The 230,686-nt window shown below is 63.2% G+C and carries 178 protein-coding genes, 5 tRNA genes, 1 other RNA gene, 6 pseudogenes and 1 riboswitch (2 of these 191 cut by a window edge); of the genes and pseudogenes, 99 read left to right on the forward strand and 91 right to left on the reverse strand.

What is annotated here, in order from left to right; genetic code table 11:
* The 4 genes and pseudogenes from BQ7471_RS08680 to BQ7471_RS08695 all read right to left on the reverse strand — a co-directional run.
* Positions 1-810, reverse strand: partial view of a DNA adenine methylase gene (locus BQ7471_RS08680; RefSeq protein ID WP_076465605.1) — the 5' portion only. 393 nt of this gene lie to the left of the window's left edge; 810 of the gene's 1,203 nt are visible here — the first part of the coding sequence; it begins with the start codon at positions 808-810; its stop codon lies off the left edge, out of view.
* A 188-nt stretch (positions 811-998) separates the two neighbouring features.
* Positions 999-1,629 (reverse strand): annotated as a pseudogene (locus BQ7471_RS08685) (transposase); the annotation flags it as partial.
* 36 nt (positions 1,630-1,665) lie between these two features.
* Positions 1,666-2,736 (reverse strand): IS256 family transposase, encoded by a 1,071-nt coding sequence (locus BQ7471_RS08690; protein ID WP_076465607.1) that lies wholly within the window; start codon positions 2,734-2,736, stop codon positions 1,666-1,668.
* 87 nt (positions 2,737-2,823) lie between these two features.
* Positions 2,824-3,018, reverse strand: a complete 195-nt coding sequence (locus tag BQ7471_RS08695) for a hypothetical protein (protein WP_076465608.1) — start codon at positions 3,016-3,018, stop codon at positions 2,824-2,826.
* A 190-nt stretch (positions 3,019-3,208) separates the two neighbouring features.
* On the opposite strand from BQ7471_RS08695, the pseudogene BQ7471_RS08700 reads away from it, so the two are divergent.
* A pseudogene (locus BQ7471_RS08700) lies at positions 3,209-4,004 on the forward strand (transposase); the annotation flags it as partial.
* A 35-nt stretch (positions 4,005-4,039) separates the two neighbouring features.
* Here BQ7471_RS08700 and BQ7471_RS08705 read toward each other — a convergent pair.
* From BQ7471_RS08705 to dnaA, 19 genes and pseudogenes are all read right to left on the reverse strand, one after another.
* Positions 4,040-5,677 (reverse strand): ABC-three component system protein, encoded by a 1,638-nt coding sequence (locus BQ7471_RS08705; RefSeq protein ID WP_235821283.1) that lies wholly within the window; start codon positions 5,675-5,677, stop codon positions 4,040-4,042.
* A gap of 49 nt (positions 5,678-5,726) precedes the next feature.
* The gene (locus BQ7471_RS11835; RefSeq protein ID WP_328586649.1) at positions 5,727-6,071 is read right to left on the reverse strand and encodes an ABC-three component system middle component 6; all 345 of its coding nucleotides are present in this window, start codon (positions 6,069-6,071) and stop codon (positions 5,727-5,729) included.
* Positions 5,965-6,918, reverse strand: a complete 954-nt coding sequence (locus BQ7471_RS08715; RefSeq protein WP_235821284.1) for an ABC-three component system protein — start codon at positions 6,916-6,918, stop codon at positions 5,965-5,967. The genes BQ7471_RS11835 and BQ7471_RS08715 overlap by 107 nt, the downstream gene beginning before the upstream one ends.
* A 499-nt stretch (positions 6,919-7,417) precedes the next feature.
* Positions 7,418-8,215: a hypothetical protein gene (locus BQ7471_RS11705; RefSeq protein ID WP_235821324.1), complete on the reverse strand. Its 798-nt coding sequence runs from the start codon at positions 8,213-8,215 to the stop codon at positions 7,418-7,420.
* Positions 8,216-8,433: 218 nt separating this feature from the next.
* Positions 8,434-8,526, reverse strand: a pseudogene (locus BQ7471_RS11710) (hypothetical protein); the annotation flags it as partial.
* A 43-nt stretch (positions 8,527-8,569) separates the two neighbouring features.
* A pseudogene (locus tag BQ7471_RS11955) lies at positions 8,570-8,895 on the reverse strand (AAA family ATPase).
* 370 nt (positions 8,896-9,265) lie between these two features.
* Positions 9,266-9,529 (reverse strand): hypothetical protein, encoded by a 264-nt coding sequence (locus tag BQ7471_RS11720; protein ID WP_235821285.1) that lies wholly within the window; start codon positions 9,527-9,529, stop codon positions 9,266-9,268.
* A gap of 73 nt (positions 9,530-9,602) precedes the next feature.
* A pseudogene (locus BQ7471_RS11960) lies at positions 9,603-10,019 on the reverse strand (relaxase domain-containing protein); the annotation flags it as partial.
* 796 nt (positions 10,020-10,815) lie between these two features.
* Positions 10,816-12,492 (reverse strand): hypothetical protein, encoded by a 1,677-nt coding sequence (locus BQ7471_RS08755; protein ID WP_076465621.1) that lies wholly within the window; start codon positions 12,490-12,492, stop codon positions 10,816-10,818.
* Between the two features lie 247 nt (positions 12,493-12,739).
* A tRNA-Ala gene (locus tag BQ7471_RS08760) sits at positions 12,740-12,815 on the reverse strand.
* An 11-nt stretch (positions 12,816-12,826) separates the two neighbouring features.
* The gene (locus BQ7471_RS11430) at positions 12,827-12,964 is read right to left on the reverse strand and encodes a DLW-39 family protein (RefSeq protein ID WP_162841042.1); all 138 of its coding nucleotides are present in this window, start codon (positions 12,962-12,964) and stop codon (positions 12,827-12,829) included.
* A gap of 31 nt (positions 12,965-12,995) precedes the next feature.
* Positions 12,996-13,072, reverse strand: a tRNA-Ile gene (locus tag BQ7471_RS08765).
* 105 nt (positions 13,073-13,177) lie between these two features.
* A complete protein-coding gene (locus BQ7471_RS08770; RefSeq protein WP_076465622.1) occupies positions 13,178-13,573 on the reverse strand; it encodes a DUF3566 domain-containing protein in 396 nt (131 codons plus the stop codon).
* A complete protein-coding gene (gyrA, locus tag BQ7471_RS08775; RefSeq protein WP_076465624.1) occupies positions 13,570-16,179 on the reverse strand; it encodes a DNA gyrase subunit A in 2,610 nt (869 codons plus the stop codon). The genes BQ7471_RS08770 and gyrA overlap by 4 nt, the downstream gene beginning before the upstream one ends.
* A 53-nt stretch (positions 16,180-16,232) precedes the next feature.
* Entirely contained in the window at positions 16,233-18,260 is a 2,028-nt protein-coding gene (gene gyrB, locus BQ7471_RS08780) for a DNA topoisomerase (ATP-hydrolyzing) subunit B (protein ID WP_076465626.1), read from the reverse strand.
* 183 nt (positions 18,261-18,443) lie between these two features.
* Entirely contained in the window at positions 18,444-19,130 is a 687-nt protein-coding gene (locus BQ7471_RS08785; protein ID WP_076465627.1) for a DciA family protein, read from the reverse strand.
* A complete protein-coding gene (gene recF, locus BQ7471_RS08790) occupies positions 19,127-20,311 on the reverse strand; it encodes a DNA replication/repair protein RecF (protein WP_076465629.1) in 1,185 nt (394 codons plus the stop codon). Before recF ends, BQ7471_RS08785 begins: the two co-directional genes overlap by 4 nt.
* 3 nt (positions 20,312-20,314) lie before the next feature.
* Positions 20,315-21,451, reverse strand: coding sequence for a DNA polymerase III subunit beta (gene dnaN / locus BQ7471_RS08795; protein ID WP_076465630.1), 1,137 nt, complete (start codon positions 21,449-21,451; stop codon positions 20,315-20,317).
* A gap of 381 nt (positions 21,452-21,832) precedes the next feature.
* On the reverse strand, positions 21,833-23,305 hold the full coding sequence (gene dnaA / locus BQ7471_RS08800; protein WP_076465632.1) for a chromosomal replication initiator protein DnaA: 1,473 nt from the start codon (positions 23,303-23,305) through the stop codon (positions 21,833-21,835).
* Between the two features lie 454 nt (positions 23,306-23,759).
* On the opposite strand from dnaA, the gene rpmH reads away from it, so the two are divergent.
* The 9 genes from rpmH (at position 23,760) to BQ7471_RS08845 (ending at position 30,768) form a co-directional block, all read left to right on the forward strand.
* Positions 23,760-23,900 (forward strand): 50S ribosomal protein L34, encoded by a 141-nt coding sequence (rpmH, locus tag BQ7471_RS08805; RefSeq protein WP_235821286.1) that lies wholly within the window; start codon positions 23,760-23,762, stop codon positions 23,898-23,900.
* Positions 23,901-23,910: 10 nt separating this feature from the next.
* Entirely contained in the window at positions 23,911-24,264 is a 354-nt protein-coding gene (gene rnpA / locus BQ7471_RS08810) for a ribonuclease P protein component (protein ID WP_076465635.1), read from the forward strand.
* Positions 24,261-24,677 carry a membrane protein insertion efficiency factor YidD gene (yidD, locus tag BQ7471_RS08815; RefSeq protein WP_076466325.1) on the forward strand — a complete coding sequence of 139 codons (417 nt, stop codon included), beginning with the start codon at positions 24,261-24,263 and terminating at the stop codon, positions 24,675-24,677. Before rnpA ends, yidD begins: the two co-directional genes overlap by 4 nt.
* Positions 24,678-24,687: 10 nt before the next feature.
* Entirely contained in the window at positions 24,688-26,040 is a 1,353-nt protein-coding gene (gene yidC, locus BQ7471_RS08820; protein WP_076465637.1) for a membrane protein insertase YidC, read from the forward strand.
* A gap of 51 nt (positions 26,041-26,091) precedes the next feature.
* Positions 26,092-26,625 (forward strand): Jag family protein, encoded by a 534-nt coding sequence (locus BQ7471_RS08825; protein ID WP_076465638.1) that lies wholly within the window; start codon positions 26,092-26,094, stop codon positions 26,623-26,625.
* A gap of 71 nt (positions 26,626-26,696) precedes the next feature.
* On the forward strand, positions 26,697-27,359 hold the full coding sequence (gene rsmG, locus BQ7471_RS08830) for a 16S rRNA (guanine(527)-N(7))-methyltransferase RsmG (protein WP_076466327.1): 663 nt from the start codon (positions 26,697-26,699) through the stop codon (positions 27,357-27,359).
* Between the two features lie 187 nt (positions 27,360-27,546).
* Positions 27,547-28,374, forward strand: coding sequence for a ParA family protein (locus BQ7471_RS08835; RefSeq protein ID WP_205408298.1), 828 nt, complete (start codon positions 27,547-27,549; stop codon positions 28,372-28,374).
* A 185-nt stretch (positions 28,375-28,559) separates the two neighbouring features.
* Positions 28,560-29,846 (forward strand): ParB/RepB/Spo0J family partition protein, encoded by a 1,287-nt coding sequence (locus BQ7471_RS08840; protein ID WP_076465641.1) that lies wholly within the window; start codon positions 28,560-28,562, stop codon positions 29,844-29,846.
* A 292-nt stretch (positions 29,847-30,138) separates the two neighbouring features.
* A complete protein-coding gene (locus BQ7471_RS08845) occupies positions 30,139-30,768 on the forward strand; it encodes an HAD family hydrolase (RefSeq protein WP_076465643.1) in 630 nt (209 codons plus the stop codon).
* A gap of 13 nt (positions 30,769-30,781) precedes the next feature.
* On the opposite strand, the gene BQ7471_RS08850 is transcribed toward BQ7471_RS08845, so the two are convergent.
* Both BQ7471_RS08850 and BQ7471_RS08855 read right to left on the reverse strand, forming a co-directional pair.
* A complete protein-coding gene (locus BQ7471_RS08850; protein WP_076465644.1) occupies positions 30,782-31,747 on the reverse strand; it encodes a D-alanine--D-alanine ligase family protein in 966 nt (321 codons plus the stop codon).
* Positions 31,748-31,794: 47 nt separating this feature from the next.
* Positions 31,795-33,129, reverse strand: coding sequence for an aminotransferase-like domain-containing protein (locus BQ7471_RS08855; RefSeq protein WP_076465646.1), 1,335 nt, complete (start codon positions 33,127-33,129; stop codon positions 31,795-31,797).
* Between the two features lie 271 nt (positions 33,130-33,400).
* On the opposite strand from BQ7471_RS08855, the gene BQ7471_RS08865 reads away from it, so the two are divergent.
* The 23 genes from BQ7471_RS08865 (at position 33,401) to BQ7471_RS08975 (ending at position 73,121) form a co-directional block, all read left to right on the forward strand.
* A complete protein-coding gene (locus BQ7471_RS08865; protein WP_083663338.1) occupies positions 33,401-39,463 on the forward strand; it encodes an Ig-like domain-containing protein in 6,063 nt (2,020 codons plus the stop codon).
* A gap of 105 nt (positions 39,464-39,568) precedes the next feature.
* Positions 39,569-45,631 (forward strand): Ig-like domain-containing protein, encoded by a 6,063-nt coding sequence (locus BQ7471_RS08870; protein ID WP_076465651.1) that lies wholly within the window; start codon positions 39,569-39,571, stop codon positions 45,629-45,631.
* A gap of 58 nt (positions 45,632-45,689) precedes the next feature.
* Positions 45,690-46,655, forward strand: coding sequence for an AAA family ATPase (locus BQ7471_RS08875; RefSeq protein ID WP_076465653.1), 966 nt, complete (start codon positions 45,690-45,692; stop codon positions 46,653-46,655).
* Positions 46,656-46,659: 4 nt separating this feature from the next.
* Positions 46,660-47,973: a DUF58 domain-containing protein gene (locus BQ7471_RS08880; protein WP_083663339.1), complete on the forward strand. Its 1,314-nt coding sequence runs from the start codon at positions 46,660-46,662 to the stop codon at positions 47,971-47,973.
* 77 nt (positions 47,974-48,050) lie between these two features.
* Entirely contained in the window at positions 48,051-50,444 is a 2,394-nt protein-coding gene (locus BQ7471_RS08885) for a transglutaminase TgpA family protein (RefSeq protein WP_076465654.1), read from the forward strand.
* A gap of 3 nt (positions 50,445-50,447) precedes the next feature.
* Positions 50,448-51,734 carry an RDD family protein gene (locus BQ7471_RS08890; RefSeq protein WP_076465656.1) on the forward strand — a complete coding sequence of 429 codons (1,287 nt, stop codon included), beginning with the start codon at positions 50,448-50,450 and terminating at the stop codon, positions 51,732-51,734.
* Position 51,735: 1 nt separating this feature from the next.
* Complete coding sequence (locus BQ7471_RS08895; RefSeq protein WP_076465657.1) at positions 51,736-52,596, forward strand: PP2C family protein-serine/threonine phosphatase; 861 nt, start codon at positions 51,736-51,738, stop codon at positions 52,594-52,596.
* A 1-nt stretch (position 52,597) separates the two neighbouring features.
* Positions 52,598-54,286 carry an FHA domain-containing protein gene (locus BQ7471_RS08900; protein ID WP_076465659.1) on the forward strand — a complete coding sequence of 563 codons (1,689 nt, stop codon included), beginning with the start codon at positions 52,598-52,600 and terminating at the stop codon, positions 54,284-54,286.
* The gene (locus BQ7471_RS08905) at positions 54,283-55,914 is read left to right on the forward strand and encodes a serine/threonine protein kinase (protein WP_076465660.1); all 1,632 of its coding nucleotides are present in this window, start codon (positions 54,283-54,285) and stop codon (positions 55,912-55,914) included. The genes BQ7471_RS08900 and BQ7471_RS08905 overlap by 4 nt, the downstream gene beginning before the upstream one ends.
* Positions 55,911-56,693 (forward strand): FHA domain-containing protein, encoded by a 783-nt coding sequence (locus BQ7471_RS08910; protein ID WP_235821287.1) that lies wholly within the window; start codon positions 55,911-55,913, stop codon positions 56,691-56,693. The genes BQ7471_RS08905 and BQ7471_RS08910 overlap by 4 nt, the downstream gene beginning before the upstream one ends.
* Positions 56,690-61,132 (forward strand): FtsK/SpoIIIE domain-containing protein, encoded by a 4,443-nt coding sequence (locus BQ7471_RS08915; protein WP_076465662.1) that lies wholly within the window; start codon positions 56,690-56,692, stop codon positions 61,130-61,132. The genes BQ7471_RS08910 and BQ7471_RS08915 overlap by 4 nt, the downstream gene beginning before the upstream one ends.
* 138 nt (positions 61,133-61,270) lie before the next feature.
* A complete protein-coding gene (locus tag BQ7471_RS08920; protein ID WP_076465663.1) occupies positions 61,271-61,540 on the forward strand; it encodes a WXG100 family type VII secretion target in 270 nt (89 codons plus the stop codon).
* Positions 61,541-61,667: 127 nt separating this feature from the next.
* Positions 61,668-62,474, forward strand: a complete 807-nt coding sequence (locus BQ7471_RS08925; RefSeq protein WP_129583404.1) for a hypothetical protein — start codon at positions 61,668-61,670, stop codon at positions 62,472-62,474.
* The gene (locus tag BQ7471_RS08930) at positions 62,471-64,030 is read left to right on the forward strand and encodes a hypothetical protein (RefSeq protein ID WP_129583405.1); all 1,560 of its coding nucleotides are present in this window, start codon (positions 62,471-62,473) and stop codon (positions 64,028-64,030) included. The genes BQ7471_RS08925 and BQ7471_RS08930 overlap by 4 nt, the downstream gene beginning before the upstream one ends.
* Before the next feature lie 21 nt (positions 64,031-64,051).
* Positions 64,052-64,492 (forward strand): hypothetical protein, encoded by a 441-nt coding sequence (locus BQ7471_RS08935; protein WP_076465668.1) that lies wholly within the window; start codon positions 64,052-64,054, stop codon positions 64,490-64,492.
* Positions 64,493-64,555: 63 nt separating this feature from the next.
* Positions 64,556-65,269 (forward strand): MgtC/SapB family protein, encoded by a 714-nt coding sequence (locus BQ7471_RS08940; protein ID WP_076465669.1) that lies wholly within the window; start codon positions 64,556-64,558, stop codon positions 65,267-65,269.
* A gap of 292 nt (positions 65,270-65,561) precedes the next feature.
* Positions 65,562-66,500, forward strand: a complete 939-nt coding sequence (locus BQ7471_RS08945; RefSeq protein WP_076465671.1) for an endo alpha-1,4 polygalactosaminidase — start codon at positions 65,562-65,564, stop codon at positions 66,498-66,500.
* A gap of 153 nt (positions 66,501-66,653) precedes the next feature.
* Complete coding sequence (gene rbsK, locus BQ7471_RS08950) at positions 66,654-67,607, forward strand: ribokinase (protein ID WP_076466333.1); 954 nt, start codon at positions 66,654-66,656, stop codon at positions 67,605-67,607.
* Between the two features lie 221 nt (positions 67,608-67,828).
* Entirely contained in the window at positions 67,829-68,872 is a 1,044-nt protein-coding gene (locus tag BQ7471_RS08955; protein WP_076466335.1) for an autoinducer 2 ABC transporter substrate-binding protein, read from the forward strand.
* Between the two features lie 103 nt (positions 68,873-68,975).
* Entirely contained in the window at positions 68,976-70,484 is a 1,509-nt protein-coding gene (locus BQ7471_RS08960; RefSeq protein WP_076465672.1) for a sugar ABC transporter ATP-binding protein, read from the forward strand.
* 1 nt (position 70,485) lies between these two features.
* Positions 70,486-71,496, forward strand: coding sequence for an ABC transporter permease (locus tag BQ7471_RS08965; RefSeq protein ID WP_076465674.1), 1,011 nt, complete (start codon positions 70,486-70,488; stop codon positions 71,494-71,496).
* A gap of 12 nt (positions 71,497-71,508) precedes the next feature.
* On the forward strand, positions 71,509-72,561 hold the full coding sequence (locus BQ7471_RS08970; protein WP_076465675.1) for an ABC transporter permease: 1,053 nt from the start codon (positions 71,509-71,511) through the stop codon (positions 72,559-72,561).
* Positions 72,558-73,121, forward strand: a complete 564-nt coding sequence (locus tag BQ7471_RS08975; protein ID WP_076465677.1) for an RpiB/LacA/LacB family sugar-phosphate isomerase — start codon at positions 72,558-72,560, stop codon at positions 73,119-73,121. Before BQ7471_RS08970 ends, BQ7471_RS08975 begins: the two co-directional genes overlap by 4 nt.
* 109 nt (positions 73,122-73,230) lie before the next feature.
* On the opposite strand, the gene BQ7471_RS11215 is transcribed toward BQ7471_RS08975, so the two are convergent.
* From BQ7471_RS11215 to BQ7471_RS08995, 7 genes are all read right to left on the reverse strand, one after another.
* Positions 73,231-73,644 (reverse strand): hypothetical protein, encoded by a 414-nt coding sequence (locus BQ7471_RS11215; RefSeq protein ID WP_129583406.1) that lies wholly within the window; start codon positions 73,642-73,644, stop codon positions 73,231-73,233.
* Positions 73,610-74,254: a hypothetical protein gene (locus BQ7471_RS11220; protein ID WP_129583407.1), complete on the reverse strand. Its 645-nt coding sequence runs from the start codon at positions 74,252-74,254 to the stop codon at positions 73,610-73,612. The genes BQ7471_RS11215 and BQ7471_RS11220 overlap by 35 nt, the downstream gene beginning before the upstream one ends.
* Before the next feature lie 43 nt (positions 74,255-74,297).
* Complete coding sequence (locus tag BQ7471_RS11225; RefSeq protein WP_129583408.1) at positions 74,298-74,894, reverse strand: hypothetical protein; 597 nt, start codon at positions 74,892-74,894, stop codon at positions 74,298-74,300.
* A gap of 729 nt (positions 74,895-75,623) precedes the next feature.
* The gene (locus BQ7471_RS11230; protein ID WP_129583409.1) at positions 75,624-75,926 is read right to left on the reverse strand and encodes a hypothetical protein; all 303 of its coding nucleotides are present in this window, start codon (positions 75,924-75,926) and stop codon (positions 75,624-75,626) included.
* Positions 75,908-78,610: an RHS repeat-associated core domain-containing protein gene (locus BQ7471_RS08985; protein WP_159438534.1), complete on the reverse strand. Its 2,703-nt coding sequence runs from the start codon at positions 78,608-78,610 to the stop codon at positions 75,908-75,910. The genes BQ7471_RS11230 and BQ7471_RS08985 overlap by 19 nt, the downstream gene beginning before the upstream one ends.
* 36 nt (positions 78,611-78,646) lie before the next feature.
* Complete coding sequence (locus tag BQ7471_RS08990) at positions 78,647-80,473, reverse strand: DUF6531 domain-containing protein (protein ID WP_159438535.1); 1,827 nt, start codon at positions 80,471-80,473, stop codon at positions 78,647-78,649.
* A gap of 845 nt (positions 80,474-81,318) precedes the next feature.
* Entirely contained in the window at positions 81,319-82,335 is a 1,017-nt protein-coding gene (locus BQ7471_RS08995; RefSeq protein WP_076465683.1) for a LacI family DNA-binding transcriptional regulator, read from the reverse strand.
* Positions 82,336-82,580: 245 nt separating this feature from the next.
* Between BQ7471_RS08995 and BQ7471_RS09000 the strand changes: the two genes are divergently transcribed.
* Complete coding sequence (locus BQ7471_RS09000) at positions 82,581-83,123, forward strand: exonuclease domain-containing protein (RefSeq protein WP_076465685.1); 543 nt, start codon at positions 82,581-82,583, stop codon at positions 83,121-83,123.
* Positions 83,124-83,254: 131 nt separating this feature from the next.
* On the opposite strand, the gene BQ7471_RS09005 is transcribed toward BQ7471_RS09000, so the two are convergent.
* The 3 genes from BQ7471_RS09005 to BQ7471_RS09015 form a co-directional block, all read right to left on the reverse strand.
* Positions 83,255-83,569, reverse strand: a complete 315-nt coding sequence (locus BQ7471_RS09005; RefSeq protein WP_076465687.1) for a hypothetical protein — start codon at positions 83,567-83,569, stop codon at positions 83,255-83,257.
* 86 nt (positions 83,570-83,655) lie between these two features.
* Positions 83,656-84,126 (reverse strand): XRE family transcriptional regulator, encoded by a 471-nt coding sequence (locus BQ7471_RS09010; protein WP_076465688.1) that lies wholly within the window; start codon positions 84,124-84,126, stop codon positions 83,656-83,658.
* A gap of 70 nt (positions 84,127-84,196) precedes the next feature.
* The gene (locus BQ7471_RS09015; protein WP_083663407.1) at positions 84,197-85,441 is read right to left on the reverse strand and encodes an ROK family transcriptional regulator; all 1,245 of its coding nucleotides are present in this window, start codon (positions 85,439-85,441) and stop codon (positions 84,197-84,199) included.
* A 180-nt stretch (positions 85,442-85,621) separates the two neighbouring features.
* Here BQ7471_RS09015 and xylA point away from each other — a divergent pair, with 180 nt between their 5' ends.
* From xylA to BQ7471_RS09030, 3 genes are all read left to right on the forward strand, one after another.
* Positions 85,622-86,974 (forward strand): xylose isomerase, encoded by a 1,353-nt coding sequence (gene xylA, locus BQ7471_RS09020; RefSeq protein ID WP_076465690.1) that lies wholly within the window; start codon positions 85,622-85,624, stop codon positions 86,972-86,974.
* A 128-nt stretch (positions 86,975-87,102) separates the two neighbouring features.
* Positions 87,103-88,464 carry a xylulokinase gene (locus BQ7471_RS09025; protein ID WP_076465691.1) on the forward strand — a complete coding sequence of 454 codons (1,362 nt, stop codon included), beginning with the start codon at positions 87,103-87,105 and terminating at the stop codon, positions 88,462-88,464.
* Positions 88,465-88,467: 3 nt separating this feature from the next.
* A complete protein-coding gene (locus BQ7471_RS09030; protein WP_076465693.1) occupies positions 88,468-89,790 on the forward strand; it encodes an MFS transporter in 1,323 nt (440 codons plus the stop codon).
* Here the strand turns inward: BQ7471_RS09030 and BQ7471_RS09035 are convergent.
* Entirely contained in the window at positions 89,787-90,842 is a 1,056-nt protein-coding gene (locus BQ7471_RS09035) for a LacI family DNA-binding transcriptional regulator (protein ID WP_076465694.1), read from the reverse strand. The genes BQ7471_RS09030 and BQ7471_RS09035 overlap by 4 nt on opposite strands.
* Before the next feature lie 188 nt (positions 90,843-91,030).
* On the opposite strand from BQ7471_RS09035, the gene BQ7471_RS09040 reads away from it, so the two are divergent.
* The 9 genes from BQ7471_RS09040 (at position 91,031) to BQ7471_RS09080 (ending at position 104,796) form a co-directional block, all read left to right on the forward strand.
* The gene (locus BQ7471_RS09040) at positions 91,031-92,332 is read left to right on the forward strand and encodes an ABC transporter substrate-binding protein (RefSeq protein WP_205408284.1); all 1,302 of its coding nucleotides are present in this window, start codon (positions 91,031-91,033) and stop codon (positions 92,330-92,332) included.
* Between the two features lie 7 nt (positions 92,333-92,339).
* A complete protein-coding gene (locus tag BQ7471_RS09045; RefSeq protein WP_076465698.1) occupies positions 92,340-93,332 on the forward strand; it encodes a carbohydrate ABC transporter permease in 993 nt (330 codons plus the stop codon).
* Positions 93,329-94,192 (forward strand): carbohydrate ABC transporter permease, encoded by an 864-nt coding sequence (locus tag BQ7471_RS09050; protein WP_076465699.1) that lies wholly within the window; start codon positions 93,329-93,331, stop codon positions 94,190-94,192. The genes BQ7471_RS09045 and BQ7471_RS09050 overlap by 4 nt, the downstream gene beginning before the upstream one ends.
* Entirely contained in the window at positions 94,189-95,667 is a 1,479-nt protein-coding gene (locus BQ7471_RS09055) for a glycoside hydrolase family 43 protein (RefSeq protein ID WP_076465701.1), read from the forward strand. Before BQ7471_RS09050 ends, BQ7471_RS09055 begins: the two co-directional genes overlap by 4 nt.
* A gap of 24 nt (positions 95,668-95,691) precedes the next feature.
* Positions 95,692-98,016 carry a glycoside hydrolase family 3 N-terminal domain-containing protein gene (locus tag BQ7471_RS09060; protein ID WP_076465703.1) on the forward strand — a complete coding sequence of 775 codons (2,325 nt, stop codon included), beginning with the start codon at positions 95,692-95,694 and terminating at the stop codon, positions 98,014-98,016.
* A 64-nt stretch (positions 98,017-98,080) separates the two neighbouring features.
* The gene (locus tag BQ7471_RS09065; protein WP_076465704.1) at positions 98,081-99,097 is read left to right on the forward strand and encodes an acetylxylan esterase; all 1,017 of its coding nucleotides are present in this window, start codon (positions 98,081-98,083) and stop codon (positions 99,095-99,097) included.
* The gene (locus BQ7471_RS09070; protein ID WP_076465706.1) at positions 99,094-100,176 is read left to right on the forward strand and encodes a Gfo/Idh/MocA family protein; all 1,083 of its coding nucleotides are present in this window, start codon (positions 99,094-99,096) and stop codon (positions 100,174-100,176) included. The genes BQ7471_RS09065 and BQ7471_RS09070 overlap by 4 nt, the downstream gene beginning before the upstream one ends.
* A 22-nt stretch (positions 100,177-100,198) precedes the next feature.
* The gene (locus tag BQ7471_RS09075; protein ID WP_076465707.1) at positions 100,199-101,485 is read left to right on the forward strand and encodes an endo-1,4-beta-xylanase; all 1,287 of its coding nucleotides are present in this window, start codon (positions 100,199-100,201) and stop codon (positions 101,483-101,485) included.
* Positions 101,486-101,607: 122 nt separating this feature from the next.
* Entirely contained in the window at positions 101,608-104,796 is a 3,189-nt protein-coding gene (locus tag BQ7471_RS09080) for an endo-1,4-beta-xylanase (protein ID WP_076465708.1), read from the forward strand.
* Between the two features lie 231 nt (positions 104,797-105,027).
* Here BQ7471_RS09080 and BQ7471_RS11535 read toward each other — a convergent pair whose 3' ends face one another.
* A complete protein-coding gene (locus BQ7471_RS11535) occupies positions 105,028-108,696 on the reverse strand; it encodes a glycoside hydrolase family 3 N-terminal domain-containing protein (RefSeq protein ID WP_076465709.1) in 3,669 nt (1,222 codons plus the stop codon).
* Positions 108,697-109,207: 511 nt separating this feature from the next.
* Between BQ7471_RS11535 and chvE the strand changes: the two genes are divergently transcribed.
* The 10 genes from chvE (at position 109,208) to BQ7471_RS09135 (ending at position 120,471) form a co-directional block, all read left to right on the forward strand.
* Positions 109,208-110,335 (forward strand): multiple monosaccharide ABC transporter substrate-binding protein, encoded by a 1,128-nt coding sequence (gene chvE, locus BQ7471_RS09090; protein WP_076465711.1) that lies wholly within the window; start codon positions 109,208-109,210, stop codon positions 110,333-110,335.
* 40 nt (positions 110,336-110,375) lie between these two features.
* The gene (locus tag BQ7471_RS09095) at positions 110,376-111,926 is read left to right on the forward strand and encodes a sugar ABC transporter ATP-binding protein (protein WP_076466338.1); all 1,551 of its coding nucleotides are present in this window, start codon (positions 110,376-110,378) and stop codon (positions 111,924-111,926) included.
* Positions 111,923-113,086, forward strand: coding sequence for a multiple monosaccharide ABC transporter permease (gene mmsB, locus BQ7471_RS09100; RefSeq protein ID WP_076465712.1), 1,164 nt, complete (start codon positions 111,923-111,925; stop codon positions 113,084-113,086). Before BQ7471_RS09095 ends, mmsB begins: the two co-directional genes overlap by 4 nt.
* 167 nt (positions 113,087-113,253) lie before the next feature.
* Positions 113,254-113,946: a GntR family transcriptional regulator gene (locus BQ7471_RS09105; protein WP_076465714.1), complete on the forward strand. Its 693-nt coding sequence runs from the start codon at positions 113,254-113,256 to the stop codon at positions 113,944-113,946.
* 127 nt (positions 113,947-114,073) lie between these two features.
* A complete protein-coding gene (locus BQ7471_RS09110) occupies positions 114,074-114,817 on the forward strand; it encodes an SDR family NAD(P)-dependent oxidoreductase (RefSeq protein ID WP_076466339.1) in 744 nt (247 codons plus the stop codon).
* Positions 114,818-114,865: 48 nt separating this feature from the next.
* Entirely contained in the window at positions 114,866-115,903 is a 1,038-nt protein-coding gene (locus BQ7471_RS09115; protein WP_076465715.1) for a transaldolase family protein, read from the forward strand.
* A 17-nt stretch (positions 115,904-115,920) separates the two neighbouring features.
* Entirely contained in the window at positions 115,921-116,760 is an 840-nt protein-coding gene (locus tag BQ7471_RS09120) for a sugar phosphate isomerase/epimerase family protein (RefSeq protein WP_129583411.1), read from the forward strand.
* A gap of 12 nt (positions 116,761-116,772) precedes the next feature.
* Complete coding sequence (gene garR, locus BQ7471_RS09125) at positions 116,773-117,660, forward strand: 2-hydroxy-3-oxopropionate reductase (protein WP_076465718.1); 888 nt, start codon at positions 116,773-116,775, stop codon at positions 117,658-117,660.
* Between the two features lie 170 nt (positions 117,661-117,830).
* Positions 117,831-119,162, forward strand: coding sequence for a GntP family permease (locus tag BQ7471_RS09130; RefSeq protein WP_076465720.1), 1,332 nt, complete (start codon positions 117,831-117,833; stop codon positions 119,160-119,162).
* A gap of 208 nt (positions 119,163-119,370) precedes the next feature.
* The gene (locus tag BQ7471_RS09135) at positions 119,371-120,471 is read left to right on the forward strand and encodes a glycerate kinase (RefSeq protein ID WP_076465722.1); all 1,101 of its coding nucleotides are present in this window, start codon (positions 119,371-119,373) and stop codon (positions 120,469-120,471) included.
* Positions 120,472-120,488: 17 nt separating this feature from the next.
* Here BQ7471_RS09135 and BQ7471_RS09140 read toward each other — a convergent pair whose 3' ends face one another.
* The gene (locus BQ7471_RS09140; RefSeq protein WP_083663346.1) at positions 120,489-120,740 is read right to left on the reverse strand and encodes a sugar-binding domain-containing protein; all 252 of its coding nucleotides are present in this window, start codon (positions 120,738-120,740) and stop codon (positions 120,489-120,491) included.
* A gap of 20 nt (positions 120,741-120,760) precedes the next feature.
* Between BQ7471_RS09140 and BQ7471_RS09145 the strand changes: the two genes are divergently transcribed.
* The 4 genes from BQ7471_RS09145 to BQ7471_RS09165 all read left to right on the forward strand — a co-directional run bounded on the left by BQ7471_RS09145 (position 120,761) and on the right by BQ7471_RS09165 (position 122,334).
* Positions 120,761-121,108 carry a hypothetical protein gene (locus tag BQ7471_RS09145; RefSeq protein ID WP_076465725.1) on the forward strand — a complete coding sequence of 116 codons (348 nt, stop codon included), beginning with the start codon at positions 120,761-120,763 and terminating at the stop codon, positions 121,106-121,108.
* Between the two features lie 86 nt (positions 121,109-121,194).
* Complete coding sequence (locus BQ7471_RS09155) at positions 121,195-121,620, forward strand: FGGY-family carbohydrate kinase (RefSeq protein ID WP_235821288.1); 426 nt, start codon at positions 121,195-121,197, stop codon at positions 121,618-121,620.
* Positions 121,621-121,822: 202 nt separating this feature from the next.
* Positions 121,823-122,047: a hypothetical protein gene (locus BQ7471_RS09160; RefSeq protein ID WP_129583412.1), complete on the forward strand. Its 225-nt coding sequence runs from the start codon at positions 121,823-121,825 to the stop codon at positions 122,045-122,047.
* Entirely contained in the window at positions 122,044-122,334 is a 291-nt protein-coding gene (locus tag BQ7471_RS09165) for a hypothetical protein (protein WP_129583413.1), read from the forward strand. Before BQ7471_RS09160 ends, BQ7471_RS09165 begins: the two co-directional genes overlap by 4 nt.
* 65 nt (positions 122,335-122,399) lie before the next feature.
* Here BQ7471_RS09165 and BQ7471_RS09170 read toward each other — a convergent pair whose 3' ends face one another.
* Positions 122,400-123,995: an MFS transporter gene (locus BQ7471_RS09170; protein WP_076465731.1), complete on the reverse strand. Its 1,596-nt coding sequence runs from the start codon at positions 123,993-123,995 to the stop codon at positions 122,400-122,402.
* A gap of 188 nt (positions 123,996-124,183) precedes the next feature.
* On the opposite strand from BQ7471_RS09170, the gene BQ7471_RS11805 reads away from it, so the two are divergent.
* A complete protein-coding gene (locus tag BQ7471_RS11805) occupies positions 124,184-124,306 on the forward strand; it encodes a hypothetical protein (RefSeq protein WP_268874469.1) in 123 nt (40 codons plus the stop codon).
* Positions 124,307-124,660: 354 nt separating this feature from the next.
* Here the strand turns inward: BQ7471_RS11805 and BQ7471_RS11965 are convergent, their stop codons facing one another.
* Positions 124,661-125,143: a recombinase family protein gene (locus BQ7471_RS11965; protein ID WP_407922687.1), complete on the reverse strand. Its 483-nt coding sequence runs from the start codon at positions 125,141-125,143 to the stop codon at positions 124,661-124,663.
* Between the two features lie 293 nt (positions 125,144-125,436).
* On the opposite strand from BQ7471_RS11965, the gene BQ7471_RS09180 reads away from it, so the two are divergent.
* From BQ7471_RS09180 to BQ7471_RS09185, 3 genes and pseudogenes are all read left to right on the forward strand, one after another.
* Complete coding sequence (locus BQ7471_RS09180; protein ID WP_205408285.1) at positions 125,437-125,718, forward strand: helix-turn-helix domain-containing protein; 282 nt, start codon at positions 125,437-125,439, stop codon at positions 125,716-125,718.
* Positions 125,715-125,852, forward strand: a complete 138-nt coding sequence (locus tag BQ7471_RS11380; protein WP_159438536.1) for a hypothetical protein — start codon at positions 125,715-125,717, stop codon at positions 125,850-125,852. Before BQ7471_RS09180 ends, BQ7471_RS11380 begins: the two co-directional genes overlap by 4 nt.
* A 113-nt stretch (positions 125,853-125,965) precedes the next feature.
* Positions 125,966-126,429, forward strand: a pseudogene (locus BQ7471_RS09185) (transposase); the annotation flags it as partial.
* 486 nt (positions 126,430-126,915) lie between these two features.
* On the opposite strand, the gene BQ7471_RS09190 reads toward BQ7471_RS09185, so the two are convergent.
* From BQ7471_RS09190 to BQ7471_RS09230, 9 genes are all read right to left on the reverse strand, one after another.
* Positions 126,916-127,620: a DUF3800 domain-containing protein gene (locus BQ7471_RS09190; RefSeq protein WP_076465733.1), complete on the reverse strand. Its 705-nt coding sequence runs from the start codon at positions 127,618-127,620 to the stop codon at positions 126,916-126,918.
* Between the two features lie 68 nt (positions 127,621-127,688).
* The gene (locus BQ7471_RS09195; protein WP_076465734.1) at positions 127,689-129,314 is read right to left on the reverse strand and encodes an NAD(P)-binding protein; all 1,626 of its coding nucleotides are present in this window, start codon (positions 129,312-129,314) and stop codon (positions 127,689-127,691) included.
* A gap of 5 nt (positions 129,315-129,319) precedes the next feature.
* The gene (locus tag BQ7471_RS09200) at positions 129,320-130,579 is read right to left on the reverse strand and encodes a thiamine pyrophosphate-dependent enzyme (RefSeq protein WP_076465736.1); all 1,260 of its coding nucleotides are present in this window, start codon (positions 130,577-130,579) and stop codon (positions 129,320-129,322) included.
* Between the two features lie 13 nt (positions 130,580-130,592).
* Entirely contained in the window at positions 130,593-131,852 is a 1,260-nt protein-coding gene (gene porA, locus BQ7471_RS09205; RefSeq protein WP_076465737.1) for a pyruvate ferredoxin oxidoreductase, read from the reverse strand.
* Positions 131,845-132,438 carry a 2-oxoacid:acceptor oxidoreductase family protein gene (locus BQ7471_RS09210; protein ID WP_076465739.1) on the reverse strand — a complete coding sequence of 198 codons (594 nt, stop codon included), beginning with the start codon at positions 132,436-132,438 and terminating at the stop codon, positions 131,845-131,847. Before BQ7471_RS09210 ends, porA begins: the two co-directional genes overlap by 8 nt.
* A 217-nt stretch (positions 132,439-132,655) precedes the next feature.
* Positions 132,656-134,056, reverse strand: coding sequence for an ABC transporter substrate-binding protein (locus BQ7471_RS09215; RefSeq protein ID WP_083663350.1), 1,401 nt, complete (start codon positions 134,054-134,056; stop codon positions 132,656-132,658).
* A 7-nt stretch (positions 134,057-134,063) separates the two neighbouring features.
* Positions 134,064-134,981: a carbohydrate ABC transporter permease gene (locus tag BQ7471_RS09220; RefSeq protein ID WP_076465740.1), complete on the reverse strand. Its 918-nt coding sequence runs from the start codon at positions 134,979-134,981 to the stop codon at positions 134,064-134,066.
* Positions 134,982-134,992: 11 nt separating this feature from the next.
* The gene (locus BQ7471_RS09225) at positions 134,993-135,895 is read right to left on the reverse strand and encodes a carbohydrate ABC transporter permease (protein ID WP_076465742.1); all 903 of its coding nucleotides are present in this window, start codon (positions 135,893-135,895) and stop codon (positions 134,993-134,995) included.
* 38 nt (positions 135,896-135,933) lie between these two features.
* Entirely contained in the window at positions 135,934-138,087 is a 2,154-nt protein-coding gene (locus BQ7471_RS09230; protein ID WP_076465744.1) for an alpha-galactosidase, read from the reverse strand.
* Between the two features lie 318 nt (positions 138,088-138,405).
* On the opposite strand from BQ7471_RS09230, the gene BQ7471_RS09235 reads away from it, so the two are divergent.
* From BQ7471_RS09235 to BQ7471_RS09265, 8 genes are all read left to right on the forward strand, one after another.
* On the forward strand, positions 138,406-139,572 hold the full coding sequence (locus BQ7471_RS09235; RefSeq protein ID WP_129583414.1) for an ROK family transcriptional regulator: 1,167 nt from the start codon (positions 138,406-138,408) through the stop codon (positions 139,570-139,572).
* 434 nt (positions 139,573-140,006) lie between these two features.
* On the forward strand, positions 140,007-140,663 hold the full coding sequence (locus tag BQ7471_RS09240; protein ID WP_083663352.1) for a DUF4956 domain-containing protein: 657 nt from the start codon (positions 140,007-140,009) through the stop codon (positions 140,661-140,663).
* 29 nt (positions 140,664-140,692) lie between these two features.
* Positions 140,693-141,526 carry a polyphosphate polymerase domain-containing protein gene (locus tag BQ7471_RS09245; protein WP_076465745.1) on the forward strand — a complete coding sequence of 278 codons (834 nt, stop codon included), beginning with the start codon at positions 140,693-140,695 and terminating at the stop codon, positions 141,524-141,526.
* A 250-nt stretch (positions 141,527-141,776) separates the two neighbouring features.
* Positions 141,777-142,859, forward strand: coding sequence for a CPBP family intramembrane glutamic endopeptidase (locus BQ7471_RS09250; RefSeq protein ID WP_159438537.1), 1,083 nt, complete (start codon positions 141,777-141,779; stop codon positions 142,857-142,859).
* 4 nt (positions 142,860-142,863) lie between these two features.
* Positions 142,864-143,034 (forward strand): PIN domain-containing protein, encoded by a 171-nt coding sequence (locus tag BQ7471_RS11385; RefSeq protein WP_159438538.1) that lies wholly within the window; start codon positions 142,864-142,866, stop codon positions 143,032-143,034.
* Complete coding sequence (locus BQ7471_RS09255; RefSeq protein ID WP_076465748.1) at positions 143,031-143,492, forward strand: RidA family protein; 462 nt, start codon at positions 143,031-143,033, stop codon at positions 143,490-143,492. Before BQ7471_RS11385 ends, BQ7471_RS09255 begins: the two co-directional genes overlap by 4 nt.
* 973 nt (positions 143,493-144,465) lie before the next feature.
* Complete coding sequence (locus BQ7471_RS09260) at positions 144,466-147,090, forward strand: DUF6531 domain-containing protein (RefSeq protein WP_159438539.1); 2,625 nt, start codon at positions 144,466-144,468, stop codon at positions 147,088-147,090.
* A gap of 117 nt (positions 147,091-147,207) precedes the next feature.
* Positions 147,208-147,630, forward strand: a complete 423-nt coding sequence (locus BQ7471_RS09265; RefSeq protein ID WP_129583416.1) for a DUF2249 domain-containing protein — start codon at positions 147,208-147,210, stop codon at positions 147,628-147,630.
* Positions 147,631-147,753: 123 nt separating this feature from the next.
* Here the strand turns inward: BQ7471_RS09265 and BQ7471_RS11260 are convergent, their stop codons facing one another.
* Both BQ7471_RS11260 and BQ7471_RS11265 read right to left on the reverse strand, forming a co-directional pair.
* Positions 147,754-149,229, reverse strand: a complete 1,476-nt coding sequence (locus BQ7471_RS11260) for an NAD(P)(+) transhydrogenase (Re/Si-specific) subunit beta (RefSeq protein ID WP_129583417.1) — start codon at positions 149,227-149,229, stop codon at positions 147,754-147,756.
* A gap of 9 nt (positions 149,230-149,238) precedes the next feature.
* A complete protein-coding gene (locus BQ7471_RS11265; protein ID WP_129583418.1) occupies positions 149,239-150,786 on the reverse strand; it encodes a Re/Si-specific NAD(P)(+) transhydrogenase subunit alpha in 1,548 nt (515 codons plus the stop codon).
* Positions 150,787-150,914: 128 nt separating this feature from the next.
* Between BQ7471_RS11265 and BQ7471_RS09275 the strand changes: the two genes are divergently transcribed.
* Positions 150,915-151,391 carry an SRPBCC family protein gene (locus BQ7471_RS09275; protein WP_076466344.1) on the forward strand — a complete coding sequence of 159 codons (477 nt, stop codon included), beginning with the start codon at positions 150,915-150,917 and terminating at the stop codon, positions 151,389-151,391.
* Between the two features lie 10 nt (positions 151,392-151,401).
* Entirely contained in the window at positions 151,402-152,478 is a 1,077-nt protein-coding gene (locus BQ7471_RS09280; RefSeq protein WP_159438540.1) for a Gfo/Idh/MocA family protein, read from the forward strand.
* A 12-nt stretch (positions 152,479-152,490) separates the two neighbouring features.
* On the opposite strand, the gene BQ7471_RS09285 is transcribed toward BQ7471_RS09280, so the two are convergent.
* The 8 genes from BQ7471_RS09285 to BQ7471_RS09320 all read right to left on the reverse strand — a co-directional run bounded on the left by BQ7471_RS09285 (position 152,491) and on the right by BQ7471_RS09320 (position 162,368).
* The gene (locus BQ7471_RS09285) at positions 152,491-153,252 is read right to left on the reverse strand and encodes a class I SAM-dependent methyltransferase (protein ID WP_076466347.1); all 762 of its coding nucleotides are present in this window, start codon (positions 153,250-153,252) and stop codon (positions 152,491-152,493) included.
* A 96-nt stretch (positions 153,253-153,348) separates the two neighbouring features.
* Positions 153,349-154,752 (reverse strand): amidase, encoded by a 1,404-nt coding sequence (locus BQ7471_RS09290; RefSeq protein WP_076465753.1) that lies wholly within the window; start codon positions 154,750-154,752, stop codon positions 153,349-153,351.
* A 209-nt stretch (positions 154,753-154,961) separates the two neighbouring features.
* Positions 154,962-155,540: a nucleoside/nucleotide kinase family protein gene (locus BQ7471_RS09295; RefSeq protein WP_076465755.1), complete on the reverse strand. Its 579-nt coding sequence runs from the start codon at positions 155,538-155,540 to the stop codon at positions 154,962-154,964.
* 2 nt (positions 155,541-155,542) lie between these two features.
* On the reverse strand, positions 155,543-157,885 hold the full coding sequence (locus tag BQ7471_RS09300) for an ATP-binding cassette domain-containing protein (RefSeq protein ID WP_076465756.1): 2,343 nt from the start codon (positions 157,883-157,885) through the stop codon (positions 155,543-155,545).
* A complete protein-coding gene (locus BQ7471_RS09305; protein WP_076465758.1) occupies positions 157,882-158,484 on the reverse strand; it encodes an ECF transporter S component in 603 nt (200 codons plus the stop codon). Before BQ7471_RS09305 ends, BQ7471_RS09300 begins: the two co-directional genes overlap by 4 nt.
* Before the next feature lie 33 nt (positions 158,485-158,517).
* Positions 158,518-158,627, reverse strand: a riboswitch (TPP riboswitch).
* A gap of 53 nt (positions 158,628-158,680) precedes the next feature.
* Positions 158,681-160,105, reverse strand: coding sequence for an amino acid permease (locus tag BQ7471_RS09310; RefSeq protein ID WP_076465760.1), 1,425 nt, complete (start codon positions 160,103-160,105; stop codon positions 158,681-158,683).
* A gap of 197 nt (positions 160,106-160,302) precedes the next feature.
* Positions 160,303-161,328, reverse strand: a complete 1,026-nt coding sequence (locus BQ7471_RS09315) for a DUF5692 family protein (protein ID WP_076465761.1) — start codon at positions 161,326-161,328, stop codon at positions 160,303-160,305.
* The gene (locus BQ7471_RS09320; protein WP_076465763.1) at positions 161,325-162,368 is read right to left on the reverse strand and encodes a hypothetical protein; all 1,044 of its coding nucleotides are present in this window, start codon (positions 162,366-162,368) and stop codon (positions 161,325-161,327) included. Before BQ7471_RS09320 ends, BQ7471_RS09315 begins: the two co-directional genes overlap by 4 nt.
* Before the next feature lie 174 nt (positions 162,369-162,542).
* On the opposite strand from BQ7471_RS09320, the gene BQ7471_RS09325 reads away from it, so the two are divergent.
* From BQ7471_RS09325 to BQ7471_RS09345, 5 genes are all read left to right on the forward strand, one after another.
* On the forward strand, positions 162,543-163,829 hold the full coding sequence (locus BQ7471_RS09325; protein WP_162841043.1) for a DUF5692 family protein: 1,287 nt from the start codon (positions 162,543-162,545) through the stop codon (positions 163,827-163,829).
* Between the two features lie 62 nt (positions 163,830-163,891).
* Positions 163,892-164,626, forward strand: a complete 735-nt coding sequence (locus tag BQ7471_RS09330; RefSeq protein WP_076465766.1) for a glutamine amidotransferase-related protein — start codon at positions 163,892-163,894, stop codon at positions 164,624-164,626.
* 106 nt (positions 164,627-164,732) lie between these two features.
* Positions 164,733-164,817: transfer RNA gene (locus BQ7471_RS09335), tRNA-Ser, on the forward strand.
* Positions 164,818-164,900: 83 nt separating this feature from the next.
* Positions 164,901-164,996, forward strand: an RNA gene (ffs, locus tag BQ7471_RS09340) — signal recognition particle sRNA small type.
* 93 nt (positions 164,997-165,089) lie between these two features.
* Positions 165,090-165,162, forward strand: a tRNA-Arg gene (locus BQ7471_RS09345).
* A gap of 134 nt (positions 165,163-165,296) precedes the next feature.
* Here BQ7471_RS09345 and BQ7471_RS09350 read toward each other — a convergent pair.
* The 5 genes from BQ7471_RS09350 to BQ7471_RS09370 all read right to left on the reverse strand — a co-directional run bounded on the left by BQ7471_RS09350 (position 165,297) and on the right by BQ7471_RS09370 (position 167,777).
* Entirely contained in the window at positions 165,297-165,668 is a 372-nt protein-coding gene (locus BQ7471_RS09350; RefSeq protein ID WP_076465768.1) for a hypothetical protein, read from the reverse strand.
* 57 nt (positions 165,669-165,725) lie between these two features.
* The gene (gene gluQRS / locus BQ7471_RS09355) at positions 165,726-166,679 is read right to left on the reverse strand and encodes a tRNA glutamyl-Q(34) synthetase GluQRS (protein WP_076465769.1); all 954 of its coding nucleotides are present in this window, start codon (positions 166,677-166,679) and stop codon (positions 165,726-165,728) included.
* Positions 166,680-166,691: 12 nt separating this feature from the next.
* Positions 166,692-167,003: a thiamine-binding protein gene (locus BQ7471_RS09360; RefSeq protein ID WP_076465771.1), complete on the reverse strand. Its 312-nt coding sequence runs from the start codon at positions 167,001-167,003 to the stop codon at positions 166,692-166,694.
* Between the two features lie 75 nt (positions 167,004-167,078).
* Positions 167,079-167,495, reverse strand: coding sequence for a DUF4143 domain-containing protein (locus BQ7471_RS09365; RefSeq protein WP_076465772.1), 417 nt, complete (start codon positions 167,493-167,495; stop codon positions 167,079-167,081).
* A gap of 99 nt (positions 167,496-167,594) precedes the next feature.
* Positions 167,595-167,777 carry a hypothetical protein gene (locus BQ7471_RS09370; RefSeq protein WP_076465774.1) on the reverse strand — a complete coding sequence of 61 codons (183 nt, stop codon included), beginning with the start codon at positions 167,775-167,777 and terminating at the stop codon, positions 167,595-167,597.
* Between the two features lie 287 nt (positions 167,778-168,064).
* Between BQ7471_RS09370 and BQ7471_RS09375 the strand changes: the two genes are divergently transcribed.
* From BQ7471_RS09375 to BQ7471_RS09400, 6 genes are all read left to right on the forward strand, one after another.
* Positions 168,065-169,057: a methionine ABC transporter ATP-binding protein gene (locus tag BQ7471_RS09375; RefSeq protein ID WP_076465776.1), complete on the forward strand. Its 993-nt coding sequence runs from the start codon at positions 168,065-168,067 to the stop codon at positions 169,055-169,057.
* Positions 169,054-169,779, forward strand: a complete 726-nt coding sequence (locus BQ7471_RS09380) for a methionine ABC transporter permease (protein WP_076465778.1) — start codon at positions 169,054-169,056, stop codon at positions 169,777-169,779. The genes BQ7471_RS09375 and BQ7471_RS09380 overlap by 4 nt, the downstream gene beginning before the upstream one ends.
* Before the next feature lie 283 nt (positions 169,780-170,062).
* Positions 170,063-170,902 carry a MetQ/NlpA family ABC transporter substrate-binding protein gene (locus BQ7471_RS09385; RefSeq protein ID WP_076465780.1) on the forward strand — a complete coding sequence of 280 codons (840 nt, stop codon included), beginning with the start codon at positions 170,063-170,065 and terminating at the stop codon, positions 170,900-170,902.
* A 955-nt stretch (positions 170,903-171,857) separates the two neighbouring features.
* Positions 171,858-172,361 carry a DUF6318 family protein gene (locus BQ7471_RS09390; RefSeq protein WP_076463549.1) on the forward strand — a complete coding sequence of 168 codons (504 nt, stop codon included), beginning with the start codon at positions 171,858-171,860 and terminating at the stop codon, positions 172,359-172,361.
* On the forward strand, positions 172,351-173,298 hold the full coding sequence (locus BQ7471_RS09395) for a hypothetical protein (protein ID WP_076463551.1): 948 nt from the start codon (positions 172,351-172,353) through the stop codon (positions 173,296-173,298). The genes BQ7471_RS09390 and BQ7471_RS09395 overlap by 11 nt, the downstream gene beginning before the upstream one ends.
* 445 nt (positions 173,299-173,743) lie before the next feature.
* Positions 173,744-174,202, forward strand: a complete 459-nt coding sequence (locus BQ7471_RS09400) for a GNAT family acetyltransferase (protein WP_076465781.1) — start codon at positions 173,744-173,746, stop codon at positions 174,200-174,202.
* Between the two features lie 53 nt (positions 174,203-174,255).
* On the opposite strand, the gene BQ7471_RS09405 is transcribed toward BQ7471_RS09400, so the two are convergent.
* On the reverse strand, positions 174,256-174,804 hold the full coding sequence (locus tag BQ7471_RS09405) for a YagU family protein (RefSeq protein WP_076465783.1): 549 nt from the start codon (positions 174,802-174,804) through the stop codon (positions 174,256-174,258).
* 214 nt (positions 174,805-175,018) lie between these two features.
* The gene (upp, locus tag BQ7471_RS09410; protein WP_076465785.1) at positions 175,019-175,657 is read right to left on the reverse strand and encodes a uracil phosphoribosyltransferase; all 639 of its coding nucleotides are present in this window, start codon (positions 175,655-175,657) and stop codon (positions 175,019-175,021) included.
* Between the two features lie 140 nt (positions 175,658-175,797).
* Between upp and tadA the strand changes: the two genes are divergently transcribed.
* Positions 175,798-176,619 carry a tRNA adenosine(34) deaminase TadA gene (gene tadA / locus BQ7471_RS11725; protein ID WP_083663356.1) on the forward strand — a complete coding sequence of 274 codons (822 nt, stop codon included), beginning with the start codon at positions 175,798-175,800 and terminating at the stop codon, positions 176,617-176,619.
* 73 nt (positions 176,620-176,692) lie between these two features.
* On the opposite strand, the gene BQ7471_RS09420 is transcribed toward tadA, so the two are convergent.
* The 10 genes from BQ7471_RS09420 to BQ7471_RS09470 form a co-directional block, all read right to left on the reverse strand.
* Complete coding sequence (locus tag BQ7471_RS09420; RefSeq protein ID WP_076465787.1) at positions 176,693-177,301, reverse strand: biotin transporter BioY; 609 nt, start codon at positions 177,299-177,301, stop codon at positions 176,693-176,695.
* Between the two features lie 64 nt (positions 177,302-177,365).
* On the reverse strand, positions 177,366-177,986 hold the full coding sequence (locus BQ7471_RS09425) for a 4'-phosphopantetheinyl transferase superfamily protein (RefSeq protein ID WP_083663357.1): 621 nt from the start codon (positions 177,984-177,986) through the stop codon (positions 177,366-177,368).
* Between the two features lie 2 nt (positions 177,987-177,988).
* On the reverse strand, positions 177,989-187,153 hold the full coding sequence (locus BQ7471_RS09435) for a type I polyketide synthase (RefSeq protein WP_076465794.1): 9,165 nt from the start codon (positions 187,151-187,153) through the stop codon (positions 177,989-177,991).
* 47 nt (positions 187,154-187,200) lie between these two features.
* Complete coding sequence (locus tag BQ7471_RS09440) at positions 187,201-188,802, reverse strand: acyl-CoA carboxylase subunit beta (protein WP_076465796.1); 1,602 nt, start codon at positions 188,800-188,802, stop codon at positions 187,201-187,203.
* Positions 188,799-190,715, reverse strand: a complete 1,917-nt coding sequence (locus tag BQ7471_RS09445; RefSeq protein WP_076465798.1) for an ATP-binding protein — start codon at positions 190,713-190,715, stop codon at positions 188,799-188,801. Before BQ7471_RS09445 ends, BQ7471_RS09440 begins: the two co-directional genes overlap by 4 nt.
* The gene (locus BQ7471_RS09450; protein WP_076465800.1) at positions 190,712-191,491 is read right to left on the reverse strand and encodes a biotin--[acetyl-CoA-carboxylase] ligase; all 780 of its coding nucleotides are present in this window, start codon (positions 191,489-191,491) and stop codon (positions 190,712-190,714) included. The genes BQ7471_RS09445 and BQ7471_RS09450 overlap by 4 nt, the downstream gene beginning before the upstream one ends.
* Before the next feature lie 123 nt (positions 191,492-191,614).
* On the reverse strand, positions 191,615-192,346 hold the full coding sequence (locus BQ7471_RS09455; RefSeq protein ID WP_205408286.1) for a hypothetical protein: 732 nt from the start codon (positions 192,344-192,346) through the stop codon (positions 191,615-191,617).
* An 18-nt stretch (positions 192,347-192,364) separates the two neighbouring features.
* Entirely contained in the window at positions 192,365-193,432 is a 1,068-nt protein-coding gene (locus tag BQ7471_RS09460; protein WP_205408287.1) for a DNA adenine methylase, read from the reverse strand.
* A gap of 57 nt (positions 193,433-193,489) precedes the next feature.
* Complete coding sequence (locus BQ7471_RS09465) at positions 193,490-194,221, reverse strand: TetR/AcrR family transcriptional regulator (RefSeq protein ID WP_076465802.1); 732 nt, start codon at positions 194,219-194,221, stop codon at positions 193,490-193,492.
* A 17-nt stretch (positions 194,222-194,238) separates the two neighbouring features.
* A complete protein-coding gene (locus tag BQ7471_RS09470) occupies positions 194,239-194,901 on the reverse strand; it encodes a TetR/AcrR family transcriptional regulator (protein WP_076465803.1) in 663 nt (220 codons plus the stop codon).
* 204 nt (positions 194,902-195,105) lie between these two features.
* Here BQ7471_RS09470 and BQ7471_RS09475 point away from each other — a divergent pair, with 204 nt between their 5' ends.
* Positions 195,106-199,650, forward strand: coding sequence for an acyl-CoA dehydratase activase-related protein (locus tag BQ7471_RS09475; RefSeq protein ID WP_407922688.1), 4,545 nt, complete (start codon positions 195,106-195,108; stop codon positions 199,648-199,650).
* A gap of 71 nt (positions 199,651-199,721) precedes the next feature.
* Here the strand turns inward: BQ7471_RS09475 and BQ7471_RS09480 are convergent, their stop codons facing one another.
* The gene (locus BQ7471_RS09480) at positions 199,722-200,456 is read right to left on the reverse strand and encodes a TetR/AcrR family transcriptional regulator (protein WP_083663358.1); all 735 of its coding nucleotides are present in this window, start codon (positions 200,454-200,456) and stop codon (positions 199,722-199,724) included.
* Positions 200,457-200,843: 387 nt separating this feature from the next.
* Here BQ7471_RS09480 and BQ7471_RS09485 point away from each other — a divergent pair, with 387 nt between their 5' ends.
* The 7 genes from BQ7471_RS09485 (at position 200,844) to BQ7471_RS09520 (ending at position 211,161) form a co-directional block, all read left to right on the forward strand.
* On the forward strand, positions 200,844-203,399 hold the full coding sequence (locus BQ7471_RS09485; protein ID WP_083663359.1) for a beta-glucosidase: 2,556 nt from the start codon (positions 200,844-200,846) through the stop codon (positions 203,397-203,399).
* Positions 203,372-204,652, forward strand: a complete 1,281-nt coding sequence (locus BQ7471_RS09490; RefSeq protein ID WP_083663360.1) for an ABC transporter substrate-binding protein — start codon at positions 203,372-203,374, stop codon at positions 204,650-204,652. The genes BQ7471_RS09485 and BQ7471_RS09490 overlap by 28 nt, the downstream gene beginning before the upstream one ends.
* Before the next feature lie 49 nt (positions 204,653-204,701).
* Positions 204,702-205,613, forward strand: coding sequence for a carbohydrate ABC transporter permease (locus tag BQ7471_RS09495; protein ID WP_083663361.1), 912 nt, complete (start codon positions 204,702-204,704; stop codon positions 205,611-205,613).
* A 101-nt stretch (positions 205,614-205,714) separates the two neighbouring features.
* Positions 205,715-206,455, forward strand: coding sequence for a carbohydrate ABC transporter permease (locus BQ7471_RS09500; protein WP_159438541.1), 741 nt, complete (start codon positions 205,715-205,717; stop codon positions 206,453-206,455).
* A gap of 3 nt (positions 206,456-206,458) precedes the next feature.
* The gene (locus BQ7471_RS09505; protein WP_083663362.1) at positions 206,459-207,931 is read left to right on the forward strand and encodes a glycoside hydrolase family 1 protein; all 1,473 of its coding nucleotides are present in this window, start codon (positions 206,459-206,461) and stop codon (positions 207,929-207,931) included.
* Positions 207,900-209,885, forward strand: a complete 1,986-nt coding sequence (locus tag BQ7471_RS09510; RefSeq protein WP_076465812.1) for an RICIN domain-containing protein — start codon at positions 207,900-207,902, stop codon at positions 209,883-209,885. The genes BQ7471_RS09505 and BQ7471_RS09510 overlap by 32 nt, the downstream gene beginning before the upstream one ends.
* A 748-nt stretch (positions 209,886-210,633) precedes the next feature.
* Positions 210,634-211,161 carry a MogA/MoaB family molybdenum cofactor biosynthesis protein gene (locus BQ7471_RS09520; protein ID WP_076465816.1) on the forward strand — a complete coding sequence of 176 codons (528 nt, stop codon included), beginning with the start codon at positions 210,634-210,636 and terminating at the stop codon, positions 211,159-211,161.
* Between the two features lie 16 nt (positions 211,162-211,177).
* Here BQ7471_RS09520 and moaC read toward each other — a convergent pair whose 3' ends face one another.
* The 11 genes from moaC to moaA all read right to left on the reverse strand — a co-directional run bounded on the left by moaC (position 211,178) and on the right by moaA (position 224,695).
* A complete protein-coding gene (gene moaC / locus BQ7471_RS09525) occupies positions 211,178-211,654 on the reverse strand; it encodes a cyclic pyranopterin monophosphate synthase MoaC (RefSeq protein ID WP_076465817.1) in 477 nt (158 codons plus the stop codon).
* Positions 211,654-212,955, reverse strand: a complete 1,302-nt coding sequence (locus BQ7471_RS09530) for a molybdopterin molybdotransferase MoeA (RefSeq protein ID WP_076465819.1) — start codon at positions 212,953-212,955, stop codon at positions 211,654-211,656. Before BQ7471_RS09530 ends, moaC begins: the two co-directional genes overlap by 1 nt.
* On the reverse strand, positions 212,952-213,755 hold the full coding sequence (locus BQ7471_RS09535) for a HesA/MoeB/ThiF family protein (protein WP_235821290.1): 804 nt from the start codon (positions 213,753-213,755) through the stop codon (positions 212,952-212,954). The genes BQ7471_RS09530 and BQ7471_RS09535 overlap by 4 nt, the downstream gene beginning before the upstream one ends.
* Positions 213,752-214,171 (reverse strand): molybdenum cofactor biosynthesis protein MoaE, encoded by a 420-nt coding sequence (locus tag BQ7471_RS09540; RefSeq protein ID WP_076465820.1) that lies wholly within the window; start codon positions 214,169-214,171, stop codon positions 213,752-213,754. The genes BQ7471_RS09535 and BQ7471_RS09540 overlap by 4 nt, the downstream gene beginning before the upstream one ends.
* Positions 214,172-214,206: 35 nt before the next feature.
* Entirely contained in the window at positions 214,207-215,193 is a 987-nt protein-coding gene (locus tag BQ7471_RS09545) for a MoaD/ThiS family protein (RefSeq protein WP_235821291.1), read from the reverse strand.
* Between the two features lie 77 nt (positions 215,194-215,270).
* Complete coding sequence (gene narI, locus BQ7471_RS09550; protein WP_076466359.1) at positions 215,271-216,047, reverse strand: respiratory nitrate reductase subunit gamma; 777 nt, start codon at positions 216,045-216,047, stop codon at positions 215,271-215,273.
* A 5-nt stretch (positions 216,048-216,052) separates the two neighbouring features.
* Positions 216,053-216,742 (reverse strand): nitrate reductase molybdenum cofactor assembly chaperone, encoded by a 690-nt coding sequence (narJ, locus tag BQ7471_RS09555; RefSeq protein WP_076465822.1) that lies wholly within the window; start codon positions 216,740-216,742, stop codon positions 216,053-216,055.
* The gene (gene narH / locus BQ7471_RS09560) at positions 216,739-218,286 is read right to left on the reverse strand and encodes a nitrate reductase subunit beta (protein ID WP_076465823.1); all 1,548 of its coding nucleotides are present in this window, start codon (positions 218,284-218,286) and stop codon (positions 216,739-216,741) included. Before narH ends, narJ begins: the two co-directional genes overlap by 4 nt.
* Positions 218,286-222,032 (reverse strand): nitrate reductase subunit alpha, encoded by a 3,747-nt coding sequence (locus BQ7471_RS09565; RefSeq protein WP_076465825.1) that lies wholly within the window; start codon positions 222,030-222,032, stop codon positions 218,286-218,288. The genes narH and BQ7471_RS09565 overlap by 1 nt, the downstream gene beginning before the upstream one ends.
* A gap of 48 nt (positions 222,033-222,080) precedes the next feature.
* On the reverse strand, positions 222,081-223,427 hold the full coding sequence (locus BQ7471_RS09570) for an MFS transporter (RefSeq protein ID WP_076465827.1): 1,347 nt from the start codon (positions 223,425-223,427) through the stop codon (positions 222,081-222,083).
* 206 nt (positions 223,428-223,633) lie between these two features.
* The gene (moaA, locus tag BQ7471_RS09575; protein WP_076465828.1) at positions 223,634-224,695 is read right to left on the reverse strand and encodes a GTP 3',8-cyclase MoaA; all 1,062 of its coding nucleotides are present in this window, start codon (positions 224,693-224,695) and stop codon (positions 223,634-223,636) included.
* 78 nt (positions 224,696-224,773) lie between these two features.
* Between moaA and mobA the strand changes: the two genes are divergently transcribed.
* Complete coding sequence (gene mobA / locus BQ7471_RS09580) at positions 224,774-225,403, forward strand: molybdenum cofactor guanylyltransferase (RefSeq protein ID WP_076465830.1); 630 nt, start codon at positions 224,774-224,776, stop codon at positions 225,401-225,403.
* 22 nt (positions 225,404-225,425) lie between these two features.
* On the opposite strand, the gene BQ7471_RS09585 is transcribed toward mobA, so the two are convergent.
* Entirely contained in the window at positions 225,426-225,938 is a 513-nt protein-coding gene (locus BQ7471_RS09585; RefSeq protein WP_076465831.1) for a molybdopterin-binding protein, read from the reverse strand.
* Positions 225,939-226,119: 181 nt separating this feature from the next.
* Between BQ7471_RS09585 and modA the strand changes: the two genes are divergently transcribed.
* From modA to BQ7471_RS11840, 3 genes are read left to right on the forward strand one after another with little or no spacing between them, the layout of a single operon-like run.
* Positions 226,120-226,914 (forward strand): molybdate ABC transporter substrate-binding protein, encoded by a 795-nt coding sequence (modA, locus tag BQ7471_RS09590; RefSeq protein WP_076465833.1) that lies wholly within the window; start codon positions 226,120-226,122, stop codon positions 226,912-226,914.
* On the forward strand, positions 226,911-228,545 hold the full coding sequence (gene modB, locus BQ7471_RS09595; protein WP_328586650.1) for a molybdate ABC transporter permease subunit: 1,635 nt from the start codon (positions 226,911-226,913) through the stop codon (positions 228,543-228,545). The genes modA and modB overlap by 4 nt, the downstream gene beginning before the upstream one ends.
* A complete protein-coding gene (locus BQ7471_RS11840) occupies positions 228,542-228,901 on the forward strand; it encodes a TOBE domain-containing protein (protein ID WP_328586651.1) in 360 nt (119 codons plus the stop codon). The genes modB and BQ7471_RS11840 overlap by 4 nt, the downstream gene beginning before the upstream one ends.
* A gap of 7 nt (positions 228,902-228,908) precedes the next feature.
* Here BQ7471_RS11840 and BQ7471_RS09600 read toward each other — a convergent pair whose 3' ends face one another.
* A complete protein-coding gene (locus BQ7471_RS09600; protein ID WP_076465834.1) occupies positions 228,909-230,153 on the reverse strand; it encodes an MFS transporter in 1,245 nt (414 codons plus the stop codon).
* Between the two features lie 223 nt (positions 230,154-230,376).
* Between BQ7471_RS09600 and BQ7471_RS09605 the strand changes: the two genes are divergently transcribed.
* Positions 230,377-230,466: transfer RNA gene (locus BQ7471_RS09605), tRNA-Ser, on the forward strand.
* A gap of 106 nt (positions 230,467-230,572) precedes the next feature.
* On the opposite strand, the gene gndA is transcribed toward BQ7471_RS09605, so the two are convergent.
* On the reverse strand, positions 230,573-230,686 hold the 3' end of the coding sequence (gene gndA / locus BQ7471_RS09610) for an NADP-dependent phosphogluconate dehydrogenase (RefSeq protein ID WP_076465836.1). Its footprint extends 1,353 nt past the window's final position; 114 of the gene's 1,467 nt are visible here — the last part of the coding sequence; its start codon lies beyond the right edge, outside the window; it ends in the stop codon at positions 230,573-230,575.

Here is a 230,686-nt window from a genome sequence, read left to right on the forward strand (position 1 = left end):
TCCGATATCGTCGAGCTGACCGGCACTCACTAGATCAAGCGCATCGCCAACGTACACCGAGTTTCCAGATCTCCATTCTTCGGATCCAACAAGCGACACGGCACGCAACGCTTCGGCAAACTCATCCCACACCGAGCGCCCCCAGATACGAACGATACGTGCATGCGCTGAGTCGGAATTTGGACGAAGGTATTGGGCCGTATGTCCCGGCGCATTGATCAGTACTGAGGTTGCCGAGATCCAAGCGCCTAGGAGCCAATCCCGGTCATCAAGGTGGTCGTCGCCATCAATCGCTGCTCGGATCGAATCCACTTCGATCGCTTGGCGCAAACTCAAGTATCCTGCTGAAAAATATAGAGAAGCAAGTTCGTAATGATGACTGGTACTTGACACTGCGGCAGCACGTGCGGCGCGCCTATGGGACGCGGAGTTGACGACATGCTTTGCGTGCTGCATATACGATTTCAACGCACTACGATCGCCCGTAATGGCAGAATCTTCGGCAGCTAATTGGTCAGCATATTTTACCTCAAGTTCAGCGTAACGAGATTTGAATATCGGCTGCAATCTGGAAACCGTAGACACTGCATCCGCAGATCGCCGGAGCGCTGTGAATCGAGCGCGCGAAATAGAGGCCGTAAAGCTGAGTGCATCGTTTGTTACTACCGATGTCGTGTCGCGCAGACTCTCCGCGACGCTCCCCATACCCGAGAACAGGTCAACTGCCCTACCTTGGCTCGCGAGGCTCGCAATCGTGTCACGGACGGGGTTGGCCATATGGCGCTTCGTCCCCATGTACCGCACCACCATGCGATCGCTCTCCTTATGTCAGGCGGCCATCCTCGCGGCCGCTCACTCGTACGGTATCGGAGCTCGCTGTTTCCTACGCGCTGCCACGCCGTTTCACAATAGTCTCCTGGCTTCGCGCACAGACGCTCTAGCGTTGGTCGGTCAAGTCTTGTTGAGTGGTGTAATGGTTAGTGATCCTGGAGGTGGGGTTAGCTGGCGAGTGCGGGCATGGTGGTTTCCTGGCTGGTGGTGTCGGTGTCGGGTACGAGGCTCAGGCGGCAGCGGGTGAGGATGTCGAGGCCGAGGTAGCGGCGTCCTTCGGCCCATTCGTCGGTTTGTTCGGCCAGGACAGCTCCGACGAGACGAACGATCGCTGCGCGGTTGGGGAAGATGGCGACGGGGTCGGTGCGTCGGCGGATCTCGCGGTTCAACCGTTCGGTGGGGTTGTTCGACTAAAGCTGGTGCCAGACCTCGACCGGGAAACTGGTGAAAGCGAGGATGTCGGCTCTGGGGGCGTCGGGCTGGTCGTAAACCGAGTGGAGCATGGCCTTCACTGCTGGCCAGAGGCTTTTCGGGGTGATCACCATCAGGTTTGCTTGAGTAGTGAGTGCGGCAACGCTGCCACGATGCTCCCGGCAGGTTCGCCGCGACACTCTCTACGAGTCCTTGGTAGACGTCGGAGGTGACCAGCCGAACCCCGGTCAGCCCTCGGGCGACCAAGTCAGCGAAGAACTCGTTCCAGGCAGGGCCGGTCTCAGACGTGGCAACCCGCATGCCGAGGACTTCGCGGTGGCCATCAGCGTTGACCTCGACCGCGAGCATGACCACGGCGTTGACGACCGGGGCTTGTCGGTTCTTTTGTGTAAGTGGGTGTGGTTAGAGGTAGGGGTTGATGTGGTCGGGGTAGGTGGCGGTGAGTTGGGTGGGGGCTTGTTTCCAGTCGTTGGTGGTCTTGGCTTGGATGAGGCGGGCCTTGGCTGTGCGCTTGTTGGCAGCCGTGTCAGCTTCTTTGGCCCGCTTGGCGGTACGTCGGTCCTCGATGTTGCAGATTGCCAGCCACAACAGCTTGATGGCCGCGGCGTCGTTGGGGAAATGACGGGGGTTGTTGGTGACCTTGCGCAGTTGGTAGTTCAGCGACTCGGTCGAGTTGGTCGTGTAGATGACGCGACGCACGGCGGGAAGGCTAGGAACGGCACGAATCTTTGCCAGGCCCTCTGCCAGGCCCCCACGGCGTCGGGATAGCGCACCCCCTAGGGGCGAGGACGCGAAGTCGGCCAGAGCCCCTGGGGCTGCGTCCTCGTTGACGACCGTGTAGATGGGCGTGAGGGCGGCGGCGACCTTCTTGCAGTCCCCATAGGACACGAACCTCATCGAGGAGCGGATCAGGTGGACCAGGCAAGTCTGGACCAGGGAGTCGGGCCACGTCGCCTCGACGGCCTCAGCAAGGCCTGTCAGCCCGTCGCAGCACACGATCAGGACATCCCGCACGCCGCGGTTGACGAGCTCGGCGCACACGGCCGCCCACAACGAGGCGCCCTCGTCAGCCTGCACCCAAATCCCCAGGACGTGCGTGACACCCTCCATGTCGACCCCCACGGCAATATGGGCCGCCCTATTGGACATGCGTCCGCCGTCACAGACCTTGACGCGGATCGCGTCGAGGTAGACCACCGAGTAGAACTCCTCCAGCGGGCGGCTCCGCCACTGCAGGACGGTGTCGGCGACTGCGTCGGTGATGTTGCTGATCGTCCCCGCGGACAGGTCCACCCCGAGCGTGGAGTCCAGGTGGTGGCGGATCTCCCGCACCGTCATCCCGCCGGCGTACAGGCTGATGATCATGCCATCCAGCCCGTCCACGCCGACGCTGGCCCCCTTGCGCACCAGGCGGGGCATAAACGTGCCAGCGCGGTCCCGGGGGATCTCGATCTCGAAGGGGACCGACCTCAAAGTCCATCGTCTTCACGCTCATACCGTTGCGGGCGTTTCCCCTCGCCCGCGGCGTGCACTCGCCCTTATCGTAACCCAGATGGTCCGTCAGCTCGGCCTGCAAGCCCCCCTCTCCAAGGTGTCTTTGAGCAGCGCCGGAAGCAGACCATCGGCGCCTGTGAGCTCGACCTGGCCCACATCGATCTTGTCGAACAGGTCATCCAAGCCACCACAGGCCACAAACTCCTCCACCACCTTACGACCCACACCACCAGCAGCGGTCTTCTCATCAATCATGATCATCAGTGCCAAACCTCCCAGAAAGGCTTACACAAACCACTAAACAGGCCCCGAGGCCCTGATCCACCCATAGCGACAGACACCAGTACATCTCTTTTTGGCGTACTCACACGCGCTCCACGCCGTGGGAGTGAACCTCGGTCAGCACCGCGGGTGACAGCTACGACAACGCCTTGGCCAAGGACCATCAAACGGCCTGCACACGGGCCGAGCCCATCCACTCCCAACGCGTCTGGGAATCCACCAAAGCAGTCGAACTGGGGCCACGATAGGCTGTGGGCCCACTGTGGAACACCACCCACCCCCACGAAGCCCTGTCCCACCACACCCACTTACACAAAAGAACCGACAAGCCCCGGTCGTCAACGCCGTGGTCATGCTCGCGGTCGAGGTCAACGCTGATGGCCACCGCGAAGTCCTCGGCATGCGGGTTGCCACGTCTGAGACCGGCCCTGCCTGGAACGAGTTCTTCGCTGACTTGGTCGCCCGAGGGCTGACCGGGGTTCGGCTGGTCACCTCCGACGTCTACCAAGGACTCGTAGAGAGTGTCGCGGCGAACCTGCCGGGAGCATCGTGGCAGCGTTGCCGCACTCACTACTCAAGCAAACCTGATGGTGATCACCCCGAAAAGCCTCTGGCCAGCAGTGAAGGCCATGCTCCACTCGGTTTACGACCAGCCCGACGCCCCCAGAGCCGACATCCTCGCTTTCACCAGTTTCCCGGTCGAGGTCTGGCACCAGCTTTAGTCGAACAACCCCACCGAACGGTTGAACCGCGAGATCCGCCGACGCACCGACCCCGTCGCCATCTTCCCCAACCGCGCAGCGATCGTTCGTCTCGTCGGAGCTGTCCTGGCCGAACAAACCGACGAATGGGCCGAAGGACGCCGCTACCTCGGCCTCGACATCCTCACCCGCTGCCGCCTGAGCCTCGTACCCGACACCGACACCACCAGCCAGGAAACCACCATGCCCGCACTCGCCAGCTAACCTACACTGCCACCAAAACCTACACCAGACTCCAGTCAGATGAAGCGGAACCCGAACAGCCCGCCTTCTTCACCTGCATCGGTGAGCACCGGATCAATGATGTAGCTCCGCCGCTTGAACCCTTCGGATTCAGCAGCTGCCAAACGATCCGAGTTGAGTGTCACGACGTACTGGAATCCAACTTCATCTGCCAGTCGAGCACCAATGTTGAGACAAGACGCAATTTGGCGATCGTCCATCGAATCAAACAACTGGCTGTCGTGCACCAGGATTCGCGGGGCGCGACCGAGTTGAATTCCTGTAACTGTGCACACCATGTCAAGCAAGAAGGTCTTCACACCTAGAATCCCCGCTGACGCATCGCCATCAATCTTCGGCACAACTTTCAGTACGCCCCTGGGCGTGGCCTCAATCAGCAAAGAGACGTTGCGGTCGTTATAGATCTCTTCTCCGAGTTGCTGAAACAAGACGATGGCCGATTCCAGAGGCAGCTCGCGGTCTGCGATCTCAGTTCGAACGTTGGCTTCGGCCTCGGACATCATTGCACGCAGGCGAAGACCGGTGTCGCTGACAGACTGCACAAGCTCGAGTTTCCGCTCTAAATCCGCAACAAGAGCATCCAGATCTGTGAGTTCTCGTTCGGCGTTTCGGAACGTTTCCAATGCCATTGAGTCGTTCAATAGATTCATGACATTCGAGCGTCGCTGATCGAGGGCCTGACGTTCCAATTTAACCTCCGTCAAGCGCTGAGTCACAGACAGAAGCTCTGCTTGAAGGAACATTTGCCGATTTCGCACCACCGAAGCATGAAACTCAGCGACCTCGGCGAAGCGGTGGGTTGCAGCTCCCGGCAAGACGATACCGATCTCCGCATACATGCTCTCCAGCTGCTTGGCTAGCTCCATTCCTGCAACTGTGGGGCGCTCTTCTGTCATTGCAAGCTCAAGGTCGCGCTTCCGCCGTTCAAGCGAGAGACCCTCATCGTTGAGCTCTCTGATTGCGTGGGTCAGACTGTCTGCATCCGCTTGGTGGTCGGCATACTGTTCGTCGACTCTAAACCCCGACAGATTGGACTCCAAGCGAGACCGCTTCTTACGCGCCTGAGCCAAGCGGGCGCGCAGTTCCGGCTCGCTGAGCGTGATAGCCCCGATTGCACCTTCAGAGATGGCTTTACGAAGTGCTTTTCGATTCTTCTCCAGTGCTGTTACTTTGTCTGCTTTCGCAAGGATCTCAGGGGAGAACCCAAGAAAGAAGCCGATCCGTGCGCCGGACTCCCAATCGGACTCGACGCGATGAGTCTTGAGTGGATCACCGAAGTAATAGCGGGCAAGCTGTCCAAACAACTGGCCCACTGTCGGCCTTCTGACAGAATCGGGAATACCCAAAAGGGCGGAGAGTTCGTGCTTCCAGTCATCAACGCTAGTCACAGCGCCATCAACATAGACCTTCGTTTGCGGCGAAACAGGCCGTTCCACTCGGTTAGGTTCTGCCGCTTTGCCGAAGTCGAGTTCTGCCCAGAATGAGTGGTCGGACAATGCCTCAACCTTGAGGCTATCGGCGATATTTCCCCCAAGAATGTAGCGCATGATTTTAACGAAACTGGTCTTGCCCGCTCCATTCCGGCTATCCCCGGACGTGGATTCGGTGGTTTTGTCTGCGAGTAAGATATTCATCCCATCGTGAAACCTCAGTCGTTTGAAGCGTGAGTCAGACGAGCCCAGTTCATGTAGAAACACGATGCCTCACCAACTGCCCAGATTCATTCCAAGAAACTGCATCAATCGCAAACAGCATGGACAATGCCAAAGCGAACCAATCGAAGGTGATCTTGGAGTCTCCGCGAGCCTCACTTGAGCACTTCGAGAACCGCTCCCAAAGCCCTGACACGGTTGCAGGCGAGTCCAAGAAAGAGATAAGGCTTGCCCCAATGGTTAGCAGAGCGCGCTGAGGCTCGATGCCTTTAGTTGGTAGCAACATGCCGCACTTCGCCTCCAGCGTTGTCAGCAGGCGGTTCCTCGAAGATGTCGCATGAGTCAAAGAAGTATGCCGTGACGCCGTAAACGGCATTAGCCCTCTTCGTGGAAAGATCAAAGTCCTGGCCGCCAAGCGCCCCATAGACTCGGCGAACGATCTCGCGCACGTCCCTTGTGGCCTGTCGAGCCTCTTGGTAGATGACGCGGAAGCGTTGAGCCTTCTCGTCGCGCAACCCAGGATCTGCCTGTTGGGAGAACCATTTGTCAATGCGCGCCGAAAGGAGTCTCCCCGCATTGAACTCTGCCCTCGTAGTCTCCGGGAGATTATTGAAGTCCATCTTGGTGGAGGGCACTGGACGGATGGATTCGATATGGTCGGGGCCGTCTCCATCTACATCCTCCAGTGAGAGGATCAGATCCACAAGATCGGCTAACTTCACGTTCTCGGCATGTGGGACACCTGGGATTATTTCATCCAGCTGCGCTGGAGTTAGTTTGTCAGCGGCCTTCCACCACAGATCGTCAGCCCGCCAGATCTCGATTGTGATGGGACGTTGCGTCCCAGGCGCATGTTGCTTCCGCAGCGCTAGGACACTCTTAGTCGGCAAAGGACCACAGGAGGCGTTGGTGACAAACCGCCAAGTTGAGAAGTCGCTCCAACAAGCGATCCCTCTGGCGAAGTCAGACTCCAGCTTCTCTTTTGTCTTCCGGTCAACGCCGGTTGTGGCTCTCTGCCCATAGCAGGCGTATAGGATCGATCCGTTGTCAGCCAGCCCGTCACAACCTCCGTCGCCGTGCTTGCCCATCGGTGATGGATTCAGGTAGTCAGTGTGGAAACGGGCCAAGAGTGCCGTGGCATAGTCTTCGAAAGCATCACCAGAAGCGAGGCACCGCTGGTCATGCTGTGCTCGGTACCAGCTCTTCCATGCCGAGTCGATCATGGGCGCGCCCCTTCCCGTAGCTGATTTGCCCGTTTGGCCGAACGGTGTCGCCCTAAGAAGGTTGCGCCACCTTGTCAACCAAGTTTAGCTGTCCACCCCCGGTCGGAGTCTTCCCCGCCGGTTCGTGTTGCCGCTCGTCAACGGCCTCCTCAGGCAAGCCGACAGAGAATTGAGCAGAGTTGAAGCGGACACTCCATCCGCCGTCCAAGCCCCGTCTGGGCGTTCTCGACACCGGCGCAAAGCAGCATCCGTAGAGCGGACTCGACGCGAGTCCGGTCGATCTTCTGCGTCGTGCCTTCCGGCTGGGCGCTGAGCGGTGCCGGGTCGGTGATCTGGTAGCAGTCATGGTACGCGGCGTCGCCATTGCTGCCGCTCCCGTCCGTCGGCTGCATCGGACCGAATGCCGTGGTCCAGGGCTCGTGGGTGTGGAGGGCCGTATAGAGGACGGCTTCTGCTCGGGTTTCAATGAGGTGGCGGCTCCGCCAGGGCCTGCTGCATGTCAGGGGTCATAAGGCCAGTGACTTCGGGAATCAGCCCTGCGATGAGACGCGGGGCCTGGCGTGTGCGTCCTGATCCGGCGGGTCGGGCGGTAGTGGATGACGGAGGCGATGTCGTCGGCGTCGGCGAACCCGCGAGCCTTAATGAGGCGTGGCAGGAGGGTGTCGACGTTGTGGTGGTTGGCTTCGGCCCGGCGCAGCTCCGCGGTCAACGCGTCGAAGGCGTCGGAGTCGATGACGGCGTCTGCTTGGTCGGTGGTAAGGCCGCTGGTGGTGATGAGGGTGGTCCAGCGATCGTGTTGGGCTGCGGCGGTGATGGTCTCGGGCGCTAACAGCTTAGCACCCGAATGCTGGAGCACGCCGTCGAGGACGGAACGGACGGTGGCGTCGGGATTGTCGCCCGGATGCGAGGCGGCGTGATCGTCGGGACAGTCAAGGATGACGTAAGCCTGATTCGGCTCCTGCTCACGCGTCATCGCCACATACAGGTTCTCCAGCTTGGTCGTTGGCTCCATCAGCACATGCACGGTGTCGGTCGTGATATCCCGGGCGCAGTGGGCAGTGACTGCATAACCGAGATCAACGTGCTCAGCCACGTAGTCGGCGGGCAGGACGATGCTGTTGTCGAACCGGACCCTGGGTGAGCGAATCGTGATCGACCCGTCGCCACGAACTTGGCTGATGGTCCAGGTTTGGTCGTTGCGGACCCAGCCGTGCCGGTTCCGCAGCCGCCGATCGTTACGGCGGGTGATGATCGTGTCACCAACCCCCGCCATCGACCCGTCTGACAGAGTGGCCACGGGGCCGGCTTCAACGTGCTGTCGAGGATGAAATCGGCACGGGCGCGGACGTTGAGGGCGGTGACATTCTCGCGGGTTTCGGCGATCAGCACCGAGACGAGGCCTTGGTCGCGGTCGGCCCGCCACGCAGTGTAGGCGACGTCGGTCATGGTGTCGTGGTCGCCCTCGGTGATGCACTGCTGGTCGAGGTAGGTATCGATGACGTGGAGGTGTCCGTGGCGCAACGCGAGTGAGGCGATCTTCTCCCAAGCATGGGTGAACCGATGTACGTTGACCAGTTCTGGGGTGTCGGCCCGGTCGTTGGTGATCATCGCGAGCGCGCCGTCGACGTCCACGGATTGTAGTTGAGCGTAGTCACCGACCAGCAAGCACCTTCGCCCCGGCGGTGTGGGCGAGGTAGGTGATGCGGTCCAGCGAGAGGGTGTCGGCGAGGGAGACTTCGTCAATGATGACGAGTTGCCCTGGCTGGAAGGTGGTGCCATGGAGGAGGTGGTTGTGCCACCATTTCGCGGTGTTCTCGGTGGCGATCCCGAGGTCGTCGGCCAACACTTGGACGGCGTCCGCAGAGGGGCGAAACCAACGACGGAACCAGGCCCGTGTTCGGCTTCCCAGGCGCGACGCAGCGCGCTCATGGCGGTGGTCTTGCCCGCCGCCACGGAGCCGACCAGGACGTCGAGCATGCAACCGGATGCGGCGATGCGGGTCACGGCATCGGCTTGGTCGTCGCCGAGTATCGGCCCATCCGGGTCCGGTTTGCGGGTGGCCTTCTCGACTGTCTCCAACGTCACCGTTGGTCCGGTGAGGTCATTGGCGCGTTGCAGGAGCCGGTCCTCGGACCTTGGAGGAGAACACGGTCGAGCCTTTCGGCTGGAATACCGTCAAGCCGTCCGGCCGACAGAACACCAACAGAGAGGCAGCCAGGTCTGGTGGGGTCAATCGGAGCGATGCGTGTTGGGCGGCATCGGCGACCATCGCGACGATCGTTTCCCGGTCCTGCACGGTGGCGAATTGCCAATCCATCGTCTACCGGGACGCCTCCGCTACGAGGTTTCAGCGGCGCCAAATCGAACGCTTCTCCCCGACGGTCTCCACCACGCGGCTGCCGAAATCGCCGATCACATCGAGTGGCACATCGTCGGCGCGGAGCAGTAGCAGCTGCTCGTTGTTGGTAAGCTCCCGTGCCCACAGGGTCGCGTCCCGGCCCAGGATCGTAGTGGCGCGGGTGCACCACTCGGCGGTCAGCTCCGCCAACGAGCGGACTTGCTTCTCCGGTCGGGTCGTTAACGTCGCCTGCGCCCGCAGTTTCACGACCACCGCTGGGGACTACCGCCGCCCATGGTCCTCGACATAGGCCGCAATGAGCCGATTGGTTTCGGTGTCGATGTGCCGAGAACTCGGTCACCAGATTCTCCGGCACGCCCGAGATAGCCCACGCCGGGTTCCGGTCGCGGCCCATCTCGCGTTCGTCACATGTCACCCCGAACGTGCGGGTCATGTGGTCGGCGAACACCGCCTCGTGCAGCTCGGAAAACGCGACGACGGCGGCGTTCATCGGGCGTCGCTCCAGGCTGCGACACTTGCTGTCCAGGACGGTCTTGGCCTTATTGCTGATCACCACATGCGTGCGGAGACGGGGATCGCCGGCGCGGGAGTCGAAATGGTCGAACGCGGTCGCGACCAACCCGTTGACATCAACCTGTGCAACCGCGCCGTTCCCGGCGGCTGCGCCCGTGCGGGTGGTTGCAACCTCCCGTTCCATGAACGCAACCACCTCCACAACCGCCCGATGATGCGCCTCCCCCAAATCAGTGCCTACACCCCGGCGTCCGCGACCGCCCTCAACAGGTACCTGAAACCGTCACCCGCTGACATCACTCGCATCAAACCGTCACACCCGCCTCCGCTCTCACTCGGCAGGTGAACGCCCACACCCGCCGACTCCTACACCCGCCGCACCCCATGTACTGGTGGGGAGTTTGTATTCGAATTGGGCGAATTGCGGGCTACTGGGAAGAGAGCGGCGCTGTTGTGCTCCAGGCGATATCGGCGTTGGCGGGGGCGTTTCGGACCGCGTCGATGAGGAAGTGGTACCAGCCTCGGCCGAGGAGCACGGTGTATTCGGGTGCTCCGCCGACTCGGATGGAGGTGGCGGTTGGATGGCCAAGTTGATCTTCTATGCGGAGGTCGATCGGGAGTGCGGCGGTGCGGACGAGTTCGCAGCGCAGCTATTTGTAGAAGAGGTGGTCGAGATCGACAAGTTCACCTCGGTATTCGACCCCGATTGTCCAACCGTGCGTGGTCTTCATGAATGCCTCGAAGCTCGCCCGATACTGGTGATCTCGGGGAAAGTTATGCGGGCAGTGACGGCAACAGCGACAAGGACACTGAGCAGGGCTCCTTCGCGTCGACCGTGTTTCCAGAGGAGGTCTGCCTCCGCGAGTCGGTCTTTAATGGACATGTCTCAGCCGTTCTTCTCGTTGGGTGATGTGTCAAACCCCGGGTTTGATAGAGGCAACGCTCGTTGGGAAGGATCACTGTCATGAGTCGGAGGAAATATCCGGAGGAGTTGCACACGTCGTTCAAACGCGCCGCGTTTGACTTCAGGACTCGAGGATACTGCTCGACCGACCGGCTGCTTCGATTACTTCTTGTACTTCTTGGCCAGACTCTGCGTCGGATACGCCCCCTCGTAGGACAGCGGCCAAGTTATCGACATCCTCGCTGGCGGCAGCGCTAGGGAACACCCAGTGCAGATCGCTGTCTCCTATCGACACTTTAATAGTGGGGTGTTCGCAGGTTTCCCCAGATGAAGAAACACGCACAAGACACACCTCATCGAGAGAGTAGATTAAGCGAAATATACCTTGGTTCAGCAGATATCTCGGATTCTCAATGAGGATTCGCCGATCCGTCACCGCTACGAAGAGGCTAGGTGCGAGTCTCTCAGCAACAGCACCGATCCTTCCCGACACGAGCGCATCCCAGGTTGCATCCACACGTCGAGAAAGAAGCCCCGGCACGATTCCCGTGAAGTTGTGAACTCCCACCTCGTATGGGAAAGCAAGGGTGCGAAGTGTCTCGCCATCTTCGAGACGCCACCGAAGGATGCCCAGGTACGGTTCAAAGTTAAGCCCCTCGGGTGCGCATACGACGTCTGGAGTTGCCGGTTGAGACTTCTGTTCGTGCTCCGGCAGTAGTGTTTCGAATCCGGCGAGCAGTTGAGTACACATCTCTTTGGCCACACGACCTTCCCTCTTGCTTCTCCCTTGCCATAGAGCGCTCGGTTGGCGTAGGTTCAGCATGATGTTCAGTTCCTGCACGAGGGGCTTTGCGACGGCACGGACCTCTTCAAGAGCTTCCTTGATCTCCTTCGGAGAGTTCATACGGATGTCATTGAAGGTTCGTTCTTCAGCCGGATCAGTCAGTCCTCGGACTCGAGATCTCTCAGCTCGCAGCGCCTCGTAGGTCATCTGCATCTTCAAGGCCTTGAGTAGGGCCGTCGTATCGATATAGATTTCTTGGGCCCTCTGCACAATGTACTTGCGCTGATCAGAGGATCCAGCCTTTTTCAGCTGAGTCGAATGCTCGACAACCTTGCCACGATACAATTCAAATTGTTTACGAATCAGCGGAGCGCTCGGGGCGATCATCTCCCAGATTGTCTCCGTCACCGCACCTATTCTCCGAGCTTGGTTGAAAGCACTGTCAACGCTCTTAGTGAGACCTTTAAGTTCCGCCAGTTGCTCACTTCGGATCTTTTCGAGGACTTCAGTGGTCGCGGCAATGTTCTTCTCCAGCAGATTCGAAATTTCCGTCATCTGCATCTGCATCCCGATCATCGCAACGGCCGGGCCGAGTGCCGCAATAACCGCCCCCGTAGAAACCGTTGCAGGAATGAAGCGCGCCTGTGCGACGAGCTTTCCGTCTTGGAAGATTGCTCCGAGGTGCTTTCCGTCCTTAACGGCCATCTGCGCCCCGGATCTCAGTAATTTGGCACTTTCAGCGGAAAGTCTGTAGAGGTCCTTACTCTCAGCGAGGACATTTGCTGCGTTGCCCGCAATCGTCGCGAGGTTACCAGTCGCGGTCACACCCTCCACAAGACGACCTCGTGTCTCGGGTGAGACCTCTTCGTATCCGAGGAACCGTGGGCTAGTCAATCCACCTTCGAAGACCGCGAGCAGGTAGGGCTCCACTTCGAGAAGTGTCAACTCAGCATCGGCAACATTATCGTCCTGCGGAAGAACATGAAAGACTTCATCACCTTTATCGCCTGGCACTCGCCATCACTCTCCTTGGTCAGTAACCAATTCCTGCTCGGAAGACTACATCCTGCATGTAGCGTTTGTGTTCTCAGCGGATGCGGGGATATACGGCAGAAACACCGTGCGCTTGAGAGACAACCAGATGGTAGGACGCCGTCTTCGGCAGAGAACCTCGTCCTCCACCACTTGACCGCCTAGCAATGGCCAGTCCCGCTCCCACCTGCAACAAAACCCGAGCGCCCATCAATGATCACTCGGGTGGTGGTGGAGCTAACGGGACTCGAACCCGTAACCCCCTGCTTGCAAAGCAGGTGCGCTACCAATTGCGCCATAGCCCCTGGGGAAGGTCTCAGCCCTCGGCGGGTGCGTCCGTGACGGACCTCCACAGTTCAGCATTATCGGAAAGGTCTTCCATCACTTGGCGAATGACAAAACCCGCAACAACGGCAGCGCCAACGGCGACCAGTGCTGTCATCCATTTCTTCATGTGTCGACCTCCGCTTCTCGCTCACTGCGGATGGTGGGCCTAGGTGGACTCGAACCACCGACCTCAGTCTTATCAGGACTGCGCTCTAACCTACTGAGCTATAGGCCCATGATGACCCCGAAGGATACCGAATTATCGTACACAGACAACCTAACATCGACCAAATTGTTCGGCGTGACGTGCCGCACGCCAAACAAACAGTAGCTGATCAGGTCATTCGTCCATCAATGAGACTTTGATGCCGCCGACGAGAGAGGCGACGAGATTATAAAGCATCGCACCCAGAGTGGCCGTCGCAGTCATGAGGATGACATTCGCGACTGCGGCGATCGTCGCATAGGACAACACCTTCGGCAGGCGCACATAGTCGAGCAGCGACAAGAACCGCTCCGCGCCGATCGTGGTGAGGAACTCCTCGATCTTGGAGAAGACGTGCATCCCGTCGACCATGAACCACAGGACGGCCGTCCCCACGACCATCGCAATGCCCAATGCGACAGACAGCAGGAAACCCACCTTCATCACAGTCCACGCATCGATGCGGGCAATCGCAAGATCCACCCTGCGCGGCGCATCCGTCGACGAGTAGACGCTCGTGTGGTCGCTCATTCGTCGCTACCTTCCTCGTTGACATCCACCTCAGACGCTACAGCCTCAGCCCCGGTTTCGTCACCATTCGCTTCGGCAGCGCCGTTAAGAGTCCCCTCCAATGCGTCGGAATCCTCGTCCTCGTCGCGCTCGGAGTTGCGGGTGATCGCAATGATGCGGTCGTCCTCATCCGGGCGAGCGAAGATGACACCCATCGTGTTGCGGCCGGTCGGGCGGACATCGGAGGCGCACACCTGGACGAGTTTGCCGGATTCGGTGATCACCATGACATCCTCGTCCGCTCCGACGACGAGGGCGCCGACGAGGCCGCCGCGCTCATCGACGAGCTTGCCGACGCGCACGCCCACGGTAGCGCGCCCCTTCGTCGGATACTCCTCGACCGGAGTGCGCTTCGCATACCCCGACTCGGTGACGATCAAAAGGTCGGCGCCCTCGCGTGCGACCTCCATGGACAGCAATTCGTCGCCGTCGCGCAATTTGATGCCGCGCACGCCCGACGCGGATCGGCCCATCGGCCGCAATTGCTCATCGGTGGCGGAGAAACGGACCGCCTGTCCGTCGCGCGACACGAGGATCAGATCGTCGTCGGCGGTGATGACCTGCGCGGAGACAAGCTCGTCAGCGTTTCCGGCCTCGTCCTCACGCAGATTGACGGCGATGATGCCGCCGGTACGCGCCGACTCGTAGAGCCCCAGCGACGTCTTCTTCACCAGGCCCGCCTTCGTGGCGAGGACGAGGTAGTCGGAAACCCCGTAGTCGGGGATCGCCAGCACCTGCTTGATGCGCTCCTCGGACTGGAAGGCCAGCAGATTCGCCACATGCTGGCCCTTCGCATCGCGACCGCCCTCGGGGATCTCATAGCCCTTGGCGCGGTAGACGCGACCGAAATTCGTGAAGAACAGCAGCCAATGGTGAGTGGTCGTCACGAAGAAATGCTCGACGACGTCATCGCCGCGCAACTGGGTTCCGCGCACGCCCTTGCCGCCGCGCCTCTGCGAACGGTAGTTGTCCGTGCGGGTGCGCTTGGCGAAGCCGTCGCGGGTGATCGTAATGACGACATCCTCTTCAGGGATGAGGTCCTCATCATTCATCTCCCCATTGAAGGGCAGGATGCTCGTGCGACGGTCGTCGCCGTACTTCGCGACGATCTCGGCGAGCTCCTCGGAAATGATGGTCCGCTGGCGCGCAGGAGTATCGAGGATGTCCTGCAAGTCGATGACGCGGGCTGTCAGCTCCGCGTGCTCGTCCATGATCTTCTGACGCTCCAGGGCGGCCAGGCGGCGCAGTTGGAGGGCGAGGATCGCATCGGCTTGGACTTCGTCGACGTCGAGCAGGCTCATGAGCCCGGTGCGCGCCTCGTCCGCAGTCGCCGAACGGCGGATGAGGGCGATCACCTCGTCGAGGGCGTCGAGGGCCTTGAGGTAACCCTCGAGGATGTGCAGACGGTCCTTCGCCTTGCGCAACCTGAAGCGAGTACGGCGCACAATGACCAAGATCTGGTGCTTGACCCAGTGTCGGACGAAACCGTCGATGCTGAGGGTCCGCGGCACCCCGTCGACGAGGGCGAGCATATTCGCCGAGAAGTTCTCCTGCAGGCTCGTGCGCTTGTAAAGGTTGTTGAGGACGACCTTGGCGATGGCGTCGCGCTTGAGGACAATGACGAGACGCTGACCGGTGCGCCCCGATGTCTCATCGCGGATGTCGGCGATGCCCTGGATGTGCCCGTCGCGCACCAGCTGGGCGATCTTATCGGCAAGGTTGTCGGGGTTGACCTGGTAGGGCAATTCGGTGACGACGAGGCACTGGCGGCCCTGGATCTCCTCCACATTGACGACGGCGCGCTGCGTGATGGAGCCGCGCCCGGTACGGTAGGCGTCTTCAATGCCCTTGCGCCCCAGGATGGTGGCGCCCGTCGGGAAGTCGGGGCCGGGAATGATTGTGAGGAGCGCTTCGAGCATCTCCTCGCGGCTCGCATCGGGGTGGTCGAGCGCCCACTGGACGCCCTGGGCGACTTCGCGCAGATTGTGCGGGGGGATGCGGGTCGCCATGCCGACCGCGATGCCCTCCGAGCCGTTGACGAGCAGGTTGGGGAAGCGCGACGGCAAGATCGTCGGCTCTTGGTTCTTGCCGTCGTAGTTGTCCTGGAAGTCGACGGAGTCCTCGTCAATGTCGCGGACCATTTCCATGGCCAGCGGCGCCATCTTGCACTCCGTATACCGGGGGGCGGCGGGGCCGAGGTTGCCGGGGGTGCCGAAGTTGCCCTGTCCGGCCACCAGCGGGTAGCGCAGCGACCACCATTGGACGAGGCGCGCGAGGGCGTCGTAGATGGCGGCGTCGCCGTGGGGGTGATAGTTGCCCATCACTTCGCCGACGACGCGCGACGACTTCGAGAAGGACGAGGTCGGACGGTAACCGCCGTCGTACATGGCGTACAGGACCCTGCGGTGGACGGGCTTGAGGCCGTCGCGCACGTCGGGCAGTGCGCGCCCGACGATGACGCTCATCGCGTAGTCGAGGTAGGAGCGCTGCATCTCCACCTGGAGGTCAACCTGTTGAATCCGGTCGAAGTCGTGGATCTCTTCGATTCCGGTGGTCTCGTCGCTCACATGTGTCCTTAGGTCGTAGTCGCGTGACGAGGGCGGAGCGCGCCCGGGTCCGATCAGATGTCGAGGAAGCGAACGTCGGAGGCGTTGCGCTGGATGAAGGAGCGGCGCCGGTCGACGTCGTCGCCCATGAGAATGGTGAAGATCTCGTCGGCGTCGGCCGCTTCATCGAGGGTGACCTGCTTGAGGATGCGGTTCGCCGGGTCCATGGTGGTCTCCCACAGCTCATGGTCGTTCATCTCGCCCAGACCCTTGTAGCGTTGGATGCCCCCCTCCTTGGGGAGGCGGCGAGCCGCCGTTTCGCCCGCGGCGAGGAGCTTGTCGCGTTCTTTATCGGAGTAGGCGAACTCGTGGTCGGCATTCGTCCACTTGATCCGGTACAGCGGCGGCATCGCGATGAATGTGTGTCCGCGTTCAATGAGGGGGCGCATATAGCGGAACAGCAGCGTGAGCAGCAGAGTCGCAATATGCTGTCCGTCGACGTCGGCATCCGCCATGATGACGATCTTGCCGTAGCGGAGCTTGTCGATGTCGAAGTCCTCGCCGATGCCGGTGCCGAATGCGGTGATGAGATTGCGTATGGTGTCCGAGGACAGGGCACGATCCAAGCGCGCTTTTTCCACGTTGAGGATCTTGCCGCGGATCGGCATGATCGCCTGGGTCTCGGGGTCGCGCCCGCCGACGGCGGAGCCGCCCGCGGAATCGCCCTCGACGATGAAGATCTCGCATTCGTCGGGGTTGCGCGAGGAGCAGTCGCGCAACTTGCCCGGCATGGATGCCGATTCGAGGACGCCCTTGCGCCTGGTCGCCTCACGTGCCTTGCGGGCTGCGACGCGGGCCGCCTGAGCCTGCTGGCCCTTCGCGATGATGGCCTTCGCGTCTTGCGGGTGGGCGTCGAACCAGTCGGTGAGCTGCGCGTACACCTGCTGGTGGACGAAGGTCTTGGCCTCGGTGTTGCCCAGCTTCGTCTTCGTCTGCCCTTCGAACTGCGGTTCGGTGAGCTTCACGGAGATGACGGCGGTGAGGCCCTCGCGGCAGTCCTCACCCGACAGATTGTCATCCTTGTCCTTGATGATGCCCTTATCACGGCCGTACCGGTTGACGACGGTGGTGAGCGCGGTGCGGAAGCCCTCTTCGTGCATACCGCCCTCAGTCGTGTTGATCGTATTGGCGAAGGTGTGCACCGACGAGGAGTAGGCGGTCGTCCACTGCATCGCGATTTCGAGACTCATCGTGCCCTCGTCGTTCTCGGACTCGAAGTCGATGATCTCAGCGTTGATCGCCTCAATCTTCTTCGCCGAGTCGAGGTATTCGACGTAGTCGCGCAGGCCGTACTCGTACATGTAGGAGACTTGACGGTGACCGGGCATCGGGTCGTCCGCGGTGCCCAGTTCGTCGCCGGTGATCTCGTCGCCGTCATCAATAGCGGTGGGGCGCTCATCGGTGAGCGTGATGCGCAGACCCTTGTTGAGGAAGGCCATCTGCTGGAAGCGCTGGCGCAGCGTCTCGAAGGAGAAATCAACGGTTTCGAAGATATCCGGGTCGGGGTAGAAGGTCTGCGTCGTACCGGTTTGGCTGGTTTCTTCTCCGCGTTCGAGGGGGGTGATGGGCACCCCCCCATTGGCGAAGGACATGCGCCAGGCGTATCCCTGACGACGCACAATCGTATCGACCCTGGTGGACAGGGCATTGACAACGGAGATGCCGACGCCGTGAAGGCCGCCGGACACCGCGTATCCGCCGCCGCCGAACTTGCCGCCGGCGTGCAAGATCGTCATGACGACTTCTACGGTCGGCTTATGCTCGGTGGGGTGCTCGTCAACGGGGATGCCGCGCCCATTGTCAACGACGCGCAGGCCGCCGTCGGCGAGGATCGTCACTTCGATATGGTCGGCGTATCCGGCCAGTGCCTCGTCGACGGAATTGTCGACGACCTCGTAGACGAGGTGGTGCAGGCCCCTCTCCCCAGTGGATCCGATGTACATGCCCGGACGCTTACGGACCGCTTCGAGACCTTCGAGGACGGTGATGTCGGAGGCGCCGTAGCCCTCTGCTCCGTCAGCGGTCTTGTCAATGTCAGCCACGCGGCTCCCCTCACTGAGCCGGGTGGCACCCACCCGGCGATTAACCGTGCCAATTCTACCAAAAACGGCATGTGGGAACTGTTCGCCCAGTCATCTCACACTTCGTCGATATCAGCGATGATCTGGGAAAACAAGAGTGTGATCAGTGCCACTGAAAGCGGTTTCCGGTTGTTGCAGTATGGTTCAGGCGTAGGTGTCACGCGGCCCGCGCCCTGGAACCGACAGCGGCCCCTTCCTCCACGAGGGGGCGACGGGACCCCTGATGATCACCTGCGTCACCACGCCCGCGCCGACTTCTTCATCGATGCGCCGCTCAATCGTCGCGAGCAGCAGATGCAGTTGCTTCGCCCACGCCGTCGACGAGCATCTGACGATGAGCTTGTGCTCCTCGAAGGTCTCGACCTCGCAATGCTGGGCGACCGTATCGCCGACGATTTGCGGCCACTTCGCCATGATGGAGCCCATCTTCGTCGGTGTATCCCACTGATTGCGGTGGATCATCCGGCTCAGCACCGTATCGATGCGTCCGGCGCTGCGGTACTTGAGTCGCATCGGCGCCAGCCCCGGAGATTTCGCCCACTTGGCTCCCGCCCGGATGGCGGCCCGTTGCAGGGCTGTCAAGTTCCCATCCTCGTCGCCCTCGATCGGCGACAGCGGCCCCTCCCTGTCTATCTGTGTGGGAGCCGACAGATCGACGGCCGCACTCTCACTCGTCCCGACCATCGACCCCAGGCCCGGGTGGGTCTCCTCAAGGCCCCAACTGGGCGGAGCCGACCGGATGTATCCCTTCGCGCGGGCATGGAGCTGAGCTCTGATCAGCGCGGATGCACAATAGTCTTCGAGTTGCGATTCGTCTCTGAGCCCATTCATGATGCCCGGGACCCTTCCGCCTCGTCGAAATCGACGCGAATGACATGCCCGCCGAGGTCGGATGGAACATCATCAGCGACGGCAGCGGTGATGATCACCTGATCCGCGTCGCCCACCCGCTTGGCCAATCCCCTCCTGCGCGCGGAATCAAGTTCGGCGAAAACATCATCGAGGATGAGGATCGGCGTATCACCACTGTCACGCAGCACGTCGAACGCCGCCAGGCGAAGCGCGAGAGCCGTCGACCAGGACTCCCCGTGGGAGGCGAAGCCCTTGACCGGCATGCGCCCCAAAGTGAGTGCGAGGTCGTCGCGGTGCGCGCCGACGAGGTTGATCCCCCTCTCAATCTCTGAATCGCGCACCCTCTCAAGGGCGGCGCGCAACCTCGGAGCCTGTGCGTCACGATCCTCGAGGTCCGCGCTCGACGGATCGTCGGGATTCGTGCCGATCGTGCGGTCGACGCTCGCATCGAAGGAAAGGCCGAGTCGGCGGGGGGAATCCGCCACCTCGTCATAGGCGACACGGGCCGGCCCCTCCACAAGGCGCACTGCCTCGCAGCGGGCGGCGGTGACGCGGGCGGACAATTCGGCGAATTGGTCGTCCCACACGTCCAAGGTCGACAAGTCCGGGGTGAAGCCCCGCCGCAGTGCGACCTGAGCATTCTTGATGACCGCCGCCCTTTGACGGGCGACCCGATCGAAATCCGATTTCACCTGCGCGTGCACGGGATGCAATTGGATCGCGAGATCGTCCAGGAACGCCCTGCGCACTGAGGGATCTCCCCGAACCAGTGAGAGGTCTTCAGGGGCAAAGACGACGGTACGCACCAGACCGAGGATCTCACGGGGGCGTACCTGGGCCCGATTGATGCGGGCGCGATTCGCCCGGCCCTTAACGACCTCCAATTCGATAACCTGCTCGCGGTCCTCGTCGCGCACTGTCCTCACCCGGATGAAGGCGCCGTGCGGCGCCTGCTCGCCCTCGTTAGCGGGGATGCGAACGAGAGCCGACTCGGCTGCGACCCTGTGGGAGGAGAAGGTCGCGAGGTAGGCGATCGCTTCGACGAAATTCGTCTTCCCCTGACCATTCGCTCCCAACAGTACCGTTGGCCCCGGCGGCAATTCGACGACGGCATGCCTCCAGGAGCGGAAGTCATCGAGGGCGACGTGCGAGACGCGCACGGATCACACGCCGAAGCGAATCGGCATCAGCAGGTAGCGGAAGTCCGTGATCTCGCCCTCGTCGATCTTCTTCTGACCCGTGAGCACAGCGGGCTTATTCGGATGGGTGAATCCGAAGCGTACGTACTCCGTGTCGAGGACGGACAGGCCGTCGAGCAGGAACTGGGGATTGAACGCAGTCGAGATGTCCTCCCCGTACAGCTGGACTTCCACGGCCTCCGACGCCTGCGCATTATCGCCCTGACCCGCTTCGAGGACGAGCTGGCCCTCGGAGAAAGCGAGGCGAACCGAGGTCTTGCGCTCGGCGACGAGAGAGACTCGCTTGACGGCCTCAAGCAGAGTGGCGCGTTCGCACACGGCCTGGATCGGTGTGGATTCGGGGAAGAGCCGACGCACTGGCGGGTAGTCGCCATCCATGAGAGTCGAGGTCGTGCGGCGCCCCTGAACGGAGAAGCCGATGAGCGAGGACGCGCCGGGCACGGACTCCGTTGACATTCCGATCTCAATGGCTCCGCCGGAGGTCATCGATTTAGCGACGTCTTGAATGATGCGGGCCTTGACCAGGCACACTGATTCGACAGATGTCTGAGAGGGCTCCCAGACGAGTTCACGCATGGCGAGGCGGTAGCGGTCCGTCGCCAGCAGTGTCATGCGCTCGCCGTCGATCTCAATGCGCACACCCGTCAGCAGCGGCAGTGAGTCGTCGCGCGACGAGGCGATCGACACTTGAGAAACCGCCTGACTGAAGACTTGGGCGTCGACAGCGCCGGCGACCTCGGGTTGAGCGGGCAGGAGCGGATACTCGTCGAGTGGCATCACCGCGAGATTGAAGGTCGACGATCCGCAGGTGAGGTTGAGCTTTTGTCCGTCGAGTTCGAGGGTGACGGGCCGGTTGGGCAGAGCCTTGGCGATATCGGCAAGAAGGCGCCCTGAGACGAGGACCTCACCGCTCTCCTCCACTTGCACGGCGATTTTCGCATTCGCCGATACCTCGTAGTCGAAGGACGAGAGCACCAGCTCGTCCGCCTCGGCGTGAATGCGCACGCCGGCGAGGATAGGGCTCGCAGGCCTGACAGGAAGTGCTCGTGCAGTCCAAGACACTGCCTCTGCAAGGACGTCGCGGGCGACTGTGAACTTCATGCCGACCTCCGATGGCTCATGACAATACGCCGTCCTACTGTACCCGGACTGAGTCGACGTGCGCACGCATTCGTCGTGGCGATCGACGAGCGGTGATTGACGAGTCGGCGCCTTGGTGGGGATGAGAGGGATTCATGTCATTCGAAATGACATTTCTTCTTCATCATCAGCTGTGTGGACACTGTGGAAAACCAGTGTTCGCGCTGGTCGCAGCCTACGAGGGGCAGTGGATGAGATGGGGGCGAGACTGGGGACGACCCCGATCGGTTGTGAATGACACATTCATGGCGACTCCGCTCTCCACAGTCGCCCGCCGCGTATGCACATGATGGTCGGCGCTGTTCACCCGGGGATCCACATGAGGTGTGGATGAGTGCGGGGTCAGTCGCCGCGGGCCTTCTTCTTGATGCGATTCGTCAACTCGGACACCTGATTGAAGGTTTCGCGCTTCATCTTCATCTGAGCTGTGATCTTCTTATTCGCATGAATGACGGTCGTGTGGTCCCGTTCGAATGCCTGACCGATCTTCGGCAGCGACAAGTCGGTAAGGTCGCGGCACAGGTACATGGCGATCTGACGCGCCTCGACGACCGTGTGGGACCGGTCGGTGGAACACATCTGGTCGATGGTGACGCCGAAGTAGTGCGCGCATTGGCCCATGATGAGCGGCACGGTGATCTCGTTGTCTTCGGGGTCGGAGACGTAGTCCTTGAGCATCATCTCCGCTAGGGCGAGATCAACCCGCTCCTTGGTGAGATTCGCGTAGGCGATGACGCGCACGAGGGCGCCTTCGAGCTCTCGGATATTCGAGGAGATCCGCGACGCGATGTATTCGAAGACTTCCGGCTGGATCTCAATGGCATCTGTTGCGGCTTTCTTCTGAAGGATCGCGATGCGCGTCTCCAAGTCCGGTGGCTGGACATCGACGAGCAGTCCGGAACCGAAGCGTGACTTGAGGCGCTCTTCGAAGCCGTTGAGGTAGTTGGGGTGGACATCGGAGGTGACGACGATCTGCTTATCGGCCTCGTATAGGGCGTTGAAGGTGTGGAAGAAGCCCTCCATCGTCTGTTCCTTGTCCCCGATGAACTGGATGTCGTCGATGAGCAGGACGTCGAGTTCCCTGTAGCGCCTGTGGAATGCTTCCACCTGGGAGTTGTCCACCTTGTTGAGGCGGATCGCATTGATGAACTCGTTGGTGAATTCTTCCGAGTTGACGTAGCGGACCCGCAGTTTGGGATACATGGACAGTGCGTAATGCCCGATCGCGTGGAGCAGGTGGGTCTTGCCGAGCCCGGAATCGCCGTAAATGAACAGGGGGTTGAACGTCGTTCCGGGTGATTCGGCTGCGGCCAGGGCAGCGGCGTGTGCGAAACGGTTCGAGGGTCCGATGACGAAGGTGTCGAAGGTGTATTTCGGGTTCAGGCGCGTCGGAACGGTGTCGCCATTGGTTCCGCCTGCGCCGACACTCGGCGCCGGGGAGCGCGTGGTGTGTGCGGCTGCGGGAAGTGCACCATCATCGGATTCTGCGGCCTTGTCGTTAATGGGCGCAGTTGATGCTTGGGATTCTTCTGCGCCGTCGTTGTCGAGTGGGGGTGCGAGGTCGGGGTCGACTGTGATGGCGAGGCGGATTTGACGGTCGAGGATGTCGGAGAGCACCGCAGTGATATCGGTGGCGGCATGGTTCTCGATCCATGACTTCGTGAAGTCGTTGGATACGCACAGCAGGATGGTTCCCTCGATGTCGCCGAGCGGTTTCGCCGAACGCAGGTAGTTGACGGTGGCGGGGCCCAGGATCTTGATCGAGTCGGATTCCAGTGCCTGTCCCCACGCTTCAGCGAGTGAGTGTGCCTCCACGAGTCATCCTTCGCATCGAGAGGTTGTGATGTCAGTCATCAGATTGAACCACAAGAGTAACTTGTCCAATGTGGAGCCACTGTAGCCGTCTTCAGCCCCATTCACAGGTTGGGGATGAACATGTGGATAAACGTCGATGAATAACATGAATGTAGTTACAACCGTGGCTCCGCACGATTGGGCCGAAAGATGTTTTTCCACAGGCATGTCGATTGAGGCGCTAGTTGTCTGACCTGTGGACGAAACAGTCCACAGAACAATCCACAGGTGTGAATCGGGGGATTTGGTCACATCAACCTCCCTCACATTGACTCGAATCGACGGTCCTTCTACCCTGGTGATCTGTCTGTGCCCGCATGTCGGGCGTGCGGATTCCTGCGCAGAGCACTGCGGTGGAATCTCAATGAAACCAACGATGAGCGGGCACTCCCCGCTCCCGCCGAGGAGAACTGCAGTGACCACTAAGCGGACTTTCCAGCCCAATAACCGTCGTCGCGCCAAGACGCACGGCTTCCGTCTGCGTATGAGCACTCGCGCCGGCCGCGCCATTCTCGCCGCGCGCCGCCGCAAGGGCCGCGCCAAGCTGTCCGCCTGAGACCGCGAAGGTGCTGCCTCGCGCACACCGGATGGTCGACCCTGCGGATTTCCGATCGACGTTCCGCAAAGGGACGCGCGCAGGTGATTCGCTCTTAGTCGTCCATACTCGAACCGACGAGGACCGGGGAAACCGCCTCGTCGGTTTCGTCGTGCCCAAGCGGGAGATTAAAAGCGCTGTGAGGCGCAATCGCGTCAAGCGCAAATTGCGCCACATCATGCGTTCGCGCCTGGACACCATTCCCGAGGGCGGCCGAGTGGTCGTGAGAGCCAACGCCCAGGCCTATGGACGCGATTCACATGAGCTTGCGATCCACCTCGATTCCGCGATGAAGCGGGCGTGGAAGAGGTGGGATTCGCGATGAATCTCATGTCACGCCTCATTCGAGGCGTATTCACCGCGCCGATCCGCCTTTATCAGCGTTTCATTTCACCGATGCTCACACCGAGGTGCCGATATGCGCCGACCTGTTCGAACTACGCTGTCGAAGCCATTGATGTTCACGGGCTCCTCAAGGGTCTCGTACTGGCGGTGTGGCGGCTGCTGAGGTGCAACCCGTGGAGTCTCGGAGGCGTCGACTATGTTCCGAAGAAGGGGCGATGGACGTCCGAGAAGTGGATTCCCCCCGAGGATTGGGCGGGCAACGCCACCGATATCGACTACCCCACCCCGATGGGCATGACACCGGCGTCGACCAACGTCTGTGGAGCCCACCCCCAAGATGTTCCGGCGAACGCCGACAGACCCCAGGACGCGCCCGGCGTCCGCACTTCCTGAAGGAGCGCGCATGTTCGACAAGATCCTTCACCCCTTCGCAGTAGCCGTTGCGTGGATATGGGTGAAGATCCACGATCTCCTCGTGGCACTCGGATTCAGTTCCGGATCCGGCATCGCATGGGTGATCTCGATCATCCTGCTCACCCTCATCGTCCGCATTGCAATCGTTCCGCTGTTCCTGCGACAGATCAAGAGTTCACGCGCCATGCAGGCCGTCCAGCCCGAGATGAAGCGCATTCAGGAGAAGTACAAGGGCAAGAAGGACCAGATCTCCCGTCAGAAGCAGGCAGAGGAGACTCAGGAACTCTACAAGAAGCACAAGGTCAGCCCCTTCGCCTCCTGTCTGCCCCTCCTCGTTCAGATGCCCGTCCTCTTCGCGATGTACCGCGCGATCTACGCGGTCAAAGACCTCGCCGCGGGCACCTACAAGTACGCCGACACCGAGACCGATCACCTCGGTCCGATCACGCAATCCGTGGCATCTGAAATCAACGGGTCCACCGTTTTCGGAGTGCCGCTGTCCCATACGATCACCTCCGGCGACGGGGTCGCCGCAATCGTCATATTCGTCATCCTCATCATCGTCATGGTGACGTTGCAGTTCTTCTCCATGAGGCTGTCAATGACGCGGAATATGCCGCCCTCGCTGGACCCGAATAATCCGATGGTCCAGTCGCAAAAGACGATGCTCTACATGATGCCCGCGATGTTCATCATCTCGGGAGCATTCTTCCAAATGGGCGTCCTCGTCTACATGGTGACGGCGGCGCTGTGGGCATTGGGTCAGTCCTTCTGGACGATCCGCGTCATGCCGACCCCCGGCTCCCCGGCCTACGACGAACTCGTCGAACGCCGCCATGCCAAGTACATCGAATGGGCGAAGCCCTTCTTCGACGCCTACGACGCTAAGCGCGCACAGCTTCCCACCGCCGCCGACGATGCCTCAGTCGTTGAACTCAATGACTCGACATGGCAGGAGGCCTCCAAGCGCGCCAAGGAACTCAAGGTTGCGACCGACTTCCCCGAGGCGATGACCTCGGGAGACAAGGTCTCGATCCTGCGCAATCTCGCCGTTCAAGAGTGGACGACTCTTCCCGACGAGCTGTGGATGCGCGGCGTGCGCCACGCGACTGAGAAGGCGGAGACCCGCAAAGAGGCTCAGGCCAAGCGTGAACAGCACAAGAGGCTGTCGCGCGAGGAGCGGCTCGCTCAGGCCAAGCGCCAGCGTCGACTCGACGCCGAACGTGAGGCCCGCAAGAAGAAGGCGGCCTCCCCCGTCGAAAACCTGTCCGCTGAAGAGCTCGAGCGCCGTCGTCAGGAGCGCCGCAAGGCCCGCCGCCGGCAGAACAAGAAGAAGCGCTGAGTCGGATACGACCGACGCCCCGACCTCGTTCATCACTGTGGAGAAGAGATCATGACCGAAAACCCGAAAGACAAATTGACCCGCCTCGAAGAAGAAGGCGAGATCGCAGCGGATTACCTCGAAGAGCTGCTCGATATCGCCGACCTCGATGGTGATATTGAAATCGACGTCGAGAACGAGCGCGCGAGCGTGGAAATCATTTCCGATGACCCCCGCTCCCTTGAGCGTCTCGTCGGCGAGGACGGGGAAGTGCTCGACGCCCTCCAAGAACTCACGCGCCTTGCCGTCCAGACGGAGACGGGCGACCGCTCCCGGCTCATGCTCGACATCGCAGGGTTCCGCGCCGATCGCAAGGTCGAGCTTCAAGACGTCACGCGCGAGGCGATTGCACGACTGCGCGCAACGGGCGAGCCCCAGAAACTCGAACCGATGAACCCTTTCGAGCGCAAGGTCTGCCACGATGTCGTCGCCGACAACGGCCTCGTCTCGGAGTCTGAGGGCGTTGAACCGCACCGCTGTGTCGTCATCCTCCCCGCTGCCGACGAGGCGGCGGAGGAGTCAAGTGAGCAAGAGGCAGCCGAGTGACGGACCCCGTCGACGACGTCCCGGCGCAGGCGCCGACGGTTATCCGGGGTCCGATCCCGGATGGCGTCGTCGTGCCCGATCCGCTCAGGCGCAAGGCCTTCGAGCCGTTCATCCCCGAAGAGCCGACGCAACAGGTGCGCGAATTCTTCGGTCCCGCTTTCGCTGACGTCCAAGAGTTCGTGCGAATGCTCGAGGACGAGGGCGAAATCCGCGGACTCATCGGTCCACGGGATATGCCGCGGCTGTGGTCCAGGCATGCCGTCAACTCCGCTGCCGTACTCGACTTCCTCCCCCGTTCGGGCCAGGTGCTCGATATCGGGTCGGGCGCTGGCCTGCCGGGCATCATCATTGCGATCTGCCGACCCGACCTCGATGTGCATGTGGCCGAGCCGATGCAGAGGCGCTGCGAGTGGCTGTTCGACGTCGTCGAGCATCTCGACCTCGACAATGTCACGATCCATCAGGCGCGCGCCGAAGAGCTGCGGGGCAAGGGCCGAGCGGATGTCATCACGGCGCGGGCGGTGGCGAATATGTCGAAACTCATCCGCATGACGACCAGACTGATCGCACCCCGGGGTGCGCTGGTCGCCCTTAAGGGCAGGCGCGCTCCGATCGAGGTCGAAGAGGCAGCCCGGGAACTCAAAAGCCACCACCTGCAGGCGCGGATTCATGAGGTCCCCTCGGTGATGGAGGACGAGTCGACGTACGTCGTCGTGTGCACGCGCAAGCGTTGATCGTTGCTTCTCGCCCACTGTGCGGGCATTGTGCTGATCGAATAATGGAAGGCGCCCGGCACGCTTGCGCTTGCCCCGCACTCGGGCGGCGAGCCCGTAGACTGGTCGGGCGATGCCAACGGAAGGTGAGAATGTGAGTGAGGAGAACCAGAGCAACACTCCCCTGCTCTCCCTCGTCGAACAGAATATGCACGACCGGCAGATGCTCGATGCCGCCGAGTTCGGCAAGCCCGCCAAGACGCAGGTGATCGCGGTTGCGAATCAGAAGGGCGGCGTCGGTAAGACGACATCGGCGGTGAATCTCGCGGTGGGACTCGCGATGGGCGGCCTGTCCGTGATCGTCATTGACGCTGACGCTCAGGGAAATGCGTCGAGCGCATTGGGCGTCGAGCATCCGTCGGGCACGCCGTCGACCTATGACGTCATCATCGGGGGCGCTTCTCTTGCGGGTGTCCTCCAGCCGTGTCCCGATGTGGAGGGCCTGTCAGTGTGCCCGTCAACCATCGACCTGTCGGGGGCGGAGATCGAATTGGTCGATCTGTCGCGCAGGGAGTTCCGCCTCGCGGAAGCGATGCGCGAGTTCCTCTCGGTCAGGCGCGATGTCGATGTCATCCTCATCGACTGCCCGCCCTCGCTTGGGCTTGTCACCCTCAATGTTATGGTGGCCGCGGATCAGGTTCTCATCCCGATTCAGACGGAGTATTACGCGCTTGAGGGGCTGAGTCAGCTGTGGTCCACTATCGACCGGATTCGCATCGAACTCAATCCGAAACTCCACGTGTCGACGATGTTGCTGACGATGGCGGACAGGCGCACGAGGCTGAGCGACGAGGTCGAAGTCGAAGTCCGATCGCACTTCCCCTCCCTCACGCTGCAGACGGTGATCCCCCGCTCTGTGCGAGTCTCCGAGGCTCCCAGTTACGCTCAGTCCGTCATCACTTACGATCCGCGTAATGTTGGTGCCCTCGCCTATCGGAAGGCCGCGCTGGAGTTGAGTCATCGCCTCGCGGGCTGAATGTACTATTTCTCAGGCTGTGCTGAAATACCATGGGACATGGTCATATATCGATTATGTCAGTTCTGTTTTCGATGTAACTCCGCTATGTTGATACATCGTTGCTGCTTCCATGTGTGAACGGGTTCGAAAGAAGCTGTTTCACGTGAAACAATGGACCAGGCATGTAATGAGAAGGAGATGTCATGGCGGAGAAGTCCACTAAAGCTCGATCGGGTTCTCGTCATTCGGCGCTGGGACGAGGCCTCGGGGCTCTTATCCCGAATCAAGTAAATGATACGGACTCCCCTGCTCCGCAGTCCTCAGATCCGCTCGATGTCTTCTTTCCGGGACAATCCTCGCTCAGCGGCGGACGCGAGCGGGGCGGTTCGGCACGCGACCTCCTCTCTCCCGGCGTTCAGCGGCGAAGCGCTGCGAAGAAGTCATCGCGTTCACGTTCTGCCACTTCGGCATCAACCGATGCCTCCCATTCAGTGTCCAAAGGTTCAGACTCGAAGGCGGGTGCCACCGGCATTCCGTCTCGGACCACTGACGAGACCCGTACATCGCCGACTGCGTCGCCGGTAGATACTTCAATTCCTTCAGTCAATGTTTCACGTGAAACACCGAATGAGCTCCTCCCTGTTCCGGGCGCATCCTTCGCGGAGCTTGAGCTTGAACACATCGTCCCCAATACCCGCCAGCCGCGTGAAGTCTTCGATGAAGAGGAACTCGCTGAACTCGCCGCCTCAATTGCCGAGGTCGGTGTTCTCCAACCGATCATTGTGCGTCCGATTAACTACGATGCGAAGCCAAATGAGCGGATGCAGGAGGCCTTGGAGGCGAAGCCGAATGCACGATACGAGCTCATTATGGGTGAGCGGCGTTTGCGCGCATCGGAAGCTGCGGGACTGACTTCCGTTCCTGCGATTATCAAAGATACTGATGACTCGGATCTGCTTCGCGATGCCCTGCTTGAGAATCTTCACCGGGCACAGCTCAATCCACTCGAAGAAGCATCCGCTTATGAGCAACTCATGGCGGACTTCGGTGCGACGCAGGAACAACTTTCGAAGAAGATCGCTCGTTCACGCCCGCAGATTGCGAACACCCTCAGGCTGCTCAAACTTCCGCCGAGTGTTCAAAAGATGGTGGCCGCGCAGGTCATCTCCGCCGGACATGCTCGAGCGCTTCTCGGCCTCGCCACGACCGATGACATGGAAGCACTTGCACAGAGGATCATTGCTGAGGGGCTGTCCGTTCGCACGACGGAGGAGATCGTGAGACTGGGTCGGGTCAAGAACGTCAGTAGGCAGAGAACCCGCAGGTTAAAGCCTATTTCATCTCTTGGGGAACAAGTCGTGTCCGTCATGCAGGACTTCTACGATACGCGTGTGACGATCACCGAAGGCGCTAAAAAAGGCAAGATCATCATCGAATTTGCAGGTGCCGACGACCTCCAACGGATTGCCGACATCATGATGCGCAAGTGAACCTCGAGTCGATGAGAGGCCGCAGTGTTTCACGTGAAACACTGCTCCGAATAATGATGGTGAAACCGTCGTTTCCGCATTTCGATGCCGCATCGTCTATCAATGGTGGAGGGAGAAGTTCCTTGTTGCAGAAGGTCATTCCCTGACGGCATAGTACAGGATTCAAAAGTGCACACACGTACTAGGCAAGTCCTGACTCGAGTTGCCTCGTGGTGTTGCCCACTAAAGTGGTTGAAGCGCGCCTTCACATCAGACAATGAATCAACGTCGAACCAGCGAAGGAGTTGTCGTCATGCCCGAGTCCTTGGCATTGCGCCCCATACTCTTCGACATCGGCGGCGTCATTGTCGACTCCCACCCCGATCCTGAACATATCGCTTCACTCATCGGCGACGAATCACCCACTTTCGTCTCCCTCGTCGACCAGGCCATGTGGGCCCACCGGGACGCCTATGACGCCGGCTGCTCGGATCGTGAATTCTGGGACCGAGTGTCGGGAGACTGTGGAAAACCGCAGGTCAGTGACGAGACACTGGCACAACTCGTCGACTACGACGCCATGCGGATCCACGACGCGAACCCCGACACACTCGCCCTCATTAATGAGCTTCACGACACCGGAGTACCGCTCGGAATCTTGTCGAACGCCCCACATCCGATCGCACGGGAACTGCACAACACGCAATGGGTGAAGGCTTTCACCATCTTCGCCTTCTCCTGTGACATCGGAGCATGCAAACCCCACCGTGCGATTTACCGGCGAGCCCTCGAACTCCTCGATTGCTCAGGATGCGATGTCACATTCATCGACGACCGCAAGCGCAACGTCCGCGCAGCCGAACTCGTCGGCATCACAGGACTCCTATGGAACGGCGCCGAACAAATGCGCGCACAACTGGTGGAACTTGGTTACCTCGACTGAGTCGAAGACCCTGTCATCCCTCGATAGTCTCGGCCCCTGCGCGCCCCGAGGCAACGAAGTCGACAATCCGGCAACACACATCGGTGAATGAGCTGGCGGCATCCGCAGCCTGCGGGAACAGGGACGTATCCGTCATCCCGGGCATGACATTCGCATCAATGAACCAGCAGACGCCTTCGTCATCGACGACGAAGTCGATGCGCGACAAGTCCTGCAACCCGAGAATCCGGTGAGCTTCAAGGGCCGCATCGCGAAGGGAATCGAGGACTTCGGCGCCAAGACGGGCGGGAATGAAATACTCGGTTGAATCCGTCGTATAGCGCGCAGCGTAGTCATAGCGCCCGCCGTCCGTGCAGATCTCCACCGGGGGCAAGGCAACAGGACCGTCCTCGAGGTCGAGGATCGACACGGCGATATCCCGCCCGATGATGAGCCTCTCAATCATGATCCGCTCGCCATAGGCGAAAGCATCGACGAGGGCAGAGCGCAGTTGCTCGGTGTCATCGACGCGCGAGATTCCCAACGCGGAACCCCCATCAGTCGGCTTGATGACGACGGGGAACTCTGATTGCGAGGTGATCGCATCCAGCACGTGAGAGGCACCGATCTGGCGGAAGAGGATCTGGGGGAGTGTCACCCAGCCTGGCGTCGACATGCCCGCCGAAGCGACGAGCGACTTCGCCGTCGGCTTATTGGACGCGAGCATCGCCTGAATGGCCGGCGACCCGACGAAGGGGATGCCGATCGACTCGAGAAGTGTCTGCAAGGATCCATCCTCGCCGATGGAGCCGTGGACGAGGGGCCACACTACACCGGGTGCGAAATCGTCGATAGTGGAGGTGAGCGTCTGGTCGACATCACAGAGGCGCACCTCGTATCCGGCCTGGGTGAGGATATTGGCGACTCGGCGCCCTGATCGTACCGACACATCGCGCTCATGGGTGAGTCCGCCCGCAATGATGAGGACCTTCGTGTTCACAGTGTCTCCCGTCGTGTAAATCCTTTAAAGAAAAGCATCAGAGCAGATCAGAGCGTATTTGGTGCGGGGGCGACACCAGGACCGACCTCGTTGATGTTGACGCGGTGGAACCCGGCTCCGAACATGTCGACAAGCTCCTTCTCCGCATTGACCACCGTGGACAGGCGCCTGACCCCCTCGCGAATGTCATCCGGAGTCGGATAGCAGAACGACAGGCGCATATGATCGGCGCCCTGACCGTCGTAATAGAACGCGGTTCCGGACACGTAAGCGACCCGGGCGCGCACCGCACGCGGAAGCATTGACTTCGCATCCAGTCCCTCGGGAAGAGTCACCCACGTGTAGAAGCCCCCATCGGGGTGAGTCCACGAGCAGTCGGGCATGAACTCTTCGAGGGCGCCCATCATCGCCCGGCAGCGCTCGGCGTACATCGCCCTGAAAGACTTCACCTGCGAATACCAGTCATAGCTCGACAGATAGTCGGCGATCGCCATCTGACCGACCATTGAGGGGGAAAGGATCGCAGACTCGGAGGCGAGGACGAGCTTGTCACGGATCGCATGCGGCGCATAGGCCCAGCCGATGCGGAAACCAGGCGCGAACATCTTCGAGAACGATCCGAGGTAGACGACGCCCTCCGGGGAGAAGGACTTGAGCGCGGGCATCGGATCGGAATGGAAGCCGAGCAGGCCATAGGGATTGTCCTCCAAAATGAGGACCCGTTCGCGCATGCAGATCTCAGCAACAATGGGGCGGCGCTCGAGTGAAAGGGTGACGCCCATCGGATTGTGATAATTCGGGATCGTATACAGCATCTTGATGACGCGGCCCGACGCCCGCACATCGCGGATCACCTGTTCGAGCGCCTCCGGGATGATGCCATTGTCATCCATGGGCACATGGACGACATCCGCTTGGCGGGCGCGGAACACTCCGAGTGCGCCGACATATGAGGGGGCCTCGCCGAGAATGACGTCGCCGGGATCGATGAACAACTCGGTGACGAGGTCGAGGGCCTGCTGCGAGCCCGTTGTCACGACAATGTCATCGGGGTCGGCGCCGATGATACCGTCATAACTCATTACTTCTGTGATGCGTTCGCGCAGCACCTCCCAGCCTTGGCCGGACCCGTATTGCATGGCCTGAGCGCCATGAGTGGTGATGAGGCGCTTGGCGGATTCCGCGAGCCGATCGAGGGGAAGGTCCTTGAGGTTCGGCATTCCGCCTGCGAGGGAGACGACCTCGGGGCGTGAGACGACGGAGAACAGCGCGCGGATTTCGGAGGCCCGCAGGTTATGGGCTCGACCCGCATAGGCGTGGAACCACGGGTCGAGTCGGTTTCCCTGCTGATCGCCATCCGAATGGTGCGCTGTTTGGCTCACTGGACCTTCCTATCGTGTGGGCACAAGTGCCGGGGGCGGGGCAGTCTGCCGCAAGGTGATGCGGACAACACTGAGGACATTGTGCCACTATCGCGGGTGCGCCGAGGAACGCGGCCAATAGTGAATACGGTGTGACGCATTCCTGATCGACATGCGATGGCACCATGTAGCACACTGATTATCAACTATTGAATAACGTTGCCCTGAGGACTCGGCAGAATCTCCACAGGGACTCCCCATCAACATACTCATCTCCTATGGAGGTTTTTACATGCCCCGTCGTATCGCAGGTCGTCATGCCCTGACGGGCATCGCTGGTGTGCTCAGTATCGGTGCGCTGATCCTCGCGGTTCTGTCTCCCGGGGTCGAGGTGGAGCAGGTTGATATGAATGATGGTGGGGTGTGGGTGACGAATGCGTCTCGTGGTCTTGTTGCTCATGTCAATGTGCCTGCGCGTCTCTTGGATTCGGGTTTTCATGCGGCTTCTACGGTGTTCGATGTGTATCAAGAGGGGGAGAGTGTCCAGGTTCTGGATAAGGAGGTGGGGACGCTTACTCCGGTGGATGTTGCGGTGTCCGCTTTGATGACGCCGGTGGAGTATTCGGGTATGTCGACGAGTGTCGGTGGTGGCACGGTGGCGATCACGGATACTAAGGGTGGTCGGGTGTGGGTGCAGCCGACCTCGCAGATGGAGTCGTTCAACACCGACGAGGTTGAGCCGACGATCTCGGGTATGCCGGGCGCGGTCGCTACTGTTGATGTGACGGGCGGGGTTCATGCCGTATCGGCGGAGGCGATGAGGGTTGTGTCTTCTGTGCCGCGTGGATCGTTGGCGAATACGAGCGAGGGACGGCTCGTCGGTGTGAGTGCTGGCGATAGGCTCCAGATCGCGGCGGTCGGGACTACTGCGGTTGTTTGGGATGCGGATACGTCGCAGTTGCATCTGCCGGGTGGGCAGGTTCGTCCGATCGACGCTGGCAGCGTGGTCTTGCAGGAGTCGGGCCCTCAGTCTGATCATGTGCTTTTGGCATCAGCGGATGGTCTTCTCAAGGTTCCCTTGAAGGGGGGAGCCGTCGAGGAGGTTCCTGCTCCTGCTAGTGGGGGTGTTCCGTCGCGTCCCGTTACACATCAAACTTGTTCTTATGGCGCGTGGTCGGTGACGGGTGCGTTTGTGAGGGATTGCCCGTCGGATTCCGACGACAGGGAAATGGTCGTTGAGTCGCTCGTATCTGCGGAGAAGACGGTCTTTCGGACGAATCGGGATGTCATTGTCCTTAATGACATTGAGAAGGATGGCTTGTGGCTGCCTGATTCTGACATGATCCTCGTCGACAACTGGGATCAGATCGAGTCGAAGCTTGAGTCTGAGCAGGAGTCGGAGGAGGAGTCTGTCGAGGAGACCAGTGAATCGATGCTCCCGGATCGTACGCAGGAGAACACTCCGCCAGTCGCCGTTGACGATGAGTTCGGTGTGCGGGCGGGGCGTACAACGATGTTGCCGGTGTTGATGAATGATTCAGATGCTGATGGTGACTTCATGACGGCCAGTGTCGTGTCGCAGCCTTCCATCGGGGAGGTGAGTGTCGCCCGAGAAGGCGCGGCATTGCAGATTGCGGTACCGGCGGAGGCGACCGGCGCGAGCACCTTCGACTACGAAGTATCCGACGGGCGTGGCGGAACAGCACGGGCTCGGGTCACGGTGTCTGTTCACGGTGATGAGATCAATGGTCCGCCTGAGCAGATGGTTGTTCCTTCGGTCTCTCTCGCGTCGGGGCGCCGGGCGACGGTGAATGCTCTTGCCAATTGGATTGATCCTGATGGTGATCCTTTCTATTTGGCGAGCGCCACTGCTCCTACGGGGTTGTCGGTTCGTTCTCATGAGAATGGGACTGTTGATATCACGGAGGCGGGTCATGGTGTTGGTAAGGATGCTGTGAATTTGCGCGTGTCTGATGGGCGCGAGGAGGGAGAGGGCATCATCAATGTGACGGTCATTGACTCGGGGAATGAGGCCCCTGTTGCGAATGCTGATCATTTGGTGGTTCGCGAGGGGTCGTCGGCGACGATTTCCCCGATGGGTAATGACACGGATGCGAATGGCGACACTCTGCGCTTGGTGCAGATCGATCAGGCGCCTGCGGGGATCACTGCGGTGATGGATGGAACGACGGGGATTGTCACCGTCGAAGGCGTTAGTGTCGGTACCTATTACCTCTCGTATGTCATTACCGATGGTCCGTTGACGGGGACGGGAGTGATCCGCGTTGATGTCGTCGCTGCGGATGTTGAGCTGCCGCCGTCCGTTGAGGACGATATGGGTGTCCTCGCTGATGGGGGAGAGGCTCTCGTCGACCTGCTCGCGAATGACTCCGACCCGACGGGTGGAGTACTCACCGTTCAACAGGTTGATGTCCCCTCAGGATCTTCCCTCGTGGTCGCACTGGTGGATCATCATCTGGCGCGTGTGACGGCTCCTCGTGGGTTGGCGGCCCCGGCGACGTTCACCTATGCCGTGTCTAATGGGGCGGCGACTGCGAAGGGAACGGTGACGATCCTGCCGAAGCAAGCGCAGGCGGGTTCTGAGCCCCCTGAGTTGACGGATGACTCTCTTGTCGTGCGTACGGGGGATGTCGCGTCGGTTGCGGTGTTGGATAATGATCGTTCGCCGGGTGGTTTGAAGTTGACGGTGTCGAATGATCTTCAGCATGAGATTCCGTCTGATCTGGGGACTGTGTTCATTTCGAATAATGTGATTCGGGTGCGTGGTGGTGAGCGTGCTGGTTCGGGTCGCATTGTGTATACGGTGTCGGACACGATGGGCAATGTTGCTTCTGCGGTTGTCAATCTGACTGTTGTGGGGATGGATGAGACGACGAACACCGCGCCACGGCCCAAAGAAGTCACGGCGCGTACCGTTGCTGGGCGGCCGGTGACGTTGACGATTCCTCTTGATGGGATTGATGCCGAGGGCGACTCGACCACGCTCGTCGGACTGGGATCGGCGCCCAGACTCGGCACGGCGACTCAGGTCGGCTCGACTTTCGAATACGAGCCGGGCATCGATTCGACGGGGACGGATTCTTTCACATACATCGTCGAGGATTCTCTGGGCAAGCAGGCCGTGGGTCGTATCCGAGTCGGCATCGCCCCTCGTGCCGCCCTTAACCAGAATCCAATCGCCATGCCCGACCTCGTGCGCGTCAAACCGGGTACCAAAGTATCCGTCGCGGTCCTCGCCAATGACATTGATCCTGATGGGGATCCGTTGACTCTTGATGCGGGGTCGTTGACCAGTACGACGACAGGACTTGACGTGTCGGCTCGTAATAGTCGCGTTGTCATCATGGCTCCGCACGATGAAGGCACGCACGTCGTCTCCTACCGCGTTGAGGACGGCGCGGGAGGTTTTGCCGAGGGCGTATGCACAGTCGTCGTCACCGAGAACGCGCCGCTTCTTGCGCCGATCGCCCGCGATGACGAGGTGACGCTCAACCAGGTGCAGGCCTCCTCAGGCGCGGTAACAGTCGATGTTCTCACCAACGATGAGGATCCGGATGGGGACATTGAGGATGTGACCCTGACCAACAATGACGACGGCGTAAGCGTTGCGGCGGATGCTCTGGTCATCGCGACGAAACCACAGGCGCGCATGGTCGTCTACACGGTGACGGATCGTGATGGGTTGTCGGCCTCAGCTGTCGTGCGTGTTCCCGGTACTGAGGTGACGCGGCCGATTCTGAATACGCAGAATCTGCCGATTCGGGCCAAGGCCGGTGAGGCGAAGGATATCGCCTTGGGCGATTACATCATTGCGCGTGAGGGCCGTTCGGTCATGCTGACGAGTGAGTCGAAGGTCAGTGCGGGCCTGGGGTGGGATGGTTCACCTTTGGTGAAGGATTCTCGGACTTTGTCGTTCACCGCGTCGCAGGACTTCTCGGGGTCGACGTCGATCACAGTCGAGGTGAGTGATGGTGCCGACCTCAATGACTCGAGCGGTGCAGTGGCGACCGTGTCACTGCCCATCGAAGTCGAGGGCGCGAACAATCGTCCCCCTGTATTCACCCCCACTGCTATTGAGGTCGCTCCCGGCGAAGGGGCTGTCGCCTCTGACCTGGCGTCATGGATCTCGGACCCCGATGGCGATGATCCCACATCGATGACCTACAGGATCACGACACCCATCCCCGACGGGCTCTCCGCGTCGATTTCGGGCACGACCCTGTCGGTCTCGGCAGGATCCGATACGGCTAAGGGGCAGGCGGGGTCGATCGGCATTGAAGTTGTTGATCACAACGGTCATAGCGTGACGGGAACAGTCCCTGTCACAGTGGTCGCCTCGTCGAGGCCGCTTATTCAGACAACCCCGGCACAGGTCACGTTGAATGCGGGTGAGTCACAAACGGTCGATGTCGCACAATACGCGACCAACCCCTTCGCGGATCGCGGCCCCCTTCGAGTCCTGCCTTCACCGGGTGTGACCGATGGCGGTACCGCTTCGGTTTCGGGTACCCAGATCACCGTCAGTGCGAACGCCGGGTTCACTGGCTCCTTCACGGTGACCTACCGCCTCCAAGACGCCACGGCGGACACGGAACGCGAAGTTCAGGGCACGATCACCGCGACGGTGCGCGACAAACCCGAACCTCCGAGCGCTGTACAAGCGGTGTCGAATAGTGCAGGGTCCGCGCTCATTTCCTGGACGGCGGGTTCAGCCAATGGCGCACCCATCACGGGATTCACCGTCACGGACCATACCCAGGGAGACTCAAAGTCCTGTGGCCTTGTCACGACATGCCTCTTCGATGGGCGCAGGAACGGCATCGACCATGCCTTCTCAGTGACGGCGACCAATGAGGTCGGTGAGTCCCAGCCATCAGCGCAGGCGGTGGTCAATATCGATATTGAGCCGGAGACTCCCGCTGCGCCGACCGCCACGCCGGAGGATCAGCAGATCACGGTCACGTGGACGGCGCCCCACAATGAGGGCTCGCCGATCACCAACTATGAGGTGTCCCTGTCTCCGGGAGGAACGGTGGAAGTCGGGAACGCCACTTCGTACACCTTCACCGGTCTGCGCAATGGTGCAGAGTACGTCGTGACGGTCAGGGCGATGAACTCGAAGGGGTGGTCGCAGTCATCGGCCCCCTCACGATCGGTGGTCCCCTACGGCGCCCCCGGCGCCCCCTCTTCAGTATCCGCGTCTTACGCCAACCTCGGATCCGGCACCGGTTCATCCGCTACGATCGACGTGTCATGGGGGGCTTCTGCACCCAATGGGCGAGCGGTGGAGTACTACCTCGTGTCCGTCGCGGGCGGCACTCCCAAACGAGTCAATGGCACCCAGACCTCCACGTCAATGGAGGGCATCGGCTTCTCGAACGACAGGGTCGGGGTCACTGTCGCTGCCGTCAACGACTCGAGCAAGGCGGACAGCCATACGTCACCCGTCTCCCACACCTCGCTGTGGGTCGTCGGTCAACCCCTCGCGCCCGCCGCTGTGTCGGCCAGCGCGACCGGCAATGACAACGAGGTGAGCCTTCAGTGGAGTCCCAGCCCCGCCGGCCAGGGATGGAACCCGAGCGACTTCACCTACCAGTGGAGGGTCAATGGGGGCGGATGGGAGCGACTGTCCGGCACGACCCTTACCGGCAACGGATTGACGAACGGTCAAGCGGCGAATATTGAAATCCGCGCCGTCGGAACGAAGATCGACGGCAATGGGACATCGTCGCCGACCGTTGGAGCGAACTCCGTCACCCCCTACGGTCCGCCCACCGTACCGACCATGTCGTGCTCGGGAGGAGTCGAAAAGGTGTCGTGCTCCTGGTCCGGTGGCAGCGGCAACGGTCGCGATGCGACCTACACCCTCAGCGCCGGTGCGAGCGGAGAGGTCGGGGCTTCGGGCTCACGCGACTTCGAAGTCTCCGGCGGGGCGACGCACCAGCTGTGCGTGACCGTCACCCAGCAAGAGAGTGGAAAGACGGCGCAGAGCTGCGACTCGGCCACAGCGCAAGAGCGTCCGCCGAGCACGACCCTGACAATGTCCGGCCTCAGCGGCACCCTCAACTTCGTCAACTCCCCCCACGCGGGGGCGACAGTTGAGCTGCGCTGCTGGAACGCCGGACCCGGAGGTATCATCTGGCCCGACAACAAGGCCAACAAGCCGGGCAACTATCTCGGGGCGAGCAGCTACGTGACAATTCCCAAGAATGGAACGTTGAACTTCACCTGTCACGGGAACGAACTGGATCCCAGCCTCAGACCGAACGCGAACTTCCACGTCAATATCGTGAACGTATCCGGCTGGGCCTCACTGCAATGGGTGGGCCTGTGAGCGTGACGACGAGTCCGCTGCGCCGTGGAGGATTACGGCTGCGCCCCGAGGTGATGAGAGTGTCTTCTCGTCTGTCGGGGAGTGTCCGTTCGGCATCGAGCGACAATGGAGGTTGTGATTGTGCAGGCGCGTGACATCAAGCGTCGACTTCTGACTGCGGTGACGACGGGTCTTGGAGTATGCGCTCTCGTTTTGGCGATCCTCTCTCCTGGTGTCGAGGTCGAGCAAGTCGACATGAATGACGGTGGGGTGTGGGTGACGAATGCGTCTCGCGGCCTCGTCGCTCATGTCAATGTGCCCGCGCGCCTCATGGACTCCGGTTTTCATGCTGCTTCCGCAGTATTCGACGTCTTCCAAGAGGGCGAGAGCGTCCAAGTCTCCGATGGTGTATCCGGGACGCTCACCCAGGTGGATGTCGCAGCTTCCGCTTTGATGACACCCGTCGAGTATTCGGGCATGTCGACGAGTGTCGGTGGTGGCACCGTGGCGATCACGGACGCGACGAGCGGTCGAGTGTGGGTTCAGCCGACCTCGCAGATGACGTCCTTCAATCCTGATGACACTGAGCCCACGATCTCGGATATGCCGGGCGCGGTCACGACTGTTGATATGGCGGGCGGCGTCCATGTCGCCTCAGCGGAGGCGATGAAGGTTGTGTCCTCCACGCCTCAGGGCTCCCTAAGACGCTCTTCTGACCGGGAGCTGACCGGTGTCGCTTCCGGCGCAGAGTTGTCGATTGCGGCGGTGGGGTCCCAAGCAGTGGTGTGGGATGCGTCGGCGTCGGCACTGTACCTGCCCGGCGGCGTCCAATCGGTTGAGGGAGACAGTATCGTCCTGCAAGAGTCCGGCCCCAAATCCGACTACGTCCTGCTCGCATCTGCCGACGCACTGCTCAAAGTGCCTCTCAAAGACGGAGACATCGAGGAGATCACGGCCCCCGCAACCGGGGGAGTCCCGACGCGCCCCGTCAACCACTCCGGCTGCTCCTATGGCGCGTGGTCGGTGACGGGTGCGTTCGTGCGGGACTGCCCATCGCAAGAGGACGATCGGGAGATGGTCGTCGACTCACTTGTTTCCGCAGAGAAGACTGTCTTCCGGACGAATAGGGATGTCATTGTTCTCAACGACATTGAGAAGGATGGACTGTGGCTGCCTGATTCTGACATGATCCTTGTCGACAATTGGGATCAGATCGAATCCAAGCTCGAATCCGAGCAGGAATCCGAAGAGGAATCCGTCGAAGAGACCAGCGAATCGATGCTCCCGGATCGCACGCAGGAGAACACACCGCCGGTCGCCGTCGACGATGAGTTTGGTGTGCGTGCGGGACGCACGACGATCCTGCCCGTCCTCATGAACGACTCGGATGCCGATGGTGATTTCATGACGGCGAGCGCGGTGTCGCAGCCCTCTATCGGTGAGGTGAGTGTTGCCCGAGAAGGCGCGGCGCTGCAAATCAGCGTCCCAGAAGGCTCAACAGGAACCAGCACCTTCGAATACGAAGTATCCGACGGCAGAGGAGGGGCCGCACGGGCCCGGGTCACGGTCTCCGTTCACGGTGATGAGATCAATAGTCCTCCTGAGCAGATGGTCGTTCCCTCCGTCTCCCTTGCGTCGGGGCGTCGGGCGACGGTGAACGCCCTCGCTAATTGGATCGACCCGGATGGTGACCCCTTCTACCTGGCGAGTGCTACCGCCCCCACAGGCCTGTCAGTCCGCTCCAATGAGAATGGCACCGTCGATATCACTGAGGCGGGTCATGGTGTTGGTAAGGATACTGTGAATCTGCGTGTGTCTGATGGTCGCGATGAGGGTGAGGGCGTCATTGATGTGACGGTCATCGACTCGGGGAACGAGGCCCCCGTCGCGAATGCCGATCACCTTGTCGTCCGTGAAGGAGCCTCGGCGACGATCTCCCCGATGGGTAATGATACGGATGCGAATGGCGATACTTTGCGCCTTGTGCAGATCGACCAGGCACCCGTCGGGATCAATGCGGTCATGGACGGCACCACCGGCACCGTCACCATCGACGGCATCACGGTCGGTACCTATTACCTGTCCTATGTCATTACCGATGGTCCGCTTACGGGAACCGGAGTGATCCGCATCGACGTCGTCGCCGCAGATGAAGACCTACCGCCGTCCGTGGAGGACGATATCGGTGTCCTCGCAGATGGGGGAGAGGTCCTTGTGGATCTGCTCGCCAATGACTCCGACCCGACGGGCGGAGTACTCACCGTCCAACGAATTGATGTTCCCGCGAATTCGCCGCTGTCAGTGGCCCTCGTCAACCATCAATTGGTCCGCGTGACATCGCCCAGGGGACTCAATGGCTCTTCGGCCACCTTCGGGTACACCGTGTCCAATGGGGTGATGACAGCGAGTGGAATGGTGACGATTCTGCCCCGATCGGCATCGTCTGAATCACTACCCCCCGAGTTGACGGATGACTCTCTTGTCGTGCGTACGGGGGATGTCGCGTCGGTTGCGGTGTTGGATAATGATCGTTCGCCGGGTGGTTTGAAGTTGACGGTGTCGAATGATCTTCAGCATGAGATTCCGTCTGATCTGGGGACTGTGTTCATTTCGAATAATGTGATTCGGGTGCGTGGTGGTGAGCGTGCTGGTTCGGGTCGCATTGTGTATACGGTGTCGGACACGATGGGCAATGTTGCTTCTGCGGTTGTCAATCTGACTGTTGTGGGGATGGATGAGGATGCGAATACTGCTCCTCGGCCCAAAGAAGTCACGGCGCGTACCGTTGCTGGGCGGCCCGTGACGTTGGCGATTCCCCTTGATGGGATTGATGCCGAGGGTGATTCGACGATGCTCGTCGGATTGGGCTCTGCCCCCAAACTCGGCACAGCCACTCAAGAAGGAGCGACATTCCGCTATGAACCGGGGCGGGATGCCAAGGGCACGGATTCCTTCACGTACATCGTTGAGGATTCTCTGGGCAAGCAGGCCGTCGGCCGCATCCGCGTGGGCATCGCACCCAGGGCGGACCTTAACCAGAACCCAGTGGCGGTAGCCGACCTCGTGCGCGTCAAACCGGGCACCAAAGTATCCGTCGCGGTCCTCGCCAATGACATCGACCCTGACGGGGACTCTCTCTCCCTTGACCCCGATTCTCTCACGAGCACGACAACGGGCCTCGAAGTGACCGCCCGCAATGGTCGGGTTGTGGTTATTGCTCCGCAGGAGGAGGGGACTCATGTTGTGTCGTATGGGGTTGAGGATGGTGTTGGTGGTTTTGCTGAGGGTGTGTTGACGGTTGTTGTGACGTCGAATGCTCCTCTTCTTGCTCCGATTGCTCGTGATGATGAGGTGACGTTGGAGCAGGTGCAGGCTTCGTCGGGTGTGGTTGTGGTTGATGTGTTGAGTAATGATGAGGATCCGGATGGTGATATTGAGGATGCGGTGTTGTCGAGTGATGATCCGGGTGTGAGTGTTGTTGCGGGTGGTGTGAGTGTTGAGGCTGGTGCCAAGGCGCGGATGGTTGTGTATACGGTGACGGATCGTGATGGGTTGTCGGCGTCTGCGGTGGTGCGTGTTCCTGGTACTGAGGTGACGCGGCCGATGTTGAATACGCTGAATTTGCCGATTCGGGCGAGGGCTGGTGAGGCGAGGGATATTGCCTTGGGTGATTATGTCGTTGCTCGTGAGGGTCGTTCGGTGATGTTGACGAGTGAGTCGAAGGTGAGTGCTGGCCTGGGGTGGGATGGTTCGCCTTTGGTGAAGGATTCTCGGACGTTGTCGTTTACTGCGTCGCAGGATTTTTCGGGGTTGACGTCGGTGACTGTTGAGGTGACTGATGGTGCTGATTTGAATGATTCGAGTGGTGCGGTGGCGACGTTGTCGTTGCCTATTGAGGTGGAGGGTGCGGCGAATCGTCCGCCTGTGTTTACTCCGACTGCTGTTGAGGTTGCTCCGGGTGAGGATGCTGTGGTGTCGGATGTGGCGTCGTGGGTGAGTGATCCTGATGGTGATGATCCGTTGTCGATGACGTATCGGATTGTGTCGGATGGTCTTGTGGGTGTGTCGGCGTCGGTGTCGGGGTCGTCTTTGTCGGTGTCTGCGGGTGCTGATGCTGCCAGGGGCCCTGCAGGAACGATCGACATTGAGGTGGTCGATCAACAAGGCAACACCGTGATGGGAAGCGTGCCTGTCACAGTGGTCGCTTCGTCGAGGCCTTTGATTCAGACCACTGCGGCGGAGATCACGTTGAATGCGGGTGAGTCGCAGACCGTTGATGTCGCGCAATACGCGACCAACCCCTTCGCCGACCGCGGCCCCCTCCAGGTCCTGCCCTCCCCAGGTGTGACCGACGGCGGTACCGCATCGGCCTCGGGCACACAGATCACCATCAGTGCGAACTCTGGGTTCAATGGCTCTTTCATGGTGACTTACCGACTCCAAGACGCCACGGCGGACACGGAACGCGAAGTCCAGGGCACGATCACCGCGACCGTGCGCGACAAGCCCGACGCCCCCACCGCCATGACCGCCGAATCCAATACCTCCCAGTCAGCGATCCTGTCGTGGACTGCGGGGGCGGCCAATGGCGCGCCCATCACGGGATACACGGTCACCGACCACACCCAGGGCGATTCTAAGGACTGCGGAGTGAACACCCAGTGCATCTTCACCGGCAGGACCAACGGACAGAACCATACGTTCTCAGTGACAGCGACCAACGAGGTCGGCGAATCCGCCCCCTCCAATCAGGCGAGCGTCAATATTGACATCGAACCAGAGACTCCAGCTGCGCCGACGGCCACGCCGGGGGATCATGAGATCACGGTGACGTGGACGGAGCCTCATAACGAGGGCTCACCCATCACCAACTACGAGGTGTCCCTGTCACCGGGGGCAACGGCGGAAGTCGGGAACTCCACCTCGCACACCTTCACCGGTCTGCACAATGGAGCCGAGTACATCGTGACGGTGAAGGCAAAGAACTCGAAAGGATGGTCGCAATCATCGCCCTCATCACGCTCGGTCATCCCGTACGGTGCTCCCGCAGCCCCCGCTACTGTCTCTGCGAACTACGGGGGACTCGGATCCGGCACCGGCCAGGTCGCCACAGTCGACGTGTCATGGTCGCCGGGCGACTCCAATGGTCGCGCCATCGAGTACTACACGGTGAGCGCCGGAGGCGTCGTGAAAGAGGTCGCGGCGCCCTCGACGAGTACAACGCTGCAGGGCATCGGATTCTCCTCGGATCAAGTGACGTTCACTGTGACGGCGACGAATGATCGTGCCCAAGCGGCATCAAGAACCTCGCCCGCCGCGAGTACATCAGCCTGGGTCGTCGGCCAACCCCTCGCGCCCGCTGCCGCGTCGGCCAGCGCAACCGGCAACAACAACGAGGTGACCCTCCAATGGAGCCCCAGCCCCGCCGGCCAAGGATGGAAGTCGAGCGACCTCGCCTACGAGTGGCGAGTGGCAGGGGGTTCGTGGGCGCCTCTCAACGGTTCCACCGTCAGCGGGAATGGTTTGGCGAACGGTCAGGCGGCGACGATCGAGATTCGCGCCGTCGGAGTGAAAACCGGTGCCTCCGCAGCATCCCCAGCAACAACAAGCGAACCGGTGCTGCCCTTTGGCATACCGACGCCCCCCTCCGTCACCTGTCGCCCCGGCGGTGTCGGATGGGTCGACTGTTACTGGAGTGGCGGGAGTACTGGCGGAAGGGGTGCGCAGTTGGTTCTCGGTGGCAACACAAGTGAAACGATCAGCTGGAGCACTGACGGGCACCGTGCATTCAATGTCGGTGAAGGTGCATCAGCATCCTTGTGTATTTCAGTCGTGCAAGACACCGTTGAAGCAGGTAGGCGAAGCGCCGATGGTGGATGTGCAAGCGCCGTCGCTCCCCGATACGAGAGAAGTTACTCGACTTTCGCTGGCGGGAATGCGACCATCACCACTGGCAGTGGCGCAGGTAAAGTCGGAAACCGTGTCGGCGTCAACCTGTCCGGATGGCCACCCAATGGCAATGTTTCCTGCTCGGGCACGTGGGATGGAAGAGGTGTTTCCACGACTATCACTGTTGATGGCAATGGTGGGTATAGGGGAGAACCTTCATGGACTGGAGGCTTCTCCGGTATCTTGATTTCTACCGATCAACGGGACTGGAACAATCCACCGTGGTTCACTTGCCGTTAGAAGACAATTACACCATCAATCGTACGGATGACTCGAATAAAGGAAAAGGACACTACTCGTGACAGTTACTGAAGAAAACGCACACTGGTTCGCCGACGCCTTCGCGAAGGTCGTCGACAATGTCGGAAAGGCACTCCTCGGGAAAGAGGATGTTATCCGACTGGCACTGACCTGCATGTTCGCCGAAGGACACCTGCTCCTCGAGGATGCACCCGGCACCGGCAAAACCGCCCTCGCCAGGGCCATCGCAGCGACAGTCCACGGCACCCATTCGCGCATCCAATTCACCCCCGACCTGCTGCCCTCCGACATCACGGGCGTCACGATCTTCAACCAGCAGACCGGGAGCTGGGACTTCCACGAGGGCCCCATCTTCGCGTCCATCGTCCTCGCCGACGAGATCAACCGAGCCTCGCCCAAGACCCAGTCGGCTCTCCTCGAAGTCATGGAGGAGTCCCATGTGACCGTCGACGGCGTGCGCCACGAAACGGGTCGCCCCTTCATGGTCATCGCCACGCAGAACCCGATCGAACAGGCCGGCACCTACCGCCTGCCCGAAGCTCAGCTCGACCGTTTCCTCATGAAGGCGGAGATCGGCTACCCAGCACACGACGCGGGCGTGGAGATCATTCTCGGATCGGCGACCCCCGACCGTTCCCGCTCCCTCACTCCCGTCATGTCCTCGAAGATCGTTGCCGATATGGCGGATCTCGCCGCACAGAACTACGTTGACCGCTCCGTCGCCTCCTACGTTCAAGACCTGTGTGAGGCGAGTCGGCGCGACCCCGAAGTCCGCATCGGAGTGTCCACCCGAGGCGCGATCTCAATGATGCGCGCCGCCAGGGTCTGGGCGATCGCCCAGGGCCGCAACTATGTCACCCCCGACGACGTGCGCACTCTCGCCGTGAGGGTCTGGGCGCACCGCCTCGTCCTCGACCCGGACGCGGAGTTCGGCGGAGCGACCCGCGAAGGCGTCATTGAGCGCGCCCTCGAAACGGTCGCAGCACCCACCTCGAAGGGCTGATGCCGTGGCACGCCGTTCGGTTGCCGATACACAGCACCTCCGCGACGATCTCAACGTCCTCACAAGGGCGCGCCTCATCGGCATGCGCCGATGGGTCGAGGCCCGGACCGCCTGGGAGGAGACCTACGCACTGGCGAGGAGGATCCCCGTCCTGGGCACGGTTGTTGCCGTCTTCGCGTCGATCACCCCTCTCGGGTGGGGTCTGCTCATCACCGGGATCGTCGCAACAGCCGCAGGGCTCATCAATTCCTGGACCGAGGTCGCCATCGTCGGACTCATGTGCCTCGTCCTCGTCTTCATCGCCCTCGCATGGTCGATGGGCAGGGCGGGACACGTGATCTCCCTGGAACTTGCGCGCCCCCGCGTCACAGTGGGGGAGAGGGCCCTGGGCGAACTCGCCATCTCCAACCCGACGTCGCACCGACTCGGCGCCGCCCTCGTCGAATTGCGCGTGGGAGCGGGCGCCAGCTCCTTCATCTGTCCCACCCTCGCGCCCGGAGAGTCGCATGAAGAGGTCTTCGGCATCGCCACCACTAGGCGCGGTATCGTCGAAGTCGGACCGGCCTCCACCGTGCGCGGCGATTCCCTCGGACTCGTGCGCCGCGTCCAAACCTGGTCGGAGGCGACCGAACTATTCATCCACCCCACAACCGTGCACATGGTGGCCTCCACCATCGGATTCATCCGCGATATTGAGGGGGCGACGACCCAGGATCTCTCCTCGGCGGACGTGTCCTTCCACGCGCTGCGCGACTACGTGCCCGGCGATGACCGGCGCAATATCCACTGGCGCACCACAGCCCGCACCGGCACACTCATGGTCCGCCAATTCGAGGAGACCCGGCGCTCCCACCTCCTTATCGTCCTCGACCTCGATGTTGACGCATGGGCCGACGAGGACGAGTTCGAGACCGGGGTGTCCGCTGCAGCCTCCCTGACCCGTGCCACCATGGGTGAGTCGAAAGAGGTGTCCATCCACACTCAGGCGGGGGCGCTCAAGACCCCCACGATCCGGCACGCCATGGATTCCCTGTCGGGGGTCGAACTCGTCTTGGGAGCGGAGAGGCTCATGACACTCGCCCAGAAGGCGGGCGTTGAAGCCGCTCAAGCATCCACGGCGGTCCTCATCACCGGATCTCGCACATCAATGGGTGACCTGCATGCGGCGCTCGCCCGCCTCCCGCTCGGCATGATCGTCACCGGGGCGCGAATCGACACCGACGGCGCCCTCGACCTGCGCACACTTGGCGGGATGCCCGTCATCACGGTTCCCACCCTCGACGACTTCTCCATCGCGATGTGGAAGGCACTCGGATGAGCATGACGCCCGCATCTTCCCCATTGACACGCGCCCAGCGTACCGCTGTGGGGGGACGTTCGGCCTCCGCTATTCGGATGGTTGACCTGCGGCCCCGCCTTTTCGACGCGGCGGTCGTTGTCGTGCTGCTCATCATGGCGGCGCTGTCGCACGGCCCCGTCTTCGGCGAGAGCGGCGGCTATGTCGCGGCGCTCGGCGGCGCCGGAGTCGGCGCCCTCGTCGCATTCGCCACCGCTGCCGGGGGCATCCGCGCCACCGGCAGCGCACTCGCCCTCCTCGTGTCCTATGTCCTCTTCGGCGGGGCACTCGCCCTGCCGACGACGACGCTCTTCCACGTCGTGCCCACGGGACGCACATTCCAGATGCTCGTCTTCGGCGTCGTCACCTCGTGGAAGGATCTCCTCACCGTTCAGCCGCCCGCCGGCGTCTTCGTCGGCCCGGCGATCATGCCCTACCTCAGTGCCCTCATCGCATCTTTCGCCGCTCTTACCATCACGTTGAGGACACGGCGTCAGATGTGGGCGCTGGTGCCGGTGGCCCTGCTGCTCCTCGTCGGCATCCTATGGGGATCCCAGTCAGCGCCTTTGGCCCCCCTCCTCGGATTGGGGGCGGGACTTCTTTCCCTTGCCTGGGTCGGGGCGCTCGCGGCGCGATCCCGCAAAGAGGGATCCCGTGGGGTCGTCGACTTCGAGGGGACGGGGACGCGACCGGCGGTGCGCCGCAGGGTCGGCGCGATCATCATGCTCGCAGTCGCAGCGCTCATCGCCGCCCCCTCCGCGCTCGCCCTCGTCGGCTCGGGTCACCGAACCGTGGTGCGCGACTATGTGGAACCGCCGCTTGACCTGCGCGAATACCACTCTCCCGCTTCACAGTTCCGCGTGTACAACACGACGGACAAGGACACCGAGCTCCTCACTGTCGACGGATTGGAGGAAGGCGGCAGGCTGAGGCTCGCGACCCTCGACTATTACGACGGCACGGTCATCCAGATTGCAGGCGACGCGAAGGGCGCAGGATTCAGACACGTCGGTACGGCATTCACCGATGAACCCCTTCCGCAAGGGGTGTCGACCAATGAGATGAATATCGAGATTCTCAAGTACACGGGGAACTGGGTGCCCGGCGGTGGCGCGATCCGCTCTCTCGACTACACTTCGTCCAGATCGAGGGAACTGTCCGATGCCCTGTTCTATTCCGACCTGCTCGGCACCGCGCTATCGACGCTCAGACTCACCTCAGGTGATGAGTACACGGTGACGACGACCGTGGAGCGGCAGTGGAGCGACGAGGAACTCGAGGGCCGTGCTTTCATGACTGTCGTCGTACCGTCGGATACGGCAGTTCCGAGTGTCGTGTCGGAAATCGCTTCCGAACTCGCCGCCGATGCGACCCCCGGGATCAGTCAGGTCCGCGCGATCCAGCAGAAGCTGCACGACCAGGGCTTCTACTCCGATGGCACCGATCAGCTGTCGTTGCCTGGACACCGGTCTTCGAGGATTGAGAGGTTCCTCAGCGAGGACCAGTGGATCGGCGACGACGACCAGTATGCGATCGCCATGGCGCTCATGCTGCGTTCCCTGGGAATCCCCTCGCGCGTCGTCATGGGCTTTTACCCGGAGACTTCGACGAGCGGGCCGATTACCTTCACCGGTAAAGACACGCACTTGTGGGTGGAGGTCCCCTTCGAAGGGGCGGGATGGGTCGCCTTCGATCCGACGCCACCGCGTGACCAGATCCCCCAGACCGAAGTGCCCAAGCCGAAACCGAATCCCAGGCCACAGGTGCTCCAGCCGCCGGATCCCCCGCAGGATCCCGCTGAGCTTCCGCCGGACAACCTCGAAAAGGACGATGACGATGAGGAGGGGGTCCCCGGATGGGTGGCAGTGCTCCTCGCTGTCCTCGCGTGGACCGGCGTGGGCGTCCTCGTGACGTCGCCGTTGTGGCTGCTCCTACTCATCAAGGCGCTGCGGACTCGGCGGCGCCGGACCCGCGGAACGATGGATGTGCGCACCGCTGCCGCGTGGGATGAAGTCGTCGACCATGCGACGGACCTCGGTGTGAGTGTCCCGGTACACTCGACGCGTTGGGATCAGGCTCAGCGCATCGACCGGGCCCTTGATGCCGAGGGCGCGGAGTCGACCGTGGATTCTGGATTCCACCGCTGGGATGAGGAGACGACACCGATTACGGCGATGGCCTTCCTTCTTGACGGCGCTGTCTTCGCGGACGGACCTGTCAGGGAGGAGCAGCGCGTCAGCGCATGGCGTGCGCGCCGCGACGTCATCGCTTCGATTCGGGCGCGCGTCCCCTGGTACCGGCGCATACGCGCTGCAGTGTCGACCAGGTCACTGCGAGCTCGTCGACTGCGACTGCGCGAACGATTGGCTGCCGTCCTCGAGAAACGAGAACGGATCGCCCCGAAGGTGGAGGAGTCCGTTTCGGCGGCAACGCCCGCGGAATCGAAGGAGTGACGCATGAGTTCGATGAGTGTTCCGCTCAAGCCTGACGCCGCGGTGCCCGCCGCGCTAGACGGGACGAGAGCGGTCGGCATGGGGCTTCGCATCAAGTGGCGCCTCATCCAGATGTTGATCAGTGTCCTCTACGCATTCTTCATCGCGTTCTTGTTCCCATTGATGCTCGCGCAGGGCTCAATGTCGCCCACCGCATACACTGCGATTCTCATCGTCTTGACCCTCGCCTTCGTCGCGTGGGTGATCGCTGATTTCGTGTTCCTCCTCAAGGAGGGGGCGACTGTCCTCATGAAGGCGACCGGCGTACGATGGGTCAACGCGGAGACGGGTCTGCCAGCGCGCGGCGCGGGTCTGGGGAAGCTGGTGCTCCAAAGCCTCATCGGGTCCGTCACCGCCGGTCTGGGAACGATCATCATCTGCTTCGTGAGCATGGACGAGTGCAACCGCACCTGGTTCGATCGGACATTGAATATTCAACCGCTCGATACGAAGAAGGGACGCGATCCCTACAGGACTGCGCCGCCCATCCCCGCTCCTGCGCCGCCGCCCTCAGTCCAACCGTGGAATGCGACAGCGTCGGCGGCGGCCTCACTGCCTTTCGTGCCAGAACCCCCCTCGGATGAGGAACCCGGGATCGTTCCCCCCATCCCCACGCGCGTAGCGGTTCCCGCACCGCAACCCGCATCGTCCGACTACATCGTCGAAACCCCCTGGACCTCCGGCTCAGCAGTGTCCTCTGCTTCCACGGGTCCGGCTCCCGTTCACGATCCCACCCCCCAGGCTCCCGCGTCGACCGTGGCGCCATCCCCCTTTACGCCCCCCGTCGATACCGCGTCCGTCGCGCCCTCACCGACCGTCGCTCCCGGCGGCGACGCAGCGCCGGTCATTGCACCCCCTGTCATCACTGTGCCCCTCCTTGAGGACGAGGACGATGTCGATAAAACTCAACTGGGGACCCGTGCGACGCGACTGCGCATCACGCTCGACACCGGCAGTGACATCCTCATTGAGACGACGGTTCTCATTGGGCGCAACCCCGTTGCCACCGCGGCGCACCCGCACGCCGCTCTCGTGCCCATCGAAGACCCGGGGCGGACCGTGTCGAAGACGCATATGGCGCTCATTCCAGCGCCCGGCGGCGTCCTCGTCGACGACTTGCACTCCACGGGCGGAACCTCCGTGATCTCCTCGAATGGATCCATCCACGATGCGATCCCCTCGACTCCCGTCCTTGCCCGGCCCGGTGACAGGATCCGATTCGGGGATCGCAGTGCGGAAGTCAGTGAGTGATATGAAGGTCGAGGCGAGGTCCCCCTCCGGTGCGCGAGTCGAACTCGCTTGTGCCGCCCGAAGCGACGTCGGCAGGCGACGGAGCGTCAATGAGGACTCGTGGGGGGCCAGATTCCCCCTCTATTTTGTCGCAGACGGCATGGGCGGTCATAAGGCGGGAGACGTCGCATCACAGAAGGTCGTCTCCTCCCTCTTCGGTGCGCTTCCCGACGAGCGCTTCATTACTGCATCGGAGCTGTCAGCGGCACTGGCGCGGGTCGCAGTGGACTTGTATGAACTCGGAGTCGGAGTCGGAGCACCGGGCTCGACCCTCACGGGCTTCGCCGTCCATGAGCATCGTGGCCTTCCTTGCGCGCTCGTGTTCAATATCGGCGATTCTCGAACCTACCTGTTGTCGCAGGGATCCTTCGAACAGGTGACCGTCGATCATTCCGAAGTCCAAGAGCTCATTGATGCCGGAGAAGTCGATGAGGTTGAGGCCCGCGCACTGCCCCGCCAGAACGTCATCACTCGGGCGCTCGGCGCAGGATCCGGGCCCGATGTAGCAGCGGATCTGTTCATGGTGCCCCTCCAATCGGGGGACCGGTGGGTGATGTGTTCAGACGGGCTGTCGGGAGAGGTGACATCGGCGCTCCTGGAGATGATCGTGCGCTCAGTGTCCGACCCTCAGGCCGTGGCCGATGAGCTCATCAGCCAGGCTCTCAACGCCGGGGGCAAAGACAATGTCACGGTGCTCATCGTTGACGTCATCAACGCCGAGCCTCCATGGGAGGATCACAGCGTAGACCAGACGGTGGACAGCGACGAGAACACGATTCCGAGGCCAGCCCATACCGCGCCCGCGACATCGGAGGGGGAATGATATGAGTGCGAGGACGTGGACGCCGGGTGAGTACCCGACGGCGATCACTAATCGGGGGATCTTCATTCTCGAACCGGGCAATGAGGACAGCGCAGAACAGTTCTGGCGGTTGATGCGCGAAGGCGCTGACCTGCCGAAACTTCTCCAAGAGCTGACGAGTTCGCATGCGGCCGACCTTGCGTCCTTGCCGAGCTTCGTCGCGATCATTGACGAGGGCGCAGGAGCGCATATTGCGGTGCGCGGAGCATTCGAACTGGTCGTGGGTGTGCCGGAAGGGCCGCGTACCCTCACCAGCGGGTCAGTTATCACTTGGTCGGAACACAGGTTCCCCTCGATCAGCGGCTGGAGGATCTTCACCCCCGTCTCAGCGTCGGATTCAACCCTGCGGTCGTGGAGCGCTGAGTCCGCAGTACTGCCCGTGTCAATGCTCTCCTCGGGCACAGTGGGCGAGGTCGCCCCCGGACACGCAGCCGACCCTGAGAACCAGAAGGCCCCCGCCCGTCATCGGATCGCCCCTGCGAGCACCGACGCCCCTGACGAGTCCGCAGTAGGCGAAACCCCGGTGGATGACGCCATCCACACCCTCACCTCGTGGCACGATCCCGATGAGAAGATGCCGGAGCCATCCTCTCCACGGGCACCCGCTGGCGAACCGGTCGTTGCGGCCTCCCCCTACGACGACCTCGTGTCGAATACCAAGCTGGGCACTGTCGAAGACGCTGCCGTGCGGAATGTGCGCAACTCCGACGCCTTCGACGCCGACGAGCCCGACCCAGTGCCACTTCCCCCGCAGCCCGAACATCTAGTGGAACCCGAGCCGAGCCCGCTTGGGGACGCCTCATCGACTCCGCCGACTCCGCTTGCGCCGCTGCCTCCGCCTCCGCTGCCGACTCCCCCCGTCTTCGCGGCTGACATTGAAACTCCGCCGATGCCGGACGGAGGTTTCCTCATCGATTCCGTCCCCGGAGTCGAACGCGCCGAGGAGGAGCGAGTCGAATCAACCGGCGAGCAGATTTCTGATCTGCAGGGTGATCATGATGGGAATACGGTGCTTCCGTCACGCGCTCGCGGGCTCGACACCCCCGCGGCCCACGCCAGACACGAGGCGGCGCCCGTCGTTGACGGCCTTGAGGGGGATCATGACGGTCAGACCGTCCTTCCCTCGCGGGCGAGGCAATTGCGCGACCACGCGCGCTCGATAAGCGAACCCGCACACCAGGAGACTCCCGTTGACGGGCCCCTCGTCCTCGCCGTCCTCTGCACTCAGGGGCACCCCAATCCGACTCACGCCTCCTCGTGCAGGATCTGCTCGGGGGAGATGACCGATTCGAGCGCAAGAGTACCCAGGCCCCCTCTCGGGTCGATCATCCTGTCGACGGGGGAGACCCTTTCCCTCGACCGCGATGTCATCATCGGGCGCAGGCCCCGCTACGTGCCCGAACCGGGGCGCCCAGAGGCGAGGATCGTCGCGGTCCCCAGCCCCGGCAAGCAGATCTCCCGCAGTCACTGCGAAGTGAGGATCGACGACTGGGATGTGCGCGTGCGTGACCTCGGCTCGAATAATGGCACCTACCTGCACAGGCCGGGAGAAACCCCGGTGAGGCTCAAAGAGCGCGTCCCCGTCGTCATGCGCCCAGGAGACGTCATCGACATCGGCGAGGGCGTGTCATTCCGCATGGAGTCGTCATGAGCACACCACTGACGCCCCCGCAGATCCCCAACTCGCGTTTCGTCCGCCACCTCGGCTCCGGCGGATTCGCCGACGTGTACCTGTACCGACAGCAGATGCCGCAGCGCGACGTCGCCGTCAAAGTCCTGCGCCCGGGATCCAGCGACGAACAGAGCGCCGCCTTCGAAGCGGAGGTCAACCTCATCGCGCAGGTCTCCCACCATCCGTCCATCGTGTCCTTCTACTCGGCCGCCACGACCGACGACGGGCGCTCTTACCTCGTCATGGAGTACTGCCCTCCCCCTCACCTCGGCAAGAGGGCACAGGAGACGGTGTTCCCGGTGTCGCAGGTCCTCGATATCGGGGTGAGGATCGCGGGAGCGGTGGAGACCCTCCACCGCAGGGGCATCCTCCACCGGGACATCAAACCGATGAATATTCTGTTCACCCAGTTCGGACACCCCGTTCTCACCGACTTCGGGATCGCCGTGTCCACCCAGTCCGGGTATGTGAAAGAATCCGGGTTCTCCGTTCCCTGGGCTCCTCCCGAACAGCACAGCGGGGACGGCCGATTCAGTCCCGCCCTCGACGTCTACTCACTCGCAGCGACATTGCACACCGTGTTGACGGGGCATTCACCCTTCGCCGTGCCCGGCGGGGACAATCGGGAGTTCACGCTCCTCAACCGCATCCTCCATCAGCAGGTCCCCCCGACCGGTCGCGCCGATGTCCCCGCAGAACTCGAGCGCATCCTTGCGATTGCCATGTCGAAGGATCCTGCGAAACGGTATAAGTCGGCTCAAGAGTTCGCCCTCGCGCTCCAACAGGTGCAGGTGAGCCTGTACCAGACGCCCACTCCTTTCGAAGTGGAGGAGTTGCAAGAGCCGATCACCGAAGACGACTCGGACCACGATGATCGCACGGCAGCGGCCCCCATCGTCATGATCGACCCGCGCAGGGCACCGTCCGCCCCGGTACAGCCGACACCCCCCGCATGGTCGCAACCATCCGCATCCGTTTCAATGGCCACCGGTTCCCCCATCTCACCATCTGCGCCCGCTGTGGCCGACCGATTCGGACGGGACGACGCGGATGAAAGGACGGTAACGCGCTCGCCCTCGTCCCCCGGGGGCGACGAGACGGTCAGGATCCCTGCGCCGGTCGAACCGGCCCTCGCCGTCACCCTGGATGATGACACCGACGACACCCAAGACGATGAACCCGCCCCGCGCCCTCGGATGGGAGCACTCATCGCGGGAGCGGTGCTCGCGCTGCTTTTCGTCGGCGGTATCGGATTCGGCGTGTGGACGTACCTCCTGGGCGAGGGCGGAACCCTTGCCCCGACGACGACGGACCCCGTCGAGTCGCCCATCGACGGTCTGCCTGATGACACTCCCGGTCGCAGTGTCACAGGCCTCATCGGCAGCGTCGGGGACGATGGCGTCACCTTCACGTGGGATTCCCTCGGAGAGGGGACGACGTACCTCTACCACGTCGAAGACCCCCTGACTGACACGCCTGTCCGTCAGACGACCGCCACGAGCGTCACCATCAAAGCCGTCCCCGGGCGGACGTGCCTGTCGGTGGCAGTGCGTCATCGAGACGGAAGGTCCTCAAAAGAGGTGATCGAATGCGTGGAGACGCCGTGAACGAGGAACTGGAACGGCCCGTCGACTCGGGCCCGCTCACCGAGGAGAACGCGGGAGCAGTCGTCTACTACTGCGGGGAGGTCTACCCCCTCGCCGACGACCGAGTCTTCACGATCGGCAGAGATGCGGACCTGTGCATCGATGAGAACCCGTACCTGCATCGACGCTTCCTGGAGATCACCCACAGCGATGACATGTGGTGGATTCAGAATGTCGGGAGCCGCCTCGCCGCAACCGTTGCGGACTCCTCCGGCGCAATGCAGGCGAGAGTCGGCCCGGGGGTGCGGATCCCACTGGTCTTCGACTCGGTGACAGTGGTCTTCACCGCCGGGCCGACGACATACGAATTCGACGTCGAAGTTCACGGCACCGCTTTCCAAACCTCTAGTAGTCAGGATCTCGGCGCAGGGGAGGCGACAGTGGGGGAAGCGTCCTTCACGCCCTCCCAGTATCTGCTCATCCTCGGCCTGTGCGAGCCATGGCTCACGAGGGCGGGCTCCGGTTCGACGGATATCCCGCGCAATGCGGAAGTCGCCCGCCGCCTCGGATGGTCGATCACGCGCTTCAATCGCAAGCTCGACAATGTGTCCGACAAACTCGACAGAATGGGCGTCTCCGGTATGAGGGGAGAACCCGGATCTCTTGCGACCTACCGCAGGGCACGACTCGTCGAATACGCGGTGACGGCTCGACTGGTTAAGCGCGAGGATCTCCACCTCCTCGATGAGGAGTACACGAGGAATACTGTCGGAGCCCGCACAGGAAGGGACGTCCAGTGAAGCTCAAAGTCACGTTGAGGGGGCGCGGCCCTCAGGATATCGATCTCCTGGTGACAGCGGATGCGACGGCGACCGTCGGGGATATCGCCGCAGTCCTGGCGACTGCCGGCCCCGAGGATGCCGCCGCCGCGATCGACCCCGCGTCGGTGACGCTGCGGATCCTCGACCCCCTCGGCGGGCACGTCACCTCCGTCCTGCCGTCAACGGCATATGTCACGGAGACCGGACTGCGCTCAGGCGCCCTCGTCGATATCGCATCCTCGGATCGGGTCGTCCCCACCGGCGGGGCGGCGGCGCAACTGCGTGTCCTCGAAGGACCCGATAAGGGGATGAAGGTGTCGCTGCCCTTCGGCGGAACCGTCGTTGGGCGTTCCGCCTCCTGCGCCGTCACCCTGTCGGACCCGAAGGTGTCGAAGACTCACGCGCGCATCACGGTCGGCTCCGGCATTGAGATTCAGGACCTCAACTCCGCCAATGGCGTGGTCCTCGCCGATCAGAGGGTGCACAGAGCGAAGGTCGGCCCACAGGACGTCATCACTGTCGGCGATACGCAGATCCAACTCGTTCAGACGAAGATGCCGGAAGCTTCCTCCGGCGAATCCACGGATATCGCCTTCGTGAGGCCACCGCAGGTCGTGCCCCGGGTCGGTATCAAACAGTTCAAGCTTCCCGACATCCCGGACAACCCCCAGCCTCAGCGCTTCCCCATCATCGCCATGCTCATGCCGCTCCTCATGGGCGTCATCATGTATGCGATCACGAGGCAGCTTTACACCGTCCTCTTCGTCGCCCTCAGCCCACTCATGATGATCGGCTCCTGGTGGGACCAGAAGCGGCACATGAAGCAGATGGCGAAAATTGGCAGAGCGGATTTCCTTGAGGCCCTCGCGCTGTTGAGAGAGGAAGTACAGGCGCATCACGATGCGGATCGCGAGGCCCGCCACTCCCAGTTCCCGCCGGTCGACCAGGTCGTCGCGGGCGCGCTGCGCAGGGATGGATCCTTGTGGCTGAGACGACCGGAGAACCCCGAGTTCCTCAAGATCCGGCTCGGGATCGGGACGGATCTGTCGAAGATTGAGTTCGACGAGCCGGGCAATCGCAAGGGACTCGTCGATTGCGCGAGGGCGGCCCAAGAACTGCGGGCCGAATACGCGACGATCTCCGATGTTCCGATCATTGCGGATCTGCGCGCCGAGGGAGGGATCGGCCTGTGCGGCAGCGAGGAATGGCTCGATCAGGTGCAGTGCGCCATCGCCGCTCAAATCGCAGCCGAGTACTCCCCGGCAGAGGTCGTGATGACATGCCTGACGTCGACTGAGCGCCTGCACGCATGGCAGTGGTTGGAATGGTTCCCCCACGTCGCCTCGCCCCACTCGCCGCTGGGACACGGCGTTCACCTGTCCGCTGACGCGCAGTCCGGGGCGGAGCTGCTCAACTCTCTTGAAGGGCTTCTTGAGTCGCGGCGCGCCACCACCAAGGAGAAAAACACGCCGTCCCGGTCCCCCAGGGAGACGGGCACTCGGATCGACTCCGACGCCTCATTCCCCAACCCGATCCCCGCAGTGATCGTCTTCGTCGACAACACGCCGATCGATCACGCCCGCCTTAATAGAATCGCCGAGCTGGGCACGGACTTCGGCATCTACTTCATTTGGAGTTCTCCGGAGTTCGCGGGGATCCCCGCCGCCTGCCGAGCCTTCGTCGCCGTGGACGATCGGACCGCGAGTGTCGGCGACGTCTCAGGATCTCGCGTCCTCTCCGGCATCGTCGTCGACAGGGTGAACCGCGACGACATGATGACCCTCGCGCGGTCCCTCGCACCGATCATCGATGCGGGAGTCCCCGTCGATGACGACTCCGACCTGCCCGGATCCATCTCCTACATCTCCTTGACCGGTACGGAACTCGCCGACAGCCCGGATGCGGTTATCGAGCGCTGGGGCGCAGCCCATTCCCTCATTGATCGGAGTCCTGGCGCGCAGATCACGCCGGGCCCGCAGATGTCGATGGCCGCTCTCGTCGGGATGGGTGCCGGCGCGCCCCTCCACCTCGACTTGCGCGCGCAGGGCCCTCACGCCCTCGTCGGCGGTACCACCGGTGCCGGCAAGTCGGAGTTCCTCCAGGCCTGGGTCCTCGGCATGGCGCAGGCGCTGTCCCCCGACCGACTCACGTTCCTCTTCGTCGACTACAAGGGCGGTTCCGCCTTCGGCCAGTGCACGCAACTGCCGCACTTCGTCGGCCTGGTCACCGATCTGTCGCCGTTCCTCGTCAGGCGAGCACTCACCTCATTGCGAGCCGAACTGAAATTCCGCGAGGAGCTCCTCAATGCGAAGGGTGCGAAGGACCTCGTGACACTGGAGAAGTCAGGGGACCCGGATTGCCCGCCATCACTGGTCATCGTCGTCGATGAGTTCGCAGCCCTCGTCACGGAGGTGCCCGAGTTCGTTGACGGCGTCGTCGACGTCGCCCAACGAGGGCGCTCCCTCGGACTCCACCTCATTCTTGCGACGCAGCGCCCCGCGGGCGTCATCAAGGACAATCTGCGGGCGAATACGAATCTTCGCGTTGCATTGCGCATGGCGGATACGGATGACTCGCGCGACGTCCTCGGAGATCCGATGGCAGCGCACTTCCCCCAGGGTTCGCCGGGCCGCGCTGCCGCGAAGACCGGCCCCGGCCGTATCACGGTTTTTCAAAGCGCCTACCCGGGTGCGAAGACTGTTGAGGAGATCAAGACCGTTTCCGTTGATGTCGAGCAACTCGGATTCGGCGTGCCGAAGAGCTGGCAGACGCCTGAACTGCCCAAGCCCGACGACTCCGTTGAAACGGACATCAAGCGGGTCGTCACCACCTTGAAGTCTGCGGCCGTTACCGCCGGGATTCCCGAGCCGCGCAAACCGTGGCTTCCCGACCTCGCCCAGACCTACGACATCTCGAAGCTCTACCAGCGCAGAGACTCCGAGCTGGTTCTCGGTGTCGCCGATGTACCGACGAAGCAGGCACAGGTCCCCGAGTACTTCCTTCCCGATAAGGAGGGCAATATCGCCTACTATGGCGCCTCCGGCTCCGGCAAGACGCAGGCGCTGAGGTCATTGGCCGTCGCTGCTGCAATCACGCCGAGGTCCGGACCGGTCGAAGTCTACGGACTCGACTTCGCCGGCGGCGGTCTCGACATGCTCAAAGTGATGACCCATGTCGGCGATATTGTGCCAGGAGATGATGAAGAGCGGGTCGTCCGACTCATCTCCTTCATCGGTTCGATCGTTGATGAGCGATCCACCCGCTACTCGGCGGTGCGCTCCTCGGATATCACCGGATATCGCAGGATCGCGCAGCGCCCCGACGAAGCGAGGATCCTGTTGCTCGTCGACGGCATCGGCACCTTCAGCGAGGAGTACCAGTCCTCATCGGCGAAGTTGAGGATCTGGACGCAATTCCAGCAGATCCTCCTCGATGGGCGCGCCGTCGGAGTCCACGTCGCCGTTACCGCCGACCGGCCCCAGGCGATCTCCACGTCATTGGCCTCCAACTTCCAGCGCAAGATCATCCTGCGTCAAACGGATGACGACTCCTACCTGCACTTCGGGCTCCCCAAGGATGTTCTCAGTCCGACGAGCCTGCCTGGAAGGGCGATGCAGGTCGGAAGCGAGAACCTCATGCAACTCGCAATTCTCGGGAACAATATCAACGCCCTCGCTCAGGCGCGTGAGATGGAGGAACTGGCGAAGAGCGCGGTACTGCGGGACCGTATCCGGCCCCAGGGCATCGGATCCCTCCCGACGTTCATTTCGGCGGACTCGATTGTTCCGAACGTCAATGGTCAACCGGTGATCGGCATGGACTCCGAAGGGCTGTCGCCCCTGGCATTCCGCCCGATCGGTACTTTCAGCGTCGGCGGCTCGCCCCAGTCCGGACGATCGAACGCGCTGGCGTGGCTGCTTCACAGCCTGCACGCGACCTATCCGAGAGCGCGTTTCCTCCACGCCTCGACCGGGCGCTCGGCCCTCGCCTCGTCGTCCGTGTGGAGCGCGAAGGCTCAGGGCGAGGATCGGGTCGCCGACATGTTGATGGAGGCGAAGTCTTTATTCGCGGCGGAGGCGCCTCACAGTGGCCCAGGGGCGGTTCTCTTCATTGAGAATCTCGGCGACTTCACCTATTCGAGTGCCGACCAGCCCATTCAGGATGTCATTACGCTGGCGAAGCAGAACGGCCACCTCGTTATCGCCGAAGCCGATCTGCCCGGGTGGGCGCGTTCAGGAAGCTTGGGTCAGGCGATGCGCGGCGGGCGCGCGGGGCTGGTCCTGTGCCCATCGCTCGGTGATGGTGAGGGCGTCGTCGGAACGACGGTTCCCGGACTGCCGGGACGGGAGATGCTGCCCGGACGCGGCTACTTCACACAGTCCGGACACGTGTGGAAAATCCAGGTGCCCAAGATCTAAAATTCAGTTGATCTGCACCGATGCGCATGGGGAGTGGTCCCCATTGTGTGGGTGGGTGGTGATTGGCAGACTTGGTGTCAAGAGAAAGACTCAGCTTTCACCGTGGTGGTGGGAGCAGGATCATGAAGGAGAAGAATCATGGCTTTCCTCGGTATGGATGTCGAGCAGGTACGTCAGCTGGCGCGTCAGATGGATGCGAAGGCTCAGACGATTGATGAGATCGTTTCGACTCTGTCGTCGCAGCTTCAGAGCACGGATTGGAAGGGTTCTGATGCTGATCAGTTCCGCAACCAGTGGAATTCGGATCTGACGACGAAGCTTCGTCAGGTGTCGCAGGCTCTGAAGGAGGCGAGCCAGACGGCGACTCGCAACGCTCAGGCGCAGGACTCCACGTCAGCGTCTCTGTGATTCGACTGCGAATCGCGGGTGCCCCCGGGCATGCTGCATGTCCGGGGGCACCCGTGCACAGGCAGACTCAAGCGGGGACGATGCACGGCATCGTCCCCGCTTCGCATACGAAACGGAGAGATGACGCATGACTGATTCGACACCATTACGCGGATGGATGGCGTCTGCGCAGGCATGGAACCTCGCCGTCGCCCTCGTGCAGGGAACGGCGGGTGAATCCGATGGCGGATCTGCCGAGGCGCGGGCGGAACTCGAACGCGCGGGAATCACATCGGATGGCGTACTCGACTCCATGTGGGGTGCGGTGATTCGTCAAACGATCACGGCGAACGCCACATTCAGGGTCGTGTCGGTCTTCAATGGTCTCGCCTACCTCTGCGACGTGTCAGTCGGCCAGGATGTCGCGACGAGCCTGACGCGCCGCCTCGCCGTCGAACCCGATGGATCGGGGGAGTTCGTTGCAATGGGCGCGGATCCCCAGATCGAATTCGTCGTCGCCTCTGCGAGTCATGTATGGCCGTTGATCCGGCGGGTCCTGCCCCCGATTGACGAGGTCCGCGCAGAACCACAACAGACTCCGGCTGCTCGCCGAGTCGAGCACGTCATCGATGAACAGCTGATCGCCCTCGCCCGGCAATCCCTCGACAGTGCCGCCATCGATCCGAAGATTCGAGACGCGTTCCGGGCGCGCGCCACCATCATGATCCAGCACACGATCTTCTCCGGGAACCACTCCCAGCCCGACATTGGAATCGGGATGAGGGCGTGGCTCGTCGGAGATGAGGGGCTCTACTCGATCGAGCGTCACGATGGCACGGTCGGGGTCTACGAGGTCGCCCCCGGTGATGTCGGCTTCGGCGTCGTGTGGTATGCACTGGGCGCACGCGATCGGACGGTAGCAGCTGGCGGTGAGGACGAAGGAGCACAGTCGTGACTCGGCTCGGAATGGATGTCGATGCTGCGCGCACACTCGCGCACATGATCGACCGGAAGGCGGATGAGCTCGATGCCGTACGGCGCGAGATCGCACAACTGCTGCGCAACTCGAATTGGCAGGGCAATGATGCCGACGCTTTCAGGCAGCAGTGGAATGCGCAGCACCAGCGTCAGTTGATGACCAGTGCTGAGACGATTCGTCAGGCTGGCAAGACTCTGAGACTCAATATTGAGGCGCAGGAGCGGACTTCGCGAGAGGGCGGAGACTTTTCTGCGGGAACGCTCAATGCGAACCGATCGGGTCCTTCCTCGAATGGATCGGGCGATCGCGGACTTCCCGGTCCCCTCGACGATTGGCTGATGAGCGGCTTTGACAAGGCAAAAGATGGCTTGTCATGGGTTGGCGACCGCGTTCACGACGGCGTCGATTGGGTGAATGATCGCATCGGTGATGGAATCGCGTGGACGAGGGATCGAATCGAGGATGGGAAGGCCCTCGTCTCCACCGTTGTCGACGGTGTAGTATCGCGGGCATCAGCGTTCTGGAAAGGACTGCTGAGGACCGGTGACGCCGTCGGCGGCTTCTTATCCCAGTTCGGACGAATCTTCACCGAAGGGCGGATTCCCCAGCCAGCAGAACTCCTGGCCTCCGCGTTGATCGTCGGAGGCAACGTCGGGGGGCTGGTGTGGAACACCGTTACCGGAACGGACCACCACTTTTTCGACGATGGGCGACCGACGGTGGGCGAACCCACCGCAACACATGGTCGTGCCCCCTCTGATTTGCGAGAGATCGTCGGAATCGGTCACGACAGTTACGGAACGGGTGGTGTCACCGTCACTGCCGTCACCGATGACAATGGAACAACCCGATTCATCGTCGCAGTTCCGGGAACAGAGGCCGAGTTGACGTCTTTGAGCGACGGATGGGGCGGCAATCCCAATGGTCGGGACTGGGCGGCCAATCTCTATGCCGTCGCCAATGGGACGAGCACGGCGACGAAGTCCTCTATGGAGGCAGTCGACCGGGCCATCGAATACTACCGCCAGCAGCACCCCGACGCCGTCATCCCTGATCGCCCGGAGATCCTCCTGACGGGACACTCGCAGGGGGGCATCCTCACGGCGAATATGTCGGCCAACGAGGATTTCGCGCAGCGCTACAACATCCAGGGAATGATCACCAACGGCTCGCCGATCGACTGTGCGGAAATCCCCTCCGATGTCCCCGTCCTTGCACTCCAGCACGGGAGCGAATACCCCATGAGAATCTCCGACGTCGGCGACATCATTCCGCGATTGGACTTGGGCGGCTGGCCCGGAAGCCCCGACAATGTCACGCACGGATATCTCCCGTCCCCATCCCAGGGCATCAATCCGTGGGAGACCCATCCGCAGAAGGCGTACTACGATTCGCTGGCTCCGGGTACTGCGGGGAGTCAGTATCTGGCAGACTGGCAGAACCAGAACCCCGCAGTATCGAACTACACGACCAACGATCCGAACAGGTACGAACACATCACCGTTCCGATCGGTCGTTCCGTCGATGACTGAGTCACTGGAGGAGAGGCGCCAATGGCCAGACTGATTCGTTCACTTCTCACCGTGTCGATGGCGGCCGTTCTCGCCCTCGGCACCGTCGCATGTCGGGCCTCTTCATCGTCAACACCGGTCGATGGCGACGAGATCTCGAGGGTCGAGTCGTTGCTCGCCGACCAGGCCGCGCGGATTACCGGAGTTGCGCAGGCTGATGTCACCTATGGTGCGCTGGGCCCGACTCAGCAGCTGACCATCAAGGGCTTCCTGACGGCGTCATCGTCGGATCGAAACGATGTGGAGCGCATCTTGGAGGAGTTCTTGACAGTCGTGTCGCGTGAGGTTCCCCGAGTCGATGAATCGAGTGTTTCCGTCTTCGTCAATGCCGCTGACGGATCCTTCCAGGTCAATGCGATGGATCTCGGATTCAGTGGGAGCTCGCCGTCGTTTGCGGAGATCATCGACCGCTACGGCCACTGAATCACAGCGACCCTCCACTACACTGGATGGCCATAGATTCGTCATCGGGGCAGGGGGACGGGCATGAGCGACGCAGCACATATCTTCACCAGTGACCATCTGGGGTTCGGTGCAGCCGCCTTGGCAATGACGATGGTCGTGTGCTTCCTCATCGGCCTCGAGCGTCACTACCACCTCAAAGACGCGGGTGTGAAGACGCATGTTCTGGTCGGAATGGGCTCCTGCCTGTTCACCCTCGTGTCCATGTACGGGTTCTCGGTGCCCGGCTCCCCGGCGGTCGCCGTCGACCCGTCGCGCCTCGCTGCTCAAATCGTGTCCGGTATCGGCTTTCTCGGTGCCGGTGTCATCTTCGTCAACAATGACACCGTGAAGGGGCTGACGACTGCAGCGACGGTGTGGGTGTCGGCTGCGATCGGCGTTGCCTGCGGGGCGGGCATGGCGGCGCTCGCGGTGGCGACCCTGCTCTTGCACTTCATTCTCATTTTCGCGATCGGTCCTCTTGTGGCCAAACTCCCCTCGAGTCATCGCAACGATCGCACCGTCATCGAATACGAGTCGGATCGCGGCATCATGAGGAAGATCCTCGTTGCCGCTTCGATGCTCGGCTATACGGCGACCGTGAATTCCACGGAGTCGATTCAAACGGAGAACGGCAAGGGCATGAGGGTCGTCATGCGATTCGAGGGACCCTACCCGCAGGATGCGCTGCTCCACGAGCTGTCCAAACTCGACGGTGTTACTGCCGTCGACCGCGTCGAGCGGAACGTCCTCGACTGATCGCGACAGGGGAGGAACAGTTCCCAGCATGTTTCCCACTTAACTTCCCACCTACTTCCCAATTGGGATGTGAGGTGGGATGTTGAGTTATCCCCTCAGTGATGAGTCCATCGATCGCATTGTAGTACGGATGTGCGACTCACCTTCGTTTCCTGAACACGTTCAGCGGTGAGCCTCGATCGGAGACGGCGCGCTCCGCCATGGCGCTCTGTCGCGGCGGGTGCACGCGAAACGGGGGAGCGCCGTTGTCCGCCGTCGCATGAGGCGAGCCTGTTCGGCTACTGTGACGCTCATGGCGGCAGTGCGCGGGTGTCACGGGTGGGCGATGATGCTCCTGATCGGGGCGTTGGCCGCCGGATGCGCCGGTGCGCAGGCGCCGTCACCGTCGGGTATCGACGAGGGCGCCCCCTCCGCCCAGTTTTCATCCGCGGCGCCGAGACGTTCCGGAGTCGACGGCGGTCTCGGCAGGGTCGGAGTATTCCTGTCGGTATCGGGCGAGGAGGCGTCGCGCGACGTCAGCCGCTATGCGGGTTATGACACGCTGATCGTTGACCTTCAGGAGTTCAGCCCCGATGATGTGCTCCGCCTGCGCGACACGGGAGTGACGACGGTGTACTCCTATCTCAATATCGGTTCCCTTGAGACCTACCGCCCCTATTACGACCGCTTCTCCCGCCTCGGAGCCGAGTCCTATGAGAACTGGCCGGAGGAATACTGGCTCGATGTCACCGATCCGCAGTGGCGCGACTTCATCGTTCACGAACTCGGCGAGGAACTCGGAGCTAGGGGAGCCGACGGCTTCTTCATCGACAATGCCGACGTATTCGGCCGCAGTCCGACGAAGGAGACCCGCGACGCCCTCGTGGAGATGCTGGGCGGGCTCAAGGCGATGGGCGTGCGCGTCCTCATCAATGGCGGGGATGAATTCGTCGCCGCCCTCCTCGACGAGGAGGGCGCTCAGGGTGCGCCGATGCTTGAGGGCGTCCTCGACGGAGTCGCTCAGGAAACCGTTTTCACATCGATCGAGGACTACGACCGCGATGTATTCGGACGCCAAGACGCGGCTGAAAGCGCGAGGCTCCGCGCGCATGTGGAGCGCGTCGCGGATCGCGGGTTGACAACCCTGCTCATCGAGTATACGAACGATCCCGGCATTGAAGCCGAGGTCGAAGAGTATTGTGCCGATGTGGGATGCTCTGCGTTCATTGCCCGCTCTGTCGAACTGGGTTGAGGAGATGGGGATTCGTCGAGGATCCGCAGTGGATCATCGACAAAATGCAAACGTTTGCGCTATTGTTGCACTGCACGCGATGAAGCGGATGGCAGGCGACGGCGCCTGGGGGCGATGACCCGTCCGGATCGCGCGGAGCCGAAGGAGGAGACGATGCCCATTGCAGTCATCGGGTCGAATAACACCGATCTCATCACGTATATCACTCGCCTGCCGGTCGAGGGAGAAACGATCGAAGCCCTCGACTTCTCCATTGGATTCGGTGGCAAAGGCTCGAACCAAGCCGTCGCGGCAGCGCGGCTGGGAAGCCCCGTCCTCATGGTGACGTGCGTCGGAGACGATATTTTCGGGGGCAGGACGATCGAGAACTACCGCGCCAATGGAATCGACGCCTCCCACGTCAAGCAGGTACACGGAACGTCCGGAGTCGCCCCGATCTTTGTCGACCCCGAGTCCCGCAACCGCATCATCATCGTCAAGGGCGCGAACAACGGGCTGCTCCCCTTCGACGTCGAGGCCGCGGCGGATGCCATCGCTCAGTGCTCGCTCATCGTCTGCCAACTAGAGATCCGCATGGAAACAACGAGGGCGGCGATCGAACTGGGGTACCGCCTGGGGATACCGGTACTCCTCAACCCCGCTCCTGCATCGCCCGACCTCGATCTTGAGCTTGCGGCACAGTGCACCTACATCATGCCGAATGAAACAGAATTGGCACTCTTAACGGGGATGGATGCGCGCACAGACGACGGGGTGAGGGCAGGCGCCGACATCCTCATAGAAGCGGGATGCCCTCATGTCATCGTCACCATGGGGGAGAGGGGAGTGTGGTGGCTCTCCTCGAATGGAGACGACCTGAGAATCGACCGCTTTCCAGTCGATGCGGTGGACACGACGGGCGCTGGAGACGCATTCATCGGCTGCTTCGCACACTGCCGGTCTCAGGGCGTTGAGATGCCCCAAGCGCTTCGCCTGGCCAATGCGTACGCAGCCCGCTCGGTCACCGAGCGTGGGACTCAGACCTCCTACCCCGATCGTGAAGCATTCACATCATGGCTGCACGATATGGGTTCCTCATTGTCACAGTTACCGGTAATCCACTCTTGATAACGATTGCACAACATCTCGACAGAAGTGGTGACAGTAGGTGATGCGCGACATACATTAAGGATGCTCTGCGGCACCATCCACGTCGATCTGGTGGTGCCCTCAGGGGAATACGGCGCTCATCAGTGACGATGAGTACTGGTGACCCTCCGATCAACAGTGCGCTCACCGAACGCGCACTGATTGTCATCAATGCCGATGAGTTCACACAAGGAGTTGATATGAAATCCCGATTCTTGACCAGCAGTGCAATCGTTCTCACGATGTCGATGACACTGACGCTCTCAGCCTGTTCCGGAAACGGCACAGGTACTGCAACCAGCGGCGACGGCGCCGCTGGGAAGAACTACACCATCGCCATCGTCCCGAAGGACTCCACCAACCCGTGGTTCGTCCGCATGGAAACGGGCGTCAAGCAGTACGCAAAGGACAGCGGGCTCAACGTCTTCCAGAAGGGACCGGCCGAGACCGACGCGACCATGCAGGCGCAGGTCATCCAGGACCTCATCGCACAGGGCGTCGACGCTATCGGCGTCGTCCCCGTCGACCCGGGCGCGATCGAGCCCGTCCTCAAGGAGGCGATGGATGCGGGCATCGTCGTCGTCACCCATGAGGGAGCATCCCAGCAGAACACCCAATACGACATCGAAGCCTTCAACAACGCCGACTACGGCGCATTCATCATGGACAATCTCGCGGCGGCAATGGGCGAGGAGGGCACTTACACGACGATGGTCGGCCACGTCACGAACGCCTCCCACAACGAATGGGCCGATGGCGCCGTCGCCCACCAGAAGGAGAAGTACCCGAAGATGACCCTGCTCGAGGCCGAACCCCGAGTCGAGTCCCAAGACAATGGAGAAACCGCCTACCAGGTGGCCAAGGAAGTGCTCAAGAAGTACCCCGAAGTCACAGGAATACTCGGCACTTCCTCCTTCGACGCACCCGGCGTCGCCCGAGCGATCGACGAACTCGGACTCAAGGGCAAGGTCTTCACCGCCGGAACGGGAATGCCCGAGGCGAATAAGACGATTCTGCAGAACGACCTCGTCGCGGCCTTGACCCTGTGGGACCCCGCCGATGCGGGCTACGCCATGGCCGCCCTCGCCACGAAGATCCTCGATGGGGACACGATCGAGGACGGTGTTGACCTCGGCGTCAAGGGCTACGAGGAGATGCACTTCTCCCAGGGCTCCACGAAGGTCCTCGAGGGCAACGGCTGGATCCAGATCACCAAGGACAACGTCGACAGCTTCGGATTCTGACACCGCGTCCGGGTGCCGGGGAGAGGGCCCCGGCACCCCGGGTGCGCGTCAGGACAATCGTCCCCGCTACGACGAGGGCGCTCACGGGCTGGAAGGATGATCAATGCAAGCCCCATTCATTTCAGTAAAGAACATCTCCAAGTCATTCGCCGGTGTCCACGCACTCACCAACATCGACTTGGACATCGGCCCCGGCGAAATCCACTGCCTCGCCGGTGAGAACGGCAGCGGAAAGTCGACTCTCATCAAAGTCATCTCCGGTGTCCACGCCCCCGACTCCGGAACGATCGAAATCGGCGGCACGAGCTGGACGAAGATGACGCCGCTCGAAGCGATCGATGCGGGAGTCCAAGTCATCTACCAGGACTTCTCAGTCTTCCCGAACCTCAGTGTCATGGAGAACCTGGCTCTGACGACGGAAGTCGCAGCCGGGCGCAGACTCGTCGACTGGAAGCGATTCCGGAGCATCGCGACCCAAGCGGTTGACAAGATCGGTTTTCGCGTCGACCTCGATGCGAAGGTCGGCGACCTGTCAGTCGCGGACAAGCAGCTTGTGGCAATCTGCCGGGCGCTCATGTCCGACGCGAAACTCATCATCATGGACGAGCCCACCACGGCGCTCACCAAGCGCGAGGTCGACGCCCTCTTCTCGATTATCCTCGACCTCAAGGCCCGAGGCATCGCCATCCTCTTCGTCAGCCACAAACTCGAAGAGGTCTTCGAGATCTCCGAACGCTTCACGATCCTGCGCAGCGGGAAGAAAGTCATCACCTGCAACGCGAAAGATCTCGACCGCCACAAGTTTGCGAAATACATGACCGGCAGAGACTTCGACGAAACACGATTCGAGGCTGAAGAAGTCGGGGATGAGCCGGTCCTCGACGTGTCGGGCTTGAGCGCCGACGGAGCGTTCGCCGACGTGAGCTTCTCACTCAAGGGCGGTGAGATCCTCGGGATCACGGGACTGCTGGGCTCAGGGCGCACAGAGCTCGCCCTCTCGCTCTTCGGACTCGCCCCCATCGACAGCGGTACCATCCGCGTCAAGGGCAAGGAGGTCCGCCTCTCGAACGTTCACGACGCCATCGACGCCGGAATCGCATACGTTCCCGAAGACCGACTCACCGAGGGGCTATTCCTGTCGCGCTCCATCGGTGAGAACATCATCATCTCCGAAATGTCCGACTTCGCAGGGACACTGGGAAGACTCGACAAGAAGCGCATCGACGCCGAACAGAAGCGGTGGGTCCGCGACCTCGAAGTCGCAACACCGGACCCGGACAACGCCGTGAGCACGCTGTCGGGCGGCAATCAGCAAAAAGTCGTCCTCGCCAAGTGGCTGGCGACGAAGCCCGATGTCCTCATCCTCAACGGTCCCACCGTCGGCGTCGACATCGGATCGAAATACACCATCCACTCGATCCTCCAGCGCCTCGCACGAGACGGCATGGCGATCGTCATCATCTCCGATGACATCGCCGAAGTCCTCACGAACTGCTCATCAGTCCACATCATGCGTGGAGGGCGCCTGAGCGAGTCCATCGATCCCGCCACCACCAGTGAAAAGGAACTGGGCGAGCTCATGGCCACAGACACCGCTGCGGAAGGAGCATGACATGCAGACCGTGACACACAAGATCCTTCGGGCGAACGAGTTCTGGGTCTTCCTCGTCATCATTGCCCTCGCCCTCGTCATCCAGATGAGAAGCGGGCAGTTCTTCACAGCGAATAACCTCGTCGACCTCGCCAATGCGATGGTCGTGCCCGGATTGTTCGCCGTGGCCGCGCACCTCGTCCTCGTCTCGGGCGGAATCGACGTCTCCTTCCCCGCCCTCGCCTCACTCGCCGTCTACGCGACCACCCGCATCCTCGTCGATCAGGGATTCGACGGGCCGGTGATTGTCCCCTTCCTCATCGCCATGGTGTTCGGTGCACTGCTGGGAGCGTTCAACGGGCTTTTCACCTCACGACTCACGGTCCCCACCCTCATCATCACCCTCGGCACGGCGAATGTGTTCAACGGGTTCATGCAGGGGGCCTTGAAGTCGGTGCAGATCCCGAATATTCCGGACTCGATGGAGGCATTCGGCTCCGCCTCGCTGTTCGTTGTCACGAATGAGGGCTCCGGACTCCAATCGGCGATGCCCGTCAGCTTCCTCATCTTCGTCGCGGTCCTCGCCATCGCCTATTTCATCACCCGCTACACCATGTTCGGACGCGGTATCTTCGCCATCGGAGGCGATGAATCCGCAGCAGAGCGCGCCGGGTTCAAAGTTCGGCGCACCAAGTTCTGGCTCTATGTCATCGTCGGGATCATTGCAGCGCTCGCGGGAATGGTCCGCACGACTTCGATGGGCCAGATGCACCCGACGAACCTGCTCGGCATGGAGATGATGGTGATCGCCGCAGTCGTCCTCGGGGGGACCGCGATTACAGGCGGCACGGGGACGCTGACCGGAGTGGTTCTGGGGACCCTGCTCATCGTGATCGTCCAGAACTCCATGATCCTCACCGGAATCCCCACATTCTGGCAGGGGTTCGCACTCGGCCTGCTCATCATCGTGGGAACCGGCATCTCCGCAGTCCAAGTCGCCAGATCCCGGCGGCACCGAACAACGCCAGCGTGAGGAGACACGACAATGACTTCTGCATCCGCACCCAAGCGCCCACGGATCCCGCTCCCCGGCTTCGCCAGGACCGACCCCTATATCGGCAGGCTCGTCCTCGTGATGCTCCTCCTGCTCGTATTCTTCGCCCTCATCAGGCCTGGGCCCTTCTTCGCCCTGCGCACCTGGCAGTCCATGGCGGTCCAATTCCCCGAATTCGGGCTCATGTCGCTGGGCGTCATGGTCACCATGTTCACCGCGGGCATCGACTTGTCCGTCGTCGCCATCGCGAATGTCACCTCGATCTGCGCCGCCCTCGCGCTGCGCATCGTGCTCACAGGGGACTCCACATCGGCGAGCATGGGAATCGCCGCAGGATTGTCCCTCGGGATCGCCCTCGTCGTGGGGACGATCTGCGGAGGCGTGAATGGGCTGCTCATCGCGAAATTGAAGATCCCGCCGATCCTGGCGACTCTGGGAACACTCGAACTCTTCGGCGGCGTTGCGATCATCCTCACCGGCGGCAAACCCGTTTCCGGAGTCCCCGACGCCTATGGGACGGTATTCGCGGCGAAGCTGATGGGCATCATTCCCATGCCATTCGTCATCTTCATCATCTGCGCGATCGTTGTCGGGGTGATCCTGTCGATGACGGGATTCGGCACCAAGATCCTCCTGCTCGGGACGAATGAAACGGCGGCACGATTCTCGGGCATGCGCATCACGAGTCTGCTCATGCGCACCTACATCCTCTCGGGGATCATGGCCGCCATCGCCGGCCTCGTCATGCTCGCCAACTACAACTCCGCCAAAGCGGATTACGGCGCCTCCTACACGCTCCTCACCGTGCTCATCGTCGTCCTCGGCGGAGTCAACCCCAATGGGGGACGAGGGCGGCTGGCGGGAGTCATCCTTGCGATCGTGATGCTTCAGATCCTGTCCTCCGGGCTCAACATGTTCCCCGATATCTCGAATTTCTACCGGCCGCTGATCTGGGGGACAGTCCTCCTCTTCGTCATCAGCGTGAATGAACTCAATGGCAAGAATCCGTTCGCGCGGCTCCTTGCAGGAAGGAAGATGAAGTGAAGACCATCAGGAGCAGGCACGTCGTCGTCGGCGCAGACTTCGCCGGGTTCCCCCTGAAGGAAACCGTGAAAGCCCACCTGGAGGAACGCGGGTGGACGGTCACCGATATCACCCCGGTTCTCGAGGAGACGCCGATGTACCATCGCGTCGGCTTCGCTCTCGGCGCGAAGATCGCCGAAGGCGAGTTCGAGCGGGCCTTGGCGTTTTGCGGGACCGGCATGGGAATCCATATCGCCGCATCGAAAGTGCCCCACGTTCACGCCGCTGTCTGCGAGTCCGTTCCGTCTGCGAGGCGAGCCTCTGCGGCGAATGCCGCGAATCTGTTGGCGATGGGCGCCTTCTACGTCGCGCCCCGCACGGCGATGGCGATGGCCGACGCCTTCCTCGAATCGGAGCTCGGCAGCGGATACGAGAATTGGGACGGCTTCTACGCCTACCACCGCATCGGTTACGACGAGTGCGAGAACTTCGATTACGCCGCGTATAAGGCGAATGGGTTCGAAGTGCCGAACCCGCAGAGTGCCGACCTCGCCCCTCAACCCCGAGGATTAGCGTACTGAGTCTTTCGACCAGCGAGGGTGGCGCGTCGGCTGTGTTGACAGTGTCGGCGCGCCATCCGTAGCGTGAGCACACCGTCCCGTCAGGAATACGCGGCATTCGGCGTCTTGATTATTCGACGAGGCGGATCGTCCATCGCGACCACGGTCGTTCCGCACGTTCAGCAAAACGGCGTACGAAACGCAGGTGAGCCCTGAATACTTCAGTCAGTTCACGATAGTACGACCCATCTTCCGTCACCTCGTAATAGTCTTCAAGAGCGATATGAAACCAACCAAAATAACCACTGAATTCATCGGCGAAGGCTCTGAGTTCTTTTGTAGTAAAATCCGAGCGAAGCTCCTGAACTGACTGCTCGATATGCCGCGCCTGAATGAGTCGATCTCCTAATCTGATGCGCTCCGCAATGTAGGCCGTTGACCGCGATAACTTCGACACCGAATACGTCCGCCTCGACACCTGAGCAATCCCCTTCTCGTCAATGACACTTCTACGTTTTTCTTGAGAAGCGTTGACGGTATTCATGTTCGCGCAACACTGCCTGAAATAGATACTCGCAAGTCGCGTTCTCGTTCTCGAATTGATCTCTCTTTGACAAAAGAGCTCGATTATCATGCCATGCGACGATCCACAGGTGTCGTCGACGTCGACCGAATATTCCCTTCTTATACATCAGCACATGCTGCTGCAACTTCTGAGGCTTTCCGAAGCAATACAGGTCAGACTCAATTCCGCGGGCGCGAACATCCTTGAGAAATGCTGAATAGGCGAGAGAAAAACCTAACGGGGCATCGATCCTCACCCACTCGCTGGCAACACCATTACACACATCCGGCCACTCTCGCTCGCTCGTATGTAAATCGTTGAGAAGCGCATGAGCTTGTTCAATGGGATAAGAATTATATTCGCTCAAAAACCATAAAGCGTCATCAGTGTGAACGCAGGCAATGTGACTATCATCCTCCGAAGAATGCACATCAATTATGTACGTTCTTTCCAGAGGACGCGAATCTTTTGCAAAGAACAGTCTCCTCCACCACGGAGGCGTCACATAACCCCAATACTCGAAAGACCGAATCTTTGCATATTGATATGGCAACTCGCTTGATGCACTATAAGTCTCTGACTCAGTCATATGTCCTTCCTTGAAATCCAATTGACATTAACTTTCCTCTGATTTAAGGAGCAAGTCTCCATGACCAAGATTCTTCATGCCAACCGCTATGCACCTGTTGTTCTGGTAAATATATCTGGCCGGTGCCGCCAGGATAGCGTATTCCAGTCACTGGGTCGTTCTGAGGAGCAACGATCCCGGAATATGCGGGTTGACCGTTGCCATGAATCCATGTATACCCCATGGCGACATCACGATATTCGCCACCGTTGACCCAATACTCAACAAGTGCCTTATCGTTGCGAACCTGCGATATAGATAGTGGAGCGTCTTTCGAATACCAACTTCCGTACGGAGAATCAGCAGGGCCGGCACGGAAGAAGACATCGGGTGTGTCCAGATAAGAACCCTTGTAAACGCCCCATTTGAAGTTGGTCATGTATTCCCATGTGAGCCATTTGGGTTGTGAGGACATGATGCCACCCGTTGCACCGCCGATCACGCCATTGGTCAGAGTAGCCTGTGCGAGACCGGCAGGGGTGTGGGGGCCGGGCTGGAGGAGGTAACCGGTATCCCCGGAAATGCTCCCATCGGCCAAGCCCGATGCGGCACCGATTGCGATGCGCGTAGCACCGCGCTGGGTGATCTGCCGCGCAACCACAGCACGGGTCCGCTCTCGGCGTAGAAAGGTTCTCAATAGGAGCTCCGTGGGGGATAGAACCACCTCAGTGCTGCGAGGAGATCCTTAGACGGCAGGGGCGCAGTGAACGGCAGAAGATAGCGCGCATCGCGAACATAGTGAAGGGCGAAATTGGGAGCCGCCCATGGCTCTCTTCATCATCGACAACGAGAAGACTCGCACTTCCGAGTAGGAGAGTATCGCGCGCAGTAGTCTCATACTTCATCGGCATAGGTGTCGAGTCGCCGTTAACATAAACCTCATCGATAAAACCAGAATTCATTTTGGACAGTTTTCAAAAAAGCGATCCGTTTATCTTGCGAGGAATAGGTAGAAGATCCCTTACTTTCACAGGGGAAAATATCGAATGAAGTCACCTTCTGCTTCGATCAGTCTTGAGTCGTATCCAATTTCGGCCTTCCGGCGAGGCGATAGGTGTGCATTCAAGACCCCGACCCACCCCCCACCGCCACGCAGGGAGGACTTGAAGCTATGCCACATGAAAAGTCGCGAAAAGGGTCCATCCGCATTCTTCGTCGCTTCAATGATCGAATGAACCGTTGGAAGCATATCGGCTCGCATGTCCTCGACAACCTCGTTCTTGAACGGTGTCGTCTGAAGAACTTCAAGATAGTCTGTACCCGCTCGAATGGCGGATTTGGGCAACAATACAAATCGAAGGACTCTGCAGCACAATATTCATTCCTTTCTCTAGAAATACCGAGACAAATGCTCTCTTGTGAACTCTAGTCGCTGCGCCACCTCCTTGTTATTTGGAATATAGTCGCACAGCGTTCCAAAAGTCCCTCGTTGTGCATGAAGATATCTGGATCGAAAGTTCCGCAATTCTCGCCAACCCCTGAGTTGTTCAAGGGTCTTCACGGCCTTCATTGTTTCAACAGCCCATTGACTCCCTTGGGAATCTTGAGCATCAAGTAATACTGAAGCCAACTCTTCAAGAGCTTGTCGCGCACCTTCCGGATTGCGAATAAGGTTCAAGGCAGTAAGGGCCATGAATTAATCACCTTTGCGTCTGAAAATGAAGATGGAATGTATGTCTGATTTCCTCCACCTAGGTACCAGTGAAGGTTCGCCCCGCGTTGAGGGGCTGCCCATCCGCTATAAGCTATAGTGCCTCTCGGAAAGGTCGCGGTGAAGCCGGTATTCATCATATTCGGCTCGAGTGTGCCTCTCCATTGATGTGGAACGGCTTTCCGTTGTCGAGTCACGGACTCATAGATAGGCGCATCTGTCGACCACCAGCGTCCCAGCTCAGTTTCAGCGGATCCGGCACGATGCAGCACCTCCCCTCCGTCAAGGTATTGAGGTTTGTATGCGAAGCCGAGAAAGTTCTTGGTTTCGTCCCATGTGAGCCATTTGGGTTGTGAGGACATGATGCCGCCTGTTGCGGTGCCGATGACTCCGTTGGTGAGAGTCGTTTGGGCGAGACCGGCAGGGGTGTGGGGGCCGGGCTGGAGGAGGTAACCGGTAGCCCCGGAAATGCTCCCATCGGCCAAGCCCGATGCGGCACCGATTGCGATGCGCGTAGCACCGCGCTGGGTGATCTGCCGCGCAACCACAGCCCCGGCACTGCCACCGGCAATACCCGACACCCCGCCCACAGCGGCTTCGATTCCCACCTGCTTCCAATCGACGTTCCCGGTCGCATACTTCTGTGAAGCGATCGACACTCCACCTGAGAGAAGAGCGCTAGAAGCTCCGAGTAGTGCAAGGCCGACCGGTCCGCCGATCCCTGTGCACATCAATGCGACACCGGCAACAATAGCAGCGCCCGCCGCTATGTACTCCCAGTTATTGCCGACCCAATCAACAGCTTTTGCGCCGAGTCCGGCGTGTGCGTGGTTGTAGGAGGCGAGGTCGGCGTCTGTGATGGGTTTGAGGCCGGTGGGGTCGGTGTAGGCCAGGGGGTTGTTGGCGGCGTAGGAGTAGGGGGTGTGGGTCCACGGCGCGATGGGCGTGTGGGTGAGGGGGTCGGTGGTCAGGAATTGACGGGTTGCGGGGTCGTAGGCCCTGACTCCCATGAGGTGGAGGCCGTTGATGTGGATGAAGGCGTTCACATCGATGCTGGTGTGGCTGTCGATCGGGTGGGTGAGCGCAGTCCACGGGTCGCTCGGGCTCGACGAGCGGGCGAGGCGCGCTCCTTGGGGCAGGAGAGTCTCGCCCAGGGCGAGGACGCCGGGCAGGAGGGTGATGGGCGTGTCGTCGATTCGGGTCAATCGCCCGGCCGGGGCCCAGGTGATGGTGTGTCCGTTGATGAGGGCAGGGCGGCCTGCTTCGTCGTAGTCGAGCTGGGTCTGGCGGCCCGCTCGACTGATCGTGGTCAGATGGTTGGAGGGATCCCATGTGTAGGAGACCCGGCCTGAAGGTCCGTCTTCCCGGGTGCGTCGGCCCAGTGGGTCGTAGGTGTAGCTCGTCGTTCCTTCGGGTGTGGTGCGCGTCAGGAGTTGGCCCGCGGCGTCGTAGGTGAGGGTTTCTTCGGCGGAGCCGACGTCGCTGATGCGCGTCACCTTCGTCATACGGCCCGCATCGTCCCATTCGTACAGGGTCTGCTCATCGGGCGAGGCGACGCCGGTGAGTTGGCCAGCCTCGTCGTAGGAGTACGAGGTCGATGCCCCGTCTACGCTGATGGTGTCGAGACGACTGTCCTGGTTGTAGGACAAGTGCGCTTGTGTGAGCCCCTTGGGGGTGTGGACCGTGTAAGAGCAGACCCGCCCGAATGCATCGTAGGCCCATTCCTGGGTTAGGCCTTGGGCGTGTATGCGCGTGCGGCGGGGTGCGTGTTCGTAGGTGATGGTCCCGAATGGGCCGCCCTCGATGCGCACGAGGCGCCCCTCGTCGTCGTGGATAAGGGACAGCTGATCCGTGGCGGGCTCACCGGCGTGTTCGGCGGTGGCGGGCTCCTTGGTCTGCAGGGCGGGGGTGCGGTAGCCGTCGGGGGACTCGGTGTGCACCAGTGCGCCCGCAAGGTCGTAGTGGGCGCGCCAGGTTCTGCCCAGGGGGTCGGTCAGGGCCGATGGGTGATCGTCGGGAGTGTATTCGTGAAGGGTTGTTCCACCTGCGGGGTTCGTGTGGCTCACGAGACGCGAGCAGGTGTCGTAGGCGAAAGTGGTGACACCGCCGAGGGCGTTCGTGATCGAGGTGAGTTGGCCAGCCGCGTCGTAGGTGAAACGGCGTCTGCCCCATGCAGCATCGCGCATGGAGGTCAGGCGGCCGACCGCGTCGTAGGTGCAGGTCGTGGGCGTCGTGCCGGGCATATTCACCCGGGTCAGGCGTGAGCAGGCGTCCCATTCGAAACGTGTCACCCCCCACGAGTGCGATCTGGCGATGATCCTGCTGTCGGCGTCGTAGGAGAAGTCGACTCTACCTTCCGGGCCGATGATGCTTTCTTGCCTGCCCAGGGCGTCGTAGGCGATCTCGGTGACGCCCGAGGGGGCCTCGATGCGCGTGGGGCGCCCGGCAGCGTCCCGAGTGATACGGGTCAAGGATCCGTCGGAGTCGATGACCTCTGCGATGCGGCCCGCGAGGTCGCGCACGAGAACCTGACTCGCCCCGCTGTCCACGAAGCGGGTCGGGCGGCCCAGGGCGTCGACCTCAACCGCTTCTGACACGTCGTCAGCGTCTGTGCGTACAGGGGCGTTCCAGGTGAACTCGGTGAGGGCTCCCACGGGGTCCACCACGCTCGTGGGCTTGCCAGTGGAGTCGTACTCGGCCCGTCACCTGCCCCCTCCCGGGGAGACGATCTCACGCAGCCTGGAGAGGGGATCATGGACAAAACCCCAGGTCCTGCCGTCGGGGAGCCTCACCTGGGCGAGATTGCCCAAGTCGTCCCAACTCGAGGAGATCACTCGGCCGAGCGGATCGGTCGACTGCGCTTCAAGGCCCGCCTCGTTGTAGTCGATGCTCGTTCGAGCGCCGAGGGGATCGATTCGGGCGGCGAGTCGGCCTGCGGCAGTGAACTCCCAGCGCCACTGGGCCCCATCGGGATCCGTACGGGCGATGATGCGCCCGGCCTGGTCGTAGGCGTATCGCGTGACCAGACCCGCAGGGGAGGCGCAGGCGATAGAACGACCCGCTTCGTCGTAGTCGAAGCTCGCGCGTCCGCCCTCGTTGTTCACGATGCCGATGAGGTTCCCGTGCTCGTCGTACTCATACGTCAAAGACACGCCCGTCGGATCCGTGAGCCGGCGCAACAGCCCGTGCTCCCGCACCAAGACGGTGCGCCCGCCCATCGGGTCGACGATGAGACTCGGATCGCGAGAATCACCCTCATAGGTGAAACAAGTGCATGCATGCACCACCTGCGACCCTCCGGCGCCATCGTGTCCGTCGGCGGGCGAAGCGCTGGGTGAGGGGGAGGACACTATCAGACTGGTCAGGCGATCAGCCTCATCCCACGTCAGATCCGAACGCACACCCCGAGGATCCAATGAAGCGACCATGCGTCCACGGGAGTCGTACTCGCTGACTGTCACAGCGCCCTCACGATCACAGACCATCACCTGGCGGCCCCACCGGTCATAGGACATACGCTGTCGCCCGCCATCAGCATCAACGAGGCCGATCAGGCGCCCCGAAGCGTCGTTAATCCACGTATTCGCACGCTTGCCGTCCGCCTCGGAAACTTCCGTTACGCCTCCCGGGACGTAGGTGTAGCGCGAGACGCGCCCCTCGGCAGAGCGCTGGGAAGAAACGCGTCCGCCCTCGTCGTAAGTGTTCTCCACCTCAACCACGCCATCGGCATCAATGATCCGGGTGATGAGGTTCGCGGACTCATCCCAGGAATACGTGCGCGCGCCGCCATCTGCACCATCCACACGCACGAGGCGTCCGGCTTCATCATAGGAATAGGAAAGCTGCCTACCATTGCCCACGATCCCGACGATCCGGGACGAGGCCTCATCCCAGATGATGTCCAAGCGGCGGCCCCGCTCATGGACGAGGGCGACCATCCGCCCATCGGTCCACTCGAAATGCACGCCGGTTCCAGGGCCCGCCGAAACCGACTCGAAACGCCCAGACGCGTCGTAGACCCACCGACCGCCCTCCGCGTCGGAAACAACAAAATCCCCGACGTGCGGATCCTCACGGGTCATCCAGAACGAATCGCCCAGCGACCGGCCCCACCCCTCCCCCTCGCGAGAAAAACGCACGAGGCGGCCGTCAGGCATCCACCACCGGGCCTCGCCGTCCTCACCCACCTCGACGTGCGAGTCAGCCGCAGACGACCAACCGATACCGAACGCGCCGACCACCGTTGACATTGAGTTGTACATCCGTCGCCACGCTAGACCGACTGCGCCCCCGAAGAACGCTACATCCGTTTCCGGCTCAATGAAATTCCCGGTCGCCGCATTCACCGGATCATCAACGAAACCCGACGAGGGGGCGATCCCCTGCATCTGAGCGGGAACAATAGTCACTGACTGACGCGACTCGGACAATCCGGCGGATGCAAGGACCATTGAGAGAGTCGCATTCAACAACGTTGAAAGGCCAGCGTCTCCACCGGCTGACTCGAAGGCTGCTGCGATTACAGTCACCCACCGAGCATCCTCCCGGTTAGCGGTGATATATGAAGCGAATCCACTCCAGACGGAAGCAGCCGACAAGGAGCCCCATCCGCATCCGGCTTGGAATGCTTCATCAGCACCCCGCAGGCCAGCGAGGATTGTGTCCAACTCGCTATCCGCGCCGTCGTAATTGGCCGCGAAGGAACGCAGATTCGCCGGACGTGCTGAGGATGTTCCATCATGAGAGCCCTGCCCCGTTGATGGCGTGTGACGCTGTTGCAGCACCGGAGGTGCAGTGTCCAAAGATGGGGCCGGACCGGTCGTTCCAGTTGGACGCTGATCGAACCCCCAGAAATCGTTCCACCCCTTCTCAAGGTCCCACATCTGATCGCGACGGGCCTGCCACTCCCTTGCGCGGGCACGAGCCTGATTCTCCAGACGCGCCAACTCGGCAAGACGCTCCACCTTCGTCGCGACATCTTCCAGACACGTCTCGAGGTTCGAGGCATCAGCACCTTCATAAGAAGCGTTCTCAATGAATAGACGTGAGAAGTATCCTAAGAACTCCTCCGAGGCGGACGACACCCATACCGTTCGTGATCCGTGGAGAGCACTGACATGGAGTTTCGCTGCACGGCACTTCGCGTCTAAGTCGGAAGCTGCAGCGAAATCGAAGCGAACATCCGGCGTCGTCCTCGGATCCTCCATAAAAACCTCTCACATGCTCATGCGCCCGCAAGGCCGCATGAACGCCCAAGTGGGGGTTCCTCACACCAATCGGAACGCTTGGAATAAAGCACTCCGAGTGATCCTAGACAAGCGCGCTGGGAGTGCCAAGAGATCAAAATGAATGTCACCGAATGCCACACGCGGCGTCAGTGCTCGCCGATCGTGGACTCCCGGATGACGAGTTCTCCCTTGATGGCGATGCGCAGTTGCGTCGGCTCGTCGCCCAGCAGGATCTCGACTCCCTTGCGGGCGATCTGGGCGAGGGGCTGGCGAATCGTGGTGATCGAGGGGCGCATGAGGGCGGCGAATTGGATGTCGTCGAATCCCGTCACCATGACGTCCTCGGGGATGCCGAGCCCATTGCGCCGCAATTCAGTAATGGCCCCGATCGCGAGCAGATCATTGAGGCAGACGACTGCGTCGGGGACGGGACCCCGCTTGACGAGGTAGTGAGTCGCCTCGGAGGCCGACTCGACCGAGAAGGAGCACTCGATGACATCTGAATCGTGGAGGGTCATTCCGTATTCGGCTGCGGCGGTGCGCGCCTCCCTCACGCGGGTCACCGATGACACATCGGAGCCCGTATTCGACAGCAGTGCAATGCGCCTAGCCCCCCTCTCTTTGAGGTGCGTGAGGACTTCACGGATGCCGTGAGTGTCATCGACGCCGACCATGGGCACGTAGGGGAGTTGAACGGCGCGGTCGAGTTGCACGGTCGGAACCAATGCGGCGGTCCGCTCCACAGCGGGCGTCGAATAGGTCTCGTGGCAGGGGGCGATGATGAGCCCGTCAACGGCTCCCGATTCGAAGAGCCTGAGTTGGGCGTCCTCTTTCGACACGGATAACTGGGCATCGCGCAAAAGGAGTGCGAGTCCACGTTCCGTGAGGCAGTGCTCCACCTGGACGACGAGTTCCATGAAGAAGGGGTTCGCGATGGAGGGGACGACCATCCCGATCTGTTTCGTCTGCGCGAGTCGCAATGATCGGGCGACTGGGTTCACCCGGTACCCGAGTGTGCGGGCGACCTCCCGAACATGATCGCGGGTTTGTGCGCCGATGAGGTCCGACCCCCGTCCGAGCGCGCGGGAGGCGGTCGCCACGGACACGCCGGCTTCGCGGGCGACGTCGACCAAGCGAGGGCGGGGCGCATCGGCGTGGGGCATAGTGACAGGCTATCTGGTGCTGTGGCTGTTTCTCAGATCAGTCTACGAGTCGGAGCCCGAGACAGCGGTGCATCTGGGGATTCCAGTGCCGACACGGTTCTCGTTGTTGTAATTGAAGTGCATGCGAAGAACAACGACAACGTCTTGCGTGGAGGAGGCGCGGCTCGTGGTTGGCGTAGGCTGTGCGCGAGCGCGGCGCACCACGCGCGGGCACAAGACGAGGATCAGCGGATGAGGAGGCGGCGATGGCGAAGCTCATCCCCGAGCGCGAGGATCTGCTGTCGGCCGGATTCGTCGCCGTCGATTTCGAGACGGCGAACAGGCTCGGCGGTATCTCAGCCTGCCAGATCGCCCTCGTGAAAGTGCAGGACCGGCAGATCGTCGAGCGGTATTCGACGCTGATCAAGCCCCCTGAGGGCTGGGACCGATTCGAGTTCACCTACCTGCACGGGATCGGCCCCTCCGACGTGGTGCATGCGCCCATGTGGACCGATATTGCCGCGCTCGTCTCCGACTTCGTCGGCGATATGCCCGTGTGGGCGCACAACTCCTCCTTTGATTCGAAGGTGTGGCGCGACCTCGACGCCCACTTCGGCACTTGCACGGCGCCCGATCCGGTTTACTGCTCCTATCGGACCGCGAGGCGACTCATTCCGGGGCTCGCTGATTACAGGCTCCCCACGGTCGTCGGCGCGTGCGCGCCCCATTTTCACCTCACCCACCACACGGCGGATTCGGATGCCGAGGCCTGCGCTCTTATCGTGGCGGCGCTGCAAGAACGCACGTGAGGCGGAGGGGCGGCCTCAGGCGGTCCATGCGATGGGGTCGTCAACGAGGCGCTGAAGGATGGGCGAGGCGGCGCCGACCCATGTCGTCCGGCGATGCGCGGCCACGGTTCTAGTCACGATCCGGACAACGATCACGCATGCAGGTTGGCCTTCACGCGGTCGATGATTCCGGGAATACGGCGCGTCACGGCGAGGTAGAGGAGTTCGTCATTCATCGAACGGTACCCGGCGTGTGCGGCGATGTTCCGGGTTGTTCGGATCGCACGCTTCTCCTCGTCGGTGAGGACGTTGAGAGCATTCGCATGCTCTTCGCGTTCGAGGAGCGCAGCGATACGGATGATCACCATGCAGGCGGTGTCGTACTCGGGTGCCCCGTCTGAGAAGTCCCCTGGTGCGACGGTGCGGATGCGGTTGATGCGTCGGGTGAGAGCGTCGAGTTCGGCCATCAGATTCGACCTGTCGTTACCCTGGGGCCCGCCCGGTGTCCGCCTCGGGCGTGCGGTGAATCCTTCACTGGTGCTGTTACGCCGATTCATAGTGGGACCGCCTCGTTAATCGCGTCGAGCATGTGATGGGGCGTCTGCCGGTCGGAGTAGGTTTCGCAGGGGAATCCGGTAAGGGCGGCGACATCATCACTGAATAGTGCGTAGTCGAGAAGATCCGATCGTTCCGACGGTGTCGCAACGAGGTCGATATCGGAGGAGAAATGGTCGTCGCCCGTTGCTGTGGATCCGAAGACGCGAACATTAGTCAGACCGCGTGCGAGGGCGAGTTCTCGGATCTGTGCGGCGTGCTCGCTCAGAGGAATGGACGGGCGGTAATCGGCGCATTCGAGGAGGCGGGTGAGCATCTCTTCAGAGACGCTCCTGCGCCCCGATTCGATCTGCGCGAGCGTGGGCTGGGTGATTCCGGCGAGTTCGGCGAGGGCAACCTGGGTGAGGCCCGCATCAGTGCGGGCCGAGCGGATGAGATGGGCGCTGTCGGCGACATTGAAACGACCCATGAGGCAATCTTATTGCATGAATGCAATACGTGTGAAGGGCCTGACCGGCAGGTGAGTGTTCCGGGCGGCCTCAGGCGGTCCATGCGATGGGGTCGTCAACGAGGCGCTGAAGGATGCGCGAGGCGGCGCCGCGAACCGACAATCCCGCAGAATCGGGGAGGATGTGCACCTGCAGGGGCGACCAGGGGGCGTGAAGGACACGGGAATCGAGTTCGGCCTTCGCCGATTCAATGATCCAGTCGGCGAGGTCGGCGACGATGCCGCCGAGGATGATGAGGGGGATGTCGGCGGAGTTGATGACGGCGGCGAGGGCGCGTCCGAGTGCCGCTCCGCCCTCGTTGAGAGCCTCAATGACTCGGGCGCTTCCCCCTGCAGCGGCCTCCACCACGTCGGCGGCGCTGGCACGCCGATCGAGGCCCGCCCTTTCGGCGAGAGCGCGCAGGCCGAGGTAGGCCTCCAGGCATCCTGTTGCGCCGCACGAGCACAAGGGGCCCGCCGGGTCGGCGCAGATGTGCCCGATTTCGCCGGACCATCCGTGGGCGCCGGTGAGGGGCCGGTGGTCGAGGACGATGCCCGCTCCGATGCCGACCTCGCCGGAGATGTAGATGAAGGACGGCGGGCCGCTGGGGACTCCGGGGCGGGGATTGGCCACGGCATAGGCGGCCAGGTCCGCTTCATTCGCAACGATCGCCGGGTCGAGGTCGGCGATCGGCGCGAGCAGCGTCTCCAAGGGGATGTCGCGCCAGCCGAGGTTGGGCGCCAGGGCGAGTGAGTCGGTGGAGACGAGGCCGGGCAGGGCCAAACCGGAGCCGAGGAAGAGCGCGTGGTCGGGCAGGTGCTCATCGAGGAGGGCGCGCGTGGCGTCGCCGAGCCGGGCGATCACCGCTTCGGGATCGGAGTGGGCGTAGTCGTCCTCGATGTGAACCGACCCGAGTTCCTCGCCGGTGAGGTCGACGAGGACGGCGTCTGCCGCAGATACATTGACTTCGAGTCCGAGGGCGACGGCGCAGCCGGGTGCGGGCGTGAGTCGGGAGGCGGGTCTGCCGCGCCCACCGATCGGCGGATCGAGTTCGAGAACGAGTCCGGCGCCGATGAGTTCGTCGACGAGCCTTGAGATGGTGGCGCGTGTGATACCGGTCTGCTGCGCAATGCCCGATCGGGAGATGCTGCCCGGGGACGCGAGGATATGCCTGAGGGCGAGGGAAAGATTCATTGCGCGCAGACTCTCGGCGGTGACACCGGACTGGGCGCGTTCCAGAGGGCGCTTCGGTGCGCGTTGTGAGACTGACGTATGGCGTCGCATCGCGGGGGGCATGTGCTGACTGTACTCCACGGACGCCCCGTCTTCCGTGATGTGAGGAATACGAAGGGGGTTGACGGCGAGCGGAATCACGTACTAAGTTTAGTTCCGTAACAAAATCGCGAATGGGATCACGACGATGCCGCTCGCAGTGAACGGACTCCACAGTGATGTGGCGGATCTGGAAGGCCCACCATGGCAGACAACCTCTGGAATATCGACTCCATCCCCTACGTCGGAACCTCCTCCCTCAAGCAGGGGCTCGGCTTCCGCTACTACGACGCCGACCGCGTCGTCGCCGGAAAGACCATGAAGGAATGGCTGCGCTTCGGCGTCGCCTACTGGCACACCTTCGAACAGCGCCTCGTCGACCCCTTCGGCGAGGGCACCGCCCTGCGCCCCTACGACGGCAAGTACTCGACCCCGCTCGACCTCGCCCTAGCCAAGGTCGACTACGCATTCGACTTCTACCGCGCTCTCGGCGTCGACTACTTCTGCTTCCACGACCGCGACATCGCCCCCGAGGGCGACACCCTGCGTGAGAGCAATGCGATCCTCGACAAGGTCGTCGACCGTATCGAGGCGCGCCAGAAGGAGACCGGCATCAAGCTCCTGTGGAACACCTCCAGCCTGTTCACCAACCGCCGCTTCGTCTCCGGTGCGGCGACCTCCCCCTTCGCCGAGGTCTACTCCTACGCGGCCGGCCAACTCAAGCACTCCCTCGAAATCGCCAAGCGCCTCGGCGCAGAGAACTACGTGTTCTGGGGCGGGCGCGAAGGCTACGAGAACCTGTGGAACACCGACCTCAAGCGCGAACAGGACCACATCGCCCGCATGTTCCACATGTGCGTCGACTACGCCGAAGAGATCGGCCTGGACGCCCAGTTCCTCATCGAGCCCAAGCCGAAGGAGCCGACGGCGCACCAGTACGACTTCGACGCCGCGACCTCGATCGCCTTCCTGCAGACCTACGATCTTGCGGACAAGTTCAAGCTGAACCTCGAGGGCAACCACGCGAACCTCGCGGGACACACCTACCAGCACGAGGTCCGCGTCGCCCGCGCCGCCGGAATGCTCGGCTCCCTCGACGCCAACCAGGGCGACAAGCTCATCGGCTGGGACATCGACGAGTTCCCCTCAGACCTCTACGAAACGACCGCAGTCATGTGGGAGATCCTCGACGAGGGCCAGATCGGCCCCCACGGCGGCCTCAACTTCGACGCCAAACCGCGCCGCACCTCCTTCACCGCCGAGGACCTCTTCCTCGCCCACATCGTCGGCATGGACACCTACGCCGCAGGCCTACTCGTCGCCGCCCGCATGCACGAGGAGGGCCTCATCAAGAACCTCGTCTCCGAGCGCTACTCCTCCTTCGACTCGGGCATCGGCGCGACCGTCGAGGACGGCACAGCGACCCTCGCCTCCCTCGAATCCCACTCGCTCGACATCCCGCAGGCCGACCTCGTCGACGCGACGAAGTCCGACCACCTCGAATGCGTCAAGGCAACGATCAACAACTACATCGTCGACACCCTCGGACGCGCCTGATTCATCAGCGGATCAGCGCTGAAAGACTCCCCGCGAGCCGCCCTCCCCTTAGATGAGATCTCTCCTCACATCACGGCGGCTCGCGGGGCATTTCTCCACACCACCACGAATACCCGGAGCTGACAGACATGGCCACCACACGCCCCTACGTTGCAGGCGTCGACACCTCCACCCAATCGTGCAAGGTCGTCATCTACGACCCCGAGACGAAGAGTGTGATCCGTCAGGGCAAAGCATCCCACCCCGACGGCACCGAAGTGGACCCCGAAGTCTGGTGGACGGCATTCCTCGAAGCCGTCGAATCGGCGGGCGGCCTCGACGATGTCGCGGCGCTCAGCGTCGGCGGCCAGCAGCACGGCATGGTGTGCCTCGACTCGGCCGGGCGGGTCATCCGCCCCGCGCTGCTGTGGAACGATACCCGCTCAGCCGGTGCGGCCCGCGACCTCATCCGCGAACGCGGCACCGACGGCCGCGATGACGCGGGCAGCGAAGGCGCGAGCTGGTGGGCACAAGCAACCGGGTCGGTGCCGGTCGCATCCCTCACCGTCACCAAATTGCGCTGGCTCGCCGACAATGAGCCGGAAAACGCCGCCCGCATCGCGGCGATCTGTCTGCCGCACGATTACCTGACGTGGCGCATCATGGGCAGCCCCTCCCTCGACTCATTGGCAACCGACCGCTCGGATGCATCGGGCACCGGCTACATGGCGCGCGAGACCCCGACCTACCGCCGCGACATCCTCGCCGCGGCCCTCCATATCGACGAGGACGCCGCCGAGCGCATCATCCTGCCCCGCATCGCGGGCCCCTTCGACGAGGTCGGCCATGGCGACCCCGACAAGGGGTGGGGGCAGATCGTGCTTGGCCCCGGTGCGGGCGACAATGCTGCGGCCGCCCTCGGAGTCGAACTCGAACCCGGGTCTGCGCTGCTGTCGCTGGGCACCTCCGGCGTCGTCTCCGCTGTGAGCGAGAGCCCTGTCGCCGACCCCACCGGCCTCGTCACCGGGTTCTCCGATGCGACGGGCAATTGGCTTCCCCTGGCCTGTACCCTCAATGCTTCGCGCATCATCGACGCGATGATGGCGGTCACCGGCCTGGACTACAAGGAATTCGACGAGTACGCTCTGTCGGTCCCCGACGCTGCAGGTCTCGAACTCATCCCCTACTTCGAGGGGGAGCGCACCCCGAATCTGCCCGACGCCACTGCTGAGCTTCGAGGCATGACTCTCGCGAACTCCGACCGCGCGCATGTCGCGAGGGCGAGCGTCGATGGTCTGCTCGCGCTCATGCGCTATGCTCTCGACGCAATGCGCAGCCTCGGAGTCCCGCTCGACCGGGTGCTCCTCGTCGGCGGTGGCGCCAAATCGACGGCGGTTCAGGCTCTTGCAGCCGATGCTCTCGATGCGACGATCGAACTACCCGAACCGGGCGAGTACGTCGCACTGGGCGCGGCGAAGCAGGCGGCGCGGGTTGTGACGCGAAAGGACTGAGGAGTGAACGAAGGGGGATTGCGGGGCTACCGCGCTCTCCTGACCCGTCCTCATGTCGCGCGATTCCTCCTGGGGGGAGTGATCGTCCAATTCCCCTATGCGATGGTGAATATGGCGCTCCTCATCGGTGCGCGCGACGGGTACGGCTCATATTCGAGTGCCGGAATCGCGGCGGCAGTCATGTCGATCGCCGGAGCGGTTTTCGGGCCCAATGTCGGCAAGCTCATCGACAAGTGGGGTCAAAAGCGCATCGTCTCAATGGTCGGCGCGTTCTGGATCGCGTCGCTGGGGATCCTCGCCGCCGTCCTCGTGATGAGGCCACCGTATTGGGTCCTCATCGTCGTCGTCATCATGCTCGGAGTGAGCGTGCCGGGAGGATCGCTCATCCGAGCCAGGTGGCGGGTCGCCCTTCACTCGGCGCCGAGGACGATGCCCACGGCGCTGTCGCTCACCTCCGTCGCCGAGGAGTCCATGTGGGTGATGTCCACCCCGATTGCGACGGCCCTGGCGACCCTCGTCTCACCGGTTGCTGCCCTCGCCTTCGGGGTCGCAATGATCCTCATCGGCTTGCACCTGCTGTTGGGGGATAGGACTTACGAGCCCATCGCACTGTTGAACAGGTCCGAAGGGGCGGCCGCTCCATCAGTCGGTGCGGGCAGCGAGGAGGGGGTGAACGACGCCGAGGGATCGCCGGGGGGCGCAGACCCGCCCGCCCCGGCGCTCGGAGTGGAGCGCCTGTGGACGATGACTTTCGCGGTGCTCCTGCTCGTCCTCGTCTTCTACGGGGCATTCCAGTCGACGACGGGTATTGCGATCGTCGCCTTCGCCCAAGAGCGGGATATGCAGGAATGGGCGGGAACCGTCACCGCATGCTTCTCGGGCGGCTCCATGGTGGGCGCCCTCGTCTACGGGATGCGCGAATGGCCGGGTGCGCTGTGGGCGCGCTTCTACCTCGGCCTCGCGGTGCTCGCATTGAGTTGCTCCGCACTCGTCTTCGTCGACTCCATGGTGAGTGCGGGGGTCGTCATGCTGGTCGCTGGCCTGTTCCAGGCTCCCACGATCGTCAATATCAACCAGATCTTCATGCGGATCGTCCCCGCATCCCGATTCACAGAGGGGATGGCCCTTTTCGGCTCCATGTGGGTCATCGGGATGTCCCTGTCGAATATCGTTGCCGCGGCGGCGATCGACAGATTCGGATCGGGCGGGGGATTCGGCGCCATTGTCGGTTTCGCCTTCGCTGCCCTGGTCCTCGCGGTCGTGTCGATGTCGTCGGTGCGCGCCGCCACGGTCCCGCGTGACGAGGACATGCCCGGCCGCTTCTAAGGGGTCGCCGGGGCGGCGGTCGAATGCCGCTCGACCAGGTGAGTGGTGAGCTGGATCGGGTTGAAGCGGCTCTGGTCAGCCTCCCTGGTCATCGCGAGGATCGTGCGGACCGCTTGGGCGCCCATCTCATGCAGCGGCTGGTGAATGGTCGTCAGCCTTGGGGCGGACCAGCGGGCGAGGTCGGTGTCGTCGAATCCGACGACCGATAGGTCGAAGGGGATGGACAGGCCGAGTTCGCGCGCGGCCTCGTAGACACCGATGGCGATGACGTCATTACTGGAGACGATGGCGGTCGGCCGCAGCGATTCGGGGCGCGATAAGAGTGTGCGGGCGCTGTCCCTGCCGTTCTCGTAGGTGAAGCCCTCGCCCAAGACCATGGCGGGGTCGAGGTCGATGCGATGCTGGCGCAGGGCGGAGACGTAGCCCTCGAAGCGCTCCTGTGCGGGCACGGAGTTCGCCCCTCCGCGAATGAAGGCGATTCTTCGGTGTCCCAGGCCGATGAGGTGTTCGGTAGCCGCGAGTCCGCCGTTCCAATTCGTCGCGCCGATCGAGGTCGTGCCCTCGGGCGGGGGAGAGGCCGGGTCGATGGCGATGTAGGCGAGGCGTGCGCGCCCAAGGGCATCGACTACCCCGGGTTCTGAGGGGGAGGTGATCGTGATGACGCCGATGGCACCCTCTGTCGCTGTTCGGCGGATCCATTCGTCGGACAGGGGGAGGATGCGGGGGGCGTCCTCGTCGGTGACGGACAGGTGCGAGATGCTGATCGAGATGTTGTTCTGCATGGCGACGGTCGAGGCGCCTTTGAGGATCTCGATGGTGTATGTCGTCGATAGGTTGTCCGCGACGATCGCAATCGACTCTGCAGCGCCCCGCGGTCGCAACCCCGGGTGGGAGTAGCCGAGTTTGTCGCATGCTGAGCGCACTGAGCGCCGGGTCGCCTCGGATACGTCGTGGCGCCCGTTGAGGGCCTTCGAGGCGGCGGCCCTCGAGACCCCGGCCTCGCGGGCGATGTCATCGAGGGTGATCTTCTTGCGCGTGGGGAGCTCAGCCATGGCAACCTCCTGAACTACAGCCTATCGAAATATTTTCGATCCGGCAGTCGATACGAATCTCTATAGAATCGTTATAAAACGCCACTTGACGCGATTAGTATTTCAGATAAACTAAATGTGTTCGAGGATGGACCGCGAAAGATTTCGATCATGGAGGATCGACGCGGCCACCAATGGAGGTTTCGACGGTGAAACGACACTCACGCATGATCGCCGCGGCGGCATCCCTCGCCGCGGCCGCTCTCGCCCTCACCGCATGCGGTGGAGGAAGCACCGACGGCGGATCCGCCGATTCGTCGGGCGACATCACCATGGAGTTCTGGCACAACTCCACCACCGGTGACGGCAAGGCGTTCTGGGACACTACCGCTGCCGACTTCATGGAGCTCCACCCCGGCGTCACCATCACCGTTCAAGCGGTGCAGAACGAGGAGCTCGACGGCAAGCTGCAGACCGCGATGAACTCAGGCGACGCCCCCGAGATCTTCTTCTCGCGCGGCGGCGGCAAGCTCAACGACATGATCGAAGCCGGCCAGGTCCAGGACATTACCGACCTGGTGACCGATGAGACCCGCGAGGCTCTCGGTGAGGGCGCCCTGTCCTCGCTGACCGTCGACGGCAAGCTCTACGGTGTTCCGACCTCGGTCCTGCCCGGTGGCATCTACTACTCGGAGGAACTCTTCGAGCAGGCGGGCATCACCGAGACCCCGAAGACCATGGATGACCTCAACGCTGCAGTCGACAAGCTCAAGGCCGCAGGCATTCAGCCGATCGCCCTCGGTGCGAAGGACGCATGGCCGGCCGCCCACTGGTTCTACTTCTTCGCGCTGCGCGAATGCAGCCAGGAGACCTTCCTCTCCGACTCCGCCGACGGCGACTTCTCCGATCCGTGCTGGATCAAGGCCGGTGAAGACCTCGAGGCATTCGCGGGCACCCAGCCCTTCAATGATGGCTTCCTCACCACCTCCGCACAGCAGGGCGCAGGCTCGTCCGCAGGCCTCATCGCCAACCACAAGGCCGCAATGGAACTCATGGGCGCATGGAATGTCGGCGTCATCGCCGACCTCACCCCGGATCAGCAGCCGCTGGCCGACCTGCGCTGGTTCCCCTTCCCCGCAGTTGACGGCGGCCAGGGCGGCGAAGGCGCCCTCATGGGCGGCCTCGACGGGTTCTCCTGCTCGGCTGATGCCCCCAAGGAATGCGCAGAGTTCTTGAACTTCGCAGTCCAGAAGGACTACCAGGAGAAGTACGCGGACGCCTTCAAGACCATCCCCGCGAACAAGGACGCTCAGGGAGTCGTCGAGCAGCCCGCGTTGCGCGACATCCTTGAAGCCAACAACAAGGCTCCCTACATCTCCGTGTGGCTCGACACCCTGCTCGGACAGAACGTCGGCAACGCCCTCAACATCGGCGTCGTCGACATGCTCGCCGGCAAGGGTGACCCGCAGTCGATCCTGACCGCAGTCCAGGCTGCAGCCGACAAGGAGTGACACACCAATGACAACAGCCCCCGTCACCACCAACGGGGGATCCGGGGCCGCGAAAGCCTCCAAGGCTTCTCGCGGCCCCGGCCGGTCAAAGTCGGCGATCGGCGGGCGTGAGCGCCTAGAGATCGCGGTCCTGTCCGGCCCCGCGATCCTCCTGTTCCTCACATTCGTCATCTTCCCGGTCGTCATGGCCGCCTACTACGGCTTCTTCAAATGGAAGGGCTACGGAATCCCGACGAACTTCGTCGGATTGCAGAACTACATCACGATTCTGACGGACCCGGAGTTCCACGCGGTCCTCGGCCACAACGCCATCATCCTCGTGGCCTCCCTCGTCCTGCAGGGGCCGGTCGCACTGCTCCTGGCACTCCTGCTCAATAAGAAGATGAAGGGCCAGTCCATCATCCGCGTCCTCATCTTCATCCCCTACGTCATCTCCGAAGTCATCGCCGGTACCGCATGGTCCCTGCTGCTGCAGAGCCAGGGCGGCGTCAACCGCCTGCTCAACGACATCGGCCTGGGCTCTTTGGCCACTGACTGGATCGCGAACCCCAAGATCGCCATGGCGACCCTCATGGGGATCCTCACCTGGAAATACGTCGGCTTCGCCGTCATCATCTTCCTCGCGGGCATGCAGGGCATCCCCAATGAACTGATGGAAGCGGCGAAGGTCGACGGCGCCTCCTACTGGCAGATTCAGCGCCGCATCACGATCCCGCTGCTCGGCCCGACCATCCGCATGTGGGCGTTCTTGTCGATCATCGGTTCGCTCCAACTCTTCGACCTCGTCTACATCATCTGGGGCCAGTACATCGCCTCCACTGCGGGAACCTCCACCATGGCCAGCTACATGGTCATCAACGGTCGCCTCGCCGGCAACTACGGATACGGCAACGCAGTCGCCGTCGTCGTCTTCTTCATCTCCCTCATCATCGCCCTCACCTACCAACGCTTCGTCCTGCGACGCGACACCGAGGGCGCACTCACAGGAGGCGGAAAATGATCACCGCAATCCGCGAGCGCCGCAAGAACAGCGGCCAGCCCGCCCTCGAGTGGGGCAACCCGGGCATCTACTTCGTCGCAGCGGTGACGATCACCGCGATCCTCGCGCCCGTCGTCTACGTCATCATCGGCGGGTTCCGCACGAACTCGCAGATCACTGACAACCCCGCGGGGCTGCCCAATCCGTGGGTCGTCGAGAACTACTCCGAAGTCCTCGCCAGCCCCGTCTTCTGGCGCCAGATCCTCAACTCGACGATCACCGCGTCGGCGACGACTATCGGCGTCGTCATCCTCGGCATGATGGCGTCCTTCGTCATCGCCCGCTACCCCTTCAAGGGCCGCGAGGCCATGTACTCCCTGTTCGCCGCGGGCCTCATGTTCCCCATGACCGTCGCGATCACACCGCTGTACATCCTCATCAAGTCGCTGCACCTGACGAACAATCTGCTCGGCGTCATCCTCCCCGGCATCGCATTCGCCCTGCCGACGACGGTCATCATCCTCGTGCCATTCCTGCGGACCATCCCCAAGGAACTCGAAGAGGCCGCAGCCCTCGACGGATGCGGGCGCCTCGGCTTCTTCTGGAAGATCGTCCTGCCGCTGTCCGCCCCCGGCGTTATCACGACGGGCATCCTCGCGTTCATCGGCTCGTGGAACTCCTACATGCTGCCGCTGTTCGTCCTCTCCGATGAGAAGCTCTTCACGCTGCCGCTCGGCGTTCAGGCCTTCGCATCGCAGTACTCGGTGGACACCGCCCGCGTCCTCGCATTCACCTCGCTGTCCATGATCCCCGCCCTCGTCTTCTTCTCCCTCTTCGAGCGCCGCATCGTCGGCGGTCTGACGGGAGCGGTGAAGGGATGAGCGCCCGCAATCCGATCCTCGCCGGGGCATTCCCCGACCCCTCGGCATGCCAGGTGGGGGACACGACCTACATCGTGAACTCGACCTTCACTTGGCTGCCGGGTCTGCCGATCCGCGCGAGCCGGGACCTCGAGACCTGGGAGCTCGTCGGCCACGCCCTCACCGAGGACAACTGCGCCGTACTCGACCTCGAACTCGGCGCCGAGTCGCAGGGGATCTTCGCCCCGACGCTGCGCCACATCCAAGGCCGCTTCGTCCTCGTGTGCACCACCGTCGTCGGAACCACTGAGCGCTCCTTCGTCATGACTGCGCCCGAGGCCGCCGGCCCCTGGTCCGAGCCCCGTTTCCTCGCCGGCGCCGGGGGCATCGACCCCGATGTCTTCGAGGACGAGGACGGCCAAGTGTGGTGGACGGGCACCCGCCTCGCCGCCACCCCCCTGTGGGAACAGCAGACGGAGATCTGGACCCGTCCGGTCGACCTCGATACGGCGACATTCACCGGTGAGGAAACGGTGATCTGGCACGGCGCCGTCGAAGGCGTCGTCTGGTCGGAGGGCCCCCACATCTACCGCATCGGCGACTGGTACTACCTGCTGACCGCTGAGGGCGGCACCGCCGAAGAGCACTCCGTGTCCATCGCCCGCGCACCATCCGTGAGGGGGCCGTGGCAGGGCTGCAAGCGCAACCCGATCTTCACCCACCGCAACCTGGGGCGCACCTCCGAAGTGCACAATGTCGGCCACGCCGACCTCTTCCAGCGCCCCGACGGATCCTGGTGGGCGGTCATGCTGGGAGTGCGGCTGCGCGACAATCGTCACCTCCTTGGACGAGAGACCTTCCTCGCCCCCGTCTCCTGGGAAGACGAGTGGCCGGTCATCGCCCCCGGATGCGGCAGGCTCCCCGCAGCGATCGACACAGCGCCCGACATCGCGGCCGATCAGCGCTCACTTGCCGTCGCCTCCGACACCCCCGCACCGCTCGCATCATGCGAGATGACGCCGGGCGAGTTCGCCGAGCGTGCACTCAAGCCCGTCGGAGCGGACTGGGTGGGCGACGAGGCCCGCTCCTTCAGGGGAGTGCGCGCCGCCGACTGGCATGCGGGCATCTCCATCGACGCCCATGCCCTGGCCGAAGCACTCACCGGTATCGGCATCGTTCAGGACGCGCACAACTGGCTGCGCCTGCGCCTGGGGGACGGGGTCGTCCTCGTCGATGTCACCGTCACGGGCGCCACCACCACCCGCATCCTTGCGGCACCGACTCCGGGGGAGCGCTTGTGGCTGCGCCTCGCCGACCTGTCAGTCGAGGTCGGATGCGGAAGCGAGGACGGACGCGGCGAGGGGATCATTCTCGACGCCGAATGGCTGTCCACAGAAGCGGCCGGCGGATTCACCGGATGCCTCCTCGGCGTGTGGGCTTCCAATGCGGACGCCTGCACCTCACCCCTTCGCCTGATAGGCACTGAACTGGGCTGATAGCCCATCCACTCTGGAGAACCCATGTATCGCTGGAATAACCCGGAACTGTCCGCCGCTGAGCGCGCCGATGCGCTCATGGCGCAGATGAGCCTCAACGAGAAGATCCACCAGCTCGGCTCCTACTGGCTGCGCAACGAAGACGAGGCCGTCCCCGCGCCCGAGCCCACCGACCACTCCCACGAAGTCGCCCCCATGGAGGACGCGTTCAAGACGGACAGCCTCACATGGGAGGAGGCCGCAGATAACGGCCTGGGCCACATCACCCGCATCTGGGGGACCGACCCCCTCGAAGTGGATGAGGGCGCAGAAAAGCTCATCTCCTTGCAAAACGATGTCCGCTCGCGCAATGCCTTCGGCATTCCGGCGATCGTTCACGAGGAATGCCTGACCGGATTCACCGCCTATCGCGCCACCGTCTACCCGGCGGCGATCGCCTGGGGAGCGAGCTGGGATCCGCAGCTCATCGCCGAAATGGCATCGCGCATCGGCGAGGACATGGCCTCGCTCGGCATCCACCAGGGACTGTCCCCCCTCCTCGACGTCGTCCGCGACTACAGGTGGGGCCGAGTCGAAGAGACCTGCGGGGAAGACCCCTACCTCGTCGGATCACTCGGCACCGCCTACGTTCGCGGACTGCAGTCGAAGGGCGTGATGGCGACACTCAAGCACTTCGTCGCATACCCGGCCTCTCGGGGCGGGCGCAACCACGCGCCGGTGTCCATGGGGCCGCGCGAACTCGAAGACGTCATGCTGCCCCCCTTCGAAATGGCAGTGCGTGAAGGAGACGTCGCCTCCGTCATGAACTCCTACTCCGACATCGACGGAGTACCCGCAGGGGCATCACGCCACCTCCTCACCGAGGTCCTCAGGGATCGATGGGGATTCGACGGGACCGTCGTCTCCGACTACTGGTCGGTCCGCTTCTTGCAGAAGATGCACCGCATCGCCGCCGACAATGTCGAGGCGGGTGCCCTGGCGGTGCGGGCGGGCCTCGACGTGGAACTGCCGGAGACGACCTGCTACCACTACCTCGCCGAGGCGGTGGACAGGGGTCTTATCACCGAGGAGGAGATCAACACCGCGGTGCGCCGCGTCCTCGTGCAGAAGGCCCAGCTCGGTCTGCTCGACGCCGACTGGGAGCCGACGTCCGATGCGACTCGCAACCTCGACTCAGCCGACAACCGCGATGTGGCGCGCCGACTCGCGGAAGGCTCCATCACGCTGCTTGCCAACGACGGGACGCTGCCGCTGGCGCGCGACAAGAAACTCGCCGTCATCGGCCCCGTGTGGTCCGAGATCCGCTCCTTCATGGGCTGCTACGCCTTCCCGAATCATGTGCTCTCCCGCTTCGCCGACCGGGGTACCGGCCTCGACATCACGGGCCTTCAGGAAGCGCTCGCAGGGATCAGCGACGAGGACGCCGCTTTCGTCCACGGGACCGGATTCATGGCGGGCACCGATGAGGACATCGCGCAAGCCGTGGAGGCGGCCCGTAATGCGGAGATCGCCGTCGTCACCGTCGGCGACATCGCAGGCATGTTCGGCGGCGGCACCTCCGGCGAGGGCTGCGACGTGGCGAATCTGGATCTGCCAGGGCGCCAGGGCGAACTCCTCGACGCCGTCCTCGACACGGGGACGCCGACGGTGGTCGTCCTCGTCACGGGACGCCCCTACGCGGTCGGCGCCTACGCGGATCGCTGCGCGGCGATGATTCAGGCCTTCATGCCGGGTGTGGAAGGTGCGGGCGCAATCGCCCGTGTCCTGTCGGGCGAAGTCAACCCGTCGGGCCATCTGCCCGTCGCATTGCCCAACACACCGGGTGGACAGCCCGGCACCTACCTGGTGCCGCCGCTGGCCTGGGAATCCGAGGGGATCTCGAATATCGATCCGCGCCCGGCATTCCCCTTCGGGCACGGCCTGTCATACACCCGTTTCACCTACTCAAACCCGCAGGCGTCCGCGGCGTCGATCCCGCTCGACGGCAGCGTCGACTACTCGGTGACGGTGCGCAACGAGGGCGAACGCGCGGGCGACGAAGTCGTCCAACTGTACGCGGCAGACCCGGTCGGTGAAGTCGTGCGCCCCCTCAAGCAGCTCATCGGCTTCGCGAAGGTGCACCTCGAACCCGGTGAGGCGGCTCGCATCACCTTCACCGTCCACGCCGATCGTTTCTCCTTCACCGGGGTCGACATGCAGCGCATCGTCGAGGGAGGACGAATCGAACTATCCGCGGGATCCTCTTCGGAGGATCGACTCGCTCCGACGCCCGTCGACATTGAATCAGGGCGCCGCATCGTCACCGAGGGCCGTGTCCTGACCACCCCGGTGACTGTCGAAGCACTGTGACGACGGGAGTCGGTGGGCGGCCGTATCCGCCCGCCGACGCCCGGACACCTACTAGGGAGGCCCTATGGCAACGCGATACGACATGGACCTCGACGAACTCATCGGCTACAAGCCCGAGCTCGTCGAACCCGACGACTTTGACGCCTTCTGGGCGCAGACCCTGGCAGACAATCCATTCGACCAGCAGGCGGTGACCGTCGTCGAGGCGGACACACCGCTTGAGACGCTGCGCGTATGGGACGTGACCTTCCCCGGATACGGTTCCGACCCGATCAAGGCGTGGCTCACCGTGCCCGCCGCAGCATCGGGCCCCCTGGCGACCATCGTCCAATACCAGGGGTATGGGGGCGGGCGCGGACTGGCCACCGACCACCTCGACTGGGCGAGCGCCGGGTTCGCGCACGTGTTCATGGACTCGCGCGGACAGGGCGGAACCTGGGGCAGCGGGGGAGCGACCCCCGACCCGCATGCCAGCGGGAGCGCCGACCAGGGCTTCATGACTCGCGGCATTGAGGATCCGCGCGACCACTACTACCGCCGTCTCTACGTCGATGCGCATCACGCGGTCGAGGCCGCAGCGGTGCTTCCCCAGGTCGACGCCGACAAGATCATTGTCACCGGAGGCTCGCAGGGCGGGGCGATGACGATCGCCGCCGCCGCACTCAACCCCCGCGTCATCGGCGCGATGCCGGACGTGCCCTTCATGAATCACTTCCGGCGCTCCGTCGGACTGACCGAGGGCACCCCCTATGACGAGATCGTCCGCTACCTCGCGGTGTTCAGGGACCGGTGCGACACGGTGTTCCACACCCTGTCCTACTTCGACGGCGTGCTCCTGGGCAGGCGCGCCGACGTCCCCGCGCTGTTCTCCACCGCGCTGCTCGACACAGTGTGCCCGCCGTCGTCGGTCTTCGCGGCGCGCAACTGGTGGGGGGCGGCCTCGCACACCGGCGTGCCCCAGCCGCGCATCGAGGTGTACGAGTTCAACAACCATGAGGGCGGTGGCGCCTACCAGTGGCTCAAGCAGGTCGATTGGGCGCGCTCCCTGCTCGCATCGAATACCCCGCAGGCGCACGCGTGAACGGTCCCGTTTCCTTCGCCATCATTGGAGCAGGATGGCGTTCGGAGTTCTTCTTGAGGCTCGCGGCCGCCGCTCCCGAGCGGTTGGACGTCACGGGCGTCCTCGTGCGCCGACCCGAAGCGGCCGAACGCCTGCGCAACGCCTGGGCAGTCCCCACCGTCTCCACCATCGACGAGCTACTCGCCCCTGCCCCCGAATTCGTCATCGCCGCAGTGTCATGGCCCTCCATGCCCGGCGTGGTCGCCGAACTCGTCGACCGTGGTGTGAAGGTCCTCGCCGAGACGCCTCCGGCGCCCGATGCGGACGGGCTTCGCGCACTGTGGAACACAGTCGGGGACTCCGACCTCGTGCAGGTCGGCGAGCAGTACATGCTGATGCCCGGGCACGCCAGCCGCAAGACAGTATGCGACCTCGGGGTGATCGGGGAGCCGACCTTCGTCGAAGTCGCCTCCACTCACCTGTACCACGCGACCTCTATGATGCGTGCTTTCCTTCGAGCAGGATTCGGCCCGGTCCGCGTCAACGCGCGCACCTTCTCGGCCCCACTCATCGACCCGCTGAGTTTCACCGGGTGGGACGCTGGGGCGTCGCCGCGCGAGATGAAAACGACCGTCGCGACCCTCGATTTCGGAGACTCGCGCACCGGCCTGTACCAATTCGTCGACAACCAATGGTGGAACCCCCTCCTATCCAGGAGGATCCTCATCCGCGGCACCCGCGGAGAGATTACTGACGATGAGGTCACCCGTCTCACCGACGAGGGCGTCGTCCGCTCGCCCCTGTCCTACCGCAGGCTCGGCGTCGACATGAACCTCGAGGGCAATGAACTCGACACCGTGTCCTTCGACGGGCGGATCATCTACTCCAATGCATGGAGGGGCGCCGCCTTCTCCGAAGACGACCTCGCCGTCGCCGACCTCCTCGAAGCAGCGGGAGCCTGGGCGAGGGGGGAGGCCTCGGGCCCCTACAGCCTCGCCGACGCCTGCCAGGATCACCTCCTGGGACTTGCCATCGAGGAATCCGCCCGCATGGGAGCGGATGTCCTCACTTCGATCGAATCGTGGGCCGAGACGGCCTGACACCCTACCGGAAGGACGCGCAATGGAGCGCATCGGAATCACCCTGCCCCCAGCCCTCGCACACCGTGATGCGGGCTCAGTCCTCACCCTCGTCGATGACTCCGGTCGCCCCCTGGCGAACCGCTCCGTCACCGTGGAACAGCGCTCCCACGCCTTCGGATTCGGCAATATCGGATTCGATTTCATCGGCCTCGCCAATGGGGAGGAGTCGGCCGACCCGGACAGTCCCTTCGGCGGCGCCTCGCCCGCACAGGCGGCCGCCCTCGTCGACCGCTTCTTCGACATCTTCAACATGGCGACTCTTCCCTTCTATTGGGGCGGTTTCGAACCCGAACGCGCAAAGCCGGACACCCAGCGCCTCCTGCGCACCGCCGCGTGGATCCGAGCCCACGGCGCTACCCCTAAGGGCCATCCCCTCGCCTGGCACACCCTCGCCCCGAAGTGGCTCCTCGACCTCGACGTCGACGGGATCGAAGAGGCCGTGCGCTCGCGGATCACACGGGACGTCACCGACTTCACCGGCGTCGTCGACATGTGGGATGCGATCAACGAGGTCGTCATCATGCCGGTCTTCGACAAGGAGGACAACGGTCTGACCCGCCTGTGCCAGAAACTCGGCCGCGTGGAGACGATCCGCCTCGCATTCGAGACCGCCCGCGAGGCGAACCCGGATGCGATGCTCCTGCTCAACGACTTCAACATGTCCCCCGCCTACGAGCACCTCATCGAGGAGTGCCTCGAGGCCGGGATCAAGATCGACGCGATCGGCCTGCAGAGCCACATGCACCAGGGCTACTGGGGCGAGGAGAAGACCTTCGCAGTCCTCGAGCGCTTCGCCCGTTTCGGACTGCCGCTGCACATGACCGAGACGACGCTTCTATCCGGGCACCTCATGCCGCCCGAGATCGTCGACCTCAACGACTATCAGATCCCGCAGTGGCCCTCCACGCCCGAGGGGTTGGAGCGCCAGGCCGACGAGATCGTCCGCCACTACACGACTCTGATGAGTCACGAGGCCGTCGACGCCATCACCTACTGGGGATTCACCGACGCCGGAGCGTGGCTCGGAGCACCCGTCGGACTGGTCTACTCCGATGGCACGCCGAAGCCGTCGTATTACTCGCTGCGCAACCTCGTCAAGGGCCAGTGGTGGGTGGAGCCCACCCGTGCGAGCACCGACGACAACGGTCGCCTGGAGCTTACGGGCATGGCCGGTGAGTACGAGGTCCGCTGTGACGAAGCAACAGGGGCCGTGGCCTTGAACGGTGATGCCGCCGACGCCCTCACGGTGACGCTGTCGCAGGAATAACCCGACTTCCCGACCACATCGCTACGAAGGATCGCCCAGCAGGAGGGGACGGAGTCGTCCCCCGTGCCGCTGTCAGTCAATGCTGATGAATCGGTCTGCGGGCCCTACCCGAAAGGAAACCCATGAGGATCACCACACGCTCCAGACGCGCATCCACGCGCCTGAGCGCCGGACTGGCCACAGCGGCCCTCGCCCTGGTAGGGCTCGGGGTCGCACCGGCACTCGCGGATGACGCCGCGCCTGGGACAGAGGCGGCGGCCGATGTCGTCGCCTCGACCTTCGAGGACGAGTCCACCGCCCCATGGCGGGGACGCGGAGGCGCCGAAATCGCCGTCACTGACGCTGAGGCGGCATCCGGGTCGCGCAGCATGCTCGTCTCGGGACGCACCGCCAACTGGCACGGCGTTGAAATGCCGCTCGCAGGCAATTTCGTCCCGGGTGAGGCCTACCAGGTGGCGGCCAAGGTCCGGCTCGCCCAAGGCACCGAAGCGACCGAGGTGTACATCACCGCGGCTGAGAACGACCAGAATTATGTGCGCGTCGGTGCGACTCCCGTGAGCGACGCGGGGTGGGCCGACATCTCCGGCACCTACACTGTCGGCACCGACGTCGTCTCGGGAACCCTGTACTTCGAGGCCGCATCTGACATCGCGTCCTTCTACCTCGACGACATCCGAATCACGGGCGCCCAGGCCGACGATCCCGATAACGACGGCGCCGACACCGGGAATACCGGCGACTGCCCGGCGGCTCAGGCATCGACCAAGCCCGCGGGCCTCGATGACAGCCAGCCCCTCTTCGAATCGCTGCCCTTCCCGCTGGGAGCCGCGATCCAGGCCTACGCGACCACTGAACCCGCTGCTCGGGCCGCCCTTGATCAGAACTTCAATCAGGTCACTCCTGAGAACTTCATGAAGGTCGAGGCCTGGTACGACGGCCCGTGGCAGTTCACGTCGAATAATGCCGAGGCCGACGCGCTCATGACCTGGGGGGCCGAGACCGGTAAGCGCGTCTACGGCCACGTCCTCGTGTGGCACTCCCAAACCCCGGACTGGTTCTTCCAAGACGATGAGGGCAATTTCCTCACCGACTCCGATGAGCATAAGGCGATCGCTCGCGAACGCATGCGCACGCACATCTTCAACGTCGCCAAATACCTCTCCGACCGCTACGGCGCCTTCGGTTCTGACACGAACCCCCTTGTCGCCTTCGATGTCGTCAACGAGGTCGTCGCCGATGGGGCGAACCCCGCTTCGAATGGGCTGAGGACCTCCTACTGGTATCAGATCCTCGGCGAGGAGTTCATCGACCTGGCGTTCCTCTACGCCGATGAGGCCTTCAACGGGACCTACGCCGCGTCGGGCTCCGACCATCCGATCGCATTGTTCATCAACGAGTACAACACGGAGAACGGCACGGGTGCGGGCACGAAGACAGCGCGCTACCGCGCCCTCGTCGAGCGGCTCCTCGGGCGCGGAGTTCCCATTGACGGCGTCGGACACCAGTTCCACGTGTCCCTGGCGACGAATGTCTCCAACCTTGCCGCGGCGATGGATCTATTCGACGACCTGCCCGTCGTCCAGGCGGTCACCGAGATGGATGTGCCGACCGGCACCCCCGTCACCGAGGATCTACTGCGCCGCCAGGGCGCCTTCTACCGCTCCGCGTTCGATATTTTCCGCAAGCAACAGGCCGATGATGGCAATGTGTTCTCTGTGACCCTGTGGGGCCTGGCCGACTACCGGTCGTGGCGCACCTGTTCGGGTGCCCCGCTCGCATTCGATAACGACTACGACGGCAAGTGGGCCTATGCGGGCATCCTCGGCCTCGACATCCCCCGCGAGTCCCAGTCGATGACGGTCTTCGGAGCCGCCGACGCATCGGACCCCGCTTCTGACACGTGGTCGCTGATGAGGGGTACCGCTATCTCCGATTCCGCCGCCTTCCAGGCGAGGTGGAACGCGGAGGGCATCGTGGTGCGCGTCGACATCGACGATGCGGATGTGGAGGAATCGGATGCGGTGACCCTGATGACCGCCGACCGTGAGTACACGATTTCGCGCAATACCACCGGCGTTGACGGTCTGTCCGATCTTCGCGTCGAGGACCGTGGGGACGGTTGGTCCGTCACCGTGACGATCCCGATGGGCGGGCTCGAAGCCGGTAACCAGGTGCGCTTCGAAGCGTCGGTTTCCGATGCGGGCGAGGTCGCCGGTTGGAACGGCGGCGGCCTGCTCGGCACGCTCATCCTCGCCGAGGACCTGTCCACGGTGGCCGCCCCGAAGACCGACGAGGCGCCCGTCGTCGATGGAATCATCGACGAGGCGTGGGATGGTGCCGTGGTGTTCTCGACCGACAAGCAGATCGAGGGGGCGGACGGTGCGAGCGCGCAGATCCGCGCCCTGTGGTCCCAGTCCGGGGAGTCTTCTGCCCTGCACCTGCTCTTCGAGGTCGCAGACTCGACTCCTGACGTGTCCTCCTCCGAGGTCCACGAACAGGATTCCGTCGAGGTGTTCCTCGACCTGGGCAACCTCAAGTCCGAGTCCTACCAGGACACCGATATGCAGTTGCGCGTAAACCGGGAGAACGTCACCACTTTCGGCACCGGCAATGTCGGTGAGCAGGAGCAGCGCGTGACTTCCGCGGTCGTGCCCACCGAGACCGGTTACATCGTGGAGGTCGCGATCGACCTGCTGAGCGCGGGCGGCGATAACACCGTTCAGGGGTTCGACGCCCAGGTGAATGACGGTGTGGACGGTCGGCGCGCGTCGGTGCGCATCTGGGCGGATCCGACGGGCAACTCGTGGCGCTCTCCCGCCCACTGGGGGACGATGCGACTCCTGCCCGCCCCTGCGGCGGATGAGCCGACTGTCGTCATCGACGCCTCCAAGGTCCGCCGCGGCCAGGTCGTGTCGATCACCGGCATGGGCTTCGTCCCGGGTGGGGATGTCACCGCGACCTTCCATTCGGATCCCGTGGTCATCGGTACCGCCCCCGCTGACGAGGAGGGAACGGTGGGCTTCGAGTTCACGATTCCCGCGGACGCCGAGCTCGGGGAACATGAGGTGCGCCTCGTGCAGGAGTCGTCCGGCTTGAGCGCCTCTGTGGCTCTCGAAGTCGTCGGATCCGACGAGGGCGCAGCTGAGGCACCCGATGCTCAGGACGGCGCTGTCCCGGAGGGCAAGGACTCGAAGGGCTCGGGTGGTCTTGCGGTGACGGGCGCTTCTGCTCTCGCGCTGACCCTCGCTGCGGCGATGCTGGGCGGCCTCGGCATCGGAGCGCACGCTCTGCGCCGACGCTCTCGCGCCTGAGCTCCGCTTCAGGAGTCTTCGCCTGAACTGCACGACTCGGCCTCTCGGTGACGAATACTCGGCTGTCAGCCGATTCCGTCGCCGAGAGGCCGATGCGTGTGCCTGCGCTGGGGTGCGCTGCGGGGGCTGTGCTTCGGGAGCGTGTGCGCCCCGGGGAGCGCGCTCTTCGGGGCGATGTGAATAAGTGGGGTGGCCTGTAGCTCGCTACAGGCCACCCCACTTGTCAGTGGATCACTGACGGGTGCGGCGTCTCACGTACACGGCTGAGGCGCCGAGCGTCGTGAGCGCTGCGCTTGCGACGAGGAGCAGCGCGATGGAGGACGCGCCGGTCCGTGCAAGCGGGGACTTGGATCCCGTGACGTCGCTTGTGCCCTGAGGGGCGGATGCGTCGCCGGGGGTCGTCGTATCCGGTGCGCCGCCGTAGCCGCCAGGCTCATCACCGGGCTCCGGGGTCGGCTCATCACCGGGCTCCGGGGTCGGCTCCGGGGTCGGCTGCGGCTCGGGGAGCTCATCCACGATGGTGATCGTGGCGGTGTGCGAGTAGACGAGACCCTCATCTGTTGACAGGGCCAGTGCCGTCACTCTCACCTTGCCGGGCCGCGATGCCATGAGGATCCCATCCTCAATGACGGCGTCGGCGGAATTCTCCTCGTTGAGGGCGAGACGATACGTGTACTCCGCCTTGTTCACCGTGGGGGTGAGCTCCGCGGACAGGCGGATCCCTACAGCCGCATCGGCTGTGAGGACCGTCTGATCCCCGAAATCGACGAGATGGTCATCGATCGTGGCTCCATCCTCGGTGGTAGCGCCCGAGCGCACGATGACGGGGAAGGTCGTCGACTTCTCGTCCCCATCGGCGAAGACCGTCGCGGTGATGACGGCGACACCTGCACTCACCGGCGTGACTGCACCCTCCGCATCGACGGCCGCGATCGACGGATCCGACGACGAGTAGACGACGGTGACACCCTCGTCCTCGAGATCGTAGAAGGAATCGTCATTGCGGGTCGCGGATAGATTCGCGTGAATCGCATTGCGCGGGGTCGCCATATTGAGGTCGACTCCGTCGGGAATCGCGGCGACCACATTGATCGCGGGAGTGAGCGAACCTGTCAGCGAGAAGGATGAGACGAGTCCGTCGTCGGGATCCGACGAGGGGCCCACCCACAGCGTCCAGGTGCCGTTCTCCCAGATCTTGCGATCCGCGTCGGAATCCCAGAACCACAGGTCAGCGCCTTCGACATCGAGTTCGACACTCTGCGTCTCCCCCGGCTCGAGGCTGATCTTCTTGAAGGCCTTGAGTTGGGCGTCGGGGCGCATCGGGTCGGACGCGGACGGGGAGGCGACGTACAGCTGGACGACTTCCTGCCCCGCGACTGCGGACGTGTTCGTCACATCGACGACAGCGGTGAGGGTGCCATCGACATCGAGGGCGTCTCCGCTCGTCATACGCAGGTTCGAGAACTCGAACTCGGAGTATGACAGGCCGTAGCCGAAAGGATAGGTGACGTCACCGGTGAAGTACTGGTAGGTCCTCCCCAGTCGTCCGTCGGTCGGCGTCATCACGTAATCGCGGACATCGTCGAGCTGGTTGATGTCGGAGTACTGGGTGAACGGAAGGCGGCCCGAGGGATTGGCATTGCCGAACAGCACATCGCCGACGTTGTCGCCCTGATACATGCCGTTGTACGTCGTCCACACGAGGCCCGCAACCGAGTCCTTGAAGGGTTCGACGTTGACCTGGCCGATGGCCTGAATCCACGCGGCCGTGTTCGGGTTCATCTCCGACACGGTGTTGATGAGCAGAGCCTGACCGCGGGGCAGGTCGAGGTTCGCGCGATCCTCGTCTTCTGACGAGTCCGAGGGGTTGCCGTCGATTCGCGGATTCGTCGAGTTGTTTCCAGCGATGGTGCCGACGTAGGCGATCACCGCGTCAGCGTTCTGAATCGCAGTGGTCTCCTCGTCGGACAGGAGCGGCTCGAAAGAGTCATTCTCATAGACGAAGTACAGGCTCTGAGCGCCCGTCGGTCCCGTGTAGGGCGCTGAAGCGGTGCGGCCGAGTGCGTCAACTGAACCGATGAGGGCACCATCGCGGTCGCCGACGCGGATGTCGAAGCGGCCGCCCTCCAAGGTGTTGTCCTCGTTGGACTGGATGATCTCCACTGTGACGGTGCCTGCGGGAATCTCGGCGTCGATGTTGAAGTAGCCGCCCCACGCGCCCTGCGTGATCAGCTGGTTCGTGATCGGGTACCACGGCTGGACCGATCGCCATCCAGCGAAGCTCTGGTTCGCGAGGAGCGTTTCGGGTGCGACCCGTGCGAGCTCGTCGCCCCCGGCGTCGAGGAATCGAACGGCTGCATTCGAGTCTCCGACCTGGCCGCCGATGTTCGGCTTGCGCTTGTTCTCGAACCCGGTCTTGTTCATCCCGGAGATGTAGGTGACGGTTGCACCGGGGTTGGCGGCCGTCACGGCTTTCTCGATTCCCTCAAGGGCATTGGAGTGCTCGGCGATCGCCGAGGGGGAGTAGTCTCCGTGAACCTCCATCGTCGCCAGTGGTCCGACGACGACGATATTGCTGGCGGCGGTCGCATCGAAGGGGAGTAGCGGAGAGCCGGAATCCATCGTCTCATTGCGTAGAAGAACCGTTCCCTCAGCACTCATCTGGCGCGATACGGCCAGGTGATCGGGTGCGGAGATCTGCGCGGCCAGGCTGTATTCCGAGTTGCGCCACGGCACGGAGTCTTCGGGATCGAATTCACCGGTGCGCATGCGGATGGTGAAGGTCCTCACGAGAGAGGCCTCCATGCCGGCTTCGGTGACATTGCCCTCGAGGTAGGAGTCTTCGAGGTGGGTCGGGTAGTCCTGATCCATGCAGTCGAGGTCGACTCCCGTCTTGAGGGTCCATGCGACGGCTTCGGCTGCGCTGAGTGGGGTCCCATCGGGTCCCCAATTGTGGTTGGCCTCCTGCCAGACATCTCGAATTGCGTCGCAGTCGGAGGTGATGGTGCCGTTGAATCCGAAGGTTCGACGGGCGAGCGTCTCGACGTATTCACGGCTGGCCGACACCGGAACGCCATTGACCGCGTTGTACGAGGTCATGAGGGATCCGGCCCCGTAGGTTCCGACGAGTTCGGCGAAGGCCGGAGTATAATATTCGCGAAGTTCTGCCTCGGTCAGGTTTGAGCTTCCGGTGTGGCGGTTCGTCTCAGAATTATTCGCAAGATAATGCTTCGGAGTGGCGGCGGTTTTCAGGTATGTCTCGTCGTCGCCCTGAAGTCCTGCGACGAACTGTCCACCGATAACAGCGGTGAGGACGGGGTCTTCGCCGTAGCTTTCTTCAGCCCGGCCCCAGCGGGGATCGCGGGCCATGTTGATCGTCGGCGACCAGTAGGTCAGCCCCTTGTGTGAGGCGACGGCTGCGGATGCCGTGTTGTTCATGGCGCGGGCCTCATCCGATGCGGCAGATGCTATCTCATAGACGAGGTCGGGGTTCCATGAGGCCGCGATTCCCAATCCCGTGGGGAACTCCGTCGCTTCTCCGCCGTCGTTGAGACCGCGTCCGGCCTCGTCGGCTCGGGCGATGCCGTGGAGGGCCTCATTCCAGTAGCTGTACGCGTCGACTCCGAGGCGTTCGATCGCGGGGGCGATGGTCTTGTCGTTCTGCTGGCGTTCAGCACGGAACTGTTCGATCTTCTCCGCGCGGGTCATCCGCGACACGAGGTCGGCTGCGCGTACTTCGAAGGGGAGGGCGGTGTTCTTGTAGGCGGGCAGATCCGAGGCTGCATCGATGCTCCCCGGGGTGTCAACGGCGAGTGCCGCTGGAGTAGTGAGGGCGAATGTTGCGAGCACGGCGCCGGACAGGAGTCCGAAGCGCCGTGATCTCTTTCTTCCAGTGGACATGTTGTGTGTCTCCACTTTCAGTCAGATGGGTGAAGGGATGGCGCGCTGGATCGCTCGGGGCGGATCCGGCGTCGCATAAAGCACGATCACAGCTGTGAGACAGTGCTAGGAGTTCATTTAGTTTTGCTGCGTAACTAAATGTGTGTTTACTCTAACGACCATGCACGTCCCGCGCAAGAGGTGTCTCGCATATACAGATTGAAACCGTAAAAGTCGAGGTCAGTGCCTATTTGAAGCCTGGGTCAACGAGTGATGGAGGCTTGGGGGACAGGTGGGGGTGCTCGCTGACGCTGTTACCAAGCTGTGACGTACGAGGAGTGGACCAACCTTGACGGTTTCCTCCTCTAGGACTAAGTTTTGTTGCGTAACAAAAGACGGTTGGCTGGAATTGTTCGACGTGGAACAGCCATCGCTCGCGCCGCCCGCAAGGGCTCGGGAGCGGCAGCGCCGAACGAATCAATTCGCGCAGAAGTGGATACACCAACCTCATCAATGGTGAAGGAGCCAGAACATGCGTGGAATCGCAAAGAAGATGATTGCGGTGACAGCCACCGCAACGCTCGCCCTCGGCCTGGGAGCATGCTCCTCCGAACGCGGCGGAGCATCCTCGCAGTCGGGTGCGACCGGCGCGGGCGGGCAGGGTGGCCTCATCGGCGTCTCAATGCCCACGAAGTCCCTCGAGAGGTGGAACCGAGACGGCGGACACCTTGAGGAGCTGCTCAAGGAAGAGGGGTACTCCGTCTCCCTGCAGTACGCCGATAACAAGGTCGAACAGCAGATCACTCAGATCCAGAACATGATCAACGAAGGGCCCGAGGTCCTCGTCGTCGCCTCCATCGACGGATCCGCACTCGGCCCCGTCCTCGAACAGGCGAAGGCCTCTGGGATCACCGTCATCGCCTACGACCGCCTGATTCGCGACACCGAAGCAGTCGACTACTACGCGACCTTCGACAACTACAAGGTCGGTCAGCTCCAGGGCCAGTACGTCGAAGAGACTTTGGGCCTGGCCAGTGGCAACGGCCCGTTCAACTTCGAGCCCTTCGCGGGTTCCCCCGATGACAACAATGCAAGGTACTTCTTCGAAGGCGCCTGGGATGTGCTGTCACCGTACGTCGAGTCCGGACAGCTCGTCGTCCCCTCGGGCAAGGCCCCCAAGACCGTCGATGACTGGCAGTCGATCGGCATCCAGGCGTGGATGTCCACCACCGCGCAGTCCGAGATGGAGACGCGCCTCAACTCCTTCTACTCCGACAAGAAGGTCGAGGCCGTCCTGTCGCCGAACGACTCCCTCGCCCTGGGCATCTCCCAGGCCCTCGATTCGGACGGCTACTCCGCCGACGAGTGGCCGATCCTCACCGGACAGGACGCTGACCAGGCGAATGTTCAGAACATCATCGCCGGCAAGCAGTCGATGAGCGTGTGGAAGGATACCCGGGCGCTGGGCGACCGCGTCGCGAAGATGGTCGACCAGATCGTCAAGGGCGAGACTGTCGAGGTCAATGACACCGAGTCCTACGACAACGGCAGGATCGTCGTCCCCTCCTACCTGCTCACCCCCGTCGTGATCACAAAGGACAACGTCCAGGAGCAGCTCGTCGACTCGGGCTTCTACACCGCTGCCGACCTCGGTCTGTGAGTCGAACGGTAACGATCCGCTGAAGGAACAGAGGTGAATGATGCAGACCGATGATGTGGTTCTGCGAATGTCACATATCGTCAAAGAGTTCTCCGGAGTGAGAGCCCTCGACGATGTGACGATGGAGGTGCGCCGCGGCGAAGTCCACGCGATCTGCGGTGAGAACGGAGCCGGGAAGTCCACCCTCATGAAAGTCCTGTCGGGAGTGCACCCGTACGGGACCTACGGCGGCACCATCGAATACGACGGGAAGGAGTGCCGCTTCAAGTCCATCCGCGATTCAGAGAACGACGGCATCGTTATCATTCACCAGGAGTTGGCCCTGTCCCCGTTCCTCTCCGTCGCCGAGAACATCTTCCTCGGCAATGAGCGGGGACGGGCCGGACTCGTCGACTGGCACGAGACGAAGCGCCTCGCCAAAGGGCTCCTCGCCAAGGTCGGCCTCAATGTCGATCCCGAGGCGCGCGTCGTCGACCTCGGCGTCGGCCAGCAGCAGCTGGTCGAGATCGCCAAGGCGCTGTCGAAGGATGTCAAACTCCTCATCCTCGACGAGCCCACCGCCGCCCTCAACGATGATGATTCCGAGCACCTGCTCGAACTCATGCGCCAATTGCGCCAAGAGGGCATCACGATGATCATCATCTCGCACAAGCTCGGAGAGATCCGCGAGATCTCCGACTCCACGTCGATCATCCGCGACGGCAAAACCGTCGGATACATCGACATGCACCGTCCCGAGGGCGTCACCGAGGACGAGATCATCGCGAAGATGGTCGGACGCGAGCTGTCCAACCGATTCCCCGAGCACGTCCCGTCGATCGGCGAGGACATCCTCGAGATCCGCGACTGGAGCGTCCACCACCCGATCGACACGGGGCGAAAGGTCGTCGACGGCGCCAATCTCACCCTTCGCCGCGGCGAGATCACAGGGCTCGCGGGCCTTATGGGCGCTGGGCGCACTGAACTCGCAATGAGCGTCTTCGGCCACCAGTACGGCGTCGACATCAGTGGCGAGGTCCTCAAAAATGGCGAGGTCATCGACACTTCCAGCGTCGACAAGGCCATCGCCCACGGCCTCGCCTACGTCCCCGAGGATCGTAAGACGATGGGGCTCAACCTCATCCAGGACATCCGTAAGAACGTGTCGATCGCTGCGATCGACAAGGTCATCAAGGGCGGCGTCATCCAGTCGCACGTCGAGGATCGACTGGTCGAGGACTTCCGCACGAGGCTGCGCATCAAGACTGCGAGCATCGACGCCATCGCCTCGTCCCTATCGGGGGGCAACCAGCAAAAGGTCGTCCTCGCCAAGTGGATCAATACCGATCCCGAGATCCTCATCCTCGACGAGCCGACCCGGGGCATCGACGTCGGCGCGAAATACGAGATCTATCAGATCATCCAGAAGCTGGCGGATGACGGGCACGCCGTCCTCGTCATCTCCTCGGAGCTGCCCGAGTTATTGGGCATTTGCGATCGCATCTACACGATGAGCCAAGGAATGATCACCGGCGTGCAGCAAGCATCCGAGGCCACCCAGGAATCCCTGATGAAACTCATGACGAAAGAACGTGTGAAGGAAGAACGATGAAAGAGACGACCAAACGGCTGCACGGCAGCCTTCAGCAGTACGGGATCCTCGGTGCCCTCGTCATCATCGTCATCCTGTTCAACATCCTCACCGGCGGGCGCCTGCTCGCCCCCAACAACGTGGCGTCGCTCATTCAGCAGAATGCGTACGTCATGGTCCTCACCATCGGCATGACGATGGTCATCATCGCCCGACACATCGACCTCGCCGTGGGATCGATCGTCGCCTTCGTCGGCGGTGTCGTCGCCCTGCTCATGTACCAGATGCACATGGCGTGGCCGCTCGCGGTCCTCATCGGCCTCGCCATCGGCATCGTCATCGGATGCTGGCAGGGATTCTGGGTGGCCTATGTCGGAGTTCCGGCGTTCATCGTGACCCTCGGCGGCATGCTCATCTTCCGCGGCCTGGCGATCGTCCTCGTCGAGGCGACAGTGTCCGGCCTGCCGTCGGGCTTCGTTGCGATCGCTGCGGGTTCGGTTCCCAACTTCCTCGGCTTCATCGGGATGCTCGACGTGGTCACCCTCGTCATCGGCATTGCGACGATCGCAGTCGCGGTGATCATGGCCGTGAGGAAGCGCATGAAGGACATCAAGGCCGGTGCCGCTGTTCTTCCGATGGGCCTGTTCATCGCGGGCCAGCTCGTCACCGCTCTTGCGATCGGCCTGGTGACGTACCTGCTCGCCCTGTCGTCGGGAGGCGCGCCGATCGTCCTCATCATCATCGGCGTACTGGTGCTCGTCTACTCCTTCGTCATGGCGAAGACGCGATTCGGCCGCCACATCTACGCCGTCGGCGGCAACCTGCGCGCCGCCCAGCTCTCCGGCATCAATACCAAGCGGACCGACTTCCTGGTCTTCGTCAACATGGGTCTGCTCTCCGCCCTGGCAGGCATCATCACCACATCGCGTGCGGGCGCCGCCGTCGCGACGGCTGGCCAGAACTACGAACTCGATGCGATTGCAGCGGCGTTCATCGGCGGCACGGCGGTTTCAGGCGGTATCGGCAAGATTTCCGGAGCCATTATCGGTGCACTCATCATGGGCGTGCTCAACATGGGCCTGTCGATCCTCGCGGTCGATTCCGCCTGGCAGCAGTCCATCAAGGGTCTCGTCGTCATCATTGCGGTCGCAGTCGATCTGCTGACCTCGAAGAGGCGATGACTCTGTCCTGACTCTGTGTAATGGGGGTCGCGGCCCGGGCGCTTGGACGAGGCGCCCGGGCCGCGTTTTCTTCACCGAGGTGTCGGTTCGTGCACGTGCTCGGCGCGCTCGGGCGGCGGGGGACTAGGATGAGCGCAAGAGTTATCCATCAGCGCGGGAGAAGATTCATGCCGCAAGGCGTCCAGGACTATTCACACCTCAACCTCGCAGCGAAGCGAACGGGGTTGACGGAGCAGGTTCAAGAAGCCCTGGTCGACATGATCCTCGAAGACGTGATTCCGGACGATGCCCCGATTCGCATCGACGCTCTCGCCGATGCCCTCAATGTATCCGCAACGCCCGTGCGCGAGGCGCTTGCACGACTCGAGGGGCTCGGCCTCGTCGTCAGAGAGAGCTACCGGGGGTACCGTACGGCGGCAAAGTTGACGAACCGGGAACTTCAGGACCTGATGAGTGTGCGCAGGCTGCTGGAGCCCGAGGCGGCGAGGTTGGCGTGCATGGCGCAAGACCCTCGCCTCCTTGAACGACTGGAGGCCGCGGTGGGGGAGCAGACCGCATCGATGAGCCTCGACGGCGTGGCGGAGACCCGCGCATTCATGCGCGCCGATCAGAAATTCCACCAGATCATCCACGCAGGATCCGGGAATCGCTTCCTCACCTCAGCAGCGGACGTGCTCGGGGGCAATGTCCAGCGGTGGCGCCACTTCAAGAACCAGGTCGTGACGGATGCTGCGGACTCCCTTGAGGAGCACCGTCGGATTCTTGAGCAGTTCCGGCGAGGCGACCCTCAGGGGGTCTACGACACAATGTTGCAGCATATCGATAACCTGTCGTTCCGCTTGGCGCAAGAGGCTGAGTGAAGAAACCTGAGGATGGTCAGGTAGTTTCCTAAAAAATATATGATCCATAATGTAGACAATGTGATAGATGATCGCTATTGTGGTGCCTGACGCGCAAGGGTGCGCATCGATTCGAAAGCAGGCATTCATGGAGAAGAGCAGGCTCACCATCGTCACAGGCGCCGGGCAGGGCATCGGCTACTCGATCGCGCACAGACTCGCCGAAGACGGGAAAGACCTCATCATCGTCGACGTCAGCGCCGAGCGCGCCGACACGGCCGCACAAGAACTCAGGACACAGGGATTCACCGCCCACAGTACGGTGATGGACGTCTCGGACCCCTACGCCGTCCACTCAACGATCACACACATCACAGACACATACGGTCCTATCGGAGCGCTCGTCAATAACGCCGGGATCGTCTCGAATACACCGTGGAACGAAGTGTCCTTCGACGAGTGGTACCGCGTCATCGCGATCAACCTGTCGGGGTGCTTCCTCCTCTCCCAAGCGGTCCTCCCGTCAATGATCGATGCGGGCTACGGGCGCATCGTCAATATCGTGTCGCTCGCGGGACGAAACGGCGGAGTCAGCGTCGGACCCGCATATGCGGCATCGAAGGCGGGAGTCATTGGCCTCACGCGACACCTTGCCGGAAAGGTCGCCGCGGCTGGCGTCACCGTCAACGCGGTGGCTCCCGGAACGACGAGAACGCCCATGGCTGAGAGTTTCACCCAGGAGCAGATGGAGGCGATCAACCGATCGATCCCCGTCGGACGCCTCGGGGAAACCGGCGAGATCGCCGAAGCGGTCGCTTACTTCACCGGAGAGAACTCCGGCTTCACCACGGGCGCAGTTCTTGATGTCAACGGCGGAATGTACTTCGGCTGAGCATCACGCCCTCATTAACAACCCCATGTACAAGGAGGTACACCAATCATGACAACCGGCTACCTGAAATGGATGGCGGACAACACCGCATCGCGTTACTGCAACGACTCGGCGCTCACGAGTACCATCAGTCATGCCCTCAATAATGGCGCAGTCGGCGTGACGACGAATGCTCCGCTGTCGTTCGAAGCCCTGACCACCACCGAGCCGCAAGACCTCGACCCCGAGGATACGGTCGACGTCGCCCTGGTGGGCGACGAACGGGTGACTGCCCTGCTCGGCCGCGTCGTCCGCCCTATCGCCCGACGCTTCGAGTCGATGTACGAGGCGTCGGAGGGCGCCTATGGATACGTGCGCTCCCAGGTGCAGCCCGGCGCTTCCGCCGACTATGACAAGCAGCTCCAGCAGGGCCTGACAATCGCAGGATTCGGACGCAATGTCATGGTTAAGATTCCCGGCACCGAGTCGGGGATTCGAGTCCTCGAAGAGCTCGCCGCGCGCGGCATCCCCACGACGGCAACGGTGTGCGTGAGTGCGTCGCAGATCCTCGCCGCCGCCGACGCCTACGAACGTGGCGTCAAGCGGGCCATCGCAGCGGGAATCACCCCCGCTCCCTCCACCTCCGCCTTCGTCATGGGACGCCTTCAGGACTACCTCGCGCACCTCAACGAGACGCAGGGCAAGGGACTCGCCACTGAGGATCTTGAAGAGGCAGTCGTCGCAGTGGCGCGCAGACTCGTCCGCGCCCTCGAAGAACGGGAGATGGTTCCGCTGCTCATGCCCGCAGCATTTAGACACCCGCGCCAGGTCGCACTCCTGGCGGGCGCGAAAGTGGAGATGACGATCCACCCCAAGATCCAAAGCGTTCTCGAGAAATGGGATGCGCACGAGGGGATCGCCCGCGAAGAAGGCTTTTCCCGACCCCTGGACCAGGCGCGGATCGACCGCGTCGCCGATGCACTCCCCGACTTCGTGACGGCCTTCGAGTTCGACGGCATGCTTCCCGAGCAATTCGATGACTTCGGAGCGACCGTCATGACGCTCGACGGCTTCGACCAGGCGTGGCAGAAGCTGCGGGGACTGTGACCGTGGTGGCCTCAGGCGTGAGCTTCGGTGTTGCCGTGTCCGAAGAACTCCTCGGCGAAGGGGCTCCCGTCCCCTTCCAAGGAGGAATCGTCAAAGGGATGGAGGAGGCGGCGCGCTGCGGATTCGACACTGTCGAACTGCATGTGCGCGACCCCCATACGCTCGATGCCGCGGCGATAGCGGCGTGTGCGGACTCCCTTGGAATCGCAGTCGCCGCAGTGGGAACGGGACTCGAGCACTCGCTCAACGGCCACTGTCTCACTGCTGACAACGCAAGCGCGCGACGCGAGGCGCGCGATGCGATGCTCCGTCATGTCGAGTTCGCCGCTCACTTCGGAGCCGTTGTCTTCGTCGGTCTCATCCGAGGGCGGGCTGCGAACTATGGCGATATCCCCAGGACGCTCGACCTCTTCGCCGAAGAACTGCGTCCCATCGCTGAGGCGGCGGAGCAGTCGCAGGTTCCCACTGGACTCGAACCCGTCGCCTACTACTTCTCAAACCTGCTCAACACGACGGAGGAGACAGTCGAGTTCGCCGGGCGCCCGGGGCTGGAATCCGTGGGGTTGCTCATCGACACGCACCACATCGTCCTCGAAGACCGGTCTCAGCGTCAGGCACTGTTACTCGCGGGACGACGGATCACTCACATCCATGCCTCGGACTCGAATCGGCGTTATCCCGGAGCGGGGAACGTCGACTGGAACGAGGTCGCCCGCACTCTCACTGAGCTGGGCTACACAGGGTCGGTCTCGCTGGAAGTTCTCCCCATCCCCTCCGGCATTGAGGCTGCGCAACGCGGACTCGAGCATCTCCAGACGACGTGGGCATCACTGCCCGCCCACACTCATCACCACTGAAAGGACAATGACATGCGCATCGGTTTCATTGGACTGGGAATCATGGGGCGCCCCATGGCCCACAATCTCATCAACGCGGGTTACGAACTGATCGTTTACGACAAGTTCGCTCCGACCGACGACTTCGCCGCACAGGGGGTGCGAGTCGCGGCGAGTGGCCGAGAAGTTGCCGCCGACTCGGATGTCGTCATCCTCATGCTCCCTAACTCGCCCCACGTGCTCGACGTGCTCACGTGCGAGGGCGGCGTCCTCGACGGTGCACATGACGGTCTCATCGTCGTCGACATGAGTTCCATTGCGCCAGCAGCCTCTCAGCAGGCTCACTCCCTCGCTGCCGACAAGGGCGTCGCCTTCATTGATGCCCCCGTCTCCGGCGGCGAGCCGAAGGCGATTGACGGAACCCTGGCGATCATGGTGGGCGGCGACGCTGGAGCATTCGAGACGGTCCGTCCCCTCTTGGAGGTCATGGGCTCGAGCGTCACGCACGTCGGCCCGATCGGCGCCGGCAATGTCACGAAACTCGCCAATCAAGTCATCGTCGCGCTCAACATCGCAGCGGTGAGTGAGGCCTTCACCCTGGCAACGAAGGCGGGAGTCGATCCCGAAGCCGTCTTCGAGGCGATCCGCGGAGGACTCGCGGGTTCCACAGTGATGAACGCGAAAGTCCCCATGATCCTCAACGGGGACTTCGCCCCCGGATTCCGCATCGAATTGCACATCAAGGACCTGCAGAACGCCCTCGACACGGCGCACGAACTTCACACACCCGTTCCGCTCACAGCGGGCGTCATGGAGATCCTGCAGAGCCTCGTTGTCGCCGGCGAACAGAAGAACGACCACAGCGGAATCATCCGCTACTACGAGCGTCTCGCCGACATCGAAGTCCGACGGAACGACTGACACTCAGGCGTCGACGGCGCCGAATGATCCCCTCACGGGCGCTTAGCGCCCACAAGTGGTGGCGAGGGCTGGGCTAAGGAATGCCCCCGCCACCACGGCAGCAGCTCACAAGGACGTGAACGAAAGGAAAACCATGCTGCACTTCGTAACCATACCCCTGGGAGTCGACCGTGATTAATCTGCTCTGGTTGGCGCTATCAATCGTCGTGATCGTCGCACTCATCCTCTGGGTGAAGCTGCATCCGGCGGTGTCTCTCATCATTGGCACGTTGCTTCTCGGTTTCATGCTTCAGATGCCCGCATTGGACATCGCTACAACGATGACCGAGGGCTTCGGCGGACTCATGACAAGCCTGGGTCTATCAGTCGGCTTCGGCATCATCCTCGGCCAATTGATGTCCGACTCCGGCGGTGCGAAAGTGATCGCACGGACCATCGTCGGACTTACGACCGATCGTTTCGCCGTTTACGGCATAGCGTTTGCAGCGTTCGTCCTTGCCATCCCGGTCTTCTTCGACGTCACCTTCGTTATCCTCGTCCCGTTGGCGATCGCGATCGCGCGAGAAGCGAAAAAGCCGCTGCCCCTCATGATCGGCGCGGTGGCGATGGGCGCGGGAACGGCGCACACCCTGGTGCCTCCAACGCCCAATCCTCTCGCAGCTGGAGACATCCTCGGATTCTCAGTCGGCTATATGGTGGCGGTCGGCGGAATCGTCGGCCTCGTCGCAGTGATCGGCGGTGTCACCGTCTACTCGTGGATCCTCCCCAAGGTGTGGAGGCCCTCCGTTGACGTCGCTGAAGAGCCCTCCCTCCAGGAAGTGCCCGGCGAGGACAAGAATCCGAACTTCTGGCTGGCACTGCTCCCCATCCTCACGCCGCTCATCCTCATCCTGATCGGTACCGTGTGGGGCGCCGCCGCTGAAGAGGTCCCGCTCGTCGTCAAGTTCCTCGGCGACAAGACCATCGCCCTGCTCATCGGCACGATCGTCGCCTACCTCGTCGCCTCTACCGACTTGAGCCGCTCCGAGATGGAGACCGCGGCGAATAAGGCGATCAGTTCTGCCGGTATCGTCTTGCTCATCACGGGCGCGGGCGGCTCTTTCGGAGCCGTCATCAAGGCGGGCGGCGTGTCCGACCTCATCGCGGGGGCGGTCGCCGGGCTGGGCGGCGGACACTTCGTCGCTCTGCTCGCTTGCTTCTTCGTCGGAATGTCCTTCCGCGTGGCAGTGGGCTCGGGAACGGTCGCGTCCATTACGACGATGACCATCTTCGCCTCCCTCGCGCCGACGATCGGCGTTCACCCGGTGTGGGTCGCCATGGCGTGCCTCGCGGGTGCGCTGTCCATCGGCCACATCAACGACTCCGGCTTCTGGGTGACCGCGAAAATCCCCGGTTTCTCCGTCACCGGCGGCCTCAAGGTGTACACATTGCCGCAGTTCACGGCGTCGATCATCACGATCATCTGCGTCATCATCGGCTCGTACGTCCTGCCGATGGCATAACGGATCCATGGGGACGACCGGGAGCTCCTGGTCGTCCCCATGTGTTTCGCAGTGTGTGCTTTCCACACGGGGCGGGCAGGTACACGACGGAGGTGCTGTTGTGGACTAATATCACCCTCTTGTTAACAGTTGAGAAAGTTGATTGAATGGCTTCAATTCGGGTATCAGCACTGCTAGCGTGAAGACATCGACTCGCTCAGGAGAATCAATGAAGTTCGTCCTCGCCCCCGATTCGTTCAAAGAGAACATGACCGCTCTGGAAGCGGCAAGCGCTATGAAGCGCGGCGTTCGCGACGTGCACCCGGACGCCGATTGCGTCCTCGTGCCCATGAGTGACGGGGGAGAGGGGTTCATCGACGCGATCGCCACCGCATGGGGAGCCGATCTCATCAGCGTCGACACGGTCGACGCGCTCGGTCGGCCCATCACCTCCCAGTACGCGCTCGCGGGCGAGAAAGCCGTCCTCGATGTCGCATCCTGCGCAGGCATTGAACTCGTCGCACCCGCTGACCGCAATGTCTCAGAATCGTCCACGCGAGGCCTCGGAATCATCATGCGCGACGCCCTGGAACGAGGGGCCGCGCACCTGCTCGTCGGAATCGGAGGATCCGCCACGAATGACGGTGGCGCGGGTATGCTCGTCGAACTCGGAGTTCGCCTCCTCGACGAGGACGGCGCCGAACTGCGCCCCATCCTCGCCGATCTGGCGAACGTCGCACGCGTCGACGCCTCAGCCCTCGACGCGCTCCTCGACGGCGTCGAAATCCTCGTCGCATGCGATGTGACAAATCCGCTCAATGGTCCCGCCGGTGCGACTGCGGTCTTCGGCCCCCAAAAGGGCGTCACTCCGGAGCAGGTCCCCGTCTTCGAGTCGATCCTCCGTCATTTCGCCGAAGCCTCAGGGCGCGCAGAGGTTGCTCTCGAGCCCGGGTCGGGCGCTGCCGGCGGCCTCGGATTCGCATTGCGCGCATTCTGCGATGCTCGCCTGGTCCCCGGGGTCGACCTCGTCGCCGACGCCGTGGGACTCTCAGACAAGGTCGAGGGTGCCGACTGGGTCTTCACCGGTGAAGGCTCCGTGGATTCGCAGACCATCAATGGGAAGACCCCGGCAGGGGTTGCCGCTGTCGCGCAGGCGAAGGGAGTGCCCGTCATGATCTTCGCCGGTCGCATCAAAGAGGGCGCGGAAGTGCTGCTCGATCACGGGGTGTCGAGGATCGTGAAAGTCGGAGACCCGGAAGAGCCCCTTGAAGAGGCGCTGAGAAACGGTCAGAAGAACCTCCGCGCAGCCGTCGTGGAGGCGCTCGCCTGATCCGGCATAGCCAGGGGTCAGTGTTCCATCCTTTTCAGGAGGTCCTCTGCGACCTCATTGGTGGTGATGAGGCCCGACGATGCGATTACCTGAATCGCCCTCGCCTTTCCCAAACCTCCGGCGACAGCGACGACTTCGTTCGTCCTCTTGAGCTGCTCGACCGTGATTGAGATTCTGCGCTCGTTGAACGGTGTATCGATGTAGTTCCCGTCGGCGTCGAAGAACAAGCCGACGACTTCTGCTACGGGTGCGAGTGCGTTTGAATGGATGAGTCGTCATTGACGCCGCCGTGGACAACGCTGACCGTCATCAGATCGTCAGGGCGATCACCGGAATCGACCCCGCGGTGAGCGGATCGGTCGAGATCAACGGGACGACTCCGACTCCTCGCTTGCTCGCTTGTCCACCCTATTCATCTTGTTCCACATTCCACACTCTCGACGACGCGGATCCGGGCAATACTCTGGCGATGGGGTCGACGCTGGTGGCCGCCGTGCGGTGGGATGCGGTGACGGAGTGTTTCCACAGGCTCGGACAGGAGGTGGAGCTTGATCGCATCGCGGCGCTATCGGTGTCGGGACAGTGCCGTGGAATGGTGCCACTCGACGAGGACCACGATGATCCTCTTGCCTCATGACTACCTGAACTACAAGCTCACCGGCCGTTTCGCGACAGGCCGGTCAGAGGCATCGGGAACCGGATACTTCAACTCGACCACCTCTCGTGTGCACGTTGAATGCGACGGAGGCGACGGATTGGGCGGCGAAACTCATGGGAGTGACGGTTCAAGAACTCGACGTCCTCGCGGGCCTCATCAGGGGAATGGAGGCGATCGAAGAATGCGGGATCGCACTGTCGGACAGAGTCATCGCCATCGGAGGAGGATCGCGCTCGCCCGCCTATACGACGCTCCTCGCTGATCTGCTGGGCAGGCCCGTTGAGGTGATTCGAGAGCCCGAGGCCACTGCTCGGGGCGCGTGTCTGCAAGCGAAGGCACTCGTTGACGGCTTGTCGATTCGAGACGCTGCATCACGGTTCCGACCCGAACCGGAGCGGATCGTCGAACCGCACAGCGGCGAAGGACTCCTCGAGTTTCCCAAAGGCTCCTCAAATTCGTCTGTGTCGCTCCCAGAGGTACAAGGGGCATGACTGGCCGTGCTCCTCGTCGTTCATAGGCCACCATTGTCCACAGACAATACCCATTGCTATTCAGCGTCCACAGACGCCATTCGGACGATGACTGGAGCAATCGCTCAATGATTAGCGTGCTGCACATGGCATGCGTTCAATCATTACGAACCTATCTGAACTCCCGGCCTCCAATAGCGAACATGTACTCTATGGACGTATCATGAAGTACGGAGCTGCTGGCAGCGCCCTCAAACACGGGATCTCCTATCGAAACCTCATTCACCTCGTTTGCACCGCCGATTATCTCGGGACTGATGAATCAGGACTGCTGTGGTGGATCGGGCGAGCACCGAATAACGAGGAGTACGAGGTTGCCGGCATCTCCACCGACGATGGCGCGATAGTCATCATTCACGCGATGCCGATGAAATGGAGGCGGCGATGACGGACACGTTCTACAGATTTGATCCTCGTGCGGAACACGTGACCTGGAAAGGACAAGCGCTCACCTCTGAACTCGTCGATGCCCTCGCCGATGAGGCGGAGGCGACCGGTCCGCCGAAAGGGCTAGTACCGGGTGGCAAGTCGCTGTCGGGGAATGGGCGGCACTCTCCGAAGATACAGGTCGTCCTCAGTGAACACACCCACGCGCGACTACGCGAACGTGCGAGAGATGAGCACATGAGCGTGTCGAAGTGGGTGCGACGACTGATCGAGTGCGAACTCGCCTGAACGGGGGAGACTCACCCGACGTCCCGCCTCGCATGCGTCGGAATTCCGAGTGAGGCCGAATGCGCCTACTCCCCGTACCTGGCGGCGAAAGACTCTTCGAGTCTCTCCAGGGACGTGCCACGAGTCTCAGGAACGATGAATAGGTAGAAGCACAGCGCCACCACATTGATTGCGCCGAATGTCGCATAGGTCCACGCCGCGCCCAAGTGCTCGATCATCACGGGGAACACATAGGACACGACCGCATTCATCAGCCATCCGCAGCCCACGGCGAACCCCTGGGCGACGCCGCGGATCCGTGAGGGGAAGATCTCCGAGACGAGCACCCAGTTCACAGTGCCCGACTGCTTCGCGAACACGAACAGCGATACGAGGACGAGGACGAGCCACGGCAATGCCGGGGGAACATCCGCGGAGATCGATCCATCGGACAGGGTATAGGGCGTGATCCCGAAGGCGAAGACGAGCGCGAGGGAGAAGAGGAAGAAGGTGACGCCCGTCTCCTGGTAGATGCCGACGTGACGGCGCTGGAGGCGCCCCACCAGCCACAGGCCGGCAGCGGCACCGATCGTCGCCACCGCGCCGGTGACGACATTGAGAGAGATGGAATCAGTTGTGGAGAATCCCGCCGCCCTCAAGATCTTCGGAAGGTAGTACATCGCCGTGTTGATGCCGGTCAACTGATCGAAGCACGCCAATCCGATGCCGATGAAGACGAGACGCCGCGTCCACTTGACGTCGAGGGTGCGCCTCAGGGACCACGTGCCCTCGTTCTGCTGAGCCCTGCGGAGTTCAACCATGTCGCGCACTTCTCCGGCGATGTCGTCTCGGTCGTCGTCCCGAATCCGCTTGAGGGCGCCGATCGCCTCCGCGTAGTGACGATTCGCCGCATACCAGCGCCCCGATTCGGGCATCATGCGCATTCCGATCCACAGGAGGACCGCCGGGATCGTTGCGAGGACGAGCATCCACCGCCACGCCATGCCATTACCGCTCACAATGACGATGTCGGCCATGGTCGACGCCTGATCCCACGTGAGGTGTGCGGATTCTCCGACGGCGACGTCGATGGTGACGTGGGGGCCGCCGTGTCCGCGGGCCAGCATCGCGTTCATGGAGTAGGCGAGGAGTTGCCCGAAGACGATCATGAACTGGTCGAGGGCGACGAGCGGGCCGCGGACCCTGGTCGGAGCGGACTCAGACAGGTAGATCGGCACCGTCGCGGACGCGCCGCCGACCGCCCATCCGAGGATGAAGCGGAACAGCAAGAGGACGGGGATATTGGGGGAGAAGGTGCAGCCGAGCGTACCGACGATGAAGATGAGGGCGAGCAGGAGAATATTGTGGCGCCTGCCGTATCGGTCGGACAGACGTCCGCCGATGATCGCGCCGAAGGCGGCGCCGATGGCGAGGGTGGCGCCGACGAGCCCCTCGTCGAACTCATTGAGGCCGAGGCCGCCCGCTGCAGTCGGCATGTACATGTAGGGCAGGGCCCCGGCGATGACGCCCGTGTCGTAGCCGAAGAGCAGGGAGCCGAAGGTGGCGACTGTGGCGAGGAAGACGATGGAGCGGCGCGGCCCCGATGCGGGTGTGGAGTCGACGAGGGCGGCGAGCTCGTCATCGGAAGGAGTCGCAGTGGTGCTCGAGGGTCTTGATGTCATACGCCCATCATCGTCCGATGACGCGTGAAAGGGAATATGAAAGCCCTAAGGGCTGCGACTTCATCATCTGTGAACCCGCAGTTGAGAGTTGGTGCGGCCCGATCCTGCAGCAGCGGCGCGCAGACGCCGGCCGACGGCGCTCGTCCTCGTCATTGGTAAGCGGAACTCTTTGTAAGGTCGCGTGACGGATGGAGCGCTCGACGACCTCGCTGAATGATGAGGACGGTCCGTATGTGCCCGCCCTCGTACGCGCCATCACCCTCCACTTCATGATGGGATGCGACTACTGCTTCGCAGACAGGAACGGGTGAACCGCTCGCACTGACCTGCAGGATCTACATGAACGGGGATATCTTGACATGGTCAAGAGCGACAAGACCTTCATGTGATACCCCGACGACGATCTCGCAGAGAGGATCGACTCTCGAGTTCTTGAAGTTTTCATGCCGCAGCGAATTCAGCGCCAAGCTCGCGACGACGTGCCGTTGCTCGAATTTCAAAGAACCACATTTCCTTCGTAGATACTTTGTGTCAATGTCGACATAACTATCTGATAGTTGCCAATCAATCAGCTCCGCGCATCCCATCTCAACATCATTGATTAAGAACTGCACATACTCAGTGCCATCCAGGGCATTATCCCCGACTCGACCGGCGCGGCTGTGTCACCATCGATCTTGGAAGCCTTCATCTCCGTATGGAAAGATCCCGATTTTCCCGGAGAACACGCGTTGTCTGGAGGAGGAGCACTGACCTTTGCACGTGGCGGCGAGTTCGGCTTGGACGAAGTCCCATACGGCAGGACTGATGATGGCCTCATGGTTACCGGTGACGTAGTACTGAGGCACCGTACCTTCGTTCTTAACCTGCTTCTTGGTAAGGAAGTCGATGGTGTAGGTCTTTTGTAGTAGGGCGTCACCTTTGTATTTTCGTTGGTATTGAAAGCTCCGCCGCAAGTGGTTCGTTCCTATCGAAACGAGGAAACGGTACTTGATGCAGTAGGTCTTGCAGGATCTGTTCGCAGTTCTCGCATCAGCCGAGCCCCGACCGTCGAGCTCGGGGCTCCGCGTGTCTGCAGACCGCTGAAGAATTTTCGCCTGCCGATTCATCTCATCCTGATGGTTCGCTGGCTGCTTGATGATCGACACTTCAACCACCTCTATCGTTTCTTTCGTTTCTGACGTAGACTGGGTTCATGGCGAGCATGACAGTGGAGAGAGAAAGAGACAGCATTGGGGCGCCTTTGCGAGGTCCGCGCACGGTTTTGCCCCCTGAAGATCGTCGCGAGCTTCACGAGATGGATCAGCTGCTCGCGGCTCAGCCAAGGTTGGTCGACCATCAAGGGCATGCGATCCCTCTGCCGGAAGAGGTGTTCAGCGTGCTTCGCGATGTCGTTGAAGCTATGCAGGCTGGACGAGCAATCGTACTTACTCCGACCGCCATGCGCCTGACGACTGGGGAGGCTGCGGAGATCCTCGGCGTATCTCGTCCGACTCTCGTAAAACTCCTTGAAGAAGGAAAGATCCCCTTCGATAAGCCGAATCGACATCGATACGTGATGCTCGAAGACCTCGAGCGGTATCGAGCAGAGCGGGCCGCGGAGCGGCGAACGGCCATCATGAGGTTCTCGGAATCGGCTCGAGAGCATGGATTTGATGATCCGACCCTCGAAGAAGTCGCCGAAGCGGTGAAACTCGTGAGGGAGGAGATGAACGCAGAGTGAGTTTCCGGGCCCTTCTTGATGCGAATGTGCTGGTTCCTATCACCGTTGCGGATGTCTTCCTGCGGTGCGCCGAGCAGGGCTTCTACGATCTACTGTGGTCGGATCGCATTATCGAAGAGGTCGCACGGGAGTAGTGCCCTGTAGAGTGGTGTAGTCCTCGGTGGCTGGCCTTGTCATGAGTGTGGGTGCGGTGACTGTGTGGTTCTTCGAGGAAATTCTCGCATCCCACTCGGATGGAGTCATCACGGTGGCCGCTTCTCATATTGTCGGCCCTGCTGGCTTGTTCGGTGAAGCTCTCGTGGAGGTGTTCCCGGATTTGATGCGGCATTATTGCAAAGCGTGATCAACGCTGCTCTTGGTTGATGCTGACGCGGACGCGGTATGTGGCGCCGAATGGGGCAAAACGTCCCCGAACCGGGTTGCGTAGCGTAACGGCTAGTGACACCGTGAGCTGGACACCCGAGTCGGCACGATCGACGTTGCCGTCCCCAAATTGCGCTCGGGCACGTACTTCCCGGACTGGTTGCTGGAGCGCCGTAAGTGCGCCGAGGCGGCACTGTCACTGTCGTCGCCGACTGCTACCTCGCCGGCGTTTCCACCCGCCGCATGGACACGCTCGTCAAGACGCTCGGCATTGATTCGCTGTTCAAGTCGCAGGTGTCCCGCATGGGTGCGGACTTCGATGAACACGTTGACCAGTTACATCACCAGCGTCAACAATGACGCACACCGCGAGATCCGAACGCCGCACCCACTCAGTGGGCATCTTCCTCAACCACCAAGCCATCACTCGCCTCGCCGCCGCCTCCCCGAAACCGACGCTAAGGAAGTGACCAACAGCATCCTCGAACTCAACGCATAACTCAACACCAAAGGACCACAAAACGACTACACCACTACCAAGGACTTGACCCAAGCAACGCATCATCAATCGTCATACTCATAGTCAAACAACCTTTCAAGAAGAAGACCACTCACACAGACAATCTGACACCCTCGTACGTTCTTGTGCTGTAACGCGGCATGCGGCAACTTGTTGCAAGCGTGCCATCGTCACGCTGTTCCGCCGCACGTGCTTCGCTCCTATTGAAACGAGGAGGCAGTGCTTGATACAGTGGATCTTGCAGGATCTTTACAGCTCCCGCATCAGCCGGACCCTGGCCCTTGTGGCCAGGGTTTCCGTGCATCATGTGCTCGTCATGGCCATTCGTGGTACGTGATCGCTGGCCCGAGAATCCGCCAGATTCTGTTAAGTGCGCGTTGCGCCTGTGGGTCTCTCTCGGTGTGGAATCTGTGACGCTGAAACACAAAGGTAACCACGTCGATCGCCTGAAGTAGGCGGCTTGATGAAGATGGCCCGAAGTACACGGTGTCGGCGACGTGATCGAGAGTGATGCTGGTCTTGCCTCGTAGTTTCCGATCGCGTCCCACGTGAAGATTGGTTCGACCGGTCTCAGCGCTGTGATGCTCATCAGCGAACAGGAGCACCGCTTCATCAGGCGCAGTCTCACGCATCTTGCGTTCGATCGCTTCAAATGCATGAGCAAGAGCTAATTCGTGCGGTGGGAAGGGCTTAGAGTACCTAGCCTTGAGGCGGGGAACGTTGATTGCTCGAATGATCAACGTGGCTCCGGAGTTGACGACGATCTTGGATATGTTCTGAAATAGTTGAACACTCAACCAGATAGGTGCCCCATTCCAATCGCTCTTCAGGTGAAAGAGATCGTAACCATGGAACTCCGCAGAATCAGGAACGGAGGGGCAGAGGGAGTGCGCGAAGCTCGCCTGGGAGTCCAAAGACCGCTCGACGGAGCTGAGCTGATCCTCGTCAATGAGGAGAATGCCGAACATATAGATGCGCCCATCCGATGTTCGTGACTCATCGAGATACGCGAACCTCATTCATGCAGTCTATCCCCACTCGGTGACGTCGTAGTCGTCGCTGTGGATACAGAGTGAGGAGGGCGGCGCTACACCTGCTCGGGGATCATGGAGATCGCGCCGCAGGGGCACTCTTCGGCGCACAGGCCGCAGCCCTTGCAGTAGTCGTACTTGAACTCGTACTCGCCGGGCTTGATCTTCGTGATCGCATTATCCGGGCAGACGCCGAAACAGTTGTCGCAGCCGAAACAGTTGCCGCACGACATGCAGCGGCGGGCCTCGAAGATCGCGGACTCCTCATCCAGACCCTGAACGACCTCGTCGAAGGAGGAGGCGCGCCTGGCCCCCTCCAGCTTCGCGCGCACCTGATGAGGTGCATCCGCGTAGTACCACGGCGTCATCCGGGAGAACTCGGCATCGCCATGCTTGGGGGCGGGCTCGTATGTGGTCCCGTGCAGGTAGGCGTCGATATAGCGCGACGCCTTCTTCCCGTGCCCGATCGCCACAGTCACCGTTCGCTCCGAGGGCACCATGTCGCCGCCGGCGAACACGCCGTCAATGCCCGTCATCATCTGGTCGGTGACGCGCACGACCCCGTCCTCGATCTCAATGCCCGAGGCGTTCTCGATCAACGACAGGTCCGCCTCCTGGCCCAGAGCCATGACGAGGGAATCCGCGCCGAGCTCCTCGAATTCGCCGGTCGGCTGCGGGAAGCCCGACTCGTCGAGCTCCATCTTCTCAATGGTCAGCGTCCCACCATCCACGTGCTTGACCGTGGACAGCCAGCGCATCATGATGCCCTCCTCCTCGGCCTCGGTGACCTCGGAGTCGTGTGCGGGCATGCGGTCGCGGGTGCGCCGGTAAACGATGATCGCCTCGGATGCGCCGAGGCGCTTAGCGGTGCGGGCCATGTCGATCGCCGTATTGCCGCCGCCGTAGACGACGACTCGGCGTCCCAGCATCGGCTTCTCACCGGTCTCGACGCCCTGAAGCACAGACACGGCGTCCATGATCTTCGCGGACTCCCCGGCGGGGATGAAAGCGCGTCGCCCGATGTGGGCGCCCACGGCGAGGAAGATCGCATCCCACGTGCCGACCTCATCCTCGACATTGTCGACTTTCGCGTTGAACTCGAAGGTCACGCCCATCTCTTCAATGCGGCGGATCTCCGCATCCAGGATTCCCCGGGGCAGGCGGTAGGCCGGGATGCCGAAGCGCATCATACCGCCCGCCATGGGGCCCGCCTCTTTGATGTGCACGCGGTGGCCCGCCATGCGCAGATGATAGGCGGCAGACAGCCCCGACGGGCCAGCACCGACGATGAGCACCGACTTGCCCGAATCGGGCGCAGTCACCGGGACGCGCCACCCCTGTTCGATCGCCTTATCCCCGAGGAAGCGCTCGATCGCATTGATCCCGACCGCCTCATCGACCTGAACGCGATTGCACGCCGTCTGACACGGGTGATAGCAGACGCGCCCCATTGTTGCGGGCATCGGATTATTCACCATGATCTCGCGCCACGCGGCCTCGTAGTCGCCCTCTTCGGCGTGGTACAGCCACTGCTGGATGTTCTCGCCCGCCGGGCACGCCTTATTGCACGGCGGCAAAAGGTTGACGTATACGGGCCGTTCCGTGCGCCACGATCCGGTCTCATTCGCCAGCGACGACCCGACGTTCAGAGTAATCGCAAAGGGCTGAGTCTCGATGGTCATGGCGCTCACTCCTTCTCCGGTGCGGCCTCGGCGCGCAGGGACGCCCTCGTCAATGTGTCGGGCCTGCGGATCTGCGTCGTCGGCCCCGCCCCCTCCAACGCCTCGGCGAGGGCGGCCGCCTCAGCGCGCCCCTGTTTCGTCTGGGCCGCGGCATGGATGATCGTGTCGTACCGGCCCTCGGGATCCTCGGGAGCGGCGAGGACCCGTTCGAGGACGTCCGAGTCGAGCAGCTCCTCGTCGATGAGGCCGTAGCGGCGGATATTGCGATCGGCGATCGCCTGGATGCGGGCGAGGGTCGGAGCATCGCCCTCCCCCCTGAACAGGTGCGCGAAGCGGCGCTGGGGGCGCAGGTACTCCTCGACGGGGGCGGGGCGGCGGATCTTCGTCACCGAGGTGATCTCGCCCCCCTCGGCCTCGAACACGGGGAAGAGGCCGGTCTGGGTGGCAAGCCTTGCGAGTTTCACCGTCAGATTCGAGGCGGCCCCCCACCCGAGCGGGCACGGAACGAGGACGTGGATGTAGCGAGCCCCGTGGTATCCCATCGCCTTGGTCACCTTGTACTCGAGGTCGCGCAGGTCGGCGACTGTCGCGGTCGCGACATAGGGGATCTCATGGGCCATCGCGATGCGGGCCATGTCCTTGCCCTGGCCGAAACTATTGCCCGGATTCGGCCCGACGGGCTGGGTGGTCGCCGTGCGTGCGGTGGGGGGCGTCGCGCCGGAGCGCTGCACGCCGGTGTTCATATACGCCTCGTTGTCGTAGCAGATGTACAAGACGTCGTCATTGCGCTCGAACATTCCCGACAGGCAGCCCATGCCGATGTCGACGGTCCCGCCGTCACCTCCCTGAGCGACGACCCTGGTCGCCCTTCCCTTGGCGCGCAGACCCGCAACGGCACCCGCGGCGACCGCAGGGGCGTTGCCGAAGAGGGAGTGCAGCCACGGTACGGTCCATGCGGACTCGGGGTAGGGGGTGGAGAAGACTTCGAGGCAGCCGGTGGCGTTCACCGCGACGAGGTCCCCGCCCGACGCTGCGGCCGCGGAGTCGAGAGCATAGCGGGCGCCGAGGGCCTCGCCGCACCCCTGGCAGGCGCGGTGCCCGGAGGTGAGCGTATTCCAACGATTCGGGTCGGATTGGACGGAACGGTAGTCTTCTTCGGCGAGCCGATTGCCGACCGCGTAGGAGCCGACTTGGTAGAACTTGACGTGTTCACGCGCGGGGATGAGGGTCTCGCGGACCCCGGGGATTCCCAGATGAGTGCTCATGTGCCGGCTCCTGTCACATCCGCAATGCAGCGTCGGTGCGCGCATGCGAGTCGCGCATGATGTTCTCAGCGAGGGGACCCGACCTGCGGGTGGCGGCCTCGCGGGCAAGTTCGGCGTCAACGAGTCCACGGTCGAGGTCGAGGAAGGTCTGCTCGTCGAGAGTACCGGCGGCGGCCTCGTCGAGGAGGGCGTGCAGGGACGCCTTCGTAATGGGGCGCCCGCCGAGTCCGGCGAAGACTTCGAAGTTCTCGATCCCCATGCCCCGCACGGCGCTGCGGCAGTGGGAGGACACGATCCCGCCGATGCCGACGGAGAACGCCTTCTCCACGTTGATGAAGCGGCGGCAGTTCTTGAGCGCGTCGTGCACCGCGTCGGTGGGGAAGGGGCGGAAGCTCGTGATGCCGAGGACCCCGATCCTCTCCCCGCGTTCGCGACGCTCGTCGATGACGTCCTTGATGGTGCCGAGCACCGAGCCCATCGACACGACGATCGTCTCGGCGTCCTCGGTGCGGTAGGGGCGCCCGAGGCCGCCCGAGTCGCGTCCGAAGATCTCAGCGAACTCCGCCTGCACCCGAGGAATGAGGTCGAGGGCCTGCATTTGACGGTGGTGGGCGAGGTAGCGGACCTCGGTGTACGCCTCGGGGCCGACCATCGCCCCGATCGATACGGGCCTTTCAGGGTCGAGGACCTGACGGGGCTCATAGGGGGGAAGGAAGCGGGCGACCTGGTCGGCCTCGGGGACGTCAACGACCTCCATCGCGTGGGTGAGGACGAAGCCGTCCATGCACACCATGACGGGCAGCGACAGTTCTTCAGCGATGCGGAAAGCCTGGACGTGCAGGTCCGCGGCCTCTTGATTGGTTTCGGCGTACAGTTGCAGCCACCCGGAGTCGCGCTGACTCATCGCGTCGGTGTGGTCGTTCCAGATGTTGATGGGGGCGCCGATCGCGCGATTCGCGACGGTCATGACGATCGGCAGGCCCAGGCCTGAGGCGTTGTACACCGCTTCGACCATGAAGAGCAGGCCCTGTGATGCGGTCGCCGTGTACGTTCGGGCGCCCACAGCGGATGCGCCGATGCAGGCGGACATCGCGCCGAACTCCGATTCGACGTTGAGGTATTCGCACCCGTCGAGTTCGCCCTTCTTGACGAGAGCAGACAGTGTTTCGACGATGTGCGTCTGCGGGCTGATCGGGTAGGCGGCGATCACTTCAGGCGTGCACGCGGCGACCGCTTTGGCGATGGCCTGCGAGCCTTCGATTTGTTCACGCATGGGGTTCCTCCCCTTGTGCGGCGGTGCGCATGGACGTGACGAGGTCGAATGCGGCTGTTGCCGCCGTGACGTTCTGGTCCCCGACTCGGCCGGGGAAGCGGTGGTGGATCGCGTCGACGACGGATTGGAGGCGGATGAGGCCGGTGAGGGCCGCGACTCCGCCGAGCATCACGGCGTTGGGGACGGGGCGCCCCACGTGTTCGCGGGCCAAGTCGAAGGCGGCGAGGGTGATGGCGTGGCCGGGGGGCAGGGAGGCGACGAGGTCGTCGAGCCCGAGCTCGTGGAACGACTTCGTCGAATTGAGGAGGACGTACCCATTGGGTTTGAGCCCGGCGAAGACGTCCATCACGGCGAGCAGTGTCGGGTCCTGGATGACGATGACATCGGGTTCGAGGACAGGTTCCCTGGTCCGGATCTCCGTATCGGAGATCCGGCAGAAGGCGACAACGGGGGCGCCGGTGCGCTCGGAGCCGAAGGAGGGGAATGCCTGCGCGTGGTGTCCGTCTGTGAAAGCAGCCATTGCCAGCAGATCGGATGCGGTGACGACTCCCTGTCCTCCTCGACCGTGGATTCTGACTTCGACCATGGTCATGACGCTAGGACTGCGCGGCGCCTCGCGCGGGATCTGGGGGCAGACGGCTGCTTTTCATTGGGATTCCGCAGTTTTTGGGATGTCGATCCGTGGACGAGTACGGGGCCGTGATAGGACAAAGATCACATGCGTTTTGCGCAATGCGTCACTGCCGAAACCTATCCCCCTCTCTTGTCGCAATGCCTGCGGTGCACCGACGTCCGGCTCATGTTCAGTCCCGGTTGCGCGCCATCATGGCATCGGCTTCGGCATTGACCCGGTCCATGGAATCAACCGGCTGTTGGAACATGAAGACCGCTGACATCGCCGGAGACATGATCGACTCTAGAGCCGCCCACCGGTCGATGACCGGTGAGGACACGCCCGTCCCCTCGTGAATGTGGATGGCGAAGGCCTGCGCGTCGAAACCCAGTTCCTCGAAGGCGATGATCGCCTTCTCCGAAGATGTCGAGATCGCGGGGAAGACCACTGCCTGTTCGGCGATGATGTCCTGGCAGGAGGTCGAACCCAGGAACTTCACCCACTCCCATGCCTCGTCGGGATGCTCGGAGCCGACGAAGATCGAGTCCGCCAGACCGTTCACCACCGAGGCCCGATTCCCGTCAGGGCCGATCGGGGTGGGCGCGACCTGCACAGGGACTGCCGCGGTGTTCGACACCGTGTTGACGTTCCAGGAGCCCTCGACGATCATTGCGTATCCGCCCGAACCAAGACTCTCCAGGGAGCCGATGCCCGAAGTGGCCACTGCGAGGGGCGGCATGTACCCCTTTTCGATGAGCCCAATGTACCAGGAGATGGTCTCCTTGAAGGCGGGGTCGTCATAGTTGAAGGTCCGGCCCCACGGGTTCTTGTCCGTCCAAGTCCAGTGTCCGTTGGTCAAGGCGAAGGGGGACCACTGGGTCTGCCCGTACCCGGCTCCGGCGTCTCCGTATCCCATGCCGTACACGGCGATGTTGTTCTTGTCGAAGTTGGGCTCGTCACCGCGCACCCCGTTCTTGTCCACGGTCAGGTGGGCGAGCATTGCCTCGAAGGAGCCGCCGTCCTCGGGGTTCCACTCCAGCGACCACAGGTCCTCGCGGGTGTACCCGGCTTCGGCGATCAGGTTCTCGTTGTAGAACAGTGCCTCGGTGTCCCAGTCCTTGGGGATGCCGAAGCGACCGGTCCCGGTTTCGTCGACCCACTGGTCGGCCAGTCCCTCCTCGAAGATCGACAGGTCGAAACCATCGCGCTCGATGTAGGGGGTCAGGTCCAACAGCTGGTCCAGGCCGGCGTACTTGCCGAACTGACCGGTGTGGTTGGTGAAGACGTCCGGGGCGGCCTCGGCGACCATGGTCGCGGTGATCTGCGTCCAGTAGTCACCCCAGCCGTACTGCGTAATCCGGATGGTGATGCCCGGGTTGGCCTCTTCGAAGGCGGCGGCGCACTGGCGGTATCCGGGCAGCTGGGAGGAGTCCCAGAGCCAGTAGTCGAGGACGACCTCGTCATCCCCCGCCAGGGGCAGGCTCGAGCAGGAGGCCAGGGAGAGACCGAGGGCGGAAACGCCGGTGAGAAAGGCGGCGACCCGACGGGAACGGGAGGAAGCACGGGAAAGGGAGCGTGTTGAACTGGTCATCTTCGCCTCACTTGATTCCGGAGAAGCCGATGGAGTTGACGATCCTCTTGCCCAGGACGGTGAAGAGGATGATGATCGGCAGCGCCGCAATGAGGGCGGCCGCCATGAGTCCGGCCCAGTCGGGCGAACCCTGCGGGGTCTGCGAGCGGAAGATGCCCAGCGCCACGGTGAGCACCCGGACGTTCTCGGACTGGCCCACCAGCAGTGGCCACATGTAGTCGTTCCATGCAGCGATGAACGTCAGCACCGCCAAGGTGGTGATGGGCGCAGCCGACATGGGGACGATGACCCGGAAGAACACCTTGAGAGGCCCGGAGCCGTCGATCATCGCTGCCTCGTCAATCTCCTTGGGGATGCCCAGGAAGAACTGACGCAGGAAGAAGATTGCGAAGGGCGTCATGAAGAAGGTCGGCAGGACGATGCCCGCGAAGGTGTTGAGCAGCCCGAGTTCCTTAATGAGGATGAAGTTCGGGATCGCGGTGAAGATCGAGGGCACCATCAGAGCGGACAGGAACACCGAGAATACGAAGTCCCGGCCCTTCCACTGCAGCCGCGAGAAAGCGTAGGCGGCCATTGCAGAGAAGGTGGTCTGCCCGACGGTCACTAAGGTGGCGACGATGGCGGAATTGCGCAGGTACAGCCAGAAGTCGATGGAGGCGCCCGCGCCGCCCTGCGCGATGGCCTCCTCCGGTGTGGTCAAACCGAAAACGCGGCGATAGGCATCGAAGGTGGGGTTCTTCGGCCATAGGGCGCCAGGTTCGGAGATGAGCTCGGCGTTCGGGGTGAATGAGGAGCGCAGCATCCAATAGAAGGGGATGAGAGTGAGGGCGAGGATGGCGATCAGACAGGCCCACGCGGCAATGCGGCCGGGGCGAGGGCGGGCCTTGGTCTTGTGCCTTGACAGGGTCGGGGTCGCATGTGTCATGTTCTCTCTCCTCACAACTCGTCCGACTCGCCGGCCCGCATCAGCTTCAACTGGATCATTGAGATCCCGATGAGGAGCATGAACAAGACCATGGCCAGGGCTGATGCGTATCCGAAGTCGAGCTGGCCGAAGGCTAGGTCGTAGATGTAGAAGTAGATGACGCGCGTGGCGTTGACGGGCCCGCCCTGGGTGGTGATGGCGATGGTGTCGAAGATTTGAAATGAGCCGGTGACAGTAACGACCAGAATCATTGCCAGGACCGGTCGCAGCAGCGGCAAGGTGATGGAGAAGAACTTCCTGCCCTCACCTGCACCGTCAATGTCGGCCGCCTCGTACACGCTCTTGTTAATGGTCTGCAGGCCGGCGAAGACCAGCAGTGCCGTGTAGCCCATGTGCCGCCAGACGTTGATGAATGCGACGGTTGGGATCGCCCAGGCGGACTCCCCGAAGAAGGCGACCCGGTCGAAGCCGATGGCATCGAGGCCGACGTTCACGATGCCCATCTGGTAGTCCATCATGAAGTACCACAGCAGAGCGATGACCACGTTCGCCACGAAGTACGGCAGCAGTGCCATGCCCCGGATCAGCGTGGATTCGGTGAGCCGCTGCATGAGGACGGCCAGGACGACGGCGATGATCGTCTGGAAACCGATGTTGAGCAGCACGTAGTAGGCGGTGACCAGCAGGGCGTTCCAGAACAGCGGGTCGGTAAGCAAACGGGTGTAGTTGCCTACTCCGATCCACTCGGCCGCCTGGAGGACCGGGTAGTCGGTGAAGGAGTAGTAGAAGCCGCGGACGGCCGGGACGATGTAGAAAGCGATCAGGCCGATGGCTGCGGGCAGCAGGAAGAATCCTGCGGTGCGCATGTCCTTGCTGATCACTGTCGGGCGTGCTCTGGTGCTGGTGATGGACATGGGGTGGGTTCTCCCTTCAATGGGAATTAGGGACTGTGTCACTGGGCGCGCAGGCGGAGCATGAAGCATTGGGCGGGGTCGAGGTCGGGAATGCGCAGCCCCGCCCTCGTCAATGAGCGACCGGCGAGAGTGACGGGGCCGGGCCACCACGGGACGGTATCCAGGCGGCGGGGGACCGGCGAGGGCACTCCCGCGGGGCTCAGGGATTCAAGGGCGTAGCAGGCGTTCTCGTCAAGGCCGGGTAGGCGCACGGGTGGAGTGGGACGCTGAGCGGAGGTGACCGTGCGGGTCAGGAAGTATACGGCTTCGGTTTTGTCGACTGCGACGACGCCGCGGATGGACCAGCCCGGGTCGGGGTGATCGGCATGGACCAGGGTTCCGGTGTGGGTCAGGGATCGTAGTTCCTTGTGCAGGGCGATCCAGGCGCCGAGCTGATCGAGCTCCCCGGGACTCACCGCGGTGAGGTCCCATTCGACGCCCATGTGGGACAGGATCGCGGTGGAGGCGCGCATGTCCAGGGCGAGGGTGCGCCCCGTGGTATGGGAGGTGGTCGACGCGATGTGCGAGCCGACCAGTTCGGGCGGCAGCAGCAGAGCCGTTCCAGCCTCGATCTGCTGGCGCTCCAGGGGGTCGATGCAGTCCGAGGCCCACACGCGCATTGCTCGCTCCATGATCCCCAGGTCGATACGGCCCCCGCCTCCGGCGCACGACTCGATCTCCAGGCCGGGGCGGGCCTCCAAAAGGGCGTCCATGAGGGCGTAGACGGCCAGGGTCTGAGTGTGGTGGACGGGCAGGCCGGTGCGCGGCGACACCGCTTCGTACAGGTCCCGGTTGAAATCCCATTTGATGTAGTCGATTCGGACCTCGTCCAGGACGGCGAGCATCTGTGAGCGCACGTGTTCGAAGGCCTCGGGGTTCGTCAGGTCGAGAACCTGCTGATGGCGAGCAGGCTGGGGGCGGTGGCTCGCGGGGGAGAGGATCCAATCGGGGTGGGCGCGGGCCGCATCGGAGTCGGGACTGACCATCTCGGGTTCGAACCACAGGCCGAATTGCATTCCGCGTTCGTGGACGGCGTCGGCCAGGGGGCTCAAGCCATTCGGCCACACCTCCTCGGAGACCACCCAGTCTCCCAGTCCAGAGGTGTCGTCGCGCCGGGAGCCGAACCAGCCGTCGTCCAGGACGAAGCGTTCGATGCCGACCTTCGCGGCCGCCTCCACTAGGGGCAGCAGACGCTCCATGGAATGGTCGAAGTACACGGCCTCCCAGGCGTTCAAGGTGACGGGGCGCGGCGTGTGCGGGTGGTTGGGGCGCCCCCGCAGGTACTGGTGGATGCGGGCGGCGGCCTCGTCCAGTCCGTTTCCCCAGGTCGCGAAGATCCAGGGGCCCTCGTGGACGTCACCGGGGGCGAGGACGACCTCGCCGGGCAGTAGGATTTCCCCCGCGATGAGGCACTGCTGTCCCTGGGGGGTCTTCTCCGCGACCGTACGGGTATTGCCGGACCATGCGACGTGCACGTAGTGAACGGGGGCGCTGCGCCACAAGGGGCCCCGTCCGCAGGTCCCGTGAATAGTGGAGGAGTTGTGTCCGCGGGCCACGCGGGTGGTTCTTTCGTGGGCGCCGATGGTGAACTCGTGAGTGGCGATCTCGCGTTCGCGCAGGTGATGACCGTTCTGGTCGAGGACGAGGCTCTCCTCGGCGGGGGTGGGCAGAGCGAGGAGGAGGGAGTCCAGGGCATAGGACCGGTTCCCTCGATTGGTGAGGGCGAGACGTGCGCGCAAGAGGCCCGAATCCTCCAGGTGAAGGGTGAGGAGCATATCGAGGTCGGCCTCGTCATCATGAGCCTGCACCCGCAAAGTACTCGGTGACTCCTCGGTTCCTTTGCCCTCGACGGTCCAGGAGGTGAGGGTAAAGGAGCTGAAGGTGCCGCGCCCCTCGACTGAGCCTTGGAGGCCGGGGGTACCGATCCACCCTTCTGATTGTTGTGGACATAAAGAAAGTCGTGGTGGGAGGTCCGGAGTTCCCGAGGTGATGGGAAGGACCTGGGTGAGGGCAAAATCTTCGAGACTTCTGGGCGTAAGGGGTCCCAGGTCTTCGCCCCAATGGAGAATCTCAGGGAGAGAGTCCTTAAAAATCCTCGCAATAACCGAGGTTCCACCATTGCGCAGGAGAGTGATGCCAGGCTGGTTCGACATGTTTCACTCCTTTGTGCGGGTGTGTCGATCAGGTGCCGCGCGAAGTGTTATCACACTGTCGCGACTCGACTTAATTCCAATAGACAACATAGTAGGAGGTGATGCTGACCTTGACAAGGGTTTTGCGAGAATTACTCATATCGGGCAGGTCGCAGCAGGAAGCCGTTGAGCATCCGAGGGCCGTCGGCGCGGCTTCGGGAGCACCGTGAGCGGGATAGAATTAGTGCGAAACCTGCGGATCCAGTGTGCGCGTACGGCGGACTTGAGCCGCTCCAGGACCTGCCGATGCACTGAGAAATTGAGATTGGCGGTGACCGAATGCCGGGATTATACGAGGACTCGACCCTGGCAGCCGCAGCACACATCCTCACCAAGGGCCCGCTGTCCAGGGCGGACATGGCACGAGATCTCCGCCTGTCGCCGGGAACCTTGACCCGTCTCGTTCGTCCACTGATCGAGGATGGCCTCGTTCTCGATGACGGCATGGGGATATCCCGCACCGGCATGGGGCGGCCCACGCAGTTGCTCAGGATACCGTCCGACGCCCACGCCTTCATCGGCATCAATCTCACCTCCACCATGATTCACGCAGTCGTCGTGGACGTCCGTGCAGTGAGCAGGGTCGAGCACTCGTGTCCGATTGCGGACCGCTCGCCAGCTGCGCTGAGTGCACAGGTCAACCGACTCATTGAGGATTTGGCTGACTCTCCCCGTCTGGAAGGTCGTCTCGAAGGGGTGGGCATCTCCATGGGGGGCTCTATCGACGCCGGAGTGGTCAAGGACTCCCGCTTCCTCGGTTGGAAGGATGTCGACCTGGCATCGATGATCCGTACTCCCGAGGGCACCGCGCTGCAGGTGGTGAACGACCTCGAAGCCCAGACGTGGCTGGAACAGTGGTTCGGGCTGGGGGTGAGCACCGAATCCTTCATCCTCGTCACTGTCGGAGCCGGGATCGGACATGGCGTGGTGCACGGTAGACGTGCTCTCCGCTCCCCAGCAGCTGGCCATGGTGTCACCGGGCACTTCCCGGTCGCAGGGGCTGGAGGCATGTGTCAATACGGTCATACGGGCTGTGCCAATGGGGCCCTCACCGTACCCGCAGTGGTCGGGCGGGCCAGGACAGGGCGGTCCATCGTCGTCAATGATGGCCGACCATGGGACCAGGAGGACCTGATGGCCCTTGCAACCGAGGGTGATCAGGCGTGCCGACGAACCATTGCCGAGTTCGCCCGGAACCTCGCCACCTACGTTCAGGCGGTTGCCAGCGCCTGCCTGGTCACAGATGTCGTCCTCGACGGCGAGGGAGTCGGTCTTCTGCAGTCCCCCTGGGCCCGGGGCTTCGAGGCGGATTTGGAGGCGTGGACCAATCCGCACGTGCCCGCCCTCAACCTGCATCGGCGTTCCGGCACCTTCCTGACTTGGGCGCGAGGAGCCTCCGTAGCGTCGATCATCGCCTGGCTGGAGGGCCGGGTCGCGCGGCTCTGAGCGCCTCATCCCGGCATCGGCGAATCTGTCGCGCACGGATTTCCTGGTTTTGTCGAATCTGATTTGATGGCGGGCCTGCAGGGGAGTTGAACGAGCGTGTCAACCCCTGGGCGTTCTATTACGATCACGTCAATCCGCGGCGAGCACAAATAGGGCGAGCAGATCCGTCAGGCTCGCCACAACGAGGGCGCCCGGTGCGTCATCGGGCAGAGTGACGGAGGTTCCGGTGCACAGCCCCGCGTCTGGTGGCCCGGTGAGCCGAATCGAGGGCCGGTTTCAGTCGCGAGACGGCATCGTCGCCGGCGCGCAGCCCCACGACGGGAGTGCCGTACAACACTTTCACAGGAACCTTATAAGTCTCTCATCTCCTCCACAGCTCAGATTTAGGAAGAACGACTGGAATAGCACCAAGAGATAAAGCAAAGGAGAGCATTATGACCGCGCTCATCACGATCGGGATCGACCTCATCGCCATGGCCGTCCTCGTCTTCGGCCTCTACTTCCCCCGGCACCGGCGAATCGACCTCGTCGCCGCCTTCCTCGGCGTCAATGTCGGCGTCCTCGCCGTCGCGACGGTCCTTGCGAACTCCACGGTGTCCGCCGGACTCGGCCTCGGCCTCTTCGGAGTCCTCTCGATCATCCGCCTGCGCTCCGACGAGATCACCCAGCACGAGATCGCCTACTACTTCGCCTCCCTGTCCATCGGGCTGCTTATGGGCATGACGAGTACGCCGACCCCCCTTATCGTCGGACTCGTCGCCCTCATCCTCGCGGCCCTCGCATTCGGGGACTCCCGCTTCCTCTTCGGGCGCTACTCGAATCAGACGGTGCAACTCGATCGCGCCATCGCCGACGGCGCCTCCCTTCGGAGCGCCCTCGAAGAACGACTCGGCGCGAAGGTCATCGGCACCCGCGTCATCCGCATCGACTTCGTCAACGACCTCACTCTCGTCGATGTCCGGTTTCGCAACTACTCGCCCGCCGAACGCTCCTCGTTGGGGACACAGTTGACGGTTGAGCGCGAGGTCGCCCACACGAAGTTCGTCCATCGCGCAGCCCCGCGGGACCTCGCCCCCACTTCGAACCGCTGACCCGGACACCATTCGCCCAAGGAGACGCGATGACCCCTCTCATCGTCCACACCCCGCGCATCATTCGACGCAGCGCCGACGCACTGATCCCCGTCGACCTCGACACGATCGGGCTCGCAGAACTTAACGAGCGGGCGCAGATGCTGACGCGAGTCGACCGCAAGTACGTCGTCACCCGCACTCACATCCCCGATATCATGTCCGGCCTCAGCGCGGATACGAGAGTCCTCAGCATCGACGGGATCCGCTCCCAGGCGTATGCATCGACCTATTTCGACACTCCGGGACTGCGCTCCTTCTTCGATACGGCCAGGCCCCGCAGGCGCCGATACAAGATCCGCGCCCGCGTCTACCTCGACTCCGACATCGCCTTCCTCGAAGTGAAAACCCGCGGGGAGCGCAACACGACCGTCAAGACACGCATCCCCTGCGCCGTCGACGACGCCCGTGAGGGACGGATCAGCGACGAGGGTGAGGCATGGGTCCGCGACACTCTCATCCGCGCCGGATGCGAGGCGCCGGACCCGGGGTCGCTCCGCCCCGTACTGCGCGGCTCCTACACGCGTGCGACTCTCCTCATGCCCCACGGGGACGGGCGGGCGACCATCGACTCCGACCTCACGTGGACGGATCTGCGCCATGGGACGATGGGGGACGGAGGCGCGGAGACTCTCGCGGCGCCCGACCTCGTCGTCATCGAGACGAAGTCCGGATCCACGCCCTCCGCGCTCGACCATCTCCTGTGGGAGCGCGGGCATCGCCCGGCGCGCATTTCGAAATACGCGACTGCGATGACGGCCCTCGACCCGTCGCTTCCGACGAATCGGTGGGCGAGGACCCTATCCAAATACTTTGCCGCCTAAGCAGCAGCGGGGGTCTGATCACGCCCATCTCGTGACAGCGGCTCCCCATGTCATCAATGCTCACTTGCGTCTCGCAGAAGTCGATTGGCGCATTCGTCTATGTCGTGACTGTTGAGATCTATGACATCAACGGGGTGACTCATCACCCCTTCATCGCTTGTCTGTGTCCTGCACGACGAACGTAAAGGGGCTCTTCGTGTTGACGACAACAGCGGGGATGACGCATGTCGACCAAGATGGAGATATGGATATGACACCGCAGAACACCTCGTTCGATTCAGCAGGCCCCAGTGGTTACGAGACCCCGGTGGGCCATCCGGTGCCCGCAGCTCCCTATCCGGTGGCACCCGGCGGCGACCAGATGCCGATTCAGCCGTTGACGGAGACCGCTTCGCGTCACCCCTGGCCGGCGCCGGGGCACTCCCGTCTCCATGTGAAGGATCGTCCTCGTCGGCGCCGTTGGTGGATCCCACTGCTCACGGCGCTCCTCGGTATCGCGATCTGGAGCGTCGTCGCATTCGCCTCGGGAATCGCGCTCGGAGTGTGGATCGCAATGAAGGGGGGCGGCTTCGAGGATCTCGTCGCTGTTGCCGGAGGACGAGACGGGGACTTCTCAAACCCCTTGTTTTACGTCTTCACTTTCGGACTCATCGCCCTCATGATCCCCGCCCTCGCCATTGCCGTTCGAGTCGTCGAAGGTGTGCGCCTCGGTGCCCTGTCCTCCATTAGGGGCCGCCTGCGCTGGGGAATCCTCGCACGGGCACTCGGCCTCGCACTCCTCGTGTTGTCCCCGTCGGTCATCCTGTCGATCCGCGACATCGTCGCCTCTGGGGGGATCGGCACTGACCAGCTCACCACCGGCGCCGCACTGCTCCCTCTCATCCTCATCGTCGTGCCGACCCAGGCTGCGGCTGAGGAGTACGTCTTCAGGGGCTTTGCCCTGCGCGCCCTCATGGGATGGGGGCTGGCACCCCTCGTCGCGATGATCGTCGCAGTCGTGCCCTTCACCCTCGGGCACGTCTACGGGTGGAAGGGAATGCTTGACGTCACCGTCTTCGGCCTGTGCATGGCATGGCTGGTCGTACGCACCGGTGGCCTCGAAGCGGCGATCGGCCTGCACGTCGTCAACAACCTCATCGGCGCCGTGTTCTCCGCATTCGGACAGGGCAACCTGCTTGACGACAACATCCCCGTGTGGACGCTGATCCTGTCCCTTGTGCAGACCCTCGTCTACACGGCGATCGCCGACCGGCTGTGGGCGGCGAAGAAGAGTCGATCGACTCCGGCCTCCTCCCCCGAGGAGGGTGAGGGGCTCAGGGTTGTCGACCTGTGAAACGATGAGGGTCGAGAAGGCCGGACGCCCCATGAGCCTGGTGGACGTCCAGATCGCGGGGATCTGCCTCAGTCGCGGATGTACCATGGCCACGCTCACTGTCGCGGACTTCGAAGCGATCGAGGGGCTGAGGATCCTCAACCCCTTCGAGCAGGAAACGAAAGGCGGATCATGACACTTCCCTCCGAGAGGCTCGCCGAACTCGGCCTCGAACTTCCCGAGGTCGCGACCCCCGTCGCGGCCTACGTTCCGGCTGTCCTCGACCGGGGCGTCATCCGCACCTCCGGGCAGATCCCCGTCGTCGAGGGTGAGCCCGTGTGCATCGGAGCCGTCGGCGAGGACGGGGCCGACCCCGAGGACGCGAAGGATGCCGCGCGGATCTGCGCGCTCAACGTGCTCGCCGCCGCGGCCGAGCTCGCCGGAGGCGTCGACCGACTGGCCGGCGTCGTCAAGGTCGTCGGCTTCGTCGCCTCGCGCCCCGATTTCTACGGGCAGGCGGGTGTCATCAACGGCGCATCCGAACTCTTTGGCGAGATCTTCGGTTCCGCCCACGCGCGCAGCGCCGTCGGCGTCGCGGCATTGCCTCTCAATGTCTCCGTCGAGGTCGAGGCTGAGTTCGCGTTACGGGAGTGACGAGTGCGCTCTCGTGAGCTCTTGGTGGCAGGCGCTTCGGCGCGTCGCCGGACGTTGATGCTCGTCGCTGCATCGACGGGCCCGGCGATGATCAAGTTCGTCGGAGTCGGCTGTGGCTATGGTAACCGAGAGGACTGATCGCTGCGTCCTGTGAGTTTCAGTGCCTCCTCGACTGGCAGAGCCTGAGGATTTACCGCATCCGCGTTGAGGTTGACAGGACCTGAGCTCGCGGTTGTAGGCCAGATTTGTTGTGGATTATGCTGGCCGATTCTGGGCAATGGATCGTGCGGTAGTCTGATTACGGTTGATCTACTCGGTATTCGTGTGGGAGTTTTGTGTGTCCGAGTTGATGTCGATGCCGGATGTGGTATTCGATTTCTCGATTGCTGATGAATTCGCGGGTTTGTGCGACTCCTCGGCTGCGCGGATCGAGGCCCTGCATTCCTCCCGGGTCGTCTGGGCTCACTCGACGAAGGCTGATTTTTCGGGGTATTTTGCGTGTTTGTTTGATCAGAACGGTGTGAATGAGGGCGTGGATGCGTTGAATGTGGCGGCGTGTTTGCGTGATGTGGCGGCGAAGGTGCGGGTGTTGCGTGATGCGGCTTGTGAGGAGAATGCGGTGCGTCGGCGGGCTCGTGAGTGGCAGGAGAGTCAGGAGCGCGAGTGGGCGATTAAGGGTTTTGTGGATGATTTTATGGGGTGGGATGCGTGTCCGACTGTGCCGAGGCCGCGTGGTCCGGTGTCGTGTCCTTCGGCGCCGGAGTTGAGGGCTCGTGAGAATCCTGTGTTGGGGGGTGGGTCTGAGTCGGGGGTGTCGTCGGCGAGGCCGGAGTGTTTGCGTTCGTATGCGTCGAGTATGAGTGGGGCTGACGATGAACTTGACATCGTGTCTGGGCGTTTGGAGGCGTCGTATCAGGCGTTTGTGGGGTCGTGTTTGTGGGGGAGGGTGGATGCGTCGAGTGTGTTGGATGGTGTGCGTGGGTATGTTGCGGCGAATCGTGGGGATGCGGTGTGGGCGCGGACGATTGCGTCGGCGTTTGAGGCCGCTGGGTCGGTGGGAGGGGTGTCGACCCTGTCGGATCCGGCGTTGTTCGCCGCTTTGGCGGCGGCGGGTGTGTCGGCGACTCGCTTGCAGGTCGCGATTGAGTCGGCCCAGCTTCAGGGCGGGGTTCCGTCTTCGGGGTTTGCTGATGATCCGGTGAATGTGGCGACCGGGAACTTCGTTGAGCCGGAGGCGGATTTGGTGTTTTCCGGTGGTTCGTCGGCGTTGGGTTGGTCGAGGATGTACAACTCGGCGTCTCATGAGGTGTTGTCGTTGGGCCCGGGGTGGGCGTGTCCGGCCGATGAGTGCGTGGATGTTGATGGTGAGGCGGCTCGGTGGCGGATGGCGGATGGGCGTGTCGTGGTCTTCCCCCGCGAGGGCGAGGGTTTTGCGCGCTCCTTGGGTGAATCCTTTTGGTTGGTCGCCGAGGCGGGCGCGAGGTGGGTGGTTTCGGATTCGCGTGGTGGCGTGTGGCGCTTCGACGTTTCGGGTCGCGTGACGGGCAGGTCTGCGGGCGCGGGGACAGGTGTGTCGTATTTGTACGAGGACGGGCGCTTGGCATGTATTCGCCATGAGCGGGGGCGTTTCGTCGACGTGATCTGGGATGAGGTGGGTGAGCGGATCGTCGGCGTTGAGGCGTGTGATGGGCGGGTCGTGTCGTATTCCTATGATGGGTCGGGGCGTTTGGTCGGGGTTGTGGGGTGCGATCAGGGGCGGCGAGTGTACGAGTGGGATGAGGTGCTCGGGGTGGTCGTGCGGGTTGTGGACGCCGACGGGGTCGTGGTGGTGGATAACACGTATGACGAGGCGGGGCGGATTGGTGCGCAGCGCTCGCCCGCCGGGCGCGTCTCGCGTTATTCGTATCTTCCGGGCGGCGTCACGCAGGTTGCGGACGAGGACGGGACCCGGGCGAATGTGTGGGTGTCGGACCCTTTGGGTCGGCTTATCGCGGTGACGGATAGTTCGGGGAACACACAGCGTCAGTGTTTTGATCGGTGGGGTAATCAGGTGATGGTGCGCGATCGGGCGGGCGGAGTCACTGTTCGTGAGTTCGACGAGCGGGGCCGGTGCGTGGCCGAGGTGAACCCTGTTGGCGTGCGTACGGACTATTGCTGGGATGAGTCGGATCGTCTGACGCGGGTCAGTGTCGATGCGCCGGATACTGGCGGGCCGAGCGTGACCCTCTTCGAATACACGGCTGATGAACGTTTCCCGTCGGTTATCGTCGATGCGGAGGGCGCCGTGACGCGGGCAGCCTGGATGGGTGATCTGCTCACCGAACTGGTGGATCCGACGGGGCGGACAACACACCTGTCCTATGACGCTTTCGGTGACCTCGTGTCCGTGACGAACGGGGCGGGCGAGACGGCGCGTCTGGTTCGCGACGACGCGGGTCGGATCGTCGCCTCGGTGTCGCCTGCGGGCAGGCGCACGAGGTTCGTCTACGATTCGCGGGGCTTGTGCACTTCTCGCATCGACCCGGCGGGCAACGTGTGGGCGTTCGAGTACACGCCCGCCGGGCGTCTTTCGGCCAGGGTCGATCCTGTGGGCGGGCGCGTTGAGGTCGTCCATGATGAGGCGGGCCAAGACGGTGTGACTGTCGATGAGCTCGGGCGCCGCATCGTCAAGACCTTCGATGATCTGGGCAATGTGGCCAGGGTCGAGCTTCCGGATGGTTCGGCGTGGGAGTTCATCCACGATTCGATGTCGCGCATGACCCGGGTGAGCGACCCGGCCGGGGGCTCCTGGTCTGTGACTTATGATCCGATGGGGCACCCGACGCAGGGTGTGGACCCTGTGGGGGTGGGTCGTGTCGCCGCGTTGGACGCGGCCGGGTTCGGCGAGACGATCAGCGATGGGAAAGCGACATGGAGCGAGCGCCACGACCTGCTCGGGCGTCTCATCGCTTCAGCGGGTCCGGACGGGCGCGAGGTCGTGTGGCGTGTGGATCGGATGGGGCGGGTCGTGGCGACCATCGATCCGGAGGGGAACGAAACCCGCTATGAGCGCGACGCCGCCGGGCGCGTCACCCGGGTCAGGCTCGCCGATGGCGCGTCCTACTCCTACGAGTATGATCGGGCGGGCCGATGGTGGGCGTCGACCTCGACCGGTGGCGCGCGCTTCGAGATCGTCTATGACGCCGACGGCAATATCGTGCGCGAAACCTGGCCCACCGCAGAGGAAGTCCTCACCGACTACGACGTGTGCGCTCGTCCCGTTCGCCGCGTTCAGCCCGGCGTGGGGACCACGACCCTGTCCTATGACGCGTGCGGACGCGTCACACGCATGCGCACACCGAGACGACGGTGGGGACGGCTTCCGGATCGTCGACTCGTTCCTCGGTGGTGCTCTTCTCATAGAAGCATCTTGATTGAGGATCGTTGTGGCCGACAATCGCGCAACCCTCCCGGTCGACATCGAACCGTCGTGCTTCAAGAAACGATGCGGCTGGTACTCCGACAACTCACGCCCCGTCGAGGCTCTCATGTACCTCCTGCAAAGGTGAACAACCTGTACACCTGGCTCTCGATGAGCTTCCGAGCGACGAGTTCGTAGGGCATCGCCGTGCGATCGCGCATTTCAGTGGGGAGAGCCCTAGACTGAGCATCACGTTAGTACCCCCACCGGGTATCCATCACCCCACGAAGGCTTATCATGTCGCACACCCCGTCCATGCCGGACCCGCCACGCTCCCGCCAGATGTTCTCCCTGGTCGACGCGCATACCGCTTCTGAGAACCTCAAGTCCGCAGGCGGCGGGGGCTGCGGATGCGGCGGCAAGGGGCATGGCGGCGGCCGCGGAGGATGCGGCGGCGGGCACCGTCACAAGGTCCACGAGGGCGGACAGCGGCGCGTCTCACCCGAACAGAGTGCGGTGGAAGAACTCGTCATCCGCTCCATCCCCAAGGTTGTCCGCCGCGCGGTGCTCTTCGCAGCGATGGAGGCGCTGCCGATCGGTGAGAACGTCCAGATCGCAGCGCCCCACCAGCCCGAGCCTCTCTTCGAGCACCTGCGCCAGTCGGACTTCCACTACCGGGTTGAGACCCTCGAGGCGGGCCCTGTCGATTGGCGCTACCGCATTACGCGCCTGAGCTGACTGGCACCGCCGTCTGCGCAACCATTCAGGCAGGCGACAACAGCTGAGTTGGAGAACAGTTGAATCAACGACCATGCGCGGGGCCGCCCCGGGCATGTCCCAGGGGCGGCCCTCGTGCGTGTATCAGGCGTTCGCGCGCGGGCGGGTGATCTCAATCGCCCGGTCGATCGCTTCGACGGTGTCCTTCGCATCGCCGAACAGCATCGACGTGTTCTCTTTGAAGAACAGGGGGTTTTGCACCCCCGCGTAGCCGGTCGCCATGGAGCGTTTGAAGACGATGACCTTCTTCGATTCCCATACTTTGAGCACGGGCATGCCTGCGATCGGTGACCCCGGTTCTTCGGCGGCCGGATTCACTGTGTCATTCGCGCCGATGACGAGGACGACGTCGATGTCGGCGAAGGAATCGTTGACCTCGTCCATCTCCAAGACGATGTCGTAGGGGACCTTTGCCTCCGCGAGGAGGACATTCATATGCCCCGGCAGGCGCCCTGCCACGGGGTGGATGCCGAAAGTCACCTCGACTCCGCGGTCCACGAGGTCCTCGACGAGTGCGGCCACCGGGTACTGGGCCTGTGCGACGGCCATGCCGTATCCGGGCGTGATCATGACGCGGCGCGCATCGAGGAGGAGATCCGCGACTGCCTGGGCATCGACCTCGTGAATCTCGCCCTCCTCCGGCGCCGCCGCCTGCGCGGAGGTCGCATCCGTGCCGAAGCCGCCCAGCAGTACATTGATGAACGAACGGTTCATCGCCTGGCACATGAGGTACGACAGGTAGGCGCCCGAGGAGCCCACGATGGCGCCGGTGATGATAAGCAGGTCATTGTCGACGAGGAAGCCCGTGAAGGCCGATGCCCACCCCGAATAGGAGTTCATGATCGACACGACGACCGGCATATCGCCGCCGCCGATCGCGATGACAAGGTGGATGCCGAGAGCCAGAGCGATGATCGTCATCACGATGAGTGCGATCCACGCGGGCATCGAATGATCCGACATGATGACGAAGAAGACGCCGAGGCTGAATGAGACGACGAGGACCGCGAGATTGAGGAGGTTGCGCGCGGGCAACAGGATCGGGCGCCCGGGCAGGGTCCCGTTGAGTTTGAGTCCGGCGACGATCGAACCGGTGAAGGTGACGGCGCCGACGAACACGGAGAGAAATACTTCTCCGAAGTGGAATCCGCCGAGCGCTGCCGAGGAGACGTCGGGGTGTACATAGGAGTTGTATCCGACCATGACAGCCGCAAGGCCGACGAGGCCGTTGAAGATCGCGATGAGCTGCGGCATCCCGGTCATTTCGATGCGGCGCGCCCTCCAGATGCCGATGGCGCCACCAATGCCGACCGCGAGCGCGATGAGCAGGAGCGTGACGAGGACGCCGTGTGCGGGGTCGGAGACGAGGGAGAGGGCGATCGCGGCGCCGCAGGCGATGGCCATGCCGCATGCACCCGCTACGTTCCCGGCGACTGCGGTCTCGTGCTTGCTCAAGCCCGAGCAGGCGAGAATGAACAGCGCTGCCGCTGCGATATAGGCGAGGGTTACCGGCTGGTTGGCCGCAGACAAGTCGAGGGGGAAAGATTCAGTGCCCAGCATCGGTATGACTCACTTCCTGAACATTGAGAGCATGCGGTGGGTGATCGCGAATCCGCCGAAAATATTGACCGATGCGAGCACGATGGCAGCGAAACTGACGGCGACGACAAGTGGATGGGGATCGCCGATCTGGGAGATCGCGCCGATGAGGATGATGCCGGAAATCGCGTTCGTCACTGACATCAGCGGTGTGTGCAGTGCGGGCGTCACATTGGAGATGACGTAGAACCCGAGGATCACGGCGAGCAGCAGCACGATGTAGTGGCCCGTCGCCGCCGCCGGGGTCGCCAAGACGAGGGCGATGAACGCGATCGCCGCCGCCGTGATGCCGAGGGCCGTGAGGCGTTTCTTCCTCTTGCGTTCCGCACGCTCCGACGCCGCTTTCGCCGCGATCTCCTCGGGCGTCGGCTCCGGGAGCGCGGGCGCGGGGGTGGCGGAGACTTGGACCGGGGGCGGCGGCCACATGATCGCCCCGTCGGAGACGACGGCAATGCCGCGCACGATCTGATCGTCGAAGTCGAGGACGAGATTCCCGTCCTTGTGAGGAGTCATGAGCGTCAACAGGTTGACGACGTTGCGCCCGTAGAGTTGCGAGGACTGTGAGGGGAGGCGTTCGGCGAGGTCCGCGTATCCGATGATGTGCACGCCGCCGGGGGTGGTGACGACGTCGCCGGGGACGGTGAGCGAGCAGTTCCCGCCGTTGGCGGCGGCCATGTCCACGATGACCGAGCCCGGCGCCATGGCGTTGACCGCGTCCTCGTCGAGGAGGATGGGCGCCTTGCGACCGGGGATATTCGCGGTGGTGATGACGATGTCGGATGCGGCTGCTTGCGCGGCGTAGAGGCGATTGGCCGCTGCGGCGGCGTCCTCGTCCATCGCCTTCGCGTAGCCGTCACTGGAGCGCTCCTGCGAGGTTTCGAGGGCGATGAAGGTCGCTCCCATCGACTCGACTTGTTCGGCGACCTCGGGGCGGACGTCGGTGGCGGAGACGAGGGCGCCCATGGAGTTCGCGGTGCCGATCGCCGCCAGACCGGCGACGCCTGCGCCGATGATGTAGACCTTCGCGGGAGGCATCTTGCCGGCGGCGGTCACCTGGCCGGTGAACACTCTTCCGAAGCGACCGGCCGCTTCGATGACGGCGCGGTAGCCGGCGACATTCGCCTGGCTGGACAACACGTCCATCGCCTGTGCGCGGGAGATGCGCGGGACCGCGTCCATCGCGAGGGCGGTGATCCCGGTGGGGGCGAGTTTCTCGGCGAGGTCGGGCGTGCGCATCGGGGCGAGGCGCGAGATGAGCGTGGAGCCCGGTCGCATGACTGTGATGCTCTCATCGTCGGGAGTGTCGAGGGTGATGACGATGTCGGCGCTCCACACCTGGGAGGAGTCGACGATCGAGGCTCCCGTTTTCTCGTAGGCGCTGTCGGGGAATTGGGCCAAGGCTCCGGCTCCCCGCTCCACGGATACGTCGTAGCCGAGTCGGGCGAGCAGCGCGACCGTATTGGGCGTGGCGGCGACGAGTGTGTGGTCGGGCCCCTCATTGGGTACTGCTATTCGCATGCTGAGCCTCCTCGGTCAAGGGCTGTCGTGTCGTGCGACTCGATGAGTCTTCGCCGACCTTATGGGCAATTTCGATGAATTCGTCGGGACTTGTGGCCCCGGGCGCTTTCGGCGTCTACCGTTGTGTCATGAACTTCTTCGATGATGATGCAGGTATTCAAGCGGAAGAGGACTTCGACCGGATCGAAGTCGACTGTCTCATCTCCGCCCCGGTGGAGTCCGTGTGGGAGATCGTGTCCGAGCCCGGGTGGTGGGTCAATGACGGCCCCGTATCCGACCATGAGGTGACGCTCGGCGACGACGGCGTGTACCGCGTCTTCGATCCGGAAGCGGGTGATTGGCTCATTGAAAAAGCCGATGAGGACCCGATGGATGTGGTGTCCTTCCGCTGGTACCCCATCGCCTCCGATGAGCTCCCCGAGGAGTATGCGACGAGGGTGGAGGTGTCCGTGTCGGAGGAGCGCGGCGGCGTCGTCGTGCACGTCGAAGAGTCCGGTCTGTCGTCGGTCAGCGATGACGAGGACGAGGCCCGCCAGGTCTGGGAGGACGAAGCGGGCATGTGGGAGACAGCCCTCGAATCCATCCGGACGCATCTCGAATCGTGAGACCTTGACTATGATGAATCCCCACGCGAACCTCGCCCCGCTGCCCGCTCCGCTCGCCGACCTCGCCCGAGGAGTCGAACTGCCCGACCCGATGGACGCTCCCGCCATCCGCTGGGGGATCCTCGGAGCGGGACATATCGCCGCAACCTTCGCCCGAGACGTCAGCGCCTACTCCTCGGGAGTCATTGCGGGCATCGCAGCCCGCGATCCGCACCGCGCCGCCGAATTCGCGACCCGTATGAGTGTCGGACGAGCCTACGACTCCTATGAGGATCTCGTTGCGAGCCCCGACATTGATGCCGTCTACGTCGCAGCGATCCACCCCTTGCACGAACAGTTGGCGACTCTCGCACTCACCGCGGGCAAGCCCGTCCTCGTCGAGAAGTGCTTCACCATGGACGCCGTGTCCGCAGCCCGCGTCATCGACCTCGCCGCGAGCAAGGGCCTCTTCTGCATGGAGGCGATGTGGACCCGCCACCTGCCCCACCAGAGGGTCCTCAACGCCATCGTCGCGAACAACGGCCTCGGCGCCGTCACCACAGTCCACGCGGACCACGGTCAGAAACTCGAGCACGTGCCCCGCATATGGGACCCGGAGCTCGGGGGCGGGGCCCTCATGGACCTCGGCGTCTACTCGATGTCCTTCGTCCAACAAATCCTGCCGGATGCGGAACTCGTCTCGGCGAGCGCCAACCTCACCGACCTCGGCGTCGATATCCAGTCTGCGGCGCTGCTGCGCACCCCGATGGCAATGGCCACTGCCTCCTCGAACTTCAACGGCCGCTCGGCGACCTGCGCCGAAGTCGTCTTCGAACGCGGCGCCCTCGAAATGCCCCAGCAATTCTACCGCCCCACCGCGCTGCGCCTGCGCTCCTTCGAATCCGATCCGAGGGGAAACGGCGACATCGTCGAATGGGACGGCACTGTCCCCGGCGGCTTCCAATACCAGGCGGCTGAAGTCGCCCGGTGCCTCGCTGCCGGAGCGACCCAGTCCGACGCAATGCCGTGGGTGGACACTCTGCGCGTTATGGAACTGCTCGATGGAGTCCGCGCCGCGACCAACATCGTCTACCCCTGGGAGCGCTGAGCCGCTCGAATCTCACTTGCGGCCCGCGGTCCACACGAGGGTCATGTACGGGATTCGGATCAGTTCGCCGGGGGAGTCGGACAGGTGCTCGTAGAGATACCAGCGCAGATTGTTCTGCATGCGCTCCCGCCCGGCGTCATCCTGGCGCAGGTAGGAGGAACGCGTTGTCCCCAGTCGGAGGATCTGCTCCGGGGTGAGAGCATCCTTCCACACACTCACGTGCAGCAGCGGCTCGGTGAAGAAGGGCCCGAAGGCCGGTGGGGTGTCCGGCCGATGCACATCGCCCGACCTCATAATGCGCGTCAAGCGGTGCACCCACGGCACCGACACGTCCATCTGGTTCCACACCGCGGCCAGGACTCCGCCGTCGGCGAGAATGCGATGGGCCTCTGCCGAGGCGCGCTCCTCGTCGACCCAGTGCCACGACTGCGCGTAGACGATGAGGTCGACGTCGCCGTCGGGCAGCCCCGTGTCCTCGCCCGCCGCATCGTGGACGCAGATCCTCTCAGTCGCGGGCGATACAGCGGGGTCGCTGATCGCCACATGCAGCTGTGCGCGCATCGCCTCCGAGGGCTCCACCGCCTCCACTTGCAGCCCTCGTGCAGCGAGCAGCAGCGTCATCTTGCCGGTCCCCGCACCGATATCCGCGACTCGGCGAATCTCGCAGCCGCGGGACGCCCCGGCCACCCCCAGCACATGGTCGACGACCCCGCTCGGGTACGCGGGGCGGACTCGTGCATACTGCGGGGAGGCGATGTTGAAGGGGTTCATCATGCACTGATCGTCGTGCCGCTCGCCGCGCACTGGGCTTGTCGGCCCACTCCCGTCATACTCACGACGGTATCTCTGCAGCATCTCTGCAGCGCCGCCCTAGTCATCGACGAGGGCGACGGGCGCGCTCAACTCGGTCCCGTGCGCTTCAATCGAAGCGGCCACACTCACCAGGACATCCTCTCGGCCGCTGCGGGCGATGAGTTGCGCGCCCACCGGCAGGCCTCGTGCGGTGAAACCGGCATGAACGGAGGCGGCCGGATGGCCCGTCACATTGAACAGGGCCGTATTCGACACGATTGGCGTCGAGACGACGAGCGAGGACACCACTCCCCTCCCCGACAGGGCATGAGCCGAGACCGGAGGCGCCAACAGGGTGGGGATCATGAGCAGATCCGCACGCCCGAAGGCTTCATCCAGGCGCTCGGCGAGGCGGTGGGAATAGGCGTGGGCCGCGCGGATCACCCTCGTGCCGTACAGCGAGCCAATGCGGGCGAAAGTCTTCGTCGTCGGTGCGAGCGCATCCGGGTCGTCCACCTGTCGCGCCTCCTCGGCAATGCCCGCAGCGAAAAGAGTGAGGAACGGGGCCGTGGCGATCGGCCACTTCACGTGCGCCGAGCGCACATCATGCCCCGCTGCGCTCAAGCGATCGCCGAAGGCGGCGACGACCCGGGCGACGTCGGCGTCGGGCGAGGATCCGGGCATGATCTGGTTGGAGGCGGTGAGAATGCGCAGAGGACGAGCCGCGGCGGCCCCCGCAGGGGAATCGATGAGTGGACGATCCCGTGCGGCGAGCCGCCACCGATCTGACGGGGTATTCCCACTGATCACATCGAGGACGATCGCCATGTCGCGCGCGGTGCGGGTGATCGCCCCGAACGTCGCCAGCCCGTACCAGTGCTCGGCGAGAGGCGCCGAGGACACGCGCCCCCTCGTCGGTTTGAGACCGAAGACGCCGCATGCGGACGCGGGGATGCGCAAGGATCCGCCGCCGTCGGCGCCCATCGCGATCGGCACGATTCCGGTGGCGACGGCCACTGCCGAGCCCGCGGAGGATCCTCCCGGCGATCTGGTGGGGTCCCACGGGTTGAGCGTCGCGCCGTGGTGGGCGGACTCTCCGACCGGAAACTGCCCGAACTCCGGCATATTCGTGCGCCCAACGATGACCGCCCCGGCTTCGCGCAGGCGCCGGACCACTTCGCAGTCGCGTGCCGCGGGCCGTTGGTTCGCGCGTCCGCCCAGGCTCGTGACATCCCCGGCGACGTCGTACTCCTCCTTGACGGCGATGGGGACTCCGGCGAGCGGCCCCTGGTGGGGTCCCGAGGCGTCGAGGGCGTCCGCCTCGGCGAGGGCGGCACCGGCGCGTACGACGGTGAAGGCGTTGAGGAGGGGATCGAGCCGGTCGATCCTGGCGAGGGCGGCCTCGACGACTCGTCGGACCGTCGTGCGGCCCGCCCTCACATCGGCGGCGATCTCATGGGCGGAGAGCGGCTGGGTCGGCATGGGGACTCCCCTCAGTCGAGGACGGGTGCAATCATTCGCATCATAATCGCCCCGCCCTCGGAGGCGGTTCCCGCAAGACTCATCGTCCACTGATCCGCATTCGGGCCATGCACCGGGCTTGTCCGTCCATTCCGGTCATACTCCTCATACTCCGCATTGGAACGCTGAGAGAATGGGGGTCGAGCGGGGCGAACGCCCGCGGTCGGCACTCACGTGAGGACGACGAGGTCGGCCAGGTCGTCGGGCCGATCGTCCTCCAGGCGCGCCTCGTCCTGGCGCGCCCACGTGTCCCACCACATCCGATACGTCTCCCCGTCTCGGTCGATGGCCCGCTGATAGCGCACGGGTTCGCCGCCTTCTGCCTCCACCCAGATCGCGGCATCCGCCAGGGGCCGCGTGCACCGAGTCAGCACTCCGCACCCCTCGACGATCGTGACGACGCCCGGTGTAACGGCCACCGTTTCGGAAGGCGAGGAGGCGGTCCAGTCCCACGTCGCATACTCGCCGACGCGCCCATTCCTCAGTGCGGTGAGCAGGTCGCAGGTCGTCGCCTGCGCATCGCGTAGCCCCTCCCACCCCGCATACCACGAGTCCGGTCCCAGTACACGCGCGGGCACGCGAAGATCCGCGCGCACTGCATCGGCGATGAGGCGTGCGCACGTGGACTTTCCCGCCCCGGATAGTCCATCGACGAGGACGATCGGGGTCGCACTCGTCGACGCGGAGACGGCACTCACGCAGTGGGAGCGAAGGGCCCTGGGCAGGCGCTCGTCGTTGAAGCGGACCATCCTCATCGTCCGATCAACTCGAAGGTGCCCGCCGCCACCGCGCATCCCAGGCCGATCACGGGAACGGCGATCGCGATCACCACCATCGCCGCATCGGCAGGCCCTATTGTCGACTCTCGGGCCCAGGTGCGCTCCACTGGAGCCCCGAAGCCGCGCGCCTCCATCGTCAGCGACAGCTTCGCCGATCGCCGCAGGGCGAAGACGAGCAGGGAGAAGGAACCTCGTGCGGCGGAGACCAGCTTATGGGAGTCCCCGATGCCGCGGACCCTGCGCGCCTGCTCAAGGGCCTTCCAATCCGCTGTCATCAGTCCCGTCATGCGCGCCGCTGCGAGAGTCGCGAGGACGGGGCGCGACGGCAGGCGGAGGACCTGCGCCAGCCCATCGGCCATATCCGTCGGATCAATGCGCGACAGCAATACGATCGCGGGCATGCCGATCGCGAGGACGCGCACGAGGATGCCCGCCGACAGCCACACGGAGCGGTGGGAGACGATCGCAGGGCCGAAGGACCAGTAGATCGCTCCCCCCGGATTCGCATACAGCAGCATCGACATCGCGGCGACGGGAGCGGCGATGAACAGCGGCACCATGCGCGCCGCCACGACTGTCGGTCTCATTCGCGATGCGATGACGATCCCCATCTCCAATGCGAGTGCGACCCCGGCGGAGACGATGTCGATGGAGATGATGAGCGGCGTCGTCATGACGATCAGTGCGAGCACCTGCGTCACCGGGTTGACCCGGTCGAGGATCGAGCGCGCGGTGCGCGGCGCCGACTCGGATCGTGCGACGCTCGAGCGGGACTCCCCGGGCGAGGACGACCGGTCGTCGGAGCGGCTGCCGCCCTCGTCGGTGTGGGACACTCCAACATCGCCGAGATCGATTACTGCATCCCCCATCGCCTCGACGAATGCAAGATCGTGTGTGATCGACACGAGAGTCGTTCCGCGCTCGCGGGCGCGCCTCAAGAGGCGCACCAGCTCGAGCCACGTCGCACGGTCCTGTCCGAAGGTCGGCTCATCGAGGATGAGGAGTTCGGGCGCGCTGATGAGAGCGGTTGCGACGGACAGTCGGCGCTTCTCCCCGCCCGACAGGGTCATCGGGTTCGCGTCGGCGAGGCGGACGAGGTGCAGCGCTTCAAGATGCTCATCAACGAGGGAGACGAGTTCCACGCCCTCGACACCGCGAATACGCGGCCCGATCTGCAACTCCTCACGCACGGTGCGGGCGACGAACTGGTACTCGGGCTCTTGGAACACCATGGAGACCCGCCCGAGAAGATCCTTCGAACTCCACTCATGAGGGTCGGAGGATACGGCGGGGGAGCCCGAGGCAGGGGTCATGGAGATCGTTCCGGACAGTTGGGGGAGGAGTCCCGCCAGAGTGAGGGCGAGAGTCGTCTTTCCTGCGCCGTTTGCTCCGACGATGCAGGTGGAGCGGCCCCGGGGGATGCTCATCGTGATGGAGGAGCGGACGGGATGGCCCGGCGAGTAGCCGATCGACAGGTCCATCGCCGTCAGGATGGGGGAGTCGCGCGGCGGAGCATCCGGGCGGTCAGGCTTCAGGCTCGCCGACTGCGCGTTCAGCGCCGCCGTCGCATCGTCGCCGGGCAGCCAGATGCCGCGCTCCGCAAGAGTCTGCCCCTGATGGGCGAGGACCTCGTCAATGCTCCCGTCGGCTTCAATGCGCCCGTCGAGGATCACGATGACCCGATCGACCAGGCTCGCCCACACGTCGACGCGGTGTTCGATGACGATGAGAGTCGCACCCGAGGCGGCGAGCACCCGTTCCACGGCATCGCGCACGCCGACGACGCCCTCGGGGTCGAGGTTCGCCGTCGGCTCGTCGAGGAGCAGCAGCCCCGGATTCATCGCCAGCACCGAGGCGAGGGCGAGGCGCTGCTTCTGCCCGCCCGACAACCTCGACGTCGAACGGTGGGGGGCGACAGCAAGGTCGACTGCTGCGAGCGCCTCGTCGACGCGCGGCCAGATCTGCTCACGAGCAACCCCCAGGTTCTCCATACCGAAAGCGACATCGTCTCCGACGCGCGCCAGGACGACCTGCGCCTCGGGGTCCTGCATGACGAGGCCGATCCGGCCCCGCTGTTCCTCGGGGTTTTTGCCGTCGACGGTGAGGGTGCCGCGGGACTCGCCCTCGTCCTCGCCTCCGAGGATCCCTGCCAGGCCCGCCATGAGAGTCGACTTACCAGAGCCCGACGGGCCGAGGATGAGGACTCGTTCCCCCGGCGCGATGTGCACCGTTACGTCATCGAGCGCCCATGCGAGGCGACCGGCGTGGCGCCATCCCCACGACTCGATATCGATGCGGGCGGGAGTGCGGATCATACTCGCCGTCGCTCGTCGAGTCCGGCGGCGAAACGATCGAGGGCGCCCGTGCGGGCAAGTCCCTTCATGAGGAGCCACGCGGCTCCCCCGCCGAGGATGGCGCCGGAGATGATGAGCGTCGTGAAATAGATGGTGAGAAATGTCGGACCCATGGCGAGATTGCCCGAGGTGAATAATTCGAGAGCCCATGCGCCGATCCCCGAAGCGGCGCCCGACAGGAGGGCGACGATCGCGTTGTAGCGGCGATAGGCGACGATGAGGAACACGAGTTCGGCCCCCAGGCCCTGAGCGAGGCCCGAGTACAGCGTCGAAATTCCCCATTGGGAGCCGAGGGCGGCGGAGACGGATGCGGCGGCGACCTCGACGAGGATCGCTGCACCGGGCTTGCGAATGATGAGCCCGCCGAGGGTCCCCCCCAAATACCAGATGCCGGTGACGATGCCGCCGAAACCGGGGGTGAATCCGTCGAGGAGCGTGTAGCTGACGCCTCCGATTTGATTCCATACGAGGAATATGAGGCCGCAGGCGACGCCGAGGACGGCGGCGGTCACCATGTCGACGACGCGCCAGCGAAGAGTTGGTGATGCGATGTGAGCCATGCTGAAGGATCTCCTCTCGTATGCAGCATGGTGCGCACGAGCGGGGAGCCTTCCTACGCCGGCATTATCCGGATCAGGTTCGACGGTCGAGAGCGCGATGCTCTCCTCTCAACCCGGTTTCTCGGGTTCCCGTGGCACTGGATCAAGTTTAGCGCGTGTCGAAGCCGTGTGGCGAATCAGGTGGTCGCGCGAACGCTCAGTCGTCGGGCAGGACCACTCCGGTTTCGGCGCGCGTGAGCATCCGGTGCCGGTTAATGAGGGCGGCGACAACGATGAACACGATCCATACCGCGGAGGCGACCAGACCGATCCGGGTGTCGGGCTCGAGGCTCAAGACGATGACCATGAGGGACATGAAGACGAGAACGATCTTGGCCGACCATGCGCCGCCCGGCGCTTTGAAGGTCGACGTCTCATGCAGGTGTGGCCGATTGCGCAGGTACAGCAGATAGGCGACGACGATGATGACCCACACGCCCATGAATAGCGTCGCCGACATGGATGTCACCAGGGTGAAGGCTGAGGAGATGGAACTATCGGAAGTCATGAGGATGATCGCGCTGAGCAGGAATACGCAGGACAGGAACAGGGCGTTGCGGGGGATGTGGCGCTTCGAGAGTCGGTGGAAGATCCGTGGTGCGTCGCCGCGCCCGGCCAGGCCGAACAGCATTCGCGACGTTGAGTAGATCCCCGAGTTCGCCGACGAGGCCGCAGAGGTGAGAACGACGAGGTTGACGATCGTCGCCGCTGCGCCGAGCCCCGTCATGGAGAACATCGTGACGAAGGGGGAGCGTTCGGGGTCGACCTGGTCCCATGGCGTGACCATCATGATCGCGGCGAGGGCGGCGACGTAGAACAGCATGATGCGCACGGGGATCGAGTTGACGGCCTTGGGGAGGGTCGTCTCGGGGTGTGCAGTCTCCGCGACGGTCGTCCCGACGAGTTCGATGCCGACGAAGGCGAAGAGCGCGATTTGGAATCCCCCGAGGAATCCGGAGAATCCGGTGGGGAACAGGCCCCCGTGGCTCCACAGATTCGATACGGCTGCGGGTGTTCCCGCCTCGTCCACGGTTCCCAGGGCGACCATGGCGATGCCGACGACGACGAGGGCGAGGATCGCGACGATCTTGACGAGAGCGAACCAGAACTCCGTCTCACCGAAAGCCTTCACCGTCATCGCATTGAGTGAGAAGAGCAAGAGCGTCATGATCGTGATGGGTATCCACGCGGGCGTATTCGGCCACCAGAAGCGTATGTATCCGGTGATCGCCACCATGTCGGCGACGCCGGTGACGACCCAGCACATCCAATAGGTCCAGCCGGTGACAAACCCCGCCCACGGGCCGATGAGGTCGCGCGCGATGTCGGCGAAGGTTGCATAGCGCTGGTCGGAGAGGAGGAGTTCACCCATCGCCCTCATGAAGAGGAAGAGGACGGCGCCGATGATGATGTAGACGAGGAGCACCGAGGGTCCGGCCGTTGCGATCGTCTTGCCCGATCCCATGAATAGGCCGGTCCCTATGGCCCCGCCGATGGCGATGAGCTGGATGTGGCGGTTGTGCAGGTTGCGCTGCAGCTGTTGGCCCGTCAGTGCGGCGGCGGTCTGGTTCGTCGAGTCCATGAGGCTCCTGTTCAACAGCATCCAACCATACCGGGTCTGCGGCGAGGCGCGGTGATGCGTTTACGCTACTCCAGTGCCCGCGCGCCCACCGAATCCGGACTCTGCCGGAGTGAGCGGCGGCGGGCCGTCACGGGCGCCGCCCGCGTTCCACCGGCGGGGACCGGTTCCCTCATCGGGGGCGGGAACACCGGATCCGGTCAGGCGTATCCGACCTCCTCGGGGGATGCACCGAGACGTGCCGCGATGAGGCGCTTGTCCTCATCGGAGGCGAGGTCGCGCACCCACTGCGCGTATGCCGGGGTGTCGGAGTACACCTCCTGTGTGAAGGGGTTGCGGTGAAGCGTCACTATCCGATGGACGTGCCTGCCGAAGACGTAGACGTTGAGGACAAGGGCGAGCCCGGAGACGAGGAGCATCGCGTAGGGGTTGTGGGCGCTGCGGTGAGCGAACATCGAGTCCTGCATGAAGTGGGGGAAGGTGAGGACCACCGTGCACCAGAAGGTCAAGGTGTAGGCGCGGTATTGGATCCACGCCCCCCGCCCGAACTTCATGAATGCCGGGATCGTGCACGAGGCGAGCAGGGCGACGCCCGAGTACCAGGCGCGATCCGCCAGACAGTTGTACACGTAGGCGACGTTCCACGCGTCGTAGGCGATGATCCACCAAATGGTGAGGTCACCCCACACGAGCGCCCGCTCCTTCCCCTTCGATACGAAGATGCCGATCCATCCCGAGATGGCGAGCAGGTTCAAGATTCCCGCGATGCCGTTCATGATGTTCCACGGCCCGCCCCACGTCGTCATGCCCTGGACGGGGTCAACGCCGTGGATGGAATAGCACTGGAAATCCCGGACGACGGCCTCGGCAATATTGATCGCGAGGATGAGCGGCGGGATGAGCAGATACCAGCGGTTGTGCCGCAGTTTCGGGAAGAACTGCAGGGCGACGAGGCAGAGGGAGCCGGCGAGGGCGGAATATTGTTTGACGATGGGGAACCAGCCGGCAGATGCCGTTCCCGCAGTCGATGTTGGCCACCAGAAGAAGGTGAGGGCGACAGGGATGACGATGAAAACGGCGAGAATGGCCCACATATTCCGCTGCGCGAGCCAGGCGGTGAAAGCAAGACCAGCGATGACGACGACGAGCATCGCGTAGTCCCACCATTCGCCGACCTCGAAGAAGAACAGCGTTGGATAATCCGGAGGGATGATTCCGCCCGTCATCGCTGCTCCTTGCCCCATTGGGGAAGGTAGCTCCGTTCCATCTTCTGACGGATCTGCTCATCCCAGGAAAACTCCGGCTCACTCCACCCCTCGAAGTAGGAAGCATCGACCTCCGACTCCCACGGCGTTCCCGGCCCGGTCGGCGGCCAGGATGGATCATCGGTGACCGGCGGTCGGATCTCGGCGACCGCAGGAGCCGAGCGGCCGAAACGGAACCACTGAGTGTAGGTATCCTCGAAGAGAGGAGTGCCGTCGTAGCGTCCCGCCGGAGTCGGGGTGCTGAAGAAGCGGCCGCCGAGCATCCCGCGCATGAATCTGCCCGTCAAATGTTGCTTCTTCTTGAACTCGAGGACGCGCTTGACGTAGAGGTTTTGCAGGTGCGTCATGCATCCGCCGATGAACTCGATGTTGATCCAGTTGAGGGCGGTCATGGCGGGGCTGGGCGGCTCATAGCCGATGCGCCAGTGGTTGATGAGGCGGGTGCGACCGCCCTCGAGCGGGACCACATAGAAGCACCAGGCGGCGGCGAAGTGCGTCATCCCGGGGAACCGGAAGGCGTACGATCCGGGGGCCTTGGGCGGGTTCTTCGTGTCGACCCACTGAACCATGTACTTGCCGGGCACGATGTCCGCCCACTCCATCGACATGCCATGGAAATCGAAGGCCGCGATGTCGCCGGGCATCATCGAGTCGGGCTGTTGAAACTCCTCCTGGATCTCGTAGGAGTTGAAGAAGGGCAGGCGCGCGAAGGTGCGCTCGAGGAACTCCGAGGAGAAGGATCCGGACTTCTCGGCGCCGATCTGCTTGAAGAGGCGCCACACCGCGTACGCGGGGGCGTCAATGGTGATCGCATAGGTCGAGGAGTAGCCATTGTCGTAGTTCGCGTCGATGAGATCGTCTCCCGGATAGCGCCAGGCCTGTTCCTCGGGCGTGGCCTTGCCGGTGAGTTGACTGAAGGCGTACATGCCGCCCAGGAGCGCCGTCGCCCCTGCCAGTCCTGCCGCGCACAGGGGCCTGATCCGTGATGAGTGCCGTGCCATGAGTCCTCCTCCTTGAGGGTCACACGAGGGTCGTCGGTCCCGGTGATGCGCTGACGACGAGGTGGAGTTCTCGCGCAATCCGATGGCCTATGACGAAGCTCGCACATTGTGGATATCGAGGTACTAGGGTAGTCGCTTAAACCCAGCTCAGTTGCAGTTTCAAGGAGAATGATCGTGAATTCGCTATTCCTATGGGAGAGCGGCACCCCTAAGGTCTACCTCATCTGGTTTGCCGTCCTCGCCGCTCAGATCCTCGTCGCCGAGATCAATCGGCGCTGGAATTGGACGATCTTCGCGGTGTGGACCGTCGGCGGCATCGCCCTCATGCCCTACGCGTGGATACACGGAACGCCGATGGTCGGCTGGTTCCCCTTCGGCAAGTACGCCATCATGATTCTCACGGCGACGATGACCGGGATCGTCCTCGTCTATGCGAAGCGCAATCCCGCCAAAGCCCACAAATATGCAATCTGGCTCGGCATCGCACTGTGGATCGGCCTGGCGGTCAACATCATGGAGGCGAACATCCGCGACCTCACGATCTGGTGGAATGCGGATGCCTATTACGCCTGCGGAGCCGACTGGCAGTGTCTGAAGTCCGTGAACGACTCCCACACGATCGACATGATCGCAGGACTGCCCGAGGCGCGAGGCGTCACCGCTCAACTCCACTCCACAGCCTGGTACCAGGAGGTCGCCGCGAACCTGTCCGCCCGTCATATCGGCATCGATCCGGCCACCGGCTTCCGGACAATCGGTGGCTACTGGAATCTCATGTCGGCCGCGGCGGGCCTGCTCAACATCATCACCATCACCGGGCTCGGTAAGATCATCGCGACCTCACCCGGCAAACAGAAGGTGCGCGGCCTCATCTGGGTCGATATGGTCTGGCCCTGGGTCATCGCTTACGACTTGTGGAATCACGCCTTCCTGTACAACTCGCTCGCTGACTACACGTGGTACTGCACGCTCGCCCTACTGCTCGCCTGCACGATCCCGGCCTTCACTTGGGCGAAGGGCCAGTGGATCTGGTTCCGCTGCTTCACCCTCGTCTTCTGGATCTCAATGAACACCCTTCTACCCGAGGTGCTCGTCCCGCCCTCGGACATCTTCAATTTCGCGACGATGGATCCGGCGGCGAACATCACCTGCGCCGCCCTCGCGCTCGCGGCCAACGTCGCCCTCTTTGTCTACTGGCTCTACAAGATCATCGTCTTCAGGAGGAACCCGATCACCGGTGTCCTGTACTGCGAGTTGAGCGAGTTCAAGACGATCGTGCGCGAACACTGCGACGACCGCGATAAGTACTTCATCGTCGACCGGATCCCGCAGACTCCTGAGGAACTCGGCTATGAGCCCGAGTCGCCGGAGCCCCCCGACGACGGTTACGCCTCGTGGATGCCGTGGTGGCGCGGAGAGGATCGCCGTTACCCGAAGGCGCGCACCCCCCTGCGTGAGTGAGGGGCAACCAGTGGGTGGACCCGGGGTCGCCCTCCGCGCATTCCTTACTTAGGGTTGAAGCCATGAAACCTTTCCTTTTAGTCTCGACCCGCCCTGAGGAAGAGGCGATCGAAGCGGAGTACCGCTCGTTCCTCAAGGTCACCGGATTGACTGAAGGGGAGCTCGAGCAGGTCAGACTCGATATGCTGGGCCTGCCCGACATCGATGTGCATGCCTATGCGGGCATCATCGTCGCCGGCTCCCCCTACGGCACGACGACGCAGGACGACTACAAGCCCGCGACGCAAAAACGCACGGAGGCCGAACTGATGCACCTCCTGCACGACATCGTCGAGGCGGACACCCCGTGCTTGACGACGGGGTACGGAACCGAGGTTGCGACTGTTCTGCTGGGCGGTCGAGTGACGACGAAATGGGCGGAGTATCCGCAACTGACCGAAATCATGCTGACGGCCGAGGGCATCGACGACCCCGTGTTGGAGGGGTTCCCGAGGACATTCCTCACGTATGTCAGCCACCATGAGGCCGTCGAAGAACTGCCCGAGGGCGCGGTTCAGCTGGCGAAGTCCCTGACCTGCCCGGTGCAGATGATGCGTCTGTCGAACAAGTTCTACGCGACGCAGTTCAATCCCGAGTTGGATTCGGATGCGATTCGTGCCGCCTTGGAGCGCTATGAGGATGCGGGTTATCCGGGAACGGATGACTTGGAGTCGCTGGTTCTCATCGGCCGCAGCGGCGAGGGCAATCATCTGGCGGGCAAGGTGGCGGAGAATTTCGTCGCGCGCTTCCGGCAGTGACGGGCCGACGTGCAACGTGAGTAACGCCATGGGCATGGGGCGCCGGCAGGTTCGCGTTTTCCCCCCGCTTCCGTTTAGGATGATTGCGCGCATGCACGTGCGCTCCGGAGGATTCGCCTAGTGGCCTATGGCGCACGCTTGGAAAGCGTGTTGGGTGCAAGCCCTCGGGGGTTCGAATCCCCCATCCTCCGCTCACACCCCGGCTCGTGAGGAGCCGGGGTTTTGCTTAGGGTCCTCGCAGTGCCATGGATGCGAGAAGACGTGTAAACTATGGCGTGGTCCTCCACGTGACGGCATCATCCGAACCTCCCCAGGGCTGGAAGGCAGCAAGGATAAGGGTGCGCTACCGGGTGCGTGGAGGATCCTTCATTGTTCACCTTTCTGCGGTGTGACAGACCACCCACCCGCCAGTTTGTCTTCGGCGTCAATGGCGCGCTAATGTGGATTTCAGCCAAACGGCGATGCGCTCGTAGCTCAATGGATAGAGCATCTGACTACGGATCAGAAGGTTGGGGGTTCGAGTCCCTTCGAGCGCGCAGCGGCCCCCCTCGGTGCGATCCACCGGTGGGGGTTCAGCATATTGTGAGGAGTGGAGCCCACGATGAGCGGCCCCCGCTCCTTTCTCATTTGGCTGCCGGAGGGTCAAAGGACCGATGTGGCGACTACACCGTCAGACGAGGACGCTGACCCGCCATCGGCCCTCCTCGTCAATGGAGGCCCGCGCTCTGACCGCAGTGGTCTTCAGACCGTTATCGGCGCGCATCTTCTCCAGCGCACCCGTCGACTGCTCATGAGTGAGGAACGCAATCGGCGTCCCCAGACAAGTGATCTCCAGCTGTCCATCGGAGAATGTTCCGCGAACGAGGGCGAGGCAATGGAACTCCGTGACGGAGGCCGCCCCCGCTTCCCATTTCTCTCGCCGTGCGCGCTTGGCGACGGCGGCGTGCAGTTCTTTCGACGGCGAAAGGTCGACCCAATCCTCGCCGGGCAGCACGATGATCGTCGGTTCTTTATAGCCGAGAAGCTTTTGGAAGAAGTCCACGCACTCAGTGTGCCAGACCTCCGGCACCGTCCGCCGCCATCGACGAAGGCGGGGCGCTCAGCGGGCAAGTACTGTCGCGGGCCCGCCGGTCGGAGGCTCGACCACCCACGGTTCGAGCGGCAGAGCCCGAAGCGCGCTCATATCGAGAGCCTCCGCAATATCCGATGCCGCTCGGGCTCCGCGTACTCCGAGCGACAGTCCGATCCATTCGACGGCGTCTCCCACGTTCCAGGACAGTTCGGCAAGGTCGGACAATGTGACGGCGCCGTCGCGCTTGGCGAGTCTGGCGCCCGAGGGGGCGAGGGCGAGTGGCACATGCACATAGGTCGGCACCTTAATCCCCAACAGAGTCGCCAACGCCGCCTGGGCGGGCGCCTGGCTGAGCAGGTCGTCTCCCCGCACCACTTGGTCGACGCCCTGGAAACCGTCGTCCACCACCGCGGCGAGGTTGTATGCGGGCACCCCGTCACTGCGCCTGACGACGAAGTGGTCGACGGTGCCCGTGTAGGAGCCGTGAAGTTCATCGACGACGGTCCACGTGGCTGCAGGGGCACGCAGCCGGAGCGCGGGCATACGGCTGTGCGCAGCGAGTGCATCGCGCCGAGCGGCCCTGTCGGCGTCGGACAGGTGAAGGCAGGTCCCCGGGTAGTGGCCGGGCGGGATGTGGGGCGCCGACGCGGCCTCTCGGATGTCGCGCCTCGTGCAGTAGCACTCGAAGACGAGGCCGCGCCTAGCGAGGTCGGCGAGGGCATCCATGTGGGCCTCGTAGCGCGTCGTCTGGACGAGGATCTGGCCGTCCCAGTCAATGCCGACTGCCGAGAGGTCGTCGATCTGGCGCAACGCAGAGCCCGAGCGCACCCGGTCGATGTCCTCAATGCGCAAGACGAAGGAGCGTCCGGTTTTGCGTGCCCACGCCCATGCGAGGATAGCGGTGCGCAGATTCCCCAGGTGGAGGTCGCCCGTCGGCGAGGGCGCGAAACGGCCGACACCGGGGGAGACAGGACCGGTCACGGGGCGTCCTCGTCAGTCGTCGAGGTCGGCGAGGACGGCGTTGAGGCGGTCGACTTTCGCCTGCATCTCATTCGAGCGTCCGGGACGCAGGTCTGCCTTCAATACGAGGGAGACGCGGGGAGACACCTCGGACACTGCATCGCACGCCGCTTTGATGACGGGCATGACCTCATCCCAGGAGCCCTCGATGGTGGTGAACATTGAGGAGGTCTCGTTGGGCAGGCCGGAGTCGCGGACGACTGCAACGGCGCGGGCGACGGCTTCGGTAACGGCGCCATCCGCGTGGGGGGTGGTGGCGGGTGAAACGGAGAAGGCGAAGAGCATGCCGCCAGTCTACGTCCCCGCACCACCCGGGCTCTGAACAACCCGAGGTCGACGGGGGCATGATGGCGGAAGCGCTCAGGCGCCGAGGAGGGCGAGGGAGACGACTGCAGCGCCATCTGCGCGACGGTAGGAGCGAGAACCCGTCGTCACAATGACCAGATCTGCGATGTCGTTGCGACGCTGATCATGTAGCCACTGGAGGTGTCTCACGTCCTCGTCTGTCACATTCGCAGTCAACTTGACTCCGACGACTCGACCGTCTTGTCCCTGAGCGATGAGATCGACTTCGTGCTCGCCCTTGAGGGTGCGCAAGTGACTCGCAGTAGCGAAAGAAGCCTCGACGGTGACGCGAACAGACAGGATCGCTAGAGACTCGAAGAGCCGACCGAGGAACTGCGAGTTCCGAATCGTCGTCGGTGAAGAGACTGAGATCCATATGAGACGGAGAGCGAGTGCCGGACCTGCGAGGTGGTGCTTCGCTGACTTCACCACCCGTGGAACGTCGCTCCACGCCGGAACAGGATCGAGTATCCAATCCGACTGAGTGTCTCCCTATACAGCGATGTAGTTGTCTTCGCGGCATCAAGTATTTCAATGTAGTTCGTGGTGGTCGACGATTCGGGAGATATACGAATCGAGTTGAGCGTTGTACACGACCTCGGGTGACCCCAGAAGGTCGGGGAAACCGCCGGTGGCGATCGCAGTGATGTAGTCGGCGAGGCCGAGCGCGGTTTCACCGCCGATATCGGCGCTACCCGACAGCAGTTGCGCCATCGATATGGTTGGTTCTTCCTATCCGCGTTCAAACAGGGCCATCGGATGCATGCGCAGGGAGAGGATCCGTCCCGCCCCGATGGCGATGGGCCGCCCGCCTAGTCCTTTGTCGCATTGGGCGGAGTGCTCGCCGTCGTCGATTTTCAACTTGGATAGGTAAAACCACAGTTCAAAGCCTATTCGTTGTCATATTTTGGAGCCGTGCAACACGGGATTTGGGCCTCCTCCCGCCCGCCTCTATGCTGAAACGCAACATTCAACCAGCGCGCCCATCAATGGAGGACGACATGATCGACCTGCGCGGAGTACGTAAGGTCTATTCCGTAAAAGGCGGCAACGAAGTCGTTGCCCTCGACAACGTGACACTGCGCGTGGAAAGGGGCTCCATCCACGGCATCGTCGGTCAATCCGGTGCGGGCAAATCCACCCTCATCCGTTGCCTCACCGCCCTGGAACACCCCAGCGAGGGCAATATCGTCGTCGACGGCCTCGACCTCGCCATCCTCAAGGGGAAAGAACTGAGGGAGGCTCGTCGGCGCATCGGCATGGTCTTCCAATCCGCGAATCTCCTCGACTCGCGAACCGCGGCGCAGAACATCGGCTACCCCCTCAAACTCGCAGGCGTGCCGAAGGACCAGATCACGACGAGGGTTGACGAACTGCTCGCCCTCGTCGGCCTCGCCGGACGCGGAGACTCCTACCCCTCTCAGCTCTCCGGCGGCCAGCGCCAGCGCGTCGGCATTGCACGCGCGCTGGCGGACAGCCCCGCGGTGCTCCTATGCGACGAGCCGACTTCGGCCCTCGACACCGAGTCGACCCGGCAGATCCTCGAACTGCTCCGTGATATCCGCGAGTCTCAGGGCGTGACCGTCGTCGTCATCACCCACGAAATGGCGGTCGTCCGCGAGATCTGCGACGCCGTCACACTGCTCGGCCACGGGCGTGTCATCCAGACGGGCGCAGTCGAAGAGGTCGTCTCCGACCCGACGAGCCCCCTGGCGCGTGAACTCGTCCCCGCCCCCGCCGTCGAAGACGCGGACCTCCGCGAGGACACGACGCTCCTCGATGTCATCTTCACTTCGCGCCCCGGCGTCCCCACCGGCGCGACCGTCCTCTCGCTCGCGGCATCCATGGGCGCCGATGTCACCGCCGGTACCTTCGAATCCCTCGGCCAGACGCAGATCGGCAGACTCGCCCTGGAAGTCCCCTCCTATCACGCGCAGCAGATCATCAACCAGCTTCGCGACCACCAGATCTACGCCGAGGTGAGGTCCGTATGAGTCCCCAACTTCTCGCCCTCGAAGCCGCTGTCCTCCTCCCGGCGGGCAAGAACGACCCGACATGGCTCGACAACCCCGCTCTGACGAAGCAATTCGTCCCCGCGATCATCGACACGCTCCTCATGACCGGCTTCTCGACGCTGTTCACCGTCCTGCTCGGCGTCCCCCTCGGCCTGCTGCTCGTCCAAACCGGGAAGAACGGGCTCACCCCGAACCGCCCCGTCTATGAGACCGCATCGACAATCGTCAACATCATCCGATCGCTGCCGTTCATCATCGGTGCGATCATGCTGATCCCCGTCACCCGCCTCATCGTCGGCACATCCCTGGGGTGGAAGGCGACCGTGGTTCCCCTCGTCATCCTCGCGGTGCCTTTCTTCGCCCGCCTCGTCGAATCGAATATCCTCGCGATCGACGCGGGCAAAATCGAGGCCGCGCAAATGATGGGCGCGTCGAATAGGCAGATCCGCTGGGGCGTCCAGGTGCGCGAGGCCGCGCCGATGCTCGTCCAGTCGGTCACGACTCTCGCGATCACGCTCATCAGCTATTCGGCGATGGCGGGGGCGCTCGGCGGCGGTGGTCTTGGCCAGATGGCCATCAACTACGGGTATAACCGATTCCAATACGATGTGATGATCTCCACCGTCATTGCGATCATTGTCATCGTGCAGCTGGTGCAGATGATCGGCGATCTCATCGCCCGCCGCCTCGATCATCGCTGAGCGCTTCAGGGGCCGTTGGCATGGATTCCGATCCATTGCGTCCCCTGAAGCCGTTGTGATCCATGTACACGCGGTACTCGGCTCCACCCGTAATTGCATGCGCGACGACCCATCGCACCTTGTGCATACCGGTGTTACATTCTTCCGCATTGTGTTCGCCTTGGAAGAGGCCGGGGTGTATCCACCATGATGATGTCATCACGCCGAGCAGCGGTCCTGCGCTGCGGCTCCGCCCTCGTGAAAGAGACGACGGGGGCGACAGACTGAGAAAGAGAATCCCATTATGCGCACCCTTCGTACCGCGGCCGCCGTTTCCGCAGCCGCCGCCCTCGCCCTCGCCGGCTGCTCCGGCTCTACGACGAGCACCTCGGACTCCTCCGCCCCGGCAGCCGACTCCGGCGTCGTCACCCTCACTGTTGGCGCTTCGCCCTCGCCGCACGCCAAGATCCTCCAGTACATCGACGACAACCTCGCGGCCGATGCGGGCATCGACATTGAGATCGTTGAATACTCCGACTACATCCTGCCCAACACGGCACTTAATGATGGCGACCTCGACGCGAACTTCTACCAGACCGTCCCTTACCTCGAACAGCAGGAGCGTGAGAACGGATACGACTTCGAGCCCGGCACGGGCGTTCACCTCGAGCCCCTCGCCGTCTACTCGTCGAAGATCAAGGATCTCACGGACCTTCCGGCGGGCGCTACGGTCGGCATCATCAATGATGTCACGAATCAGTCCCGCGCCCTCAAACTCCTCGCCGACCAGGGCCTCGTGAAGCTCCCGACCGACGGCTCCGACGCGAATGTCAACAATGTGACCGCCCTCAAGGACTTCACCTTCCAAGAGGTTGAGGGTCCGCAACTGGTCCGCGCACTCAACGATGTGGATGTCGCCGTTATCAACGGCAACTACGCTCAGGAGGGCGGACTTACCCAGGCCAATGACGCTATCGTCGTCGAGTCCCCCGAGAACAACCCCGCCGTGAACGTACTCGTGTGGAAGGCGGGGGCCAATAAGGCGGGTGCCATCGCAGAGCTGGAGAAACTCCTCCACTCCGATGAGGTGAAGCAGTTCATCAAGCAGACTTGGGCAGACGGTTCCGTCATCCCGGCGTTCTGATCCAGCTGTTTCATCGGGGCTGAGACACAGCCGCGCTGAGAGAGGGGTCCACTTCGGTGGGCCTTTCTTTCTTTCGGGGTGTGGGGTGTGCGCAGCCTTGAGGAGTGCGCCGGGGACCTGGAGTGCGCCGGGGACCTGTTGATGAGTGCGGGGTTACGTCTCTGACAGCGTTTTACAGGTACCGCTTGAGCGGATGGCATGCGTGCCATGCCGGACTATTCGGCGCGGATTCATCTGCGAGCACGTGTAGGCGATGGAGGAAGGCGACGCGGCGTATGCCCTTTACACTTGGGCGCCGATCGGGACTCCCGTCAAGAGCCACTACTGATGGTTGTGTGCACATTGAGGGCGATCCAACAGGACCGTCCTCAACGTGCAATACCCTCGCTGTTATGCGCACAGTTTCTTCGTGTGAGTTCCTGCTAGGGCCAGTTGTTAGTGGTGTGGTCTGTGTATACGTTTTCAAGGGTTGGTGTGTAACCATGTGGATGGGTGGAGGCTGTGTGTTGTGTGGGGTGTGGGGGTTATCCACAAGGGGGGTTAGGGTGCGTCTATGACCCCGAACACGCACCCGATGAACGGTCCTTCCAAGGGCGGCACTCCCTGTCGGCAAGCGGCATGGATCTTTGGCCCGGACACTGAGGTCGGTGCCGACGATGTCACTACTGTGAGCCGCCACCCCGCTCCCCCCACGCACGCGAGTTCTGCTCTTCATTTGGACACGCGTACTTTTGTTGGCGCATATCACCGTGCGGTGTTTGATGTGTGTCGTCTTGTGGGTGCGGTTGTACGAGGTGTGCGCGGTAGGACAGGAGGGTGTGGTGTGTTTGGTGGCGTGCGTCGTCTTGTTGGTGGTGTTGTGGCGTTATGTGTGGTGGGGCTGGGTGTGGGGGCGTGTGGGTCTTCTGGTGGGACTGAGGCCGCTTCCGGCGTGCAGTCTGGTGTGGAGCGTCAGATGTCGGGGGAGTACATTCTCAACCCTGATGGGACGTTGTCGAAGATACCCGTCCACGTGCACGAGCCGCAGCTTCAGTCCAATGCGTATACGTATTCGGCTTTTGGTGCAGAACAAGCCGCGAAGCATTACCTGGCGCTCATGGACTACGCGTGGGAGACCGGAGACACCACCTCCATTCGAGCGTTCGTCAACGCCGATACCTGCGCCGGGTGCATGGACCTCATTGAGCGGGCCGAGAACTTGTACGCTTCGGGTGGATGGTCACATCACGGGAAGTACACGGTTGTTGAGGTTCACGAGACCATTGATTTGTCTGATCGGGTAGGCATTCCGAATTCTTTCGCAGTGAGATTCCTCGTCCGCAACGAAGCGGCACAGACCTATCGGGATGGGGTCCTCACTGACCATCCTGAGTCGCTCGCGCTCGTTGATTTGTTGATGCATTGGGATGGAGAAAAGTGGTACGTGTATGAACAGGAGGCGAATGAGTATGAGGGGTAGACGTTTCGTCGCAGTAGTTGCGCTCACACTGGTTGCAACGGTGTTCTCATCCCCGACCGCAGTGGCCGATTCGATCGATACCAAAGCCATTCAGCATTCAACTGATGGTGACACGGTCACTGTTGGTGCGGAGCGGCAGGCGGAGCAGGATTCTGGGGCGTCTGTTGATTCGTCTGTGGTTGAGTCGGGTGAGGTGCGTGTGGGGGTGGCTCCTGAGGTGGAGCGGAGGTTGTCGTGTTGGCAGAAGCGGGATGCGGGGAATTTGGATCTGGAGGATCCTACGTGCAAGAACGTGACGTGGACTGCGGGGGCGAATGGGGTTCCTGACGATAACCACGATCAGAGGATTCGCTTGCCTGTGCCCACCACTGATGAGGAGCCTGTTGACAGTGTTCCTGACGCTCGCGTGCTGTTGGAGTATGCGGTCGCCCGCGTGCAGGCTAGTGGCGCTGGCTTGGTGAAGCAGCCCACGTGGGACACGCTCATCGATGTGCCCACCCTGGTGTATGTCACTGCCCCGACGCAGACGCTGACCACCACCTTGTTCGGCGCACAGGTGACCCTCACCTTGGAGGCGACACGGTTCTCCTATGACTTCGGGGACGGGACTGCGCCGGTGGTGACCACAGACCCGGGTGCCCCGTATCCGGCCACGCGCGTGTATCACGTGTATCAGCGTAAGCAGCCGGATGTGGTGATCACGCTGACAACGACATGGCGGGGTAGTGTGACCAGTCCTTTTGACGGATCGACAGCCTCTTTGAATGGTGTGGTGACGACGGTAGAGTCCACACAGCCATTTAAGGTGTGTAAGGCGCATATTTACACGGTTCCTCTCCCAGAAGAACGCACCCGCGAAGAACAAGCCCACCTCGATGAGTTCGAGCGCCGCTCCACACAAGAATGCCACCTCTGGAACACCACCCCCACCCACTAAACACACACAACACAACAACAACCACACGGGGATAACGGCAGAGATGCAAAGGCGAACGCCAGCAGCCGCGACGCCGCGCCGGGTTGTCGCCGAACAGCGCCGCTAGCCGTGGAACCGTACAGGTCATCACGGAACCGCGGAACAACCACAGGGACTGCACCAGTACTCACAGAACACCGCCAACAGTCATGAAGCGGGAGCAGTGACCATACCACTCCGCGCCAGGCACGATGACGCCGTCGTCCTATCGACTGGTTGACCACGGCACGATGTCCGCGACACCCTCGCGACGGTTAAGTGGCGGACAGGACGAGGTTTGCGGCGAGGGAGTGGCCTCCTATCGTCTGCTTGACCCGTCGAGGGCGTGGCGACAAGGATGAGTGACTACGACGATGCCCAGACAGGGTCGCCGGTACTCCTGAGACCACACCAATGAGGAGGCTCCATGACCACGACCGTGATCAGTGAGCTCAACGAGGCTGACGCCCCGGCCGCCGCGCACCTGTGGGCCGAATGTGGCCTGACCGTCCCGTACAACGATCCCGAGACGGATTATCTTCGGGCGCTGCACAGCCCCTCGTCAACGGTTCTCGGCATTCGAGCGACGGTTGCTCCAGATGCCGAGTCGAGTGGCCTCATTGGCACCGTCATGGTCGGACATGAAGGGCACCGGGGTTGGATGTACTACGTGGCGGTGCACCCCGACCACCGCGGCCGAGGCTTAGGGGCCGCCCTCGTCCGAGCAGCGGAGGAATGGCTCGACGAGCGCGGGGCTCCGAAGGCAATGCTCATGGTGCGGGCGACGAATGAGCGCGCTCAGGGCTTCTACCGGGCACTCGGCTATGAGACGTCGACCGTCACCGTCATGCAGAAGTGGCTGTGCCTCCCCAGAAGCAGGGGGTGAAGAAACGGCCCGCCCTCGTGACGAGGACAGGCCGCGAAGCACCTGAGCAGTGATCAGTGGGATTCGAGGGCGAATTCCGGATCGGGCTGCTTGGTGAAGCGGCTGCGCATATCGCGTCGGAAGACCTCAATGACCCACATCCAGATGATGTGGCCGAAGATCTCCGAGAAGTGCTCCTGCCAGGGCTGATCCCACGGGGCGGGGACGATGCCTATGAGGGGCATGAAGATGACGTGGAAGCCGATCCACACGGCGATGCCGAAAACGGCTCCCTGCCACATCTTCACCTGGGGGAAGCGTTCCGCGAGGATGCAGTACACGACGGCGCAGCCGATGGAAAAGGCGAAGTGGATGATGAAGGACATCCACGGCAGCCCCTCGTTGCCGTTGAAGGCGTACGAGGCGTGCGTGAGATCGGTGTTCATTCCGAACAGTTCAAGCAGCGCCTGGGGCGGGTTCGTCGCGTTGCGCTCGGGGGTGCGCGGGGGCAGCGGGACCTCCCAGCCGAACTTGATGATGGCGGATACGAAGCCCCCGATGATGCCGACGATTGCGGCAGTGGTGTAATTCCTGCGCGAGGGATCAGTCTGTTGGAGTGTCATGCCCTCAGGGTATGTCAAACGATGGGTATGAATGTAAGGGCATCGGTTTGAGATGAATGGCTCATTCACCTATAGGGATGGGTGAGTGGGACGAGACGTGGGACCATGGTCATGTCGACGGGCGATGCATCGTCTCCTCCGGTCCGAGGACGCCCCGCCTTCGTGACGAGGACGGGGCGCAGTCGGCAACGAAACAGCAGTCGATGAAGCGGGATCAGTCGACGATGCCGTAGAGGCGATCGCCCGCATCGCCCAAGCCGGGCACGATATACGACTTCTCGTTGAGACACTCATCAATGGCGGCGACCACGACGGTCACATCCGCGCGGTCCCCGATCGCGGCCTCCAGAGTCGCAACGCCCTCGGGAGCGGCAAGTAGGCAGACGCAGGTAACATCCTTCGCGTCGCGCTCGAAGAGGTAATTCGTCGCGGCGACCATCGTGTGACCGGTCGCGAGCATCGGGTCGAGGATAAAGCATTGACGTCCGGATAGGTCGTCGGGCAAACGATTCGCGTAGGTCTCGATCTCGAGAGTGTCCTCATCACGGCGCATCCCGAGGAATCCGACTTCCGCGGTGGGCAGCAGGCGCGTCATCCCTTCGAGCATACCCAGTCCCGCTCGCAGGACGGGAACGACGATCGGGCGGGGCTCGGAGAGCTTCCGGCCGACGGTGGGGGCGACCGGCGTATTGATCGCCGTCTCGGTGACGGCTACGTGCCGGGTCGCCTCGTAGGCGAGGAGGGTGACGAGCTCGTCGACGAGTTGGCGGAAGGTCGCGGACGGGGTGTCGCGGTCGCGCAGGACGGTAAGTTTGTGACTGATCAGCGGGTGGTCCGCAACATGTACGTGCATGTGCCAAGGCTACCGCGAACGCACCGCCGACTACACCCGCATGACTCCCCGAACGGCCGAGCAGACCTGAAAAGACCCTGACTGGGCGGTGGCGGCGCCCACAGGAGTGCGGGTGCCGCTAGGCTAGTGCCGTGACACCAATGGACCGCTATCGCGAGGCGATGAGTCGCGCCCTGTTCCTGGCCAATCGCGCCCGCGAGTCGGGCGACGTCCCTGTCGGCGCCGTCGTCATCGACCCCCTCGGCAGGATCGTCGGACGCGGGTGGAACAAGCGGGAAGCGGACCACGATCCCGCGGGTCACGCGGAGATCATCGCCCTGCGCGAAGCGGGGCGCACCCTCAACCGGTGGAATCTCGTGGGATGCACACTGATCGTCACCCTGGAACCGTGCACAATGTGCGCGGGTGCCGCGATCGCGGCGCGCGTGGACCGCGTCATATTCGGCGCATGGGACCCGAAGGCCGGCGCTGCGGGATCGCTGCGAGACGTCCTCCACGATTCGCGCCTCAACCATCGGGTCGAGGTCATTGGCGGCGTCCTCGGAAACGAGGCGACAGTGCAGCTCAAAGCATTCTTCGGAGACAAGCGGCAGACCGCGTCGGAGCCGACGGGCCGGGGCGCGCTCGCGCAGGCCCCAGTCGTCGAACCCGTCTTCGAGACGGTCGCCTCGTGGACCGAGGGTAGCCTCGACGAGGCCGGGGGTGAGGGCGCGCCGAAGGGTGAGGGCGCCCTGGTGAGTACCGATCCCAGCGATGCGGCGGAAGAGCCCGCTGCTGACGAACCCCCCGCCGCCGAGACCATGGTCGCCGAGGCCGAGTCGGCTCCCGAACCTTCGCCAGTCGACGCCCCCGACCCCGTGCCACCACCCCCGGCACCGGTCCCCGAAGCCGTGCCCCTCGCCGGACGCTCCATCGCCGGTGTCCCCGTCAGGTCGCGCCGACGAGGCTCCGCCCGGCACTGACAGTTCGGTACAGCGCATACTCGTCGGCCCGCCCCCGCACGAACGCGAGGGCGGGCCGACGAGTATCCGACAATCAACGGGTGCGCGAGTCCAGGATCCTCCACGCGCCGGTCAGCAGCATCGATGCGAGAACCCACTTGATGACGCCGCCGGGGATGAAGGGGATGACTCCCGCTTCCAGGGTCGCCCAGACGCCGAGGGTCTTCCCCATGGCGACGTGGAGGACCGCCCACATCCAGGGCACCCCGACGAGGAAGGGGATCGCAGAGGCGACGCCGAACGCCCCGAGTGAGGCGACCGGCCTGCGGTCGGCGCGGCGCTCAGCGAGGCGGCCGACGACCCATGCGGCGAGGATGAACCCCCCAATGAAGCCGAATGAGGGCTGGAGCATGTAGGCGGGGCCGCCGCTGAAATTCGCGAACCATGGCACGCCCGCCAAGCCTGCGAGCGCGTAGAGGGCGAGGGCAGATGCGCCGCGCTTGGCACCGAGCATCGCACCGATGACCATGACCCCGAGGGTCTGGCCGGTGATGGGCACCGGCCACATCGGCACGGACACCTGTGCGAGCAGTCCAACGGCGCACGCTCCGCCCACGACGAGCGCCGCATCCGATGCGAGCGAGCGGGCGGGAAGGAGACGGTCGGCGAAGACACGAGCGGGGGAGAGGGCCTGGGTGGTCATGGGGGATCCTTTCAGACGCTGGACGGAATAGGGCTGTGGGCGGGGCCGAACCCCGCAGTGAATGTCAGTCGACGGTGGCGAGGGCGTGACAGGTGACGAGGGCGAGCGCGTAGTCGCCGTCATGGGACAGGGAGGCGGACCAGACGAGGTCGACCCCCAAACGGGAGGCGAGGCGATCCAATTGCGAGTGCACCTCACCGCGGAATCTGAGGAGCGGGCGGCTCCAGCGATCGTGGACGGCCTCGATATCGCTCCACACGAGGTCGGATTCCCTGATCGCAGGCGCTTCACCCGCAATCAGCGACGACCAGGCCTTGACGGCGGCCTCCTTGGCGGCCCACCTCGCCGCGAACGAAGCCGCGCGCCGAGTGCGGCCGTCAGACGCCGAGGCGCCGCTCAGACCCTGACAGTAATCGCGCTCGCGGTCGGTGAACACCTCGGTGAACACCGACCCCGGTGCGTCGAGTTGAGCGGCGAAGGAGGGCACGTGGACGAGGTCGACGCCCACTCCGACGCGGACGCAGCATCCCGCGGGCGCTCCATCCTCAGGCTGGGGGAGGACAGAGGCGGCGGCTACCGCCAGCCGCGCCTCCACGCCTTCGCCCACACCGGGGCGGGCGAAGGCGGGAGCATCCCCCCGAAGGCCGTCGTGCACCCGAGGTGCGTTCGCCTCAGCGCCGCTCATCGTCAGGCCCCGTAGACGCCGTCGTCACCCAGGCGAGCCCGAGGATCGAGCAGAAGCGCCGCTTCTGCCTCGTGGGCGACCCCGGCGGGGAGCCTGCGACCCTCGATCGGCTCGAACAGGGCGATTCGACCCATCATCGCGTGCTCAAGGCGGGTCCGCCCCTCGCTGACGCGCTCAGCCGCGCGGGAGCGCCACGATGCCGCGGCATCCGCTCCGCGCTGCGCCTCGAGAGCCGTTTCGAAGGCGCTCGGGTGCACGAGGGCGACGAGGGCGGACACGTGTCCGAACCCGAGGGAGGTGAGCACGCCCGCGCGGACCGGGCTGGCCGTCATGTCGAGGGGGCGGCGCAGCCAGGTGAGCGGCGTGAAGGGCTTCATCTCCGGGTCGAGGCAGTCGAGCGCGCGGTTCCCGGGGATCACCTGATCGCGGAACACGTCGAGCAGGCCGGCGGTTTGGAACACCGCGGCGCCGCCCTTCGCGTGACCCGTCACCGTCTTCTGACTGATGACGTACAGCGGGTTGCCGGGCGTGCGGCCGAGCGCGGCCGACAGCGCCGAATGCAGATCCGCCTCGTTCGGGTCGTTCGCCTTCGTCGACGTGTCGTGCTTGGAGACCACAGCGACGTCATCCGCGCTCACGCCGAGGTCGGCGAGAGCCCTCGCGTACTGCGAGGACGCGCCCCCGCGGCCTGCGGCCATTGCGCCGATGCCGGGCGCGGGGATCGACGTGTGGGCGCCGTCCGCGAAGGAGCGGACGTAGGCGACGACGCCGAGGACGGGAAGCCCCATGTCAGCGGCGACGGATCCGCGGGTCAGCAGTACCGTGCCACCGCCCTGGGCTTCGAGGAAGCCTGCGCGCCTGCGGTCCCCGGCGCGGGAGAAGTGTCTCTCGGAGATGCCGCGGGCATACAGGGCGGCGGATTCAGCCGTCGCATTCATGTCGCCGAAACCGGTGAGCGATTCGACGGAGATGTCATCGATGCCTCCGGCCACGACGAAGTCGGACTTGCCGAGGCGGATCTTATCGACGCCCTCCTCGATGGACACCGCGGCGGTGGCGCAGGCGCCGACCGGGTGGATCATCTGACCGTAGCCACCGACATAGGACTGCATGGTGTGCGCGGCGACCACATTGGGCAGGGCCTCCTGGAGGATGTCCTGCGGACGGTCCTCGCCGAGGAAACGATCGAGGAACACTTGGCGCAGGGACTCCATGCCGCCGATGCCGGTGCCCTGAGTGGAGGACACGTCAGCGGGGTGGACGGCGCGCAGCAGCTCGGCGGGGCTGAAACCCGACGAGATGAAGGCATCGACCGCGGTGACGAGGTTCCATACGGCGACCCGGTCGAGGGCTTCGATCATGGAGGCCGGGATCCCCCACTTCGCGGGATCGAAGTCGTCGGGCATCTGTCCGCCGACGCTGCGCGACAAGGTGGCGCGGCGCGGCACCCGTACGGCGGAACCCGCGTTCTTGCGGACCATCCACTCGCCGCGCACGGGGTCGAACCACGTACTCGTGTGCGTCGGGTCGGCTGCGGCGTAGGCGGCGGCGTCCTCTTCGCTCAGCGCGGCGAAGACCTGGTCGGATGCGAGGTACACGGTCGCCACATCATCGGATCCCCCGTCGATGAGGGTCGAGTCGTCGCTGAGGCGGCGGATGCCGGAGCGGGCGATCACTTCGTCGCGGAAACGGTTGTACACCTCTTCCTCGGCGACGGGGTTGCCCGCCTGGTCGTACCAACCGGCCGAGGGGGTCTCCGCCCAGTGGAGGAGCCCCATCATCCACGCGAGTTCGAGGACTCCCGCAGCGGTGAGGTCGATCACGGAATCGGCGTTCTCCGCTTCGCGGCGCGTGCGCCCCGAACCCCAGGCGCTGACTTCGCCGACGCCGACGATGACGATCTGATCGTCGAGCGGCGCCGCGACCTCGCCCCATTCGAGGCGATCGGCCAAGCGGGCGTGCACGAGATTCGGCAGGGTCGCGATCATCGCTTCGTTGGACTGCTCAATCGCAGCGGGCTGGGACTGGGCTCGTGCCCGCTCCGCCGCGGCGAGGGCGGGCAGGTCGAGACCCGCATCGGCCAGTCCACCGGTGAGATCCGCATCGAGCGGAGTCTTCGCGGCCTCGCTGCGCGCCTCACGGGAAGCGAGGCAGATGAGGCGATCGGCGATCTCATCAGTCGTGAACACGTGGACGCCCGCGGCTTCGGCTGCGGGAACGAGGATGTCGTTACCGCCCATGAGGGAGGTCCCCTTCACCCAGCCGATCCTCGGGTGGGCGATCGAAATGCGCTCGGGCCAGCCCCGCTCATTGCCCCACTTGTTGACGATCGTGTCGAATGCGGCCTTCGCCTCCGCGTAGGCCCCGTCGCCGCCGAAGATGCCACGATTGGGGGAACCGGGAAGGATGACGTGGACGCGGTGACCGACCGCAGTGGATACGTCGAGGGCGGCGAGCTGGGAGATCGAGCGCTCGACACTCCACAGCAGCAGCCTCTCCTGCGCCATCGCCCCATGCGGATCCGAACCGACGAGGCCCATGACCGGAGGAGCGGCGAAGGGGAAGAACAGCGTCGGCAGCAGCGCGGGCTTGCTGACAATGGTCTGTGCGCCTGACGTCTCCGTCTGCTCGGTCGACACCCATGAGATGAGGGAGTCGACGTCGCGCAGGCTCGCCATATTCGCGGGCACCAGCCACAGGGCCGCACCGATAGAGGCGTGGCGCCGATACAGGTCCTTCGCGAAGGCGAGGCGCGCATCGTCGACCCTCGAAGAGGTCATGATGACGGTGGCGCCGCCTTCGAGGAGCCTGGCGACCAGTGCCGCCGCGATTGAGCGCGGTGCGGCTCCCGTGACGAGGGCGACATCCCCGATGAACTCGCCTGTCGGCTCGCGAAGCGTCGCGGCCGCAATCGAACGGAAGAACGCAGAGCGCCCGCCCTCGCAGTGATCGGCGTACCAAGTGGCGAGGTCGGCGAGGGAGGCACCCGCACCGACGAATCCGCCGATGAGCACATCCGCGGTGTCGAGCTGGCCGGAGAAGACTCGGGCGAGATCCTCGCGGGCGAGCGCCCAGCGGTCGTCGAGGAGCACCGCGCGGCGCGGATCGAACGCCGGGGTGACGGACTTGAGCCAACCGGCTCCCAGCTCCGCATCCACGGCGCGGACCAGGTTTCCCAAGTCCTCGGCCTCGGACGCCCGCGGCGCATCATCGAGTCCGAGAGCGGCGAGCATGTCGCGGGCCTGAGCGGCGAGAATGCCATTGGCCCCGAGAATCTTCTCCGTCAATTCGGTCAGAGCCGCAGAATCGACGACCCCGCCGCCCGCGGCTCCGCCGGACCCCGGCAGGGCGACCGACAGTCCCGCGTCGGCTGCGACGGCCGCAACCGCTGCATCGACGAGGGCGTCCGCCTCGGAGGCGGAGCCGACGGAGGCGGCCAGCGTCGTCAGGGAGCCCCCGCGGATGGAGTCGCCGTCGCGAGTACCCAGGAGGATCTGAGCGGAGACGCGATCCGCCCAGCCCTGGCCGAGGGACCATGCGCCGGTGACGCGGTTCGCGACGTGCGACGCATTGAGTCCGGCGCCGCCGAGGAGCTTGCGCAGGCGCTGCGACACAGCCTCGGCGAGGACGGGGCCGAATGCCCGGTAGGTCGCCGCAGTCGAATCGATGGTCGGCATGAGGGCGCCGATCGTCGCCTCGGCGGCGCCGTCGATGGAGGGCACGCCGAGTTCGGCGGCCATGTCCATGAGGAGTTGGTTGCGCTTCGAGGAGACGCCGTTCGTCAAGGAGTCGACAGTATCGGAGTCGTCAATCTGCTCGGTGCGGATCTTATTCGAGTAGGCGAGCAGGATGCGCACGGCTTCGGAGGCGCTCAGTGGCAGGTCGGGCACATCCGCGCCGGACACGGCATTCGCGTCGACGGGGGCCGGTGCCTCCGCGGGTACCGCCGCAGCAGCGGGAGCGACTCCGACGGGCGCCTCGGGCTCGGGCAGGGCCGGTGCGGCGGAGTCCGCCGCCTCCGCCGGAGCGTCCTCGGCCACGTCGAGGGGCGCTGCAACGGAATCTGAGGCGAGGACGCGGGCGGCGTCGCGCTCCACATTCCACACATCGACGATGCGACCGGAGAACTCGGAGCGGGCCAGCGTCTTCTCCGCGAGATTCGCCAGCGTCGGTGCGGTGCCCAGGCCGACCTCGATGAAGCGCTCAACGCCCAGGCCGTGCTCGGAGTCAAAGAGGAGGGCCTGCGTCTCAATCCACCTGACGGGGGAGGCGAATTGCCACGCGAGCAGCTCGACGAGGAGCGTGCGCCCCGTCTGGGCGGGGCGGGCAGCCGCATTGTCCCAATCCTCGACGAGGGCGCGCACCGCCTCGGAGGGGACGACGTCGAGGATCGACTCGGCGAACGAGCGCGTCACCTCGAAGGGGCGGGCAACGAGGTTGGGGATGTAGCGCCCCACGAGAACATCGAGATTGATGTCCTCGGGGATCATCGCCTCCAGCTTGGCGCGGAAGGGGACGACGCCGTCGCGCAGCTTGATCGAATGGAAGGGCACGTCGATGCCGGGGATCAGCATGAACGGGCGGCGCCCGCCGACAGCCTCGGCACGGGCCTCGGCGTCGAGGCGGAGCGCCTCAAGGCCTGCGACCGTTCCCGCCACCGCGTACTGGGTGTCGGCGAGGTTGAAGTTGACGATCTGGAGGAATTCCCCGGACGAAGCGGCGACCTCGTCCACATAGGCGCGCACATGCGCATCGTCGACGCCGAATTGGTTCGGGCGCAGGGCGCCGAGACGGTAGTTCGACTGGCCGCGCTCATCGCGCTCAACGAGGTGGTGCATCGCTGTTCCGCGCTGGAACACGATCCCGAGGACCTGCTCGAAGGGGAAGATCTCAGCACATGCGGCGAGCGCGTTGTACTCGCCGAGCGAGTGCCCCGCATAGAAGGCGCCGTCAACGAAGGCGCCGCGGGCCTTGAGGTCCTGAGTCTGGGCGTAGGCGAGGGTCGCAAGCGCCACCTGAGTGAACTGGGTGAGGTTGAGGACGCCGTCGGGGTGGCGCAGAACCTCACCGCCTAGGCGCAGTTCCTTCGGGTTGTCGGCGACGATCGCGCGGATGGAGAAGCCGAGCTCGTTGCGTGTGTAACGGTCGGCGCGCTCCCACACGTCGCGAATTGCGGGGGTCATGGACTCCATGCCCATGCCGGGGCGCTGGATGCCCTGCCCGGGGTAGGCGTAGGCGGTGACGGGTGCCTTGGTGATGGCGCGCCCGATAGACACGACCTCGCCATTGACGCGGCAGGTCGCCTCCAGAACGAGGCGCCCGGCGGAGGTGCCGACCCTGTCGACGGTGATCTCCACGTCGTCTCTCAGATCCACCATGCCGTGCATCTGATACGACCATCCCTCAATGGTGAGCTTCGGGGTCTTAACGGAGCGGATGACACCCGCGCGGGCGGGACTGTCGATCGCGGATGCGTCAGAGGCCTCGATGAGGTGCTGAGCGGTGGCGGACAGCCACATGCCGTGCACGAGCGGCGCATGCAGGCCCGACAGGCCCGCTGCGGCGGCGGAGGTGTGGATCGGGTTGAAGTCGCCGGACACATTCGCGAAGGCCGTCATATCCGCGGGCGCGGTGACGGTGGCGCGGCGGATGAAGGAGCGCGGGGTGTCGGTGATTTCGACGCCGGGCGCGAAGGAGGGAGCTGCACTGGGCGGCTGGGTGGAGCCGACGCGCCCGCGAATCGCGAAGCGCTCCGTCAGATGCGCGAAGACTGCGCCCTCGCAAGAGAGTTCCAATTCGACGCGGACGACGCGACCGGCGCTGGACTCGGCGAGTTCCGCACAGCGCGAAACGACGTCCACATGGGATCCCGCAGCGGGCAGGTCGGATTCGAGGACGACCGTGTGATCAAGGTGGACCGCGTTGACGAGACCCTCAATGACGGGGATGCCCTCATAGGTCGCGGTGCCCAGAGCCGTGTAGATCGCGGGCCAACACGGGCCGACGAGGGCGTCGGGGACGATGTCGGTCAGTGCGGCGCGCAGCGCCCCACCGGTGACGGCGCCGTGGGCGCGACCCAGTTCGGCGGACAGGGTGAAGGAATCGGTGACGGTCCCGAAGCCGCTGTCGGGGCTCACCTGCGGCATCTTCTCGATGCGGTCGCCGTTGACGGTCGTAGTCCCCACGCCTGCGGCTCCTGCCAGCAGGTCGTAGGCGGACACGCCCAGGCGCGCCATGTCAACGACCGGAACGCCGCCGGTCGCGCATGCGTCGGTGATGAGCAGCGGGATGAGGATCTCGCGTACCGCATGGGGGGCGTCGTCTCCAAGGGAATCCCACGGGGTCTCACAGTGGATGAGGATCCCGACACTGGGGCCGTCAGCCCCGTCCTCGATACTGATCGACGCGGAGTCGGGCATGATGTAGGCGGGATTCGCCACGAGGTTGCCTGCCCATTCAATCGAGGGGACCGCGCGCACGAATGCTTCGACACTGTCGGCATTGGCGAAGCGGGACCACACGGGGCGCGCCTGGGTGCCCCGAGCCTGCAGGTCCTCGACGACGGCCGCTTCGAATCGGGCGAAGAGTTCACCGACCGGCTCATCCACACGGTCGATGCCCGCGACGGAACGGGGGCCTGGGATGATGCGCACGGAGTCCGCGTCGAAGCGGGCATCCTGCGCCTGCCAGAGGGTGTCGGTGCCCCACCAGCGCGCCAGATCCGCGTCAAGTGCGGGGACGAAGGGCATCGGCTTGTGGTGCTTGCGGCACAGGTTCGTGAACCATGCGGCGTCGGCTGCGCACACGGGGGTCGTCGCCGCCTGCGGGTAGGCCTCCAGGAGGCGCTCCAGGGCCGCGGGCGCGTCGTCAATGGCGGAGGTGTCGGCGAAGAGGGTCGGGATCTGACCGTGGTCCGCATCCGACAGGCGCGCTTCGACGCGGTGGAACAGGTCGAGGACCCGGTCCGCCCACGTCCAGTCCGCCCACGGGAATGACAGGTCGACCACTCGGGTCACCCACTGCGCATAAGTCATCTCTTCGACGTCGCCGAAGTAGGGCTTCGCGGTCTTCGCGAGGGCCTCGATGATCTCATCGCGGCGCGCCGTGATCGCCTCGAGGTCGGTTCCGACCTCGTGAATGAGGCGGGAGGCCCGCGACGAGGAGTTCTCAATCTCGTGCATATCCGCGTCAAGGTGGGACAGACCGGAGGTCATGCCGCCGTTCGCGTCCCCGACGCCGACCCAGCCATTGCCGCCGACACCGGGGGTCTCGACGAGGAGCTTCTTGACCTGCGGGGAGGTGCGCGCTTCCAGGGTCGCCATTGCCGCAGTCCCCACGAGGACGGCGTCGACGGGCATGAGGGCGCGGCCGTGGGCGAGCGCCCAGGTACCGGTGATGAACTTCGCGGCATCCACGGGGCGGCCGATGCCGCCGCCGACTGCGAGCACCACATTGGGGGTCTCGCGGATCCTCGCGTAGGTCGCCAGGAGCAGATCGTCGAGGTCCTCCCACGAGTGGTGTCCGCCCGAGTGGCCGTCTTCGACCTGGATGATGAGGGTGAACTGAGGGTTGTCCTCGGCGATGTCGAGGGCTTGGTGGATCTGGTCGACGGTGCCGGGCTTGAGGCACACGTATTCGAAGCCGTCGGCCTTGAGCGAGGAGATGAGTTCCCTCGCTTCGTCGAGTTCGGGGATTCCGGCGGCGATCGTCACCGCGTCGATCGGGGAGCCCGCGCGGCGCGCCTTCGGGACGATCTTCGTGACGCCGAACTGCAGGTTCCACATGAAGCGGTCGAAGAACATGGTGTTGAAACCGGCGGTGCGCCCCGGTTCGAGGAGGTCCTCCAAACTTCGGCGGTTCTCGGTGAACACCTCTTCGGAGTACTGGCCGCCGCCGGCCATCTCCGCCCAGTTCCCTGCGTTCGCCGCCGCTGCGACGATCTCGGGGGACACGGTGGTGGGGGTCATGCCGGGCAGGATGATCGGGGACTTGCCGGTCAGGCGAGTGAACGCAGTATCCACGACGATCCTCCCGTCGGGGAGGGCGACGAGCCTGGGGGCGAAGTCCTTCCAATCCACTGCGGGTTCGATGACATGGCCGGGGGTGTCCAGGCGCATGCGTGCATCGAAGGTGGAGGCGTCAACGACCTGCGTGCCCGTTCCAAGCAGCAGCGGTGCGGTCAGGCGCCCCACCATCGGGGTCGGACCGAGGTCGAGGAAGTAGACGACCCCGGCTTCGCGGGCCCGTTCCACCTGCTCATCCCAGCGGGTCGGATGCGACAGGATGCGCGCGGCGAGGTCGAGCGCCCAGTCGGCGTTGATCCGCTTACCGGCGGCGTTGATCCGCTCGATCCACTGACCGACGAGGTCGAGGGCGGGCGCGAGGAGGGGGGAGTGGAAGGGAGCGCCGATGGGCAGCCAGTCGAATGCCGGCTCGTAGGGGGCGCCGCCGCGACGGTGCGCTTCGAGTTCACGGGTGTAGGCGGCGACGCGGGAGGTGATGCGCTCGCGGACCGTGTCGAGTTCCTCCGCGCGCCCCGACAGCACGAATGCCTGCGGACCGTTGACGACGCCGACGGACACGGAGTCGAGTCCCTCGCGGGCGGTTTCGATGAAATCGGCGGGAACACTGCGCACCGCGAGCATCGGGGTCTTGCCCGCGCGCGGCGTCACGCCCTCGATGAAAGCTGTGTGCTGGGCGGCTGTTCCGATGAGGATCGCGAGGGCGATGATGGCATGGATCGTGTCCGTGTCGGACTCGATGTAGGCGCGAGCGAGGTCGGCACCGAGCAGCCCCTGGGAGTGACCGAGGATCGCCGTCGGCTGCGAGGAGTGCAGGTCGAGTTCACTCTGATCGAGGTCGAGGAGGGCCGCGAGCTGGGTGAGGACGATGCCGGGGCCCGACACTGCGGGGGCGGAGTCGCCCTCGGCGGCGCCGTTGGCGGCGAGGATCGCGTCGAGCTGGTCGGATGCGCCGGGAGCGTGGGTGAGCAGGTCGAGGCCGACGGGGGCGAGGAGGCTCCGAGCGGCGTCGAGGTCGGCGTGCAGACGCTTCGCCTGGGACTCCATGGTGAGGGCCCTCTCGAGGCCGGGGCGCCATGCGGAGCCCTGGCCGCCGAGCATGAGCGCGTAGTGGGAGTCGAGGGTGGACAGGAATGAGGCAGTCATGAATGTGTTCCGTTTCGGTGAGAAGAGGGGGGATGTCGGGGCGGGCGCTACATGGGCGCGTTGTCGTGGACCTTGGGGCTGTGGACGCTCCGATCCTTGTGGGCGAGGAGGACGAGGGATCGGGCGATCGCCTCGCGCGTGCGCCCCGGTTCGATGAGTCCGTCGAGCTGACCGCCTCGCAGGGACAGATTTGGGTTGACGGAGTGCTTCTCGTACAGAGCCTGGTAGTGGGCGCGCTGTTCGGCGACATTGCGCCCCGCTTTGCCCGCTTCGGCGAGTTGGCGGCGGAAGACGATGTCGACGGCTCCCTCAGATCCCATGACGGCGATCTGGCTCGACGGCCATGAGAAATTGACGTCCGCGCCCAGGGACTTCGAGCCCATGACGATGTAGGCGCCGCCGAAGGCCTTGCGAATGATGATCGTGACGAGGGGGACATTCGCTGTCGCGTAGGCGGTGATGAGTTTCGCGCCGCGACGGATGATGCCCGCCCGCTCCTGCTCCGAACCAGGCCTGTATCCGGGCACGTCGACAAGGGTGACGACCGGCAGTCCGAAAGCGTCGCAGAATTGGACGAAGCGAGCGGCCTTCTCCGAGGCGTCCACGTCGAGCGTCCCTGCGTCGGCGAGCGGCTGGGAGGCGACGATTCCTGCGGGCCTGCCCTCGAAGCTCGCGAAACCGATGAGGACCGACGGGGCGAAGAGGGGCTGGACCTCGAGGAACTCCTCGTTATCCGCGATCGCCTCGATAACCTCGACCATGTCATAGGCCTGCTTGGGGGATTCGGGGACGAGGTCGCCCACGAGGTGGGCGTTCGGCGGAGTGCAGGTGAGCGGGTCGAACTCGTAGACCGGAGGGGCTTCTTCACAGTGCGAGGGCAGGTAGGACAAGAGGGTGCGCGCATAGTCGAGCGCCTCGTCCTCGTCCTCGGCGAGGAAGTGGGCGACACCGGAGATCGTATTGTGCAGGTCCCCGCCTCCCAAGTCTTCGGCGGCGATGTCCTCGCCGGTGGCGGCTTTGACGACGGAGGGGCCGGTGACGAACATGTACGACGACTTCTTCGTCATGATGATGAAGTCGGTGAGCGCCGGCCCGTAGACAGCTCCCCCGGCGCAGGGGCCGAGGATCACGGAGATCTGCGGCACCACGCCAGAGCATTCGGTGATCTTCTTGAAGATCCTGCCGTACTGTGCCAGAGCCGTGACCCCCTCCTGGATGCGCGCGCCGCCCGAGTCGAGGAGCGCGATGATCGGGATCCTCAAACTGAGTGCGCGGTCCATGAGTTGGAGGATCTTGTCGCCCTCCACCTGTCCGAGGGTGCCGCCCTGGACGGAGAAGTCCTGGGAGTACACGGCGACCGGACGCGAGTCGATGGTCCCGACACCGGTAATGACGGCAGAGCCGAGCGCCCCCTTCTCAATGTCGCCTCCTGCGAAGCGGTTCACTTCGAAGAAGGAGCCCTCGTCGAGGAGGGAGGCGATGCGCTCGCGGGCGGTCTGACGGCCGTGGGGGTGCTGGCGGGCGCGTGCGCGCTCCTCCGCGGCGGCGACGACTTCGTGGTTGCGCTCCACGAAGTTCGCGCGCGACACCATATCCTCGTCATCAATCGGGTCGAACGGCGATGCGCCGCCAATGCTGTCGGTACTCATGCGTCCTCCTTCGCGGGTGTTGCCGTGATGAGCAGGTCTCCGGTTTTGACGGTGTCCCCTGCGCTGACGTGGATGGCGGTGACGACTCCCGGCGCGGCGGCGAGGATGGGCTTCTCCATCTTCATCGACTCCAGGACCGCGACGAGGTCGCCCTCGGCGATGCTCTGACCGACCTTGCAGGTGATGCGGACGACGGTCGCCTGGATCGGCGCGGTGATCGACGGACCGGCCACGGCTCCTCCCGCCCCAAAGCTCTTGCGTCCGGACTTGCGAAGGATCTGTCGGCGCACCGGAGTCGGTGTTCCCGGCGCCTCGACGCGCTGGCGCCCGAACAGGCCCATGGGGACTTTGAGGGTCGTCCGCTTGCCGTCGAGTTCGATCGTGAAGGACTCCATGGCGTCCGGCGCGTCCGGCGCTGCGGGTACGGGCTGCGTCGTCGACGACAGGTTCGCCTTCACCTCATCGAGGAGGGCGAGGTCCTCCATCCACTTCGTGTACACGGCGAAAGGGTGTGAGTCGTGCGGCCAGCGCGCGACGTGCTCGGGCTCGTTCGCGTCTGCGGCGCGCCCGGCGAAGGGCGAGTCGGGGCCCGCGAAGTCCGGGTGCGTGATGATGCGGCTCAACAGCGGCGAGGACGTGGGCAGTCCCTCGACTGTGAATTCGTCGATGGCGCGGGCCAGTCTCGCCAGCGCGATCGCCCTCGTCGCACCGGAGACGATGAGCTTGGCGACGAGGGAGTCGAATTGGGAGCCGATGGAGTCCCCGTCCCTGATGAAGGAGTCGACGCGCACACCGGGGCCTCCCGGCCAGTTGATGCGGGTGATGGTGCCGGTGGCGGGCATGAGGTCGTTGGCGGGATCCTCCGAGGTGATCCGGACTTCGAAGGCGTGTCCGCGCGGTGCGGGCAACTCGCAGAGGGGCTCGCCCTGGGCGATCCTCAGTTGCTCCATGACGAGGTCGATGCCCGCGACCTCTTCGGACACCGTGTGCTCGACCTGGAGGCGGGGATTGACTTCGAGGAAGTAAACGTGGGCGTCACCGGTGACGAGGAACTCACAGGTGCCCACGCCGATGTAATCGACGGCGTCGAAGAGGGCCTTCGAGTAGGTGCGAATGGCCTCATCGACCCCGACGGGCAGATGAGGGGCGGGCGCTTCTTCGACGACCTTCTGATTGCGGCGCTGGACCGAGCAGTCCCTGGTCGTCACGACGGTGAAGGAGCCCGCTTCGTCGCGCATGCACTGCGTTTCCACGTGGCGCCCCTGCATCACCATTTTCTCCACGAAGCAGCCGTCGAGGGCGGCGGCGGATTCCAGGTCGGCGATGAAGCGCCGGGCGGCCTCGTCGTCGTCGATGCGGGTGATGCCGCGTCCGCCCCCAGCGTCCGCGCGCTTGACGAGGATCGGGTAGCCGTGGCGGCGTGCGAAGGACACGAGGTGGCCGCGCGCCTCGTCGAGGGAGGCGGGAAGGGGGCCGCCGGGTATAACGGGGACAGTGGAGGAGGCGGCGATGGTGCGCGCGGAGATCTTGTCTCCGAGTCGGCGGATCGCCTCTGACGAGGGGCCGATCCACGTCAGTCCGGCGCGTTCAACGGCGCGCGCGAAGTCGGCGTCCTCGGAGAGGAAGCCGTAGCCGGGGTGGATCGCGTCGGCACCGGACTTCTTCGCCGCCGCGAGGATCGCCTCGAAGGACAGGTAGGTGTCGGCGGGGGAGTCGGAGCCGAGGGAGAGTGCCTCATCGGCGAGGTCGCACGCTTGAGACAGCATATCCGCATCCGAGTAGACGGCGACGGTGGAGATTCCCATGTCGCGGGCGGAGCGGATGACGCGGACGGCGATCTCGCCGCGGTTGGCGATGAGGAGCTTGCGGATGGGGCGGCGACGCGAGCCGGTGAACGGTAGTCGGAGCCTCATGAGAGCCCTCCTTCCTGGTCGGGGATGAGGTGGGGTAGGTCGACGTCGCCGACGCTGATGGACAGGTGGGTGCCGTCGGGCCCTGTTGCTTCGAGCGCGCCGGCGGGGGAGATCCCCACGGGGGTGATCTCCTCGCGGGTGCCGTCGGGCAGGTGGACGGTGGTGGGCAGGCCGAGGCCGAGGTAGCGGTCGAGGTAGAGGTCGCGCCAGGATTGAGGCTCCGTGTCGAGGAGGCGGCCGAGGTGAGCGAAGAAGGAGGTGAGGATCGATGTCTTCAGACGATCGCGGTCCTCGTCTGCGGCGCCCGCGTCGAGGAGACTGGCCGCTGTGTCGGACACGTTGGCGGGCACCCGGTCGAGGTTGGCGCCGAAGCCGATGGCGACGCGATGCAGTCGCGATCCCTCATCGATGCTCAGGTGCTCGGCGAGGATCCCAGCGGCTTTGCGGCCGTTGATGATGACGTCATTGGGCCATTTGAGCCGGGCCTCGTGGCCCAGGTCGGCAAGGACGTCGGCGAGGGCGATGCCCGCGAGGAGGGTCGCCCAGGACAGGTGCTCATCGCGGATGCGGACAAGGGTCGCCGCGAGGAGGGAGTGGCCGTCCTCGTCGAGCCATGTGCGTCCGGAGCGTCCTCGTCCGTTCGTCTGGTGTCGGGCAACGACAGTGGTGAACGCCGACAGACTGGGGTCGGCGTCCACAAGGCGTGACAGTTCCGTCAGGGCCGAATCAACGGTTCCGACGAAGCGGATTGTCGGGGTGACACAGGTGTCGCTCATTGATCCCCACCCTGTGCGAGGGCGCGAGGATCACCAAATACACCTGTGTATCTTCGGCGGAATCCCGAGGAAAAGTCAGTTTCAACGCCCCGTCCGAATGACGGACGCGGCGCCGAGTGATTATCAGTTCAGGCGCAGTGTGAGACGCCCTTTCCATCTGATTCCATCGACGATGGCGAGAACGATCTGGTTCCCCGTTCGCGCATCTGCCATTTCTTCGATTTCTCGAACGGCGTCGGTGAGTTTCGATCCGGTGGAATCGAAGGCCTTCGCGGCGACCGCGATGACGCAGCCCCGACCGCCACCGGGAATCGCGACATCGGCGGGCGCGGTCCTCCCGCTGCGGCCTTCGAATCGTGTGCGGAGCTCGAATGGGAGCACCAGCTCACGTACGATCCTTTCGATACGGTCTTCGACTCTGCGCCCGGATTGACCCGCTCGGACGGCCGATGATCGTGTTCCTGCGCGTGCGACGAGAACATCCGCGAATGTATAGGTGCGATGTTGTTGACGATTGAGGAGAGCAATGAGGTGGAACTCATCATCGAGTCTGGCTATCAGCTCGGCGCTCGCCTCGCGCGCCACTTTGCTCCACGTGCCTGAGTTGAACCAGTGTCGCAGCTGATTCTTGAGTTTCTCCCTGCTCAAGCCGACGGCGAGGGCGAGGACGTACACGCGGTCCGGATGGTCGCACACCCAGGCCGAGAGGGAGTCGCGGTCGACGACTGGAAGCAAGTCGAGAGACGCCACTGAGTCATGAATGTCGCGGCCCTCGGCTGACAGTTCGGTCGGGTCGCTCCACGACGACAATCGATCGAGTGATGAGACGTAATCGTCGAAGGGGATGACATCCACAGTGTGCTCCTGTTGGTGTCACTGCGCGATGAGCACGTATTCCAGTGCTTCGCGCCGAGAGGCGTGCGAATGGGTGCCGATGTGATAGCGATGCGGAACCGTGATGACATCGGGTCGAGTCCCTTTGACGTTGCCGAGTATCGAGGTGAGGGGACCGAGGTCGAGGACCGCGTTGGACCCGTATGACAGCACGAGCGTCGAGTCCGAGTAGTGATCGAAGAGACTTTCGAGGGCGGTGCTGATAGTGAGGCGCGAGCCGAATGGGGTCGGTCTCTTCATCAGTTTGCGCGTTCGGGTGTTCTCCATGATCTCCGCACGCCCGTCTTGCCAGTAGTCCGACAATCCTTCGAGAAACCAATAGCGCTTGACGTAGTCATTGTCATCGCGGGGAGGCGCATAGGGCGGATCAAGGTAGACGACATCCGCACCCGTGGGCGCCGAAGAGGCGTCACCCCTGATCGCCGAGCACGGAGCGGATTCGAACACCGCTGCGTTCCACTCGTGAGCACAGGTGACGAACTGTTCGCGCAAGGGGGTGTGGAGCTGTGCGCGGCCGTCGTCGTACCGCAAGCCGGTGACGGTGAATACGTCACGCGGCTGTTTCCGGGCGGCGGCGAGTACGAGGGCGACGATCGCGAGTTCTCTGCGAGGGGAAGCCATGGTGTCGATGTGAGACCATGCTTCGTCAAGGAACCGCAGGTCATCTGCTGTGAAGAAAAGATTCTCGTAAGTCCGGGAGATGAAGTCGCGGCCGTCGACATTGGTACGGGATGTAATGCGGGCGATGTCGTCCGGGGTCAGCAGGTGGTCTTGATTGACGCACGCGGCAGTCGCAATGGCGACGGGGAAGCACAAATAGTCACTCGACGTCACGGAGTAACCCAACGACTTCAGAAGATAGGACACGACACCCGACCCCGAGAACGGATCACTCGCAGTGCGCCCCCCGAGTTGTGTAAACACATCGGAAAGAATGGGGAGGAGACGATACTTCAAGCCCATATACCTCAGGCGCGGATAGCGGGACACTTGTTCGAGAACACTCGTCTCATCCCAGTACCGTACAGCCGCAGTCCCAATCGCCATGCCCTCACTGTACGCGGGGTCGTGGGCATTTGACGGTTACAGGGGCAGAAGCGGACTTCAAGCGGATGGGTCGACTGTGTCCCCGGCGAGCTTCGGGCGGGACGAGGCGTAGAGGACCTGGAGGACGACGTCGAGGATCTCGCGCGCAGAGGAGTCACGGACAGACACGTGGGAGTCGCCGGTCTCGGCCGGAGCCTGTCGGCAGGGGTTCTTCGCGGCCGCGTGATTGTAAGTGGATTCGCGCCAGGCGGCGACTCCGGCGGCGCGCATGACGATTCCGATGATGGAATGGGTCATTGCGCGCAGGGGATGGGTGAGTTCACGGCCCGCCGCCTGCAGGATCCATTCGAGAACCCGTCCGAGTTCGTCGACGAACTCAAGGTTGATGCCGAGCAGCCGCTCTGCCCACTCGGGGTCGCGGATGGAGCGCATGAGCAGTTCGGAGTGCACGACGTACAGGGCCTTGTCCACTCCGATCGCATCGAGGGCCTCGTAGAGAAGGTTCTCCATGAGCAGGGAGTCTTCCTCGTCATTGGGGGACGTCAATTGGGGGCGAGACGCCCAATCGCTCACAGTGTCGCGGAGCCGGTCGATGAGCGCCGCGTACTCGTCTTCGGCGAGGGTCGCAAGCAGGGAGTCCTTCGATGAAAAATTCGAATAGAAGGCGCCGCGTGAGAACCCCGCGACCTTGCAGATGTGTTCAAGATTTGTCGCTTCGACGCCCTCGTCGATAATGATGCGACGGGTTGCGGTGATGAGCTTGTCCTGCGTGTCGAAGCGGTTTCCCACGATCTCTCCTCCCCTGGTCAGTCTAGGGGGAGTCTGCTCTCCCCAGGCTCGTTCGCAATCGATGGCAGACTCTGTGCAAGCGCGGTGATCCTATCGGTCAGCAACGGCTCGACGAGGTCGATGAACTCCTCTCTGGGGAGGGACGCGATCGGTTCGAGTTTGACGATGTAGCGCATGGTGGCGATCCCGTACATGGTGGACAGGGTGATGGCGACTTGTTCTCCGAAGCCCTCGTCGGCTCCGAGGTAGTCGCCGACGCGATCAATGATGTCGGTGCGGATATAGGTGCGGAAGCGCCGCAGCGTCGCCGCGTCTGTCATGAGCGCTCGCATGAGGGCGAACATGGTGTCCGCGGTGAGCCGCTGCTCGTAGATGTCGACGGCGTAGTCGAGCATCCGCCGCACCAGGCCGTCTGGGCCGTCCGCGAGAAGGCGGATGACTTCGGCGGCGGGGTCGAGGGGGAGGTTCATGCAGTCGCGGAAGAGTTTCTGTTTCGATTCGAAGTAGTAGGTGACGAGGGCGGAGTCGCAGCCCGCTCGGCGTGCAATGGCACGGATGGTGGCCCCGTCGTATCCCCTTTCGATGAATTCCTCCCGTGCACAGGTGCGGATACGTTCGCGGACTTCGCCGCGGGCTGCTGCGGGGCCGCGCTTCGCGACCGCGGTATCGATTTTCGTCATGCTGCGCGTTCTCTAATTCTTGGGGTTCATTTCCACACGGCGACTATTCCGCTTGGATGCAGGCGGTTCTGGTGAATCTGGTTTTCGTTGGTTTCCCGGGCGAAGGGGTGATGCGGAGAAACCGAGTCCATTCTAATTTCATCGCCTTTGAAATTCTTGTGTTCGGGATCTAATTTCCAGGTTGAGGAAATAAGGAGAATCCAGATGGAGCAGATTCACATCATGGAGACGCGCACAACGCCCGACCATCCCTGCCATCTCGGCATCGATGTCGGCTCGACGACGGTCAAGGCCGTCGTCCTCGACGGCGACACCATCCTCTTCTCCGACTACCGCCGCCACAACGCCGATGTGCGCGCCGAACTCGCCCGTCTCCTCACTGACATCGACAACCTCTACCCCGGCCTCGTCGTCCGTTCCGCCATCACCGGGTCCGGCGGCCTGGCAACCGCGCGCGCCATGGGGATCCCCTTCGTCCAAGAGGTCATCGCGGGAACCGAATCGACCCGCCGCCTCCACCCCGAAGCCGACGTCGTTATCGAATTGGGGGGAGAGGACGCCAAACTCACCTATCTGCACCCCACCCCCGAACAGCGCATGAACGGCACCTGTGCGGGCGGTACCGGTGCATTCATCGACCAGATGGCCACCCTGCTGCACACCGACGCTTCCGGCCTCAACGATCTTGCCGCGAAACACACGCAGCTCTACCCGATCGCATCGCGCTGCGGCGTCTTCGCCAAATCCGACATCCAGCCCCTCATCAACCAGGGCGCGGCGCACGAAGACCTCGCGGCCTCGATCTTCACCGCCGTCGCCACACAGACCATCGCCGGCCTCGCCTGCGGACGCCCCATCCGCGGAACCGTCATGTTCCTCGGCGGTCCCCTGCACTTCCTCCCGCAGTTGCGCGCCGCCTACAAGGAACTCCTTCCCAAGGCAGATGCATTCGTCACCCCTGACAACGCTCAGCTTTACGTCGCCATTGGAGCCGCCCTCCTCGCCGAACGCAACCACAAGCGTGCCGAATTCGCCGCCGCCTCGTCGATCGGCGCTCCGTCACCCGACGAGGCGCACAGCCTTACCGACCTCATTGATGCCCTCGAGGGCGCTGAAGTCGCCGCTGAGTCGCCCCGCATGCGTCCCCTCTTCGCCGGTGACGCAGAGCGCGAGGAGTTCCGCGCTCGACACGGTCGCGAAGTGATCCCCAAGGGGGAACTTGCTAACGCTCAGGGGCGCTGTTGGCTCGGCATTGACGCGGGCTCCACCACCATCAAGGCAGTCGTCATTGACTCCCAGGACCGCATCGTCTTCACCCACTACGCCTCCAACGAGGGCGACCCTGTCCAGGCGGCTGTTGAGATCGTCAAGCGGGTGCGTAGCGAGCTGCCCGCAGGGACGACCATCGGCCGCTCCTGCGCCACCGGCTACGGCGAGGGGCTCGTCACCGCCGCCCTCACGATGGACGAGGGTGAAATCGAGACCATGGCACACTTCCGGGCTGCGGAATCGATCCAGCCCGGAGTCACCTCTGTTATCGACATCGGTGGGCAGGACATGAAGTACCTGCGCATCCGTGACCGCGCCATCGACTCCATCTCCGTCAACGAGGCGTGTTCATCGGGCTGCGGCTCCTTCCTGCAGACCTTCGCCGAGACGATGGGGACCGATGTTCGCTCCTTCGCCCGCGCTGCTATGGACTCGACCTCGCCCGTGGACCTGGGCACCCGCTGCACCGTCTTCATGAACTCCTCCGTCAAGCAGGCGCAGAAGGAGGGTGCGGATGTCCGCGACATCTCCGCCGGGCTGTCCTACTCGGTGGTGCGCAACGCCCTGTACAAGGTCATCAAGCTCAAGGACCCCTCCGACCTCGGCGAAAAGGTCGTCGTCCAGGGCGGAACCTTCCTCAACGACTCGGTCCTGCGGGCATTCGAACTGCTCACGGGGCGCGAGGTGGTCCGCCCCGACATCGCCGGCCTCATGGGCGCCTACGGTGCGGCGCTCACAGCCCGTATGCACGATGACGGCGAGGGCGAGTCGACGCTCGCCCGTATCGAGGACCTCGAGGGCTTCAGCGTCGACACGACCCGCAAGACCTGCCGCCTGTGCCAGAACCACTGCCAGATGACGATTTCCACCTTCTCCAATGGGGAGCGCCACGTGTCAGGCAACCGGTGCGAGCGCGGAGCCTCCCTGGAGAAGGTTCCGAAGAAGTCCGACCTGCCCAACCTCTTCGACTGGAAGTACAAGAGGATCTTCGGATACCGCCGCCTCACCGACGCGAAAGCGCACCGTGGCGACATGGGCATCCCCCGCGTCCTCGGCATGTACGAGAACTATCCGTTCTGGTTCACGATGCTCACCGAATTGGGCTTCCGCGTCATGGTGTCGGGTCGCTCCAACCACGAACTCTTCGAAACGGGCATGGAGTCGATCCCCTCCGAGAATGTTTGCTACCCGGCCAAACTCGTCCACGGGCATATCGAGTCCCTGCTCGACAAGGGAATCACGAACATCTTCTACCCGTGCGTCAACTTCGAGCAGGAGTCCGACGGCGCCGACAATCATTTCAACTGTCCGGTCGTCGCCACCTACCCGGAGGTGATCCGCAACAACATGGAGCGGCTGCGTGACCCGAATGTGAAGTTCATCAGCCCTTTCATCAACTTCGCCAATCGCGACTACCTGCCCGGCCACCTCGTCACAACCTTCGCCGAATTCGGCTACGACATCTCCCTCGACGAGATGACGAGGGCGCTCGACGCCGCATGGGCGGAGGATGCGGCCGTCAAACAGGAGATCCGTGACAAGGGCGCCGAGGCGATCGAGTGGATGCGCGCCCACGGGGTGCGCGGCATCGTCCTGGCGGGTCGCCCCTACCACCTCGACCCGGAGATCAACCACGGCATCCCCGAGGTCATCGTCGGTCTGGGCATGGGTGTCCTCACCGAGGACTCCATCGCCGATGGTCGCCTGGAGCGTCCCCTGCGCGTGCGCGACCAGTGGTCCTACCACTCGCGGCTCTACGAGGCGGCGGCGCGCGTCGGAGACGAGCCCGACCTCGAACTCGTTCAACTCAACTCCTTCGGCTGCGGCGTCGATGCGATCACCGCCGACCAGGTGCAAGAGATCCTCGAGGGTCGCGGAGACGTCCACACCGTCCTCAAGATCGACGAGGTGTCGAACCTGGGGGCCGCGAAGATCCGTCTGCGTTCCCTGGACGCGGCCGTCGCAGAGCGCGCCGCCGTCTCGCAGACGGTGGATACGACCCGCATCGATCCGGCGCAGCGGGCCGCCGACGACGAGCGAGCAGCGGTCGAGGCCGGACACATCCAGCCGCGCGCCATCTTCACCAAGGAGATGCGCGAGGCGGGGTATGAGATCCTCGCTCCGCAGATGGCGCCGATTCATTTCCGCCTCGTCGTCCCCGTCCTGCGCAAGGCGGGCCTCAATGTCCGCCTCCTCGAGCATACGAACCGCGAGTCCATGGAGACGGGCCTCAAGTACGTTAACAACGACTCCTGCTATCCGGCGATCGTCGTCATCGGTCAACTCCTCGACGAATTCGTGTCCGGTCGCGCCGATCCCGATAAGACAGCGGTGGCGATCACGCAGACCGGCGGCATGTGCCGCGCCACGAACTATGCATCGCTGCTGCGCAAGGGCATGCGCGACGCCGGATACCCCCAGGTTCCCGTCATCGCCGTGTCCGTCCAGGGCCTTGAGGACAACCCCGGTTTCGAGTTGACGCTGCCCCTCGTTCACAAGACGATCCAGGCTCTCGTCATCGGCGACGCGATCCAGTCGATGCTCCTGCGGGTCCGCCCCTACGAGGCCGTTGCCGGCTCCGCCATGGAGCTGTACCGCCGATGGGACACGATCTGCCAGGAGTGGCTGGCCACCGGCAGGTCCGCGACATTCGGCAAGAGGCTTACCTATTCCGGCCTCATCGCCGCCTGTGTGAGGGAATTCGACGCCCTCGAGCTGACGGACGAGCCGCGCAGGCCCAGGGTCGGCCTCGTCGGTGAGATCCTCGTGAAGTTCCACCCCGACGCGAATAACCATGCGGTCGACGTCATTGAGGCGGAGGGTTGCGAGGCCGAGCTTCCCGGGCTCATGCAGTTCTTCCACAATTCGGTGGCGACCTCGGACTGGGATCGGGAGAACCTCGGCATTGATGGGCGCGGACAGAGGATGCTACCGATCGCGCTGTGGGCGATGCTCCAATACGAGAAGCCCGTCAAGAGGGCCTTTGCGAAGACCGGCGGCAAGTTCGAGCCGCACCGCGACATCAGGGAGATGGCCGCTCGCTCGCAGGACATCGCCCGGCTGGGGAATCAGGCCGGCGAGGGCTGGTACCTCACGGCGGAGATGGTCGACATGATCGAGCACGGCTGCCCGAATATCATCTGCGCCCAGCCCTTCGCGTGTCTGCCGAACCACATCGTCGGCAAGGGCATGTTCCGTGCGCTGCGCAGCCGCTACCCGGAGGCGAATGTCGTCGCCGTGGACTACGACCCGGGCGCCTCCGAGGTGAATCAGCTCAATCGCATCAAACTCATGCTCTCGACGGCTTTGGAGCGCCGCAATGAGGGCCTCGGAGATGATGGGGGTGTTCTGGAACTGCACGGTATCGACTTCGATAACGCACCCGCCTCGGGATGCTCGGGATGCGACACAGGCCTCGGCGGCGGACGCGTCGTCCTCGGTATGCCGCAGATGCCCAAGCGTGGAGCCGCCTTCCGCTGAGAGCGTGCGCAGCCGGGCGGGCTGTGGCCTGCTGAGTTCGGAAAGCGAGTTTCGACCGCATCCCGTTCGACTCAACGAGTGGGGGTGACGCGTCCGTCGTCTACGGGCGGGAGACCGTTGTGGTGAGAGTTGTCTGGGGCGGCATTGTCATTCACCGAAGCGGCATTCACGAGTTCGGAATGCCGGACGGCGGCTGCGGTGAGGATGGAATCGATGACGAAATCAGTGGTGGCGACGAGATCAATCTCATCAGGGGCGAGTAGCCATTGGGTTTGGATTCCGTCCATGGCTCCTATGAGGCTGGCGGCAGCGACTGTGAGCTCGTCATCGGTGAGAGCGGTGCATCCCATGTCAGCAAGAGCGTCGCCCACCTGTCGGCGTAGACGGTGGAAGCGCTCTTGGAAGTACTTTTTCGCAGGGCTCTTTTCAGTCACAGACTCGCCGCACAGTACCGCGTACGCCTGTACGACTCCGGGACGTTCTTCATTCATGCGCACTGTGCGCTTGAAATGCGAGAAGAGGGCCTCGCCCATGGGGAGTTGGTGTCCTTCGATCTCGTCGAGGTCGCTTTGATCTCTGAAGCGAATGACTTCAAGAAGCAATGCGTGTTTGGAGTGGAAGTGATGCAGTACGCCTGAATGCGTCATCCCCACTTGTTCGCCGATTTCCTGAAGGGATCCGTTGTGAAAGCCGCGCTGGCCGAATACATCCATGGCGGCGCGCAATATGTCCCGTCTTGTCGCGTCAGCTTCTCCACGAGGACGTCGGCGGGGCTTGTCTGATCCGGGGGTCACGATAAGAAGCATAACTCGCGCTCTGTTGCGGGTCCGCGTCTAGACCGGTGACGTCGGGTCCTGATGACGGGCAGGGGAACTTCAGACGCGCGCCACGCGCCGAGGTGATTCAAGAATCCGGGACTGTTCTTCTCCGATCGGAGGGCGGGATTCGTCCGATAAGAGGTGGAACCGTGAGGCGCTGGGAGGATGACGGTCAGATTGGTGTTGGGATGGTCACTCCTCGGTGTGTTTGAGGGAAACATACTGACTGATGTATGCGTCGATGCCATCGGGCCTAGACTCCGTTGTCTGCGAAGACGATCCAGCGGGCGCTCCTAATGTTTCTGTTCGATAAACTTGCTGACAGGTAAGTTAGTTATTGTTACGCTGTTGCTCATCACGAGGGGGTGATGGCTGATGGCTGAGGTCGATGATGACTCCAGACCCGTGCAGGGCGGGAGTCTGTCGGGGGCGAGTCGCGACTACTGCGCACTGCTTAAAAGGCTGACTCTGCGAGAGAAAATCTCTCTTCTCACTGGTGAGACGGCGTGGACATTGTCTCCCGTGGAAGCGATCGGATTGCGACGAATCGTCATGTCTGACGGCGGAGTCGGAATACGCATGAGGAATCGCGCGGACGACCGATCCGTTGAGTTGCTTCCCAATCCCTCGGCCGTTGCCGCCTGCTGGGATGCGGATGCAGCGCGACAAGCGGGTGATCTCATTGGTCATCAGGCGCGCAGGTGCGGAATCGACGTGCTCCTGGCACCGCAAATTAATCTTCAGAGAACCCCACTGGCTGGTCGGATTTTCGAGTGTTTCAGCGAAGACCCGTTCCTCACAGGAGAGCTTGCTGCTGGTTTCATCAGAGGCGTTCAAGCCAACGGTGTGGCAGCGTGTCCGAAGCACTATGTTGCGAATGAATGTGAAACTGAACGGACGACGTCAGTTTCAGTGGTTGATGAAACGACATTGCGCGAGACGTACCTGCTTCCTTTTGAACAAGCTGTGCGTGCAGGCGCATGGACGGTCATGGCCGCGTACAACGGAGTGGACGACGGGACGCAACGCGCCCCGGCTACTGAGCATCATCATCTGCTGAGCGTGATCCTCAAGGATGAATGGGGTTTCGATGGAACCGTCATCTCGGATTGGACCGCGGCACGTTCGACCGTGCCAACAGCACGAGCCGGGCTCGACATCACTATGCCAGGACCGAGCGGACCATGGGGAGACGCTCTCCTCGAGGCGGTGCAACAAGGACTCGTGGAAGAAGACGTCGTCGATGACAAGGTTGTGAGGATCCTGCGTCTTGCTGATCGTGTGGGCGCCTTCGATGACCAGACCCCACCGTCGACGACATTCATCGATGGAACGGCAGTTTGTCGATCATTGGCATCGAAGGCGATGGTCCTGCTCAAGAACGACGACAACACGTTGCCTCTCAATGTAGAACAGCTCAGCAGCATCGCTCTCATCGGACCGAATGCTCAGAGGCTCTTCATTCAGGGCGGTGGCTCTTCGAATCTCGGGTCTCAGTACTGGGCGAGCCTGAGTGAGGCATTCGCTTCGGAACTGCCGGGACTTCCATGCCGCAGTGAAGTCGGAGTAGCGCAGACTGTGCACAATCTCGGTGTCAAACCAGAACGGTGCTCTTTCGGTGGTGCCGAGAATGCGCTGTCGATCACTGAGCTTTCGGCGAGTGGCGAGGTGATATCGCACCGAGTGGCACCATGGGACGGTGCGGCGCCATCTATTACACCTGGTACGGAGAGGCTGAGAATCGCAGGAGCCATAGATCTTCACGAACCTGGAATACATCGATTGGGCCTGGCGACACTGGCCTCAATGACGCTGTCGTGCAATGGAGGGATCCTCGAGCAGACAACAGGCTCCCTCGACGACACCGTCAACATCGATTCCTCTTTTGAACACCCCGAGTGCGTGATGCATGACATTGAGGGAGGTCGTGTCGTAGATGTCGAAGCGGTAGTCGATGTCTTTCACTCACCCGGCTGGGGCGATCAAGTCTTCGCGCAACTGCGGCACGAGCCTCCCTCGACGGACGATCCACTCGAGAAGGCGCTACGCGCAGTGGACGAATCGGATGCGACGATCCTCGTCCTGGGAACTGATGAGCACATCGAATCCGAGGGGTGGGATCGAAGCTCAATCTCATTGCCAACTGACCAGAATCGGTTGGCTGAAGCCGTCCTCGCCCGCGATCCGTGCGCCGTCATCGTGATCAACGCAGGAGCCCCTCTTGAATTACCGTGGATCGATCGGGCTCGAACCATCCTGTGGTGCTGGCTTCCCGGTCAAGAAGGCGGGCGGGCCCTCGTAGACGTCCTGATCGGAACTGCGGAGCCGACGGGGCGTTTGCCGTGGACGCTGCCGCAGCGTCTGTCCGACCATCCGATCGGGAATCCGACGCCTGTCAATGGGGCCGTGGTCTACTCTGAAGGGCCCCGAATCGGCTACCGAGGCTGGAAATCAGGTGTCTGTCGGCCAGCGTTTCCATTCGGACATGGACTTGGATGGGGTGCCTGGGAGTATGAGCGCGCAGCGTATTCCCAATGCGAGGACGGCTCTTCAGTATCAATCGTCATCACGAATACCGCAGTTCGGCGTTCGTTGGAATCGGTGCAGGTGTACGGTCGGTGCATCGCTGAAGGATGCTGTTGCGACCGTCACCGAGACTTCAGACTTGTGGGCCACCAACGTGTCAGTGTCGATGCGGGTCAGACGCGTACCGTTCGCGTAAACCTATGGGATCGCGCGCTTGCTACGTGGCGTTCCGATCATGGATGGCAACGACACTCCGGCATCTACGAGCTCGCCATTGGACGTTCTCGCAACGACATTCGAATCACAGTAGAAGTAGCAATGACCGACATTCGTTTTGACGATGAACCGACCGTCAATGAACACTCAAGGAGTACCTCATGTCTAGGAAACACGCGATCGCCATGAGTGTCCTGGTGGGCACTCTCGCACTCGGCCTATCCGCCTGTAGTCAAACCACTTCTCCCACAACGACACGAAGTACGGCATCCGAGCCCGTCACAGTACTTGCAGTGGATGGGCCAGAAAGCGACGCCCTTGCAGACGGTACTGCGGATTTTACAAAGGCTTCCGGTATCGAGGTGAAAGTCGAAAAAGTTGCGCGAGACGTGTGGGGGCAGCGCAAGGTTTCTGAACTCATCCAAGACGCGGGTCAGTACGATGTCGTATTCATCGGCGGTGGAGATGACGCGCTGTGGGGGTTGAAGAAGGCTCACGTTTCCGATGTCTCCGCAGTGATCGATAAGAAGGTCCTCGACGATGTCTTGCATTCGGATCTCTACACGCGGGACGACGGAGTCCTCATCGGAGTGCCCCAGTACTTCAACTTCCCAATGTTCTTCTACCGTCAAGATCTCTTCGGCGATCCGGAGGAGAAGAGCGCATTCGCAGCTCAGTACGGACGAGAGCTCGCTCCCCCGAATTCCTTCGATGAGATGGTCCAACTCGCTCAGTTCTTCCATCGTCCGCCGGAACTCTACGGCTTCTGCATGGGCGGAACCGACTGGTCGATCTCCGGAGACAACACGCGTCTTCTATACGGATTGGGAGGCAACTACGGAGACATCCCGACGGGAGATCTCACCATGAATACTCCCGAAAACATCCAAGCGATGACTTATGTGCAGCAGCTCATTTCTTTCAATGCGCCAGGTTGGGAAACGCAGTCATTCTTCGACTGTGATCAACTCATGCAGGAGGGGAAGAGCGCGATGTACATGAACTGGCTCTATGCCTCCAACACGCTTCGATCCACGATGGGAGACAAGGTCGGAATGGCGCCGCTGCCGGGTGCTGATACCGAGATAGGATCAATGATCGCAACGATTCCCGAGGCCTCAACGAATAAGGAAGCCGCAGGCAGATTCCTCACGTGGATGCTGAGTGACGAGTATCAAGTGTCGCAGAGCGTTGCGACTGGGAATCTTCCGGCCCGCGAGGGGCTCCTGAGCAATCCCGAGATCCGCAGTTCCCTTGTAGGGATCGAGGATCTTGAAAAGGTAGTCCACCATCTCACCTATAACCACACCACGTGGGCTTCGGAATTGACTTCCGGTGTGGCGGAAGGACTGGCGAAGGTCATGACGAAGCAGGAGAGCCCTAGTGAAGTGGCGAAGTGGCTTCAGGACGAAAAGTTCGCGGGACGCAAGGCGATCGAGTGAGCATTCCGGCATCGCTGAAAGACGCATGACGGTCTAATAGGAGGATGGGATGACGCAGGAGAGGCGGTTTCACACGGACGGTGTGATGATCAAGCGACGGTCCGGCACTGGCTGGGCTCTGACTTCTCCTGCAATACTCATCGTTGGGGCTGTCATGTTCTTCCCGCTCGTTTACCTACTGTCAATGTCCTTCACCGAATATGCGCCGATGCGTTCGGAAACCGCGCACTTCGTCGGAGTTGAAAACTATCTGAGGATCGCGAGCGACGATCTCGTCGTCAAATCCTTAAGAGTGACTCTCATCTTCACGTTTGCCTCGGTTGCCCTCGAAATGCTTATTGGTCTCGTGTGCGCACTCGGACTGGCACACATCATGATGCATGCGCAGGGGCGCTTCGGTGTTCTTATCGGAAAGGTCCTGGCATCGTCATTCATTTTGCCGTTTGCGATTCCGGCAGTTGCGGGGGCATTCGCCTGGAAGATGCTCCTTGACGCGCAATTCGGGCCTGTCAACGCTCTCCTGGGCACACATACGCCGTGGCTCGTCGAGCATCCGATTGTTTCGATCATCATCATTGACGCCTGGAAGATGATGCCCTTCGTTCTCTTCGTACTCCTCGCGGCGATCCTATCCATCGATCAATCCCAATTTGAAGCGGCTGAACTGGATGGTGCCGGCCCGTGGATCACACTGTGGTCCATCACCATGCCCTCGATTCTTCCGGTGTTTCTGGTGACAGCGGCGTTTCGTGCCGTCGACGCTTTCACCAAGGTCTTCGACACGGTTTTCGTCACGACCGGTGGAGGACCCGGAACGGATACCCAGGTTATTCCGCTACTCATCTGGAAGACCGCGTTCACCAACCTTGATTACGGGCGAGCCGCGGCTTTGGCGCTGGTGGCAATGGTCGTCTCATTTGCGTTCGGAAGCATCCTACTGAAACGGAAGACTGAACAATGAAACGGAGACTCCGTCGTTCGGCGCGTCGGCGCCTTACTCTCATTCTCTCCGCTGCGAGTCTCGCGGTCTTCTCCGTCGTGAATCTCGTCCCGCTCGCCTGGATGCTCGTTGCCTCCTTCCGAGCGGACAGTGATATCTTCTCGAGTGCACCACTCGATTTGGCTCTTCGTCCGACGTTTGAGCACTACAACAACCTGTTTGTGCGCTTCCACTTCGCCACCTCAACGCTCAACAGTGTCTTCATCGCCGTGTCAACAGTCCTCATCAGCGTCTTCGTCGGAGGAGCGGCCGCCTACGGATTCTCTCGGTACCCCTTCACAGGCAGCGGTGCGCTACTCGGAGTTCTGATCCTTGCACGCCTCGTCACTCCATCAGCCTTAGTGATCCCGTTGTTCCTGCTGATGCAACAGCTCAAGATGCTCAATACGTTGACATCAGTCATTGTCGGGGTATCGGTCCTTAATCTCCCGTTTGTCATCTGGCTGTTAAAGCCATTCTTCGACCTATTACCGAAGGAGGTTGAAGAAGCGGCACTACTCGATGGATTATCGCCATTCGGCGTCTTCCGAAGAATCGTTCTTCCCCTTGCCAAGCCGGGAATCATGACCGTGATTCTTTACAGCTTCTTAGCCGGTTGGACGGATCTTCTGTTCCCGATGAGCTTCATTACCGATGAATCGATCATGCCGTTGACCTCGTCACTGATGCAAATGCAAACAGGATACAAGATCTACTGGGGGGAATTGATGGCAGGAGGTCTCGTCCTCACACTTCCCGCGTTGGTCGTGGCACTAGCACTCCAGAAGTACCTTCTTAGTGGTATGCGTCTCGGATATAGATAGGAGATGCCGATGTATGCAGTGAAAACTGACGCGCCAGGCAACTGGCGTCAACTCGAAGGGGCTGCTCCTCCCGCGTTCACTTTTGAAGAATGCGAACAACTGGAACAAATCCGCTGGGGGACGGCGACTGCGGCTTTCCAAGTTGAAGGAGGTGCTCATCAGGGCGGACGGAGCGATTCGGTGTGGGATGTATTCGCGCGTCTCCCCGGTGCGATTCACCGGGGGGAGAATGCGGAACATACATGTGGGTTCTACGAGGGGTGCTGGGGTGATGCTCTTAAACGACTGCAGTGGCTCGACATTGCCGACTATCGTTTTTCGGTGTCGTGGAGCAGGGTCGTTCCCGCTCGTGACGGAGCAGTGAATCAAGAAGGGCTGGAATACTACCTGAGGATCGTCGATGATCTGCAAGAAGTCGGGATTCACCCCATCGTCACGCTGTATCACTGGGACCTCCCTCAGTGGCTTGAAGACGAGGGAGGTTGGTTGGCTCCACGAGCGGTGGATGAATTCTGCCGCTTCGTTGAAATCGTGTGCTCCGCCATGTCTGGCCGACATATCTCCTGGATCACTCTCAATGAACCGTTCTGCACGGCGTTTCATGGTTACTACACAGGACTCCACGCACCAGGAAAACACAGAGACCCCCAATGGCTGGACGTGGCGATCACTCTCATCGATGCGCATTTAGCGGCTCTTGCGACGATTCGAAGAGTGGATCCCGGTGGCGAGGTGGGTATCGCTATCAACCTCTCCGATGTCTGTCTTCATTCACAAGCCGATGAGAATGCTGGCAGAGTAATCGACCTGGTGGAAAACCGACTCTTCATGGACCCGTTGTTATCGGGGACTCTCCCCGAAGATGCTGTCGATATATTCGGTGCGGACCGCTGGGAGCGGGCGTTAGCTCGGTTGGCCCACGACCTCAACTCTCATCGCATGGATTTCATCGGCGTCAACTATTACGAGCAGCATATTGTCGCCCGGGCTCAGAAGGATCAGCAGCCCATCATCGCTGACGCCGTCAAGATGAATCGCATTGGACTGCGCAGCGCAAACGGCGTTGCCGTCGCACCGGATGGTCTCGGACGCGTGCTTGAACGCGTGTCGGACCGCACCCGACTACCGATTTGGATTACAGAAATTGGAATAGGACTACACGATCGAATTGATGATAACGGTACGTGCAATGACTTTGAACGGATCTATTTCTTCGCGGAGAACCTGCGGATGGTAGCGCAGTCGCGCATGTCCGGAATCAATATTGCTCGGGTTATTCTTTGGACTCTCCAAGATAATTTTGAATGGTCAGACGGCTATGGTCTGAATTATGGTCTTTTTCACACCGATTTCGCCTCGCAGGTCTGTCGGCCGAAAGCGAGCGCATTCTGGGTGAAAGAAATGATTACATCCAGTGGTGGAGGCGCTCCCACTGGATGCGGTAATGGAACTCGGCGCGCGAATACAGAAAGGTAAGACGGTGAGCGACATGATGTCACATCGCACGGTTCTCGGAGCAGGGATGGTTCTAGCGGTGGGGGCGGTGGGGCTGATAGGAGTCGATGAGTCGACAGCTGCCTCGTCCAGTTCCTTCGCTGTATGGCACTCGGATCAGACGGGTACTTCTCAGGTGGAGTACGGTGGCGATCTGTCGGTTGAATCAGGTACCCTGCACGCCGATGCGACCGTCTGGGTTGATGACTCTGTAACGGGACAGTCCTACATGGGCGTTGGCGCTTCCTTCACCGACTCATCCGCTCAGCTGATGATGCAGCTGAAGAATGACGACAAAGCTGCTTACGACGAACTTTTGAACCGGGTGTTCTCTCCGAGCGAGTACAACATGACGGTCTGGCGAGTCCCTATGGGATCATCCGATTTTACCGGTGCTGCCGCGCATTGGACGAACGCCGACGTGAAGGGGCCAGACGATGACGTTCTTGCGAACTTCGCACTCACTCCTCGAGACACCCAGTACATCATTCCGCTGATCAAAGATGCGTTGGCGGTGAACCCCGACCTCAAGCTCATTGCCAGCCCGTGGGGTGCTCCAGCGTGGATGAAGACGAACGATTCAATCGTCTGCCATTCCAATGGAGTTGACGGCGAATTGCGTTACGAATACCGCCAGGCATGGGCGGAGTATTTTGTGAAGTGGCTGGATGCCTACCGTGCTCAAGGAATTGAAATGTGGGCAGTCACTCCTCAGAATGAACCCCGATACTGTCCGGATACATATCCCGGTATCAGCTGGACTGCTGAAAGCCAGGTTCAATGGATAACTACGAATCTCGTGCCCACTCTTCGCATGAATGGATACCAGCAGCAGATCTTCGGTTGGGATCACAATTTTACTTCCGCTGAATTTGCAGCAACACTGCTTCACCAGACGACGAATAACGAACTCTCCGGCTTCGCATGGCACTGCTACGACAATGATGCAGATCCCGCCTATATGGAAAAAGTATACAACATTGATCCTTCGCGGCGAGTCATAGAGAGCGAGTGTTCCTCGACATCCGCGCCAACAGATATCATTCGCTTCAGCTCAGCTGAAATGGCTCTCCGCTCGTTCCAGAATCGAGCTGAAGCAGTGATCCTGTGGAACTTCGCGCTCGACAAGTTCGGAGGTCCACATCTGGGAGGATGTGTCGGCTGCCATCCATTGGTGACGGTCGACGCTCCGGCTTCCTCGAGCGCGCACTGGACTGTTCACCCAAATTTGAGCCACATGGCGCAAATCAGTAGATTCGTAGCTCAAGGAGCAACGCAAGTCGCCTCGACTGAAGATGCTCATGGTGTAGTGACTGCCGCTTTCAAGAACCCGAATGGGGAGCTCGTTATCATCGCGAATAACAGTCGAGATACAAACGCCTCTATCGCCATCAATGTGAATCGGCACTCCCACGTTCTTTACACCTTCGGTCCTCGGGAGACCGTTACTTTCGTCGGTGCCGTTCCTGCTGCCAGTCCGTTGCCGACAACGCCAACAGCGGAGAGAAGTTACAGGATCGTGTCTCGAGCGAGCGGAAAGACGATAGGAACGTGTGCGGGTTCCACTGACAACGGGGCGTGCATAGTGCAGTGGGTCGATGACGGCGATCTAGACCAACGTTGGATCGTGAGAGATGCGGGCGATGGCTACGTCAACCTGGTGAATGCGAAGTCCGGGAAAGCGCTGGACGTGCCCAACGGCCAATCCGCGAACGGTACTCAGCTCCAACAGTGGGAGATTACCGGAAACGGAAACGTCAATCAGCAATGGAGAGTCGTTGCACGGGCGGGAGGATGGTTATCGATCGTCAATCGTGGAAACGGACGAGCCGTTGATCTGCCTTCGGGATCGGTGATGAATGGCGAAGTTTACCAACAGTGGGCGGCTGATCCGTTGAATACGAATCAGCAGTTCATGTTCGTTCCTGTAGACTGAAGTCGTTGCGGACATGATGGAATGAGCGTCATCAATATGAGAGCTTCTTCGCATTTCACAAGACCAGATCCATCCACAGGGTGAAGGCTGACGGATGTGAGGGAAGCATGGGACACACGCCGCCGCTTCACGCCTCAGTCATCACCGTGCCGGATCGCTGTTCGACGGGCATCGCCCAGGATGTGTCCGGCCCACGCGCCGTTGAGCTTCTCGGTCCGTCACGGCATTGTCGCGGACCTCCTCCTCGTCCCCGACAAGATCGAAGTCATTCGACGGGCGATTTGAGAGGTTCTCGACTTCGGTGCGCGCTTCGTCGGTGTCACATCGCGACACGAAGACGGTGCTCTCGTCGTCAACACCCACGGGTCGCGCTGCGGGGTAGCCGACGCTATCAAGGTGATCAACCCGCGCGTCCTCCTCGGTATGCCGCAGATGCCCAAGCGTGGAGCCGCCTTCCGCTGAGAGCGTGCGCAGTTTCGTCGGGTGACCCCTCAGCCGAACAGCTGGATTGGCAGAATCATGCGGATTCTGTATCGGGTTGCTGGGTGGTGAACGGGAAACTGCGTGCGTTCGTTAAATCGATCGCCGACACTCGCCTCGCCCACTGGGCTTCGCAAGAAATATTCGAACAGGCGGTGCCGCTATGAATCGAAATCGTAGAACCCGACTGAGGGGCGGTATCGGTGTAGCGGCCCGGAGGGCGACCGCGGGGTATCGTTGAGGCATGACACCGACCGGGGCATTGCGGATGGACTCCGCGGGCGGACACGGACCCCGCACAGCGGGCGCCGTCATCACTGTCTCCGACCGATGCGCCGCGGGCCTCGCCGACGACCTCTCAGGTCCTCTCGCTGTGAGCCTCCTCAAGGATTTCGGGGTCGACGCCGGGCTCATCACCGTCCCCGACGAGGCCGGGGCCGTCGGCGCTGCGATCAGAGCCGCCATTGACGCGGGTGCGCGTTGCGTCATCACGACCGGCGGCACAGGCCTCGCCCCGCGCGACGTCACCCCCGACGCCACAGAGCCCCTCCTGGCCACCCGTATCCCCGGATTGGAGGACGCAATGCGCAGGGCGGGAGAGCCCCATGCGCACGCCGCAGCCCTGTCGCGCGGGCTCGTCGGAGTCACCGAGAGGAATGAGAACGGAGCCCTCGTCGTCAACGTCCCCGGCTCTCGCGGCGGAGTCGCGGACGCCATCGGTGTCATCGGCCCTCTCATCGCCCACATCCTCGACCAACTCGCAGGCGGCGACCACCCGCGGCCAGAGGGATCGTGACGACTGCGCTGTAGGATCAGTCGGTGCGCACCCAGGTTCCGCTGCGCCCGCCCGACTTCGCGGTAATGCGGGCATCGGCGATGAACGCGCTGCGATCCACGCCCTTGACCATGTCGATGACGGCGAGGGCGGCGACGGTGACGCAGGCGAGCGCCTCCATTTCGACGCCCGTGCGATCCGCGGTGCGAACACTCGCCTCGATCTCGACATGGTCGTCGGCGAGGACGAGGTCGACCTCGCATCCGTGCACGCCGATGACATGAGCGAGCGGCAACAGATCAGGGACCTTCTTCGCTGCCTGTATCCCGGCGATCCGGGCCACCGCGAGGACATCCCCCTTCGGGACGGAGCCGGTGCGCAGAGCCTCCATCACCGTCGACGAACAGCGGACGCGGGCTCGCGCCGTCGCCTGGCGCACTGTCGGGGTTTTCGCGGTGACATCGACCATGCGGGCGGCGCCATCGGCGCGAAGATGGGTGAAATCGCTGGTCATCAGTACTCCACGGTGTGTCGTCGCCTCCGCAGGCGTTCAAGGGGAATGATCGGCAGAGCCATGCCCGCATCGACCTCATCGATATCGGCGTCGACCATGGCGAGGCCATCCGCCCGGGCCAGGCCGACAACGGCGTGAGAGCCCGAGCCGAGACGATGCGAGGGCTCCACCAGCAGTCGCCCGTCCTCGTCGAATCGGACGACGCGTACGGGGATGAATTGTGTGCGCCCCGCAGGCGTACGCCATGGGACCCGCGCAACGCCGGGCAGAGCGGGTGGGCGACTCGCGCCATCGCCTGTAGTGCGGCCGGCGAGGATATCGATGAGTCCGCGGACGTAGACGGCGAAGGAGACGAGGACGCTCACGGGATTGCCCGGAAGGCACACGACCGGCGTCGCCTGTCCGCCGACGTCGACCGTGCCCGCCCCCTGGGGGCCGCCCGGCTGCTGTGCGACGTGGTGGAATCGGACGCTATCCGCAAGGGCCCGGCGCACGACCTCGTAGGCGCCCTGGGAGATCCCGCCCGCCGTGATGACGAGATCCGCCCGATCGTGTGCGGCGAGCAGGGACGACAGGAGGAGTGGATCGTCGGGGCATCGCAGGTGTCCGATGACGAGGCCGCCCGCCTCTTCGACGAGGCCGCGCAACAGGGGGCCATTCGAATCGGGGATCATGCCGGGGCGCACCTTTTCGCCCGGTTCGACCAGCTCGGAGCCGGTGGTCACGATGAGCACCCGCGGATGGGGGCGGACGCGGACCCGCGTACATCCGGCGGCCACGGCGGCGGACACGGCGGCGGCATCCAGCACCTGCCCGGCGCGCAGGACAGTGTCGCCGACGGCGCAGACCTCGCCCTCGTGGCGCACATTCGCCCCGGGGTCGGGGAACCGGTCGAGGCGCACATGACTGGGAGGATCGGCGACGCCCGCCGGGTGGTCGGTCCACTCGACCTTTACAACTGTGTCCGCCCCCTGGGGCATTCGGGCACCCGTCATGATGCGCATCGCGCATCCGGGCTCGAGGCGATGATCCGTGCCGTCACCCGCGGCGATATCCCCCGTAACGGACAGGGTCACAGGAGCCTCCACATCCGCGACATCCGCCGAGGCGAGGGCGAAGCCGTCCATTGCGGAGTTCGTAAACGGCGGCAGGGGCAGTGCCGCCGTTACATCGCGCGCGAGGACGAGGCTGCGGCACTCCTGTACGGGCGCCTCGACATCGTCCACGACGGCGACGAGGGACTCGACGAGGCCGCGATGAGCGTCGATCGACCATGCGGCGGTGTCCGGGTGCGTATTCATTGGCCCTCCCAGGGTGCGAAGACGAGGATGTCGTGGCGCTGGGACGCAGCGTCGACGACGAGGACGGAGCCGATGAGGGGGCGCCCGAAACCGGCGATCAGCTTGATCGCCTCAGTCGCCATCACCGCTCCCGCCTGGCCCGCTACCGGCCCGAGCACCCCATCGGTCTGCGACGAGGGGGTCGCCCCCATTGGCGGGGGCTGCGCATGGAGCATCCGCAATGACGTCGGCGGGACGGGGGAGGGGGGAGCGGACCAGAACACGGAGACCTGGAAGCGCGTTCCGACCGCCGTGCCCCAGACGAGTGGGGTCCCCGATGAGGCGCACCAGTCCGCGACCTCGTATTTCGTCGTGTAGTCATCGGAGCAGTCGATGATGACGTCCCACGCGCCCGCCTGCTCGTCGAGGAATTCGGCCGTCACACGGCCGAAGGGGCGAAGCTCGCAGTCGGGGGAGAGAGCTGCAAGAGAATCGGCGGCGGCGTCGGTTTTGAGGGCGCCCACGTGATCGGAGCGGTAGAGGATCTGCCGCTGCAGATTCGTCTCCTCGACTCGATCGTGGTCGCACATCCCGACTACTGCGACACCCGCCGCAGCGAGGTAGGCGAGAACGGGGGAGCCCAGGCCCCCGGCTCCCACTACGAGGACGCGGGCTGCGCCCAGGCGGGCTTGGCCGAGGGGTCCGATTCCGTCGACCATCCAGGAGCGGCGATGGCGCTCAAGGCGCGGATCGTTCTCGTCAAGGGGGATGACGGGGCGGGCGAGGGGGATCGTGACGGCGTTCGTGGCTGGTGCACTCACGGCAAACCGGACCAGGAATGTGAACCGTCGGTGAGAATCTGTTTCTTCCACACGGGAAGGGAGGCCTTGACGTCTTCGACGACGGCTTGGACCCCCGCGAACGCTTGAGCCCGATGTTCAGCCGCCACGGCGACGACCATCACCGCGTCACCGACCCTCAAATATCCGGTGCGATGCCACGCGGTGACCGCGTGGACGCCGGGCCGGGTCCCGATGTGCATTGCGATATCGCGGAGGATCTGGTCCGCGCTCGGATGAGCCGAATAGTCGATGCCGACAACGCCCGAACCGGAATCGTGATCGCGGACGACCCCCACGAAGGAGGCGATCCCTCCGCATGACGGATCGTCCACCGAACGGCAGATGGCCTCGACGTCGAGGACCTCCTCCGTGATTGACGTGTGTACCGTACCCACTGCTCTCTCCTGAACTCTGATGGTCAATCCGACGCTCAGCCGCCCGCGAACGGGGGGAGGACATCGATGCGCACCCCCGGCCGCAATGCGCGCGTACGATCCGCCGGACGCTGCTCCACCAGGTAGGACGACACATCGAGGATGGGGGCGAGGGCGGGGAAGGAGCGCGACAAGTCGACGATGAGTCGCCCCAGCGTGTCGGGGACATCGTCCTCGGCGAGTTCCAGCATATCCGTGCCCGCGGCGTCGGATGCTCCACCGAAGAAGTGGACGTGTGTCGTCGGAGGCTTCCATGATGCTGTGGATTCGGTGAGCACGATGGTCGCAATGAGGGGGTCATCCGGGTCGGGAATCCACTCCCATGTCGCCAATGAGACGGCGGTGCGCTCCAGAATGCGGTCGACGAGTCCCCGGCGGACATTGAGTGCGAGGCGATCGGGGTTGTCGGGCTCCGTCAGCGGGCAGGCGGTGAGAGTGAACGCCGTCGGCGACACGGACGAGGGTGTGGCGCCCAGGCCCAGTGCGGTCAGGAGCAGGCGGATCTTCCCCATGTGGTTGGCGAGGGAGAATTCCGTCAGCGAGGCGGAGCCCAGCTTCGAATGGTCGGGAACATGCATCGATGCGAGGGCTCGGTCGCCCCAGGCGCGTCCAATCGCACGCGCCTCCTCGGTCTGGTCGACGTCGGCGACGTGGAGGCACTCGAAGACGGCTGCTGCGAATTGGGTGAGCATTTGCGCCGCGAAGGAGGGATCGGTCGGTACCGATGTCGAATATCCGATGGAGGGTCGCCCCCGTCCTTTGGCCGGTAGCTGGGTGCGCGCGATGAGGCCGAGTGCGGTGAGGGCATCGAGGGTCTCCCTCACAGACGACACGTGCAGACTCGCTTCGTCGGCGAGGTCGGTCGCGGTCACGGGACAGGTGTGGGCGGAGATACGGCTGAGAAGTGTGTGTTGTGCCGTCGTCAGCGTCGCCATCGTCGACAACAGGTCTTCGAGGCTACGGGGCGTGCCCTGCTCGACCACGGATTCCTCCCATTCCTTCACAGATACGGTTCGCGGCGGATACCGCGTACCTCGCTGGAGTCTATCGCAGTCGCCTTCTACCATCCGCGCGCCGGGTCTTCTGCCTGGGAGGCGTCCTTGCGGGAGCGATAGACGATATGCGGCCTCGTGGTGTAGCCGACCGGTGCGGACAGCACGTGGATGAGGCGTGTGAACGGCCAGACGCAGAATAGAAGCAGACCGGCTCCGATGTGGAGTTTGAAGGCGAGCGGAACGTCGACCATCAGCTGCACCTGGGGATTGAGGTAGAAGATGGAGCGGAACCACACGGAGATCGTTTCGCGATAGTCGTAGCCGTGCGGACCCCCGAGGACCTGTGTGGACAAGGTCGCCCATCCGCCGAGGAAGACCGGCAGACACAGGAGGATGTAAGTGACGATGTCCATGCGGGTCGTCGCCAGGCGCACCGATTTCACCACGATGCGCCGGTAGAGTAGCGCGACGAGGCCGACGATCGTGACGAGTCCGGCGATCGAGCCGGGAATGGTCGCCATGAGGTGGTACATGTGCTGGGGGATGCCGACCGCTTCGGTGACGCTCTTCGGGATGATGAGGCCCATGACGTGACCGAGGGCGACGAAGAGGATCCCGAAGTGGAACATCGGCGAGGACCAGCGCAGGATCGCGGACTCGTTCCAATTCGAGGAACGGGACGTCCACCCGTATTGGTCGGTCCGATACCTCCAGATGAGGCCGACGATCATGAGGATGATCGCCGCATATGGCAGGACCGCCCATGCGAGGGTGTCGATGACGGTGACGTCGCCCCCGGCTATATTCGCTGCGGAGATCAGCGTGGTGGAGGAGTGCAGCATGATGCTCACCTTTCCTGCGCGATATCGGACGTGGGGAATGGAGTCGAATCGAGATCGCCGATGCCGACGAGCTCTGTCGGGGGTCCTTGCGAGACGAGTTCCTCGAAGCGCTTGAGGGTCTGTTCATCCGCTTCGGGAAGCGTCGCGACGAGGGCGTCGAGCAGGTGCGCATAGGGCGAGTCCGCCGCGCGCAATGCGGTGCGGATCACCTCGATGCCCTCGCGGTTGGAGCGCAGGAGCTCTTCAGCGGTACCGGTCTCGTCGAGGGCGCAGAACTCCAGGATGAGCGGAAGGTGGTCGGGCAGCTCCTTGCGCTCGAGGTCGAAGCCCGCACGGTGGAGGACCTCTGCGAAGGCGAGGATCGCCTGCCCCCTGCCCCTGGTATCCCCGTGCGAGTAGTAGGTGAGTCCGAGGGCGCATCGGCGCCGCTGGTCGAAAGTTTCGACGTAGTGGACCTGCATCTCGCGCAGGCCCTTCGCCTCAGCCTCATCGCAGAACGCCGCGAGGGACTCGGCGACCGGGGGCGGCAGGCCGGGCAGTTCGGCGCGCACAGCGAGGAGCCGGGAGTCGAGGGCCTCTACGGGGTAGTCGAGGAGGATCGAGCACGCCATGCGCACGACGCGCCGCGCGTCCTCGCTGATATCATCTGTCGGCGCGGATGCGGGAATGCGGGGGAAGCCGATGAAGGTGCTCATCGGATCACCTCAAGGGGGAGCATCGAGCGCCCCTGCGGCGTGACCGTCATCGGATTATTCGACGTCGCGGGCGCCGTGCCATGGAAGGCCTCCGCATCGTAGGGGACGGGACAGCCCTCGAGGTCCTTCAGCCCGCGCGGCATTTCGGGACTCGCTGAGGGGATGACGTAGCGGTCGTCGTATTTCGCGATCGACAGCAGGCGGTACATCTCGCGGACCTTGTCCCCGCTCATGCCCACGGCTGCGGGGATCTCCTCATTGCCCTCGGCGCCGTTGTACACGTCGCGCATGTAGGACCGCATGGCGGCGAGCCTGCGAAGGGACAGCTCCACGGGGGCGGTATCTCCGGCGGTGAAGAGCCCGGCGAGGTATTCGAGGGGGATACGCATCTGAGCGATCGCGGAGAGCAGCACCCGGTGACCTTCGCCGTCGGCTCCGGAAGCGGTCACCTGGTCGACGACGGGCGACAGCGGCGGCACGTACCACACCATCGGGAGGGTGCGGAACTCGGGGTGCAGCGGCAGTGCGATCTCGTAGTCGGTGATGAGCTTCCACACGGGCGACTCCTTAGCGGCGACGATCCACGAATGGGGGACCCCATTCGCTTTCGCCGCAGCGATGACCTGCGGATCGTTGGGGTCGAGGAGGATATCGCGATGCGCGCGCAGGAGGTCGCGCTCGTCTGTTTGCGAGGCCGCCCAGGATACACGGTCGGCGTCGTAGAGCAGGACTCCGAGGTAGCGGAGCCTGCCGACGCAGGTCTCCGAGCACACGGTCGGCTCACCCGCCTCGAGGCGCGGATAGCACAGGGTGCACTTCTCCGCCTTGCCGCTGTGATGGTTGAAGTAGACCTTCTTGAAGGGGCACGCGGACACGCATTGGCGCCAGCCCCTGCACTTGTCCTGATCGACGAGGACGATGCCATCCTCGGTCCGCTTGTACATGGCGCCGGAGGGGCAGGCCGACACGCATGTCGGATTGAGGCAGTGCTCGCAGATGCGCGGCAGATAGAACATGTAGGCGTCTTCGATGGTCTTGGACACTTGGAGGCTCATCTGCTTGAGCACGGGATCCTCATCGAGGGTCTCCATCGAACCGCCGAGGTCGTCGTCCCAGTTGGGACCCCATTCGGGTTTGTCGATGTGGTCGCCGGTGATGCGGGACTTCGCCCTCGCCACAGGGATGTTCCTCGAATTCGCGGGGGCCTGGAGCAGCTTGTCGTATTCGTAGGTCCACGGCTCGTAGTAGTCCGTCATTTGCGGCATCGTCGGGTTCGCGAAGATCTTCGCGAACGAGGCCAGGCGCCCGCCCTGACGGGGGACGAGGCGGCCATTGGCCTGGCGCTGCCAGCCGCCGCGCCACCTGTCCTGATCCTCCCAGCGCCGGGGGTAGCCGACACCCGGGCGGGTCTCGACATTGTTGAACCACATGTACTCGGTGCCCTCACGATTCGTCCACACCTGTTTGCAGGTGACCGAGCACGTGTGGCATCCGATGCACTTGTCCAGGTTCATCACCATTGCGATCTGGGCCATGACCTTCATCAGAACTGCACCTCCTGGCTGCGGCGGCGAATCACCGTGACTTCGTCACGCTGGTTGCCGGTCGGACCGTAGTAGTTGAATGCGTAGGCGAATTGCGCGTAGCCGCCCGCGAGGTGCGTCGGCTTGAGGAAGATGCGCGTCAGCGAGTTGTGAGTGCCGCCGCGCCTGCCGCTCGACTCGTTGAGCGGGGTGTTGATCTGTCGATCTTGAGCATGGTGCATGAACACCGTGCCCTCGGGGATCCGGTGCGAGACAACCGCTCTGGCGGTGACCGTTCCATTGCGGTTCGTCGCCTCGATCCACTCGTTGTCGCGCACCCCGATCTTGTCGGCGTCCTGGGGGCTCATCCAAATCGTCTGGCCTCCGCGCCCCAGGGTCAACATGTGGAGGTTGTCGTAGTACTGGGAGTGGATCGCCCACTTGTTGTGGATCGTCAAGTACCGGACGGCGACTTCAGCGGCGCCCGTCTGCGAGTTCGCCCGCACGTCGCCGATCGGCCTCTCCCCGTAGAGATGGGCCAGGTTGAGGGGCGGTCGGAACACGGGCAGCGCCTCGCCCATGTCGAGTATCCAATCGTGGTCGATGTAGAACTGCGGGCGTCCGGTGAGGGTGTGCCACGGCTTGAAGCACTCGACGTTCTGCACGAAGGCTGAGTAGCGCCGCCCGCCGTGTTCAGAACCCGACCATTCGGGGCTGGTGATCACCGAACGCGGCTGGATGCGGGTGTCGATGAAGGTGATCCTCTTCTCCTCGTCTCCCTCAGACAGGTAGGCCATTGCGGTGCCGGTGCGCTTCTCGAGCGTTCGGAAGCCCTGCGTGGCGAGGCGGCCATTCGTGGTGCTCGAGAATCGGAGCGCCATATTGCAGGCCTTGATATCGGTGTCGCACAAAGGCCGGCCCTCGCCCGCATTGCCGTCCATCGGGGCGCGCCCGTTGAGGTCGCCGAGCTCCTCCGTCTCCCGACTCGTGTCGTAGACGATTCCCTTCTGCGCGAAGCCGAGGGTCGAGGCGAGCGGGCCGATGCGGTCGAACTTGTAGCCGATCTGCGTGTAGTCGCGCTCCACGGGGACGAGTTTGGGCATGGTGATTCCCGGCGTCCACGTCTGCTCGGGCACGATGCCCGACGGCATCGCCATGGCGTCGGGGGAGTCGTGGGCGAGGGGCACCGCGACGACATCCGTCTGAGTGCCGAGATGCTCGGCGGCCATCGCTGAGACGAGGTGGGCGAGACTCTGGTACATCTCGAAGTCGGTGCGCGCCTCCCACGGCGGATTCACCGCGGCGTTGAAGGAATGCATGAAGGGATGCATATCCGTCGAGGACAGATCGTGCTTCTCGTACCAGGTCGCCGCGGGCAGGACGACATCGGAGTGGAGGGTCGTCGACGTATTGCGGAAATCGGCGACCCACATGAGGTCGAGTTTGCCGGGGTGGGCCTCATCCCGCCACGCCATCGTTGTGGGGCGGTTGTCCTCGTGGAGTTCGACCGCATTGACGTCGTTATTCGCCCCGAGCATGTGCCGTAGGAAGAACTCGGTGCCCTTCGCTGAGGAGCCGAGCAGGTTCGTACGCCAGTTCGCGAGGATCTTGGGGACATTGTGGTGGGCATCGGGGTCTTCCATGGCGAAGCGGAGGCGTCCCGCCCGCAACTCGGAGGACACGTAATCGCCCGGGCTCATCCCCGCCTCTGCCGCCTCGCGTCCCAGGACGGTGGAGGAGCGGTCGAAGGTCGGGTAGGAGGGCATCCAGCCGCGCTGCACGGATTCGACGAGCGTGTCGGCGAATTGCTTACCCTCGAAGTGGGGGGCCTTGAGGGGGTTGCCGATCGAGGACGCCCGGGCACCGTCGTAGCGCCATTGGTCGGTCGTCATGTAGTACCAGCCCGTCGAGATCATCTGACGGGGCGGACGATGCCAGTCGGTTGCGAAGGTGAAGGACGCCCATCCGGTGATCGGGCGGACTTTCTCCTGCCCGACGTAGTGCGCCCAACCGCCGCCATTACGGCCCTGAGTGCCGCACATCGTCGTCAGGGCGAGGAAGGATCGGTAGATCTGGTCCGAGTTGAAATAGTGGTTCGTCCCGGCCCCCATGAGGATCATCGAACGGCCCTCGGTTTCAAGGGCGTTGAGGGCGAACTCGCGTCCGATCGTGATCGCCGCCCCCGCGGGCACACCGGTGTGCTCCTCCTGCCATGCGGGGGTCCCGGGCGTCGAGGCGTCGTCGTATCCGGTGGGCCATTGTCCGCCCAGGCCATCGCGTGCGACCCCGTACTGGGCTAGGAGGATGTCGTAGACGGTGGTGACGAGGCGGTCGTTGACGCGCCGCGCGGGGACTCCGCGGACCGTGTAACCGCCGCCGATCGAGGCCTGATCGGCCGCCGCAGGGAGGTCGAAGCGCGGGAGCGCGATCTCGACGCTTTCCCACTGGTCGGTGTCCATCATCGACAAGACGGGGGAGACGCCGTCGAGATTGAGATTCCAATGCCCCGCGCCCTCGTCCCCGAAACGATCCGCGAGGGTGCCCCCGGGATCCTTCACGGTGCCGTCGGCCTCGATGACGAGGGGGCGGAATGCGTTGTTCTGCGTGCGTTCAGTCGTCCCCTCGGGCATCTTGTCCGCCGTGAGGAACTTGCCGGGGGTCAGCGTGTGCGCGGGGACGCCCTCGCGGGCGTCGGCGCCGACCTCGTCGATTTCCACAAGGAAGGGGGCATCGGAGTAGCGCGTCATGTAGTCGAGGAAGAAGGGCTCGCGCTTGGCGACGTGGAACTCTGTGAGGATGACGTGCCCCATGGCGATCGCCAGTGCGCCGTCGGTACCGGGTTGGATGCGCAACCAGTCGTCTGCGAACTTCGTGTTATCCGCATAGTCGGGGGATACGACGACGACCTTTTGGCCGTGGTAGCGGGCCTCCGCCATGAAGTGGGCGTCGGGGGTGCGCGTCAGCGGAAGATTCGTGCCCCACATGATGAGGTACTGCGAGTTGAACCAGTCGCCCGACTCGGGAACATCCGTCTGGTCGCCGAAGAACTGGGGGCTGGCGGGCGGCAGGTCCGCGTACCAGTCGTAGAAGCTCAGCATGGTGGCGCCGATGAGTTCGTGGAAGCGTGCGCCCGCGCCGTAGGAGATCATCGACATCGCGGGGATGACGGAGAAGCCCGCGATGCGGTCGGGACCGTACTCCTTGATCGTGTGGACGTAGGCGGCGGCGACGATCTCCATTGCCTCCTCCCAGGAGGCCCGGACCATTCCGCCGCGGCCGCGCTGCGACTTGTAGGCGCGCGCCTTGTCAGGGTTCTCCACGATGTCCCCCCATGCGAGGACGGGGTCGCCCAGACGCTTCTTCGCTTCTTGGAACATGTCGAGGAGCACGCCGCGGACATAGGGGTACTTGATGCGGGTGGGCGAATACTCGTACCAGGAGAAGGCAGCGCCCCTAGGGCATCCACGGGGCTCGTATTCGGGCATATCCGCGCCGGTCGACGGGTAGTCGGTCTGCTGCGTCTCCCAGGTGATGATGCCGTCTTTGACGTAGATCTTCCACGAGCACGACCCCGTGCAGTTCACGCCGTGGGTGGAACGGACCACTGTGTCGTAGCTCCAGCGGTTGCGGTAGAAGGCATCCGCTTCGCGTCCGCCCTCGAGGAAGAGCTGGCGGGCATCATCCGATGCCGTTCCCCCGCGCAGCCACGATCCCATGGCGAACAGGGGAGATGTGAACCGGTCGGGGAGATTCTTCTCGGTGGTCATGTCGGCTCCTCGAAGTGGGTGAATGGGAATGTGGACGGGGGTGGCGGATCAACCGGGGAATGGGGCGCCCGGGCGCGCGTAGCGCATCCAGCACAGGACGGCGCACAGCACGCAGTAGGCGGCTGCGGTGAAGTAGAAGACGTGGTCGGGCATGAGGGTGAGGGCGACGCCGACGAGGAAGGGGCCGAGGGCTGCAACGGCTCCGGTGAAGCCGATCGCGCCGCCTGCCTGGCGCTTCGGCATGATCATCGGCATCTGCTTGAAGGTCGAGGCGTTGCCGACCCCGGCGAAGAAGAACATGCAGAGCATGCCGACGAGGAAGGGAATGAAGTCGGAGGGGTCGTCAGTCGTCATGAGGACCCAGCCGCACCAGGCGAGGGTGATGGACATGCCGACTGAGGACACGAAGGTCCAGATCGCGCCTCCGAATCGGTCGCACAGGGGGCCCCACGCGAAGCGGAGGACGGCGCCGATGAGGGTTCCCAGGAATGCGTAGGACAGTCCGACGGGAAGGGACTCGGGGTCGAAGGACTGGGCGAGGAGGGAGAGTCTGCCGAAGTTGTTGTTAATGATGAGGGCGGTCTGTGCGCCGAATCCGGAGAACAGTCCAAAGGTCATGATGTAGAGGACCGTCATGTACCAGGTATTCGGATTTCCGAATATGTCGAGTTGCTCTTTGATATTGGCCTTCAGTGGGACATCCTTGAGCATGGTGAAGGCCAACACGGCGGCGAGGATCGACCACGGGACGAAGAAAACGGTGGCATTGATGACCGTCGGCGTGCGCCCGGCGGCCTCGGGCGCGATCCAGGTGACCCCGAAGAGGCTCATGCTCATGAGGAATGGGGCGGAGAGTTGAATGACGGACATACCGAGGTTACCCACACCGCCCTGGAGACCGAGCGCGGTTCCCTGGAGGCGCTTGGGGAAGAAGAAGCCGGTCGAGGGCATGTACCCGGAGAAGGTGGCGGCTCCGATTCCGCAGGCGAAGGACAGGAGCAGCAGGACGGCGAAGGAGGTCCGGGGGTTTTGGACTGCGAAGAACCAGCCGAGCATCGGCAGGACGTAGAGGAGGGACGACCAGTAGATCATCCGTCGGGTGCCGATCGTGGCGGGAAGGAACATGTAGATCATGCGCAGCGCTGCGCATGACAGGCCGGGCATCGACGTGAGCCAGTAGAGCTGAGTCTTGGACAGTTCGAATCCGAGGTCGTTGAGCCTGGGGGCGATCGCGTTCGGGAGGAACCACACTGCGAAGCCGAGCATGAGGGAGAAGGTCGTGATCGCCAGGGTCCTCCATGCGATCGAGGAGCTCCATGCCGACTCCTCTTCGGGATTCCAGCCGTCGAGGACACGTCCGGTCCATTGCGGGGATGATGTAGCGGCGCTGCTCATTGTTCCTCCCAGTGAGTAATGACCCAGAACACTTGTATTTAGCGGGATCGTATCAGCGAAAAACAATGGCGGGTAGATTTTGGAGGCACTCTCCCAGGTTCGCTGTTTATGCAGGTCATTGCTCATTATGACGAGGTCGGGAAGGGGGTCTCAGTGTCTGTGGGAGAGAGGTGTGCTGTCATTTACATCACAGCGGATTCAGTAAATTAACCGCCGATGGCTGACATGGTGCGCGAGGGGATCGCGAAGTCGTCCCCGTTGAGGCCGTGGGCCAGAGGCTTGTTCCACATCGCCGCTGCCCACGCCCGGGCGATGTCGTCGTCGGGGGCGCCAGAGCGCGCCAGCGTGCGAAGGTCCGTCTCGCGGGTGGAGAACAGGCATGAACGGATCATTCCATCGCTGGTCAGACGGGTTCTGTCGCAGGCGGAGCAGAAGGGGTCGGAGACCGATGCGATGATGCCGACTCTGAGGGAGGGGTCCGAATCGATACTCCATGAACATGCGGGGGAGTGCGCATCCGAGCGGGCGACGGGGGAGAGGGTGTGCCTGGTCGACAATAGGTGGAGGATCTCGTCGCGCGTCATCATCGCCCCCCGATCCCAGGTGTCGGCCGGGCCGATCGGCATCTGCTCGATGACCCGCAATTCAATGCCCCGCTCGAGGCAGAAGTCCAAAAGATCTGGTACATCGCGATCGTTGATGCCGCGCAGTACCACTGAATTGACCTTGAGCGGATGCAGTCCCGCCTGTGCGGCCGCATCGAGTCCGGCGAGGGCGTCGAATAGACGGTTCCTGCGGGTGATCTGCGAATAGCGTTCCGCATTGAGGGTGTCGAGGGAGACATTCACCCGGTCGAGTCCGGCATGTGCGAGCGCTCGGGCGCGCTTGTCCAAGCCGAGCCCATTCGTGGTGAGGGCGAGTTCGGGACGTGAGCCCTCGTCCGTCACCAGTCGGGTGCAGGCCTCGATGATCCTCTCGAGCCCGGGGCGCACGAGAGGTTCTCCGCCTGTGAATCGGATCTGGCGGATCCCGAGCATTTCAACCCCGATCCGGGCGAGGCGGATGACCTCGGCATCGTTGAGCGTGTTCGCTGTGGGGATCCATTCCAGCCCCTCGGGGGGCATGCAGTACGAGCAGCGCAGGTTGCAGCGATCCGTCAAGGAGATGCGCAGGTCGCGTGCGATTCGCCCGAAAGGGTCGACGAGCCGCAGCTCCGGGCCGCCAGTTGCCGGGAGCAGTCTGAGCGCTGAGGGGGATGGGCCGACCATAGGGACACCATACCCGTACTGAAAGGGGCGCAACCCTTTCAAATAGAAATCGATGCGATCAGGTGGACAATGATACCCATGATGGATCGTGTCATTGACGCCGTCGTGCTCGCAGGAGGGCGGGGTATAAGGCTCGGAGGCGCATCGAAAGCGGATCTCAATGTGTCGGGGCGTCTCCTCGACCGCGTTCTCGACGGGCTCCGCCCCCATGTGAACGGGCGCATCGTTGTCGTCGCACCGGACGGGGTCGCGATCCCCGACGGCGTCATCCGCACCATGGAGGAGCCTGCGGGCGGCGGACCGCTCGCAGGCATCGGTGCCGGGTTGGACGCATTGGCGCGGATGGGAGGCCCCTCGGGGAGGGCGGGCGATGAGGAGGGCTTCGTCTTCGTCTTCTCGGTGGACTCTCCAGGGGCGCCGCTGCTTGCGTCGCGCTTACTTCGCGCCATCGAGGCTGCTCCATCGGCTGAGGGGGCGCTCATCGTCGGCGGGGAGTTCGCACCCTTCCGCCAGTATTTGCAGGCGGTGTATCGTCTCGCGCCGCTGCGACGGGCGCTCGCCAGGTCCGCGGCTATGGGAGGACTGCACGGCCGCTCGGTCCGCTCCTCCCTGTGCGGACTCGACCTCGTCGAGGAGTCCGCTCCTGCCGAGGAGTGCCGCGATATCGATACTGTGCAGGACCTCGCCTGGTGGCGGGAACATCTGTGAGGAGATGCGAGTCCCGCAGTGCTCAGCGTTCTTCGCCGAGCTGACCGAAGATCGCGGGGAGCAGGGGCGAGAGCACGGCGAGGGTGTCGAGAGCCCCGCCCTGCGAGCCGGGCGAGGAGACGATGAGTGCTCCGTGCGAATCGCGCGCTGTCACTCCGACGACCTCTCTGGACAGACCCGACAAGGGAGTGTGGCGCAACCCATGGGTGCGGATCTGTTCGGCGATGCCCGGGATCTCCACTTCGATGACTTCGCGAACCGTTTCTGGGGCCACATTGCCGACGCCGAAGCCGGATCCCCCGAGGACGAGGATGAGCCGGTCGCCCAATGCGATTCGCTCGTCGATCGCGGCGCGCAGATCCTCCCCGTTTTCGCAGACGACGCGGGTGGAGACGCGGGTGATGCCCGCCTGAACCAGTGCTGTCCGACAGGCGGGGGTCGCACGGTCCTCCTTCTCTCCCGAGGCGATGCGGTCGGAGAAGACGATGAGGCAGGCGGTGACGCGTGACAGATCGTAGGCGGATGATTGCGGCATGCGGGTTCTCCTCACAGGATCAGTAATTTTAAATGGATAAAACCAGTTAAATATAAAATAGTTTATGAGCTGCGAAAATGAGAAGTGTTACCCATTTGCAATAGCGTGTTTCGGTATTCTTGATCGATTGCTAAGATATTTTAGTCGGTATAATACCATTAAAATGAGCGAGGAGGCTCTCATGCGATCCATCCATACGATTCTGCCCCTTGGTGTCGCACTCGCGTGCCTGATCGGCGCCTGCTCAACAGGATCGGGCAGTGCGGGCGCCCCCGGATTCGCCGACGCCCCTCCCGATGGTGAGCCGATCGTCCTCAATGTCTACGCCGCAGCATCCCTGACCGAGACCTTCGCCGAATTGGAGGAAATCTTCGAATCCGACCACCCCGGAGTCGACGTACGATTCAACTTCGCGGGCTCTCAGGACCTCGTTGCCCAGATCGCACAGGGGGCGCCCGCAGACGTCCTCGCCACGGCGAATGAATCGACGATGGACGCCGCGAGAGAGCAGGGTCTCGTCACCGAATCCACCCTCTTCGCCACGAACACCCTCACCATCATCACGACGCCGGGCAACCCTGGAGGCGTCACCGGACTCGACTCCTCGCTCGACTCCGTCACACTCGTCATCTGCGCCCCTGAAGTCCCCTGCGGCAAACTGACCAAGAAACTCACGGAATCGCTGGGCATCACGCTGAACCCCGTCTCCGAGGAGCAGGCGGTGACCGATGTGCGGGGCAAAGTCTCCTCCGGGCAGGCTGATGTGGGCATCGTGTACAAGACCGACGCCCTCGCTGAGGGGGATGCAGTCGACACCGTCGAGATCGACGGGGCGGACACCGCCGTCAACGCCTACCCGATCGCCCTCGTCTCGACGACGGAACATGCCGAGGCCGCACAGTCCTGGATCGACCTCGTCCTGTCTGAGCGAGGGCAGGCGATCCTCGAAGAAGCGGGATTCACCCCGGCGACATGAACGCACTGCAGGCACACGGGAGCCCCGCGCGGACACTGCGTCGGCGCGTCCCCTCCGCGCGCACCGCCGCCGTCTCGCCGCTGCCCCTGTGGGCCCCCCTGCTCGCCGGACTCGCCCTCGTCTTCCTCCTCCTCCCACTCGCGCTCATGGCCGCCCGCGTCTCCTGGACAGAACTGCCGGGGATCCTCGCCACGGATGAAGCCATCGACGCCCTCGCCCTGTCCTTGCGCACCTGCGTCACCGCCCTCGGGATCGACCTCGTCCTCGGCGTGCCCGCAGCGCTCGTCCTCGCGAGGAGGTTCAGGGGCGTGCGCATCCTACGGATCCTCGTCGCACTGCCGCTGTCCCTGCCCCCCGTCGTCGCGGGCATCGCCCTCCTCACCGCATTCGGGCGCCGCAGCCTCATCGGGTCGACACTCGAAGCCCTCGGCGCCGGAATCGCATTCTCCACCCCCGCCGTCATCATGGCGCAAGTCTTCGTCTCCCTCCCCTTCCTCGTCGTCACCCTTGAAGCGGCATTGCGCGCCCGCCCCGAGGGCCTTGAGGAGATGGCGGCGTCCCTGGGAGCCTCGCCCACCCGCGTCCTCGGGCAGATCACCCTTCCCATGGTCGCGCCGGCGATCGCGCGGGGAGGGGCGCTCGCCCTGGCCAGGTGCCTGGGGGAATTCGGCGCGACACTCACCTTCGCGGGCTCCTTACAAGGGGTGACCAGGACGATGCCGCTGCAGATCTACCTCGCGCGCGAATCCGATTCCGCCCTCGCCCTCGCCCTGGGAATGGTGCTCCTAGCGGCGGCCGCCGTCGTCGTATCCTTCACGGAAATGCTCCAGCGGGCGCCCGCGCGCACCCGCGACGACGCCTCTACTCCCGCCCGCATGCCTCCTGCCCGGGGCGCATCCAGCGCAGTACCGGTCGACGTGCACGGCCGAATCAGGGAGCGGGACTGGCAGATCGACGTGTCGCTCCCCGCAGGACGGGTCAGCGCCATCATGGGGCGCAATGGGGCGGGCAAAACGACACTCGCGCAGGTCATTGCAGGTTCTCTCCCCCTCGACGAGGGTGTGGCCCGGATCGGCGGGCGCGTCGTCGACTCCGAGGGGGTGTTCGTTACGTCTCGCCATCGCGGCGTCGCTCTGGTCAGTCAACAGCCCCGCATCTTCGGTCACATGAGTGTCGTCGACAATGTCGCCTTCCCCCTCAGGTGCCGGGGAGAATCGCGCGGCAGCGCCCGCGAGGCGGCCATGGAACAGTTGGCGAGCGTCGGCTGCGAGCACCTCGCGATGCGCAGGGGTGACGAATTGTCGGGGGGCCAGGCTGCGCGCGTCGCCCTCGCCCGCGCCCTCGTCTTCCACCCGCAGGTCCTCGTCCTCGACGAGCCCACAGCGGCACTCGACGTGGAGGCCGCAGCGGTGGTGAACCGCATTCTCGCGGCGCGCCTCGCGCACCAGGGGGTGACGACGGTTCTCATCACCCATGACGCGGTTCAGGCCCTCCAACTCGCGTTCCGCCTCATCGTCCTCGACGAGGGCCGGGTCGTCGAGGAGGGCGGAGCGTCCCGGGTCCTCGCGAACCCCAATCCGTGTTCTCCGCGCGCCTCGCCGGACTCAATGTTGTCACTGGCGAATCGGTGAGATTCAATGACGGGCTGCTCGGAATTCGAGTGGGCGAGGGCAGACTCGTTGCAGCTCAGGGAGACACCGGCGGCGAGGAGGGGGAGGAGATGGCGCTCCTCTTCGAACCCGATGCCGTCGCCTTGTTGCGCGAGCCGGGCACGGGGTCTGCACGTTCACTCATCACCGGGAGGATTGACGCGGTCGAATCCTCCAGCGGTCTCATCACTGCGCATATCGCCCTCGATGGGGAGCGCCGGGTGTCGGCGCGCGTGACCACCAGCGCGTGGGCGGAGCTGGGGTGCCGGGTCGGGAACGGGATCTGGTGCGCCGTGAAGGCGACGCAGATCCGGGCCGTGCGGGTCGCGCCGCGCTGACCGGCGTTCAGCGGTCCTGGTGCGGAATCTCGATGTGATCGGCGTCGGGTGCCTGGCGTGTCATCGAACGGATGACGAGGTGCATCCAGATCAGAGTCGCACCCGTGATGATCGTCATGACGACGAAAGGCGTTGACGTCAGGCCCGTCCACCTTTGGATGTAGGCGAACATTGGAGGCAAGAAGAAGCCGCCGAGGCCGCCGAGCATTCCGACCAGGCCGCCGACCGAGCCCACATGGTCGGGGAAGTAGGTCGGGATGTGCTTGTAGACGGCGGCCTTGCCGATGCCCATCGAGCAGCCGATGAGGAAGATGATGAACACGACGAGCGCGAGGGGAAGGCCGAAGGCCGCACCTGTGTCGGCGTTGACGCCGGAGGGGATCATGAGGATCGTGAAGAACGCTCCGATCGTCACGAAAGTGATGTACATGCCCACGCGGGCGCCCCACTTGTCGGAGACCCATCCGCCCAGGGGTCGCAGCAGGGAGGCGGGGAAGATGAAGGTTGCGGTGAGCAGCCCCGCGGTCGTGAGGGATACTCCGAAATTGTCGACGTAGAAGGCGGGCAGGATCGCGGAGAAGGCGACATAGGCGCCGAAGGCGATGACGTAGTAGAGGCTGAAGCGCCACACGCGGATGTCTCTGAGGGGCTCCAGCATCGTCGAGATATTGACGGAGGCACCCGGCTTTCGGTCGACTGTCGGGGTGACGACCCACTGGAGTATCACGAAGACGGTGAGCAGGACTGCGTAGATGACGGGGATGAGGCGCCAGCCGCCCTGGATTCCGAGGATGTAGGTGGAGCCCGCGGTGGCGGCGATGATACCTGGGCCAATGAGTTTCGTGACGGATGCTCCGACGTTGCCCGCGCCGAAGACCCCCAGGGCGAATCCCTTGCGGCGGTCGGAGAACCATGCCGAGTTCCATGCAATTCCCGAGGAGAAGGAGTTGCCGACGATGCCGACGCAGAATGCGAGGACGAGCAGCATGGCGTAGTTGCCGGTCGGGACGAGGGAGACGCCGATGGAAGCGATCGCTCCGAGGACCATCATGACTGTCATGACGATCTTGCCGCCGAAACGGTCGGCGAGGATGCCCGAGGGCAGGCGCCACATGGAGCCGTTGAGCACGGCGACGGCGCTGATCCAGGACAGTTGGACGGAATCGAGGCCGAATTCTTGTTGAATCGGCTTGCCGAGGATGCCGAACATCAACCACACCGCGAACATGAGGGTGAAGGAGATGGTGGACATGACGAGGACCCTGTTGGCCCCCGGTGCTTCACGGCGTGGGGCTGAGTCTGCGGACAATGCTGTGCCTCCGGTCGACGGGTGTTGATAGTGATGACTGAGCCTAACGCGCATCGCAGATATTTTCGAGTAGTTGACCCGCGTAAATTAGGTCGCTGTGCAACGCGTCGCAGGATCCCCCTCGGTTGGCGACTCGGGGGCGGGGTGGGATATGCTGGTGCGCACTGGTAGCGTGTCCGAGCGGCCGAAGGTGCAGCACTCGAAATGCTGTGTGGTGTCACAGCCACCCTGGGTTCAAATCCCAGCGCTACCGCCACGGTTTGGCCCGTGACTCCAGGGAGAAGCTAGAGTCGCGGGCCTTTCTGTTCTCACGCGCTGACTATGTCCGGCTCTCCCCGCGCTGACCGTGGCGGACCCTGGCCTTAGCCCCTCTTCACCTCCGGGCGACCCTCCTCGGACCAGAGGACGTGGTAGGCGGTCCCGGGGTCGTCGATTCGGCGATAGGTGTGTGCTCCGAAGTAGTCCCTTTGTGCCTG

Origin of the sequence: Actinomyces mediterranea, from assembly GCF_900155595.1 — a bacterium.
In the GTDB taxonomy this organism is placed as follows: domain Bacteria; phylum Actinomycetota; class Actinomycetes; order Actinomycetales; family Actinomycetaceae; genus Pauljensenia; species Pauljensenia mediterranea.

What these genes read in the sequence shown, in the direction of transcription:
- BQ7471_RS09220 (WP_076465740.1), bottom strand. Translation starts at nt 134,981, where the DNA reads ATGACACATGCGACCCCGACCCTGTCAAGGCACAAGACCAAGGCCCGC.
- BQ7471_RS09215 (WP_083663350.1), bottom strand. Translation starts at nt 134,056, where the DNA reads ATGACCAGTTCAACACGCTCCCTTTCCCGTGCTTCCTCCCGTTCCCGT.
- BQ7471_RS09310 (WP_076465760.1), bottom strand. Translation starts at nt 160,105, where the DNA reads ATGGACTCGACGAACCAGACCGCCGCCGCACTGACGGGCCAACAGCTG.
- BQ7471_RS08715 (WP_235821284.1), bottom strand. Translation starts at nt 6,918, where the DNA reads ATGATCGACTCGGCATGGAAGAGCTGGTACCGAGCACAGCATGACCAG.
- upp (WP_076465785.1), bottom strand. Translation starts at nt 175,657, where the DNA reads ATGCACGTACATGTTGCGGACCACCCGCTGATCAGTCACAAACTTACC.
- narH (WP_076465823.1), bottom strand. Translation starts at nt 218,286, where the DNA reads ATGAAGGTCATGGCCCAGATCGCAATGGTGATGAACCTGGACAAGTGC.
- BQ7471_RS09095 (WP_076466338.1), top strand. Translation starts at nt 110,376, where the DNA reads ATGCAGACCGATGATGTGGTTCTGCGAATGTCACATATCGTCAAAGAG.
- BQ7471_RS08785 (WP_076465627.1), bottom strand. Translation starts at nt 19,130, where the DNA reads ATGAATGGGCTCAGAGACGAATCGCAACTCGAAGACTATTGTGCATCC.
- BQ7471_RS09505 (WP_083663362.1), top strand. Translation starts at nt 206,459, where the DNA reads ATGCCGATGTATGCAGTGAAAACTGACGCGCCAGGCAACTGGCGTCAA.
- BQ7471_RS09380 (WP_076465778.1), top strand. Translation starts at nt 169,054, where the DNA reads ATGAGTCCCCAACTTCTCGCCCTCGAAGCCGCTGTCCTCCTCCCGGCG.
- garR (WP_076465718.1), top strand. Translation starts at nt 116,773, where the DNA reads ATGCGCATCGGTTTCATTGGACTGGGAATCATGGGGCGCCCCATGGCC.
- mobA (WP_076465830.1), top strand. Translation starts at nt 224,774, where the DNA reads ATGATGGATCGTGTCATTGACGCCGTCGTGCTCGCAGGAGGGCGGGGT.
- BQ7471_RS09570 (WP_076465827.1), bottom strand. Translation starts at nt 223,427, where the DNA reads ATGAGCAGCGCCGCTACATCATCCCCGCAATGGACCGGACGTGTCCTC.
- BQ7471_RS09180 (WP_205408285.1), top strand. Translation starts at nt 125,437, where the DNA reads ATGCGCCTGACGACTGGGGAGGCTGCGGAGATCCTCGGCGTATCTCGT.
- BQ7471_RS09475 (WP_407922688.1), top strand. Translation starts at nt 195,106, where the DNA reads ATGGAGCAGATTCACATCATGGAGACGCGCACAACGCCCGACCATCCC.
- BQ7471_RS11265 (WP_129583418.1), bottom strand. Translation starts at nt 150,786, where the DNA reads ATGCGAATAGCAGTACCCAATGAGGGGCCCGACCACACACTCGTCGCC.
- BQ7471_RS11215 (WP_129583406.1), bottom strand. Translation starts at nt 73,644, where the DNA reads ATGAATACCGTCAACGCTTCTCAAGAAAAACGTAGAAGTGTCATTGAC.
- BQ7471_RS09110 (WP_076466339.1), top strand. Translation starts at nt 114,074, where the DNA reads ATGGAGAAGAGCAGGCTCACCATCGTCACAGGCGCCGGGCAGGGCATC.
- BQ7471_RS09480 (WP_083663358.1), bottom strand. Translation starts at nt 200,456, where the DNA reads ATGCTTCTTATCGTGACCCCCGGATCAGACAAGCCCCGCCGACGTCCT.
- BQ7471_RS09285 (WP_076466347.1), bottom strand. Translation starts at nt 153,252, where the DNA reads ATGATGAACCCCTTCAACATCGCCTCCCCGCAGTATGCACGAGTCCGC.
- BQ7471_RS09375 (WP_076465776.1), top strand. Translation starts at nt 168,065, where the DNA reads ATGATCGACCTGCGCGGAGTACGTAAGGTCTATTCCGTAAAAGGCGGC.
- porA (WP_076465737.1), bottom strand. Translation starts at nt 131,852, where the DNA reads ATGCGTGAACAAATCGAAGGCTCGCAGGCCATCGCCAAAGCGGTCGCC.
- yidD (WP_076466325.1), top strand. Translation starts at nt 24,261, where the DNA reads ATGAATCTCATGTCACGCCTCATTCGAGGCGTATTCACCGCGCCGATC.
- BQ7471_RS09420 (WP_076465787.1), bottom strand. Translation starts at nt 177,301, where the DNA reads ATGACCACCCAGGCCCTCTCCCCCGCTCGTGTCTTCGCCGACCGTCTC.
- BQ7471_RS09370 (WP_076465774.1), bottom strand. Translation starts at nt 167,777, where the DNA reads ATGGCGCAACTGCTGTCGGGTAGCGCCGATATCGGCGGTGAAACCGCG.
- BQ7471_RS09065 (WP_076465704.1), top strand. Translation starts at nt 98,081, where the DNA reads ATGGCAACGCGATACGACATGGACCTCGACGAACTCATCGGCTACAAG.
- BQ7471_RS09445 (WP_076465798.1), bottom strand. Translation starts at nt 190,715, where the DNA reads ATGAGGCTCCGACTACCGTTCACCGGCTCGCGTCGCCGCCCCATCCGC.
- BQ7471_RS09315 (WP_076465761.1), bottom strand. Translation starts at nt 161,328, where the DNA reads ATGACGGGCGGAATCATCCCTCCGGATTATCCAACGCTGTTCTTCTTC.
- BQ7471_RS09170 (WP_076465731.1), bottom strand. Translation starts at nt 123,995, where the DNA reads ATGACATCAAGACCCTCGAGCACCACTGCGACTCCTTCCGATGACGAG.
- BQ7471_RS09250 (WP_159438537.1), top strand. Translation starts at nt 141,777, where the DNA reads ATGACACCGCAGAACACCTCGTTCGATTCAGCAGGCCCCAGTGGTTAC.
- narI (WP_076466359.1), bottom strand. Translation starts at nt 216,047, where the DNA reads ATGCTGCACTCCTCCACCACGCTGATCTCCGCAGCGAATATAGCCGGG.
- BQ7471_RS09395 (WP_076463551.1), top strand. Translation starts at nt 172,351, where the DNA reads ATGAGGGGTAGACGTTTCGTCGCAGTAGTTGCGCTCACACTGGTTGCA.
- BQ7471_RS09290 (WP_076465753.1), bottom strand. Translation starts at nt 154,752, where the DNA reads ATGCCGACCCAGCCGCTCTCCGCCCATGAGATCGCCGCCGATGTGAGG.
- BQ7471_RS11230 (WP_129583409.1), bottom strand. Translation starts at nt 75,926, where the DNA reads ATGGCCCTTACTGCCTTGAACCTTATTCGCAATCCGGAAGGTGCGCGA.
- BQ7471_RS08695 (WP_076465608.1), bottom strand. Translation starts at nt 3,018, where the DNA reads ATGATCATGATTGATGAGAAGACCGCTGCTGGTGGTGTGGGTCGTAAG.
- BQ7471_RS09010 (WP_076465688.1), bottom strand. Translation starts at nt 84,126, where the DNA reads ATGGGTCGTTTCAATGTCGCCGACAGCGCCCATCTCATCCGCTCGGCC.
- BQ7471_RS11430 (WP_162841042.1), bottom strand. Translation starts at nt 12,964, where the DNA reads ATGAAGAAATGGATGACAGCACTGGTCGCCGTTGGCGCTGCCGTTGTT.
- BQ7471_RS09190 (WP_076465733.1), bottom strand. Translation starts at nt 127,620, where the DNA reads ATGAGGTTCGCGTATCTCGATGAGTCACGAACATCGGATGGGCGCATC.
- BQ7471_RS08965 (WP_076465674.1), top strand. Translation starts at nt 70,486, where the DNA reads ATGCAGACCGTGACACACAAGATCCTTCGGGCGAACGAGTTCTGGGTC.
- BQ7471_RS09300 (WP_076465756.1), bottom strand. Translation starts at nt 157,885, where the DNA reads ATGATCCGCACTCCCGCCCGCATCGATATCGAGTCGTGGGGATGGCGC.
- BQ7471_RS09520 (WP_076465816.1), top strand. Translation starts at nt 210,634, where the DNA reads ATGGACTCCGCGGGCGGACACGGACCCCGCACAGCGGGCGCCGTCATC.
- BQ7471_RS09115 (WP_076465715.1), top strand. Translation starts at nt 114,866, where the DNA reads ATGACAACCGGCTACCTGAAATGGATGGCGGACAACACCGCATCGCGT.
- BQ7471_RS09600 (WP_076465834.1), bottom strand. Translation starts at nt 230,153, where the DNA reads ATGTCCACCATCTCCTTCACCCTCATGTTCGCGGTGTGGTTGATGTTC.
- BQ7471_RS09195 (WP_076465734.1), bottom strand. Translation starts at nt 129,314, where the DNA reads ATGACCATCGAGACTCAGCCCTTTGCGATTACTCTGAACGTCGGGTCG.
- BQ7471_RS08940 (WP_076465669.1), top strand. Translation starts at nt 64,556, where the DNA reads ATGAGCGACGCAGCACATATCTTCACCAGTGACCATCTGGGGTTCGGT.
- chvE (WP_076465711.1), top strand. Translation starts at nt 109,208, where the DNA reads ATGCGTGGAATCGCAAAGAAGATGATTGCGGTGACAGCCACCGCAACG.
- tadA (WP_083663356.1), top strand. Translation starts at nt 175,798, where the DNA reads ATGGACCGCTATCGCGAGGCGATGAGTCGCGCCCTGTTCCTGGCCAAT.
- BQ7471_RS09135 (WP_076465722.1), top strand. Translation starts at nt 119,371, where the DNA reads ATGAAGTTCGTCCTCGCCCCCGATTCGTTCAAAGAGAACATGACCGCT.
- BQ7471_RS09235 (WP_129583414.1), top strand. Translation starts at nt 138,406, where the DNA reads ATGCCGGGATTATACGAGGACTCGACCCTGGCAGCCGCAGCACACATC.
- yidC (WP_076465637.1), top strand. Translation starts at nt 24,688, where the DNA reads ATGTTCGACAAGATCCTTCACCCCTTCGCAGTAGCCGTTGCGTGGATA.
- BQ7471_RS08825 (WP_076465638.1), top strand. Translation starts at nt 26,092, where the DNA reads ATGACCGAAAACCCGAAAGACAAATTGACCCGCCTCGAAGAAGAAGGC.
- BQ7471_RS09160 (WP_129583412.1), top strand. Translation starts at nt 121,823, where the DNA reads ATGAAGTACGGAGCTGCTGGCAGCGCCCTCAAACACGGGATCTCCTAT.
- BQ7471_RS11385 (WP_159438538.1), top strand. Translation starts at nt 142,864, where the DNA reads ATGAGGGTCGAGAAGGCCGGACGCCCCATGAGCCTGGTGGACGTCCAG.
- BQ7471_RS08840 (WP_076465641.1), top strand. Translation starts at nt 28,560, where the DNA reads ATGGCGGAGAAGTCCACTAAAGCTCGATCGGGTTCTCGTCATTCGGCG.
- BQ7471_RS09400 (WP_076465781.1), top strand. Translation starts at nt 173,744, where the DNA reads ATGACCACGACCGTGATCAGTGAGCTCAACGAGGCTGACGCCCCGGCC.
- dnaN (WP_076465630.1), bottom strand. Translation starts at nt 21,451, where the DNA reads ATGAAGTTCACAGTCGCCCGCGACGTCCTTGCAGAGGCAGTGTCTTGG.
- BQ7471_RS08935 (WP_076465668.1), top strand. Translation starts at nt 64,052, where the DNA reads ATGGCCAGACTGATTCGTTCACTTCTCACCGTGTCGATGGCGGCCGTT.
- BQ7471_RS09000 (WP_076465685.1), top strand. Translation starts at nt 82,581, where the DNA reads ATGGCGAAGCTCATCCCCGAGCGCGAGGATCTGCTGTCGGCCGGATTC.
- BQ7471_RS09225 (WP_076465742.1), bottom strand. Translation starts at nt 135,895, where the DNA reads ATGTCCATCACCAGCACCAGAGCACGCCCGACAGTGATCAGCAAGGAC.
- BQ7471_RS09490 (WP_083663360.1), top strand. Translation starts at nt 203,372, where the DNA reads ATGTCTAGGAAACACGCGATCGCCATGAGTGTCCTGGTGGGCACTCTC.
- BQ7471_RS08900 (WP_076465659.1), top strand. Translation starts at nt 52,598, where the DNA reads ATGAGTGCGAGGACGTGGACGCCGGGTGAGTACCCGACGGCGATCACT.
- BQ7471_RS08925 (WP_129583404.1), top strand. Translation starts at nt 61,668, where the DNA reads ATGACTGATTCGACACCATTACGCGGATGGATGGCGTCTGCGCAGGCA.
- BQ7471_RS11260 (WP_129583417.1), bottom strand. Translation starts at nt 149,229, where the DNA reads ATGCTGGGCACTGAATCTTTCCCCCTCGACTTGTCTGCGGCCAACCAG.
- BQ7471_RS09165 (WP_129583413.1), top strand. Translation starts at nt 122,044, where the DNA reads ATGACGGACACGTTCTACAGATTTGATCCTCGTGCGGAACACGTGACC.
- BQ7471_RS09565 (WP_076465825.1), bottom strand. Translation starts at nt 222,032, where the DNA reads ATGACCACCGAGAAGAATCTCCCCGACCGGTTCACATCTCCCCTGTTC.
- BQ7471_RS08960 (WP_076465672.1), top strand. Translation starts at nt 68,976, where the DNA reads ATGCAAGCCCCATTCATTTCAGTAAAGAACATCTCCAAGTCATTCGCC.
- narJ (WP_076465822.1), bottom strand. Translation starts at nt 216,742, where the DNA reads ATGAGCACCTTCATCGGCTTCCCCCGCATTCCCGCATCCGCGCCGACA.
- BQ7471_RS08705 (WP_235821283.1), bottom strand. Translation starts at nt 5,677, where the DNA reads ATGAATATCTTACTCGCAGACAAAACCACCGAATCCACGTCCGGGGAT.
- BQ7471_RS09105 (WP_076465714.1), top strand. Translation starts at nt 113,254, where the DNA reads ATGCCGCAAGGCGTCCAGGACTATTCACACCTCAACCTCGCAGCGAAG.
- BQ7471_RS08770 (WP_076465622.1), bottom strand. Translation starts at nt 13,573, where the DNA reads ATGAGCGACCACACGAGCGTCTACTCGTCGACGGATGCGCCGCGCAGG.
- BQ7471_RS09495 (WP_083663361.1), top strand. Translation starts at nt 204,702, where the DNA reads ATGACGCAGGAGAGGCGGTTTCACACGGACGGTGTGATGATCAAGCGA.
- BQ7471_RS09435 (WP_076465794.1), bottom strand. Translation starts at nt 187,153, where the DNA reads ATGACTGCCTCATTCCTGTCCACCCTCGACTCCCACTACGCGCTCATG.
- BQ7471_RS09360 (WP_076465771.1), bottom strand. Translation starts at nt 167,003, where the DNA reads ATGCTCTTCGCCTTCTCCGTTTCACCCGCCACCACCCCCCACGCGGAT.
- BQ7471_RS11835 (WP_328586649.1), bottom strand. Translation starts at nt 6,071, where the DNA reads ATGCCGTTTACGGCGTCACGGCATACTTCTTTGACTCATGCGACATCT.
- BQ7471_RS09015 (WP_083663407.1), bottom strand. Translation starts at nt 85,441, where the DNA reads ATGCCCCCCGCGATGCGACGCCATACGTCAGTCTCACAACGCGCACCG.
- BQ7471_RS08970 (WP_076465675.1), top strand. Translation starts at nt 71,509, where the DNA reads ATGACTTCTGCATCCGCACCCAAGCGCCCACGGATCCCGCTCCCCGGC.
- modB (WP_328586650.1), top strand. Translation starts at nt 226,911, where the DNA reads ATGAACGCACTGCAGGCACACGGGAGCCCCGCGCGGACACTGCGTCGG.
- moaC (WP_076465817.1), bottom strand. Translation starts at nt 211,654, where the DNA reads ATGACCAGCGATTTCACCCATCTTCGCGCCGATGGCGCCGCCCGCATG.
- BQ7471_RS09440 (WP_076465796.1), bottom strand. Translation starts at nt 188,802, where the DNA reads ATGAGTACCGACAGCATTGGCGGCGCATCGCCGTTCGACCCGATTGAT.
- BQ7471_RS09450 (WP_076465800.1), bottom strand. Translation starts at nt 191,491, where the DNA reads ATGAGCGACACCTGTGTCACCCCGACAATCCGCTTCGTCGGAACCGTT.
- BQ7471_RS08895 (WP_076465657.1), top strand. Translation starts at nt 51,736, where the DNA reads ATGAAGGTCGAGGCGAGGTCCCCCTCCGGTGCGCGAGTCGAACTCGCT.
- BQ7471_RS09210 (WP_076465739.1), bottom strand. Translation starts at nt 132,438, where the DNA reads ATGGTCGAAGTCAGAATCCACGGTCGAGGAGGACAGGGAGTCGTCACC.
- BQ7471_RS08945 (WP_076465671.1), top strand. Translation starts at nt 65,562, where the DNA reads ATGGCGGCAGTGCGCGGGTGTCACGGGTGGGCGATGATGCTCCTGATC.
- rbsK (WP_076466333.1), top strand. Translation starts at nt 66,654, where the DNA reads ATGCCCATTGCAGTCATCGGGTCGAATAACACCGATCTCATCACGTAT.
- BQ7471_RS11220 (WP_129583407.1), bottom strand. Translation starts at nt 74,254, where the DNA reads ATGACTGAGTCAGAGACTTATAGTGCATCAAGCGAGTTGCCATATCAA.
- BQ7471_RS08920 (WP_076465663.1), top strand. Translation starts at nt 61,271, where the DNA reads ATGGCTTTCCTCGGTATGGATGTCGAGCAGGTACGTCAGCTGGCGCGT.
- mmsB (WP_076465712.1), top strand. Translation starts at nt 111,923, where the DNA reads ATGAAAGAGACGACCAAACGGCTGCACGGCAGCCTTCAGCAGTACGGG.
- BQ7471_RS09280 (WP_159438540.1), top strand. Translation starts at nt 151,402, where the DNA reads ATGATGAATCCCCACGCGAACCTCGCCCCGCTGCCCGCTCCGCTCGCC.
- BQ7471_RS09385 (WP_076465780.1), top strand. Translation starts at nt 170,063, where the DNA reads ATGCGCACCCTTCGTACCGCGGCCGCCGTTTCCGCAGCCGCCGCCCTC.
- BQ7471_RS08890 (WP_076465656.1), top strand. Translation starts at nt 50,448, where the DNA reads ATGAGTTCGATGAGTGTTCCGCTCAAGCCTGACGCCGCGGTGCCCGCC.
- moaA (WP_076465828.1), bottom strand. Translation starts at nt 224,695, where the DNA reads ATGGTCGGCCCATCCCCCTCAGCGCTCAGACTGCTCCCGGCAACTGGC.
- BQ7471_RS09265 (WP_129583416.1), top strand. Translation starts at nt 147,208, where the DNA reads ATGCCGGACCCGCCACGCTCCCGCCAGATGTTCTCCCTGGTCGACGCG.
- xylA (WP_076465690.1), top strand. Translation starts at nt 85,622, where the DNA reads ATGGCAGACAACCTCTGGAATATCGACTCCATCCCCTACGTCGGAACC.
- BQ7471_RS09200 (WP_076465736.1), bottom strand. Translation starts at nt 130,579, where the DNA reads ATGAGCACTCATCTGGGAATCCCCGGGGTCCGCGAGACCCTCATCCCC.
- BQ7471_RS09055 (WP_076465701.1), top strand. Translation starts at nt 94,189, where the DNA reads ATGAGCGCCCGCAATCCGATCCTCGCCGGGGCATTCCCCGACCCCTCG.
- BQ7471_RS08995 (WP_076465683.1), bottom strand. Translation starts at nt 82,335, where the DNA reads ATGCCCCACGCCGATGCGCCCCGCCCTCGCTTGGTCGACGTCGCCCGC.
- BQ7471_RS09075 (WP_076465707.1), top strand. Translation starts at nt 100,199, where the DNA reads ATGGAGCGCATCGGAATCACCCTGCCCCCAGCCCTCGCACACCGTGAT.
- BQ7471_RS09510 (WP_076465812.1), top strand. Translation starts at nt 207,900, where the DNA reads ATGGAACTCGGCGCGCGAATACAGAAAGGTAAGACGGTGAGCGACATG.
- BQ7471_RS08870 (WP_076465651.1), top strand. Translation starts at nt 39,569, where the DNA reads ATGGAGGTTGTGATTGTGCAGGCGCGTGACATCAAGCGTCGACTTCTG.
- BQ7471_RS09080 (WP_076465708.1), top strand. Translation starts at nt 101,608, where the DNA reads ATGAGGATCACCACACGCTCCAGACGCGCATCCACGCGCCTGAGCGCC.
- BQ7471_RS09330 (WP_076465766.1), top strand. Translation starts at nt 163,892, where the DNA reads ATGAAACCTTTCCTTTTAGTCTCGACCCGCCCTGAGGAAGAGGCGATC.
- BQ7471_RS09025 (WP_076465691.1), top strand. Translation starts at nt 87,103, where the DNA reads ATGGCCACCACACGCCCCTACGTTGCAGGCGTCGACACCTCCACCCAA.
- BQ7471_RS09230 (WP_076465744.1), bottom strand. Translation starts at nt 138,087, where the DNA reads ATGTCGAACCAGCCTGGCATCACTCTCCTGCGCAATGGTGGAACCTCG.
- BQ7471_RS09050 (WP_076465699.1), top strand. Translation starts at nt 93,329, where the DNA reads ATGATCACCGCAATCCGCGAGCGCCGCAAGAACAGCGGCCAGCCCGCC.
- BQ7471_RS09585 (WP_076465831.1), bottom strand. Translation starts at nt 225,938, where the DNA reads ATGCCGCAATCATCCGCCTACGATCTGTCACGCGTCACCGCCTGCCTC.
- BQ7471_RS09005 (WP_076465687.1), bottom strand. Translation starts at nt 83,569, where the DNA reads ATGGCCGAACTCGACGCTCTCACCCGACGCATCAACCGCATCCGCACC.
- BQ7471_RS08885 (WP_076465654.1), top strand. Translation starts at nt 48,051, where the DNA reads ATGGTTGACCTGCGGCCCCGCCTTTTCGACGCGGCGGTCGTTGTCGTG.
- BQ7471_RS09425 (WP_083663357.1), bottom strand. Translation starts at nt 177,986, where the DNA reads ATGAGCGGCGCTGAGGCGAACGCACCTCGGGTGCACGACGGCCTTCGG.
- BQ7471_RS09045 (WP_076465698.1), top strand. Translation starts at nt 92,340, where the DNA reads ATGACAACAGCCCCCGTCACCACCAACGGGGGATCCGGGGCCGCGAAA.
- BQ7471_RS09500 (WP_159438541.1), top strand. Translation starts at nt 205,715, where the DNA reads ATGCTCGTTGCCTCCTTCCGAGCGGACAGTGATATCTTCTCGAGTGCA.
- BQ7471_RS08955 (WP_076466335.1), top strand. Translation starts at nt 67,829, where the DNA reads ATGAAATCCCGATTCTTGACCAGCAGTGCAATCGTTCTCACGATGTCG.
- modA (WP_076465833.1), top strand. Translation starts at nt 226,120, where the DNA reads ATGCGATCCATCCATACGATTCTGCCCCTTGGTGTCGCACTCGCGTGC.
- BQ7471_RS08835 (WP_205408298.1), top strand. Translation starts at nt 27,547, where the DNA reads ATGCACGACCGGCAGATGCTCGATGCCGCCGAGTTCGGCAAGCCCGCC.
- BQ7471_RS09255 (WP_076465748.1), top strand. Translation starts at nt 143,031, where the DNA reads ATGACACTTCCCTCCGAGAGGCTCGCCGAACTCGGCCTCGAACTTCCC.
- BQ7471_RS09320 (WP_076465763.1), bottom strand. Translation starts at nt 162,368, where the DNA reads ATGGCACGGCACTCATCACGGATCAGGCCCCTGTGCGCGGCAGGACTG.
- BQ7471_RS09470 (WP_076465803.1), bottom strand. Translation starts at nt 194,901, where the DNA reads ATGACGAAAATCGATACCGCGGTCGCGAAGCGCGGCCCCGCAGCAGCC.
- BQ7471_RS09245 (WP_076465745.1), top strand. Translation starts at nt 140,693, where the DNA reads ATGACCCCTCTCATCGTCCACACCCCGCGCATCATTCGACGCAGCGCC.
- BQ7471_RS08845 (WP_076465643.1), top strand. Translation starts at nt 30,139, where the DNA reads ATGCCCGAGTCCTTGGCATTGCGCCCCATACTCTTCGACATCGGCGGC.
- BQ7471_RS09530 (WP_076465819.1), bottom strand. Translation starts at nt 212,955, where the DNA reads ATGAATACGCACCCGGACACCGCCGCATGGTCGATCGACGCTCATCGC.
- BQ7471_RS09460 (WP_205408287.1), bottom strand. Translation starts at nt 193,432, where the DNA reads ATGGCGATTGGGACTGCGGCTGTACGGTACTGGGATGAGACGAGTGTT.
- BQ7471_RS11805 (WP_268874469.1), top strand. Translation starts at nt 124,184, where the DNA reads ATGGAGCGCTCGACGACCTCGCTGAATGATGAGGACGGTCCGTATGTG.
- BQ7471_RS08905 (WP_076465660.1), top strand. Translation starts at nt 54,283, where the DNA reads ATGAGCACACCACTGACGCCCCCGCAGATCCCCAACTCGCGTTTCGTC.
- BQ7471_RS09060 (WP_076465703.1), top strand. Translation starts at nt 95,692, where the DNA reads ATGTATCGCTGGAATAACCCGGAACTGTCCGCCGCTGAGCGCGCCGAT.
- BQ7471_RS11535 (WP_076465709.1), bottom strand. Translation starts at nt 108,696, where the DNA reads ATGTCCACTGGAAGAAAGAGATCACGGCGCTTCGGACTCCTGTCCGGC.
- BQ7471_RS08865 (WP_083663338.1), top strand. Translation starts at nt 33,401, where the DNA reads ATGCCCCGTCGTATCGCAGGTCGTCATGCCCTGACGGGCATCGCTGGT.
- BQ7471_RS09390 (WP_076463549.1), top strand. Translation starts at nt 171,858, where the DNA reads ATGTCGGGGGAGTACATTCTCAACCCTGATGGGACGTTGTCGAAGATA.
- BQ7471_RS09405 (WP_076465783.1), bottom strand. Translation starts at nt 174,804, where the DNA reads ATGACACTCCAACAGACTGATCCCTCGCGCAGGAATTACACCACTGCC.
- BQ7471_RS09035 (WP_076465694.1), bottom strand. Translation starts at nt 90,842, where the DNA reads ATGGCTGAGCTCCCCACGCGCAAGAAGATCACCCTCGATGACATCGCC.
- BQ7471_RS09295 (WP_076465755.1), bottom strand. Translation starts at nt 155,540, where the DNA reads ATGGTCCGCTTCAACGACGAGCGCCTGCCCAGGGCCCTTCGCTCCCAC.
- BQ7471_RS09275 (WP_076466344.1), top strand. Translation starts at nt 150,915, where the DNA reads ATGAACTTCTTCGATGATGATGCAGGTATTCAAGCGGAAGAGGACTTC.
- BQ7471_RS09485 (WP_083663359.1), top strand. Translation starts at nt 200,844, where the DNA reads ATGGCTGAGGTCGATGATGACTCCAGACCCGTGCAGGGCGGGAGTCTG.
- BQ7471_RS09240 (WP_083663352.1), top strand. Translation starts at nt 140,007, where the DNA reads ATGACCGCGCTCATCACGATCGGGATCGACCTCATCGCCATGGCCGTC.
- BQ7471_RS09305 (WP_076465758.1), bottom strand. Translation starts at nt 158,484, where the DNA reads ATGGCTCACATCGCATCACCAACTCTTCGCTGGCGCGTCGTCGACATG.